Here is a 184,359-nt window from a genome sequence, read left to right on the forward strand (position 1 = left end):
CGCCGCCTCGTTCGTCGCCGTGTTCGCCGCCTGGGTGATCTGGGCCGGCCTCGACAGCGGCCGCGACGGCGTCGATGTGCAGGACACGGCCCACTCCGTCGTCGACGACCGCACCGTCACGGTGTCCTTCGACCTGACCGCGCCCACCGGCACCGCGGTGGCCTGCGCCGTCCAGGCGCTCAACGAGCAGTCGGCCGTCGTCGGCTGGCTCGTGGTCGAGTACCCCGCATCGACCGAGCGGTTCCGCTCGTTCACCGAGACGGTGCGGACCACCGAGCTGGCGACGACAGGTTTGATCTCGTCCTGCTGGCTCCCGTAGGGTTGCCGGGTGCCCTGACGGACTCGTCGGGGCCTTGTCTTTTCCACCGCCGCCGGACCTCGGCCGACACGGCCGCCGGGCGCGGATGCGCTCGAACGTCGTCGCCGGCCCTCGCGAACGCGGCCGTCATGTGAGGAGCCCACCGTGGCAGACCAGCCTCAGGTCACCTGGATGACCCAGGAGTCGTACGACCGCCTCCAGGCGGAGCTCGCCGAGCTCTCCACCGCCGGACGCGAGGAGATCGCGAAGCGCATCGAGGTCGCCCGGGAAGAGGGCGATCTGAAGGAGAACGGCGGCTACCACGCCGCGAAGGACGAGCAGGGCAAGATGGAGGCGCGGATCCGCCAGCTCACGGCGCTGATCCGAGACGCCGAGATCGGCACGCCGCCCGAGAGCCACGGAGTCGTGGAGGCGGGCACCATCATCACCGCCGAGATCGCGGGCGACGAGTCGCGCTTCCTGCTCGGCAACCGCGAGATGGCGGGCGAGAGCGACCTCGACGTCTACAGCCCGCAGAGCCCCCTCGGCTCGGCGATCATGGACCTGAAGGTCGGCGACTCCACGAGCTTCACCGCCCCCACGGGGCGCGAGATCACCGTCAAGGTCGTCAACGTCGAGACCTGGAACGGCCACTGATCCCGCTGATCCCGTCCTGCTGATCCGTCCGCGGCGTTGTCGTCGGGCGCGATACCGCCGGTATCGCTTCCTCCTCCGCCTTGCGGACGGACCAGCAGGACGCGATCAGAGCACAAACGAGCAGCCGCGCGGACGGGCGAGCAGGGCGGGATCAGGCCTTCGACAGGCGCGGGTGGTAGCCGGCTTCCGTCAGGACCTGCAGCACGCGGTCGGCGTGCTCGGGGCCGCGGGTCTCGACGCTGATCTCGAGCTCGACCTCGCTGATCTGCAGGCCTCGCCCGTGGCGGGTGTGCAGGACCTCGACGACGTTCGCGTTCGCCTCCGAGATCAGCTCGGCGATGCGCGCGAGCTGGCCGGGGCGGTCGGGCAGGCCGATGCTCATCTTGAGGTAGCGCTCGGAGGCGGCGAGACCCCGGCTGATCACGCGCTCCATCATCAGCGGGTCGATGTTCCCGCCCGAGAGGATCACCGCGGTACGGCCCGCGTTGCGCACCTTGCCGGTGAGGATCGCGGCGATGCCGACCGCCCCGGCCGGCTCGACGACCAGCTTCGCGCGCTCGAGCAGCACGAGCAGCGCGCGGGCGATGTCATCGTCCTCGACCGTCACGACCTCGTCGACGAGCTCGCGGATGATCTCGAAGTTGAGCAGCCCCGGCTTCGCCACGGCGATCCCGTCGGCGATCGTCGGTGTGATGGTGATCGCCGTCGGCTCGCCGCTCGCGAGCGACAGCGGGTACGGCGCGGCGTTGGCGGCCTGGACCCCGATGACGCGGAGGGTGCGCCCCTCCTGAGCGGCCTTCTGCTTGGCGGCCGAGGCGACTCCGGCGATGAGGCCGCCTCCGCCGATGGGGACGATGATCGTCTCGACGCCCTCGGCCTGCTCGAGGATCTCGAGGCCGAGCGTGCCCTGCCCGGTGATCACGTCGGGGTGGTCGTAGGGCGGGACGAAGACCGCTCCGGTGCGCTCGGCGAACTCGGCGGCAGCCGCGAGCGCCTCGTTGAAGATGTGGCCGCTGAGCACCACCTCGGCCCCGTAGTCGCGGGTGGCCGAGAGCTTGGGCAGCGCGACTCCGATCGGCATGAAGATCGTGGCCTTGATGCCCAGCTCGCGTGCGGCGAAGGCGACGCCCTGGGCGTGGTTGCCGGCGGAGGCGGCGACGACTCCGCGGGAGCGCTCCTCCGGAGTCAGCCGCGAGAGGCGGAAGACCGCCCCGCGGATCTTGTAGGACCCCGTGCGCTGCAGGTTCTCGCACTTCAGGAACACCGGCGAGCCGAGGACCTCGGCGAGGAAGTTGCTCGTCTCCATCGGGGTGGAGGCGATCACGGGCGCGATGACGGTTCGGGCCGCCTCGAACTCGTGGAGGGTGGGACCGACGACGCGGCTAGTCTGCATGCTCTGCGGCTGCTCTCTGAAGGGGTTTCGGCGAGAGCCAGGCACCGCTCGCGACGTACTTGACCATGACGTTGAGGGTCGCGACGAAGGGCACCGCGAAGAAGGCCCCCGCGATGCCGGCGACGATCGAGCCGCCCGCGACCGCGAGGACCACGGCGAGCGGATGCACCTTCACCGCCGAGCCCATGATCAGCGGCTGGAGGATGTGCCCCTCGAGCTGCTGCACGCCGAGGACGACGATCAGCAGGATCAGGGCGACGACCGGCCCGTTGTAGACCAGGGCGATGAAGACGGCGAGGGCCCCCGTCACGACGGCGCCGATGACCGGCACGAATGAGCCGAGGAAGACCAGGACGCCGATCGGGATCGCCAGGGGGACGCCCAGGAGGAACGAGCCCAGGCCGATGCCGACGGCGTCGACGAAGGCGACGAGGATCTGCACCTTCACGAAGTTCGTCAGGGTGATCCATCCCGCGCGGCCGGCACCGTCGACCGCGGTGCGAGCGCGGAGGGGGAAGAGCCGGACGACCCAGCTCCAGATGTTGGGGCCGTCGATCAGGATGAAGAGCGTCGAGAAGAGGGTGAGCAGCACGCCCGCGAAGAGGTGGCCGACCGTCGCGCCGACGCTCACGACTCCGCTGACGAGCATCCCCGAGTCCTGCTGCAGGGCGTCGAGGGCCTGCTGCGCGTACTGGTTGATATCGCTCTCGGTGAGATGCAGCGGGCCGTCGAGCAGCCAGGCCTTGAGGTCGTCGTACGACTGCACGGTCTGCCGGCTCAGATCGTCGAACCCCGCGTAGACCTGGGTGACGACGAGGAAGAGCAGGCCGCCGACGACGACGAGCAGCCCGATCTCGGACACCGCGATCGCCGCCCACTTGGGCCAGTGGTGCCGCTGCAGGAACGAGGAGAAGGGGACGAGCAGGGCCGCGATCACCACCGCGAGGAGCAGGGGGATGACGATGATGCGCAGCTCGATCACGAGAAGCGCCAGAACGGCGAGCGCGGCGACGACGACGAGGAGGCGCCAGGCCCACGCGCCGGCGATGCGCATCCCGTCGGTCACGAAGGCGGAATCGGGGACGGGCGCCGGAGCCTCGGAGACGGCCGCACGAGCCTCGACGGCGCGGGAGCCGGAGGTGCGGCGGGACCGGCCGATTCTCATCTGCTCAGACTAATCCCCGGTGCATTCCGCGCGAGGAATCGGCGCCCTCTCACGATGCGGCGCGGACCGCGACGGGCCGCAGCGCCAGGACGAGCCCGACACGCTCCCCCGGCTCGAGGCGCTGGCCGGCCGAGTGCTGTACGACGAGCTCCTCGCCCTGCTCGGTGCGCACCGTCGAGCGGCGGACCGGGCCGAGGAAGCTGGACGAGACGACCACCGCCGCCAGTGCCTCCGGTGCGCCGCCGGCGACGATGTCGATGTCCTCCGGCCGGAGGAACGCCGACACGGCGCCGTCCGCGACGCCCGGGTCGACGAGCGGCAGCCGCGAGCCGAGCACGGTGACCGCTCCCCCGGACACCGTCCCGGCGACCGCGTTCGAGAGCCCGACGAAGTGCGCGACGAACGGCGTCGACGGGCGCGCGTAGAGGTCCTCCGGGGCACCGAGCTGCTCGATGCGGCCCGCGTTCATCACCGCGACGCGATCGGCGACCGCGAGAGCCTCCTCCTGATCGTGGGTGACGAAGAAGGTCGTGATGCCGATCTCGGTCTGGATGCGGCGGATCTCGTCGCGCAGCTGCACGCGCACCTTGGCGTCGAGCGCCGACAGCGGCTCGTCGAGAAGGAGCACTCGGGGCCGCGTCACGAGAGCGCGGGCGAGCGCGACGCGCTGCTGCTGGCCGCCCGAGAGCTGGTGGGCGTAACGGTCGCCGAGCGCGCCGAGGCCGACGAGGTCGAGCGACTCCTGGGCGAGGACCCGCCGCTCACGGGCGGCGACTCCGCGGGTGCGGAGGCCGAACTCGACGTTCTCGCGCGCCCGCAGGTGCGGGAAGAGCGAGTACGACTGGAACACCATCCCCATGTCGCGGCGCGCGACCGGCACGTCGGCGACGTCGTCCTCGTCGACCAGGATGCGGCCGGAGTCGATCCGCTCGAGCCCGCTCAGCGCCCGGAGCGCCGTGGTCTTGCCGCAGCCCGACGGGCCGAGGAGGGCGATGAACTCGCCCGGCGCGACATCGAACGAGACGCCGTCGAGGGCGCGGGCCGTGCCGTAGTGCCGGGCGACGTCGACGAAGCGCACGCGCGCTCCCGGGGCGGAGGTGGTCACGAGGTGCCTTTCGACGGGGCGCGGTCGCCGAGCGGCAGACCGATCCGCGCGAGGCGGCCGATCCCGAGCAGGAGCCCGAACGCGAAGAGGAGGGAGAGCAGCGAGAAGATCACGGCGACGTAGGCGTCGGACTTCGAGACCTGCACGAGCCCGGTCTGCAGGGTCGTGCGGCTGAGGAGAGAGGCGATCGTGTACTCGCCGAGCACCACCGCGACGGTGATGAGCGCGGCGGCGACGAGCCCCCTGCGCAGGTTCGGGAGCAGCACCCGGGTCAGCACGCCGAACCAGCCGGCGCCGAGCGAGCGTGCGGCCTCCGAGAGCGTGATCGCGTCGAGGCCGGCGAGATTCGCCGCGACGGCGCGGTACGCGTACGGGAGCACCAGCACTCCGTAGGCGAGGGCGAGAGTCCACGGGGCCGAGCCGACGAGCCGCGTGACCACCGAGTACACGGGAGCGAGCCCGACGACGAGCACGATGGCGGGGACCGTGAGCGGCAGCAGGCACACCAGCTCGAGCGCCCGGCGCAGGCGCGGCAGACGGATCTCGACCAGGAGCATCGTCGGCACCAGCAGGACGAGCACGATCAGCGCGGTGACGACCGCGAGGATCAGCGAATTGCCGATGCCCTGGAACAGCGAGCGGTAGCCGCGCTCGTTCTCGGGGTCGAGGATCGCCGTCCAGTGCGAGAGATCATAGCCGCCGGCACCGCGGAGGGTGAACTCGGCCATCGCGATCAGGGGCACCGCGAAGACGATCCCCGTGACGACGAGGACCGCGCCGGACAGGAGTCGCCGGTTCACCGCTGCCACCGCCGGGCGCGGCGCTGGAGCAGCGAGTAGCCGGACATCAGCACGATCATCACGGCGAGCATCCCGAGGGCGAGGGCGCCGGCGAGGTTCTCGCGGCCGAGGACCGTCTCGCTGACGAGCGCGGCGCGGATCTGCAGCGGCACGATCTGCGCGCCCTGGCTGATCAGCGCGGCAGCCGTCGCGAACGACGAGAACGCGTTCGCGAACAGCAGCAGCACGGAGCCGAGGAAGGACGGGGCGAGGACGGGGACCGCGACGCGCCACCAGTAGCTCAGCGAGCCTCCGCCGAGCACTGCGTTCGCCTCGGCCCACTCGGGCCGCAGGCCCTCGAGCGCGGGCAGGAAGGTGAGGACCATCAGCGGCACCTGGAAGTAGAGGTAGGGCAGAACGAGCCCGGGCATCTGGTAGAGCCAGACGCCGTCGGCGTAGAGGTCGACGCCGGCCCCCGCGAGGAGGGTCGTGACGAGACCCTGCACGCCGATCGTCGCGATGAACGCGAAAGCGAGCATGACGCCTCCGAACTGCGCGAGGACACTGGCCGCCGCGTCGACGACCGTGCGGAGCGGGCCCCGCGGGTCGGCGCCGAGGAGAGCGAGGCAGACGATCGCGCCGAGGACCGCGCCGACGACCGCCGTGAGCGCGGAGAGCCCGAGGGAGGCTCCGAACGCCGGCAGCACCACGGGGTCGCCGAGGGCCACGACGTTCTCGAGGGTGGGCCGGCCGTCGCCGTCCACGAAGCCGGTGCCCACCGCGAGGACCGTGGGGACGGCGAGGAAGAGCAGGACGTAGACCGCGAACGGCGCGACTCCGAGAGTCTCGGGGAGGCCGCGCCGCCTCCGGGCCACGGGGGCACCGGAGGCGACGCGGACGGAGGCGGACGTCACTGGATCGCCGCGGCCCACTTCTCGGCCAGCAGAGCCGAGGCGGCCTCGGTCTGCTCGGACGTGAACTGGACGAGGTCCTCCGGAGCCGCGCCGACGGCGTCGAGCGCGTCCTCGTCGACCGTGCCGGCGTCGACCATCGCCGCCAGGCGCACCGGGTAGGCACCGGCCGCGAGGTAGAGGTTCTGCGCGGCGTCGGAGTAGAGGTACTCCTGCCAGAGGCGCGCGGCGGCCGGGTGCGGCGCGTCGGCGTTGATCGCCTGGTTGTAGTAGCTGCCGACGGCAGTGCCGGGGAGGACCGTGGTGGTCCACTCGCGGGTGCCCTCGTTCGCCTTCGCGGCGGCGAGGTTGTTGTAGCTCCAGTCGAAGACGACCGGGGTCTCACCGGAGGCGATGGTCGCGTCGGTCGGGTCCAGCGGCAGGAAGTTGCCGGCGTCGTTGAGCTTCTCGAAGAAGTCGATGCCCGGCTGGATGTCGTCGGCCGAGCCGCCCGCCTGGACGGCGGCGAGCTGCACCGCGGCGGCCGCGGCTCCCGCCTGCGTCGGGTCTCCGTTGATGGCGACGGAGCCGCGGTAGTCGGCGCCGAGCAGGTCGTCGAGCGAGGCGGGAGCGGGGACGGCCTCGGAGTCGTAGCCGATCGACATCAGACCCGTGTAGTCGTTCACCCAGAGGCCGGTCTCCTCCTTGTTGTCGGCCGGGATGTCGTCCCAGGTCTCGACCTGGTACGGCGCGAAGAGGTCGGTGTTGGCGAGCGCGACGGCGGCACCGAGGTCGAAGACGTCGGGCGCGGTGTCCTGGCCGGCGAGGTTCTTCGCCGTGCTGATCTCCTCGGCCGAGGAGACATCGGGGTCGGCCGAGTTCACGGTGATGCCGTACTCGTCCTCGAACCCCGCGATGAGCTCGCCGTAGTTGGCCCAGTTGTCGGGCAGCGCGATGACGTTCAGCTGACCCTCGGCCTTCGCGGCCTCGACGAGGGCGTCGAGACCACCGAGGTCGGCGGCCGAGGTCGCGGTCGACGCGTCGACGGACGAGCCGTCGGAGGAGGTGCCGGCGCCGGCGTCGCCGGAGCAGGCGGTCAGGGTGAGAGCGAGGGCGGCGGTCGCGGCGGCGAGCGCGCCTGCGCGCGGGAAGCGCTGGATCTTCAAGAGTCCTCCAGAGTCGGGTGGGCGGACCCGGCGGGTCGCCTCCGGAAACGTAGGGGCGACCGCCGACGCGGCGGGGCCGCGGAGGTGAACCGGATGGGAACACCGGGCGGCGCGCAGGCGGCGGCGATGTCGGGGGCGTTCGCTAGCGTGGAGCGCACCATGACCGAGCAGCTCTCCCCCGCCCTCGCGCGCCGCATCGCCCTGGCCGCCCAGGGCTTCGGCGCAGCACGCCCTCCTCGCGTCGGCACACGGCAGATCCTCGGGGTGATCGACCGCATCCGCCCGCTGCAACTCGACTCGGTCAACGTCTTCGAGCGGAGCCACTACCTCCCCCTTCTCGCCCGTCTCGGCCCCTACGATCGCGGACTGCTCGACGCCGTCGCGTTCTCGCCGAAGGGCCACTACCTCGAGTACTGGGCGCACGAGGCGGCGCTGATCCGCCGGGCGGATGTGCCGCTCTACCGATGGCGGATGGAGCAGTACCGCCGGGTCCGCCTCCCCGAGCACGAGGGCTGGGCGTTCGAGAACCGCTCGACGCTCGACTGGCTGCGGGCGGCTCTCGCCGACGGTCCGCTGCGCGCCTCCGAGATCGAGCACGAGGCCAACACCCGCACCGGCCCGTGGTGGGGCTGGTCCGACATCAAGCGCGGGCTCGAGGTGCTGTTCCGCTGGGGCGAGGTGGTGACCGCCGGCCGCACGCGCTTCGAGCGGTCGTACGCGCTCGCCGAGCAGATGCTGCCGCGCGAGGTGCTCGAGGCCGAGCTGTCCACCGAGGATGCGATCCGCGAGCTGGTGCGCCGCTCGGCCCTCGCGCACGGCATCGGCACCCTCGGTGATCTCGCCGACTACCACCGGCTGCTGCAGGCGCCGACCCTCGCGGCGGTGCGCGACCTCGTCGACGCGGGCGAGCTGGCGCCGGTCGAGGTCCGCGGCTGGGAGCGCTCCGGCCGGCCGGTCCCGCTCTGGCTGCACACCGGGGCGCGGCGTCCGCGCGCGCTCCGCGCCGACGCCCTCCTCTCCCCCTTCGACCCCGTGGTCTGGCACCGTCCGCGCGCCGAGCTGTTCTTCGACTTCCACTACCGGATCGAGATCTACACGCCGGCACCGCAGCGGGTGCACGGCTACTACGTGCTGCCGGTGCTGCTCGACGACGTCATCGCGGCGCGGGTGGACCTCAAGAGCGACCGTCAGAACGGGGTCCTCCGAGTGCAGGCGGCCTGGCTCGAGCCGGGCGCCCCCGCCGATTCCGCCGAGCGGCTCGCCGTTCTGCTGGTCGAGGCCGCCCGCTGGCAGGGCCTCGCGGCGGTCGAGGTCGTCGGGCGCGGCACCCTCGCTCCGGCCCTCCTCGCAGCGCTGTCTCTCCACCACGCCGAGGTCGTCGCATGAGCGCGGTCACTCCGCAGCGTCAGGGGACGATCGCTCTGGCGCTCTCCGAGAAGTGCGTGGCCCTCCTCCTCGAGCGTGGAACGGTGAAGGGCGTCAGCTCGATCGATCTCGCGCACGCCGCCGGGATCTCGCTGCGCACCTTCCACCGCTATCTCGGCGGCAAGGAGGACTGCGTGCGTCCCGTCCTCTACGCGGCGATCGCGGCGATGGGGCGCGCGCTCACGGCCCGCCCGGCCTCCGAGTCCCTCAACACAGCGCTGGGTGCCGCCTTCGCTGCCGCGGCCTCGGGCCCCCAGCTCGAGCGCACGCTCAAGCTGATCCCGCTTCTCACCGAGACGCCCGCCATGCGAGCGGTCTGGGCGCAGTCGCTGCACGACGGCGAGGCCGCCCTCACTCCGAGCATCGCCGAGCGGATGGGCCTCGCCCCTGCCGCGTATCCGCGCGCCGCCGTGCTCGCCACCGTCGTGCTCGCGCTGGTGCGCCGCGCCCTCGTCGACGCCGTCGCGACGGGGAGCGACCCCGCACCCGTCTTCGAGGAGTATCTGACCACGCTCGACGGCGGGCCGCTCGCAGCGACGCCTCCGATCCCGGCACCGGTCGAGGAGTACGACATCTAGCGAGAGCTCGAGGACGGCGGCTCAGAAACGGAGGCTCAGAAGCGCGAGCCCATCTCGCTGAGCCGCGCGACGCGGTCGGCGATGGGCGGATGCGTGGCGAAGAGACGTGAGATCGCGCTCGGCTTCGCCGGGTCCGCGATCCACAGGTGCGCCATCGCGCTGTTCTGCTTGCGCATCGGGCGCCCGGCCGACTCGAGCTTGAGCAGGGCGCTGGCCAGCGCATCCGGATGCCGGGTGGTCAGGGCACTCGTCGCATCGGCGAGGTACTCGCGCTGGCGCGAGATCGAGAGCTGCACGACGGTGGCCACGATCGGGGCGAGCACCATCGAGACCAGGCCGACGACGAGCAGGATCGGATTGCCGCCGCCGTTGTTGCGGTTGCCGCCGAAGAACGCGAAACGGAGGAAGACGTCCGAGAGGAAGCCGACCGCGACGACGAGGCCGAAGACGATCATCGAGACGCGGATGTCGTAGTTGCGGACGTGCCCGAGCTCGTGCGCCATGACGCCCTCGAGCTCGGCGTCGTCCATGATCGCCAGGAGTCCAGTGGTCGCCGCGACGACCGCGTGCTCGGGATCGCGGCCGGTCGCGAAGGCGTTGGGCGCCGGATCGTCGATCAGGTACACCTTCGGCATCGGAGTGCCGGTCGTGATCGACAGGTTCTCGACGATGCGGTACAGCCGCGGCTCGTCCGACCTCTCGATCGGCACGCCCCCGCTGAGGGTGACGGCCTGGCCCGCCGCGAAGAAGTACTGGAACACGGCGTACGCCGCCGCCACGATCAGCACCACGACGACGATCGTCGTGCTGCGGTAGATCGCGGAGGCGAGCGCGCCGAGACCGCCGATGATCACCAGGAAGAGGACGAGGATCAGAACGGTGTTGCGCTTGTTCTTCGCGATCGCGCTGTACACCGGAGGCCTCTAGAACTGGACGCGCGGGGGCTCCGAGATCGCGGCGAGATCGCCGACCTCGAAGAACTCGCGCTCCGAGAAGCCGAGCCGGCGCGAGAAGAGCGTGTTGGGGAACACCTTCACCTTTGTGTTCATCTCGCGCACGCCTCCGTTGTAGAAGCGGCGCGCGGCCTGGACCTTGTCCTCCGTGTCGACCAGCTCGCCCTGCAGCTGCAGGAAGTTCTGGCTGGCCTGGAGCTGCGGGTAGGCCTCGGCGACGGCGAAGATCGAGCGGAGGGCCTTCTGCATGTGGTCCTCCGCGGCGGAGGCCTCCGCCGGCCCCTCGGCCGAGAGCGTCTCGGCGCGAGCCCGCGTCACCGACTCGAAGACCTGCCGCTCGTGGGCGGCGTAGCCCTTCACCGAGTCGATCACGTTCGGGATCAGATCGGCCCGCCTCTTGAGCTGGACGGTGATGTCGCTCCAGGCCTCGTCGACGCGGACATTGAGAGTCACGAGCGAGTTGTACGTCGCCCACAGGTACACCCCGAGGACGACGACGAGGGCCACGACGATGATGAGCGGGACGAGCCATTCCATGCCGACAAGTGTAGGAGTGAGGGCTCGCCCCGCCCTGCCGGTTCGGCGCATTCGCAGTGTCGCTGCGGTTGCGTGCCCGGCGTCGAGCCGGGCTACTTGAGGGTCTTCTGCATCAGGACGGTGCTGAGCCAGCGCTCGAACTTGAAGCCGACGCGACCCATGCGGCCGACCTCGACGAAGCCGTACTGCGCGTGCATGCCGAGCGACGCCTCCGCGCCCTTGTCGGCGATGACGGCCATGATCTGACGGATGCCGACGGCCTTCGAGCGCTCGAGCAGCTCGGACATCAGCGCCTTGCCGAGGCCCTTGCCCGTCGAGGCCGCGCGCAGGTAGATCGAGTTCTCGACAGTGAAGCGGTAGGCGCGCTTCGAGGACCACGGTGACACCATCGCGTAGCCGAGGATCTGACCCGAGGGCGAGACGGCGACGATGAACGGGAGTCCCAGCTTCTGGTTCCGGGTGTACTTCGTGCGCCACTCCTTGAGCGTCGAGTCGTCCTCGTCGAAGGTGACGACCGTGTTGCGCACGTAGTGGTTGTAGATCTCGCGGATGTCGGGGAGGTCTTCTTCGCGCACCTCGCGGATCTCGAACGAGAAGTCGGGCTCGGGCGCCGGCGCCTTCCGCAGGTGCGGCGGCAGGACTCGACGTCGCTCGTACTCTTCCTCGAGCATCTTCTGCTCTCCTTCCGACGATCCGGGTCAGGCGATCCGAGTCAGCGTAGCGGCGAGCGGTCTCCGCGCGCCGACACCGCGATCACGGCGCGATGCTCCAGTCGACCGGCTCCGCGCCGCGCTCGACGAGCAGGTCGTTCGCCCGGCTGAACGGCCGGGAGCCGAAGAAGCCGCGCGACGCCGACAGCGGGCTCGGGTGGGCGCTCTCGACGATGCCCGCATCGCCGAGCAGCGGCCGGAGGTTCGCGGCGTCGCGGCCCCAGAGGATCGCGACGAGCGGCTGGTCGCGGGCCGCGAGCGTCCTGATGGCGTGCTCGGTGACCGCCTCCCAGCCCTTGCCCCGGTGCGACGCCGGTGCGCCCGGTGCGACGGTGAGCACGCGGTTGAGCAGCATCACGCCGTTCCGGGTCCAGTCGCCGAGGTCCCCGTGCGCGGGCGTCGCGACGCCGAGGTCGTCGTGCAGCTCGCGGTAGATGTTCGCCAGGCTCCGAGGAACGGGGCGGACGTGCCGCTCGACCGCGAAGGACAGTCCGATCGGGTGCCCGGGCGTCGGATAGGGATCCTGCCCGACGACCAGGACGCGGACGCCGGCGAGCGGGGCCGCGAAGGCGCGGAGCACGTCCTTGCCCGCGGGGAGGTAGGACCGGCCGGCCGCCACCTCCGCGCGGAGGAAGTCGCCCATCCGCGCGATGTCCGGGCCGACAGGCGCGAGCGCCTCGGCCCAGCCGCGGTCGATCAGGCCGGCCTCGGCCAGCTCCTGCAGCTCCACGCTGTCAGCTCGCGAGTGTCGCGACGACGACGCCCGACGAGCCTCCGCTGACGCGCCAGACGGAGCCGGCGCCGCGCACCTGCAGCGCTCCCGTGCCGACGGTCAGCACGGTCGACTCGTCGATCGCGACGCCTCCGTCGACCAGCCCCGCCTCGACGGCCGCCACGAGGCGCCCGAGGGTGCCCCACTGCGCAGCGTGCACATCGATCGAGACGTCGACCAGGCCGATCCCCTCGAGGACCGTCACCTCGTCGAGCTCCTCGGACGCCTGCTCCGGAGCGACGACGACCCCGCCGACGCGGAACCCGCCGACGATCGCCCGATCGGCCGCGACGGCGGCGCCCGCCGAGAAGCCGGCGTAGGGCACTCCGGAGGAGACCAGGTCGCGCAGCGTCGCGAAGGACGGCTCGAGCGCGTCGCGGAAGGCGGGCGTGAGGCCGCCTCCGACGAAGATCCCGTCGACGCCGTCGAAGACCGCGGGGTCGATGCGACCGCCCTCCGGCTTCAGCACGGCGACCGGCTCGAGCGGGCCGACCGAAGCGAGGAGGGTGGAGTAGTGGGCGTAGGCCTCGGACCCGAGTCCGTCGTGCACGACGACGATCGCGATGCGCGGCCCCTCGATGCGACCGGCGTCGACGGCGCGGGTCCGGGCCTCGGCGAGGAACGCGGAGTAGAGCTGCGCGTCGTGCTCCGCGCCCCCGCCGCCGCCGATCAGGTGGACGCTCACTCGTCGTCCTCGGCGAGGGCGCCCGCGACCGGGGGCAGCGCCGACCACGGGAAGACGATCCAGCGCGGGGTGCGGCGCCAGAAGAAGTCGGGCTCGAGCACCGTGCGCGGCTTCGTGTAGAGCGTGACGGTCTGCACCTCGGCACCCATCGCGCGGATGAGCGTCACCGAGAGCGCGAGGGTGTGGCCGGAGTCGGACACGTCGTCGACGAGGAGGATCCGCTTGCCGCGGACCGAGGCCTCGTCGAGCAGCGGCGGCAGAACCACGGGCTCGGCCAACCGGGCCTCGACGCCGGTGTAGAACTCGACGTTCAGCGCCCCGCAGCTCTTGATCCCGAGGGCGTAGGCGACGGCTCCGGCGAGCAGGAGCCCGCCGCGGGCGATGGCGACCACGAGCTCGGGTCGGTAGCCGGAGGCGACCACGTCGTCGGCGAGATGGCGAGCGGCGTCACCGAACTCGAGCCAGCCGAGGACCTCCTTCTCGGTGGCGGCGAGGTGGTCGGCTGAGTCGTCGGCGTCGGAAACCATGAGGGACAGGCTAGGGCGTCGCGAGCCTCCGCGTCACATCGCGGCGCTCGCCGACGCACCCCCCGTCAGACCTTCAGCGCGAGCGGTCCCTTCACGACCTTGTGCGGCGCGGCCTGCGCAACGGGCTTGATGGTCACGAGGTCGAGATTGACGTGCGCGGGCAGCTCGACGGAGGAGACGATCGCCGCCGCGACGTCCTCGGCGACCAGCGGAGCGGGCACCTCGGCGTAGACGGCGTCGGCCCTCGCCCGGTCGCCGCCGAAGCGCACGAGCGAGAACTCGTCGGTGTGCACCATGCCCGGCGCGATCTCGATGACGCGGATCGGCTCTCCTGCGAGCTCGAGGCGCAGCACGGCCACGAGCGCGTGCGCCGCGAACTTCGCGGCGTTGTAGCCGCCTCCGCCCTCGTAGGCGACGTGGCCGGCGATCGAGGTGACGGTGACGATGTCGGCCGAGCCCGCGGAGCCGGAGTCGGCGATGCCCGCGCGCAGCAGCGGCAGCAGAGCGCTCGTGACGAGCTTCACCGAGAGCACGTTGATCTCGAACATGCGGGTCCAGTCGGCGGGGTCGGACGCCTCGACCGAGTCGAGTCCGAGGGCTCCGCCTGCGTTGTTCACGAGCGCGTGCACGGGCCCGGTCGTGGCCAGGTGGTCGCGGAGCGCGTCCACCTGAGCGGCGTCGGTGAGGTCGGCGACGAAGAACCCGGCTCCGGTCTCCACGGCGAGCGCCTCGAGCCGGTCACGGCGCCGCGCGACCGCGACGACCTCCCAGCCGTGGTCGCGGAACAGGCGGACCGTCGCCGCACCGATCCCTGAACTCGCTCCTGTCACGACGACGCGTCGAACCACGATCGTCCCCTTCCGTCAAGCCTCGGACACCACCGACTCCGTCGTCGCGCCCAACGCTAGTCTGACCGCGTGCAGCCCGCCGACCCGGCTCCCGCCACGGGCGGGGTCGCCGCTCCCCCCAAGCGACGCGTTCCCCTCTGGGACAACGCGCGTTTCGTCTGCGTGACCCTCGTGGTCATCGGGCACGGGATCCAGCGGCTCACCGCCAACTCCGACACCTCGCTGATCGTGTACCTGACGATCTACGCGTTCCACATGCCGGCGTTCGCGATCATCTCGGGCTACTTCTCGAAGGGCGGCCCGCCGAACACGCGGGCGATGCGCCGCGTGATGACCGACATCCTGCTGCCCTACCTGATCATGGAGACGGTCTGGACGCTGGTGCAGTTCGCCGTCGAGGGCAAGCAGGAGTTCAACCCGACCAAGCCCAGCTGGACCCTCTGGTTCCTGCTCGCGCTCGGCATCTTCCGTCTGGTCCTCCCCTACCTGGCGCTGCTGCGCTGGCCGCTGCTGATCAGCGTCGTGCTGGCCGTGGGCGTCAGCTACTACGACAACATCGATTCGACGTTCTCCCTCGCTCGCGCCATCGGGATCCTGCCCTTCTTCGTGTTCGGCTGGCGCCTGCGCACCTGGAAGCTCGGCTCCACGACGCTCATCGACCGCTGGCTCGACCTGAAGCCGGCTCAGCTGCTGGTCTGGCGTGTCGCTGCGGCGGCGCTCTTCGTCGTCACCGCGATCGTGATGACCGTCAACATCGAGGCCTTCCGGGCCGCGGATCTGCGCTACTGGTTCTTCTACGACCGCCCGTACGACGCGCTCGGCGAGGCGGAGTGGTGGGCGGGCCTCGTGCGCCTGGGCCTGATGCTGGTCGCGGTCGTGCTCTCGCTCGCGTTCTTCAGCCTGGTGCCGCGCTCGCGCAGCGCCCTCACGACGTGGGGGCAGTCGACCATGTACGTCTACCTCCTGCACTCGTTCGTCCTCTACCCGCTGCGGGAGTCGGGGATCCTCTCGGAGGCGGACAGCACCGTCGCGCTGGTCGCGGTGATCGTGTTCTGCGTACTCGTCTCGGTGGTGCTCTCCCTCAGCTGGCCGCGCACCCTGTTCCACAAGCTCGTCGAGCCGCGCGCCGCGTGGCTGTTCGTCCCGGTGGTCGACGAGCGTCCGGAGCGACCCCGTCGCGCCGACCCCACGGGCTCCAAGAGGGACGCGCCCGCTGCGCGGGAGCCCGGCCCCCGCTGAGCGGATTACCGCGTGTGTCGGGCGCCCTCGACCCCCTGAGTGCCCGCACCTAGGCTCGACGCGGCGGAGAACGGCCTCCGCTCGACGCGACGAACCGATTGGACGCACCATGACCGACCCCACCCAGTGGCAGTTCGAGACCAAGCAGATCCACTCGGGAGCCGCCCCGGATCCGGTCACCAAGGCCCGCGCGACACCGATCTACCAGACCACCTCGTACGTCTTCGACAACGCCGAGCACGCGAAGAACCTGTTCGCGCTCGCGGAGTTCGGCAACATCTACACCCGCATCCAGAACCCGACCCAGGCGGTCGTCGAGGAGCGCCTGACCGCGCTCGAGGGTGGATCGGGAGCACTGCTGCTCGCCTCCGGCCAGGCTGCCGAGACCGCGGCGGTCCTGAACATCGCGCAGGCGGGCGACCACCTCGTCTCGTCGTCGTCGATCTACGGCGGCACCTACAACCTCTTCAAGTACACGCTCGCCAAGCTCGGCATCGAGACGACCTTCGTCGAGAACCAGGACGACCCGGAGGAGTGGCGCCGCGCCGTCCGCCCGAACACCAAGCTCTTCTTCGCCGAGACCATCGGCAACCCGAAGATCAACATCCTCGACATCCGCTCGGTCGCCGACGTGGCGCACGCGGCAGGCGTGCCGCTGATCGTCGACAACACGATCGCGACGCCGTACCTCATCCGCCCCTTCGAGCACGGCGCCGACATCATCGTGCACTCGGCGACCAAGTTCCTCGGCGGGCACGGAACCGTCATCGGCGGCGCGATCGTCGACGGCGGCACCTTCTCGTGGACCGCGAACGCCGACCGCTTCCCCGGCCTGACCACGCCCGACGAGTCTTACCACGGCGCCGTGTACACCGCGGCGGTCGGCGACTCCCTCGCCTACATCATCAAGGCGCGCGTGCAGCTGCTGCGCGATCTGGGTGCCTCGATCGCGCCGGCGAGCGCCTGGCAGCTGATCCAGGGCATCGAGACGCTGTCGCTGCGCATCGAGCGCCACGTGCAGAACGCGCAGGAGATCGCGGAGTACCTCGAGAACCACTCCGACATCGCGACCGTCAACTACTCGGGTCTGCCCACCTCGCCCTGGTACGCGGCGGCGAACCACTACGCGCCCAAGGGCGTCGGCGCCGTGCTCTCGTTCGAGCTCAAGGGCGGAGTGGACGCGGGACGCGCCTTCGTCGACTCCCTCACGCTGTTCTCGCACCTCGCGAACATCGGCGACGTGCGCTCGCTGGTGATCCATCCCGCCTCGACCACGCACTCGCAGCTCAGCCCGGAGCAGCAGCTCACCGCCGGCGTCACGCCGGGCCTGGTGCGCCTCTCGGTCGGGCTCGAGAGCATCGACGACCTGCGCGCCGATCTCGCGCAGGCGCTGCAGGCGGCCCGCGCCGTCGTGGAGGCGTCGCGCGCCAACGCCTGAGCCGCTGCGCTCCGACGGGCGGAGTCCCGCGCCGCGGCGCCGGACTCCGCCCGTTCCCGTTGCGGGCTCGATCCACGCGAGGGCGGACGTAACAATGGGGCGGCTCGTCGACAGGCCGTGACACGATGGACCCCGCTATGGACTGGCAGCAGACACTCGAGGACACCGTCCCTTCGGCGTTCATCACCGAGCGCCAGCTCCGCTCGGTGATCGGAAAACCGCCCGCCACCGGCGCGTGGCGGGACGGCGACCACCCCGGCGATCGCAGGTTCCTCGACGCCGGTCCGTTCGAGTTCGAGGCCGGTGGCCGCCTTCCGCATCTGCGCCTCGCGTACGAGACCTGGGGTGAGCTCTCGCCCGCGAAGGACAACGCGGTGCTCGTGCTGCACGCGCTGACCGGCGACTCGCACCTGATCGGTCGTGGCGACCCCGGACACGCCACCGACGGCTGGTGGTCGGGACTCGTCGGACCGGGCAAGGTCATCGACACGGACCGCTTCCACGTCGTGGCGCCCAACATGCTCGGCGGCTGCCAGGGCACGACCGGCCCCGCCTCCCTGGCGCCCGACGGGCACGAGTGGGGCGCGCGCTTCCCGTACACGAGCATCCGCGACCAGGTCCGTGCGCAGGTGCTCTTCGCCGATCTCCTCGGCATCGACCGCTGGCACACCGTGATCGGCGGGTCGATGGGCGGGATGCAGGCCCTCGAGTGGGGCATCGACCATCCGGAGCGCGTGACCCGCCTCGCCGTCCTCGCCGCTCCGCCGCGCGCGACGGCCGACCAGATCGCGCTGAACTTCGTGCAGCTCGAGGCGATCCGCAACGACGCCGGCTTCGCGGGCGGCTCCTACTACGACGCCGGCGACGGCCAGGGCCCGTACCACGGCCTCGCCCTCGCCCGGCGGATGGCGCTGCTGAACTACCGCAGCCCCTCGGAGCTCAACGACCGCTTCGAGCGCAGCTGGCAGTCGGGGCTGGACCCCCTCGGCGGCGGCGGCCGCTTCGCGGTCGAGTCGTACCTCGACTTCCACGGCAACAAGTTCACCCGCCGCTTCGACGCGAACAGCTACATCACGCTCGTCGAGGCGATGAACTCGCACGACGTCGGGCGGGGCCGGGGCGGCGAGGCCGAGGCGCTCTCGCGGATCACGAGCCCGACCCTCGTGCTCGGCATCGACAGCGACCGGCTCTTCCCCGTCGACGGGCAGCGGATCATCGCGACCCACGCCCCGGGCAACATCGACGGGGACGACGTGGCGGTGATCGCCTCGACGTTCGGCCACGACGGCTTCCTGATCGAGGACGAGGCGGTCGGCGGGCACCTCGACCGCCTCCTGCGCCGGTAGCCGGACCCGTCGCGCGGATCCGCGGCTATCGTGAGTGCGGGGTCCGCCCCGCGACCGCATCAGGAGGAGCGCGACCGTGCCGATGATCCGCAGCGCTCGCGAGCGCGACCGGCTGCTGCGCCAGTCCGCCTGCGGGATCGGCCTGCTCACCGACGCCGCCGCCCTCTCGATGGTGCTCGTGCCCGGCACCCTGCACGAGCACGCCGTGCCCTACGCCGTCGCTCTGCTGATCGGCCTCGCCGTCGCGCACATCGGTCTCGGCCGCACAGGCGGCCGGTTCTGGGTGATCGCCGTGGGATTCGGCGGACTCCTCCTGAGCGCAGGGCTCGCGATCGACCTCACGCCGAGCAGCGACTTCGCGGGCTTCGTGCTGGTCAGCACCGCCAATGCGATCACCTCGAGCATCGCGGTCGCGGTCACCACGTCCCTCCGGCGCGTCCCGCTCCTGCTGCCGGTGATGCTCCCGAGCATCGTGTTCTCGGTCCTGGTCGGCGGCGACGCGATGATGGCCAACGTGATCATCCAGAGTCTGCTGCCCTGGGGCGTCCTCAGCGGCTTCGCCCTCTGGATCAGCACCGCGGTTCCCCGGGTGGTGCGGCGCATCGACAGCATCGGCAACGCCCACCGGGTCGAGCGGCAGGCCAGCGAGACGGAGGCGCAGCGCCGGCAGAGTGCCCGGCTGCTGCACGACACGGTGCTCGCCACGCTCACCCTGCTCGCCCACTCCGGACGCGGCGTCTCGGTCGACGCCCTGCGTCAGCAGGCCACCGAGGACGCCCAGCTCCTGCGACAGCTGCGCCTCGGCGGGACTCCGACGCCGAGCTCCTCGGGGTCGTACCAGCTCACCAGCGTCACCAGCGCCCCGGCGGCGAACGCCCTCGAGACCGTCAAGAGCCGCTTCGGCCGCATGGGTCTCGACGTCAACTGGCACGGCTCGGGCCAGGTCGTGCTGACCGGCGCCGCGCTCGACTCGTTCGTCCTCGCCCTGTCGGAGTGCCTCGAGAACGTGCGGCGGCACTCCGGAGTGAACTGCGCCGACGTGACCATCACGGAGGATCAGCAGACCGTCCGCGCGATGGTCACCGACGCGGGGATCGGCTTCGACATCGCGACGGTGCCGTCGACGAAGCTGGGCTTCAAGGAGTCGGTCGTGGCGCGGCTCGCCGACGTCGGCGGCAGCACGCGCCTGTTCAGCTCGCCCGGGTCGGGTACGACGGTCGTCCTCGAGGTGCCGCGATGAGGGACGACGGGGACGACGCGGATCAGGTCGCGCCGCTCCTGCGCGGAGCAGGGCCCTGGGGCGGGAGGCCCTCGCGGGCCGCCCGGTCGGCGAAGGGCCAGCAGGAGGGCCTCGGCACGAGCTATCTCGGCAGCGGACTGAACGGGATCGCCGCGGCCCTGATGGCGTACGAGTTCCTCGTCTTCTTCGCCTCGATGGGGTCCTACGCCCGCCCGGGCCTGGTCCTCGCCGCCTGGCTCCTGCTCGCGGCGACCTTCGCGGCCGTGGTCATCACCATCCACGCCTCGGGCGATCACCTTCCCACGGTCGCGTACGCCGCCTTCCTCCTCGGCATCACCGGCACGGTCGTCCTCGACCTGATCGCCGTGGTCGAGCCGGGCAGCTCCGCCGTCGCGCCGACCGCCGCCGTCGCCGCCGCGGTATCGCATGCCGCGATGATCGTGCACCGCCGGAGCATCGAGATCCTCGCGGTCGCCCTCGTGGTCGCGGTCGCGGAGCTGGTGACCTTCGGAGCGATGGCGGCCGGTGACCCGACCTCGTTCTCGGTCCGCGTCAGCGCGCTCGTCGTGACCGTCGCCCCGGCCGTCGTGGTCGTCGTGATGATGCGCGGATTCCGCCGGATGGTGCAGCTCGAGATCGACCGCGCGCTGGTGCAGAGCACCACGCTCGGACCGCGCTACGCGGTCGGGATGCTCGCCTCCGAGGAGCTCGCACGCCTCGACCTCGCCGCCGAGCGCCTCCTCACCGAGGTCGGCGACGGCAGCACCCCCCTGCCCCTCGACGCCCACCGCGCCGCGCTCGCCGCCTCCCTAGCCACCCAGCTGCGCCTGCACCTCATCGAGGGGAGGCGGGAGACCTGGCTGCACCACGCGATCCTCGAATCGGAGCTGCTCGCACCCCTCGTCGAGCTCCACGACCCCGACGGAGTGGCCGGGCTCCTCGGTCACGAGCAGCGCGACGGGCTGCTGTCGGCCATGTGGCTGATCCTCGACGGCTCCGCGGTGCCCTCCGCCGTCCTGCACGTCGAAGCCGGATCGCCGCGCGATCCCGGAGCCGACGCTCCACCGCGGACGCTGCTCGTCCCGCTCGTTCTCCGCTGGGAGGGCGTGCCACTGCGCGGAGTCGACCCTGCGACATGGGAAGCTATCGCACAGGTCGGCACCTTCCGCGAGCGCTCCCGCGACGGGGAGCTCGTGATCGAGATCGACTGTCTGGTCGAGAACCCCGCCGATCGATGAGCAGCATCCGCGATACCGCCCGCAGAGCCGAAGGACCCCGATGACCAACACCGCCGACCCGAAGATCACCCTCGCGGTGGTCGACGATCACAAGATGCTCCTCGGCGCCCTCACCGAGTGGATCCGCGGCGCCGCCTCCGACATCCAGCTCGTCGCCGCCGTCGCCTCCTGGCCCGAACTGCTCACCCACCCCGAGTTCCCCGTCGACGTGGTCCTGCTCGACCTCGACCTCAAGGACAACATCCCGATCTCGGTGAAGCTGTCGACGCTGAAGACGACGGGCGTGAAGACCGTGCTGATGAGCACCTACTCCGAACCCGCCGTGGTGCGCGAGGCCCTCGCCTCCGGAGCACTCGGCTACCTCGTCAAGACCGAGGACGCCGACATGATCGTCGAGGCGATCCGCGCGGCCAAGGACGGCCACTCCTACATCTCGCACGAGCTCGACATGGCCCTCTCGACCGGCGACTCCGACGGCGCCCCCAAGCTGAGCGCGCAGGAGCGCCGGGTGATGGCTCTGTACGGAGGCGGCGAACCGGTCAAGTCGGTGGCGTTCGAGCTCGGCATCTCGGAGGAGACGGCGAAGTCGTATCTCAAGCGGATCCGTGAGAAGTACCGAGTTGTCGGCATCGACGTCGGCACCAAGGTGGCGCTGCGCAAGCGCGCCATCCACGACGGGATCCTGATCGAGACGGACTGAATCCATTCGCACGGCGGTCCCCGCCCGCCGTGCCGCGGTCGGCTCATTGAGGTGGTTGCGATTCGCAGAGCGTCCTGCGACGCCTGCGGAAATCCGCTGACACGCGGATTTCCGAACGGCTCCACCGGAGTTGTTGTGCACGGCGGTCCCCGCCCGCCGTGCCGCAGTCGGCTTCACCAGTTGGTCGCGAATCGCAGAGCGTCTCGCGACGCCTGCGGAAATCCGCTGACACGCGGATCTCCGAACGGCTCCACCGGAGTTGTTGTGCACGGCGGTCCCCGCCCGCCGTGCCGCAGTCGGCTTCACCAGGTGGTCGCGAATCGCAGAGCGTCTCGCGACGCCTGCGGAAATCCGCTGACACGCGGATCTCCGAACGGCTCGATTCTGGAGCGTGCCGAGACTCCAGGAGTTGTCGCAGTCGGTGGGCGAGTACGACAACTGCTGGAGTCTCGATCGGGCGGGAGTGCGATCTGCAGGTGAGTGCTCGCCGGAGGGCTCACGACCCGCAGTTCCGGTGACGTGAGGGCTCCTTCTCCTGCAGTTCGCACATCGGCGCACGGCGGGGGCACGCAGCGGGTCGACAAGCCGGAAGTTGTCGCGCTCGACGGCGAACGCGACAACTCTCGGACAGTCGGGCGGTCAGAGGGCGTTGATCGGGATGCCGTTCGTGCCGGGGGCGGAGGGCTCGCGCTGAGCGGGGTAGACGGTGCCGCGGGCGCGGTCGACGGCGAGGCTCGCGAAGGCGAGGAGGATGCCGGCGGCGGTGAGGACGACTCCGACCCAGATCGGTGAGACGTAGCCGAGTCCGGCGGCGATGGTGACGCCTCCGAGGGCCGCGCCGACCGAGTTGCCGATGTTGAGCGCGGAGTGGTTCAGGGCCGCCGCGATCGTCTGGCTGTCGCGCGCGACATCCATCAACCGGGTCTGGATCGCCGGCGAGGCCCCCGCGGAGAAGCCGGCGGCGAGGAAGGCGAAGACCAGCAGACCCGCGGGAGTGGTGGCGGTCAGCGCGAGGCCGACCAGCGACACTCCGACTCCCGCGAACAGCACGACCAGAGCGCGCGTGACGTTCTTGTCGGCCGCCCAACCGCCCACGAGGTTGCCCACCGTCATGCCCAGGCCGATCACGACCAGCACCCACGGTACGACGCCGAGCGGCAGCCCGGTCACCTCGGTCGACAGCGGAGTGATGTAGCTGTACATCGCGAACAGGCCGCCGAAGCCGATCGCCCCGATCGCCAGGGTCATCCAGACCTGCAGTCGGCCGAACGCCTTCAGCTCGTTGCGCATCGTCGCGGCCGGGTCGCCGGGCTGGAACGGGACGAGGAGCCACACGGCGACGACGGTCGCGGCGAAGATCGCGGCCACGACGAGGTAGGCGCTGCGCCAGCCCGCGTTCTGGCCCACCCAGGTGATCGCGGGGACACCGACGACGTTGGCGATCGTCAGGCCCGAGAGCACGAAGGCGACACCCTTGCCTCGCTTGCCCGGGCCCATCAGATCCGCTGCGACCAGCGAGGCGATGCCGAAGTACGCGCCGTGCGGCAGTGCCGCGACGAAGCGGGCCGCCAGCACGAGCGGGAACGTCGGCAGCAGGGCCGACGCGATCGTGCCGAGGGTGAAGGCGATCAGCAGGCTCAGGAGGAGGCGCTTGCGCGGCCACCTCGCCGCGGCGGCGGCGATCGTCGGCGCCCCCACGACGACGCCGAGCGCGTAGGCCGAGATCAGGAGTCCGGCCTGCGAGTTGGCCTGCTCGGAGCTCACGGCGTAGACACCGGGCAGCAGATCGGCGGCGAGCTGCGGGAGGAGCCCCATCGCGACGAACTCGGTCGAGCCGATCCCGAAGCCTCCCATCGCGAGAGCGAGCAGGGCGAGGCGGGTGCGGGCCGGCGAGAGTGTCGTCACCGGTCGAGGATACCGGGACTGCGGCCTTAATCGAAACGATTCGAGCCCGTGGCGCCCGCGCCAGGGGTCACTCGTCGAGCGCGTGACCGAGCCGCTCGATCTTGGCATCGATCTCGCCCGAGTACCCGGGCCGGATATCGGCCTTGAGCACCAACGAGACCCGCGTCCCGTAGGCCCCCACCGCCTCCGTCGCGCGCTTGATCACGTCGAAGACCTCGTCCCACTCCCCCTCGATCTCGGTGAACATCGAGGTCGTGCGATTCGGGAGCCCTGAGTGGCGGACGATGCGGACAGCGGCGGCGACCGCGTCGTGCACGGAGGCGTCGGGGCCCTCCCCGCCGGACGGTGCGACCGAGAATGCGACGAGCATGAAGGACTCCCTGCCGCGGCCGCGTCTCGACCGCTCCGAGGAGCCTACGAGGCGCTCACCTGCGACGCGCCGCCCAGGGCCTTCGACGAGAGGTCCGCGCGCTCGATCGGCGCGCGCCCGGCCCGCCACAGCTCGCGCACCAGCCACCCGAGCAGCACGACGAGCACGACGTTGCGGGCGGTGAGCACGAGCACCATCCACCAGTGCTCCCAGAGGAGGAAGAGGTAGAGGTAGGGATAGACGATCTGCGTCAGCGCGCCGATCACCAGAGTCAGCTTCGCGGGAGTCGCGAACCATCCGTCGCGGCTCACCACGAGAGCAGCGATGACGGGCGGCGCCAGCCACGCGATGTACTGCGGCGAGAGCACCTTGTTGGTGTCGATGAAGACGACGACGAAGGTCAGGGCGAGCAGAGGGAACAGGCGGGTCGGCGCAGCTCCGGCGCGGAGGGCGCGGAGGCCGAGGAGCGCGACTCCGATCATGGTGAGGGCGAGCAGCGGAGTCATCACCGTCGCGGCGATCTCGGTGCCGGGCCCGTGCATCTCGAACGTGTTGATGTCGGCGGCGTACCAGACGTAGCTGCTGCCGCCGGCGGCGCCGAGCGAGGCGGCCCACATCCACGGTGTGCTCACCACGGCCTCGATCTGGAGGCCCCGCGTCGTCTGGTCGCCGACGAAGCTGAAGACCTGGTCGCCTCCGCCGATGAGGACGACGGCGAGCACGATCACGGCCGACGTCACGACAGGCACCAGCACCGTCTTCACCCGCCCGCGCAGCACGAGCACGGAGGCCGCGAGGATCGCCGCCGGCCAGACCTTGATCCAGGTGGCGATCGTGAGCAGCAGAGCGGAGGCCGCCGGGCGCGTCCCCGCCCAGAGCATGCCGGCGATCGCGGGCGGGACGGTGAACGCGTCGATCCGGCCGACCGCGATCGGCCCGAGCAGGACGAGGAAGAGCAGCCACCAGCGGGCCGCCGCGAGCCGGACGGGAACCGCACCGCGCACGAGGAGAGCGAATGCGGCGGCGTCGACCGCGGCGACGAGCAGCAGCCACATCAGGTCGTAGCCGGCGGCACCGAGGAGCCAGGAGGCGGCGATGGGCACCCAGGCGAGGATCGGGTAGACCCAGCCGGTGTCGATGCCGGCGACGGCGCCTCCGTCGACCGCGGTCTGCATCCACTGCTTGTAGACGATGCTGACATCGCCCATCGGCAGGCCCGGCGCGAAGAGGGCGAGCAGCGAGAGCAGCACGTGCACGAGGGCGAAGCCGCCCCAGAGCACTCGAGCGGAGTCGCGGTTCTCGCGCAGCCACGCGACGGGGCGGCGGGGCGTGCTTGTTGCTGGGGTCGACACGGCGACAGTGTAGAGGGGCCGGGCGGAGCGGCCCTGGCAGGAGCCGCCCCTCCTGAGAGCGGAGGGCGTGTCGAACACGATCAGGCCGTGCTCGCAACGGCGGTCTCGTGTCCGACACGCCCTCAGTAGCCCGCGAAGGCGTCGGTGCGGATGTTCTTCGCCCCCGCGCTGCGGAGTGCGCCGCGCACGGAGTCGACGAAGGACGGCGATCCGGAGACGAGGCCGGTGCGGCGGGGAGCGTCGGGGACGGCATCCGCCAGCGTCTCGGCGCTCAGCCGGCCGGCCACGTGCGTCCAGTGCTCGGGCAGCGTCGCCGGCGTCTCGCGCGAGACGAGGACGACACGGGCGCCCGACTCCCGGAGGAGCTCGCGGTAGGCCACGTCCTCGATCCGCGAGGCGGCGTAGACGACGACCACGTCGCGCGCCGGACCGCCGTTGATCGCCCGCAGCTGGCTGGCGAAGGGCGTGATGCCGATGCCTCCGGCCACGAGGAGCAGCGGAGTCGCAGGGTCGGACGGGAGCACGAAGTCGCCGCCGACGCTGGTCGCCCCGACGCGAGCGCCGGGCTCGAGGGCGGCGAGGGCGCGCTTGAAGCTGCTCGGCTTCTCGGGGCTCCGGGTCGCGATCGCGATCTCTCCGTCGGCGGGAGCCGAGGCGATCGAGAACGTGCGCCGGCTGCCACGCCCGTCGGCACGGTGCGGCAGATCGAGCTCGAGCCACTGGCCGGCCTCGAAGCGCACGGGGACCCGGGGGCGGAACCGGTACTCCGTGATGCCGGGCGCGATCACGCTCGACGAGCGCAGCTCGAGCGAGAGCCGTCTGCGCTGCCCGAAGGCGAACGCGATCGCGTTGCCGACGACCAGACCCAGCTCGGGGCTGGCGTAGAGAGGGCCCAGCTCGAACGGCACGCTCGCGAGCAGAGCCGCCACCACGGCGACCACGAGCTGCTGCGACCGGCGCGGCGCGAGGGTCAGCGGCTCGGTGAGCATGAAGGCGCCGGCGAACACGAACGGGTACGCGGTGACGACCAGTGCGATCGCGGCGCCCAGCTCCTGGCCGTTCTGCACCGACTGCCAGACGGACACGGCACCCGCCACGGCGACGAAGACGAGGAACACCGCCCAGCGGCGCACGCGGGCGACGACGAGCAGCGAGCCGAGCACCACCCACGGCCAGAGGGCACCGGAGGCGATCCACCAGACGCCGGCGTTCAGCCCGGTGAACGCGATGATCAGCACAGCGACCGCGGCGGGATTGAAGAGGTGACGACCGCGCCAGACTAGGAGGAACTTGGACGCGGCGGCGATCGCTCCGACCAGCGCGATGACGGCGAGGCCGCGCGGATCGGCGGTCGGGAAGAGCAGGCAGGCGATGAGCAGGCCCGTCACGAGGGACGACTCGAGGTGGGCCCTCGTGCGGAAGAGCCGCGCCAGGACCGCGCTGACGAGCGCCGTGGAGAGCACCGCCACGAGCGTGCTCGCCACGAGCTCGAGCGGCGTCGAGAAGATCAGCCCGGCGGCGGAGTAGCCGAGGGCGAGCAGGAGGAGCGCGGCGAGCGTCATCCAGACCAGGCGGTACATGGTGACGCGGCCGAGGGCGCGATCGAGGGTGCCGATCATCGGAAGACCTCTCCGGGGAAGTGGGGCGAGTAGTGGAGGGTGCCGTCGCTCAGGACGCGGACGAACTCGAAGTCGAAGCGATCGGCGAGCGTCTCGGGCGCGCAGACGAAGAGCGCGGTGGCGAGGCCGTCGGCTGTCAGGGCGGAGTCGGCGACGACCCACGTCGCGACGACGGTGTCGACCGGGCGACCCGTGCGGCCGTCGAGCACGTGGTGCAGGCCCTCGCCCCAGACGCGGCGGTTGCTCGCGGAGCCGCAGAGCGCGCGGTCGGCGGGCTCGGCGACTCCGATCGCGCGGGCCGGGTCGTACGGGTGCTCGAGGCCGACGCGCAGTGAGCCGGCGCCGCGCGCCCGGAGGTCGCCGCTCGCGTCGACGACGGCCCGGTCGACTCCCGCCGACTCGAGCTCGGCGAGCACGAGGTCGACGAGCTGGCCCTTGCCCGCCGCGCCCACGTCGAGCACGACGCCGACCTCGGTGCGGAGGCTCCTGCCGCCGCCTGCACGGGCACCGCTCCAGGAGGGGGCCGGCTCGGCCGGGCCGCGCGGGGCCAGCGAGTAGACCGCATCGTAGCCGAGCTGCTCGAGGGCGTCACCGACGAACGGGGTGACCGCTCCCTCGCTCAGCGCGAAGAGCTCGTCGTAGAGGCCGAAGAGGGCCTCGGCCTCCGGCGGGAACCGGTGCTCCCCCGGCTGCGTGCGCAGGGCGGAGGCCGCGGAGTCGTCGCGGAAGCGCGACCAGGTGCGGTCGTAGGCGTCGATGCGCGCGGCGACCTGCGCGCGGATGCGCTCGTCGAGCGGCGCGGCGGTGTCGATCTGCCAGGCGGTGCCGATCGCGTCGAAGCGCCACTCGTGATCGAGTGCGTCAGGCCGCGGCATCGGCCTTGATCGTCTCGACGGCCTCGTTGAAGCCGCCGGAGGTGAGGGAGGAGCCCGACACCTTCGTCACGTCGAGCTCGTCGAGCGACTTGCCGACGACCTCGCCCGAGATGCCGCTCGCGAAGCGCGACTGGTACTGCTTGCCGGTCGCGTTCTCGGATTCGGGCGTGACCGTCACCGCCGTGACGACGCCGCCCTCGAGGGTGATCGAGACGCCGACCGACTCGTTGCCGCCGGGCGAGGTGTAGGTGCCCTCGGCGTCGTAGGTGCCGTCGGCGTAGGCGCTGTCGGTGGTCGCAGCGGCGGCGGAGTCGTCGGTCGCGGCCGCGGTCGACTCGGAGGTCGCAGCGGGGCTGCTGGTCTCCTCCGCCGTCTCGGTGCCGGCGGTCGCGGTGCTCGAGCAGGCGGCGAGCGCGGCGAGGGTGCCGGCGCCGGCCAGGAGGGTGAGGGCGTAGCGGACGGGGGTCGTGGTCTTCGCGGTCATGTCTGTTCTCCTGGGACGAGGGGGCGGACGCGGCTGTCGATGGTGACGCTACGGAGGGGGGCTTGGAGCTTTCGATGAGGCAGCAGTGCGGTTCCGATGAGCGGAGCCGCTGGAGGTGCCGCCTCTCTCCCTCTGACAACGGAGGCGTCTCGGGAACGGTTCAGCGCCTGTCCGCGTTCTCAGCTCATCCGAGGGCGACGCTCGTCCGCGGACCGCGTTCGTCCACGGACGGAGCGCGCCGAGGCCGATCGTCAGCGCAGGAGGCCGGCGACGACGCCCGGGAGGTGCTCGGCGATGTCGAGTGCGGCGATCGGGCCGCCGCGGGAGGCCGAGGCGCCCGCCTCTGCGTGCAGCACGGCCGCGCCGGCGGAGACCGCGGCGAGGTCCTCGTCGGTCAGCGCGCGCCCGTCGCGCTCGGCGTCGGCCGCGCGGCCCGCGAGGAGGGCGCCGAGAACTCCCCCGAGCACGTCGCCGCTGCCCGCAGTGGCGAGCCACGGAGTGGACCCGCTCACCGCGTGCGCGACGGCACCGGCGACCACGTGGGTCGTCGACCCCTTGAGCAGCACGCACACACCGAACCGCTCGGCCGCTCGTCGCGCCCAGCCGCCCGCGTCGGCGGCGATCGCTCGACGGTCGACCTCCACCCCGGCGCGCGCGAGCATCCCGCTGAGCTCTCCAGCGTGCGGAGTCACGATGGCGGGGCCCTCCGCCTCGCCGAGGAGGTCGAGCGCACCGGCGTCGAGCACGACCGGCACTCCCGAGTGCAGCCGCTCGAGGATCGCGGCGCACTCGGCGTCGGAGCGGTCCGCCGCGTCGGTGCCGGAGCCGATCAGCCATGCCTGCACCCGTCCGCTCGACGTCACCACCTCGGGTCGACGCGCGAGCACGAGCGTCGACGGCCTCTCGTCGCCGAGGTACCGGACCATCCCGAGCCCGGTGCGGACGGCGGCCTCCACCCCGAGGACAGCCGCCCCCGGATACCGGTCGGAGCCGGTCACGACACCGAGCACCCCCCGGCTGTACTTGTCGTCGTCGGACCGGGGGCGGCGCAGCACCCCTGCGGCCTCGTCGGGCCCGAATCGCTGGAAGTCGCTCACCCGCCCCAGCCTAGGTCGGCCCCGAGGCGCGGGCGGGGGAGGTGGTAGTCGCAAGGCGGAGGAGGAAGCGATACCGGCGGTATCGCGCCCGACGACAACGCCGCGAATGCCGCCTCCAGGCCGAGAGCGCGGCGCGGTGGGGTCGGCTGCAAGGCGGAGGAGGAAGCGATACCGGCGGTATCGCGCCCGACGACAACGCCGCAGACGGCCCCGCCGCGTCGCGCTCTCAGCGGCGGGTGGCGTCGTCGACTTCGCCGACCAGCTCCTCGATGATGTCCTCGAGGAACAGCACTCCTGTGGCCTGGCCCTTCTCGTCGAAGGCGCGCGCGAGGTGGGCGCCGGTGCGGCGCATGATCGCGAGGGCGTCCTCGAGGTCGGTCGCCTCGAAGATCGACGCGAGCTGGCGGATCCGCTTGGTCGGGATGGGGAGGCGGAACTTCGGCCCCTCCGTGTCGCCGTCGAGGTCGAGGACGTCCTTCAGGTGGATGTACCCCTCGGGCTGACCGTCGTCGCCGAGGACCACGTAGCGCGAGAAGCCGTGCTTGGCGACGGCGCGCTCGACGTCTGCCGGGCTCGCTCCGGCCGGGAGGCTGACGATCCCGTCGAGCGGCAGGGCCACATCGTGCACCTTCTTCTCGGTGAACTCGAACGCGGCGAGGAGCGTGCCGGTCGAGTCGCGCAGCGTTCCCTCGCGGGTCGACTGGTCGACGATGGTCTGCACCTCCTCGAGGGTGAAGGTGCTGTTCGCCTCGTCCTTCGGCTCGACGCGGAAGAGCCTCAGCACGCCGTTCGAGATCGCGTTGAGCGCGACGATGATCGGCCGGAGGACGCGGGCGATCGCGACGAGCGGGGGCGCGAGCAGCAGGACGGCCTTGTCGGGCATCGAGAACGAGATGTTCTTGGGCACCATCTCGCCGAGTACGACGTGCAGGAACGACACGATCAGCAGCGTGATGACGAACGCCGCGGTCCCCGAGAACTCGTCGGGGATGCCGACCGCGTGCAGCGGCACCTCGAGCAGATGGTGGATCGCGGGCTCGCTGACGTTCAGGATCAGCAGCGAGCAGACCGTGATCCCCAGCTGGGTCGTCGCCAGCATCAGGGTGGCGTGCTCCATCGCGGCGAGCGCGGTGATCGCACTCCGGCGTCCGCTCTCGGCGAGAGGCTCGATCTGCGAGCGGCGCGCCGAGATGACGGCGAACTCCGCTCCGACGAAGAAGGCGTTCGCGGCGAGCAGCACCACGAGCCAGGCGATTCCTGCCCAGTCACTCATGGTCGACCTCCTTGCGTGCTCGGGTGCCGGCGGCCAGGGGGTCCGGGATCTCGTCCGGCCCTGCCTCGGGGTCGGGGGTGAAGCGGATGCGGTCGATCCGGCGGCCGTCGAGGCGCTCGACGCGGAGGGATCCGCCGTCGACCTCGACCGCGTCGCCCACTGCGGGCAGGCGGCCGAGCTCGCTCATCACGAAGCCGGCGACCGTCTCGTAGGGCCCCTCCTCCGGGATGTGCACGCCGGCGCGGTCGCGGACCTCGTCGGGCCGGAGCATGCCGGGGAAGGTGGTCGAGCCGGGGAGCTTGACCACGTCGGCGCGCGAGCGGTCGTGCTCGTCCGCGACCTCGCCCACGAGCTCCTCGACGAGGTCCTCGAGGGTGGCGACACCGGCGGTCCCGCCGTACTCGTCGACCACGACGGCGAGCTGGAAGCCGCGGCCGCGGAGCTCGGTGAGCAGCACGTCGAGCTTCATCGTCTCGGGCACGCGGAGCGGCTCGGAGCGCAGCGCGGTCACCGGCACCTCCGAGCGCTTCCCGCGCGGCACGGCGACGGCCTGCTTGACGTGGACGACCCCGACGATGTCGTCGATGTCGTCGTCGGTGATCGGGAACCGCGAGAGCCCCGTCGTCCGGGCGAGATCGAGGACGTCCTGCGCGGTGCTCGCGCGCTCGACGGTCGAGAGCCGCAGGCGCGGGGTCATCACGTCGCCGGCGGTGAGGGCCGAGAAGCGGAGGGTGCGCCCGAGCAGGTCGGCCGTGTCCTCCTCGAGGAGCCCCGCGCTCGCCGAGTGGCGGACGAGGCTCGAGAGCTCCTCCGCACTGCGGGCGCCCGAGAGCTCCTCCTTCGGCTCGATGCCGACGAGGCGGAGCAGCGCGTTGGCGCTGCCGTTGAGCAGTGCGACCGCGGGGCGGAACACCGTGGTGAACGCGGTCTGCAGCGGCACGACGAGCTTGGCCGTCGCGCGCGGCAGCGCGAGCGCGAAGTTCTTGGGGACGAGCTCGCCGAGGATCATCGACAGCAGCGTCGCGATGACGATCGCCACGACGGTCATGATCGGCGTGAGCACGTCGTCGGGGATGCCGAGTCCGCTGAACGGCTCGCGGAGGATCGTCGAGAGCGCCGGCTCCATCGTGTAGCCGGTGAGCAGGGTCGTCAGCGTGATGCCGAGCTGCGCGCTCGAGAGGTGCGTCGACGTCACCCGCAGCGCGGCGATCGTCATGCCGAGGCGGGTCTCACCGCGGTCGCGGCGGGCCTCGAGGTCGGCCCGATCGAGGTTGACGAGCGCGAACTCGCTCGCGACGAACACGCCGGTGCCGAGCGTCAGGAGGAGGCCGACGCCGAGCAGGAGCCACTCAGTGCCCACGGGGGTCACCCCCGCTCACCGGCAGGGAGGTCGAGGTGTGCCGGACGAGCCGGTCCGAGGGCGGATGGGCAGAAGGGGGGTCGTCCATTGTGGCGTCGAGTCTACCGGGCCGCCGCCCGCTGTTCCGGGCGGGATCAGAGCCATTTCTTGCGCTTGAACACCGCGTAGAGCACGAATCCGAACACGAGCATCAAGCCGATGGCCCAGGGGTAGCCGAGCTGCCAGTGCAGCTCGGGCATCACGTCGAAGTTCATCCCGTAGATCCCCGCGACCAGGGTCGGCGCGAAGAGGATCGCCGCCCAGGACGAGATCTTGCGCACCACGTCGTTCTGGGCGAGGCCGGTCTCGGTCTGCCGGCGCGAGACGAGGGTCGAGTGCACGGTGAGCGCCTTGTCGAGGATCGCTCGGAGGGCGTCGACCGCCTCCGTCACCCTGATCGTGTGGTCGAGCACGTCGCGGAGCGACCGGTGCAGCTCGACGTGCTCCGGGGTGGTCGCCGAGGTGGAGTCGTCGGCCAGCAGATGCAGCAGCGCCGTCAGCGGCTGGACCGAGCGCTGGAAGTGGATGACCTCGCGCGAGAGCCGGTAGATGCGCTCGGACAGCCCGTCGTCCGACTCGACTCCGAAGAGCTGGTCCTCGATCTCGTCGACATCGCCCTGCACGCCGAGCACCACCGGCGCGTACTCGTCGACGACCTGGTCGAGGATCGCGTAGAGCACCGCCTCCGGACCCCGGGCGAGCAGCGCGGGATCCTCCTCGAGGCGCCGGCGCACCTTCGCGAGATCGGGCGAGTCGGCGTGGCGGATCGTCACCACGAAGTCGGGTCCGACGAACACGTGCAGCTCGCCGAACACCACCGTCTCGGCCGAGTCGACGTACCGGGCGGGGCGCAGCACGACGAACAGCCCGTCGTCGTAGCGCTCGAGCTTCGCGCGCTGGTGGCCGCTCAGCGCGTCCTCGACGGCCAGCGGATGCAGCCCGAACTCCTCGGCGACCGCCTCGACCTCCTCGCGGCTCGGGCGGTAGAGCCCGATCCACGCCATCCCGTGCTCCTCGCGCATCAGCTCGAAGGTGTCCTCGAGTGAATCCGGGTTGCGGATGCGGTGTCCGCCGACGTACACGGCGTTGTCGACGATGGTCATGCGCTCGGTTCTAGCAGACCGGCGCCGGTCACCAGCTGACCGGCAGCGCCTTGCCCTCCTCGTAGCCTGCGGCCGACTGCAGGCCGACGAGCGCGCGCTCGTGGAAGTCGGAGACGCTGCGCGCCCCCGCGTAGGTGAAGGAGGAGCGGACGCCCGAAGTGATCATGTCGAGCAGGTCCTCGAGCGAGGGCCGCAGCGGGTCGAGGTAGATGGTCGACGACGAGATGCCCTCGGCGAAGAGCCGCTTGCGGGCGAGCTCGTAGGCGTCGAGCCGGTCGAAGCGCTCCTGCACGGCCTTCGCGGAGGCCATGCCCCAGCTCTCCTTGTAGACCCGGCCGGCCGCGTCGCTCCGCAGATCCCCCGGCGCCTCGATCGTGCCGGCGAACCAGGAGCCGATCATGACGGACGAGGCGCCGGCGGCCAGCGCGAGCGCCACGTCGCGCGGGTAGCGCACCCCGCCGTCGGCCCAGACGTGAGCACCGAGCTCGCGGGCGCGCTCGGCCGTCTCGAGCACCGCCGAGAACTGGGGGCGCCCGACGGCCGTCATCATGCGGGTCGTGCACATCGCACCCGGTCCCACTCCGACCTTGAGGATGTCGGCGCCCGCGTCGACGAGGTCGTGCACCGCCTCGGCCGTCACGACGTTGCCGGCGGCGATCGGCACGCCGAGCCCCAGCGCAGAGACCGTCCGCAGCGCGCGGAGCATCCCCTCCTGGTGGCCGTGCGCGGTGTCGAGGACGAGCACGTCGACTCCGGCCTCCACGAGTGCCCTGGCCTTCGCCCCGACGTCGCCGTTGATGCCGACGGCGGCGGCGACCCGGAGGCGGCCGTGCGCGTCGAGCGCCGGGTCGTAGAGGGTGGAGCGGAGGGCGCCCGTGCGTGAGAGCGTGCCGACGAGCACGCCGTGGTGCAGCACCGGGGCGAAGTCGAGATCGGCTGCGGTCATCAGGTCGAAGGCGGCGCGGCCGGTCGGCACGTCGTCGGCGTCGATCGCCGGGGCAGCGCCGTGCACGAGATCGCCGAGCACCGCGTCGGGAAGCGCGGTGGCGAGGCGCGCAGCCGGGACGCAGCCGAGGATCGTGCCGTCCGCCTGCTGGACGACGAAGCCGTGCCCGGCCACGGCGGGCAGGATCGCGAGCGCCTGCTCGACCGTCGTCTCCGGAGTCGCGGTGAGGGCGCCGGAGAAGGCGACCGGCTGCTCCTTCACCCAGCGGATCGCGGCGTCGAGGGCCTGCAGCGGCATGTCCTGCGGCAGCACGCCGAGGCCGCCGCGGCGGGCCAGTGCGGCGGCGAGCCGCGGCCCCGTGACCGAGTTCATGTTCGACGAGACGATCGGGATCGTCGCGCCGGTGCCGTCCCCGGGGGCCAGCGACACATCGAGCCTGCTGGTGACCGAGGACCGGCCGGGGACGAGGAAGACATCGGAGTAGGTGAGGTCGCCCGAGGGCGTCCCGCCGTAGAAGCGCATGCCTGAGACGGTACTCCGACCCGCGCGCGGGGGCCGTCGCGGCCGGGATCCGGGCTAGGCTTGACGACCGGGACGGGACCAGGCGACGGCGCCGATCCAGGCGGACGAGGACGACCTCCTCTCCGCGGGGAATCCGGCGCCGAGGGATGCGGCGGGCCCGTCCGGATGACCGGGATCGCGGCAGTGCGGATCGACGCACTGCGCGAACGAATCAACGCAGAGAGTGGGCGATCGGCTGTGTCGAGCCAATTGACCGGTACGGGAACGGACCAGGGCGCGGAGGACTTCGGAGCCAACGAGTGGCTCGTGGAGGAGCTGTACGAGCAGTACAGCGCCGACAAGGCCTCCGTGGACGAGTCCTGGTGGCCGATCCTGGAGCGCTACGGTCAGCAGCTCGCGGGCAAGGCTGCTCCGACTCCCCCGGCGGCCGAGCAGCCGGCACCGGCGGAGAAGCCCGCCGAGCGGGTCTCGTCGAGTGCGGGTGCCGCGGTGACCCATCCTGCCTCCACCCCCGCGTCGCGGACCACGTCGAAGCAGCCCAAGGCGGCGCCCATCCCGGCGGACGCCCCCGTGAGCAAGCCCGCCGAGGCCGACACGACCCCCGTCGAGGAGGACGTCGTGTCGCCGCTGCGCGGCATGGCCAAGAGCCTCGCCACCAACATGGACGCGAGCCTGAGCGTCCCGACGGCCACCAGCGTCCGCACGATCCCGGCGAAGCTGATGATCGACAACCGCATCGTGATCAACAACCACCTGCGCCGCACCCGCGGCGGCAAGGTGTCGTTCACGCACCTGATCGGCTGGGCGCTGATCCGCGCGCTCAAGGACTTCCCGAGCCAGAACGTCTACTACGACGAGCCCGGCGGAAAGCCCTCGGTCGTCGCGCCCGCGCACGTCGGCCTCGGCATCGCCATCGACATGCCCAAGCCCGACGGCACGCGATCCCTGCTCGTCCCGAGCATCAAGCGCGCCGACACGCTGAGCTTCACCGCCTACCTCGCGGCCTACGAGGACCTCGTCAAGCGCGCCCGCGGCAACAAGCTCGTCGCCGGCGACTTCGCGGGCACCACGCTGTCGCTGACGAACCCCGGGGGCATCGGCACGGTCCACTCCGTGCCCCGCCTGATGAAGGGCCAGGGCTGCATCATCGGCGCCGGCGCTCTCGAGTACCCGGCCGAGTTCCAGGGCGCGTCCGAGAAGACCCTCGTCGAGCTCGGCATCGGCAAGACCATCACGCTCACTTCGACCTACGACCACCGGGTCATCCAGGGTGCGGGCTCGGGCGAGTTCCTCAAGATCGTGCACGAGCTGCTGATCGGCCAGCGCGGCTTCTACGAGGACATCTTCTCGGCGCTGCGCATCCCCTACGACCCGATCCACTGGTCGACCGACATCGCGGTCGACCTCGCCGAGCGCGTGTCGAAGACCTCCCGCGTGCAGGAGCTCATCAACTCCTTCCGCGTGCGCGGCCACCTGATGGCCGACGTCGACCCGCTCGAGTACGTGCAGCGCTCGCACCCCGACCTCGCGATCGAGAACCACGGGCTCACCTTCTGGGACCTCGACCGCGAGTTCGTCACCGACGGCTTCGGCGGCGCCCGCCAGCTCAAGCTGCGCGACATCCTCGGCATCCTCCGCGACTCCTACTGCCGCACCGTCGGTGTCGAGTACATGCACATCCAGGACCCTGAGCAGCGGGCCTGGATGCAGCAGAAGCTCGAGCGCGGCTACGAGAAGCCCGGCCACGACGAGCAGCTGCGCATCCTCGGCCGGCTCAACGAGGCGGAGGCGTTCGAGACGTTCCTGCAGACCAAGTACGTCGGCCAGAAGCGCTTCTCGCTCGAGGGCGGCGAGTCGCTGATCGCGCTCCTGGACGCCGTCCTGCAGGGCGCGGCCGACGACGGACTCGACGAGGTCGCGATCGGCATGGCCCACCGCGGCCGCCTCAACGTGCTCACCAACATCGCCGGCAAGACCTACGGTCAGATCTTCCGCGAGTTCGAGGGCACCCAGGACCCCAAGACGGTCCAGGGCTCCGGAGACGTGAAGTACCACCTCGGGACCGAGGGCACCTTCCGCGGCGCCGGCGGCGAGGAGATCCCGGTCTACCTCGCGGCGAACCCGTCGCACCTCGAGGCCGTCAACGGCGTGCTCGAGGGCATCGTCCGGGCCAAGCAGGACCGCAAGCCCATCGGCACCTTCACCACCCTGCCGATCCTCGTCCACGGCGACGCGGCGATGGCGGGCCAGGGCGTGGTCGTCGAGGGGCTGCAGATGTCGCAGCTGCGCGCGTACCGCACCGGCGGCACGATCCACATCAACATCAACAACCAGGTCGGATTCACGACCCCGCCGCACGAGGCGCGCACCTCGATCTACTCGACCGACATGGCGAAGACGATCCAGGCGCCGATCTTCCACGTGAACGGCGACGACCCCGAAGCCGTCGTGCACGTCGGCCAGCTCGCGTTCGAGTACCGCCAGCGGTTCAACCGCGACGTGGTCATCGACCTGATCTGCTACCGCCGGCGCGGGCACAACGAGGGCGACGACCCCTCGATGACCCAGCCGCTGATGTACAGCCTGATCGAGGCCAAGAGGTCGGTGCGCAAGCTCTACACCGAGGCGCTCGTCGGTCGCGGCGACATCAGCCAGGAGGAGTACGACCGGTCGCACCAGGACTTCCAGGACCGCCTGGAGCGGGCCTTCGCCGAGACCCACGCGGCGCAGACCGGCGCCATCCCCGTGATCAGCGCCGACGGCGACTCCGTGGCCGATCTCGAGCTGCCCGATGCCCAGCAGGGTGAGGACTACCCGGGCGAGCCCGAGACGACAGGTGTGAAGAACGAGGTGGTGACCCGCATCGGCGATGCGTTCAACTCGCCGCCCGAGGGCTTCACGGTGCACCCCAAGCTCCAGCAGCTGCTGACCAAGCGCCAGGAGATGAGCCGCTCCGGCTCGATCGACTGGGCGTTCGGCGAGCTGCTCGCGCTCGGATCGCTCCTGCTCGAGAACACTCCTGTGCGCCTCGTCGGCCAGGACACCCGCCGCGGCACCTTCGTGCAGCGCCACGCGGTGCTGCACGACCGCGACAACGGCCAGGAGTGGCTGCCCCTGATGAACCTGTCGGACCAGCAGGCCCGGCTCTGGATCTACGACTCGCTGCTCTCGGAGTACGCCGCGATGGCGTTCGAGTACGGCTACTCGGTCGAGCGTCCCGACTCCCTCGTGCTGTGGGAGGCGCAGTTCGGCGACTTCGCGAACGGCGCGCAGATCGTCATCGACGAGTTCATCTCGTCGGCCGAGCAGAAGTGGGGCCAGCGCTCGTCGCTCGTGCTGCTGCTCCCGCACGGCTACGAGGGACAGGGCCCCGACCACTCGTCCGCCCGCATCGAGCGCTACCTGCAGATGTGCGCCGAGCGCAACATGACGGTCGCGCGTCCCTCGACGCCGGCGTCGTACTTCCACCTGCTGCGCCGCCAGGCGTACTCGCGGCCGCGTCGCCCGCTGATCGTCTTCACCCCGAAGGCGATGCTGCGGCTGCGCGGAGCGTCGAGTCCGGTCGAGGACTTCACCTCGGGTCGCTTCGAGCCCGTGATCGACGACGCGCGCATCCAGAATGCGTCGGCTGTCAAGCGCGTGCTGCTGCACGCCGGCAAGGTGCACTACGACCTCAAGGCCGAGCTCGAGAAGAAGCCCGACGACGGCATCGCCCTGGTGCGCGTCGAGCAGTACTACCCGGCGCCGATCGAGGAGCTGCGCGGCATCGCCGAGCGCTACCCCGATGCCGAGTTCGTCTGGGTGCAGGACGAGCCCGAGAACCAGGGCGCGTGGCCGTTCATCGCGCTCGAGGTCGCGCCGCAGCTCGGGCGTGCGATCCGCGTGGTCTCGCGTCCCGCCGCGGCCTCGCCTGCGGCGGGATCGGCAAAGCGCCACGCCTCCGAGCAGGCCGACCTGCTGTCGCGAGCGCTCACCCGCTGACCACCGGCTCGTGAGACGCCGTTCGGCTCGTCAGGACCTGGAGTTCTGACGAGCCGAACGTGTTTCTGCGAGCCGGAGTGTCGAGCTCCGGAGACGAGGGAACCCCGACCCGTCGAGGGCGCCCGCTGCTGCAGACGGTCTCGACGGGCCGGGGCTCCCTCGGCGCGGTGGTGGCGGCTAGACGCGCGCCTGCACCGCGGTGTGGGTCGCCTGTGCGTCGCGGAGCATGCCGAGCACCTGGGCTCGCAGATCCTCCGGCGCGGTCTCCTTGCAGGCACGCTGGACGGCGACGGTCAGCACGACGCCGACCTTCGCCTCACCGGAGCAGTCGGGGCAGTTCGCCATGTGCTCGCGGATGTCGGCGGCGTCCTCCTTGCCGAGTTCGTCGTGGAGGTACTCCTCGAGCTCGGCCTTCGCCTTGGTGCAGCCGCAGTCGGTCATTTCGTGCTCCCGGTGGTGAAAGCGGCGCGGATCCCGCGCTCGCGTGCGTAGTCGGTGAGTCGTTCGCGCAGCATGCGGCGGCCGCGGTGCAGCCGGCTCATGACGGTCCCGACGGGTGTCTTCATGATGTCCGCGATCTCCTGGTACGAGAATCCCTCGACGTCCGCGAAGTAGACGGCGAGCCGGAAGTCCTCGGGGATGGCCTGCAGGGCCTCCTTGACGGCGGTGTCGGGGAGGTGGTCGATCGCCTCGGCCTCGGCCGAGCGGCTCGACGTCGCCGTGGTCGACTCGGCCCCGCCCAGCTGCCAGTCCTCGAGCTCGTCGATCGCGCTCTGGTAGGGCTCGCGCTGTTTCTTGCGGTACGAATTGATGAACGTGTTGGTGAGGATGCGGTAGAGCCACGCCTTGAGGTTCGTGCCCTGCTCGAACTGCCTGAACGCGCCGAACGCCTTGGCGAACGTCTCCTGGACGAGGTCCTGGGCATCGGAGGGGTTCTTCGTCATCCGCAGACCCGCCGCGTAGAGCTGGTCGATGAACGGCAGCGCCTGCTCCTCGAACAGCGTCCGGACGTCGACCGGCGCCTCGGGGGCGACGTCGCCGAGGGCCTCCTCGACGGTCGCCTCGATCGTCTGCTCGGCCACGGCCGACTGATCGGCGGGGGCCTCTGCGGGCGCCTCGTCGGCGGTGAGGGGGCGGGGGGAGTCGTCGCGTGTCATCACGAGCGATTCTAGGCCGCGGGCGTCCTGGCAGCCCGGGGTTGCCCTCCCGCGCCTGCGCACGGGGCGCTCGGGGATGCGCACGGCCGTCTGGATCGTCACCGTGGGCCCCTCTCCTTCATCGCCCGCTGACCTCGTGCCCGCCGACTACTCTGATAACCGATGGTCTTCTCGCGTTATTCCGCCCCCGAATTCGATCTGTACGGCGATGCCCGAGCGCTCCCCGGCGATCAGGACTGGCCCGCGCCCACGGCCCCCGGCGCCCTGGACGCGGTGATCGAGCTGCCCGGGTCCAAGTCCCTGACGAATCGCGAGCTGATCCTGTCGGCCCTCGCGACCGGCCCCTCGACCCTGCGGGCTCCCCTGCACTCCCGCGACAGCGCCCTGATGATCGAGGCGCTGCGCTCGCTCGGCACCACGATCCGCGAGTCGGGAGCCACCGGGGCGTTCGGCTCCGACCTCGTGGTCGAGCCCGCCGACGAGCTGCTCGGCTCCACGACGATCGACTGCGGTCTCGCCGGCACCGTCATGCGCTTCGTGCCTCCCCTCGCCGGTCTCGCCCTCGGCCCGACGACCTTCGACGGCGACGCGTACTCGTACAAGCGCCCGATGGGCGCGACGATCGCGTCGCTCCGCTCGCTCGGTGTCGATGTGGCCGACGACGGCCGCGGCTCGCTCCCTTTCACCGTGCACGGCTCCGGATCCGTCCGCGGCGGCGAGGTGGTCATCGACGCCTCGCGCTCGAGCCAGTTCGTCTCGGCCCTGCTGCTCGCGGGTGCGCGCTTCGACGAGGGCCTCCGCCTCCGCCACGAGGGCGAGCACCTGCCCAGCCAGCCGCACATCGAGATGACCATCGCCGCGCTCGCCGCCCGCGGAGTCGAGGTCGGGACCCCCTCGCCGGGCGAGTGGGTCATCGAGCCGCAGCCGATCGCCGGCGCCGACACCGTGATCGAACCCGACCTCTCGAACGCCGCGCCGTTCCTCGCAGCGGCCCTCGCGACCGGCGGCCGGGTGCGCCTTCGCCACTGGCCCGCCGAGACCACGCAGGTGGGCGCCCACCTCGAGCGGATCCTGCCGCTCTTCGGAGCGACAGTCGAGCACGACGGCGGCGATCTCGTCGTCACCGGCGGCGACGAGATCCTCGGTGTCGACCTCGACCTCTCGGAGGGCGGCGAGCTCGCGCCCGCCCTGGCGGCGCTGGCGGCCCTCGCCTCGGGACCCAGCACGCTCACAGGCATCGGCCACATCCGCCACCACGAGACCGACCGGCTCGCCGCGCTCGCCGCCGAGATCAACGGCCTCGGAGGCGCTGTCACCGAGCTCGAGGACGGCCTGCGCATCGAGCCGGCAGCCCTGCACGGCGGCCGCTGGAAGACGTACTCCGACCACCGCATGGCTCACGCCGGCGCGCTGCTCGGGCTGGTGGTGCCGGGCGTCTCGATCGAGGACATCGCGACGACGTCGAAGACGCTCCCCCAGTTCCCGCAGCTGTGGTCGACCCTCGCGGCATCTGCGCCGGACGGATCGGCCTGACATGTCGTGGTGGACGGACAGCGGCCTCGACGCCGACGGAGTGCTGGACGACTTCGACGGTTACGACGAGTCGGACGCGAAGGTGCGGCCGAACCCCAAGGGCACCAAGCCCCGCACGAAGCAGCGACCCGCCTACGAGGACGCCGAGATCGCGATGGTGCTCGGCGTCGACCGCGGCCGCTACACGGTCATGATCGGCGACGGCACCCCGGAGGAGCACGAGTTCACCGCCGCGCGCGCTCGTGAGCTGCGTCGCCAGGCGATCGTGGCCGGCGACCGCGTCGACGTGGTCGGCGACTCCACCGGCGACGAGGGCACCCTCGCCCGCATCGTGCGGATCCGGGAGCGGTCGACCCTGCTCCGCCGCAGCGCCGACGACACCGACGCGATCGAGCGCGTCATCGTCGCCAACGCCGACCAGATGGTCTGCGTGGTCGCCGCCGCCGACCCCGAGCCGCGCACCCGGCTCGTCGACCGCTATCTCGTGGCCGCCTTCGACGCCGGCATCACCCCGATGCTCTGCATCACCAAGACCGACCTCGCCGACCCCGGGCCCTTCCTCCGCAACTTCGAGGGTCTCGACCTGCGCGTCTTCCTCTCGAGCCAGGACGAGCCGCCCGTCGACGAGATCGCCGAGGCGCTCCTCGGCCACGAGACGGTCGTGGTCGGCCACTCGGGAGTGGGCAAGTCGACGCTCGTGAACAAGCTCGTCCCCGATGCGCACCGGGCGATCGGCCGCGTCAACACGGTGACCGGCCGCGGGCGCCACACCTCCTCCTCGACGGTCTCACTGAGGGTCGAGCGCGGCGACCGGCACGGCTGGGTCATCGACACCCCGGGCGTGCGCTCCTTCGGGCTCGGGCACGTGAACGTCGACAACATCCTCGGTGCCTTCACCGCCCTGGCCGAGCTCGCCGAGGACTGCCCGCGCGGCTGCACCCACCTCCCCGACTCCCCCGACTGCGCGATCATCGAGGCCGTCGAGGAGGGACGGCTCGGGCCGACCGGACCGGAGCGCCTCGACTCGCTCCAGCGCCTCCTGACCACCTTCGCGCCCTCCGACGGAAGCAGACGATGACGAGCACCGCCCTCCCCCCGATCCCCGCCGATCAGCGCCTCGCCGCAGGGCAGGCGGCACCCGGCTTCACGCTGCCCGACCAGGACGGCCGCCCGGTCGCGCTCGCCGACTACCGCGGCCGCCGCGTCATCCTCTTCTTCTACCCCGAGGCCGCCACACCGGGGTGCACCACGGAGGCCTGCGACTTCCGCGACAACGCGTCGTCGCTCCGCGGTTCCGGTTACGAGGTCCTCGGCGTCTCGCGCGATACTCCCGAGAAGCTGCGCCGGTGGGCCGACGAGCAGTCGATCGGCTACCCCCTGCTCAGCGACCCCGACATGACCGTGCACCGGGCCTACGGCGTATGGGGCGAGAAGAACAACTACGGCAAGACCGTCGTCGGCGTCCTCCGCTCGACGTTCGTCGTCGGCGCCGAGGGCGTCCTCGAGTTCGCGCAGTACGGCGTGCGCGCGACCGGCCATGTGCAGGCGCTGCGCAAGAAGCTCAAGCTGGTCTGACCCCGCTTCGCCGAGGGAGCCCGCTGCCGCCGGGGCAGCCCTTCTCAGCGGGGCGCCTCGACGAGAACGGGCTCTCCGGCGTCAGAATCCCTCGTTGAAGCGCGGCGCGTAGTCGGAACCGAGCGCCGCCAGCTCGTCGGCGGTCAGCTCGACGTCGACCGATGCCGCGGCGTCCTCGAGGTGCTGCATCTTCGTCGCTCCGACGATCGGCGCGGTCACCACCGGCTGCTGGCGCACCCAGGCGAGCGCGACCTGCGCACGCGGGACACCGCGCTCCTGGGCGATGCGGGCGACCGTGGCGGCCGTCCGGCGGTCGCCCTCCTCCTGCTGGTGGTACAGGGTCTTGCCGTAGAGGTCGCTCTCGGTGCGCGAGGTCGTCTCGTCCCAGTCGCGGGTGAGGCGGCCGCGGGCGAGCGGCGACCACGGGATCACTCCGACGCCCTGGTCGAGGCAGAACGGGTGCAGCTCGCGCTCGTCCTCGCGCTGGATGAGGTTGTACTGGTCCTGCATCGAGACGAAGCGCGTCCAGCCGCCGAGGTCGGCCGTGTACTGCGCCTTCGCGAACTGCCACGCCCACATGCTCGAGGCGCCGATGTAGCGCGCCTTGCCCGAGCGGACGATGTCGTGGAGCGTCTCCATCGTCTCCTCGATCGGCGTCTCGGGGTCCCAGCGGTGGATCTGGTAGAGGTCGACGTAGTCGGTGCCCAGGCGCCGCAGGCTGTCGTCGATCGCGCTCAGGATGTGCCGGCGCGAGAGTCCGCCGCCGTTCGGGCCCTTGCGCATCGTGCCGTGCACCTTGGTCGCGATCACGACCTCCTCTCGCACGGCGAAGTCGGCGAGCGCGCGACCGACGAACTCCTCGCTCGTGCCGTCGGAGTAGACGTCGGCGGTGTCGAAGGTCGTGATGCCGAGCTCGAGCGCCCGGCGGAGGAACGGCCGTGACGCCTCCTCGTCCATGCTCCACGCGTGGGCGCCGCGCTCGGAGGCGCCGAAGCTCATGCAGCCGAGGATGATCGAGGAGACCTGCAGGCCGCTGGAGCCGAGTCGGGTGTAGTCCATGGAGAGGCGTCGCTTTCGCATCGGGGAAGGGGCCCCTCAGCCTCGCACCGGCTCGGGGCTCGCGCTACCCGGCGGAGGGATCGCGGCGGGTCGCGGCGACGACGCTCGGGAGGAAGATCGTCACGACGGCGACCAGCGCAGGACCCAGCAGCGCCCATCCCACGTCGGGGACGGAGTACTGACCCTGGAACGCGCCGAGCGCGACGGCCATCTGCACGAGCTGCATCGTCAGGGCGGAGCCGCGCATCCAGCTGCGCCGCCGGATCGCTCCCAGGGTCGTCGCAGCGGCCCAGCAGAGGGCGATGAGCGCGAGGACGACGATGGCGACGCCTCCGCCGACAGTGTCGGCCCGCGTGGTCGCGAGCTCGACCAGCAGCCACGCCGCTACGGCTCCGACGCCCACCGTCTCGAGTGCCAGCACGGCGATCAGCACGAGCAGCCCGGGTGGCCGCGAGGCACTGTTCGGGCCGGTCGGAAGCCGGTTCTCCTCAGGCGTCACAGCCACATCCCATCCTTGACTCTTGATTCGGGCGTACCACCGTGAGAGGCTACTTGAGTTCGTTTCACCGCTCACAGGGTCGTGGGTTTCCGCCGATGTGAACAACCCGATCCGTTCGAGCCGTGAGGTTCGTGTGTCGTGCCGCAGGGTGCGACACGGAGCCGGGTGAGCTCGTCCGGAAGAACCGAGCCGCCCCCGTCCACCCTCTCGAATCGCCTTGCGCAGCTGCGCGGGGCTTCGTGGCGTGCTCAGGAGGGTGCGCTGGGACTTCCCGTCGAGTTCGATCGTCGGCGTGATCCGATCATCCCATTCGAACACTGCGTGGTTCCTCCACGCACGCCTGCACACAAGGAGCACCTGCATGGACTGGCGCGACAAGGCCGCTTGCCTCACCGCTGACCCCGAGCTTTTCTTCCCGGTCGGCAACACCGGACCCGCCGTCGACCAGATCGAGAAGGCCAAGACCGTCTGCGGACGTTGCACGGTCACCGAGGTCTGCCTCCAGTACGCCCTCGAGACCGGCCAGGACTCAGGCGTGTGGGGCGGCCTCAGCGAGGACGAGCGCCGCGCTCTCAAGCGCCGCGCCGCTCGCGCCCGCCGCGCCTCGTAGCGCCCCGCTCAGCGACTCCCCGACCCCCGTTGCCTCACGGCAGCGGGGGTCTCGTCGTCTCGGGGCGCTCAGGCCTTCGGGCGTGCCAACCAGCGCAGCGGCATCTCGATGGTGACCTCGGTACCGCGCCCGACCAGGGTGTGCCAGTCGATCGTCCCGCCGAGCTCGCCCTGGATCAGGGTGCGCACGATCTGCGTGCCGAGGCCCGAGCCGACCTTGCCCTCGGGCAGCCCCACTCCGGTGTCGCGCACCTTGACCGTCAGCACGTCCTCGGTGCGCGTGGCGACGATCTCGACGTCGCCCTCGCGGCCGGCGAGACCGTGCTCGACGGCGTTGGTGACGAGCTCGGTCAGCGCCAGGGCGAGCGGAGTCGCGTACTCGCTCGGCAGGTTGCCGAAGCTCCCGCTGAGCTTGGGGTGCACCGTCGTGTTGTGGGTCGAGGCGACCTCGGCGATCAGCAGCAGCACGCGGTCGAACACCGCGTCGAAGTCGACGTTCTGGTTGAGCCCCTCCGAGAGCGTGTCGTGCACGACCGCGATCGCCGCCACCCGGCGCATGGCCTGGGTGAGCGCCTCGCGGGCGAGGTCGGAATGGGTGCGCCGGGCCTGGATGCGCAGGAGCGAGGCGACGGTCTGCAGGTTGTTCTTCACGCGGTGGTGGATCTCGCGGATGGTCGCGTCCTTGGTGATGAGCTCGCGCTCCTGGTGGCGCAGCTCGGTCACGTCGCGGCAGAGTACGACCGCGCCGACCCGCTCGCCCCGGTCGCGGATCGGGATCGCGCGGAGCGACACCGTGACTCCGCGTGCCTCGATGTCGGTGCGCCACGGGGCGCGCCCGGTCACCACGAGAGGCAGCGACTCGTCGATGACGAGCTTGCCGGTGAGCAGCTTCGTCGTGACCTCGGCGAGCGACTCCCCCTCGAGCTCGTCGGCGAAGCCGATGCGGTTGAACGCCGAGAGCGCGTTGGGGCTCGCGAAGGTGGTGATGCCGTCGACGTCGAGGCGGATCAGGCCGTCGGAGGCGCGCGGGGCGCCGCGCCGGGGCCCCGTGGGTGCCCCCAGATCGGGGAAGTCGCCCGAGGCGATCATCGAGAAGAGGTCGTTGGCGCAGTCGTTGAACGTCAGCTCCTGACGGCTCGGCGTCCGCGTCTCGCTCAGGTTGGTGTGGCGGGTCACGACCGCGATCGGGCGGTCGGTCGTCGCCTTCTCGGAGGCGTTCAGCCGACGGATGACGGGGACGGCGCGGACGCGGGTGGGTGTCTCCTCGAACCAGTCGGGCGCCGACGTGTCGACGATGCGCGCCGTCTCGAACGCCTCGACGACCTGGGCACGCCACTCCGATTTGATGCGCTGCCCCACGAAGTCGCGGTAGAAGAGGGTCGCCGCACTGGAGGGACGTGCGTGCGCGACGGCCACGAAGCTGTCGTCGGCGGTCGGCACCCAGAGCACGATGTCGGCGAAGGCCAGATCGGCCAGGAGCTGGGCGTCGCCGACGAGCAGGTGGAGCCACTCGACGTCGGCGTCGGTGGAGCGGCCGTGGGCGAGGACGAGGTCACTGAGGGTCGACACCCGTCAAGCCTAGGCGCTCGGTCCCCCCCTTCCGCGAGGCACCGCCGCCGTGCCCGCGGAGCGACCCGAGCCCTTTCGCCGCATCGCACGAGGCGGATCGGCGAGGTCGGTGAGACGGCGATCGAGCACCGCACCCGGGTCGTCCGGCGCCGTGTTATCCACAGTGTCGCGTCGCTGCACATGTGAGCATCCCTCACCTGCTTCGATGAGCAGGTCCCAGCGCCCCACCCTGAGCGCACCACGCACCCGCCCGAGCCGAAAGGTGACCCGACCCATGAGTCGCTCGTCATGCCACTGGAGCATCCTGCATGAGCCGCCCTTCGAACGCCTTCGACTACCGCACGCTGCCCCTGGAGGCGGGGCCCGTCGCCGCGATCGCACCGTCGGTCGGATTCTTCGCGGCTCAGCCGACGACCCGGGCGGAGCTGCCCGACCCCGAGCCGATTCTCGAGCGCCTGACGCTGCTCGTCATCGAGATCCTGGAGGGCTCGCGCGAGATCGACCAGATCGCGCGCTGGCTGACCGACGACGTCTACCGGCACCTTCAGAAGCGGGTGATCCTGGCGGCACGCTCACGAGCCCAGCAGGGGCGTTCTGGGCGGCGCACACCGTTCACCGTCGGTCGAGTCGTGGTCACGGAGCCGCGGGACGGCGTCGTCGAGGCGGTCGTCCTGGTGCACAACCGCGTGCGCACTCGGGCTGTCGCCATCCGGCTCGAGGGCATGGACGCCCGCTGGCGGGCGACCGCGATCAACGTGCTCTGAGGCGTGCTCGATCCGGAGGAGTCGCCTGCTGCACGGCTCCCTCCTCGCTGATCGAGTAGCCCGCGCAGCGGGCGGATCGAGTCACCGGCATCGGAAGGTCGGACGTTCGATCCTCGAGAGCCGGCGGGTCTCGAGGCGTTCCCGCGGGGCTGCGGGCTCGACCGGCAGGCGACTCCCTTCCGCGACCAGCAGATGCCGGGCGGCTTCACCGCTCTCCCCTGCTGCGTCGACGAGAACGGCCCCGCTCCCCCTCAGCGGGGGCGCGGGGCCGGACTCGGCGATGAGGATCAGCGGCGCTTCTGCTGCGCGCGGCGCTCCTGGCGGTTGTTCGGGACCTCGTCCTCGGCGGCGGGCGACTTCTGCCCGAACGCTCCGGTGGTCGCGGCCTCGTCCTGGGGACGCGCCTCTCGGGCCGCCGCGGCGCTCGCCTTGGCGGTGGCAGCCTGCTGCACCTGGCCGCGCTGGTTGCGCACCTCGACTCCGCCCGAGTCGCTCGGGGCCGAGTAGCTCAGCTTCTCGACCGGGGCGACCGGCTCGGCGAGGCCCTTGGCGGCGACTCCGGCGACCTCGCCCTGCTTCTGCGTCACCTCGACCTCGAGGTTGAAGAGGAAGCCCACGGTCTCTTCGCGGATCTGCCCCATCATCTGCTGGAACAGGGCGAAGCCCTCGCGCTGGTACTCGACCAGCGGGTCGCGCTGAGCCATCGCGCGCAGGCCGATGCCGTCCTTGAGGTAGTCCATCTCGTAGAGGTGGTCGCGCCAGCGGCGGTCGATCACCGAGAGCACCACGCGACGCTCCAGCTCGCGCATCGCGGGCGAGCCGAGCTGCTCCTCGCGGCGCTCGTAGGCGATCTTCGCGTCCGAGAGGATCTCGCGGCGCATGAACTCCTTGTTGATGCGACCGCGGCTGCCCGCCTCCTGCACGACCTCGTCGATCGTGAGGCTGATCGGGTAGAGCGTCTTCAGCTCGGTCCACAGGGCGTCGAAGTCCCAGTCGTCTCCGTTGCCGCTGCCGGTGTGCACCTCGAGGATCTCGTCGATGACCTCGACGAGGAACTTCTGGGTGCGCTCGTGCAGGTCGTCGCCCTCGAGGATGTGGCGGCGGTCGGAGTAGATGGCCTCACGCTGGCGGTTGAGGACATCGTCGTACTTGAGGACGTTCTTGCGGATCTCGGCGTTGCGCGCCTCGACCTGCGACTGCGCGCTGCGGATCGCCCGCGAGACGACCTTCGACTCGATGGCGATGTCGTCGGGGACGTTGCCGCGCCCCATCAGGGCCTCGGCCGCTCCGGAGTTGAACAGGCGCATCAGGTCGTCGGTGAGCGAGAGGTAGAAGCGGCTCTCGCCCGGGTCGCCCTGACGCCCGGAGCGTCCACGGAGCTGGTTGTCGATGCGGCGCGACTCGTGGCGCTCGGTGCCGAGCACGTAGAGACCGCCGGCGGCCTGCACCTTCTCGGCCTCCTCGCCCACCTTCGCCTTGACGCCGGCGAACACGTCGTCCCAGGCGGACTCGTACTCCTCCGGGGTCTCGGACGGGCTGAGCCCCTTGCCGGCCATCTCGGTGACCGCGAGGAACTCGGCGTTGCCGCCGAGCATGATGTCGGTGCCGCGGCCGGCCATGTTGGTGGCGACGGTGACGGCGCCGAGGCGACCCGCCTGTGCGACGATCGCCGCCTCCCGAGCGTGGTTCTTGGCGTTCAGCACCTCGTGCCGCACGCCCTTCTTGGCGAGCAGGCGCGAGAGGTACTCGCTCTTCTCGACGCTGGTCGTGCCGACCAGAACGGGCTGACCCGCGGCGTGGCGCTCGACGATGTCCTCGACGACCTGCTCGAACTTGACCTGCTCGTTCTTGTAGACGAGGTCGGGGTTGTCGAGCCGCTGCATCTTGCGGTTGGTCGGGATCGAGACGACGCCCAGCTTGTAGGTGGCCATGAACTCGGCGGCCTCGGTCTCGGCCGTTCCCGTCATACCGGAGAGCTTGGAGTAGAGGCGGAAGTAGTTCTGCAGCGTGACGGTCGCGAGGGTCTGGTTCTCGGCCTTGACCTGCACACCCTCCTTCGCCTCGATCGCCTGGTGGATGCCCTCGTTGTAGCGGCGACCGGCGAGGATGCGGCCGGTGTGCTCGTCGACGATGAGGACCTCGCCGTTCAGCACGACGTAGTCCTTGTCCTTCTTGAACAGCGCACGGGCCTTGATCGCGTTGTTGAGGAACGAGATCAGCGGAGTGTTCGCCGACTCGTAGAGGTTCTCGATGCCGAGGTAGTCCTCGACCTTCTCGATGCCGGGCTCGAGCACGCCGATGGTGCGCTTCTTCTCGTCGACCTCGAAGTCCTCGCCCTCGACGAGGCGCTTGGAGAGGTTGGCGAACTCCGAGAACCAGCGGTTCGCCTCACCCGAGGCGGGACCCGAGATGATCAGCGGCGTGCGCGCCTCGTCGATCAGGATCGAGTCGACCTCGTCGACGACGGCGTAGAAGTGGCCGCGCTGGACCATGTCCTGCGCCTGCCACGCCATGTTGTCGCGGAGGTAGTCGAAGCCGAACTCGTTGTTCGTGCCGTACGTGATGTCGGCCGCGTACTGCTCGCGGCGCTCCACGGGGGTCTGGCCCGAGAGGATCACGCCCGTCGTCATGCCGAGGGCGCGGAAGACGCGGCCCATCAGCTCGGACTGGTACGACGCGAGGAAGTCGTTCACCGTGACGATGTGCACGCCGCGGCTGGCGATCGCGTTGAGGTAGGCGGGGAGGGTCGCGACGAGCGTCTTGCCCTCACCGGTCTTCATCTCGGCGATGTTGCCCAGGTGCAGGGCCGCGCCGCCCATCAGCTGCACGTCGAAGTGACGGAGGCCGAGGGTCCGCCTGGACGCCTCGCGCACGGCGGCGAACGCCTCCGGCAGCAGGTCGTCGAGCGACTCGCCGTTCGAGTAGCGCTCGCGCAGCTCGACGGTCTCGTTCTTCAGCTCCTCGTCGCTGAGGTGCGTGAAGTCCTCTTCGAGGGCGTTGACGGCTTTCGCGTAGTTCTCGAGGCGACGGATGACCCGACCCTCCCCGACGCGAAGGACCTTTTCGAGAACTGAGGCCACGGGGTACTCCAAAACGTAGAAGACAGGGGTTCCGCACCGGAGCACGGACCGCGACCAGCCTAGCCGGGCAGCGCTGTGCGCGGTCCGAGGTGCTGTCCGCCGTCGGCGGACGCGGAGAGGCCCCGGAGCGCGCGGCGCCCGGGGCCTCCCTCAGAGGGTGTCGATCAGCTCGCGGCCTGCTCCGCGAGCTCGTCGGCCTCGTCGCCGAGGCCGATCACGCCGTAGTCCCAGCCCTTGCGGCGGTAGACGACGCTCGGGCGCCCGGTGTCGGCGTCGATGAACAGGTAGAAGTCGTGACCGACGAGCTCCATGTAGTCGACGGCGTCGTCGACGGACATCGAGACGGAGGCGAAGACCTTCTTGCGGATGACGACCGGGCAGTAGGGCTCCTCCTCGGCCTCGTCCTCGGTGGTCGCCGTCTCGGCCTGCACCGGGATGATGCCCGTGCTCACCTGCTCGAGGATCGCGGCGTCGGCCGGCTGGATCGCGACGACGCTGAAGTCGTCGGCCGCCGCGTCGCGGAGCGAGGTCGGCCGATGCTGGCCACGATGCACCTTCTTGCGATCCTTGGCGCGTCTCACCCGTTCGAGGAGGCGCCCGAGGGCGACATCGAAGGCCGCGTACTTGTCCGCACCGCTCGCCTCGGCCCGGACCACGGGCCCCTTGCCGATCAGGGTGAGCTCGACCCGGTCTCCTCCGGGGGCGCCCTTGCCCTCGCTGTGGCGACTCGCCTTGATCTCGAGCGCGAGGGCTCGATCGGCGAGGTGCCCCACCTTCTCCGCCTTCTCCGTCGCGTACGCGCGGAAGCGATCGGTGATGCCCAAGTTGCGTCCTGTGATGTCGATGTCCATGACAACCTCCCAGTCGAGTACGGCGTGCCGCCTTTCTCTGGGGCGGACCGTTCACGCCGTGCCACCGAGCGTAGACCCCGGCCACCTGAGTGTCACCGAGCGTTCATCCCGAGGACCATCGGTGCCGCCGGTGAGACTCCCGGCAATCCCGTCTCCGCACGCAGGGGCGTCCCCGCGACGGCGACCGCTCCGCGTACCCTCCCGCCCGCCGCCTCCAGGGCGCGCCGCATCTCGAGCAGAGTGGCACCCGAGGTCACGACGTCGTCGACGAGCAGGATCGACGGCGATCCCTCGAGCGGCCGGCGCGCCCGGAAGGCTCCGTCGAGGTTGCCGCGGCGCTCCACCCGGCCGAGTCCGACCTGATCGCGTGAGTGGCGGGCCCGTCGGAGAGTGTGCGCCGGTCGTGCGCCTGCGGCCCTCAGGATCAGCGCGACCGGGTCGTAGCCGCGGCGGAGTCGGCGTCCGTAGGAACCCGGTGGGCCGACCAGCACGGCCGGCTCCCCGCCCAGTGCGAGCCGCAGCGCCGGCCGGAGGAGGACGGCGAGGGGTGCCGCTGCTCCGACCCGCCCCTCGTCCTTGAGCGCCAGCACGAGGCGCCGCACGACTCCGGCGTAGGCCGCACCGGTGACGACGTCGAGCGGGTGGTCCTCGGGGCCGAGCAGGCGCCTCCCGGGCAGCGCCGCCTCCGCCGCATCGACGCGGCACCCGTCGCACGGGCCCGCGCGGGCGGGGCTCCCGCAGGCGGGGCAGTCGGCGGGGAGGAGGACGGCGAGGGCGTCGAGGAGGGAGTCGCGGATCATGCGCAGAGCCTGCTTCGGACCGACGGCACGTGGCGCGCCAGTAGGCCGACTCCGTCGCGCGGCGTCCTGTGGAGGACCACCAGCAGCTCCAGCGCGGCACCTCCGGCTCGTCGAATCCGCTTCGGCTCGCAGGAATCGCCGATTCCCACGAGCCGAACGCGATCCTGCGAGCCGGAGGTCGGGTCGCCCGCCTGTCAGGACCCCATGCCGGTCTGCACCGCCAGCACCCGCACATCGGTGGCGATCGTCTGCCACGCCGATCCGCGCTGCTGGCGCAGCTCGCCGCCCTCGGCGAGGATGCGGATCTGCGTGGAGGCGTTGCCCGCCGCGATCTGCCGGGTGCCGGTGGTCGTGCCGAGCGAGGTGGCGCCGCCTCCGATCTGGTTCATCGTCACGCTGTCCTCCCCGGTCGAGGCGCGGACGACCGAGACGACGTCGAGCTCGTCGGTCCAGCTCGCCGCGATCGCCGTGCCGAGCGTCGAGCGGAGGACGACGGGCTCGCCGACGGCGAGGGGCTCCCCGCTCGCCGAGCGGGTGATGCCCGCCATCAGCACCGTCGCCTGCTGCCCGTCCTGCGCGAACGCGAGCATCCGGGTGCCGTCCCGCGAGACGGCGAAGGAGGCGATCGAGTCGATCTCGGACCAGGCCGTCGCCACCTGGTACGAGGTCGCGCCGTCGGGCGAGTAGGCGACGAGCTGGCCGGGCGAGGCGGTCGGCACCGACCAGACGAAGCCGAGAGGGTCGATGCTCGGGGCGGCGAGGCCCGAGCGGGCGTCGAGCAGCACATCGCTGCGTCCCGGGGTGACGAGGGTCACTCCTGCCTCCGTCAGGACGGCTGCGGCCGCATCGGAGTCGGCTCCCCGCTGCTCCCCCAGCACCACCGCGGTCGGGGACAGGGCGCGCACCTCGTCGGAGACGGCCGTCTCGGTGAGGCCCGAGGAGCCGAGGAAGCCGAAGGCGTCGTCGGTCAGCACGAGCGGCCTGGTGTCGACCCGCGGTGAGGTGGGGAGCCCGTTCGTCTCGCTGGTGACCTCGATCGGGTTCTGCTCGACCGAGAGCGTGACTCCGGTGACGTTCGAGACGTTGCCGAGACTCCGGCTCAGCTGCAGCGACATCAGCCGCCACTGCCGCTCGTCGGCCTCGAGCGCTGCCGAGTTCAGGTCGACCACGGCGCGCTGCGACTCCACCGGGACCGTCTCGGCGGCGAGCGCCGTCCCGGTCGGGAACGCCGAGACGGCCGCTCCGGAGTCGCTCAGCCAGGCGGTGGGCCCGCGCAGCAGCTCGGTGACGATCGTCGTGCTCGTCGAGCTGTCGGCCCGGGAGGCGAACCAGCGCAGATCCGGCACGAGGTAGCTGTAGCTCGGGTCGTAGAAGTAGAGCGCGTGCGTCGAGAAGACCTGCTCGAAGGTGGTCCTGTCGATCACGACTCCGCTGGGCGGGGCGCTGATCCGCCACTCGCCGTCCTCCTGGACGAAGCCGTAGTCGAGGTTGAGGGCGGCGGCCGTCGGCACCTCGGTGTAGACGCCGCTGCCGTCGACCTCGGCGACCGGCGTGATCGTGAGAGTCAGGGTCGAGGTCGTCGGCTGCACCTGCGAGCGCTGGCCCTCGTCGACCGTCACGTGCTCGCTCGGGGTCCAGTCTGCTCCGGTGGAGAGGAACTCGCGGGCGATCTTGTAATTGCCCTGAGGGCTGGAGGCCGCGTCGATGAAGCCGTTCAGGATGTCGCGCTGCGAGGCGCCGGCGGCTGGACCGGAGGGCAGGAAGTCGTACTCGAGGTCCTGGGGCGCCGAATCCGGCCGGCCGACGCCGACGTCACCGCTGCGGGGGATGCCCGCGCAGCCCGCCAGCGCGAGCACGAGGAGCAGGAGGGAGGCGAGAGTGCGGAATCGTGTCATGAGAGCGCTCCGTCGGGGGTCGGCAGCGGCGGCATCACGATCGGTCCGGTGAACGCCTGCTCGCCCGCGTCGATCGGCGGGAGGGGGATGGGCGACGAGTCGATCCGCTCGCCGCGCCGCCGCGGGATCGTCAGGCGGAAGCAGGCTCCGCGGTCGGGCATCGACCAGACCTGCAGCCAGCCGTCGTGCAGCGCCGTGTCCTCCTGCGCGATGGAGAGTCCGAGACCGGTGCCGCCCAGGGTCCGCCGCCGGGAGGGATCGGCCCGCCAGAACCGGTCGAAGACCCGGACGACCTCCTCCGAGCTCATGCCGTGGCCGTAGTCGCGCACTGCGAGGGCGACCGCGGTCGCGTTGCTGTCGACGGTGACCACGATCTCGCGACCGTCCCCGTGCTCGATGGCGTTGCCGAGGAGGTTGCGGACGATGCGGCGGATCCGCCGGGCGTCGAGGTCGGCGTCGAAGTAGCCGCCGGGCGCCGAGAGGGTGAGGGCGGAGCCGTTCGCGGCGGCGATCCCGCTCATGTCCGCGATCTCCTCGCTCGCGAGCCGCACCAGGTTCACGGGCTCGATCTCGAGCTCGGCCGATCCGGCGTCGTGGCGCGAGATCTCGAGGAGATCGGCGAGGAGGCTCTCGAAGCGGCCGATCTGGCCGTGCAGCAGCTCGACGGTGCGCTCGGCGACGGGGGGGAACGCCTCCCGCTGGTCGAAGAGGACGTCGCCTGCGAGCTTCATCGTGGTCAGCGGGGTGCGCAGCTCGTGCGAGACGTCCGACACGAAGCGCTGCTGCACCCGGCTGAGGGTCGCGAGCTCGCTGATCTGATCCTGGAGGCTGTCGGCCATGCCGTTGAAGGACCGGGCGAGAGTGGCGATGACGTCCTGCCCCTTCTCGGGGATGCGGACGTCGAAGTCGCCCGCCGCGAGCCGCTGACTGGTCTGGGCGGCGACCCGCACCGGCGCGACGACGAGGCGCACGACGACCCAGCTGACGGCTCCGATCAGCAGGACGAGCAGGATGCCGGCGATGTTGAGCACCTGCTGGACGAACTGGAGCGTCCGCTCGGCGTCGGCGAGCGAGTAGCCGATGTACAGCTCGTAGCGCCCGGCCGAGCTCGGCAGCTCGAGGGTCGACCCGACCAGGATGCCGGGCTGCTGCTCACCCGCCGCGTCGAGCGTGACCGACTGCCAGTACTGCCCGTCGACGCCGTCCTGCACCCTCTGGCGCAGGTCGTCGCTGATCACGCCGTTCTGCAGCTCCCGGTTGTAGATGTCCTGCGGAGCGAGGGAGGACGCCTCCTGATCGGGCGAGCGGACGATGGCGATCAGGGCCGATGACGAGGCGTCGCGGACCGCGGTGCGCACCGAGCTCATCACCTCCTCCATGTCCTGGCGGGTGGAGACGGTGGCGGCGTCGAGGTAGCCCTGCGCGGCACGGGTGGCGCGGGACGTGTCTCCGGTCACCTGGCTGAGCCGCGATTGGAACAGGTTGTCGCTGATGCTGTACGAGAGGTAGGCGCCCGTCGATCCGATGGCGATCCCGCTCAGCAGGACGGTGATCGCGACCGCGCGGAACTGCAGCGAGCTCCGCCAGGCACCGAGGATCCTGCGTGGCCAGCGGCGGATCGCCGGGATCCGGAACCGACGGGCGGGGGTCACGGTCAGGCCGGGAGCACCGCGCCGGCGCGGTAGCCGACGCCGCGGACGGTCATCACGATCCGCGGGTCGTCCGGGTCCTTCTCGACCTTGGCGCGGAGGCGCTGCACGTGCACGTTCACCAGTCGCGTGTCCGCCTTGTAGTGGTAGCCCCAGACCTGCTCGAGCAGCATCTCCCGGGTGAACACCTGCTGGGGCTTCGACGCGAGCGCGAGGAGGAGGTCGAACTCGAGCGGCGTCAGCCCGATGCGGGCCTCGCCACGGCGGACCTCGTGCCCCGCGACGTCGAGGCTCAGGTCGCCGACCTGCAGCACCGCGTTGGCGGCGACCTGGGCGGGCCGGAGCCGCGTCTTGATGCGCGCGACGAGCTCCTTGGGGTCGAACGGCTTGACCATGTAGTCGTCGGCACCCGATTCGAGCCCCTGCACGACGTCGGAGGTGTCGGACTTCGCGGTGAGCATGATGATCGGCACGCCCGACTCGGCGCGCACGTCTCGGCACACCTCGATGCCGTCCTTGCCCGGGAGCATCAGGTCGAGCAGGACCAGATCGGGCCGGGAGCGGCGGAACGCGTCGAGGGCACCGGAGCCGTCGGCGCAGAAGAAGACGTCGTACTCCTCTGCCCGCAGCACGATGCCGATCATCTCGGCGAGGGCCGCGTCGTCGTCGACCACCAGAATGCGCGCGCTCATGAGCCTGTTCTTCCTCGTCTCGGGCCGCGCTCACCCCCCTGGGCGTCCGCGGTTACCGGCTCAGGCTAACCGACGGGGCCGAGAGGGCGCCGGGCGCGCGGCGGCAGGGTTGCGCGGGCCTGTGACAGCATGGGAACGATGACCGATGCAGCTCAGTGGCCGCCGCCCTCCGGGCCCTTCGACGCCCCTGACCGCGACGTCGCCGCGCCCGCGCCGCCGGCTCCGCCCGTCGCCTGGTCGCCGGTCGCTCCGGGGCAGCAGTGGGCTCCCGGGTCCGGCCCGGCGCCCGGGTGGACTCCGCCGCCCAAGCCCGGCCTCGTCCCGCTCCGCCCCCTCGGCTTCGGCACCCTCCTCGGGGCGCCGTTCCAGGTGCTGCGGCGGAGCCCCCGCACCACCCTCGGCGTCGCCCTGCTCGTTCAGGGTGTCGGCTCGGTCCTCGCGCTCGCCCTCTACGGCGTCGTGGCCGTGCTCGCCGTCGGGCGCGTGGAGCAGGCGGACGCGGCCGATCAGGACGCGGTCGGAGCGGGCGCCCTCGCCATCGTGATCCTCGCCGCGCTGATCCCGCTCGCCGTCGCGCTCGCCACCGGCGCCCTCGTCCAGGGTGTCGTCGTGCTGGAGGTGTCGCGCGGAGTCCTCGGGGAGCGGCCGACCCTCCGCCAGCTGCTCGGGCGCCTCCGCGGAAGGTTCTGGGCGCTGATCGTCTGGACCGTGCTGCAGGGCGTCGGCACCGCGCTCCTGGTCCTGGCCGCGCTCGCCCTCGCCGTTCCTCTCTTCCTGCTCGGCGCCCAGAACGGCGGCGCCGGCACGATCGTCGGAGGCGTCCTCGTCCTGGTCTTCGCGGGCCTCGCCGCGGCGGCGCTCGGCGTGTGGATCGGGACGAAGCTCGCGCTGGTGCCGAGCATCCTGGTGGTCGAGCGCCTGTCGATCCGGCGCTCGATCGCCCGCTCGTGGAGTCTCGTCGTCGGCGGCTTCTGGCGGACCTTCGGCGCTCTGGCCCTCATGCTCGTGATCGTCCAGCTCGCCAGCCAGGTGATCGCCACTCCGTTCAGCCTGCTCGTGCCGATCGGCGGCGCACTGATCGCCCCCACCGACCCGAACGCGCAGATCGTCTCGTCCCTGATCGTCGCCGTGCTCTCGGTCGCCCTCGGTCTCGTCATCGGTGCCGTCGGAACGGTGCTGCAGTCGGCCGTGACAGGCCTCGTCTACCTCGACCGGCGGATGCGGCGCGAGGGGTTCGACCTCGTGCTCCTGCGTCATGTCGAGGACCGGGCCGCGGGCCGGTCGACCGTCGATCCGTTCCCGGCCCCGGAGCGGGCGCCCCGGTGATCCTCGCGGCCGCACCACTCGATCCCGACGCCCAGGAGGCTCGACGCCTCCTCCTCGAGGAGCTCGCCGACCCGCGCTACCGGGCGGCGGAGCCCACCTGGTTCGACCGCACGGTGCAGGCGATCCGCGACTGGTTCGCCTCCCTCTCGGTGCCGACGGACGGGGCCGGCGTGCCGATCGCGGCGGTCATCGGAGTCGCGGTGCTGCTCGCCCTGGTCGTCGCCGCTCTGCTCATCGCGGGGGCGCCGAAGCGCCGCCGCCGGAGTGCCGTGACCGGCGCGGTGCTCGCCGACGACGACGGCCGCTCGGCCGACAGCATCCGCGCCCTCGCCGAGGCTGCCGCAGCGCGGGGCGACTTCGACGAGGCCCTGGTCGAGCGCTTCCGCGCGCTGGTCCGCGCCCTCGACGAGCGGACGCTGGTCAGCCACTCGCCCGGCACCACCGCCCACGGATTCGCCCGCCGCGCCTCGGCTGCCTTCCCCCGATCCGCCGACGCGCTCCGACGCAGCGCGGACGACTTCGACAGCGTCCGCTACCTGGGCCGGCACTGCGGGGCGGCCGAGTACGACCGCCTCCGCGACCTCGATCGCGCTCTCGCGGCCGCGACTCCGGATCTCGGCCCCGCCCTCGACCCGCTCGCGTCGCTCGGCTCGCGGCGATGACGTCGACCGCCTCCGTCACGAGCCCGACCCTCGGCGCGCTGCTGCGACGCGGGCGCGTCTGGGCGCTGCTGCTCGCCCTCGTGGCCGTGGGCACGCTGCTGCTCACCGTCGCGACCGGCGCACCGACCCCCGCTCCCGATCTCGACCTCGACAGCGCCGCTCCCGATGGTGCGCGCGCCGTCGCGCAGGTGCTGCGCGAGCAGGGCGTCGAGGTCGTGCGCGCCGACGATCTCGACACCGCGCTCGACGCGGTCGGCGAGGACACGACACTGCTGATCGACGACCCGAGCTCGGTCCTCGACGAGTCGCAGTACGCGGGGCTCGGCGGCGCGGCCGGCGCCCTCGTGCTCGTGCAGCCGACCGGAGCCGCGCTCGATGCGCTCCTGCCGCAGGCGGCGTTCGCCGGCGCACCGCTGGAGGACGGCAGCCTCGCCGCACGCTGCTCACTGCCCGCCGCCGAGCGAGCCGAGAGCATCCCGTCGGGAGAGGGCACGACCTACCGCATCCTCGACGGCGATGCGGTCGGCTGCTTCCCGACGGGCGACGACGCGTACGCGCTCGTCACGGGCGCGGGCCCCGGAGGCGAGCCGGTCACGGCGATCGGCGACGCCGACCTCCTCCGCAACGGCACGATCGATGAAGAAGGGCGCGCCGCACTGGCCCTCGGGCTGCTCGGCGGCGAGGACCGCCTGGTCTGGTATCGAGCCGGGCTCGAGGACCTGGCCGGCTCGAGCGCCGTCGACCCGGCCGACCTCGCGCCGGGCTGGGTGACTCCGGCCCTCGTCCTGCTGGTGTGCGTCTTCGTCGCCTCGGCCGTCTGGCGTGGGCGCCGATTCGGCCCGCTGGCCGTCGAGCCGCTGCCCGTCGTGGTCCACGCGAGCGAGACGGCCCGCGGCCGCGCCCGTCTCTACGCGCGCGGCGACACCCGTCTCCGGGCGCTCGATGCTCTGCGCATCGGGACTCTGCAGCGCGCGGGCGCCTCCCTCGGGCTCTCGCCGTCGGCCGGCGTCGACGAGATCGTGTCGGTCGCCTCCGAGCTGCTCGGCCGCGATCAGGCAGCGCTGCGCCGCCTGCTCGTCGACGACCTGCCCGGCGACGACGCGTCGCTCGTCGCGGCGTCCGACGAGCTCCTCCGCTTCGAGAGCGCTGTGCGCACCGCCCTCGTCCCCTCGACCACGCACCCCGACCGACGACCGGAAGGCCCCCACCGATGAGCGACACCTCCCTCCCGCCGATCGGCGACGACGATCTGCGCCGCGAGCTCGACCGTGTGCGCACCGAGGTCGGTCGCGCCGTCGTCGGGCAGGACGGCGCGGTCTCGGGCCTGCTGATCGCGCTGCTCGCCGGTGGCCACGTGCTGCTCGAGGGCGTTCCCGGAGTCGCGAAGACGCTGCTCGTGCGCGCGCTGTCGGTCTCGCTCGGGCTCGACACCCGCCGCGTGCAGTTCACCCCGGACCTGATGCCCGGCGACATCACGGGCTCGCTGGTCTACGACGCCTCGACCTCTGGCTTCGCGTTCCGCGAGGGCCCGGTCTTCACGAACCTGCTCCTCGCCGACGAGATCAACCGCACGCCCCCGAAGACCCAGGCGGCGCTGCTCGAGGCGATGGAGGAGCGCCAGGTGAGCGTCGACGGGCGGACGCTCCCCCTGCCGGACCCGTTCCTGGTCGCGGCGACCCAGAACCCCGTCGAGTACGAGGGCACGTACTCGCTGCCCGAGGCGCAGCTCGACCGCTTCCTGCTCAAGCTGGTGCTGGAGGTGCCGCCGCGCGACGTCGAGGTCGAGGTGCTGGCACGCCACGCCGCGGGCTTCGATCCGCGCGACCTCGCGGCCGCGGGCGTGCACCCCGTGCTCGACGCCTCCCGGCTGCGCGCAGCTCAGGACGCGGTGCGCCGGGTCGGGGCGGGCCCCGACGTGCTCGGCTACATCGTCGACGTCGCCCGGGCGACGCGGCAGAGCCCGAGCGTCAAGCTCGGCGCGAGCCCCCGCGGGTCGACCGCGCTGCTCGCCGCCTCGCGCGCGTGGGCCTGGCTCAACGGCTACAGCTCGATCACCCCCGATCACGTGCAGGCGATGGTGCTCCCCGTCCTGCGGCACCGCATCCAGCTCCAGCCGGAGGCCGAGCTCGAGGGCGTGCGCACGGAGGCGGTCCTCGGCGGCATCCTCCAGCAGGTCCGCGTCCCGGTCTGAGCCGTGCATCTCACCGGGCGCTCCGTCCTCGTCCTCCTCGTCGGCCTCGTGCCGGTCGTCCTCCTCGGAGGACGCGCCGAGACCGCGTTCGGTGTGCTCGGGCTCTGGCTGCTGCTCTGGCTCGTGCTCGTCGGGGTGGACCTGGTGGTCGCGGGATCGCCCCGCGCCGTCGTCGTCGAGCGCCGGGTCCCCGACCGCGTGCGTCTCGGCGAGCAGACGGAGGCGGTGCTGCTGATCACGAACACGGGGCGGAGGCGGATCCGCGGTGCCGTGCGCGACGCCTGGGAGCCGTCGGCGGGCGCCGCAGCGACCCGCTCGGCGCTGCGCCTCCCACCCGGTGAGAGGCGCGCCGTCACGACGGTGCTCGTCCCCCGGCGTCGCGGCGAGCGGCGGGCCCTGCACGTCACCGTACGGTCGGACGGGCCGCTCGGCCTGGCCGGCCGCCAGGCGACCCGGGAGGCTCCCGCCGCGATCCGCGTCCTCCCCCCGTTCCGCTCGAGGCGGCATCTGCCGTCCCGGCTGGCGCGCCTGCGCGAGCTCGAGGGCCGCACGAGCGTGATGATCCGCGGCCAGGGAACCGAGTTCGACAGTCTCCGCGAGTACGTCCGCGGTGACGACGTCCGCTCGCTCGACTGGCGGGCGACCGCGCGGCGCCGCGAGCCCGTGGTGCGCACCTGGCGGCCCGAGCGCGATCGCAGGGTGATCCTCGTCCTGGACACCGGCCGCACCAGCGCCGCGCGGATCGACGACGAGCCCCGGCTCGACACCGCGATCGAGGCGTCCCTCCTGCTCGCCGCTCTGGCCGCCTCGGCCGGCGACCGCGTCGATGTGCTCGCGTTCGACCGGACGCGGCGTGCCCGCGTGCACGGGGCGACCGGCACGGAGGTGCTCGGCCGCGTCGTCGACGCCCTCGCCCCCGTCCAGCCGCAGCTGCTCGAGACCGACTGGTCGGCCGTGCCCGCCCAGGTGCGCGCGCTCGCCGCGCAGCGCTCGCTCGTCGTGCTGCTGACGGCCCTCGACTCCGTCGGCTCGGCCGAGGGCATGCTCGGCGTGCTCCCCCAGCTCACCCGCCAGCACACCGTCGTCGTCGCCTGCGCGCTCGACCCCGAGCTGGCCGAGATGGCCGCCGACCGGAGCGATCGGAGCGCCGTGTACACGGCCGCCGCGGCGCAGCGCTCGCTCAGCGACTCCGACCGCCTCGCCGCGGCCGTGCGCCGGCTCGGCGGTGACGTCGTCCTCGGGTCTCCCGAGCGGCTCCCGCCCCTCCTCGCCGACCGCTACATCGCGCTGAAGGCGGCCGGGAGGCTCTGAGGCGTCGCTCAGGTCGACTCGCCTCGACCCCGCCCCGATCAGCTCTCGGCGATGCTCCGCGAGCCCGCGCCGAAGCGGTCGAGGTCGCCCGTCTCGCCCGCGCGCACCGCCCTGCCGCCGACGACGATCATGTAGAAGAGGAACGCCCCGAGCGCCAGCGCGCCGATGCCGATCTTGAGCCACCAGGGCCACGGCGCCGGAGTCACGAAGCCCTCGATCACTCCCGACACCAGCAGTACGAAGACCAGGCCGATCGCGACGGTGAAGAGGCTGCGGGCGTCCTCCGCGAGAGCCTGACCGCGCGTGCGAGGACCGGGCGCGATCCACGCCCAGAAGATGCGCAGCCCCGCCGCCGCCGCGACGAAGACGGCCGTCAGCTCGAGCTGGCCGTGCGGGGCGATGTAGAGGAAGAACGTGTCGCCCTCGCCCACGTGGAACATCACCGCGATCGACGTGCCGAGGTTCTGCGCGTTCTGCAGCAGGATGTACGGCACGTACACGCCGACGATGCCGAATGCGACGCACTGGGCCGCGATCCACGCGTTGTTCGTCCAGACCTGGCCCGCGAACGAGGCGGCAGGATTCTCGGAGTAGTAGTCGATGAAGTCGTTCTGAGCGAAACGGCGCAGCTCCGCGTCGTCGCCGAGGGAGGCGAGCAGGCGGGCGTCGCCGAGGATCCAGACCGCGTAGAGCGTGGCGACCAGGGCCGTCGCCAGGGCGACCGCGAGGGTCAGCCAGCGGAGGCGGTGCAGCGCCGCCGGCAGCGACAGCACGACGAAGCGCGAGACCGCCGCGAGGGGCTCGTCCCCGGTGCCGGTGAGCCGCCCGCGCGCCCGTGACAGCGAGACGGCGAGACGGGTTCCGATCGCGGTGGAGCCGGCGGTCGACGTGATCGCGGCGAGGTCGGCGGAGGCGGACTGGTACCGCTCGACGAGTTCGTCCGCCTCGCCGCCGCTCAGCCGGCGCTTGCGCGAGAGCTCGTCCAGGCGCGTCCACTGCGCGCTGCGCGCGGCCGAGAGAGCATCGATGTCCATCTGTTGAGATGATAGCCGCGACTGTTCCGCGGCAGCGGGTCGATCGGAGGTGTGCGATGGACGACGGGTTCGACGATCCCGGACTGATCACGGGCGAGGCGATCGCCCTCGACGTCCCGGTCACCTCGTTCGTGCTCCGAGCCTCCGGAGCGATCATCGACCTGATCGCCGAGCTGGTGCTGGCCTTCGGACTCTTCTACCTGGTCGCCTCGCTCGCCGGCGAGGGCGGCCTCGACGACGCGGCGCTCGCGGCCGTCGGGATCGCGGCGCTCGTCGTCTCGGTGGTGGTGGTCCCGGTGGTCGTCGAGACGGCCACCCGCGGACGCTCGCTCGGCAAGCTCGCCGTCGGGGCGAGGATCGTCCGCGACGACGGCGGCGCGATCGGCTTCCGGCACGCGCTCGTGCGCGGTCTGACCGCCGTGCTCGAGATCCTGATGACGGCCGGCGGTCTCGCCGCTGTCGTCGGGTTGCTCTCGCGGCAGTCGCGGCGGCTGGGCGACATCCTCGCCGGAACCCGCAGTCAGCTCGAGCGCGTCCCCCGGGTCGAGCCGCTCGAGGTCCAGGTCCCCGCCCCGCTGCTGGGCTGGGCTGCGACCGCCGACGTGGCGCGCCTCCCCGACGCTCTGGCACGTCGCCTCGCTCAGTACCTGCGCCAGCGCGGGCGGATGACGGAGCCGTCGCGGTCGCAGCTCGCCGCGTCGCTCGCCCAGGAGGCGTCGGCGTTCGTCTCCCCGCTGCCGAGCGCCCCCGCCGAGGACTTCCTGCTGTCGGTGGCCGCTCTGCGCAGGGCGCGCGAAGGGCGGGCGCTCGGCCTGGCCGATCAGCGCCTCCGTCGGCTCGCACCGGTACTCGCGGAGGCGCCGCGCGGCTTCCCCGAGCGCGAACCCGTGCGGCTCCGGGATCAGCCCGCGGTCGGAGGCGACGGCTCGCTGTAGCGGATCGTCTCCCAGCCCCTCGGCACGAGCAGCCGCCGGTCGTGCTCGGAGCAGAGGTCGTAGCCGTGCGGATCGGGAACCGGGCTGAGAGGACCCACCGCCACGAGCGAGTCGCGGTAGTCGTAGGTGATCGTCACGACCGCCGGACCGCTGCAGCCGATCCGCGAGCACACCCGCTCGTGGATCTCATCCTGCCCGGTCATCGCGCTCAGAGTAGCAAGCGCCGCAGAGGCGCCGGCGCCCGGGCGCATAGGCTTGGCGCATGCCCCGCGCTCGTCGTTCCACCGCTCGTCAGGCGACCACCGTCCGCAGCGGATCCCGGGACAGGCACGGGCGGGGCATCCGCGGGCCGGTCACCGGGCCGCACCTGCCGCCGCTGCAGACGCGCTCCGACTTCTTCGAGATGACGATCGGCTCGTCCATCGACTATCTCCGGGGACTCTGGCCGGAGGAGCTCGCCGGCCTCCACGTCGACATCGCCACGACGCCCGACGTCGATCCGGCGCGACTGCACGGCACGGGGATCGCCCGCTGGCGCGTCGACCACGCCGCCCGGCGCATCACGCTCTACCGCGTCCCCATCGAGCGTCTCGCCAAGCTGCACCACCGCGACGACTGGCACCAGCGGATGCTCATCGAGAGCTACGTCTTCCGCGCCGTCGCCGAACTGCTCGGCCGCGACCCGTGGGACATCTCCCCGGACCGCTTCCGCCACCACTGACGCAGGCGGTCCGACCTCTTCCGGATCGCGAGAACGCATCCGGCTCGCAGGAATCAGTGATCCCGTCGAGTGCGAGCGGATCTCGGATCCGAGGGACTCGATCGAGACGAACAGCCCGTCAGTGCGAGTACACCGTCACCGGTGACGAGAGCGGCCCCGGAGGCACGACCGGGTACGACGCGATGCGGCCGTCGGAGGCGATCGACACCGAGGCCTGCACCGGCTGGTCGCTCGAGACCACGGCCGAGTCGGTGCCCAGCTCGGTCGACGCCGCGGAGTAGGGGCCGATCTCGAGCGTGCGCGATCCCGCCGGCGAGTCGATGACGACCGAGGCCGAGGAGTCGCTCGCGTTCGCGAGGTGCAGTCGCGCGCCGGCCTCGCCGGTGCTGGCGACGCCGAAGGGCGTCGACGTCGCGGTCCCGGAGGCGAACCAGGCGAAATCGGTGCCGGCAGGGCCCGTCGACGTGGTGCGTCCGGCGGCCACGATCGGCTGGTCGGAGCTGAGGGTCACCCGGTACGAGCCGTCGGCGAGCCCCGTGAGGGGCACCTCGCCGACACGACCGGCCGCCACGACGACCTGCGTCGAGGCGCCGAGTCCGCTCGGGTCCTCGTTGGCGACCTCGACCGACACTGTGCTGTCGGCGTCACCGGGAGCGAGGATGCGCAGGACCGGGACGCCCTCTCCCCCGCTGCCGTCGTCGCTCGCCGTCTCGGCGGGCGCGGAGGCGACGGTGAAGCCGGCGATGACCGCGACGGTCGCGGGGCTCGCGGAGGGTGCGGAGATCTCGACCCCCTCGGGCGTCAGGCCCGAGATCGCGCTGCTCTGGAGGCTCGCCGCGACTTCGCCACCACGGGCCGTCACATGGACGACCGGCTGGACCACGTCCGGCGCGAGGCCGGCGAGGGGAAGCGCGCGAACGGATCCGGCGGGTACGACGATTCCGGTCGCTCCCGTGGCGGAGACCGGCCCCTGCTCGCCGTAGAGAGCGAGGTCGACGGTCGCGGCGACCTCGCTGGCGTTCGCGAGCACGAGGACGGAGGTGCGCCCGACATCGGTCGACCCGGCGACGAGCCAGCTGTCGGCCGTCGGCTCGGCGCAGCCGTGTGCCGAGAGGCCGGAGACGGACTCGTTCGCGATCGACTGAGTGGTGACTCCGCCCGGGGTGGGGTCGGAGTCGGCGGGCACGCTGAGGCCGTCGATGCCGGAGCCGGGGGCGGCGACGTCCGCCTCCGTCAGCGCTCGCGAGTCGGACACGGAGTCGGCCGGCCAGACAGCGGTCGCCGAACCCGCGAAGGCGAGGAGCTCCTCCGGCTCACCGGCGTCGATGAGATCGCCTCCGCAGACGAGGGCGCCGTCGGCGGCCACGGGGCTGACCACGACGCCCTCGGCGGCGCGGCTCACCTCGGGCAGGGGGAGGACCTGGGGCAGGACGACGGCGGCCGCCGCCATCGCGAGACCCGCGACTCCGGCTGCGGCCCGCAGGGCGGACCTGCGGCGGCGGGCCGCCGAGGGCGCCCTGCGCGCCGGGGTCGTCGTCGTGGCGGCCCGCCTGCGGCGCTCGGCTCGCTCGGGGCGCGCCGGGGCCGCGGTCTTCGCCGGCGTCTCCTGGTCGGTCGGATCAGACATCGTCGTTCCCGTCGTCGAACTGGCCGGTCGCCTCGCCCGGCTCGTCGTCGATCCCCGCCACCGCGCCGCCCGAGCGCGCGCGCTCGAGGGAGAGGCCCGTGGGCACCGCGAGCAGGAAGGCGACGAGGAAGACGAGCAGCACGGCGATCGTGTAGGCGATGCCGAACGGACCGACCACTCCGCTCGGAGCGGCATCGGCCCGGACGCCGTCGTCGTCGACCGCGCTCCACAGGAGACCGTAGCGGGTGTCGCCGACGGCCGAGAACGCGGCGTTGCCGTCGAGCGAGACGGCGGCGCGCGAGCGCACAGCGGTGGCCTCCGCGCCGGCCTGGGACTCGCTCGGCACCGTCAGCACCACGAAGCGCACGCCGAGCTCGTCGAGAGCGGAGGCGACGTCGAAGCCGGTGCGCGAGACGAGGTTTCCGGCGAGCTCGTCGATCGCGTCCGTGCTCTCGGCACCCGTCGCCGCGAGGGTCGACTGCTGGTCGAGTGTCGCGCCGGCACCGCGCTCGAGGCGTGCCAGGACTCCGCCGTCGGCCTGCGGGACGAGCACGATCGTGCCGACGCGGGGGTCGTTCTGCGCCTCCGCCGCGACGTAGGCCGGCAGCGAACGGTCCGAGGTGGTCGAGATCGAGCTGTGGCCGGTGGGGAATGCGACCGCGAGCGGTGCGACGGCGACGATCGTGGCGGCCGTGACGACGAGAGCGGGCACGAGCCGGAACGACGGCAGCGCCGCGACCGAGAGCGAGAAGCCGATGACCAGGCCGAGCCAGTAGAGGCTGAGGCCGGTGCCGCTCCAGACCGCGACCGTCTCCGATCCGCTGGTCGCGACCTGCAGGCCCTGCGCGAGCGTCGCGGTGACGAGGCCGAGTGCGGCGACACCGACGCCGCCGAGCGCCGAGAGGTTGTTGGGGAGCAGCAGGGAGGCGAGGGCGGCGACGATCAGGGGCAGGATCAGGACCGCGGTCGCGATCGGGGCGGCCGACTCCGAGATGTTCAGGTTCTCGAGGACGTCGAGCCAGCTCTGCGAGAACTGCGAGGGGAAGCCGGCGACGAGTGTGAACAGGTCGACACGCGCCGAGGCGAGCGGGACTCCCGGATCGGCGAGGATCGCGAACCAGTCGCCCCGGCCGCCCTGGGCGACCGCGATCGGGAACAGCAGGGCGAGACTCGGGATCGGCAGCCCGGCGAAGCGGCCGATGCGACGGCCCGCGGTCGCGAGCACGACGATCCACACGGCCAGCAGCGGCAGGGAGAGGACCGGCGCGCAGGCCACGACGACCGCGGCCAGGATCGACGCGGTGGCGGAGGCGCTCCACGAGCGGTAGGCGCCGAAGCCGGCGAAGAAGAGCCACGGCAGCAGCACGTGCACCAGCATCGCGGCGGGGCGGCCGTCGGACTGAGCGGCGAAGAAGGCGGGCGCGAGGATCCAGACCAGCGACCCCGCGGCACGGGCGAGCGGCCTGGGCGTGATCCTCGCGATCATCAGCCAGGCCCCCATGGCGGCGAGCGGGAGAGCCGTGAGATAGAGCAGGACCATCGAGAAGCTCGGGGCCCAGAAGGTCAGAGAGCCGAGGACGGCGAGGACGGCCGCGAACGGATCCGCCGCGCCGATGAAGCCCGAGCCGAGGTCGCGCCACCCGTAGGCGGCGTTCTGCCAGAGCTGCCCGACCGTCGGCGAGAGGGTGAGGAGCCCGCCTCCGCTGATCGCGGACGCGGCGATCAGCGGCGTGTAGAGGATGAGGCCGACCAGGGCGGCGACGAGCACGACCCACACTCCCCCGCTCTGGAAGAACTGGAGCGGGTGGCGCTCGCGGGTGGCCTGCACGCGGACGGCGTCGTGCCTGACCGAGCGGAGCTGGCGGACCACGTCGAGCGGGATCCGGAGCGGAGCGATCGCCTTCCAGCCCACGTTCTTCGAGGAGCGGAGGATGCGGCGCGCGCGGAAGACCTTGGTGGCACCGAACGCGACGACGAAGGCGGCGAGCAGCTCGCCTCCGACGAGACCGGGCTGCTTGCGCAGGAGGCGCACGGCGGCGCGCCCGACGGCGAGTGGCACCAGCGACAGCCAGTGCAGCACGAGCAGCGCGACCGGCGCGTACGCGAGCCGGCGGTGCAGCTGCGCGGCGCGGTGCTGGCGCGCGCGCCGGCGCTCACCGCTGTCGATGCGGCGGCCGTCGGGACGCTGCAGGCCGATGCGGGCCGTCGTCACCCGGGCGTCGGGCACCCGGCTGACGCGGTGACCCGCGAGGCGGGTGCGGATCGAGAAGTCGAGGGCGTCGTCGACCACGGGCAGGCCGGGGTCGAAGCCGCCGAGCTCCTCCCAGAGGGAGTGGCGGACGAGCATGCCGCCCGCTGCGACCGCGAGGACATCCGGGGTGGCGTCGTGCTGTCCCTGGTCGAGCTCGTCCTCGACGAGGTGGACGGTCGTGCCGTAGTTCGTGATCGACTCGCCGTAGCTGCGGATGTAGCCGGAGCGCGTCCAGTCCATGACCTTGGGGCCGGCCACCGCGACCGAGGGCGCGACCTCGACGGCGCCGAGAAGCGCCGCGAGCGCGCCCGGCTCGGGGGCCGAGTCCTGCGCGAGCAGCCACAGCCACTCGTCCTCCCCGGCCGGAGGCTGCATCACCCGCACCGCACGCCCGACGGCCTGGCCGAAGGGCAGGTTCTCGGCGACCTGGACGAGCTGGGTCGGTCCCCAGCCGGAGAGCAGCTCGCCGGTCGTGTCCCTCGAGCCGCCGTCGACGAACACGGTCGCATCGGGCTGGCGGGTCTGCGCCCGCAGCGCCGCGAGGGTTCGTTCGAGGTACGCCGCGCCGTTGCGCGCGACGAGGACGGCGGTGACTCGTGGATACATCGCGGACCACCCTAGGTGATGGCGACCGGGGGGCCGCCTGCGGCTCGCCGCCCTCCCCTCACGCGCTCACGAGCGCAAGAAGGAGCAGGCGAAGCACACGCGATGCCTGGGTATCGCGTGGCCCGCCGGGAGGGCGAAGAGGCAGGGGCGGAGGGGAAGGGCTACGCCCGGCGTCGGAGCTTGCGGCGCTCGCGCTCGGAGAGGCCGCCCCAGATGCCGAAGCGCTCGTCGTTCTCGAGGGCGTACTCCAGGCACTGCGAGCGCACCTCGCAGGAGGTGCAGATCTTCTTGGCGTCGCGGGTCGAGCCGCCCTTCTCGGGGAAGAACGCCTCGGGGTCCGTCTGAGCGCAGAGCGAGTCGACCTGCCACGAGAGGGCCCCTCCGGGGGCCTCGGTCTCGGTGTCGACCCCAGGACGGACGCCGGGGACGCCGAGCCGGACGGGATCGACGAACCAGTCCTCGGGCACTCCCGCACGGCCGGGGACGCCGGTGCGACGGCCCGGGTCGGAGGGCTCGTGTGCCTCGGAGCGACTGTCGGGAAGTGCCATGTCGTCTCCTACCCCGCCTGCGTCCGATGAACGGCGAACCGCTCCTCATCGGAACCATCGCCAGGGGTAATTACACCGGTGTCATTCGCTGAGGTCAAGTCGCGGACCCTAAACCCTCAACCCTCCGTGGAGGGTTCACGACACACCGGCGTGTCGCGACCGTGTCCGATCTCGCGGAGGGCGTCAGGCCGTGGCGCCGCTCCGGGCCTGCCACGCGCTCTCGACCATCTCCGCGAGCGAGTGGCGCATCTCCCAGCCCAGATCGCGCGCCGCGGTCTCGCCCGAGGCGACGATGCGGGGCGGGTCGCCCGGCCGGCGCGGGGCCACCTCCGGAGTGAAGTCGATCCCGGTGCTGTCGGCGATCGCGCGCATGATCTCGCCGACGGAGGCGCCGGTCCCGCTGCCGAGGTTGTAGACCGGATCGATCGGCTCGCCGGCGGAGAGCCGGCGCGCCGCGGCGACGTGCGCCAGGGCGAGGTCGGCCACGTGGATGTAGTCGCGCACGCAGGTGCCGTCGGGAGTGGGGTAGTCGTCGCCGTTGATGCGCGGCGTGCGGCCCGCGAGCAGCGCCTCGAAGACGAGCGGGAACAGGTTGTGCGGGCTCGTGTCGTACACGTCGGGGTAGCCCGATCCGACGACGTTGAAGTAGCGGAGGGACGAGTGGCGCACGCCGTGCGCCCGGCCGGCGTCGGCCAGCAGCCACTCGCCGATCAGCTTCGTCTCGCCGTAGGGCGACTCGGGGCTCTTCGGTGTGCCCTCGGTGACGAGCTCGACGTCGACCGCGCCGTACACGGCCGCGCTCGAGGAGAAGACGATGGAGGAGACTCCGGCGCGCTGCATCGCCGCCAGCACCCGCATGGTCGCGGTCACGTTCTGCTCGTAGGTGTGCAGGGGTCGCTGCACCGAGACTCCGGCGTACTTGAAGCCGGCGACGTGCACGACGCCCTCGATCGAGTGCTCCGCGAAGACCCGGTCGAGCAGCGCCTCGTCGAGGATCGATCCGCGATGGAACGGCACGCCCTCGGGCACGAACGACTCGTGCCCCGACGAGAGGTCGTCGATCACGACGGGGTCGATGCCCTGCTCCGAGAAGGCGCGCACCACGTGCGCTCCGATGTACCCGGCTCCCCCGGTGACCAGCCATGCCATGCGCTTCTCCCTCGCTGTCCGGCGCCCGCGACGCGCGCCGGGTGCCACCCTATCGGCGCGTGGAGAACGCCCCGTTTGGCAGGAAGTCGTCACAGCGGGCTATCCTGCCGCCATGCTCCGGTCCGTCGCCCTCATCGCCCTGCCCGACCTCGCGCCGTTCGAGTTCGGCGTGGTCTGCGAGGTGTTCGGCATCGACCGGAGCGCGAGCGGCGGCCCGTCCTTCGACTTCACGATCGTGACGGCCGACCCCGGCCCCGTGCGCACGAGTCTCGGCTTCGACATGGTGATCTCCGAGGGCCTCGAGGCCGCTGAGCACGCCGACCTCATCGCCGTCCCGGCGCACACGAGGGGCTCGGTCGACGAGCGTGTGCTCGAGCTGCTGCGGCGCGCCCACGCCCGCGGAGCGTGGATCCTCAGCGTCTGCAGCGGTGCCTTCACCCTGGCGCAGGCCGGCCTCCTCGACGGCCGGCGCGCCACGACGCACTGGATGCACGCCGACGAGCTCGCGCGGCGCTTCCCCACGGTCCGGGTCGACCCCGACGTGCTCTTCGTCCAGGAGGGCCGCATCGTCACGAGCGCCGGCACCGCCGCCGGCATCGACGCGTCGCTGCACATCGTCCGCGAGGAGCTCGGCGCTGCGGTGGCCAACGTGGTCGCGCGCCGGATGGTCGTCCCTCCCCAGCGGCACGGCGGCCAGGCGCAGTACATCCGCACGCCGATCGCCGAGGTGCGCGCCGACTCCTTCGCGGGGGTCACCGAGTGGATGCTCGAGAACCTCGACCAGGACCTCACCATCGAGGTCCTCGCCCGCCGCGCTCTGATGTCGCCGCGCACGTTCGCCCGCCGCTTCCGCGCCGACCTCGGCACCACTCCGCTCGCCTGGCTGAACCGGCAGCGCCTGCTGCGCGCCCAGCAGCTGCTGGAGGAGAGCGACCTGCCCCTCGAGACGATCGCGGGGCGCGTCGGCTTCGGCACGGGCGCCGTCATGCGCCACCACTTCGTGCGGGTGCTGCAGACGACCCCCGCGGCCTACCGCCGCACGTTCGCCTGCGCGGAGGCGTCCTGAGCGGGGTCGGGCGCCGGGTCAGACGGTGGCGATGAAGAGAGTGCCGCTGCCGGTGACGGCGAGTGCCCGCTCCGACGGCGTGACGTAGACGCTCTCGCCCCGCTCGACGCGGGCCTCCCCGCCGGACCCGCGCAGCGTGAACCCGCCGGCGGTCGCGATCGCGATGGCCGGGCCGGTCAGCGGGACCTGCACGGCCTCCTCCGACACCGGTTCGACGACCGCGAGCACGAAGTCGGGGACGTCGGGCCGGTAGACGCGCAGACCCTCGACCGGCTCCTCCGGCCGCAGGTACGGCACCGGGAGCGGCGAGAAGTCGAGCACCTCGACCAGCTCGGGCACGTCGATGTGCTTGGGCGTCAGCCCGCCGCGCAGCACGTTGTCGGAGGCGGCCATCAGCTCGACCCCCGTCCCGAGCAGGTAGGCGTGGATGTTGCCGGCCGGCAGGTACAGCACCTCGCCCCGCGCGAGGCGCACGCGGTTCAGGAGGAGCGAGAGCGCGATCCCCGGGTCGCCCGGGTAGCTCTCGGCGAGGTCGCGCACGGTGGCGGTCTCGAGCCGGTCGTCGCCCGCCGAAGCGGCGACCACCGCGGCGACGAGTGCCGCCACCTCTGTCCTGTCGCCGTCCTCGAGCAGCCAGGTGACGGCTCCGCGGAGCGCCTCGCCCGGTTCGCCCTCGAGCGTCGCAGCGAAGGCCGTGATCGCCTCGGCATCGACCCCGGAGGCGCGCCCCGCGAGGTCCGCCAGGAGCGCTCGCGTGCCACCGGGCTCGCGGAAGCCGCAGAGCGCGTCGAAGCTCTCGCTGAGCGCGTAGATGAGCTCGGGCTTGTGGAACGGGTCCTTGTAGTTCCGGTTCGCGGCGTCGCGCGGGATGCCGGCCTCGTCCTCCTCGACGAAGCGGCGTCGCGCCCTCTCGGACGAGGGGTGCGCCTGCAGCGAGAGCGGGCCGCCGGCCGCGAGGATCTTGAGGAGGAACGGCAGACGGGGCGCGCCCGAGACAGGGTCGACCGAGCCCTCCACTCCGGCGAGCGCCTCCTCCGGATCGTGCGCGAGGTACTCCGCGAGGGTCGAGGCGCCGACGGAGGAGGGATCGAGGATGCGCGACGGCGAGCCGGGGTGCGCACCCAGCCACAGCTCCGCCTCGGGCGAGCCGGACGCCGGGGTGCCGAGCGCCTCCGAGATGCCGGTGAGCGAGCCCCAGGCGTAGTCGCGGGGAGTGTTGCCGATCGGGATGAACACGGGGCGGCCGCCTTCCGTCGAGGAGTGGGGTCGGAGCCGCGCGTTCCGGGGCCGCTCCGCCCCGACGGTAGCAGGATCTACAAGGGCGGCAGCCGTTGGCGGCGACCGCCTTGGCGCTCTCCGCCAGCGCGCGCGGCGGGTGCGGTCCGCCTTCGTACGCTGGGCGGAAGCCGCATCGTCGCCGCTCTCGCGGTCCCGGTCGATGCGCCACGAGAGCAACGGAGCGATGGAGCATGGACAGCACGACCTTCGAGATCCTGGCAGCCGACTTCTACGGCTTCGAGGGACGGCTCACGAGCGACGAGAAGCAGCTCCTCGTCGGAGTCCGCGCCTTCCTCGAGGCCGAGGTGCGTCCGATCGCCGACGACTACTGGGAGCGCGCGGAGTTCCCGCGACACCTCATCCCGGGGATCCACTCCTCCGGCGTCATCGGGCTCTCGTGGCCGGAGACCCGGGCGGTCGAGAACTCAGCGGTGTTCCGCGGCTGGGTCGCGCTCGAGCTGGGCCGGGTGGATGCGGGCATCGCGACCTACGTCGGCGTGCAGAACGGACTCGTGATGGGCACCGTCGGTGTCGCCGGCTCCCCGCAGCAGCGCGCAGAGTGGCTCCCGAAGCTCGCCTCCGGCGAGGTGATCGGCGCGTTCGGGCTCACCGAGCCGCAGTCGGGCTCCGACTCGGCTCAGGGCCTGCGCACCACAGCCCGCCGCGAGGGCGACACCTGGATCCTCGACGGCGCCAAGCGCTGGATCGGCAATGCCACCTTCAGCGACGTGACCGTGATCTGGGCGAAGGACGTCGCCGACGGCCAGGTGAAGGGCTTCCTCGTCCCGACCTCGACGCCCGGGTACCGCGCGACCGCGATCCTCCGCAAGCAGAGCCTGCGCACCGTGCAGAACGCCGACATCGTGCTCGAGGGCGTCGCGGTTCCGGAGTCGCTGCGGCTGCAGAACGCGAACTCCTTCCGCGACACCGCGAAGGTGCTGCGGCTGACGCGCGCCGAGGTCGCGTGGCAGGCGATCGGAGTCGCGATCGGCGCCTACGACGCGGCCCTGCGCTATGCACGCGAGCGGGTCCAGTTCGGCAAGCCGCTGGTCGAGCACCAGCTCGTGCAGGATCTGCTGGTGAAGAGCATCGGCAACATCACGGCGAGCATCGCCCTCGCGACGCGCGTCTCCGAGATGCTCGACGACGACGAGCAGCGCGACGAGCACTCCGCCCTCGCCAAGGCGTACACGACCAGCCGGATGCGAGAGACCGTCGCGTGGTGCCGCGAGGTGATGGGCGGCAACGGCATCGTCCTCGACTACGGCGTCGCCCGCTTCTTCGCCGATGCGGAGGCGCTCTACTCGTACGAGGGCACCCGGGAGATGAACACCCTCATCGTCGGTCGCGCCATCACCGGCAGCGCGGCGTTCGTCTGAGCCGGTCCGACCCGCCCGCTCCCTAGACTGATCGCCATGATCCGTCGCGCCGCGCCCGCTGCTCCTCGAGCACTCGCGGTGGCGGTGCTCACCGTCATGATGGGCGGTCAAGCGCTGCGCAACCTGCTCGGCTGGTGGGGGTGGGGGGTCGTCGTCGCGGCGCTGCTCGTCGCCCTGGTGGTGCTGGTCCTCCGCGAGCGCCCGCGCCTGCGCTGGAGCCGCACCCCGAAGTCGCTCGTGGCCTTCCTCGCCCTCGCCGTGCTGTCGCAGCTGTGGTCGGCCTATCCGGGTGCCAGCGCGATCGGCGTCGTCGCGCAGCTCGCGACGACGTTCGGCGGCGTGGTGCTCGCCCTGACCCTCGGCGTCGCCTCCTTCGTCACCGCTCTCGGGCGGGCGCTGCGGATCACCGTCGGCCTCTCCCTCCTGTTCGAGCTGGTGATCGCGGTCGTCGTGCGCCAGCCCGTGCTCCCGCTCGTCATCGACCTGCCGAGCGGGCGCATTCCCGACGCGTTCTACTGGTCGCTCGCCGGCCTCTTCACGGGCGAGCCGATCCAGGGCATCGTCGGCAACCGGAACCTGCTGGGGTTCATCGCGCTGCTCGGGCTGGTCGTCGTCGCGATCGAGCTGGCCGCGCGGAGCATCGGCCGGCGCTGGGGCGCGGTCTGGGTCGTGCTCTTCGCCGCGACCCTCCTGCTCACCCGGTCCTCCACCGTTCTCCTGGGCCTCGTCGCGGTCGCGCTGGCGGCGGCCTTCGCCCTCTGGGCCCGGCGCCGAGGCGAGTCGGGGCGGCGTCCGGTCTACGCCACCGCGCTCGGGGTGGTCGTCGTCGCCGTGGTCGGCACGGTCGTCGGCTGGAGCTCACTCCTCGGACTCCTCGGCAAGAGCGACGACGCGACCGGTCGGCTCGACATCTGGCGCTCCGTCTGGGGGCTCGCCTCCGAGCGACCGGTGCTGGGCTGGGGCTGGGTCAGCTACTGGGCTCCGTGGGCCGCTCCGTTCGACACCCTCGCCGAGCGCAAGGGTGTGCTCTACCTCCAGGCCCACGACGCGTGGCTCGACGTCTGGTTCCAGCTCGGGCTCGTCGGCCTCGTCCTCTTCGTCGCACTGGCCGCCTCCGCTCTCTGGCGCTCCTGGTTCCGCGCGGTCGACCGCCCTCGACGCAGCGCCACCACGACCCTCCCCTACTCGGCGACGTCGCTCGCGCCGCTCCTGCTGAGCGTCGCGCTCCTCGCCCAGTCGCTCTTCGAGAGCAGGATCCTGATCGAGGGAGGCTGGCTCCTGCTGGTCGCGATCGCCGTCCTGACCAAGCAGCCCGCCAACGAGTCGGAGGAGGCGCTCACCGCAGAGCCCCTCCCCCTCGTCGCCGACCGCTCAGGTCGATGAGCGATCGGACGCCGTCCGCGCTCCCGGCCTCCCTCGCGGCCGCCCTCGTCTCGCCGCAGTTCGCTGCGGCGCTCGCGCAGACCTCCCTGGTGGTCGTGCTCTGCGCTCCCGCCGTCCGCGGCGTCCTCGGCTGGCCCGGCTACATCGCGGCGATCGCGAGCCTGACGATCCTCGCCGGCGGCATGCTGGTCCTGCGCCGGGGAACGCTCGACTGGGAGGGGCTGCTGCCCACGAGCATCCTGGTGTTCCTCGGCTGGATCGGGCTGAGCGTGCTCTGGAGCGGCTACCAGTGGGCGACGGTCTCGAGCGTGGCGTACCAGTTCGCGCTCGCCTTCCTCGCGATCGCGATCGGCCTCACCCGCGACATCATCCAGATCATCCGCGCGGTCGGCGATGTGATGCGCGTCGTCCTGATCGCCTCGCTCGCCGTCGAAGTGCTGGCGGGGGTGCTGATCGACCGCCCGCTGCGCTTCCTCGGCGTCGAGGGCCTGCTCGCCTCCGGCGGCCCGATCCAGGGCCTGGTCGGGACGCGGAACCAGCTCGGCCTGGTCTGCCTGCTCGCGATCGTCACCTTCTCGATCGAGCTCGTGACCCGCTCGCTGGCGCGCGGCCCGGCGATCGCCTCCATCGTCCTCGCCGCGCTGACGCTCCTGTTCACCCGCTCCGCCGTCAGCGCGGGTGTGCTGGTCGTGGCCGCCGTCGTCGCCCTCGCCCTGCGCTGGGTGCGGCGCGGCGACGGCACCCAGCGGCGCACCCGCCAGTACGTCACGCTGAGCGTCGCGGCCGCCGCTGCGCTGACGGCGTGGATCTTCCGCGCGAGGGTGATCGACCTGCTCAACGCGGGCAGCGAGTTCGAGTTCCGGGTCAGGCTCTGGGAGCAGGTGGGGAGGTTCTTCGACCTCGCCCCGATCATCGGCTGGGGCTGGGTGGGCTACTGGCGCACCGACCTCTACCCGTTCACCGCCATCGACTACCTCTCGGGCCGCCGGCACTCGACGAGCCTGAACGCGGTCTTCGACGTGGCCCTGCAGGTCGGCGTCGTCGGGGTGGTGCTCTTCCTCGTCCTCATCGGGCTCGCGCTGTGGCGCTCGTGGCTGATCGCCTCCGAGCGCAAGGCCGTCGTGCACGTCTGGCCCGTCCTGGTGCTCACGGTGCTCATCGTGACCGGCCTCGCCGAGAGCTCGATCCTCCTCGATGCCGGCTGGCTGCTCGTGGTGGTCTGCGCGATGCGCGCCGCGCAGGGGCTCAGCTGGCGGCGCCTCCTGCATCCGCGCGACTGACGCGCCTCACCTTCGGCCCCGGCGGCGCTCCGCCACGGCGCGGAACACGGCCAGGTGCTCCTCGCGGCAGCGCTCCCAGCTGAAGCTGCGGGCGCGCTCGACCCCGAGCGGGCCGAGCTCGCCGCCGCGGCGGATCGCCTCGAGGATCCCGTCGGCGATCGAGCGCGGGTCCAGCGGGTCGACGTAGACGGCCGCGTCCCCGCAGATCTCCGGCAGCGAGCCGGCGTCGGAGGCGGCGACCGGGCATCCCGAGGCCATCGCCTCGATCGGCGGGAAGCCGAACCCCTCGTACAGGCTCGGGAACGCGAGCACCGCGGCCCGGCGGTAGAGCTCGGCGAGCGCCTCGTCGTCGACGTGCCCGCGCCAGTCGACGAAGTCGGGCAGCGGACCGAGCCGATCCAGATCTCCGCCCGTCAGCACGAGACGCAGGGGATGCCCCTCCGCGCGGAGCAGGCGCATCGCCTCGAACAGCCGCGCGTGGTTCTTGTGCGGCCAGGCGCGCGCCGGGTAGAAGACGAAGGCGTCCCGCTCCCCCAGGTTCGGGCGGAACCGCTCGGTGTCGACGCCGAGGTGCGAGACGTGGACGCGCTCCTCCGGGATCCCGAGGAGGTCGACGATACGGCCCTTCGTGAAGGCGCTGATGGTGATCACGGCATCGGCGCGGCGCGCGGTCGCCTCATAGGCGATCCTCCGGAACACGCGCTCGACGCGCGGGAAGAGCTGCGGCAGATCGCGGTGCTGCAGATCGAAGACCATCTGCACGTGCCCCTGCCTGCGCGAGGGGTAGGGCAGCGGCACCGTGAAGGGGAAGTAGAGCGTTTCGTCGCGACCCAGCAGACGCCGCAGCCGGAGCGTGCGGAGCACCGCCTGCAGCATCCCGATCGCGCGCCGCCGGTGCCCCGCGCCGCTGACCACGCCCTGCGCGACGATCTCGGGGACGCCCTCGCTGAAACCGCGCGCGTTCTCGGGGACGAGCGCGCGCACGCGCAGCCCCTCCTCTCCCTCTCGCGGCACCAGGAGGCGCGTGAGCGCCCGCGCATAGGTCTCGCCGCCGCCCATCCCGCCGGGGTCGACGGTGAGAACGGCGAGGGTGACGGGCAGGTTCTCGGGCATGGCGTCCAATCGCGTCGAGCGTGCGTGGGGCGGCCGGGTCGATCCGGTGTCCCGACCGCTCCCGAGCCGGGTCAGGATACCCGCGCGGTCCCCCGCCGAGCACCCGGCCGAAGCGCCACCGGGCGCCGCCCCGGGCCGGATCCCCGGCCTCCGGGAGGCCGGTGGGTAGTATGTAGCCCGCTTGTCATCGACCCACGACGAAACGGACCACCACGTGCCCCGCGCTTTGATCACCGGAATCACCGGCCAGGACGGCCTGTACCTCGCCGAGCTGCTCGTCTCGAAGGGCTACGAGGTCTTCGGCCTGGTCCGCGGGCAGAACAACCCCAAGTACGAGCTGGTCCGGCGCACCGTCCCCGAGGTCACGCTGCTCACGGGCGACCTGACGGACGTCTCGAGCCTCGTCCGCGTGCTCGCCGTGGCCCAGCCCGACGAGGTCTACAACCTCGGTGCGATCTCGTTCGTCGCGTACTCGTGGGAGAACGCGTCGCTCACCACCGATGTCACCGGCAAGGGCGTCCTCAACATCCTCGAGGCCACCCGCCTCTACGCCGGCTCCGACATGTCGCGCGTGAAGTTCTACCAGGCCTCCTCCTCCGAGATGTTCGGCAAGGTCCAGCAGGTCCCCCAGAGCGAGGAGACCCTCCTCTGGCCGCGCTCGCCCTACGGCGTCGCCAAGGTCTTCGGTCACTACATGACCATCAACTACCGCGAGTCCTACGACATGCACGCCTCCTCGGGCATCCTCTTCAACCACGAGTCGCCCCGACGCGGCCCGGAGTTCGTCACCCGCAAGATCAGCCTCGCCGTCGCCCGCATCAAGCTCGGCCTGCAGGAGACCCTGGAGCTCGGCAACCTCGACGCCAAGCGCGACTGGGGCTTCGCCGGCGACTACGTCGACGCGATGTGGCGCATGCTGCAGCAGCCCGAGGGTGACGACTACGTCGTCGCGACCGGAGAGACGCACGAGATCCGCGAGTACCTCGACATCGCCTTCCAGCACGTCGGCATCGAGGACTGGACCCCCTACGTCACGCAGAACCCCGCGTTCATGCGCCCCGCCGAGGTCGACCTGCTCATCGGCGACCCGGCGAAGGCCCGCGACGTCCTCGGCTGGGAGCCCAAGGTCTCCTTCCCCGAGCTCGTCGCGATGATGGTCGAGAACGACCTCGCCGAGCAGACCCAGCTGAACAGGTAGCCGCCGTGCCGGTCGCCTTCGTCACCGGGGCGAGCGGGCAGGACGGGGGCTACCTCGTCGAGCGCCTGCTCGCCGACGGGTGGGACGTCGCTGCCCTCGTGCGCGGAGGGGACGACTCGTCGCTCCCCTCCGCCGTCCGCCCCTTCGAGGGCGACCTCCGCGACGCGGACGGCCTCGGCCGCGCGGTCGCGGCGTCGGCACCCGACACGGTCTTCCACCTCGCGGGCATCTCCTCCGTGGCGCTGTCGTGGAAGGAGCCGGTGCTGACCGCCGAGGTCACCGGCACCGCGGTCGCAGCGCTCCTCGAGGCCTCGCTCGCGCTCCAGGAGTCGTCGGGGCGCGAGGTCCGCTTCGTGCAGGCCTCCTCCTCCGAGATCTTCGGAGCCGCCACCGAGAACCCGCAGACGGAGTCGACACCGATCCGCCCGGTCTCGCCCTACGGCGCCGCGAAGGCGTTCGCGCACCACCTCGTCGGCGTCTACCGCGGCCGGGGCCTGCACGCCTCCTCGGCGATCCTCTACAACCATGAGTCGCCCCGCCGGCCCGACAGCTTCGTCACCCGCAAGATCACCGCAGGGGTCGCGGCCATCGCCGCCGGCGCGGCCGAGGAGCTCACCCTCGGCAACCTCGACGCCCGACGCGACTGGGGCTGGGCGCCCGATTACGTCGACGCCCTCGTCCGCGCCTCGCGCGCCGAGAAGGCCGATGACTACATCGTCGCCACCGGAGTCGCGCACTCCGTCCGCGAGTTCGTCGGCGCGGCCTTCGCCGCCGCCGGCATCTCCGACTGGGAGCACCGCGTGGTCATCGACCCGCGATTCGCCCGCCCTGTCGACGCCCCCGAGATGCGCGGAGACGCCTCCAAGGCCCGTGCGGCCCTCGGGTGGGCGCCGACCGTCGGCTTCGAGGACATCGTCGCGAGGATGGTCGAGAACGACCTCGAGCTCGCCCGACGCACCGGCTGATGCGGCCACTGCCCCGCCCCGCGCCGCCCCCTCGGCGTTCCGGAGCGGGTACGTACAATGATCTGGCTGCCGCCACGGCAGTGCTATGGCTGGGAGACCGATGAGCACCAGGAATTCGACGATCACGCGCGCGGTCGACCGCGTCGACGCGATCGCTCGCGAGCCCTTCCACCAGAGCGGCACGCAGCCGGGCGTGAAGAGCCGGAGCGGATTCGTCTCGTCCCTCGTCGACATCTTCAAGCACCGCGAGCTCCTGAAGCTCCTCGTGAACCGCGAGCTGAAGCAGCGCTACAAGGACTCGAGCCTCGGCTTCCTCTGGACGCTGATCCGTCCGCTGGTGATGCTCGCCATCTACTACATCGCGATCGGCCAGTTCCTCTCGGCGGCGCGCAACGTGCCCGAGTTCGCGATCTTCGTCTTCTCCGGTCTCACCATCTGGGGCCTCTTCGCCGAGATCGTGAGCAGCGGGACGGTCTCCATCCTGGGCAACGGCGGCCTGATCAAGAAGGTCTACCTCCCCCGCGAGATCTTCCCGATCGCGACGATCGGCTCCGCGCTGTTCAACTTCGCGGTGCAGTTCCTCGTGCTCATCGTCGGCGCCGTCCTGCTCGGCGGCATCGACATCAGCTGGAACCTGCTCTACATCCCGGCCGCGCTGGCCGTGGTCCTGGTCTACGGCCTCGCACTCGCGCTCGCCCTCTCGGCCCTCAACGTCTACCTCCGCGACGTGCAGTTCCTCGTCGAGGTCGGGATCCAGATCTTCTTCTGGCTCTCGCCGATCGTCTACGCCTGGGCCTTCGTGGCGCAGGCCGTCCCCGGATGGGTCGCTCAGCTCTACCTGCTGAACCCGATGACGAACGCCGTCCTCGCCTTCCAGCGCGCGATCTGGTCGGCCGGCTCGCAGGAGAACAACCTCGGCACCGCCGACGCCCCGATCATCGTGCCGCCCCAGCCCTGGCCCGGTCACATGGAGCTCCGCCTGCTCCTGATCTTCCTCGTCGGCGTCGTCCTGGTGTGGGTCGCCCACCGGATCTTCCGCCGCCTCGAGGGCAACTTCGCACAGGAGATCTGAGCCATGACCCTCGACATCCAGGCCCCGACCGAGCCCGACTCGGCGGCGATGCCCACCATCATCCGCGTGCAGAACGCCTCGAAGCGCTTCGTGATCCGCAAGGACAAGAGCATCAAGGAGCGCATCGTCAACTTCGGGCGCGGCAAGCAGCACCGCGACGACTTCTGGGCTCTGCGCGACATCGACCTCGAGATCCCGCTGGGGTCGACGGTCGGCCTGATCGGAGCGAACGGCTCGGGCAAGAGCACCCTGCTGAAGCTCATCGGCGGCATCATCCAGCCGACGACGGGCACGGTCGAGCGCCGCGGGCGCCTGGCGGCCCTGCTCGAGCTCGGCGCGGGCTTCCACCCCGACCTCACCGGCCGCGAGAACGTCTTCCTGAACGGCGCGATCCTCGGTCTCTCGCGCAAGGAGCTCGAGGAGAAGTTCGACTCGATCGTCGACTTCTCCGAGATCGCCGACTTCATCGACACGCAGGTGAAGTTCTACTCCTCGGGCATGTACGTGCGGCTCGCCTTCGCGATCGCCATCCACACCGACCCCGATCTCCTCCTCGTCGACGAGGTCCTCGCCGTCGGCGACGAGCCCTTCCAGCGCAAGTGCATGGACCGCATCCGCGCGTTCCAGCGCGCCGGCAAGACCATCGTCCTCGTGACCCACTCGCTCGAGCAGGTCGGCGAGCTGTGCGATCGCGCCATCGTCCTCGAGCACGGCAACGTCATCTACGACGGCGAGACCGCGCGCGGGCTCGAGGTGCTCCGCAACGGCTTCGAGTCGACCCGCCAGGAGCGCGTCGAGCGCGAGACCGCCGAGGCCATCGTCGAGGCGGAGGAGACCGGCGAAGAGGTCGAGCTGATCCAGCCGGCCGAGATCGTCTCGATCGAGCTCGACGGCGGGACCGTCGAGGAGGGCAACCGGACGCTGCGCCCGGGCGACGACCTCCGGATCTCGGTGACGCTCCGCCCGCTCAGCAGCACGCCGCTGGAGCGCTGGTTCCTGGGCATCGGTGTCGACACTCCGATGGGACAGATCGTCTTCGGCACGAACACCATGCGCCTGGGCTTCGAGCACCCCCCGCTGACCGAGGAGACCACGGTCGTCTTCGATCTCCCCGACATCCGGTTCGGCGGTGGCACCTACGCCGTGCACGCGTCGGCATCGACGCTCGGCAACGGCGAGTTCACCCGTGTGCCGGTCGGCGCGCGGTTCACCGTCGAGCGGAGCGACAAGCGGGTCGGTCTGGTCAGCGTCGCCGCCTCCGCGACCGTGGACGGGGTCACCCGGGCGTGAGCCGGCGCCCGGTCCGCCTCGTCATCGATGCGACCCCCCTCGCCGCCGGCGCCCTCACGGGTGTCGGGCACGTGCTCGTCGAGACCGTGACGGCCCTGATGGCTCCGGAGTTCGCGGACCGCGTCGAGGTCGTGCTGATCATGCCCGCCTCGGAGCGGGCCGCGGTCGCGAGGCACGCTCCCGCCGGAGCGCGCCTGCGCAGCGTTCCCCTCCCCCGGCGGGTCTACGGGTTGCTGACTCGCACCGGACTCCCGATCGACCTGCTCACCGGCAGAGGCGTCTACTTCTTCCCCAACTTCCGGAACTGGCGGACGATCAGCCCCTCGATCACCTTCCTGCACGATGTCTGCTTCGCGGTCGAGCCGGGTCTCGTGCCGGCCGATCGCCGTCGGACGCTGACCGCGAACGTCCCGCGCTGGCTCGCTCGCACGAGTCTCGTCGCGACGGGCACGCCGTCGGCCGCCGCGGAGATCACCACCCACCTCGGCGTCGACGAGTCGAGGATCCGGGTGCTCCCGACGACCGTCGACACCGCCGTGTTCCGCCCGAGGCCCGAGGCGGAGCGCACCGCCGTCGCTGCGCAGCTCGACCTCGATCGCTACGTGCTCTTCGTCGGGTCGATCGAGCCCCGGAAGAACCTGGCGCACCTCGTCCGCTCCTACGCGGCGGCCGAGCGCCCGGCGGGCCACACGCTCCTGCTCGTCGGCGCGAACGCCTGGGAGGACGACGACGTCCGCGAGGAGCTCGAGCGCGCAGTCGACTCCGGTGTCGACGCGAGGATCGCCGCGCAGCCCGTCTCGGACGCGATGATGCCCGCGCTGATGTCGGGCGCAGACGCCGTGGCGCTGGTCTCGCTCCACGAGGGCTTCGGTCTGCCCGCTCTCGAGGCGGTGGCGTCGGGGACCCCCGTCATCGCCTCCGACATCGCCGGGATCCGCGACGCCCTCGCGGGGCACGAGGACGCCGCGACCTTCGTCGACCCGCGATCGCAGCCCGAGCTCGTCGCGGCCCTCGAGGCCGCCGTGCGCGAGCCCCGTCGCGTCGAGCCCGGATCGGTACGACCCTGGTCCGACGCGGCGGCCGCGCTGGTGCAGGCAGCGGAGGAGCTCGCCGGTCTCAGGCCGAGGTCGACCTCGCGCCCGTGACGGCCACCGTGGGCGTCTCACCCGTCATGTAGCTCCAGAGCTCACTCGCGTACTCGGCCCACGACGAGTTGTCCCGTGCCAGGGCCTCCGCGCGCAGCCGTGCGACCAGCTCGTCGTCGACCAGCAGCGAGCGCATGCCCGCGGCGATGGCGTGGTCGTCCCGGGAGTCGACACCGACGGCTCCGCCCTGCGAGGCGATCTCGGCCATGCTGCCGTACGAGGCGGTGAGCACCGGAGTGCCGACCGCGAGGGACTCGGCGACGGGGAGCCCGAAGCCCTCGTTGAGCGAGGGGAACACGGTGAAGCGTGCGAGTCGGTAGGCGCTCCAGAGCAGCTCGTCGGTGATGGCCGAGAACGAGGACACCTCGCGCTCCTCTGCCTGCAACCGGGCGAGCTGCGCGTCGAAGCCCTCGCTGTTCCAGGCGTTGCCGCCGATGAAGACGAGGCTGAACTCGAGGCCCTCCCGCCAGAGCAGCTCCGCCGCGTGCAGCACGGCGAGGTGATTCTTGCGCGGCTCGTGGCTGCCGACGCAGACGACGAGCGGCAGTTCCCGGGTCACGAGCTTCTCCTTCGCCCGTGCGAGCGCCGCGGCATCGACCTCGCCGGCCTCGGAGGGCAGCAGGATCGGCTCGATGTCGGGACCCCTGCGGCCGACTCCCGCCAGCATCTCGCGCCAGCCGCGGTACTCCACTGCGGCCGCCTCCGAGATCGTGGCGATCCGGTCCATGTGGCTCACGGCGACGAGGGTCCGCGAGAAGGCGGCGCTCATGCCGATGTGCGCCGTCTCGGCGGTGGTCAGGGGCACGCAGTCGAAGCCGATGGTCGAGGTCGCGTTCCCGCTGAACTCGGCCATCGCGGCGATCCGCGACGTGCGCTCGTCCTCGGTCGCGAGCTCGGGGAGCACGTAGCGCGAGCGCCAGGGGACGAGGATGTCGCTCGAGGGGTCGGCCTTGGCGTCCGGCACCGTGCCGTAGAGGGCGTTCCTGCGCAGCGGCGGGTCGAGCTCGCGGAGCGTGCGGTCGGCGCTGTCCCAGCCCACGAGCACCATCTGGTGCTGCTTGGTCCACTCGGCGATCGACTTGCGGACGACCCGCTGGATCCCGGTGGCGAGCCCGGTGCGCGCGGTGTGGTGCACATCGACGACCACTGCCGCCGTGACGACGCGGACCCGCGGCATCTGGAGCCGGTTCAGGATGAAGCCGTTCGCGCGCTCCCGCACCAGTGAGCGCAGCAGAGCCGTCGCACCGTCGAGACGGACCAGGCGCACGGCGTCGACGACGTCGTCGCGGAGGGGAAGAGCGCCCGTGAGCACGGAGAGGGTCAGCCAGATCTCGTCCGCGCGCGGGGCGACGAGGACACCGGCGAGCTGGCGTACGAGAGCGTCGACCTCGGCCTCCGGGGCGAGCTCGGGCGCCAGCGCCTCGAGCAGCACGCTCATGCGGTCGATCGCGACTGACTTACGCACGGGGCGCTCCCTCGTTCTCGGTGGCGCCCACCAGGACGCCCCACAGTTCCTCGGCGTAGTCGTCCCACGTCCGCTTCGGACGCGCGAGCGCCTCCTGCCGCAGCCGCTCGATGAGCTCGTCGGACTGGAGCATCTCTTTCATGCCCTCGTAGATCGCCTCGTCGTCGCCGGGGTCCACCGTGACGCAGCCGCCCGCCTCCGCGATCTCGGCGAGCGAGCCGATGCTCGAGGTCAGCGCCGGCACCCCCAGCGCGAGTGCCTCCGCGACCGGGAGACCGTAGCCCTCGTGGGTGGACGGGAAGGCGAGGAACCGCGCGTTCTCGTACGACGCGACGAGCTTCTCGTCGCTCGCGCCGCGCCAGAGCTCGACGGAGCGGCCCGCCTGCTGCGCCTCGCGGATCCGCGCGTCGAAGACGCGCGTCGACCAGTCGTTGCCGTTGCCGATGAAGCGGAGGGTGAAGACGAGCCCCTCCCGCCAGAGCCGCTCGGCGGCGTGCAGGACGGCGAGGTGGTTCTTGCGCGGCTCCGTGCTGCCCACCGACAGGACGAGGGGACCGACGGTGGAGGGTGCGAGGGAGGCGTCGACGAGGTTGGGCCGGTCGACCGGGAGCGCCACGGTGTCCACCTGCGGGCCGGTGAGACCCTGCGCGGGCAGCGCGTCGACGAATCCGCGGAACTCGTCCGAGGCCGATTCGCTGATCCCCGCCACATGGCTCGAGTGCTTGACGATCGAGAGGTAGTTGACGAAGCGCGCCGTCTCGATGCCGGGCACGGTATCGGCGCTCACGACCGGGATGGCGTCGTAGCCGATGAGCCCGACGCGGTTGCCGGAGTAGGCCGCGAGCGACGCGTAGGGCGCGCACAGGTTCAGGCCAGGGACCTCGGGGATGAGGACCGTCGACCGGAACGGCACGACGAAGCGGACCTCCTCCGGGTCTCCGTCGCGCCAGGGCTCCGACCGGATGTTCTCGTAGTCGATCACACGCGAGAGCTCGATGTCACTGAGACGGCGCATGGCCATCGACCCGTTGACCCAGGCGATCGGTGTGACCTCGTGGGTGCCGTGCCAGCGGCGCATCGTGTTGCGGACGACCCGCTGGATCCCGGTCTGGTGCGCATGGCGTGCACAGAAGTCGACGTCGGCGATCACCGAGTCGGTGACGATCTCGAGGCGCGACCCGAGGTCGGCGTAGCCGGTCGAGGCGCGCGCACCGGCGGACAGGAAGACGCGGATCGCCTCGTTCGGCTCGCAGAACTCGAGCGATCGGCGGAACCAGAGGAAGAAGTGCTCGACCGGGAACACCGCGAGGAAGGAGGTGAGGGCGAGCCAGGTCAGGTCGTCGGAGGCTCGCTCCTTCGTGCGGCGCGCGATCGCATCGAGGAGGGGCCCGGGACCTCGACCCGCGAGGGCGTCGATCTCGTCCGGCTCGAGCAGGAAGGGGGCCAGCTGCTCGAGTCGCTGCGTCAGGAGAGCGCGGCGGAGGGGGGCGTCGAGGTCCTCGGCGCTCATCCGCGGCGCCCGAGCCGGCGTGCGGCGTACCGGGCCGTGTGCCCGACCGCACCGCGCACTCCGAGCTGCGCCGCGCGGAGCTGGAAGAGCCGGACGGCGCGCAGGGGCTTGGTCACGCGCCACGAGAGCGTCTGCTCGAACGGGGCCGACGCGACCACTCCGCCGACGTGCATGTGCTTGAGCCACGCGTCGAGAGGATCGTTGAGCAGGGCGTCGCGCTCGGCCCGCAGCTCCTCGATCGTCTCGGCCCGGGGGGTGCGCTCGGCGGCGGTCGTCTCGACGACTCCCGCGGATCCGGCATCTGGCTTCTCGTCGCCCGCTCGAAGGCGCGGGTCTCCGCTCACGTCTGTCACCCGGTCATCCTAATCGGCAGGCGCGATCCGCTCGGGATCGACCACCGCTCGGCGTCAGCTCGGGCGTCGGATCGGAGCCGTGTCGTTGACCGCCGCTTCGTCGTCCTCGAAGAGCGCCGCCGCGGCGACCTCGGCCTCGCGCGAGTCGACGACTCCACCGGAGCGGTGGTGGCCGAAGACCCAGTAGCGGTAGAGCACGAAGCGGAAGCCGGTCGCGAGGGCGAGTCCGATGACGTTGGCCGAGATGTTGTCGGCTACGAGATTGTCGAAGCCGAGCACGTAGTGCGAGACGTAGAGCGGGAGCAGGTTCACGGCCATGCCTGCCACGGCGACGGTGCTGAACTCGGCGAGCTCGCGCACGTAGTTCGCTCGCCGGTGCTCGCGGAAGGTCCAGTAGCGGTTGCCGATCCAGGTCACCACCGTCGCCGCGGCGACGGCCACGACCTTGGCGCCGATCGGACCCGAGAGCAGGTGCTCCCCGCTGAGCCGGAGCAGGTTGAAGACCGTGACGTCCACGACGAGCCCGAGAACGCCCACCACGCCGAACTTGAGCGCGTAGGACAGCAGACCCCGGTAGACCGCGACGAGGCGCGACAGCAGGCCCGGCCGAGCCGCGGCTGGTTCTTCAGCTCTGCTCACCTCAGGACGCGGTGCTCTGCGGAGGACGGGTGCGGGAGCCCTCGCGGACGCGGATCTTCGCGAGGATCCAGAGGGCCTCGAAGCCGTCCTTGACGGTGATCTTCTTGCCCTCCTCACGGGTGCGGGCCTTGTAGCTGATCCCCACCTCGTAGGGGCGGTAGCCGCGGGCGAGGAGTTTCGCCGTGACCTCCGCCTCCATCCCGAAGCCCTTCTCCTTGATCTCCAGCGAGCGGTAGAGGCTCAGCGGCATCAGCTTGAAGCAGGTCTCGACGTCCGAGATGTAGGCGTTGAAGAGGATGTTCGTGACGAGGTTCACGCCCTTGTTGCCGATGACGTACCAGTACGAGAACGAGGTGTGCGAGCCGAAGGTCCGGCTGCCGTAGACGAGCTGCGCGTCGCCGTCGAGGACGGGCTGGAGCAGCGAGGGGATCTCGCTCGGCCGGTACTCCTCATCGGCGTCGCAGATGATGACGTAGTCGCCGGTGGCCTCCTGCACGGCGCGGCTGATCGCGGCGCCCTTGCCCTGGTTGACGCTCTGGTGGAAGACGCGGATGCGGGGGTCCTCTAGCGCGTCGAGGATCTGCTTCGTGCGGTCGCGGCTGCCGTCGTTCACGATGACGAACTCGATCTCGACGCCCTCCTGGAATCGGACCGCGAGCACGCGGTCGACGGCCTTCTGGAGGGTCGCCTGCTCGTTGTAGACGGGCATGAGGATGGACAGCTTCACGGGTCGCGGTTCTCTCTCTACTTCGCGGCGGTGGCGGTGGCGGCGAACCATTCGATGGTCCGGGCCAGGCCGTCCTCGAGGGGCACGGTGGGCTCCCAGCCGAGGATCTCGCGCGCCTTGGTGATGTCGGGCTTGCGCCGCTCCGGGTCGTCGACCGGCCGCGGCTCGTAGCGGATCTCGGAGTCGCTGCCGATGATCGCGACGATCCTGCGCGCGAGGTCCCCCAGCTCGAGCTCGTCGATGCTCCCGAGGTTGATCGGGCCCGCGTCCGCCGAGTCGGCCATTCGGAGGATCCCGTCGACGAGGTCGTCGACGTAGAGGAGCGAGCGGGTCTGCGTGCCGTCCCCGTGCATCGGGATCGGCTCACCGGCGAGAGCCGCCTTGACGAACGCCGGTACGGCCCGGCCGTCGTCGATGTCCATGTTCGGCCCGTAGGTGTTGAAGATCCGGATCACGCCGGTGTCGACTCCGAAGTACCGGCGGTACGCGAAGGTGATCGCCTCGGCGTACCGCTTGGCCTCGTCGTAGACGCTGCGCGGTCCGTTCGGATTGACGTTGCCCCAGTACTCCTCGTGCTGCGGGTGGACGTGGGGATCGCCGTACACCTCCGACGTCGAGGACACGACGAATCGGGCCCCGTCGCGCTTGGCGACCTCGAGCAGCGCCTCCGTCACGGAGGAGCCCGCGTGCAGCGTCTCGATCGGATGCGCCAGGTACCGCGGCGGCGACGCGGGCGACGCGAAGTGCAGCACGACGTCGAACCGGCCGGGGAGTGTCACCGCGTTCACGGCGTCGTCCTCGACGAACGAGAAGGCCGGGTGCTCGAGGAGAGGGGCGATGTTGCGCAGCGAGCCCGTGAGCAGGCTGTCGACCGCTACGACGTCGTGCCCTCGGCGCAGGATCTCGGCACACAGAGTGGATCCGAGGAATCCCGCTCCGCCGGCGACGAGGAAGCGCCGATGCTGTTCCACCACTGCCGGCTCCGTCATCTCTCAGCGTCCAGGCCGCGGGCTCGGAGGACAGCGAGTGAGATTATCACCTCCGCTCCGCTCGAGGAGGCCGCGCACCACCGACTGCAGCCGTCCTGGGCTATCGTCGAGCGGGCGTCCGGCCGACGCTGCGCCTGTGACGGAGGACTGTGAACGCTCGCTCACCCGACGGATCCGCCCCCGGACGACGGCGACCCTCGGTCGACGGCATCGTCTTCTGGTCTCTCGCCGCCGCCGGGCTCGTTCTCAGAATCCTCTTCATCCTCAGCCCCGGGCACGTGTTCGACACCGATCACGCCGTCGTCTTCCTCATGTCCAAGCACGTCGCCGAGGGCGAGCTGCCGGCGTTCTTCTGGGGCCAGTCCTACGGCGGCACCCTGCTGCCCATCACTGCGGGGATCGTGATGACGGTGCTCGGTGCGCATGTCGAAGTGCTCGCGGTGGTCTCCGTGCTGTGGTTCCTCGGCGCCGCGGTCCTGCTGCGCACCATCGTGGCGCGAGCAGCAGGCCGCACGGCCGGCACCACGGCGGGGCTGCTCTTCTGGTTCCCCGGACTGGTCATCCTGATGATCAGCACCAGGGATCCCGGCTTCTACGGGCCGAGCCTCGTGCTCGGCCTCGGCGTCATCGCCGTCGCGACGGCTCCGCTCACGAGGCCCTACCTGATGTGGATCGGAGCGGGCCTTCTCGGAGGGCTGGCACTGTGGACCTCGCCGATGAGCCTCGCGGTCGCCGCACCGGCCGCCGTCTGGCTGGCCCTCCGGGACATCCGCCGACCTCTCCACCTGCTCGTCGGGGTCGTCGCGGCGCTCGCGGCCGCGAGCCCGTGGATCATCGAGGCCCTGCACTCCGAGGGCGCCACCGAGTCCCTCGGTGGCGGGACGTGGTCGCCGACGGCCCAGAGCTTCGTCTCGCTCTTCGACTCGATGCTCCCCGCCGCCTTCGGGGACGCGACCGACCGCACGTTCGCAGCGGTTGTCGGAGGGACGGCGGCGATCCTGATCGTCGTGCTCCTGATCGTCGGTCTCGCGGTCCGCCGGGCCGGACTCGTCCTCCTCGCCGTCGGGGCGGTCCTCGTGGTGGTCGTGCTCGTCTACGGTGCGGGCCTGGACCTCGCCCCGGACTCCGTCCGCTACTCCGCGTTCCTCGCTCCGGCCCTCGCGGCGTCCCTCGCCTGGCTGGTCTCCCGATGGCGTCCCCTCGCCGTCGCGGCAGTGATCGGCGCTGTGGCCGTGACCTCGTGGGCGGTAGGGGACAAGTCCGCCCACTTCACCGTCGACACGTCAGCGCGCTTCGATCCGGCGTTCGCCCCCGTGGTCTCGCTGCTGGAGGCTCGGGGAGACGAGCACGTGTACGGCAACTACTGGCTGAGCGCGACGCTGACCGCCTCCACCGATGAGGACATCACCGTCGCCGCCCTGACGATCAGGCGCTACCCGCCGTACGAGGAGCTGGCGGCCTCCGACGGCCCCCCGGTCCTCGTGGTCGACACCGGCGCGTTCAACGACGTCGAGCTGCAGACCTCGACCGCCCTCCCTCCGCGGGAGCGGGTCGAGCTGGGGCGGTACACCGTCTACTTCTTCACGACCGGGTTCGACGTCTATGCGGAGCCGTGGGGCCTGTACTGATCAGCCCGGCCCGCCTCGTCACTCCATCCCGTGCAGGGCGAGCTTCTCCTCCGCGCTGCGGTCGACGGCGTCCGTGAGGATCTGCTCGCCGGGAGTCCCCTCGTAGTCGTAGATGTCGAAGTCGCCGCAGGCGGTCACCGACGCCGGCGTGCCCAGGACCTCGACCGACTTCTCCGTCACCAGGCCCCAGGGGTCGACGACGACGTACGAGTAGTCCTTGTCGAGGTAGGTCGAGAGGTTGATCATCCAGTCCATGACGGTGAGGTCGCCCTCGACCTGCAGGACATCGCCGCGCTCGTCCGCGTAGAGCTCCCACTGCCGGGTGATCCAGAAGGATCCGACGCCGGAGTCCTCCCTGTCGCCGATCGCGGATTCGAAGCAGTCCGCGCCCGAGTAGTCGGCTCCGGTCGCCATCCGCACGACGGGCGGGGTTGACACGGCACCGGCCGCGACGATGAGGACGGCGACGGCCGAGGACGCGCCGATCATGAACCGCGCGAGGCTGCGCCGGTACTCGGCGTAGGGCACGACGAGCATCGAGAGCCTGAGGACGTGGATCACCACGGGGATCATCGCGAGCAGCGGGAACACGAAGATCGGCAGCAGGTAGCGGGTCGTCTGCGAGCCCGTCACGAAGAAGCCGAGCACCATCGTGAGGAACGACAGCGTCGAGAAGCCCGTCAGGAACAGCTCCCCTCCGGAGACGGTCCGGCGCAGCGCCGGCCTGGTCTGCGCGAACAGCGCGTAGAGGAAGAAGCCGGTCGTCACCACGACCGCCCCGCCCCAGAGGAGGAGCTTGAACATGCCGACCGAGGTCGACGAGAGCTCCGTGAGCGTGGTCCCGAGGAGCGTGATGCTCGAGGGGATCTTCTCGATGTCCATGTACTTGTCGAGCGCGATGGCGAGGTGCTGCTCGACGAACCTCCGGCCCCAGAGGCCGACGAGCGCCGAGACGACGTTGACCGCGAGGAGCAGCGCGACCCCCCGTGTCGTCAGGTGGCGGGCGAACCACATGACGATCAGGGTGAGGGCGAGGGGGGCCGTGACCTGGAGCAGGTACAGAGGATCGCAGAGCGTGACGGCCGCCGTCACGGCCGCGGTCACGACCGCGTAGACGATCGTCCGGACGCTCCCCCAGCGGGCTCGGCGGAAGGCCCGCGTCAGCCACAGCGTGAGGGCGAGGACGGCGAGTCCGATGATGACGACGCCCTGGTAGTAGGTGTTGAAGAGGTAGAGCGAGGCGACGGACGAGCCGTTGATGTTGGGCTGCGGCTCGAGGAGGCAGATCACGACGAACAGGACGATCGCTCCGAGCGAGACCGAGATCTCGATGAACCGGTGCCGGGTGCGCTGCAGGGCGACGCGCGCGATGACGCGGGCGAACGCGTAGAAGAGCAGGAGGTTCACGACGGCGTTCACGAGGATCACGGCCCGCGGGTCGCTGATGAACAGCGCGATCGCCGAGTAGATCACGAGCTCGGGGAAGAAGAAGAGCTGCGACGAGAAGACCCAGTCGAACGGCTCGCCCGCGACGAGGGACTCGTGCAGCAGCGGCAGGACCAGCGAGTCGCCGCTGTAGAGCAGGATCGCACTCCACTCGGACTGCGCCATCCGGGCCAGCACGACGAGCGCCAGGGCGGAGACGACGAGCAGCGGGGCGAGCTCGAGCAGGAGGCGCTGCCAGAACGGCGCACGAAGCGCCGTGAAGGGCGCGCCGGGTGCAGTGAGCGGCGCACGGGGCGTAGGTCGGGTCATCGGAGGCAATCGTGGCACACTGTGCGGACGGTTCCGCTCTCTCCGGCGTCGTGAGTCGCACGCTGAACGGCGCGTCTCCGCCCGGGTGTCCGGTCCGTCCGTGTTCGCGATCCACCGCGACGGGCCGCCCGCGATCCGAGGGGATCGACGAGGCCGCCGACCGCACCCACACCGAGAGACCTACGACGCGTGACGAAGCTCTTCGAGAAGCAGCAGGTGAGATTCCTCGTCGCAGGATCGCTCAACACGGCGATCGACTTCGTGCTCCTCAACATCATGACGCTCGCCCTCGGCGCCCCGGTGCTGCTCGCCAACTCGGTCTCCGTGGTCTTCGGCATCTGCCTGTCGTACGTCCTCAACCACTTCTTCGTGTTCCGCTACCCCGACCGCGTGACCGTGAAGAGGTTCCTCGAGTTCTTCGCCATCACGGGCTTCTCGTCGCTCGTCATCCAGAACGTCATCATCTGGCTCTTCGAGATGCTGTTCGGCACGAGCTTCGGCCGGTCGCTGCTGTTCCTCGGATCCGACGCCGACAACAACATCCTGGCGATCAACTTCGCGAAGGCGGTCGCCGTGCTGGTGGGCCTCGTGTGGAACTTCGCCTTCTACCGCCTCGTCGTCTTCAGCTCCCGGCGCGCCGCTCCCTCGAAGGAGGCCGAGGCCGACGGCCGCTCCGGAGCCGAGGGCAGCCGCCTCGGCGGTGGGCGTGCACCCTCCGAGGGCTCGGCGGACGGCGGAGGCGAGACACTAGGCTGATCGCCGCACTGCGGACAGCCCCGCCCGGACGAGAGATCCCATGAGCCAGACCCTCCGACACACGACCACGATCGATGCCCGGCCGGCGGCGAGGACCCCGGCACACCGGCGCCGCGATGCGCTGATCGACCTCGCCTGCGCGGTCGGCGTCGGAGTGATCGCCCTCGTCGCCGCACTGATCGCGCTGAGGCTCTCCCCCGCCGATCTCGGACGCCGCTGGACGTCAGGTGCGACGGGCGACATGGTCGCCCACTACCTCGTGGCCGCCGGCGCCAAGGATTGGACGCTGTTCCTGCCGAACCCCGCGATGGGCTTCCCCGGGACGCAGAACCAGTGGTTCACTCCGATCTTCGACTTCGAGTCGATCGGCGTGCTCTCCGCGCTCTCGCTGGTCCTCCGGGATCCGATCCTCCTCCTGAACGTGTTCCAGCTCTCCGGCTTCGTGCTGGCCGGTATCGCGGGCTACTACCTCTTCCGCGCCCTGCGGGTGCGGCGAACGATCGCGGTGCTCCTCGCCCTCGTCTTCGCGCTGATGCCGTACCACTTCGAGCGGATCGCACTCGGGCACGCCTTCGTCGGGATGTACTGGGGCGTCGCGCTGCTCGGGATCCTCATCCTGACGGTCGCATCGCCGACGCTCGATCCGTTCGCCGAGTGGGTGTCCCGCGCCACCACACCTCGACGACGCGTCGTCCGCCGTGCGCTCCCGTTGCTCGCCCTGACCTTCGGTCTCTCGATCTCGAGCTCGTACTACTTCGTCTTCGGCTGCATCATCCTCGGCGGGATCGTCGCGCTCCGGGCGATCTCAGCGCTGATCCGACGCTCGGGATGGCGTGACCTCGTCTGGCCGGCCCTGACGGTGCTCTTCCTCGTCGCCTTCGTCGGGGCTCAACTCGCGCTGCTCTCGCTGGACTTCGGCGAGCGCTACGCGTCCTACTTCGCCGAGAGGCTGCCGTTCCAGTCCGAGCAGCACAGCGGCAAGATCACGAGTCTGCTCCTCCCCTGGGACGGCTCGGGATTCGGCCCGCTGGCTGAGCTCTCGCGGATGTACCAGCAGACCACGACCGTCTCCCCGACCGCGGAGCCGACCGGCACCCCGCTGATCGCCGCGATCGCGATGATCCTGATCGTGCTCTTCATCCTCGTCAGGCTCCTCGCGCCGCTGCATGCGAGCGGCGCCACGGCCGAGAACGGCGTCGCGCGGTTCCTCGACGACGAGCGCGCCAAGGTCCTGTCCGCCGTGTACCTCTGGGGACTCCTGTTCTTCGTCGTCGGGGGTCTGGGGTACATCTTCGCCGCTGTGGTCACCGGTGAGATCCGAGCGTGGGTCCGCTTGTCGGTCGTGCTCTCCACCGTCGCCCTGATGTTCCTCGCGGTACTGCTCGACACGGTCCTCCGCGCTCGCCTCGCGACGCTCGTCACTCTGATCGTCCTCGCGCTGGTGGCCGGCGTCGATCAGCTCGGCGGAGTCAGCGTCGGAGCAGACCTCGCGCCCAGCGACGACGCGGCGCTGCGAGCGGCCGTGTCCGAGGCGGAGTCGGAGTTCGCCCCCGGCTGCGGGATCGTCCAGCTCCCGCTCCACGGCTTCCCCGAGGCCGGCGCTGTAGGAGGGATGGGCGACTACGACGAGGCTCTGCCCTACCTGTTCAGCTCGGACGACAGCACCCTCCGCTGGTCCTACGGCGCTGTCACCGGCACCCGGTCGGCGGACTACTGGGCGGAGGTCACGACCGCGGAGCAGTTCGGCGAGGCGGTCGACGCGAGCGGCGCCTGCGGCATCCTCGTCGACCAGGCGGCGTTCGGCGCGGACACGGCGACCTGGTCCGCGTACGTCGCAGCCGCCACGAGTGCCACCACCCCGGTGATCCAGTCGGAGGACGACGCCCACCGCTACCTGTTCTTCCGCGTCGGCTGAGGCGCGCGGCCCGGTCACCGACCGGGTCGGTCCACCTCGAAGAGGAGCCATCGCCCCGAGGCGGAGCGGGTGATCGGCTCGAGGCTCCCGGAGACGGCGGTCACCTCGTCGTACCAGGCCCCCTCCTGCTCGGAGTAGGCCGCGGTGTCGACCGAGACCGCGCACGCACCGCTGCGCAGCACGGACGCGGCGAACGCCTCCGGATCGCCGCTGTCGTCGAGGACATCGAAGCCCGGCGTCCCCTCGACGGAGCCGTAGCTCCAGCGCAGGTCCTCTCCCTCTGTGTAGAGGTAGGGCAGCGCAGGGTCGTAATCGCCCATCGCCCCGATCGACCCGCTGTCGGGGAAGCTCTTCAGGGGGAGCTGCACCACGCCGCAGCCGTCCGGGAGCGCGGTATCGGCGTCCTCGACGAACGTCGACATCTCGTCGTCCTGCGCAGGAGACAGGGGCACCGTCGCCCCCACGCCCGCCAGCTGGTCGAGGACGACGACGATGCCGACGAGGGCCAGTGCGCCGGCTCGGAGGCTGCGGCGACCGATCCGTTCGAGCAGGAGTGCGACCGCACCGAGCGCGAGGAGGATCAGCACGATCGAGAGCCGCGACCACGCGCGGACCGTCGTGCCGGCGATGAGGGCGACCGCTATCCCGAATCCCGTGACGACGTAGAACAGAAGGGTCCAGAGCGCCGCCACCGCCAGCACGCGGATCCGGTCGTCCGCGACGAGGCGCCCGAACGCCGTCGCCCGGAGCGCCCGTGCCCCCGCCATCGCGATCAGCGGGAGCGCGACCAGCAGCAGGACCAGACCCACGATGGCGAGCACGGGCATCCCCGGCGGCTCGGTGGTCTTGATGACCGCGGTCGCATTGTTGTAGATGTTCGTCAGGGCACCGAGCTTCGGGATCCTGGTGCCGAGCCACGGCAGGAAGAGCGGGAGGACCTTGCCGGCGAAGTTCTCGGACTCGCCGAGCCCGCGGCTCTCGAAGTACGGAGCGTAACGGCCGCCCCAATCGGCCGAGAGGGCGACCAGCTCGACGGCCACGGCGGCGCAGAGCACCGAGAACGGGGCGGCTCGGCCGAGGACGCTGCGCAGACGCGACCCCGAGGCGAGCGACGCGACGACGCCGCAGAGGAGGACGCCCCCGAGCACGATCACGCTGAAGACGTAGTAGTAGCCTCCGGAGCTCGCGATCAGCAGCGGCAGGACGACGGTCGGCAGCAGTCGGCGCCGGATCCGCGCGGCGCCCGATGCCCGGGAGATCCACCGGTGGAACGGGTCCGTCCGCTCCCCGCCGGCGCAGAGCAGCAGAATGCCGAGGAGCGGGATCGCCCAGTAGTTGGCGAGGAAGGCGTGCCCGGCGCCGATCCGGAGGAAGTGGTAGGGCGCGAGGCTCAGCACGACCGCGACGACGGCGGCGACCCCGGGAGAGGTCCCTAGGCACCGGAAGAAGGCGTAGCCCGCGACGGCGACGGCGACGAAGCCGAGCAGGTAGAAGACGTTGAGCAGCACGAATCCGTCGCGGATCACCAGGCCGAGCAACGCGACGACCACCGCGGAGGCGATGTCGAACTGGGCGGTGAAGAACGCGTTGAGGCCGTCAGGGAAGCCCAGCGCTCCGTTCACCGAGAACGGGAACGCCTGCGTGGCACTGCGGAAGAGCGTGTAGTGCAGGATCTGGTCGTCGCCCCCGGCGCTCCAGCGCCGCCCGAGCACCGCGGGGGTGATGCCGAGCGCGACGACGGCCCCGATGACACTGACGACGCCGGCACCCGCCGCCCACGCCGCTTCCCGCGCCGCGCGACGCAGTGCCGTCCTCCTGCTCCGGGGTGCGTCCACGTCAGTACCCACGGTCGTCACTCGCCTTCTCGATGCTCTCGGACACGATGCGGTCGAGGACGGCCCGACCATCCGTCCCCGCGTAGTCGTAGATGTCGAAGGTCGGGCACGCCGTGACGCTGCCCGGTTCGCCCAGAGTCCCCCGCGCGAGGACCGACCAGTCCGGTTCGTGATCGACGAGGACGTACGAGAAGCTCTTGCCCCGGTAGTCGGCGATGTTGTTCATCCAGAGCTGCGCGCTGAAATCGAAGTTCACCTGCTGCACGTCGGTCGACGCCGCCGCGTAGAGGTCGAGGGGCCGGGTCGTCCAGAACGAGCCGACTCCCGCGAGCGTCCTGCCGCCGAGCCAGTCCTCGAGGCACCGGCTCTCGGGCGTCGAGCCCGCGCGCTCCGAGGCCGCGGCGACGGGAGGCGCTGCGAGCAGCACGGCGACGACAGCGGCCGTGAGCGCGACCGCGAGTGGCGCGCCGGCACCGATCCAGGCGGGCCTCGAGCCTCGGAAGCGGGCACCGAGACCACGGGGAACGAAATCGCCCGCGAGAGGGACGACGAGGAGGACCGGGAACGCGGCGAGCGGGAGCAGGTACCTGCTCACCAGGCTGCCCGTCACCACGACTCCGAGGAGCAGCGACACCGAGGCGACCAGGACGAACAGCGCGACGGCGGTGCCGGCCGTCGAGACGGAGAGCCTCCCCGGCGCTCGGGTCTGCGTCGCGATGGCCACCACCACGGTCGCGGCCGCGCAGACGATCAGGAGGGCGACGACAGCGAGCTCGATCTTGCCGCTGCCCGCGGATCCGACCACCCGCATCTGCAGGATGAATCCGTCGACGGCGGCTCCGGCGCGCTCGAGGTGGAGGTACGTCGAGGCCTCGACGGCGATGAGGCGCTGAGCGGGCAGGCGGGCGATCAGGCCGACCGCCGCGCCGAGGAGGAGGACGCCGGCCAGAGCGCCCGCGGTCCGGGGGCGCACTCGGGCGAGCACCAGCAGCAGCCCGATCGTCACCACAGCCGGAGCGCTGAACTGCAGGGCGAACAGCGGATTGGAGACCGTCGCCGCCGCGCCGACCGCGAGGATCGCGACCAGGCCGACGAGGCGGCGCCGAGTGCCGGGGATCGCCGTCGCGCCGAAGCCTCCCGTGACGTCGCTCATGATCGCGAGGCAGAACACCGCCGCCAGGACGACGCCGGAGTAGTAGGTGGTGAGCAGGATCCCGCTCGCGAAGGCGCCGCTGTTGATCAGACCGCGTCCCTCCGTCGCCGCCAGGAGGAGCAGAGTCGCCGTGGCGGCCACCGGTGCGGCCACGCGCAGCGATCGGGACCGGCCGGCGAGGACCCCGGCGGCCAGCCAGCGCAGGCCCGCGTAGAAGACGACCATGTTGACGACCGCGTTGACGACCAGCGAACCCTGGACCGAACCGCCTGCGAGGCCTGTGCTGATCAGGTAGAGCGGCAGCTCGGGGAACACGAGGAGCTGGCTCGTCATCACCCACTGGAACGGGTCGCCCTGCTGCAGCGACTGGAGGAGGAGGGGCAGGGCGAGCGAGTCTCCGTCGCTGAGCAGGTACTCCCCCCACGGTGCCGCGACCAGGTGACCGAGGACGAGCACGGTCGACGCGATCACTGCGACCAGGCCGGCCGACTCGGTGAGCAGGGCCCTCCCGCGACCCTTCGCGCGGGCCGTCACCGCTTCCCGGTGCGCCCGAACCGGATGCGGAGGACGAGCAGCAGGCTGCGGACCATCGTGTTCCCAGGGATCTTCGAGGTCCCCTCCGTGCGGTCGAGGAAGACGATCGGGATCTCCACCGCCTTCTTCGCGGCGCGGAGGGCGCGGTGCTTCAGCGCGATCTGGAATCCGTAGCCGGTCGCGTCCACCGTCTCGAAGTGGATGCGGCGCAGGAGCTCGGCGCTGAACAGGTTGTAGCCGCCGGTCCAGTCCGTGAGCCCGGAACCGAGGAACAGGCGGGTGTAGATGTTGCCGCCGCGGCTGAGGATCTTGCGGTCCAGCGTCCAGTCGGGCGTCCCGCCCCCCGGGATGTAGCGCGAGGCGACGACGAAATCGGCGCCTCCTCGCACCTCGCGGAGGAAGTCGGAGACGTAGCTCGGGTCGTGCGAGAGATCGGCGTCCATCGAGAGGATGTAGTCCGGGCTGTCCTCCGCCTCCAGGATCCGCGCGAACGACCAGATGTAGGCCGCGCCGAGCCCCTCCTTCACGGTCCTCTCGAGGACCGAGACCGAGAAGGTGGCCGTCGTGAGCGGCTCGCCGACCGCCCGCGCCTTGGCGGCGGTGCCGTCGGGGGACGAGTCGTCCACGATCACCGAGCGGACGCGCACGTCGGGGTTGTCGGCGGCGACGGCCGCGATCCGGCGCAGCAGTTCGCCGATGTTGTCCGCTTCGTTGTAGGTGGGGGTGACGATCGTCAGGGAGAGCATAGAGGGCCAATTCAAAGCTGAGGACGGATCACGCGACGCGCGACGGGCGGTCGCAGAGTATCAGCGCCGACCTGCGATCGAGGTCGACCGCGCGCTGGTTGTCGCGACCGCCTCTCTCAGGTTGGGGACCCGCCACGAGACCTCTCGTTCAGACGGGACCCCTAGCGTCGTCGAGGTCGTGCTCGATCGAGCGGACATCGGCAACAGGAGGATCCGTGGCACGTCGAACTGCATCGGTGCGATGGCTCGAGTCGGAGAAGGCGCGGTTCCTCGTCGCCGGCTCGTTGAACACCGCACTCGACTTCGTCGTCCTGAACGCTCTGTCCCTCCTGGTCGGCCTGCCGACCCTGGTCGCGAACGTCGTCTCGGTGACGATCGGGATCTCGATCTCCTACTTCCTCAACCACCTCTTCGTCTTCCGGCACCCCGAGCGGCCCACCCTGCGGACGTTCGCCCAGTTCTTCCTCGTCACCGGATTCAGCTCGCTGGTGCTGCAGTCACTGATCATCTACGGCTTCGAGATGTTCTTCGACACCCGCTTCGGCACCTCGCTCCTCTTCCTCCCGAGCGCGGGCGAGAACGCGTTCCTGGCGATCAACTCCGCGAAGGCCGTCGCAGTCCTGGTCGGCCTGGTCTGGAACTTCTGCCTCTACCGATTCGTCGTCTTCAAGCGGCCGGTCGCCGTCTCCGCCGAGCGGGACGCCCTCGTCGATCAGGTCGAGCCCGCCTCCCTCTGAGCCGCTGCCACCGCTCGAGACGCCCGCGGAGCTGCGTGCTAGCCTCGACGAGTTCTTCCGACGGCCCCCGCCCGTCGACGCCGCACTCCCGGAGGCTCTCATCGCCCGCTCGACGTTGCCCATCGCGGTCGTCGTCGTCACCCACTTCTCGGGCGAGGTGCTCCGCGCCTGCCTCGAGTCGGTCCCGGAGGCGACCGAGCACGACGTCCGCATCGTGGTCGTCGACAACGCCACCACCGACGACTCGGTGCGAACGGTCGTGGAGCGGCTGCCCCACGTGGTCTTCCACGAGACCGGCGAGAACCTCGGCTACGGCAAGGCCGTCAACTACGCGGTCGACCGGCTCGGACCCGAGTACGAGTGGATCCTGGTGACCAACCCCGACACGGTGTTCCTGCCCGGCTCGATCGATGCCCTGTACCAGGCGGCGACGACCGACGCCGGCATCGGCTCGATCGGTCCGCGGATCCTCGACTCCGACGGCACCATCTACCCGTCGGCGCGGGCCCTGCCCTCGCTCGGGACGGGAATCGGCCACGCGCTCCTCGCGCACGTCTGGCCGGGCAACCCGTGGTCGAGGCGCTACCGGCAGTCGCGGGCCGTCGAGACGCTCGAGCACGGCAGCATGACGGCGGGCTGGCTCTCGGGTGCGTGCGTGATGGTGCGCCGCACCGCGTTCGAGCAGATCGGCGGCTTCGACGAGCGCTACTTCATGTACTTCGAGGACGTCCAGCTCGGCGACTCCCTCGGCCGCCTCGGCTGGACGAACGTCTACCTCGCCGACGCCGTCGTCTCGCACCTCGGCGGCCACTCGACCCGCCTCGCGTCGGCGCGGATGCTGGCGGTCCATCACCGCAGCGCGTACCTCTACCTCGCACAGAAGTACGGGGCCTGGTACCAGGCGCCGGTGCGGGCGGCCGTGCGCGTCGGGCTCGGCGCCCGGGTCGCGCTGATGCGGCTCCGCCCGCACCGCTGAGTGCTCAGCGACCGAGTTCGAGCAGTCGGTTGAGGTAGGCGCCGTAGCCGCTCTTCACGAGCGGTGCGGCGAGGGCGGCGAGCTGGGCGTCGTCGATCCAGTCGTTGCGCCAGGCGATCTCCTCGATGCAGCCGATCTTGAACCCCTGACGCTGCTCGATGACCCGCACGAACTCCGTCGCCTCGATCATCGAGTCGAACGTCCCCGTGTCCAACCACGCCGTGCCCCGATCCAGGACCTGCACGTTCAACGCACCCGCCTCCAGATACCGCTCGTTCACCGTCGAGATCTCCAGCTCGCCCCGCGCCGACGGCTCGATCGTCTTCGCGATCGCCACCACCTCGTTGTCGTAGAAGTACAGCCCCGGCACCGCGTAGTTGCTCTTCGGAGCCGCCGGCTTCTCCTCGATCGACAGCGCATGGAAGTCCCCATCGAACTCCACCACCCCGTACGCCCGCGGATCCGCGACCTGATACGCGAAGATCACCGCCCCCGTGATGTCCGTGTTCGCCGCCAACGCCGTCCCCAACGCCGTCCCGTGGAAGATGTTGTCCCCCAGCACCAACGCCACCGAGTCGTCGCCGATGAACTCCTCACCGATCAGGAACGCCTGCGCCAACCCGTCCGGCGACTCCTGCACCGCATACGAGATCGACATCCCCAACGACGACCCATCACCCAGCAGCGACCGGAANCTCCAGCTCGTCGGGGCCGTACTGCAACACGACATAGGGCAGCTCGACCGCCTCGACCTCGGCGCCGAGCGTCGAGGAGGGCACGGCCTCGGGTGCGAGGGACGCGAGTCGTCGCCGATGAACTCCTCACCGATCAGGAACGCCTGCGCCAACCCGTCCGGCGACTCCTGCACCGCATACGAGATCGACATCCCCAACGACGACCCATCACCCAGCAGCGACCGGAACTGATCGTTGTACTCCGGAGTCGTGATCACCAACACCTCATCGATCCCCGCCATCATCAACGTCGACAACGGGTAGTACACCATCGGCTTGTCGTAGATCGGCATCAACTGCTTCGAGATGCCCTTCGTGATCGGCCACAACCGCGACCCCGAACCACCCGCCAGAATGATCCCCTTCACGANCGGCTTGTCGTAGATCGGCATCAACTGCTTCGAGATGCCCTTCGTGATCGGCCACAACCGCGACCCCGAACCACCCGCCAGAATGATCCCCTTCACGACCGATCCCCGTCCAGCTCGGCGTAGAACGCCCGCGCCTGGTCCCAGGTCGGCAGGATGCCCGCCGCCTCGGCCTCGGCCAGCGTCGGCGCATCCGTGTCCTTCGGCGAGAGCAGCAGCTCGCCCGCCTCCTCCGGGAAGCGCAGGCCGATCTGCTCGTCGAGCGGGTCGATGCCCTTCTCGCGCACCGGATCGAAGGTCGCGTTCACGAGGTAGGAGACGACGGCTCCCTCGGTGAGCGCGACGAAGGCGTGGGCGATGCCCTCGGCGATGTAGACGGAGCGGCGGTCGACGTCGTCGAGCAGGATCGACTCCCACTGACCGAAGGTCGGCGAGCCGACGCGCACATCGATCACGTAGTCGAGCACGGCGCCCGAGAAGCACGACACGTACTTCGCCTGCGACGGCGGGATCTGCGCGAAGTGGATGCCGCGCACGGTGCCGCGCTTGGACACGGAGGTGTTGCCCTGCCGCAGCGACAGCGGGTGGCCGACCTTCTCGGCGAGGTGGTCGAAGCGGTAGAACTCGTAGAACACCCCCCGGTCGTCGGGGAACTGCCGCGGGGTGACCTCGTACACGTCGGGGATACCGAGCTCTCTGATCTGCACGGTCGCCAGTGTAACCAGGGCGTGTTTCGCGCAGTCGCCCGGCGCCCATCATCCGGGCCGGTGCGCCAGCGCCCGCCGTCCGCACGGCTCCGGCATGATGAAGCGGTGACCTTCCTCATCACGGGCGCCTCCGGCATGCTCGGCACCGACCTCCGCACCGTCCTCGGCGACCGCCCTTTCACGGCCCTCGCCCGCCGCGACCTCGACGTCACCGACCTCGACGCGGTGCGCGCGGCCGTCGCGGGTCACGACGCCGTGCTGAACTGCGCCGCCTACACCCGCGTCGACGATGCTGAGAGCGATGAGCAGGAGGCGCGCCGCGTCAACGCGGTGGGTGCCGGCAACCTCGCCCTCGCAGCGGCGGAGGCGGGCGCGGCGATCGTCCAGGTCTCGACCGACTACGTCTTCGACGGCTCCGCCACGAGCCCCTACGCCGAGTCGCACCCGCGCGAGCCGATCTCGGCCTACGGCCGCACCAAGGCCGAGGGCGAGGAGCTCGTCCTCGCGGCGAACCCCGACCGCGGCTACGTCGTCCGTACGGCCTGGCTCTACGGCGCGCACGGCGCCAACTTCGCGAAGACCATGGTGCGCCTCGCCGGCTCGCACGAGACGCTCTCGGTTGTGGACGATCAGCGCGGCCAGCCCACCTGGACCACGGACCTCGCCGCGCGACTGGTCGAGCTCGTCGACTCCGGCGCCCCCGCCGGCGTCTACCACGGCACCAACGCCGGAGAGACGACCTGGCTCGGCTTCGCTCGCGCCGTCTTCGAGAAGGCGGGCCTGGATCCCGAGCGGATCCGCCCGACCGACAGCGGCAGCTTCGTCCGCCCGGCCCCGCGCCCCGCCTACTCGGTGCTCGGGCACGACGCCTGGGCCGCCGCGGGTCTGGCTCCGCTGCGCTCCTGGCAGGATGCCCTCGCCGCGGCCCCGCTCGAGGCGATCACCCCGTGACGACCACGCTCCGGGTCGTCGTCGACCAGATGCTGGCGCGGGTGCCGGGCGGGATCGGCCGGTACACGGAGGAGCTCACGCGCGAGCTCATCCGCACCGCCCCCCGCGACTGCGAGGTCGAGGCCGTCGTCTCGGCCCACCCGCCCGAGAAGGAGGAGGAGCTGCGGCTCCGGCTCCCCGGTCTCGCGAGGATCCACCGCCTGCACCTCGGTCGCCGCGAGCTCTCGCGCACGTGGCAGTACGGCATCGGCATCCCCACCGGCGGCGGGATGATGCACGCGCCGAGCCTGTTCGCGCCGCTGCGCAACCACGAGGGCCGCGAGGGCGAGCAGATCGCCGTCACGATCCACGACACGGTGCCGTGGACGCATCCGGAGACCCTGACCCCGCACGGCGCGAAGTGGCACCGGGCGATGGCCAAGCGGGCCCGCAAGTACGCTGACGCCGTCGTCGTGCCGACCCACGCGGTCGCCCAGCAGCTCTCGCAGGTCCTCGACTTCGGCGACCGGCTGCGCGTCATCGGAGGAGCGGTCGGCTCGTCCCTCGTCCTGCCCGACGACGCCGACGCGCGCGCCGAGGCACTCGCTCTGCCCGCCGAGTACGTGCTGAGCGTCGGCACGCTCGAGCCGCGCAAGGGGCTCGTCTCGCTGATCACCGCGTTCGGCGGAGCGTCGGCCCCCGAGATCCCGCTGCTCATCGTCGGCCCGACCGGATGGGGAGAACTCGACATCGCCTCCGTCGCCGACGAGCAGGGCCTGGACGAGCACCGCGTGCGCGCGCTGGGCGTGCTCAGCGACGCCGATCTCGCGGTCGTGCTCGACCGCGCCACGCTCTTCGTCTACCCGAGCATCGCCGAGGGCTTCGGCCTGCCCGTGCTCGAGGCGATGCACTTCGGCGTGCCGGTCGTCCACTCCGACGACCCGGCGCTGCTCGAGGTCGCCTCCGACGCCGGAGTCGCGGTGGAGCGCGCGGACGCGAAGGACTACCCCGAGCGGCTGGCTCTCGCGATGAGCAGCGTGCTCGGCGACCCCGGCCTCCGCGAGCGACTGGCCGTCGCCGGTCGCGACCGCTCCCGCGCCTTCAGCTGGCGCGACTCGGCCGAGCGCGTCTGGGCGCTGCACGCCGACCTGTAGCACCCGTCGGGGAAGCCGTTCGCCCGACGGCGTCTACTGCGCGGCGGAGTCGGGGAACAGGCCGTCCTGCACCATGGAGTGCACGACGTCGTAGTCGGGGTCCTCGGGATCGACGGCCGGCGGCACCAGCTCGATCGCCTTCACCGGCTGCGACTTCGTCTTGAGACCCAGCTGGACGAAGTATCCGAGCATCCCCTGCGGCACGTCGGTCTTGATGACCTGCGACCCGGCTGCGGCGACGTCCTGGAACTTGGCGAGGACGTTCGCGGGCTCGAACTGGGCGAGCAGCGCCTCCTGCACCTGCCGCTGGCGCGCCATGCGGTCGTAGTCGCTGGTCGTGTACCGCGAGCGCGCGTAGGCGAGGGCCTGCTCGCCGTTGAAGTGGTACTGACCGGGGTCGATCCACTGGTTGACGCCCTGCATCTCACCGGAGGAGTCGGGGAGCCCGCCGAGCGGCAGGGGCTCGGTGCCCTGGTAGTCGATGTCGACGCCGCCGAGCGCATCGATCAGCTGGGCGAAGCCCTCCATGTCGATCAGCGCGTAGTACTGGATCTTCAGACCGAGGATGCCCTCGACCGCGTCCCGCGTCGCCTCGATGCCGGGCTCGCTGCCGGCGGCGACGGCGTCCGGGTAGAGGTCCGAGTCCTTCAGCTCCACCTCGGTGTAGACGGAGTTGAGCTTGCAGACGTCGACGTTGCAGTTGTCGGTGTTGTAACCGTCGGGGTACAGCTCGTGCATCGGGCTGTCCTCGGGGAAGGGGAAGTCGACGAACTCGCGCGAGACCCCGATGATCGAGGCCTCACCGGAGGACGCGTCGATGCTCACGACGGAGATGCTGTCGGGGCGCAGACCGTCGCGGTCCTCCCCCGCGTCTCCGCCGAGCAGCATCACGTTGTAGCGGCCGTCGATCGGAGCCTCGATCGCGCCGCCGCCGAAGATCGACGAGAGCGTGCCGCGGGTGACTCCGACGAGGTAGGTGCCGTAGCCGGCGGTGCCGACCGAGACCGCCATCAGCGCGATCGTGGCGAAGGCGAGCACTCCCCGCATCCGCGGGCGGACCCGGACTACCTTGATCAGCCGGAGCGTGTCGAGCGTGAGGACCAGCCACACCACCGCGTAGATCACGAGCGCCGCCTGCAGCGCGAGCATCGACAGGTCGAAGGTGACCAGCGTGTAGAGGCCGGTCGGGAAGACGAAGTAGAGCAGGACCGCCACCAGCAGCGCGACCCAGAGGCCGAGCGTGAAGCCGAGGCCGAGGCGGCCGAGCCGCCGATTGCCCGCGAGGACCTGGGCGGAGCCCGGGACGAGGAAGTTGCCGAGGAGGAGCCACCACGCCCGGCGCGTCATGAACGAGCGCGAGCGGACATCCGGATGACGCAGCGGCAGGGTCATCGCCGTCACAGGCTCGCCACCAGTGCATCGTTCTTCGCGGCGACCTGGGTCTCGAGGTCGGCCGCGAAGTCGTCGAGCTTCTGTGTGAGCGACGCGTCGGCGGTCGCGAGGATCTTCACCGCGAGCAGGCCCGCGTTGCGCGCGCCGCCGATCGAGACGGTGGCCACGGGCACACCGGCCGGCATCTGCACGATCGAGAGGAGGGAGTCGAGTCCGTCGAGCCGCGCGAGGGGCACCGGCACGCCGACGACCGGCAGGGAGGTGACGGCCGCGAGCATCCCGGGGAGGTGGGCGGCTCCTCCGGCGCCGGCGATGACGACCTTGAGGCCGCGCGCGTGCGCGCCGCGACCGTAGTCGATCATCGCCTGCGGAGTGCGGTGCGCCGAGACCACGCGGACCTCGTGCGCGACCCCGAACTCGGAGAGCGTCGTCGAGGCCGCCTGCATGACCGACCAGTCGGAGTCCGACCCCATCACCAGGCCCACCAGCGGCGTGCCCTCTCCCACGTGCCCGCTCACGCGAGGTCTCCGAGGGCGCGGGCAGGGGAGGTCGTCTGGCTCGTCACGGCCCCCATGCTACGTGTCAGTCCGTGAGAAGGGCCGCCGCGGCACGCGCCTCGTAGACGACGAGGTCGAGCTCGTCGCCCGTCGCGTTGACGTGCCCGACCTTCCGCCCGGGGCGAGGCTCCTTGCCGTAGTTGTGCACCTTCACCGCCGGGTGCTCCGCCAGGACGCGCGGGTAGCGGTCGGTCAACGACTCGCCCACCGGCCCGCCGAGCACGTTCACCATGACGGTCCAGGGGTCGCGGCATCCGGTCGCTCCGAGGGGCAGATCGAGCACGGCGCGCAGGTGCTGCTCGAACTGGGAGGTGGTCGATCCGTCCATCGTCCAGTGCCCGCTGTTGTGCGGTCGCATCGCGAGCTCGTTGACCAGGATGCGGTCGTCGGTCGTCTCGAAGAGCTCGACGGCGAGCACCCCGGTGACGCCCAGCCGCTCGGCGATCGTCTCGGCGATCTCGGCTGCGGTGGCGGCGACGCGACCGGCGGAGGCGGGGGCCGGCGCGAACACCTCGGCGCACACTCCGTCGCGCTGGACCGATTCGACGACGGGCCAGAGGATCGTCTCGCCGGACGGGCGACGGGCGACGAGCTGGGCCAGCTCGCGGCGGAAGTCGACGAGCTCCTCGACGAGCAGGGCGCCGCCCCGACCGTCCTCGGCGAGCGCCTGGAACCAGTCGTCGGCCTCGCGCGGTCCGTGGATGACGCGCACGCCCTTGCCGTCGTAGCCGCCGCGGGCCGTCTTGACGACGGCGCGTCCGCCGTGGTCGTCGAGGAACGCGGCGAGCTCGTCGGCGTTCGCGACCTCGGCCCAGTCGGGCACGGGGATGCCGATGTCGCTGAGGCGACGGCGCATGAGCAGCTTGTCCTGCGCGTAGAGCAGAGCATCGGGGCCGGGGTGCACCTCGACTCCCCGGGCGACGAGCTCGCGCAGGATGGGCTGCGGGACGTGCTCGTGGTCGAACGTCACGACGTCGACCGTCTCGGCGAAGGCGAGCACCGTCGCCTCGTCGCGGTAGTCGCCGACCACGGTCGCGGCGAGCTCCGCGGAGGCGCCCTCGCCCTCGGCCAGGACCGCGATCTCGATGCCGAGCTCGACCGCCGCGGGGATCATCATCCGGGCGAGCTGGCCGCCTCCGATCACGCCGACGCGCATGGCGTTCCTCTCTCTCCGCCCGTCCGCACGGGCGGCTCCATGGTACCGGCGGGCCGGTGCGGCTCACTCGGCCGGAGGCGGCCACTCGGGGGCGGGCGCCGCCGCGATCGCCGCGCGCAGGACGTCGGCGGCCAGCTCCGGATCGGGGAGGTCGCGGAGCACGAACACCTCCGCGCCTCCCTGCTCGATCGTCACGTCGGCGCAGCGCGCGATCCGCTGCGAGAGACTCCGGGTGATGCTCACGGTCATCCGCGGGTCGAAGACCAGCTCGGCCCGACGCACGCGGAGCAGACCGCGGCGGGCGCGCAGCCCGTCGGCGGTGATGCGGTAGCGGATGCCGGCCCAGCGGGCGATCCCGGGCACGCAGAGCAGGGTCACGAGGACGGCGGTGCCCAGCGCGATGATCCAGCGCTGCACGTCGAGCTCGAACTGCGCGGCGAAGTAGAAGCCCGCCCAGGTCAGCAGGAGGAACCCGACGACCGGCGCGAACGCCGTGCGCGCCCGCGGGGTGAGGCGGGCGAGGTCCCGCGCCCTGTCGGTCACCGGTGCACCGTCACTGCCGGAGGTGGGTGACGTCGCCGGAGGAGAAGGAGCGGCGCGCCCCGCCCTGCTCGACCACGAGGCGGCCGTCGCCGTCGATGTCGACGGCGGTCCCCTCCGCGGTGCCGCCGTCGGGGAGCTCGACGCGGACCGGGCGGCCGAGCGTCGCGCACCGCGACCGCACGACCGAGGCCGCTCCGGATGCCTCCGCGTCGCCGAGGGAGAGGATGGGAGCGAGCAGCGCCTGGAACTCGGTGAGGAACGCGGCGAGCACGGCGTCGGCCCCCGTCTCCCGGGATCCGGCGAGCGCGAGCGAGGTCGCGGTCGGCACCGGCAGCTCCTCCTCGCCCAGGATGAGGTTCACCCCGGTCCCGACGACCACGCGGCCGTCGGCGAGGCGCTCGGCGAGGATCCCGGCGACCTTGCGGCCCTCGAGCAGCACGTCGTTGGGCCACTTGACGCTCACGGGAACGTCGACGAGCGGCGCGAGGGCGCCTGCGAGGGCCGCGCCCGCGAGCAGCGGCAGCCAGCCGAGGGCGGCCGAGGGGAGGCCCGACGCATCGACGAGGGTCGACGCCGCGAGGGTCCGGCCGGGAGGGGCCTGCCAGACGCGGCCGAGGCGGCCCCGGCCCGCGCGCTGGTCGTCGGTGGCGACCACCGACAGGTGCGGCCAGGCGGCGGCGCCGGAGGAGGCGCGCTCGCGCAGCTCGTCGTTCGTCGAACCGGCGCTCTCGAGCCAGAGGACCTGCGGAGAGACGGAGCGGGAGAGCGGCAGCTGCATCCGGCCACGGTACCGGGCGTCGTCGAGAGGCCACCGGTGCCGCTCGTGTTGTGCCCATCCTCTCGTTCGTGCCGCCCGTCCCTGTGCGGGTACGACAAGGGGGGTGCCCCCACCCCCGCCGGTAAGGTGAGCGAGTGACCGCGAACATCGAACGTCCCGCGCCCGATCTGTACACGACCGCAGGGAAGATCGCGGATCTCAAGGCCCGCTATCACGAGGCGGTCACCGCCAGCGGCGAGGCCGCGATCGAGAAGCAGCACGCCAAGGGCAAGATGACGGCGCGCGAGCGCATCGACACCCTCCTCGACCCGGGATCGTTCGTCGAGCTCGACGAGTTCGTCCGCCACCGCACCCACGCGTTCGGCATGGAGAAGAAGCGGCCCTACGGCGACGCGGTCGTCACCGGCACCGGCACCATCCACGGCCGTCAGGTCGCCGTGTACTCGCAGGACTTCACGATCTTCGGCGGCTCGCTCGGCGAGGTCGCCGGCGAGAAGATCATCAAGGTCATGGATCTGGCGCTGAAGACCGGCGTGCCGATCATCGGCATCCTCGACTCCGGCGGAGCCCGGATCCAGGAGGGCGTCGTCGCGCTCGGCAAGTACGGCGAGATCTTCCGCCGCAACACCGCGGCGAGCGGCGTCATCCCCCAGATCTCGATCATCTGCGGCCCGGCGGCCGGCGGCGCTGTCTACTCCCCCGCCCTCACCGACTTCGTGATCATGGTCGACAAGACCAGCCAGATGTTCGTCACGGGCCCCGACGTGATCAAGACCGTCACCGGCGAGGACGTCGGCATGGAGGAGCTCGGCGGCGCGCTCACGCACAACAAGATCTCGGGCGTCTCGCACTACCTCGCGAGCGACGAGAACGACGCGCTCGACTACGCGCGGACGCTCCTCTCGTTCCTCCCGGACAACAACCTCTCGCAGGCCCCCGTCTTCGACAGCGAGCAGGTCGACCTCGAGACCACCGACGCCGACCGCTTCCTCGACACGATCATCCCGGACAGCCCGAACCAGCCGTACGACATGCGAGTCGTGATCGAGCACGTCGTCGACGAGGGCGACTTCCTCGAGGTGCAGCCCCTGTTCGCGCCGAACATCGTCATCGGCTTCGGCCGGGTGGAGGGACGCTCCGTCGGCATCATCGCCAACCAGCCCAGCGCGATGGCCGGCACCCTCAACATCGAGGCGGGAGAGAAGGCCTCCCGGTTCGTCCGGTTCTGCGACGCGTTCTCGATCCCGATCCTCACCCTGGTCGACGTCCCCGGCTACCTCCCGGGCACCGATCAGGAGTGGACCGGCGTCATCCGCCGCGGTGCGAAGCTGCTCTACGCCTACGCCGAGGCCACCGTCCCGCTGGTCACCGTCATCCTGCGCAAGGCCTACGGCGGCGCGTACATCGTGATGGGCTCGAAGCAGCTCGGAGCCGACATCAACCTGGCGTGGCCCACCGCCGAGATCGCCGTCATGGGCGGTCAGGGCGCCGTCAACATCCTCTACCGCGGCGAGATCCGCAAGGCCGAGGAGGCGGGCGAGGACGTCGCCGCGGTGCGCACCAGGCTCGCGAACGAGTACACGTACAACGTGGCGAGCCCGTTCCTCGCGGCCGAGCGCGGCGAGCTCGACGGAGTGATCGAGCCGTCGGCCACCCGCGTCTCGGTGATCAAGGCGCTGCGGGCGCTGCGGACCAAGCGGGCGAACCTCCCGGCGAAGAAGCACGGCAACATCCCGCTCTGACCGCGATGCCGTGCCCACCCGGGGCACCGGCGCACTCCCGGAGGGCACCGGCGCGGGGCTGCCGGCGTGAGGCCTCGCTGAGCGCTCGCCGGCGCGGGGAACGGGGGATCGATGCAGATCGACGCCTCGCGCTCCGCACCTCCTCTCTGCCGGCCTTCCCCGTCAGTGGCGTCGCGATCTCGAGGACGGGGACATCGTCCACCCCCGAGACCGTCGTCGCGAGCGATCGGGTGGCCGCGCGCCCCGACGAGATCCAGCTCGATCCCGGCGAGGGGCCCGGTCGGGACGCCGTCCGCAGCCGGCTCCCCGTTCTCGTGGACGACGTGCGCGAAGCGCCATCGCGCCGGCTCTGTCCGCCGAGGAAAGTGCTCGCCGGGCGACGCACTCCTGCTGCTCCGGGCGCTCGGCCGCACCGTCGCCGATCTCGCCGAGGAGATCGCCGATCGCCGCTCGGGATTCCCACCTCCGCCCCTCGAAACCTAGGATCGATATCATGACTGCCCGCGCCCGTGAGCACGATCTCATCGAGACCTTCGTGACGCTCTCCGACACCCTCGTCGACGACTACGACACCGTCGAGCTCGTGCAGACCCTCGTCGACCGGAGCGCCTCGCTGTTCGAGGCCGCCTCGGCGGGCCTCCTCCTGCGCGACGCGCACGGCGTGGCCGAGGTGCTCGCGTCCACCGATGAGGACTCCCGCCTGATCGGGCTCCTGCAGCTGCGCGAGGACGCCGGCCCCTGCATGGAGTGCCTCCACACCGGCGAAGCGGTCGTCGTCGCCGACGTCCGCGAGGCGCCGCCGGAGTGGGCGCGATTCCGCGATCGAGCGCTCGAGCTCGGTCTGCGCTCCGTCCACTGCGTCCCGCTGCGGCTCCGGAGCGAGTGCATCGGCTCGCTCAACCTGTTCGGCTCGACTCCGGGCCTCCTCGCTGCCGAGGACGTCGCCGTCGTGCAGGCGTTCGCCGATGTGGCGACGATCGGGATCCTGCACCAGCGCGCACTGGAGGAGAGCGACCTCGTGCGGAGTCAGCTGCAGCGCGCCCTCGACAGCCGCGTGGTCATCGAGCAGGCGAAGGGCGCCGTCGCGTACTCGCTCGACATCAGTACCGAGGAGGCGTTCGACGTCCTCCGAGGCCACGCACGGTCGACCTCGACGGCTCTCACAGTCGTCGCGGGTCGCGTCCTGCGCGGCGAGCTGCGGCTCTAGGCCGTCTTCGCGGGAGCGGGCGCCGGCTCGTCGGGCCGGGCACCGAGCGCGCGGGCGAAGGCGAGAGCCTCCCGCGCCGACACATCGGGCAGGTAGGCGCGCCCCAGGGCGGCACCGATCCGCGGCAGCTGCAGGGCGTCGGGGTACGCCATCCACAGTCCCGCGTAACGCGGGTGGAACTTCGCCTTGAAGCGGAAGAGCGACGTGAAGCCGTAGGCGGGCTCCAGCGTCCTCGCGAGGAACTCGAGCAGGCGCGAGAGCACGGTCGGCTCCGGCGGCTGCTGCCCCTCCTCGACCGGCGCGACCGCGAGCGGGGCACCGGACAGCGAGAGCATCTCGGCACCCTCCCCTTGGGCGTGCAGGGCTGCCGAGGCGATCAGGAACTCCATGATGCCGGGCATCGCGTCATCGGAGCGGCGCATGAAGTCGAGCGTCCAGCCGACGACCCGGCCGTCGCGGTGGACGGGGAGCCAGCTCGTGACGCCCTGCAGCACCCCATCGGGGCCGACGGCGAGCAGCAGTGCGACATCGGCGTCGCGGATCTCGTCCATCCCGCCGAGCGTGAAGCCCATCTCGGGCAGCGCCTTCTCGGCCACCCAGCGCTCGGACAGGTCGACGATCTGGTTCGCCATGCCGAGCGAGAGCTCGGGCCAGCTCGTCCAGACGGCCTCGATGCCGAGCTTGATCCCGCGGTTGAGCGGGTAGCGCACCTTCTGCCACTGCTTGCCCGTCAGCTCGAAGCCCGCCAGCTCGATGATCGTCTCCTCGCCCACCGAGATCCGCGACCAGCCGAGTGCGTCGAAGACGGGCAGAAGCTCGTCGTGGACGCTGTAGAAGACCGGCGTCCAGCTCCGCTCGTCGCAGAACCGGACGAAGCCGGCGACGACCTCGGCTCGACGCTCGGGCGCGCAGGCGGGGTCCGAGAGCGTGATCGCGACTCCGCCGATCACCCGGTAGGCGACGCCGCCCTCGCCGTCGGCCGCGATCCAGTGCTCGTTGCCCTGCCACGTGCCCTGGTGTCCGAGGCTCCCGGCGCCGTAGCGGGCGAGCAGGGCCCGGTAGCGGGCCTCGTCGCCGCGCACCCGCTGGACGTCGGTCGCCCGGAGGAGCGAGAGGACGGCGATGACGACGAGGAGCCAGAACACGGGCCCGACCCACTCGAAGACCAGGCGGGCGACCGGTTCACGGGGCACCGCCATCAATCCGAACCCGCCGAGGAAGCTCACCGGGACGAAGCGCAGGAGCCCGTCCAGCAACAGCCTGCCGATGCCGATCACCGGCTCGAAGCTGGTGCGGGAGGACGCCGCGAGCGCGAGGTAGCCGCCGAGGGCCACCACGAACGCCGTTCCGATGATCCTCCTCCAGCGCCGGGCCGCACGGAGGGGGGCGCGGAGGGGGAAGTGCCGGCGCCCGATGACGAGCATCGCGACCACGGCGAGCGGGACGAGGACCGTCGTCGCGACCCAGAGCAGGTACTCGGCGTAGTAGGGGAAGTCGGAGTGCCGGGCCGCCCGCTGCAGCGAGAACACCTCGAGGACCGCGATCGCCGCGTTGACGCCGATCGCCAGGACGAGGCCGAGCCGCCGCCCGGAGCGCAGGCCCACCGCTGCGACGAGCAGCAGAAGCAGGGGGACGAAGGTCAGGACGATCGGCCCCGGCGACACGAGGCTGAGCCGCACGTGGTGCGTGCAGTGGCGCACCATCCGGCCGCAGGGATCCTCGAGGTCGCCCGTGCCGGTGAAGGCGCTCTGCAGCAGTCGTCCCAGGAACGAGAAGGGACCGTATCCGGAGTCGGAGAGCACTGCCACCAGCGGGCCGATCGCCGTCACGGCGACGACCGCGGCGATCAGCGCGCGCGACTCACGGTGCGAGCTCCTGGCGGGCCTGCCGGGGCGCAGAGCGCTCGGTCCTCCCGCGAGGACGGCACCGAGAGCGAGACCGGCCACCCCCGCGATCAAGCGGTAGACGTCGGCGGAGTCACCGGCGTAGAGCACGAACATGAGGACGACCGAGAAGGTCGTGACCCGCAGCCGGCGGCGCCACAGCGCGCCCATGAACGCCGTCGAGACGAGGAGTGCTCCGACGGCGCCGATCAGCGGGTCGAACGTCGCGTCGCCGACCGTATCGCTCGCCCACCACTCACCGGCCGCGGCACCGAGCGACTGCAGCAGCGCGCCGAGGCCGGAGCCGAGCGCGCCCGTCACGACGAAGGCCGCGATCGTGCGGAGAGACCCGAGCCGCCGCTCCGCCACGGCGACGAGTGGGAGCACGAGCACCACATCGAGCAGCAGCTGCAGGGGGTCGGAGGAGATCAGGAGCGACGTCACCGCCGTCCACGGACGCCCGTCGAGGGTCGTCCCGGCTCCCGCGGCCCACCAGGCAGAGGTCTCGGCGCTCGCAGGCCCGAAGAGCGTCCCTGCCGCCGCACTCGCGAGCAGCAGGACGAGGGTCGTGGCGACCGCCGCCGGTGACCGGCGGACGAGGAATCGCAGTGATCGGGCCAGTGCGGTGCCGCGCCTCGAGAACCACGACGGCATGGTGAGCGCTCCTGTTCGAACCCGGGAGGGCGCCGCTCCGGCGACGTCCGGCGTCAGCATAACGGCGTCGTGTCGGCACCCGGCCGTGAAGCGCCCGAGGGCCGCGCTCGGACGGCATCACCGCGATGCGGTACCGTCGCGGGATGAGCGCTCAGGACTCCTCCCCCGACGTCGTCATCTCGACCCCGGGTCTCGACGCCCGTCAGATCGCCGCCGTCACGGCCGTCGTGACCGCGCTCGCCGCTCAGGCAAGCGCTCCGCAGGAGCCGTCGGAGGCCGTCTCGGGTGGCTGGAACGCCCGCTCGTCGGCCGTGCGCGCACCGCTCGCTCCGGCTCCGGGTGCCTGGCGCTCGTTCTCCGGCTGACGCTCCGCATCGTCCCTGGGCGTGTGTGATGGTGCGCGTCGGGGCTCTCTTGTACCCCGATGACGTCGGGCGGCGTCCGAACGTGAGATTTGTCCCCCGATTAGTCCCCTAAAGTGACGACTATCTGGATCCTCGCCCGCTGAGGATGATTATGCGTGTTCGGTGCTTCCCCTTCGGAGGAGGCACTGCCAATCACTCGCCGACCAGGGTAAGCGGGCGGGTGTTTTGGGGGCGAGTGAGGGTGATATTCGGGTTATCACCCTCACTCGGGGTTTGACGGCGGGCCGGGCCCCCTCTTCGGAGGAGTGGACGGCCCGCCGCTCTCTTTTAACCGGTCAGTCCGTCTCGGTCGGCCAGTCCGTCTCGGTCGGCCAGTCCGTCTCGGCCGACCAGTCCGTCTCGGCCGACCAGTCCGTCTCGGCCGACCAGTCCGTCTCGGTCGGCCAGTCCGTCTCACCCGCCTCCAAAGAGGCCGAGGCTTGCAGGCTCAGGCGCCGGAGGGCGCGTGCTCGTCGCGTCGGATCTCGACCCAGGCGTCGACCTCGTCCGCCGCGTCGTCCGAGCCCAGTGCACCCGCACTGCCGTCGCCCGCCGTCCGGAGCCCGACGACGGTGACCGCCGACGGGGAGTCGGGCGACGCGGTGCGCACGACGATCCGGTCGACCCCCTCGCGGATACCGCCGAGCGCCCGGGCGAGCTCGCTGAGGACCCGGCCGCTCTCCTGCTCCGAGGTGCGGTCGAGTCCGCCGTCGTCGAGCACCGAGACGGTCACACCGCGCCGCCGGGCGTCGAGCACGAGCCGGCGCACGTCGTCGTCGAGGAGGCGACGGCCACGGATCTCGTCGCGCACCGACGCCTCGAGGAGGCGGCACTCCCGCCTCTCGTCGTCGCTCAGCTCCGAGCCGCTCGTGGCGATCCGCCGCAGCATGCCGGAGGCGATCGCGCGGGTCTGCTCCAACCGCACTTCGCGCTCGCTCAGGTGCGCCTCCTCCGCCGCCCGCCACGACGCCGCGGCGCGCTCGGCCGCCTCGAGCACGCGCGCCTCGGAGCTGGCGCGACCGAGCTCGATGATCAGCAGGTGCGCGATGCCCACCCAGGCGATGTCGCCGACCACGCCGAGCGTCGCCAGCGCCACCGGGCCCGCCCAGACCGCCGTGTGGACGACGAGGAAGGCGACCCCGGCCCATGCGGCGATCGAGCGCCTCCGCGCGCAGACGATGGTCATCAGCGTCCCGACGGCGGCGATGTACCAGGTGGAGTAGCCGTTCGACGCTCCGGGATCCAGCGAGGGAGCGACGAGCAGGGGCAGCGCGACGGCGACGGCGGTCATCGCGAGCGCGACGACCGCGTGCATCCGGATCGCCCCACCCGGCCAGAGGGCGACGACAGTGGCGGTGATGTAGAGGGCGACCGCGAGCAGATCGGCGGGGCTCGGCGGCGCGGTCCGGTACGAGAAGAACGCGAGGACCACGTGGTAGAGCGAGAAGCCCGCGCCGAGAGCGAGGAGGAGGGGGCGGGGGTAGGTGATCACGACGCGCTCCCCCGCTCGGCCGACGGCGGCCACGTGATGACGACCCGGGTGCCCGCGCCGGGCGCCGAGTCGACCCGGGCGTCGCCTCCGGCGTTCTGGACGCGCTCGAGGATCGACAGCCGGATGCCCAGGCGCTCGCGCGGCACTTCCGCGACCTCGAAGCCGCGGCCGTCGTCCTCGACCACCACGCGCACGAGGCCGTCGTCGAGCACGCCGCGGACCGCTCGGCGGACGTCGGCGCTCGGTCCCGCGTGCTGGACGCTGTTGGTGAGCGCCTGCCAGACGGCGCCGAGCACCGCCTCCGCGACGATGCGCGGCACGCTGCTCACCCGCGGATCGGTTCCGCTCGCGATCTCGATCAGGACATCGGCCGCGAAGGTCGAGGCGGCGTGGGTCAGCTGGCGCTCGACGAGCTCGAGGGGAACATCCCCGTCGGACACGTCGGACTCGCGTTCGGGGAGCAGAACGGAGAGGGTACGGCGCGCCATCGACGAGACCAGCGAGCGCTCGGCGGGCGACTCCGCAGTGGCGGCGGCCAGCAGCGTCGCGAGGACGTTGTCGTGCACGAGCGCGTCGACCTCGACCCGCTCGACCTCGCCCGCGTGCTGCCGCATCGCCGCCTCGTACTGCTCCATCGCCGTCGTCTGGGCCCGGTCGACCTCATCGGCCGACTGTCTCAGCACCGTGATCAGGACGAGCATCGCGAAGCCGACGATGCCGACGTAGAACGCATCGAGGATCGCCCGGGTGGGCTCGGCCGCGCCCCCGGAGGGGAGGACGCGGAGCACCCCGAACAGCAGCGGGGTCGTGATCGCGTAGGCGATGGCGACGCGCAGCGGCGCGACGGTCGTGCAGAACGCGGTGCCGATGGTCATCAGATACCAGATCCAGGGCGTGTCCTGCACGACGGCGTCCGGGAGGACCGAGAAGGGCCACGAGACGAGGGCGACGAGCAGACCCGCCGCCACCAGGACGGCGGTCACGCGCATCCCCCGCCGGATGACCGCGGTGACGACCGAGGCGGCGAGCGCCCCGAAGACCAGGGCGAGGACCGGCCACGCCACTGCGGGCTGCAGATCGGAGAGCTGACCGAGGATCGGCGGCACGGTCTGCAGCGCGAAACCGAAGCCGAAGAACGAGACGACGGTGGAGATGATCCGGTCGATGCGCTCCCTGTTCGCCGGGGCGCGGGCGGGCAGGGCGTCAGCGCCCGGCATCGCCGTCGTCCGGATCGATGCCGGGGAGGATGCCGTCCTCGACGGCGCGGCGGAGGAGGTCGACCTTGGTCGGCGCGGGGCGCCCGATCTCGACGTACTTGTCGCGGATGCGGTCGAGGTACTCCTTGGCCGTCGAGACCGAGATCTGCAGGCGCTCGGCGACGAGCTTGAGCGGCAGACCGGAGGCGTAGAGGTGCAGCACATCGCGCTCGCGGCGGCCCAGGACCGCCCGGGCGAAGTCGTCGTCGGCGTCGATGGCCGAGGCCCACTCGAGGTTGTTCAGGACCTCGCCGCGGGCGACCGTGCGGATCGCGGCGATGACGATCGACATCGGAGACGACTTCGGGATGACTCCCGCCGCCCCCGCGGCGAGCGCCTCGCGCACCGCGACGACGCGGTCGGCGATGCTGTGCACCAGGACGGCGGAGCCGCGGACCTGCCCCCACTTGACGTTCGCGGTGATGCTCGACCCGTCGTTGAGTGAGAGGTCGAGCACGAGGACCTCGATCTCAGTGCCGCCCAGGACCACCTCGAGGGCCTCGACGGTCTCGGCGGCGGCGACGACGTGCATCCCCGCGCTCTCGATCGCCGCGGCCACGCCGAGACGCACCGATTCGTGATCGTCGACGATCGCCACTCGGACGCGGGCCTCAGTGCTCATCGTCGACTCCATCGGGATTCATCGTACCGACGCGGCGCTCACGTCCGGCGTCGGGTGAGGCGCGCGACCGCCTCGACGTGAGAGGTGTGCGGGAAGAGATCGAAGCCGTCGAGGCGCTCGAGCTCGTAGCCGCCCGCCGTCAGCGAGCCGACGTCGCGGGCGAGCGCCACGGGGTCGCAGGCCACGTAGAGGAGCTGCGCGGGCGCCAGCTCGATCAGGGCGTCGGTGACGGCGCGGCCCGCTCCGGAGCGCGGAGGATCGAGGACCACGGTGGCCGCACGCCACCGCTCGCGCTCGCGCGCATCGGCCTGAGCGATCGCATCGCGGAGGTAGCGGTCGACACGGGCGGTCACAGCGCGGGCCCCGGGCTGGTCGGCCAGGTTCTCGAGCGCGTGCTCGGTGGCTCGCGTGTCGCTCTCGACGCTCGTGATCCGGACACCGGCGCCGAGACGGTCGGCCAGGGCCGCGGCGAGCAACCCCACACCGCCGTAGAGATCGTGGTTCGCGGAGCGCGGGTCGGTGAGCTCGGCGTCGACACCCGCCTGCACGGCGTCGAAGAGGGTGGTCGCGGCGCCGCGGTGCACCTGCCAGAACCCGGCGCGGTCGACGCGGAAGGTGCGGTCGGCGACGAACTCGGTGACGACCGTGCGATCCCTCCGAGCCCGCTTGTCGGAGGGGTCGTGCACGAGGACGGCGGCCCCCTCCGACCCTGCGGCGTCGACGAGGTCGACGACCGATCCGGGAGCGAGGCGCTGACCGAGGGGCGCGACCGCCGTCGAGGCGGCCGTCGCGAGCGGCAGGGAGTCGACGGTGACGACGTGATGACTGCGCGCGGCGTAGGGACCGACCCGCCCGTCGTCGTCGACGTGCAGCTGGTTCCGTGTGCGCCAGCCGAGGCCGCCGGAGTCGTCGTCGCCGAACACCGGCGAGACCTCGACGCTCACCTCGCGGTGGGCGAAGCGCGAGAAGGAGTCCTCGAGCACGAAGCGCTTCAGCGCCCGCTGATGGGCGAGGGCGATGTGGCCGAACTCGGCTCCCCCGACCCTCTCCTCGGGCCTCCTGTCGAGGCCGGCCTCGGGCCAGATGTGGTCGACACGGTGCGGCGACGCCTCGAGCACTTCGAGCGCCTCGCCCCGCCAGAAGCTGGCGTGCCTCACCTCGCTGACGCGCACGCGCACCCGCTCGCCCGGCAGGACGTCGGGGACGAAGACGACGCGGCCCTCGTGCCGGGCGACGAACACGCCTCCGTGGGCGACGTTGCTAATGTCGACCTCGATCTCGGTTCCGAGTGCTGGGTCGGCCCCCTCGGGGCGGGACGGCGCGCGGGACGGAGTCTGTGCCATCCGTCGAGCATCCCACAGCGTGGGCCCGACCGCAGGGAGCCCGCGTGCGCCTCTACCTCGCCTCCACCTCCCCCGCACGCCTCGCGCTGCTGCGCGCCTCCGGCATCGAGCCCGTCGTCGCGCCGTCGCAGGTCGACGAGCCGGCCGCGGTCGCCCGCGCCGAGGCGGGGGGCGGGGCCGCGCTCGACGCGGACGCGACCGTCGCGCTCCTCGCCCGTGCGAAGGCCACTGCCGTCCTCGGGCCGGAGGTCGACGGGCTCGTCCTCGGCGGCGACTCCGCCTTCGTGCTCGACGGCATCGTGCACGGCAAGCCGCACGAGCCGGAGCGGGCCCGCGAGCGCTGGCACGCTCAGCGCGGCCGCACCGGGCACCTGCACTCCGGGCACTGGCTGATCGACCACCGCGGCGGGCGGCTGAACGCCGAGGCCGGTGCGGTCACCTCGGCCGCCGTCACCTTCGCGGCCGACCTCGACGACTCCGAGATCGACGCCTACATCGCCACCGGCGAGCCCCTCGAGGTCGCCGGCGCCTTCACCATCGACGGGCTCGCCGCCGGCTTCATAACGCGGATCGAGGGCGACCCCTCGACCGTGATCGGGATGTCGGTGCCGACGCTGCGCTCCCTCGTGCGCGGATTCGGGATCGACTGGCCGTCGCTCTGGAACCGCTGACGAGCCTCCGCCGGCTTGTGCGGAACCGACGAAGCACCCCCTCTTCTTTGTGGAGCGCCGCGCCGGGCATCGCCGAGCAGCCCCCTAGTGTTGGGGACCATGTCACGCATTACGAAGGTGCTCATCGCCAACCGAGGCGAGATCGCCGTCCGAGTCATCCGTGCCGCCCGTGACAGCGGGATCGCCTCCGTCGCCGTCTACGCCGACCAGGACCGCGACGCCGTGCACAGCCGCCTCGCCGATGAGGCCTATGCGCTCGGTGGCACGACCAGCGCCGAGACCTACCTCGTCGTCGACAAGATCCTCTCCGTCGCCCGCCGCTCCGGCGCCGACGCCGTCCACCCGGGCTACGGGTTCCTCGCCGAGAACGCCGACTTCGCGCGCGCCGTCATCGACGCCGGCCTCATCTGGATCGGCCCGAGTCCCGAGGCCATCGAGCGCCTCGGCGACAAGGTCTCGGCCCGCCACGTCGCCGAGAAGGTGGGCGCCCCCCTCGCTCCCGGCACGCTGAATCCCGTCTCGGGTGCTGCCGAGGTCCTCGAGTTCGTCGACCAGTACGGCCTGCCCGTCGCGATCAAGGCGGCGTTCGGAGGCGGCGGCCGAGGTCTGAAGGTCGCCCGCGAGCGCGGCGAGATCGAGGAGCTGTTCGCCTCCGCCACCCGCGAGGCCGTCGCCGCCTTCGGGCGCGGCGAGTGCTTCGTCGAGAAGTACCTCGACCAGCCGCGCCACGTCGAGACCCAGTGCCTCGCCGACTCGCACGGCAACGTCGTCGTCGTCTCGACCCGCGACTGCTCGCTGCAGCGCCGGCACCAGAAGCTCGTCGAGGAGGCGCCAGCGCCGTTCCTCACCCAGGCGCAGAACACCGAGCTCTACCGGGCATCGAAGGCGATCCTCCGCGAGGTCGGGTACGTCGGCGCCGGCACCTGCGAGTTCCTGATCGGCAAGGACGGCACCGTGTCGTTCCTCGAGGTCAACACGCGCCTGCAGGTCGAGCACCCCGTGTCGGAGGAGGTCACCGGCATCGACCTCGTCCGCGAGCAGTTCCGACTCGCCGAGGGCGGGACGCTCGACTACGACGACCCGGAGCCGCGCGGGCACTCCTTCGAGTTCCGCATCAACGGCGAGGACGCGGGCCGCGGCTTCCTGCCCGCCCCCGGACCCATCCACGTGTTCAAGGCCCCCGGCGGACCGGGCGTGCGCGTCGACTCCGGCGTCGTCGCCGGCGATGTCATCTCGGGGTCGTTCGACTCCCTGCTCGCGAAGCTCATCGTCACCGGCAGCACCCGCGAGGAGGCGCTCCAGCGTTCCCGCCGCGCCCTCGCCGAGTTCGAGGTCACTGGCCTGCCCACCGTCCTGCCGTTCCACCGGGTGATCGTCGAGGACCCGGCCTTCGCGCCGGAGGGCGACGCCCCCTTCTCGATCTACACGCGCTGGATCGAGACCGAGTTCGAGAACACCATCGAGGCGTGGAGCGGCGAGCCCGGCGCGATCCCCGAGCCGGGCGCCCGCCAGAGCGTCGTCGTCGAGGTCGACGGACGGCGGGTCGACGTGTCGCTGCCCAGCGACCTCATCGGATCGGCTCCCGCCCGCGGCAGCGTCTCCGCGCCTCCCAAGCGCCGCGGTGCCGGATCGGTGAGCACCGTCACCGGCGACTCGGTCACCGCGCCGATGCAGGCGACCATCGTGAAGGTCGCCGTCGCCGAGGGCGACACCGTCGTCGCGGGCGACCTCGTCATCGTGCTCGAGGCCATGAAGATGGAGCAGCCGCTCACCGCTCACAAGGACGGCACCGTCCGCGGCCTCGCCGCCGAGGCCGGCACGACCGTCTCCTCCGGCCACGTGCTGCTGTCGATCGTCTGAGTTGTCTTCCGAGCCGCTCCTCGCGCGGCTCGGCGCAGTCGGCTTGTCGAAGTGGTGCGCTCCGCAGAGCGGGTCGCGTCGCTCCGCGGAACGCACCACGTGACCGAGCCGACCGCGCGGAGCCGCGCAGGGAGCAGCTCCGGAATGAACACCGAGGAGGGCGCGATCGAGAATCGCGTGTCAGCGATTCGAGACAGCCCGACACGACCCGCTCCGCGGAACGCACCACGTGACCGAGCCGACCGCGCGGAGCCGCGCAGGGAGCGGCTCCGAAAAAGGCGCGGCCGTCGGCGCTAGCCGACGATGTGCATCGCGCGCGCCGCGTCCGAGATGGAGCCGGTGAGGCTCGGGTAGACGGTGAAGGCGCGGGCGACCTGGTCGACGGTGAGGCGGTGCTCGACGGCCAGGGCGAGGGGGAAGATCAGCTCGCTCGCCTTCGGGGCGACGATGACGCCTCCGATGACGGTGCCGGAGCCGGTGCGCGCGAAGAGCTTCACGAAGCCGTCGCGGATGCCCATCATCTTCGCGCGCGGGTTCGCGGCGAGCGGCAGCTTGTAGATCTCGCCCTGAGCGATGCCCTCCTCGATCTCGCGCTGGCTCCAGCCGACCGTCGCGATCTCGGGCTGGGTGAAGATGTTCGCGGCGACGTTGCGCACCTCGGTCGGGTTGACCGCGTCGCCCATGGCATGGAACACGCCGGTGCGGCCCTGCATGGCGGCGACGGAGGCGAGCGGCAGGAACGTCGTGCAGTCGCCCGCCGCGTAGATCGAGGGCACGCTCGTGCGTGCGACGCGGTTGACGCGGATGTGGCCCGAGTCGGTGAGCTGCACGCCGGCGTCCTCGAGGCCGATGCCCGACGTGTTCGGCACGGAGCCGACCGCCATCAGGCAGTGCGACCCCTCGACGACCCGTCCGTCGGACAGCACGGCCCGCACGCCCGTCTCGGTGCGCTCCACGCGGTCGGCTCGCGACTTCGAGAGCACGACCATGCCGTTGCGCTTGAAGACGTTCTCGATGACCGCGGCGGCGTCGGCGTCCTCGCCGGGCAGCACCTGGTCTCGGGAGGAGATCAGAGTGACCCTCGCACCCAGGGCACGGTAGGCGGAGGCGAACTCGGCGCCGGTCACGCCGGAGCCGACGACGATGAGGTGCTCGGGCACCGACTTGAGGTTGTAGAGCTGGGTCCAGCTCATGATCCGCTCGCCGTCGGGGGCGGCGGTCGGGAGCACGCGCGGGCTCGCGCCGACCGAGACGACGATCGTGTCGGCCTCGATCCGGTCGAAGTCCATGCCCTCGCCGCCCGCGGCGGTCGACACGATCAGCGCGTTCGAGCCGTCGAGGCGCCCGTCGCCCTGGATGATCTTCACGCCGTGGTGGACGAGATTGGCGCGCATGTCCTCCGACTGCTGCCGCGCGAGCCCCAGGAGGCGCTTGTTGACGGTGGCGAGGTTCACGGCGACCTCGGGGCGGACCGGCTTGTTGGTCTGCTCGGAGCGGGTGAAGAACTGCACGCCCAGGTCGGCCGCCTCACCGATGGCGTTTGTCGCCTCCGCCGTCGCGATGAGCGACTTCGACGGGACGACGTCGGTGATGACGGCCGAGCCGCCGACGCCCACCCGCTCGACCAGGGTGACCTCGGCGCCGAGCTGAGCACCGGCGATGGCGGCTTCGTAGCCTCCGGGTCCTCCTCCGAGTACGGCGATCCTCTGCGTGCGCTCGAACTCGTAAGCCATGCCTCCATCATCCCTTCTCGCTGGGAAACCGCCCAATCGCAGAGCACCGGGCGAGGCGGGCCCTCCCCTGCGCTCCCTGGATAGGGTGGGTGAATGGCCGACCAGACCCCGAATCCGCTCGATTCCCCCGACGCCGATCCCTTCGCGATCGCCGCTGAAGCCGCCTCCCGGATCGCCGAGGCGACCGGAGTCGAGAGGCACGACATCGCTCTCACCCTCGGCAGCGGCTGGGGAAAGGCCGCCGACGCGATCGGCGAGACGACCGCGACGATCGACGCCTCCGACATCCTCGGCTTCTCGAAGCCCGCGGTGCACGGCCACGGCGGATCGCTCCGCTCGGTGCTGCTGCCCACCGGCAAGCGCGCGCTCATCATCGGTGCGCGCACTCACTACTACGAGGGCTACGGAGTGAGACGGGTCGCGCACAGCGTCCGCACCGCCGCGGCGACCGGCGCGTCCGTCATGATCCTGACCAACGGCGCCGGCGGGATCAAGGAGCACTGGACGCCCGGTACCCCCGTGCTGATCAGCGACCACATCAACCTCACCGCCGACTCCCCGCTCGAGGGCGCCACGTTCGTCGATCTCACCGACCTCTACTCCTCGCGCCTGCGCGCGCTCGCGCGCGACACCAGGGCCGACCTCGACGACGGTGTCTACGTGCAGTTCCGCGGACCCCACTACGAGACCCCCGCCGAGGTGCAGATGGCGCGGATCATCGGCGGCCACATCGTCGGCATGTCGACCGCGCTCGAGGCGATCGCCGCACGCGAGGCCGGGATGGAGGTGCTCGGCATGTCGCTGATCACGAACCTCGCCGCGGGCATCCAGAAGACGCCGCTGAGCCACGAGGAGGTCCTCGAGGCGGGCCGGAACGCCGAGGACGACCTCGCGCGCCTGCTCGCGGGGATCACGAGCACGCTGTGAGCGACGTCCGTGCCCTCGCCGAGGCCTGGCTCGCGCAGGACCCCGACGCCGAGACGCGCCAGGAGCTCGTCGATCTGCTTCAGGCGGATTCCGCGGGCGATGCCGCCGCCTCCGCCGAGCTCGACGACCGCTTCCGTGAACGCCTCGCCTTCGGCACCGCGGGACTCCGAGGGGCGATCGCGGCCGGCTCCAACCGGATGAACCGCGTGCTCGTGGCACAGGCGGCCGTCGGCATCGCCGACCACCTGCTCGCGCGCGGAGGACGGCGCCCCGTCGTCGTGATCGGGTACGACGGCCGGAAGAACTCGCGGATCTTCGCCGAGGACTCCGCAGCCCTCATGGCGGGCGCCGGAGTCGACGCGGTCCTGCTGCCGCGCCTGCTTCCCACCCCCGTCCTCGCCTTCGCGGTGCGCCACCTCGACGCCGACGCCGGCGTCATGGTGACGGCGAGTCACAACCCGCCGCAGGACAACGGCTACAAGGTGTATCTCGGTGGCGCCGACGAGGGATCGCAGATCGTGCCGCCGGTGGACTCCGAGATCGCCGAGCGGATCCTCGCCGTCGCCCGCGACCGGCGCGTCCCGGAACTGCCGCGCAGCGAGTACCGCATCGCCGACGAATCGGTGGTGGCCGCCTACATCAGCGCCACCGCGGCCGGCGGGCGCCAGGTCGCTCCCCTCCGGGTCGTGTACACCGCGATGCACGGCGTCGGCTGGGAGACGGCGCACCGGGTCTTCTCGGCCGCTGGCTTCGACGAGCCGGCGGTCGTCGTCGAGCAGATCGAGCCGGATCCGGCGTTCCCGACGGTGTCCTTCCCGAACCCCGAGGAGGACGGCGCGCTCGATCTCGCCTTCGCCACCGCCCGCTCGGGCCGTGCCGACCTGATCATCGCGAACGATCCCGACGCCGACCGCTTCGCCGCGGCGATCCCGGACGCCTCGTCCGACGGCTTCCGACGGCTGACGGGGAACGAGGTGGGAGCGCTGCTCGGCTGGCGAGCGGCCGAGGAGGCGCGTCTCGACGGCCGCTCCGGCGGTGCGCTGGCCTGCTCGATCGTCTCCTCCCCCGCCCTCGGCGCGGTGGCGGCCGACTACGGGCTCGACTTCGTCGAGACGCTCACCGGCTTCAAGTGGATCTCCCGGGTGCCCGATCTCGTCTTCGGCTACGAGGAGGCGCTCGGCTACCTCGTGAATCCGCGGACGGTCCGCGACAAGGACGGGATCTCGGCGGCGCTCGCCTTCCTCTCGCTCGCGAGCTCGCTCGCCGACGACGGGAGGACGATCGCCGATGAGCTCGACGCCTTCGCCGAGCGCTTCGGACTGTTCGGCTCAGCGCAGATCTCGCTGCGCGTCACCGAGCTCTCCGAGATCGCGCGCATCATGGCGCGGCTGCGAGCGGAGCCTCCGACGACGATCGGCGGGCTTTCCGTCGAGCGCTCCGAGGACCTGCTCGCCCCGGGCGGGGCACTTCCGCCGACGGATGCGCTGCGCTTCACTCTCGACGGGGCGCGCCTCATCGCGCGCCCGAGCGGCACCGAGCCCAAGGTGAAGCTCTACCTCGACGCGTGGTCGTCCGCCCCGGACGCCGGAAGCCGCCGCTCCGATGTGCAGCAGCGCATCGTCGCGCTGCGCGAGGGAGCGGCGGCGCTGCTCGCCTGATGATCCGTGGTCGCGACGACGGGCGCCGTCAGCGTGACTCACCCGTTCCGATCCGCTCCCCGCGCTTCCAGAGCCACTCGACCGGGCCGAGCTCGAACCGGCGGAGCCACAGGTGCGCGCTGAGCACGACGATCGACGCGACGAGCACGAAAGCACCGACGGTGACCGGCACCCGCCCTTCCCCCGCAGCCGTCGCGAGGCCGAGGCCCCAGCCGTAGAAGAGGGCGCCGCCCAGCAGATTCTGCAGCACGTAGGCGCTGAGGGCGACGCGACCCACTTCGCGCGCACGTCGGGCGGCCCAACCGTCGCTGCCCCGACGCAGTCCGAGCTCGGCGAGAAGCGCGAGCAGGCCCAGCCCCACGAGCGGAGCGAGGAGGTAGCGCTCGGCCAGCAGCCCGGCCGCGCTCCCCGACAGCCCGAGCGCGAGGTCGACAGGGGCGGCGACGGCGCCGAGGATCATCAGCCGGCGGCGCAGACGGCGCCCCTCCTCGGCGAACAGACCTGCGCGGAGCAGTCGTGCACCGAGGAGGAACATCGCGATGGTCAGGAATCCGATCAGCACGGGCTCCGCGCGGAAGACCCCGACGTTCTGCAGCCGGAAGAGCGCGAGTCCGAGGAAGGACTCGTCCGCGTACGGACTCCGTCCGGCGGGGCCCTGGTCTACCGCCCCGGAGTCCGCCGCGGCGAGTGCCACGAGGGCGGAGATCAGGAGGACGTGCAGCGTCCCGAAGACGATCACCGCTCGATGCTGGGTCCGCGGTCTCGTCAGCAGCAGCCAGGCGACCACAGCGCCGGTCACCGCGTACCCCATCAGCACGTCGAACTCCGCGATCAGCACGTAGTTGACCGCGCCGTCCACCAGGAGCAGCGTCGCACGCCACAGGTAGCGGCCGGGCCAGTGCAGCCCCCGTCGCACGGCGGACGCGTGCTGGATCGCGAGTCCGATTCCGAACGTGAGCGAGAGCAGAGCGAGGAACTTGCCCTGGGCGAGCGCCATGAGCGCGAGCTGGACGGTCTGATCGGCGGAGGACGTCCCGGTGGTCACGGGGGTCGACAGCATCCCGAGCATCCCCCACGGGTGGGAGAACAGCCAGATGTTGGTGCCGAGGGTCCCGATGACAGCGATGCCTCGGATCACGTCGAGCGAGGCGATCCGCGAACTCGAATCGGATGGACGCGGCAATACAACTGTATTGGTCATGCGGGACAGCGTAGCCTGCTGAAGCGATCGGATCGAGGGGAGCACGCATGACGGAGCGGCGCGAGAGCAGGAGCGACATCCTCTCAGCGGTCGTGACAGTGCTCTCGACCCGTGGCGCCGAGCACCTCAGCATCCGCACGGTCGCGGCCGAGGCGGGCGTCTCGGTCGGCGCGGTGCAGCACCACTTCCCCACCAAGCAGGCGCTGCTGACAGGCGCGATGGCGCGCGTGGAAGAGCGGTTCCGCCTCCGGATGCGGGCCCGACTCGAGCACGAGCCGTCGGCAGAGGTGCGGCTCCGTGCGTTCTGCGACGAGATCGCCTGCGTCGCGGACGCCGATCTCGCCGACGCGGTGGTCTGGACCGCGTTCGCCGCACGCGCGGGCACCGATCCCGAGATCCGCGCGATCCACAGTGCCGGGTGGACGCACACGGAGGGGGTCGTCCTCGCGCTGATGCACGCCGCTCACCCGGCCGCGGCGTTCGGCCCCGACGACGCGGCGCTCCTCCTCGCCGTTCTCGACGGCATCGCCGTCGCCCGGGCCGCAGAGGAACCCGCCCGGATGACGTCGGCCCGTGCCCGAGTCCTCATCAGCTCCGCCCTCCAGCTCCTGACGGGCCGCTGACGCCGCCGTCGCGTGGGCGCCGGCAGCGGTTCAGCCCAGCGCCTTCTCGATCTTCGCTGTGATCTCGGTCTGGTCGAGGTAGTTGTCGATGACGACGACCTCGGCGAACGTCTTGCCGATGCGGTCGACGAGCTCGCTCGAGGTCAGGATGACCTGGGCGTCGGCGGCCAGGGCGTCGACGGAGGCGAGGTCGGAGGCGATGACCTCCGCCTCGAGGTCGAGGGCGTCGAGGGCGCGTTCGGCGCCGAGCTTCAGGATGGCCGAGGTGCCGATCCCTGCTCCGCAGAGCGTGACGATCTTCATGAGGTTCCTCCGATGTCCGGGGCGTCGCCCGACAGGACGGCGTTGATGCTGCGGGGTGTCCTGGCCGCGGCCAGGGCGCCGATCGCATCGGGGCGGCTGAGCACGTCCGCGAGCCCCGAGACGAAGCCCACGTGTCCGTGCGCCTGGGTGGCGGCGATGCCGATCACGACCGACACGGGGTCGTTGGTCGTGTGGCCGAAGGCGACCGGCTCGGCGAGCGTCACGACCGAGAGCCCGTCGGCGAGGACGTCGTTGCCCGGTCGGGCGTGCGCGAGGGCGAGACCGGGCGCGATGACGATGTACGGGCCCAGTACGTCGATCTGCTCGACCATCCGGCGGGAGTACGCGGGATCGACGGCTCCGCTGCGCTCGAGGGCGCGCCCCGCCTCGAGCACGGCCTCGCGCCAGCTGGCAGCCGGGTGCCGAAGCGCGATCGCCTCATCGGACAGGGGGTCGAGAGGCATGGTCAGGCCGCCTCGAAGCCGGCGGTGATCGTCTCGACCAGGTCGCGGCGCTCGTCGAGCGGCAGGAAGGCGGCGTGGGCGGCGTTGAGCTGGAAGACCTCGAGGTCGTCGAGGTCGTAGCCGAACGCGTCCGAGAGCAGCGCGAGCTCGCGGCTGAGGCTGGTGCCGCTCATCAGGCGGTTGTCGGTGTTCACCGTCACGCGGAAGCCGAGCTGGTACAGCAGATCGAACGGGTGGTCCTCGAGCTCCGTGCCCCACGCGGCGACCGCTCCGGTCTGCAGGTTCGAGGAGGGGCTCAGCTCGAGCGCGATCTCGCGGTCCTTGACCCACTCGGCGAGCTCGCCGAGGGTGACGTAGCTCGCGTCGTCGTCCTGGCGCTCGATGCGGATGTCCTCCGCGAGGCGCACGCCGTGCCCGAGCCGCAGCGCACGGCCGTCGAGCAGGGCCGAGCGGATGCTGTAGAGACCGTCGGCCTCGCCCGCGTGGACCGTGGCCGGGAAGTGCGCGGCGGCGAGCATCTCGAACGCGGGGCGGTGCAACGAGGCCGGGAAGCCCGCCTCCGCTCCGGCGATGTCGAACCCGACCGCACCGCGCTCGCGGTGGCGCAGCGCCAGCTCCGCGACCTCGAGCGAGCGGTCGGTGTGGCGCATGGCGGTGATCAGCTGGCCGACGCGGAGTCGCGACCCGTGGGCCGCCGCCTCCTGGACGCCCTGCTCGATGCCCTCCTGCACGGCCTCGACGGCCTGGTCGAGCGTGAGGCCCTCGCGCTGATGCTGCTCGGGAGCCCAGCGCACCTCGCCGTGGACGACACCGTCGGCAGCGAGGTCGAGGACGAACTCGCGGGCGACCCGCTCGAGCGATGCGGTCGTCTGCATGACCGAGATGGTGGTCTCGAAGGTCGCCAGGTAATCGGTCAGCGAGCCGGAGTCGGCGGTCGTGGTGAACCAGTCCCGCAGTGCCTCGGGGTCGGGAGCAGGAAGGGGCAGTCCGGCCGAGCCGGCGAGCTCCACGATCGTCTCGGGACGCAGGCCTCCGTCGAGGTGGTCGTGCAGCGAGACCTTCGGCAGGTCGTCGATCAGGATGCCCTCGCCCGGGAGGAGGTACTCCTCGGTGGTGTCGGTCACGGTGCTCCTCAGGGTCGGACGACGGTTCGCGGACCACCCTAGGGCTTCGGCCGTCCGGCCTCACCGGGTGGTCGCGATCGGGGTGATCTCCGGCTCGCGGTACCGGTGCGGCTCGCGTCGACGGATTCCGCGAGCCGACCTCGAGTCGACGAGTGGTGGTGTCGGGTCAGGCGATGCGCTCGGCGACGAGCGGACCGCCGTCGAGAACGGGCTCGCCCTCGTCGCCGATCCGGTAAGCGCCCTCGAGGGCGCCCAGCGCGCGCTCGAAGCGCGCCGGCTCGTCGGCCGACAGCGTGAAGAGCGGGTCGCCCGCTCGCACGCGTTCTCCGGGCTTGATGTGCAGGTCGATGCCCGCAGCGTGCTGCACGGCGTCCTGCTGCCGCGCCCGGCCCGCGCCGAGGCGCCAGGCCGCGATGCCGAAGGGCAGGGCCTTCTGCTCGACGAGGACGCCGTCGCGCTCGGCGACGACCACGTGGGTCTCCCGGGCGACGGGCAGCGCCGCGTCGGGGTCGCCGCCCTGGGCGCGGATCACCGCGCGCCAGGTGTCCATCGCCGCTCCTCCGTCGAGAGCGCCCTCGACGTCGGCGTCGGGCAGTCCGGCGAGGGCCAGCATCTCGCGGGCGAGGGCCAGCGTGAGCTCGCGGATGTCGGCGGGACCGCCGCCCGCGAGCACCTCGACGGACTCGCGCACCTCGTTGGCGTTGCCGATGGCGAGGCCGAGCGGGACGTTCATGTTGGTCAGGAGCGCGGTCGTCCTCACTCCGGCGTCGTTGCCGAGGTCGACCATCGCTCGGGCGAGCTCACGCGAGCGCTCGATGTCGGTCATGAAGGCGCCGGAGCCGAACTTGACGTCGAGGACCAGGGCATCGGTCCCCTCCGCGATCTTCTTCGACATGATCGACGAGGCGATCAGCGGGATCGCCTCGACGGTCCCGGTGATGTCGCGGAGCGCGTAGAGCTTCTTGTCGGCGGGGGCGAGACCGGACCCTGCGGCGCAGATGACGCCTCCGACCGTGCGGAGCTGCTCGAACATCTCGTCGTTGCTCAGCTCCGCGCGCCAGCCCGGGATCGCCTCGAGCTTGTCGAGGGTGCCGCCGGTGTGGCCGAGACCACGGCCCGAGAGCTGCGGGACCGCGACGCCGAAGGAGGCGACGAGCGGCATCAGCGGGAGCGTGATCTTGTCGCCGACCCCGCCCGTGGAGTGCTTGTCGACGGTGCGCTTGCCGAGGCCGTCGAAGTGCATCCGCTCGCCGCTGGCGATCATCGCCAGCGTAAGGTCGCGGATCTCGTCGCGGTCCATGCCGTTCAGCAGCACGGCCATCGCGAAGGCGGCCATCTGCTCGTCGGCGACGTAGCCGCGGGTGTAGGCGTCGATCAGCCAGTCGATCTCGGCGGTCGAGAGGGAGCCGCGGTCGCGCTTGGTGCGGATGATGTCGACGGCGTCGAAGCTCTCGACGGGGGCGGTCGTGCCGGTCATGCGTGTCCTCTGATTCGGGTCGTCGTCGGCGGTGGAGTGGTCACTCCCCCGCGTAGGCCTGCAGGGTGCGCGGACCGAACGCGTCGGGGATGACCTCGTCGATCGTGCGGAGCCCGGAGACGGTCTCGAGCACCATCCCCTCGGCGGAGTGCTCGAACAGGAGCTGCCTGCATCGTCCGCACGGCATCAGCGTGGCGCCGTTGCCGTCGACGCAGGTGAAGGCGACGAGCTTGCCTCCGCCCGTCATGTGGAGGGAGGAGACCAGCGCGCACTCGGCGCAGAGACCGATCCCGTAGGACGCGTTCTCGACGTTGCAGCCCGAGATCACGCGCCCGTCGTCGACGAGCGCTGCGGCGCCCACCGGGAAGTTCGAGTACGGCGCGTAGGCGCGGCCCATGGCCTCGAGGGCCGCGGCACGCAGCGCCTCCCAGTCGATGTCGGTCACGACGACTCCTCTCAGGACTTCAGGTACGGCTTGCCGGCGGCGGCCGGCCCTCTGGACTGCCCGACGAGACCCGCGACCGCGAAGATCGTGACCACGTACGGCAGCATCAGCATGAACTCGCTCGGCACCGGCGATCCGATCACGCCGAGGACGTTCTGCAGGTTCGTCGCGAAGCCGAACAGCAGCGAGGCCAGGGTGGCGCGGATCGGGTCCCAGCGGCCGAAGATCACCGCGGCGAGGGCGATGAAGCCGGCACCGGCCGTCATCTCCTTGCCGAAGGCGCCGACGGCGTCGAGCGTGTAGTAGGCGCCGCCGATACCGGCGATGGCGCCGGCGAGCGAGACGTTCCAGAACCGGGTCCGCGCGACGTCGATGCCGACGGTGTCGGCCGCCTGGGGGTGCTCGCCGACCGCGCGGAGGCGGAGGCCCCACTTGGTCTTGAACAGGCCCCACCACACCGCGAAGATCGCGAAGTACATCAGGTAGACGATGACCGTCTGGTTGAACAGCACCGCGCCGACGATCGGGACCTGGCTCAGCACCGGGATCGGCAGCCGGTCGAACTTGACGGGCGAGTTGAAGGTGGTCGCGTCGGCGGTCAGCACCTGCGAGTAGAGGAAGCTCGTGAGACCCGTGACCAGGACGTTCAGCACGACGCCGACGATGACCTGGTCGACGACGTACTTGATCGCGAACGCCGCCAGGACGAACGAGACCAGCACACTCGCCAGCATCGCGGCGAGGAGCCCCAGGACCGGCTGCCGGGTGAGCGAGCCCACCATCGCCGCGGTGAACGCACCGGCGAGCAGCTGGCCCTCGATCGCGACGTTCACGACACCGACCCGCTCCGAGATCACGCCGCCGAGCGAGCCGAAGATCAGCGGGGTGGCGAGGCCGACGGTTCCGAGCAGGAGGCCGGAGACGGGCAGGGCCGCTCCCGCCGACGCCCAGACGAGGAAGCCGATCAGGAAGACCAGTGCGAAGACGGCCGACAGCCAGAGCGGGATGCGCCGAGAGGCCCTCGTCATCGCGAATGCCAGAGCGGTGAGCGCCACCGTGACGATCGCCACGACGACTCCGGTCGCCCTGGTCGGGAACGGGATGTCGGGGAGAGCGAAGAAGTCGTTGCCAGCGGCGAGCCGGAACGAGCTCGTCCCGTCGCGCCCGAGGAGCACGAAGAGGACGACGGCGAGCAGCGCGAAGACTCCGAACGCGATCGGGGCCTTCCAGCTGCGGATCGCGACGCGGGAGGGCGCGGCGGAGGTGGCGACGGCGGTCATGCGGACACCTCCGAGGTGCGGCGCTTCGGGCGGCGCTTGGGGGCGACCCCGGGCGTCGGGAGGCGGAAGATCGCGCGGACCAGGGGCGGTGCCGCGATGAAGAGGACGATGAGGGACTGCACGACCAGGACGACGTCGATCGGGACGCCCTCGGCGGCCTGCATCGAGTAGCCACCCGCCTTGAAGGCGCCGAAGAGGATGCCCGCGAAGAACACGCCCCAGGGGCGGGACCGGCCGAGGAGCGCGACGGTGATCGCATCGAAGCCGATGCCGGCGTCGATCCCCGAGGTGAAGCCGGTGGTCACGGTGCCCATGACCTGAGCACTGCCGGCCAGGCCGAGGAGACCGCCCGAGAGGAGCATGGCCCAGACGTAGCTGCCCTTGACGTCGATACCGGCGACCCGGGCCGCGTGCGGGTTCTCGCCGACGGCGCGGAACTTGAAGCCGATGCTCGAGCGGGTCAGCAGCCACCAGACGAAGACGGTCGCCAGGACCGAGAACACGAAGCCGAGGGTGAGCGAGTAGCCGGAGCCGAGGAGGTCCGGGAAGACCGCGGTCTCCTTCATGCCCGGCGACTTCGGGTTGTTCGAGCCCGGAGCCTGCAGTGCCCCGGGGGTGCGCAGCAGGTACGACACGAAGTAGAACGCGACGTAGTTGAGCATGATCGTGAGGATCACCTCGTGCGCGCCCGTGCGCGCCTTGAGGAGCCCGACGAGACCGCCCCAGAGCGCCCCGCCGAGGATGCCCGCGGCGAGCGTGATGACGAGGTGGACTCCCCACGGCAGATCGAACGAGAAGCCGACCCACCCGGCGCACGCCGCGGCGATCAGCATCTGACCGCGGCCGCCGATGTTGAACAGTCCGACGCGGAACGCGAGGGCGACGCCGAGGCCGCCCGCGATCAGCGGGGTCGCGAAGGCGAGCGTGTCGGTCAGGGGCTTGATCCCGTTCGCGAAGCCGTCGCGCCGGAAGTTGTAGACCGAGCCCTGGAAGAGCGACGAGTACGCGCCGGCGACGGACTGCCAGATCGCCTGCAGCGTGTCGAGCGGACGGGCGAAGAAGTAGCCGGAGGCGGCCTGCACGTCCTTGTCGGTGGCGGCGATGAGCACGCCGCCCGCGATCAGCGACAGCAGGACCGCGAGCACCGACATCAGCGCGGTACCGGAGAGGATCTCGCGGAGGACGCGCGAGGCGCCGCTCTCGATCGGGCCGGGACGCGCCTCCTGCCCGGGCTTCTGACCCGGCTCGAGACCGGACGCCTTCTCGGACTCGGCGTCGGGATCGACCGACGGCAGTTGCGCGTCGCTCACGCCGCCGCTCCCTTCTCGGCGGGCGACTGCCCGGCCATCATGAGCCCCAGGACTTCGCGGGGCGTGTCGGCGGGGACGATGCCGATGATGCCGCCCTTGTACATGACCGCGATGCGGTCGGCCAGAGCCGCGACCTCGTCGAGCTCGGTCGACACGACGATCACGGGGACGCCGGTGTCGCGGGTCTCGACGATGCGCTTGTGCACGAACTCGATCGAGCCGACGTCGATTCCGCGGGTCGGCTGCGCGGCGATGAACAGCCGGAGCTCCCGGCTCAGCTCGCGAGCGAGCACGACCTTCTGCTGGTTGCCTCCGGAGAGACGGCCCACGTGCGTGCCGATGCCCTGGGCGCGCACGTCGAACTCGCGCACGCGCTCCTCGGCGAAGCGGTCGAGGTCCTTCAGCTGCAGGCTCAGGCCCTTGACGAACGGACCGCCGTCGCTGCGGTCGAGCATCAGGTTCTCGGCGATCGTGAACTCGGCGACGAGGCCGTCCTCGGTGCGGTCCTCGGGCACGAAGCCCACACCGGAGTCGAGCACTCGGCGGACGGTCAGACCGTCGAGCCGCTTGCCGTCGAGGGTCACCGTGCCCTCGACCCGCTCCTGCAATCCCATGATCGCCTCGGCGAGCTCGGTCTGCCCGTTGCCCTGGACTCCGGCGATGGCGAGGATCTCGCCGCGGCGCACCTCGAACGAGACATCGTCGACGACGGCCTGCCCGTTCGCGTCGCGCACCGTGAGGGCGCTGACGACGAGCGCCTCGTCCCCGGCCCGGGCCGGCTCCTTCTGCACGGTCAGCTCGACGGCGCGGCCCACCATCAGCGACGCGAGCTCGGCGTTGCTCGCGGTGGGCGAGGCCTCGCCGACCACCTTGCCGAGACGGATGACCGTGATGCGGTCGCCCACCTCCCGCACCTCGCGCAGCTTGTGGGTGATGAAGACGATCGCCGTTCCGGAGGCGCGCAGCTGCCGCATGATCGCGATCAGCTCGTCGGTCTCCTGCGGGGTCAGCACCGCGGTCGGCTCGTCGAACACGAGGACCCGCGCATCCCGGGAGAGCGCCTTGATGATCTCGACGCGCTGCTGCACGCCGACGGGGAGGTCCTCGACGATCGCGTCGGGATCGACGTCGAAGCCGAAGCGATCGGAGATCTCGCGGACCCGCGCACGTGCGGCGGCGAGGTCGAGGCGGCCGCCCGCCCGCGTCTGCTCGTGGCCGAGCATCACGTTCTCGGCGACCGAGAAGACCGGTACGAGCATGAAGTGCTGGTGGACCATGCCGATGCCCGCCTTCATGGCGTCACCGGGCCCCGAGAAGGTCTGGACCACGTCGTCCAGCAGGATCTCGCCCTCCTCGGCCTGGTACAGGCCGTAGAGCACGTTCATGAGCGTCGACTTGCCCGCGCCGTTCTCGCCGAGGAGGCAGTGGATCTCGCCGGGTTCGACGGTGAGATCGATGTGATCGTTGGCCACGAGAGCACCGAAGCGCTTCGTGATGCCCCGGAGTTCGAGCTTCATGGAACCAATCTAACTTCGGCGCGGGCGGCGCGGCCGCCGAGAGGAGCCCTACGGGGACGGATCGAGGAGAGGGCCCCTGTGGAGGCGTCCGCTGGAACGCCAGAGGCCGGCCGACTCCGAGATGCTCTCGGGCCGACCGGCCTCTGGTGCCGAGCGCTAGGAAGCGGCCGGCGCCGAGGGCGACTCGACGGTGATCGAGCCGTCGATGATGCCCTCCTTGATGCTGTCGAGCTCGCCCTGCAGATCGGCGGAGACCTTCGACTCGAAGTCGTGGAACGGCGCGATGCCGACTCCGTCGTTCTCGAGCGTGCCGACGTACGGGGTCGCGTCGAACGCGTCGGCACCGGCGGTGCTGGTGACGTCGGACGTGCCGGCCTCGATCCCCTTGAGGATGGAGGTCAGGTACAGGTCGGAGCCGTCCGGGTAGGTCTCGTACAGGTCGGCGTCGACACCGACCATCGCGATCTCCTTGCCGGAGTCGCGGATGGCCTCGATGGCCGACTGGAAGATCGGCCCGCCCACGGGGAGGATGACGTCGGCGTTCTGGTCGATCAGCGACTGCGCGGCCGACTTGGCCTCGACACCGGCGGCGAAGCCTCCGGTGAACGAACCGGTCTGCGCGTCGACATCCCAGCCGACGACCTTGATGTCGGCGCTCTTCTGCTCGTTGTAGTACTTCACGCCGTCCGCGAAGCCGTCCATGAAGATGGTGACGGTCGGGTACTGCGCTCCACCGAAGGTGCCGACGACGCCGGTCTTCGAGTAGGAGGCCGCCGCGTAGCCCGCGAGGAACGCGGACTGCGAGGTGTCGAACGTGATCGGCTTGACGTTCGGCAGATCGATCGACGCGTCGTCGATGATGGCGAAGTCGATGTCGGTGTTCTCCTCCGCAGCGGCCGACGTGGCCTCGGCGAGAGCGAAGCCGACGGTGATGATCAGGTTGCAGCCCTGATCGACGAGGCTCGTGATGTTCGGCGCGTAGTCGGTCTCGGACTCCGAGGTGACCGTCTTCGGCGTCACACCGAGCTCCTCGGACGCCTTCGTGAGGCCGTTGAAGCCGAGCTCGTTGAACGACTTGTCGTCGAACCCGCCCGCGTCGGAGACCATGCAGGGCAGGAAGTCGCCACCGGCAGCGGCGCTCGAACCGCTGTCCTCGGGGGCGGAAGCGCAACCGGCGAGAAGCGCGGTGACGCCCAGAGCGGCCAGGCCGCCGAACGCGGCCTTACGCGTGGTGATGGTCAAGATTCGTCCTCCAAGATTCGGCCCGCGCGGCTGGCGCTGCAGGCGTCGATCCCTTCACGTTACCTGCCTGTCGGAATACGCAGTCGTCCCTCAGGCGGAACTCCGGAAGCGTTACACAGTGTTGATCTTGGGGAGGAGGCGCGGGGCGCCTCCTCCCCCGCGGTCGGCTTTTCGAGGGGGTGGGTTCTGCAGAGCGTGTTGCGTCGGGCTGGCGGGAATCGCTGGTACGCGATTCCCGCTCGCGGCCCTTCCCCTTGAGCGCCCCGACCCAGCACGCCGCCCCTTCAGGGCGAGCCGCCTCGGGGTCGCGGGGTGAGCTCCGCGCGCAGCGCGATCGGGAGCTGGACAGGTGCAGGGCTCCGCGCGCAGCGCGATCGGGAGCTGGAGTGGTGCAGGGTTCCGCGCGGAGCGGTGATCCGCAGCGGTGCAAAGGGGGCCGGAACGGCGAAGCGCGGCACCTCCAAGAGGAGGGCCGCGCTTCGCAGGGTGGGCTACAGGACGTCGGTGCGGCCCGAGAGGCGGAGGGCGTCGACGACGCCCTTGACCTTCTGGGCGTTCTCGGTCGTGGTGACGAGGAGGGCGTCGGGGGTGTCGACGACGACGATGTCCTTCACTCCGATGAGCGCGATGAGGCGGTTGCCGCCGCTGACGACGATGCCGGTCGCGGAGTCGGCCAGGACACGGACGTCCTCGCCGAGGATCGCGAGGTCGGAGCGCAGACCGCTCGCGTGCAGCTTCGCGATGGACGCGAAGTCGCCCACGTCGTCCCACGAGAAGTGCCCGGGGATGACGGCGAGCTTGCCGGCCGCGGCCGCCGGCTCGGCGACCGAGTAGTCGATCGCGATCTTCTCGAGCCCCGGCCAGATGCGGTCGACCACCGCGCCGCGCTCGGGGGTGTCCCACGCCTCCGCGAGCTCGAGGAGGCCGGCGAGCAGCTGGGGCTTCGACCGGCCCAGCTCCTCGAGGAGGCGGTCGGCACGGGCGATGAACATGCCGGCGTTCCAGAGGTACTGACCGCTCGCCACGTACTCGCGCGCGGTGTCGGCGTCCGGCTTCTCGACGAAGGAGTCGACCGCGAGGGTGTGCGGGGCGCCCTCGATCCCGAGGTCCTCCCCCGTGCGGATGTAGCCGAACCCGACGGCGGGCTCGGTCGGCGTGATGCCGATGGTCGCGATGTAGCCGGCGTCGGCGGCGACGACCGCCTCCGCGACGGCGTCGTGGAAGAGGGGCTGTCCGCTGATGACGTGGTCGGCGGCGAAGGAGCCGATGATCACTCCCGGCTCGCGGCGCTCGAGGATCGCCGCGGCGAGCCCGATGGCGGCGGAGGAGTCGCGGGGCTCGCTCTCGAGGACGACGTTGAGGTCATCGAGGTGCTCGAGCTGCTCCTCGACGGCTGCGCGGTGCGCCCGGCCCGTGACGACCATGATGCGGTCCGCGCCCGAGATCGGCGCGAGGCGGTCCCAGGTGTCGCGGAGGAGGGTCTGGCCGGAGCCGGTCAGATCGTGCAGGAACTTCGGGGCATCGGCCCGGGAGAGCGGCCACAGCCTCGAGCCGATCCCACCGGCGGGGATCACGCTGTAGAAGCGGTCGAGCGGGGCGCGGCCATCGGTCTCAGGTGGTGTCATGTCCGCAGGATACAAGGGCACCCGACCGCGACCGTCCGTTCACCCGGTCGCGCGCCGTCGTTCACACGCGGTGCGTAGCGTCCGGGGGGTGAGAGTCGCGGTCGTCACCGAGAGCTTCCTTCCGTCGTTGAACGGAGTGACCACGAGCGTCCTGCGGGTGCTCGACGAGTTCGCGGTCCGCGGGATCGAGGCGCTGGTGGTGTGCCCCGCCGCGGGCGCGCCCTCCTCGTACGCGGGTCACCGCGTCGTGGAGCACCCCGCGATCGCCTACCGCGACTTCCCCGTGGGCATCCCGACGCTCGCCCTCACCCGCGAGCTCGCCGACTTCGCACCCGACGTCGTGCACATCGCCTCCCCCTTCTTACTGGGGGCACGCGCGATCGCCTCCGCGGGGCGCCTCGGAGTGCCGAGCGTCGCGATCTACCAGACCGACGTGGCGCGCTTCGCGGCCCGCTACGGCATCCGCGGCGCTCGCGCCCTCGCCTGGAAGGTGATCCGGCAGATCCACGCCGGCGCCGATCTGACGCTCGCCCCCTCGAGCAGCGCTCTCGACGACCTCGCTGCGGCCGGCATCGAGCGCACCGCACTGTGGGGACGCGGGGTGCAGAGCGACCGCTTCCACCCGCGGATGCGTTCCTCTCCTTACGCTCTGGATCTTCGGGCGACTCTCGCCGAGGGCGACGCGCTCGTCGGCTACATCGGGCGGGTCTCGCCCGAGAAGCGGGTCGAGCGCCTCTCCTGCCTGACCTCCCTCCCGGGAGCCGAGATCGTCGTCGGCGGCTACGGCCCCTCCTCCGCCCGGGTCGCCTCGCGTCTCGGGCCGCAGGCGCGGATGCTCGGGCGGCTCGACGGCGAACGACTGCCCGCCACCTTCGCGGCGCTCGACGTCTTCGTGCACACCGGGACGGAGGAGACCTTCGGCCAGACAGTCCAGGAGGCGCAGGCCTCGGGCACGGCCGTCGTCGCCCCGCACGCCGGCGGGCCGACCGACCTCATCGAGCACGGCGTCGACGGGCTGCTCTACGCGCCCGAGAGCGACTCCGATCTGCGGAGGCAGGTGGAGCGGCTGATCCGCGATCCAGGGCTGCGCGCCCGACTCGGCGAGGCCGGCCGACGCCGCGTGCTGCACCGCACCTGGAGCGCGCTGACCGACGAACTGCTGCTGCACTACGAGACCGCCGGCGCCGCCGCCGCGGTGGCACCCCGCAGCTAAGGCTCGCCTAAGCCGCGGATGTCTGTGGCGGCGCTTAGAATTCGATGGCGAGTTTCTCGTCGCTCCCCCGCCCCGCCCGCGCCCACGAGACGCGGATCAGGTCAGGCCGATGGAGTCCACAACCAGGGAGGGTTGTCCGTGTCAGTTCCAGCTGCTCAGACCCTCGCACCTCGGAAGCAGGGGAAGATCCGGCGACCTGCCGGAACCCTCTACCGCGGTCGCGAAGGCATGTGGTCGTGGGTGCTCCACCGCATCACCGGTGTCGCCATCTTCTTCTTCCTCCTCGTGCACGTCCTCGACTCGGCTCTCATCGCCGTGAGCCCCGAGGCGTACAACGCGGTCATCGGCACGTACAAGAACCCGATCATGGGCCTCGGCGAGACGGGTCTGGTCGGAGCGATCGCGTTCCACGCCCTGAACGGCCTGCGGATCATCCTGGTCGACTTCTGGAGCTGGGCGACCCGCAACCAGCGCGTGCTCTTCTGGGTCGTCATCGGCCTGTGGGTCGTGCTCATGCTCGGCTTCGCACCCCGTCACCTGATCAACGTCTTCAGTGAGGGAGGTGCCCATTGAGCACCGTCGCCGCTCCGCGGACTCCGCACACTCCCACCCGCTCCTCCGGGTCCAACTGGGAGAAGTGGGGCTGGATCTACATGCGCGCCTCCGGCGTCGTGCTGATCGTCCTGATCTTCGGGCACCTGATCTTCAACCTGCTCCTCGGCGACGGCATCAAGGCCATCGACTTCGGGTTCGTCGGCGGCAAGCTCGCCAACCCGTTCTGGCAGTGGTGGGACGTCCTCATGCTGTGGCTCGCGCTGATCCACGGCGGCAACGGCATGCGCACGCTGGTCAACGACTACGCGACCTCGCCTCTCCTGGCCCGCGCTTTCAAGGGCGGCATCCTCGTCGCGGTCGTGTCGCTGATCGCCCTGGGCACCTGGGTCGTCTTCGCGTTCGACCCGTGCCCCGCGGGCGCCGATCCGGCACTCCTGGCGTCGTTCTGCTCGGCCTGATCACTCCGAGCACCGCCACTCCCGTCCTCGTCCCTCCCTTCCCGCACATCGGAGCATCTCCCCAGTGAGCACACCAGGCCACACCCACGGCGGTTCAGACCAGAGCGCCTTCACCCAGACCGTCGGACCCGACGGCGTCCATTACCACCAGTTCGACGTGGTGATCGTCGGAGCCGGCGGTGCCGGGATGCGGGCGGCCATCGAGGCCGGTCCGAAGGCGAAGACCGCCGTGATCTCGAAGCTCTACCCGACGCGCTCCCACACGGGAGCGGCGCAGGGCGGCATGGCCGCCGCCCTCGCCAACGTCGAGGAGGACAGCTGGGAGTGGCACACCTTCGACACCGTCAAGGGCGGCGACTACCTCGTCGACCAGGACGCGGCCGAGATCCTCGCGAAGGAGGCCATCGACGCGGTCATCGACCTCGAGAACATGGGCCTGCCCTTCAACCGCACCGAGGACGGCAAGATCGACCAGCGCCGCTTCGGCGGCCACACCCGTGACCACGGCAAGGCGCCGGTCCGCCGTGCCTGCTACGCGGCCGACCGCACGGGCCACATGATCCTGCAGACGCTGTTCCAGAACTGCGTCCGCCTCGGCATCAACTTCTACAACGAGTTCTACGTGCTCGACCTCGTGATGACCGAGGTCGACGGGGTGAAGAAGCCGTCGGGAGTCGTCGCCTACGAGCTCGCGACCGGTGAGCTGCACGTGTTCCAGGCGAAGGCGATCATCTTCGCGACCGGCGGCTTCGGCAAGATCTACAAGACGACGTCGAACGCGCACACCCTCACGGGCGACGGCGTCGGCATCATCTGGCGCAAGGGCCTCCCGCTCGAGGACATGGAGTTCTTCCAGTTCCACCCGACCGGGCTCGCGGGGCTCGGCATCCTCCTCACGGAGGGAGCGCGAGGCGAGGGAGCGATCCTGCGCAACGCCTCCGGTGAGCGCTTCATGGAGCGCTACGCGCCCACCATCAAGGACCTCGCACCGCGCGACATCGTCGCCCGTTGCATGGTGCAGGAGGTGGCGGAGGGGCGCGGCGCAGGGCCGCACAAGGACTACGTGCTGCTCGACTGCACGCACCTCGGCGCCGAAGTGCTCGAGACGAAGCTCCCGGACATCACCGAGTTCGCGCGCACCTACCTCGGGGTCGACCCGGTCGTGGAGCCGGTGCCGGTCATGCCGACCGCGCACTACGCCATGGGCGGCATCCCGACGAACGTGAAGGCCGAGGTCCTCTCGGACAACACGACGGTCGTCCCCGGCCTCTACGCGGCCGGCGAGTGCGCCTGCGTCTCGGTGCACGGCTCGAACCGTCTGGGCACGAACTCGCTCCTCGACATCAACGTCTTCGGGAAGCGCAGCGGCAACAACGCCGCCGACTACTCGCAGACCGTCGACTTCACTCCCCTGCCCGCCGATCCGGCCGGCGCGATCCGCGAGATGCTGACGTCGCTCCGCGCAGCGACCGGCACCGAGCGGATCGCCTCGATCCGCAAGGAGCTGCAGGACGAGATGGACAAGAACGCGCAGGTGTTCCGCACCGACGAGTCGCTGAAGTCGGTCACCGACACGATCCAGCGCCTCCGCGACCGGTTCCGCAACATCTCGGTGCAGGACAAGGGCAAGCGCTTCAACACCGACCTCCTCGAGGCCGTCGAGCTGGGCTTCCTGCTCGATCTCGCCGAGGTCGTCGTCTACTCCGCTCGCAACCGCAAGGAGAGCCGTGGCGGTCACATGCGCGACGACTTCCCCAAGCGCGACGACGAGGGCTACATGCAGCACACGATGGCGTACCTCTCCGGTGACGCCCACTCCTCCGACGCGGGAGACCACATCCGCCTCGACTGGAAGCCCGTCGTGATCACCCGGTACCAGCCGATGGAGAGGAAGTACTAGCCATGTCGACCGCTACCCTCGAGCAGCCCCCCGCAGCCCCCGCGGCACCGGAGGCGTTCACCGTCACGTTCATCATCCGCCGCTTCGACCCCGAGGTCGACGCCGAGCCGCGCTGGCAGGACTTCGACGTCGAGATGTTCTCGACCGATCGCGTCCTCGACGCGCTGCACCGCATCAAGTGGGACCAGGACGGGTCGCTGACCTTCCGCCGCTCGTGCGCGCACGGCATCTGCGGCTCCGACGCGATGCGGATCAACGGCCGCAACCGCCTGGCCTGCAAGACGCTGATCAAGGATCTCGACATCTCACAGCCGATCTACATCGAGGCGATCAAGGGCCTGCCGCTCGAGAAGGACCTCGTCGTCGACATGGAGCCGTTCTTCGCGTCGTTCCGCGAGGTGCAGCCGTTCCTGATCGCCAACACGCCGGCCCCCAAGGGCAAGGAGCGAGTGCAGTCGGTCGCCGACCGCGCCCGCTTCGACGACACCACCAAGTGCATCCTCTGCGCCGCATGCACCTCGTCGTGCCCGGTGTTCTGGACCGACGGGCAGTACTTCGGCCCCGCCGCGATCGTCAATGCGCACCGCTTCATCTTCGACTCGCGCGACGATGCGGGCGGAGCACGCCTCGACATCCTCAACGACAAGGAGGGCGTGTGGCGCTGCCGCACGACCTTCAACTGCACGGAGGCGTGCCCGCGCGGCATCCAGATCACGCAGGCGATCGCCGAGGTGAAGCAGGCCGTCATCCGCGGCCACGCCTGACCCCTCCTGCACGGTGGAAGCCGCCGTGCGCGCTCGATCCCCGGATCCGGCGTGCACGGCGGCTTCCATCGTGCACGCCCTCTCCTCCACAGGTGGTGGTCGGCCTCCGTTGTGCACGGATGCATCCGGTGGCCGTCTGACGAGCACGCGGCCCGCCACACTCGCTGCGTGCTCACCGGAATCCTCCACCTCTCACGACTCCGTGCTCTCGGAGTCGATCACCGTGCTGCCGTAGAGCGCGGCACGCTGACGCGTCTCCGGCCCGGTTGGTTCGCTGCCGCCGATGCGAGCGACGACCAGGTGCAGGCCGTTCTCCAGGCGGGATTCGTCTCCTGCCTCTCGTACTTCGGCACCCGCGGCGCATACCGGTCCGAGGGCCGGCAGCTGCATCTCGGCGTCGCCGGCTCGGACCGAGCGCGCTCTCCGCTACCTGACGTGGTGCTGCACTGGAGCCGTCGAGCGCCGATGTCGAAGGGGCCCGCCGTCGAGGCGTCGGCCGAGCGAGCACTCGAACACCTGCTCCTCTGCCAGCCGCCGGACGAGGCCGTCGCTGTGGTCGACTCCGCTCTGCACCTCGGGATCATCGGTCCCGGGCTGCTCGCCAGTACTCTCGCCCTGCTCCCCGCGCGCCTTCAGCCCTTGCTGCCCGCGTTCGACGTCCGGGCGGAATCCGGTCTCGAATCGCTGACCCGCTTCCGGCTCCTCGCCTGCGGCATCGTCTGCCGACCGCAGGTCGCGATTCCGGGGGTGGGGCGGGTCGACCTGCTGATCGACGAGTGGTTGATCATCGAGCTCGACGGCAGGCAGTGGCATGGGACAGCTGATGCGTTCACGAGCGATCGGCGCCGCGACGCCGCGGCCGTCCTCCGCGGGTACACCGTGCTCCGATTCGGCTACTCGGATGTCGTCCGCGCCTGGAGCCGGACGACATCCACGATCCTGGCGACTCTCGCGCGAGGCCGCACTCGCTGACTCTGCACGCTCGATGTCGTCATGCACGCGCGATCCACCGATCGGGCGTGCACGGAGACGTCGAGCGTGTACCGGCGCCCTACGCTGGACGCATGACGGAGGCGGCGACCGAGACCCCGCGCGGCATCCCGGCGCTGGTCGAGCGGTTCATGCGCACCCGACCGATGCGGGTGTTCCTGCACTACTCCGAGACGGGTGGGCCGCTGTTCGCCTCGGGGCTCGCATTCCAGGCGCTGTTCGCCGTCTTCGCCGCGCTGTTCGTCTTCTTCGCCGTCTTCGGATTCGCTGTGCGCGACAACGCGGTGCTCCGCGACTCCCTTCTCGATCTCGTCACCCGCTCGGTGCCCGGCCTCATCGGCGGGAAGAACGCGCTGGTCTCGATCGACACACTGCTCGACTCGTCGATCCTCGGCTGGACCGGCGTCATCGCCGCCGCCGGTCTGCTCTGGACGGCCCTCAACTTCCTCGGGAGCCTGCGCCAGGCGGTGCGGATCCTGTTCACGCTCCCCGGCCCGACCACCCTCTTCGTACTGCTCAAGCTCAAGGACGCCGGGCTCGCCCTCGTCTTCGGCGCGGTGCTCCTCGTCTCGGCGGCGCTGTCGGTGTTCTCGACGTCCTTCCTCGACGTGGCGTTCGAGTTCCTCGGCATCGGGAGCGACTCGATGCTCGGCAAGGTGGCCGGAACCGCGATCGGCCTCGTGATCATGCTCGCGCTCGACACGGCGACGCTCGCGGGCTCCTTCCGCATCCTCTCGGGGATTCCCATTCCGTGGAAGAACCTCTGGGTCGGCGCGGTGATGGGCGGAGTCGCTCTCGGCGCCCTGAAGGTCCTCGGGACCCAGCTGCTGGGCGGCGCCTCCCGGAACCCGCTACTCGCCTCCTTCGCCGTGCTGATCGGTCTGCTGATCTGGTTCAACCTCGTCTGCCAGGTCGTGCTGATCGCCGCGTCGTGGATCTCGGTGGGCATGAGCGACGCGGGCATCTCGACGCGCAAGCTGACCCCTGAGGAGCGGGAGCGCGAGCAGCAGGAGCAGCTGCGATCGGCCCGCCGCACACTGGCCGAGGCCGAGCGCGAGCGGCTGCGGACGGCGCTGCCGGACGCCTCGCTGCTCAAGCGCCGCCGCCTCGAGCGGCAACTCGCGAAGCTCGAGGAGGAGCTCGACGAGCTCGCCGTGTAGGGCTGCTCACCACGACGTCTGTCGAACATGTCCGTTTCTGTTGACATCCCACATGAACGGGTCTAGAAAGATGTAAACGCAGATTCGAGGTCGGCAACGACACCGCGGGTCGCGAGCATCATCACGGCGAGACGACGGAGTCCACATGTACGCACCGGAGCGGCACCAGGCGATCCTGGACCGTGCCCGCTCGAACGGGCGGGTCGAGGTCCGCGACCTCGCGCAGTCCCTGGCGGTCACACCCGAGACCATCCGCCGCGACCTCACCAGCCTCGAGAAGCGCGGTCTGCTGCGCCGGGCCCACGGAGGCGCGATCCCTGTCGAGCGACTGGGCATCGAGCCCGAGGTGGCCGCCCGCGAGGGCCACCTCGCCGCCGAGAAGGACCGCATCGCGACCGCCGCTCTGGCCGAGGTCCCCGACGGCGGTTCCATCGCCATCGACGCCGGGACCACCACGGTCCGCCTCGCAGAGCTGCTCCCCCTGGACCGCCGGCTGACGGTCGTCACCCACTCCCTCCCCGTCGCGATGGCGCTCGTCGGCCGGCCCAACATCGATCTCCACCTCCTCGGCGGTCACCTGCGCGGAGTCACGCAGGCCGCGGTCGGTCCCTGGGTCACCCAGGCGATCGCCTCCGTCTCGGTGGACGTCGCCTTCATCGGCACCAACGGCATCAGCCGGGAGCGCGGGCTCACCACCCCCGATCTCGACGAGGCCGTCGTCAAGACGGCGATCATCGCCTCCGCGCGCCGGGTCGTCGTCCTCGCCGATCACTCGAAGTTCGGCCGCCAGGACTTCGGGCACGTCGCCCCGCTGTCCGCGGTCGACACCGTCATCACCGACGCCGATGTCGACGACGAGCTCGCCGACGACATCGAGTCGGCCGGCCCGGAGGTCGTCCGCGCATGATCGTCACCGTCACCGCCAACCCCAGCATCGACGTCACCCTGTCGACCAGCGGCTTCACGATCGGCGAGGTCAACCGTGCGCACGACGTGCGCCGCGACCCCGCCGGCAAGGGCGTCAACGTCGCCCGAGCCCTCGCCCGCAACGGCGTGGAGGCGACCGCGATCTACCCTGCCGACACCTCCACCGGCCTCGACCTCTCGACGATGCTCGAGGCGGCGGGAGTCACGTCGGCCAGCACGCCGATCGCGCAGCCCATCCGCACCAACATCACCGTCGTCGACGACCGCACCGGCCGCACGACCAAGATCAACGAGCCCGGCCCCGCAGTGACTCCGGAGGAGGCCAAGGCCTTCTCCCAGCTCATCTGCGACCACGTCGTCACCGCCCCCCGCTGGCTCGTCGCCTGCGGCAGCGTCCCCCCGGGACTGGGCGACGACTTCTATCCGGCCCTCGGCCGGCTCGCCCTGCACTTCGGCGTCCCTCTTGCCGTCGACACCTCGGGGGCACCGCTGACCGCGATCATCGCGGCCGGCACCGCCACCCTGGTGAAGCCCAACCTCGAGGAGCTCGAAGAGCTCCTCGGCCGCTCCCTGCCGACGGTCGGAGACGTCGTCGCGGGAGCCCGTGCCCTCCTGAAGCTGCCGGACGCGCGAGCGCTCGTCAGCCTCGGCGAGCACGGCGCCCTCCTCGTCACGACGCAGTCGTCGTGGTGGGCGGGCGCCCCCGCCGTCGTCCCCCTCTCGACCGTCGGCGCCGGCGACAGCACCCTCGCGGGCTACCTGTCGGCGGCCGACGCCACGGAGGCGGAGCGTCTCGCGACCGCCGTCGCCTGGGGCACCGCCGCCGTCCAGCTCCCGGGCAGCGAAGCCCCGGGACCCGATTCCCTCCGCCTCGGCGACGTCACCGTCGTCGAGAACCCCGATTCCCACCTCCCGATTGGAGAACTGAGCGCATGACTGCTCTCACCGAGGCGTCGACGGTCATCGTCGACCTCACCGCCGCCACGAAGGACGAGGCCACCGCGCAGCTCGCGAAGACGCTCGCGGACGCCGGCCGCGTCACCGACCTCGACGGCTTCCTGGCCGACGTCCGCGACCGCGAGTCGCAGATGGCCACCGGCATGCCCGGCGGCATCGGGATCCCCCACGCCCGCTCGTCGCACGTCGTCGAGCCCAGCGTCGCCGTCGGCATCGCCAAGCAGGGCGTCGACTTCGGCGCCCCGGACGGCCCCGCCGACCTCATCTTCCTGATCGCCGCGCCCGACGGCGCCGACCAGGCCCACCTCAAGATCCTCGCCCAGCTCGCCCGGAAGCTGATCCACGAGTCCTTCACCGGGTCCCTCCGTGCCGCGTCCAGCGGCCAGGAGGTCGCGGACATCATCGCCAGAGAGGTCGTCGTGTCATGAGGATCGTCGCCGTCACCAGCTGCATCGCCGGCATCGCGCACACCTACATGGCGGCCGAGGCTCTCGAGCAGGCCGCCAAGAAGAAGGGCTACGAGATCCAGGTCGAGACCCAGGGCGCAGCCGGCTCCGACCCGATGTCCGACCAGACGATCGCCGACGCCGACGTCGTCATCCTCGCCGCCGACCTCGAGGTCCGCGGCAAGGAGCGCTTCGCGGGGAAGCCGACCCTCGAGGTCGGGACGTCGGAGGCGCTCGCCAAGGCCGCCGAGGTCATCGACCGCGCCGTCGCGACGGTGCAGGACGCGCCTGCCGCGGCCACCGCCTCCGCCGACGCGCCCCGTTTCGTCGCCGTGACCAGCTGCATCGCCGGCATCGCGCACACCTACATGGCGGCGGAGGCGCTCGAGCAGGCCGCGAAGAAGCGCGGCTACCCGATCCACGTCGAGACCCAGGGCGCCGCCGGCTCCGACGAGATGACCTCGGCCGACATCGCCGCGGCCGACGTCGTCATCCTCGCCGCCGACCTCGAGATCCGCGGCAAGGACCGCTTCGCCGGCAAGCCGATCCTCCAGGTCGGCGTCGCCGAGGCGCTCGCGAAGCCCGACGAGGTGCTCGACCGCGCTCTCGCGCTGCGCTCCGCGAAGCCGGCCGGCACCACCCCCACGCGTGCCGCAGCGTCCTCCGCGCCCGCCGCCGCCCCCAAGAAGGTCGGCGTCGGCACGCGCATCCGCCAGAACCTGATGACCGGCGTCTCGTACATGATCCCGTTCGTCGCGGCGGGCGGTCTGCTGATCGCGCTGTCGTTCCTGTTCGGCGGCTACCAGATCGTCAGCTTCACGCCGCAGCAGATCATCGACAACGGCTTCGACGCGTTCAACATCACCGACTGGGCCGGCGTGATGTTCCTGATCGGAGGCGCGACCTTCGCGTTCCTGGTCCCCGTGCTCTCGGGGTTCATCGCCTTCGGGATCGCCGACCGACCCGGTATCGCACCCGGGTTCCTCGGTGGCGCAGTGGCGGTCACCGTCGGCGCCGGCTTCCTCGGCGGCCTCGCCTCCGGCTTCATCGCCGGCTACGCGGCGCTGTACATCTCGCGCATCAAGCTGCCCGCGGCCTTCAAGTCGCTGATGCCCGTCGTGATCATCCCCCTGATCGCGACCTTCATCACCGGCTTCCTGATGTTCGTCGTGCTCGGCGCTCCGCTGCGCGCGCTGAGCGAGGGCCTGTCGGCCTGGCTGTCGGGTCTCACGGGTGGCAACCTCGTGATCCTCGGTCTCATCCTCGGCCTGATGATGGCGTTCGACATGGGTGGTCCGGTCAACAAGGTGGCCTACGCCTTCGCGACCACCGGCCTCGCCTCCGTGCCCGCCGACGGCGACCCCAACTCCGTGCAGTTCAAGGTCATGGCCATCGTGATGGCCGCCGGCATGACGCCTCCGCTGGGCCTCGCCCTGGCCACGACGCTGCGCAAGCGCCTCTTCACCGACGCGGAGCGCCAGAACGGCAAGGCGGCGTACCTGCTCGGCGCGTCCTTCATCTCGGAGGGGGCCATCCCGTTCGCGGCGGTCGACCCGCTGCGCGTGATCCCCTCGGCCATGATCGGCTCGGCCGTCACCGGTGCGCTCGTCGCGCTGTTCGGCTCGACCCTGCGCGCCCCGCACGGCGGCATCTGGGTGACCGGTCTCGTCGGGCAGCCGCTGCTCTACCTGGTCGCGATCCTCGTCGGCATGGTGGTCACCGCGATCTGCGTCATCATCGCGAAGAGCATCAAGCGCGCCCCGGTCGTCGCCGACGTGCCCGAGCCCGCCACGGCGCAGGCCGTCGCCGCCTGACCGGAGCCCCCCGAACGACCGTCCTGAGCGGTCCTGCCGGCGGTCCGCGCCTCCGTCGCCTTCTTCTTCTCCGAGGGAAGGTGGCGGAGGAGCGGGCCGCCGGCTGTGCTGGTTCCCGCGGCGGTCCCCGCCCGCCGCGGCACGGTCGGCTGCGCGACGCGAAGCGTTCCCGAAAGCACGGTGCGAACGGCTACGGGGAATCGCTGGCACGCGATTCCCCGGTTCGCCTCCGCCCTGCTGTGAGGCACGGTGCCGTCTGCAGGAGTGGGTGCGATCTGCAGGAGGTACCCGCCTCCAGCAGCGCGATCACACGGCGACCGGGCCGATTCGCCGATGAGCACCTGCAGACCGCACCAGCACCTGCAGACCGCACCATCACCTGCGGACCGCACAGCGCCTGACGGGAGGCGCATCCCCGCGAGCCGAGGCGAAGCGGGGATTCGTGTTCGAGCCAATCCTCGTAGCCGTTCGCAGCCCGCTCCTTGCAACGCACCACGTCGACGAGCCGACTGCTCCGCGGCGGGCGGGGACCGCCGCGGAGGAGCAGGGCCAGCTGCTCCAAATAGACTGTCGGGGTGACTCGTAAGCCGCTCCGTATCGCCACTGTCAACGTCAACGGCGTCCGCGCCGCCTACCGCAAGGGCATGGGCGACTGGCTCGCTGCACGCGACGTCGACATCCTCGCCCTCCAGGAGGTCCGCGCCTCCACCGACGACCTCACGGGGCTGCTGGGCGACGAGTGGGACGTGCTGCACGACGAGGCCTCGGCGAAGGGCCGAGCCGGAGTCGCGCTCGCCTCGCGCAACCGCGCCGCGATCCACCGCGTGTCGTTCGGCGCCGAGGACTTCGACTCCGCCGGCCGCTGGCTCGAGGCCGACTACGAGGTCGGCGACCGCACGATCACCGTGGTCTCCACCTATGTGCACTCGGGCGAGGTGGACACTCCGAAGCAGATCGAGAAGTACAAGTTCCTCGATGCCATGAAGGAGCGTCTCCCGCAGCTGCAGGAGCACAACGGGCTCGCCGTCGTGATGGGCGACCTGAACGTCGGTCACCGCACGCTCGACATCAAGAACTGGAAGGGGAACGTCAAGAAGGCGGGCTTCCTCCCCCAGGAGCGCGCCTACTTCGACGAGTTCATCGGCGCCGAGGGCGACGACGACTACAACGCCGGCGGAGGCTTCGGCTGGGTCGACCTCGGGCGTCGCTTCGCGGGCGAGGTGCCCGGCCCCTACACCTGGTGGTCGCAGCGCGGCCAGGCGTTCGACACCGACACCGGCTGGCGTCTCGACTACCAGCTCGCCACCCCCGCGCTCGCCGAGCTCGCCCGCTCCTACGAGGTCGACCGGGCCGACGCGTACGACACCCGCTGGTCCGACCACGCTCCCGTGGTCGTCGACTACGCACTCTGATCTCCACTCCCCCGCGGCCCAGCGCCGCGACACCGACCTCGCGAGGCCTTCGATGACCCCCAGCACCCCGGGCACCAAGCCCGTCATCTTCTCCGGTATGCAGCCCTCCTCCGGCTCTCTGCACCTCGGCAACTACATCGGCGCGCTCACGCAGTGGATCGCGATGCAGGAGGCGTTCGACGCGTACTTCTGCGTCGTCGACCTGCACGCCATCACGGTTCCGCAGGAGGCGGAGCAGCTGCGCGAGCGCACGCGCGCCACCGCAGCGCAGTACATCGCGGCCGGGATCGACCCCGAGCGATCGACGCTGTTCATCCAGTCGCACGTGCCCGCGCACGCCGAGCTGGCGTGGGTGCTCAACACCCTCACCGGGTTCGGCGAGGCCAGCCGCATGACGCAGTTCAAGGACAAGTCGGCCAAGCAGGGCGCGGAGGCCGCCTCGGTCGGCCTCTTCACCTACCCCGTCCTGATGGCCGCCGACATCCTGCTGTACCAGACCGACGCGGTCCCGGTCGGCGAGGACCAGCGGCAGCACCTCGAACTGACCCGCGACCTCGCGGCGCGCTTCAACTCGCGGTTCGGTGAGACCTTCACGATCCCGGAGGCGCACATCGCGCGGGAGACGGCGAAAATCTACGACCTGCAGAATCCCGGCGCGAAGATGTCGAAGTCCGCCGAATCGGACGCCGGGCTGCTCAGCGTCCTCGACGAGCCGAAGGTCACCGCGAAGAAGATCATGCGCGCCGTGACCGACGCCGAGTCGGAGGTGCGGTTCGACCGTGCCGAGAAGCCGGGCGTCTCGAACCTGCTCACCATCTACTCCGTTCTCGCCGATCGCACCGTCGAGTCGCTCGAGCAGGAGTACGCCGGCCGCGGCTACGGCGACCTCAAGAAGGGCCTCGTCGAGGTCGTCGCCGCGACCTTCGACCCGATCCGCGCGCGCACGGCCGAGCTGCTCGCCGACCCGGCCGAGTTGGATCGCGTGCTCTCCCGCGCTGCGGACCGCGCCTCCGAGACGGCGGAGCGCACGCTCGCCACGGCCTACGAGCGCGTCGGCTTCCTGCGGCGCACCCGCTGACGTGACGCTCCGACTCGCCCTCTTCGACCTCGACGACACCCTCTTCGCGCACGCCCACGCGGTGCGCGAGGGCATCGTCGACCGGGTGGGCGCGCTCGGCGCGCCCTATACGGCGCTCCCCGACGAGATCCAGCGCCGCTGGTACGACCTGGAGGAGGAGCACTACCACCGCTACCTCGCGGGCGAGCTCGACTACGAGGGTCAGCGCCGGGCCAGAGCGACAGCATTCGCTGCGGAGTCGGGCATCGCCCTCTCTCCCGAGGAGGCGAGTGGCTGGTTCGCCGCCTACCTCGAGCACTACGTCGCGAACTGGACCCTGCACGACGACGCTCTGCCCGCGCTCGACCGGCTCGACGCCTCCGGGATCCGGATCGGGATCATCACCAACGGCGACCTCGCTTTTCAGCGGAACAAGGTGGAGAAGCTCGGTCTGGCGCCGCGGATCGAGCACCTGATCGCCTCGGGCGCCGTCGGAGTCACCAAGCCCGACGCGCACATCTTCGAGGTCGCCTGCGAGCGGTTCGCTGTCGCTCCGGAGGACGCCCTCTACGTCGGCGACCGGCTCACCACCGATGCGATCGGCGCCGCCCGCGCGGGCCTGCGCGGAGTCTGGCTCGACCGCGTCGGCGGCCCCGAGCACGGCAGAGCCCTGCCCGCGGAGGCGGTCGCCCTCGGAGTCCGCCGCATCGGCTCTCTCGACGAGCTCCTCGCCTGATCCGACGGGACGCGCTCCGCTGAGTGTCGCCGATCGATCCCCATGCGAGTCCGGGAAAAAGGAGGTCGGCAAGCCGGACTGCTGACGGTGGGGGGTCTCGATACGCCCCTCCGGGGCTACTCGACCAGCAGGCATCAAGACACACCGGCCTGCTGCGGGGCTACTCGACCCGTCGGCGGAGAGCAGGCGTGCGCTGTCCCACTCCCGAGCCGCGGAACGCCGAAGCGCCCCGGGCCGACCCGAAGGTCGAACCGAGGCGCTTCACCGGCCGAGGACCGGACAGTCACGGAACAAGGCCGAGGCGTACAGGGAAATCGCGTGTGAGCGATTTCCCCTAGCCGGACGCAGGACGCTCTGCGAAACGCAACCGCCTCGCGAAACCGACCGCGCCACGGCGGGCAAGGACCGCCGTGGAAGGCTCACACCACGTCGTCGTCGACCCAGTCGAAGGTCTTCGTGACGGCCTTCTTCCAGAGGCGGTACTGGCGGGCGGCCTCGCCCTGGTCCATCTGCGGGGTCCAGCGCGAATCCTCCTGCCAGTTCTGACGCAGGTCGTCGAGGTTCGCCCAGAAGCCGACCGCGAGGCCCGCGGCGTACGCGGCGCCGAGCGCGGTGGTCTCGGCGACAACCGGGCGGACGACCGGCACACCGAGGATGTCGGCCTGGAACTGCATGAGCAGGTTGTTGGCGATCATGCCGCCGTCGACCTTGAGCTCCTGCAGCGGCACTCCGGAGTCGGCATTGACAGCGTCGAGGACCTCGCGGGTCTGGAACGCGGTCGCCTCGAGCGCGGCGCGGGCGATGTGGCCCTTGTTGACGTAGCGCGTCAGACCGACGAGCGCTCCGCGGGCGTCCGAGCGCCAGTACGGCGCGAAGAGTCCCGAGAACGCGGGGACGAAGTAAGCGCCTCCGTTGTCCTCGACCGTGGCGGCCAGCGCCTCGACCTCGGGGGCCGAGCCGATGAGGCCCAGGTTGTCGCGCAGCCACTGGATCAGCGAGCCGGAGACCGCGATCGAGCCCTCCAATGCGTAGTGCACCTCGCCGTCGCCGAGCTTGTAGCCGATCGTGGTGAGCAGCCCGTTCTTGGAGTGCACGATCTCGGTGCCGGTGTTGAAGATCAGGAAGTTGCCGGTGCCGTAGGTGTTCTTGGCCTCGCCCGGATCGAACGCCGCCTGACCGAAGGTCGCGGCCTGCTGGTCGCCCAGGATGCCGGCGATCGGGACCTCGCGCAGCAGCGAGGACGCCTCGACCTGGCCGTAGACCTCGGACGAGGAGCACACCTCGGGGAGCATCGACTTCGGGACGCCGAAGGCCTCGAGGATGTCGTCGCGCCACTCGAGGGTCTCGAGGTCGAGGAACAGCGTGCGGGAGGCGTTGGTGACGTCGGTCTTGTGGACGCCTCCGTCGGTGCCGCCGGTGAGGTTCCAGAGGACCCAGGTGTCGGTGGTGCCGAAGAGCAGGTCGCCGGCCTCCGCCTTCTCGCGGGCCCCCTCGACGTTCTCGAGGATCCAGACGATCTTGGTGCCCGAGAAGTAGGTCGCCAGCGGGAGGCCGACGACCGACTTGAAGCGGTCGGCTCCGACGTCGCCGGCGAGGCGGTCGACGATCGACTGGGTGCGGGTGTCCTGCCAGACGATCGCGTTGTAGACGGGCTTGCCGGTCGTCTTGTCCCAGACCACCGCGGTCTCGCGCTGATTGGTGATGCCCACGGCAGCGATGTCGTGCCGAGTCAGGTCGGCGCGGGAGAGCGCCTGGCCGATGACCTCTCGGACGTTGTTCCAGATCTCGATCGGGTCGTGCTCGACCCAGCCCGCCCGGGGGAAGATCTGCTCGTGCTCCTTCTGGCCCGTCGAGACGATCGATCCCTTCTTGTCGAAGATGATCGCGCGGGACGACGTGGTCCCCTGGTCGATAGCGATGACGTAGTCAGCCATGTGTGATTACTCCTTCGTAATGGGGTGAAGTGGGAGCGCGGCGGATCAGATGATCGGCAGCAGCACGGTCGACGCGAGACCGGCCAGCACACCACCGACGATCGGTCCGGCGACCGGGACCCATGCGTAGCTCCAGTCGCTGCCGCCCTTGCCCTTGATCGGCAGCAGAGCGTGCGCGATGCGGGGGCCGAGGTCGCGCGCCGGGTTGATCGCGTAGCCGGTCGGTCCACCGAGCGAGGCGCCGATCGCGATCACCAGGATGGCGACGGGCAGTGCGCCGAGCGCCGCGAGCCCGCCGTCGCCCTGGCGTCCGCCGCCGAAGCCGATGACGACGAAGACGAGGACGAAGGTGCCGATGACCTCGGTGAGGAAGTTCCAGCCGTACGAGCGGATCGCGGGGCCGGTCGAGAAGACGCCGAGCTTGTTGGCCGCGTCGGGCTCCTCGTCGAAGTGCTGCTTGTAGGCGAGCCAGCAGAAGACCGCACCGATGATGGCACCGATCATCTGGGCGAGGATGTACACGAGGATCGAGACGATGTTGACGGGGACGCCCGAGCCGAACTCGGTCGCTCCGCTCGCGACCAGACCGAGCGTCACCGCCGGGTTGAGGTGCGCACCGGAGTTGTACGAGACGATCACACCGGCGAAGACAGCGAAGCCCCAGCCGATGTTGACCATCAGGAACCCGCCGTTGAAACCCTTGTTCTTGACGAGCGCGACGTTGGCGACGACGCCGCAGCCGAGGAGGACGAGCATCGCCGTCCCCACGAGCTCAGCCAGGAAGACCACTCCGAGATTGTCCACGTTGACCTTTTCCTCTGATTAGAGCGGACGCACGCGGGCGTCCGCAGCGGGCATCGATGCCCGACGTGTGTGAAGTTATCCGCGCCCCGACCCTCCGACAAGGAACGACGCGTGCACGTTTGTGCGTTGTCACGACGAGAGCCCCGGCTCGAGGTGCTGCCTCGACCGGGGCTCCCGTCGTTGTGCGCCAGTCTCCGCGTCTAGGACGCGGGAACGGCGGTCGGAGCCTGGACGGAGGATCCGCCGACGTCGACTCCGTTGTACTCCTTGAGGTGCGCGATGGTGGCGTCCACCTCGGAGGCGCGCGTCGCCTCGTCCCAGCCCAGGACGGCTCCAGTGTGCTCGGCGAGCTCATCGAGCAGCTCGCGGCTGAGGCCGCCGGTGAAGGCGTGGTTGGTCCGGCGCATGACGAGGTCGATCAGGTGCACGACGCTCTCGCGCTGGGCGAGGTAGCGGATCTCTCCGGTCGTGAAGTCCTTGTCGAAGTCGAGGGCCTCGTCGTGTCCGTCCGCGAGGGCCTCGATGACCTCCTGTGCACGGGTGCCGTAGCGCTCGAGCAGCTGGCCGGTGCGGGCCGAGGAGAGGCCCGAGCGGTGCTGGCTGATCCACTGCGCGCGGGACGCGTCGGTGCGGGGGAAGCCCTTGCCGCCTCCGATGGGCGTCTTCACGGTCGAGACCCGCCGCGTGACGCCGATCCGCTTGAAGACCTCGTTGGAGAGGTGCTCCGAGAGGGCGCGGAAGGTGGTCCACTTGCCGCCGACCAGGCTGAGCACCGTCGCGCCGCCCGCTCCGGGGAGTGTGGAGGGCTCGATGCGGTAGTCGCGGGAGACGAATCCGGGTGCCTCGTCGTCGTGACGGGGCAGGGGGCGGATGCCCGAGAACTTGAAGACGATCTGCGAGCGGTCGACTGGGATCGAGGGGAAGACGTGGTTGACCAGCTCGAAGAAGTAGTCGATCTCCTCCTCGGTGCAGACGGCCGGCTTGGTGGGGTCGGCCTCGATGTCGGTGGTTCCGACCATCACGCGGCCCTTGAGCGGGTAGATCAGGACGATGCGGCCGTCGCTGTGCTCGAAGAACATCTCGCGGCCCTCGCAGGCCTCGACCAGCTCGGGATTGTCGAGCACGACGTGCGAGCCCTTGGTGCCGCCCATGAACGTGGTGGTCGTGCCGAGCGCGGTGTTGGTGAAGTCGGTCCAGGGACCGGAGACGTTCACGACGATGTCGGCCTCGAAGGTGAACTCCTCGCCGCTCTCGCGGTCGCGGAGCACGACGCCCTTCTCGTCGGCACCGACGGCCTCGACGTAGTTGGCCGCGCGGGCCTTCTTGCCGCCGATGAGCGCGTCGTGCAGCACGTCGAGCGCGAGGCGCTCGGGCTCGTGGACGGAGGCGTCGAAGTAGGTCGCCGTGTACTTGATCTTCGGGTCGAGCTGGGGCAGCTCGGCCAGGGAGCGCTTGCGGCCGCGGAACTGGTGGCGCGGGACGACGCCGCCGTCGCGCGAGAAGAAGTCGTACAGGGTGAGGCCGACCTTGATCAGCAGCGCGCCGCGCTCCTGGGGGGCACCCGACTTGTGGGTCAGGAAGCGCAGCGGGGCCGCGAGGATCCCCGAGAAGGTCGAGTAGATCGGGATCGTGGTCTGCAACGGCTTCACATAATGGGGAGCGATCTTGAGCAGACCGTTGCGCTCGTGCACACCCTCGTTGACGAGTCGGAACTCGCCGTTCTCGAGGTAGCGGATGCCGCCGTGGATCATGTGGCTCGAGGCGCTGGAGGCACCCGAGACGTAATCGCCGCGCTCGACGAGGGCGACGTCGACGCCGTTGAGAGCCAGCTCGCGGAAGGTCCCGATGCCGTTGATGCCACCTCCGATCACGAGGACGGTGGCGCGGGGGGTGTCGCGCAGGGCGGAGACGCTCTCGCGGAGAGCGGTGTTTCCGGGAGTTCCGGCAGACTGTGCCACTTCGTACTCGCCTTCGTGTCGTGGGTGCTTCGTCGAGGCCTTCACGGAGTGTCCATCTCTGGGGTGGACGATTGATTTCGCGGAGGAATACGGCCATCCTTGACCCGACAACACATCCGGTCAATACGGGTGGAAATACGTGCAAGGAGCGGCAATGACCCCAGTCCGACCGGTCGTCGAACTCGACGAGACGACGCACGCGACCCACCCGGACAAGACACGGGACGCGCTGCGTGCGGCACAGCTCTACTACATGCAGGACCTGACGATGGACGCCATCGCCCACGAGCTGCACACCTCGCGCTCCTCCGTCTCGCGGCTGCTCTCGCACGCGAGGGCGACCGGACTGGTCGACATCCAGATCCGCTCCCCCCTCGACCGCGCGAGCGCCCTCTCGGCCGAGGTGCGCGCGCACTTCGACATCACGGCGCACATCGTGCCGGTGCCCGATCACACCAGCGAGATCGACCGGCTCGAGCGCGTCGCGCTGTCGGCAGCGCGGATCCTCGGGCAGTTCATCGACTCCAACATGATCGTCGGCATCGCCTGGGGCTCGACGATGAGCGCCATCAGCCGGCATCTGATCGCGAAGGAGACGCACAACACCCAGATCGTGCAGCTGAACGGCGCCGGCAACACCGAGACGACCGGGATCAACTACTCGAGCGAGATCCTCCGGCGCTTCGGCGATGCGTATGCGGCGAAGGTGCAGCAGTTCCCGGTGCAGGCGTTCTTCGACGACCCGCTGACGAAGCAGGCGGTGTGGCGCGAGCGCTCGACGAAGCGGGTGCTCGAGCTGCAGCAGCGGATGGACGTCGCGCTGTTCGGACTCGGCTCGCCCTTCGCAGCGGTGCCGTCGAAGGTGTACATCGGCGGGTATCTCGAGGCGAGCGACTTCACCTCGCTGAGCGCCTCAGGGGTCGTCGGCGACGTGGCGACGGTGTTCTACCGGGCCGACGGGACATGGGACGACATCCCCATGAACGAACGTGCAAGCGGTCCGGACCTCTCGACGGTGCGTCGCGCGGCTCGCCGCATCTGCGTGGTCTCCGGCTCGTCGAAGCTGCCCGGACTGCGCGGAGCGCTGGCGGCCGGGCTGATCACCGACCTCATCCTCGACGAGGGCACGGCGCGCGCGCTGATCTCCTCCTGAGGCTCGTCGAGACACCGTCTCCGCTCGCGAGACACCGGGGCCGGCGCGGCGTCTCGGCGACAGGGCGGCGGCTCGGCGCGGGTCAGGACTCGCGGGCGTGGGCGTCGAGGAATTCGTAGACCTCGGCGTCGTCGATACCGGGGAAGGTTCCGGAGGGCAGCGGGGCCAGCACGTGGGCGTGCAGGCGCGCGCTCGGCCAGGCGTTGCCGTCCCAGCGGGCGGCGAGGTCGGCGGGAGCGCGGCGGCAGCACGACTCGTCGGGGCAGCGTGAGAGCTCGCGGCGGTCGGTGTCGCGGCCGCGGAAGAAGCGGGCCTCGGCGAAGGGGACGCCGACCGTGATCGAGAACTCCTCCGTGGCCGTCGTACCGGTCTGCGACGCCGACCAGAAGGTCCCGGCGGGCGTGTCCACGTACTGGTAGTACTCCGTCGTCCGGTTGGTGCGGGTGAACGCCGACCGGGCCGACCAGTAGCGGCAGACCATCTGGCCCTCGACCGCGCCGGTCACGTCGGTCGGCAGCGGCAGACCGTCATTCTCGTACGCCTTCTGGATCGAGCCGTCGCCGAGGACCCGCAGGAAGTGCATCCGGATGTCGAGATGCGAGGTCAGCAGGTTGGTGAAGCGGAGCGCCGCGGCCTCGTGCGTCACGCCGAAGCCGTCGCGGAAGTCCTCGACCGAGATGTCGCGGTCGCGCTTCGCCTCCTGGAGGAACGCGACGGCGGGCTCGAGCGGCATCAGGCAGGCGGCGGCGAAGTAGTTGATCTCGAGACGCTGGCGGAGGAAGTCGGCGTAGGTCACGGGGCGCTCGTGGCCGAGCAGGCGGTGCGCCATGGCCTGCAGCGCGAGCGCGCGCAGCCCGTGGCCGCCGGGGATCGAGGCGGGCGGGAGGTAGATCCGTCCGTTCGCGAGGTCGATCACCGAGCGCGCCGAGTGCGGGAGGTCGCCGACGTGGATGATCTCGAAGCCGAGGTGCCGCGCCATCTTCGACACGGAGCTGTGGGTGAGTGCACCGCCGCGGTGGCCGACGGTGCGGAGCATCTCGCCCGCGATGGTCTCGATCTCGGGCAGGTGCGCGTTGCGCTCGCGCAGCTGGAGGCGCTGCGCGGTGTTGGCCCGTCGCGCCTCCTCCGGTGTCGCGCTCGCCTCGCTCCTTCGGCGCGCGAGCTCGCGGTACACACCGAGGAACGCCTCGAGGACCGGCGTGGTCAGGGCCTTGTTGACCTTGAACTCCTGCAGCCCGAGCGAACGGTAGAGAGACCCCCTCTGAACCCGCGCGAGCTCGATCTCGAGGGCGGCGCGCTCGCTCGGCGGCTCGTCCGAGAGCAGGGCGGCCAGCTCGACCCCGAGCGCGGAGGCGAGGCCCTGCATGAGCGAGAGACGCGGTTCGCGGCGACCGGTCTCGATCAGGGAGAGCTGGCTCCCCGACACCCCGACCATCTCGGCGAGCCGGCCGAGCGTCAGCCCGCGGCGGGTGCGGAAGTGGCGGATGCGCTGCCCCAGGAGGGCGGCATCGGTGCCGGCGGTGTCGGTCACGGCGAGCTCCAGTGGTCGGTTGTGACAAAAGCGAAAAAACGATGATTCTTGACGGCTTTCGGCCCGGGAATACATCCCGATCCTCCTCCATCCTGGCTTCAGGCGCCACAGGGCCCCTCGACAGCGGCCGGCCGCTCGAGAACGACTCCCCACCCGTCGACGACGACAGACCAGAAAGCGGAGCCACCATGAGCATCTTCACCAACACCCTCCAGCTCGAGCCGGCCACGATGACCGCCCCGACCGCGGTCCCCGCGCCCACCGTCCCCGCCGCTCCCCTGGCGCTGCGCCGCTGGGTCCGCGAGATGGCGGCGATCCTCGAGCCCGACGCGATCGAGTGGAGCGACGGCTCGCCCGCCGAGTGGTACCGCCTCACCGGCCGCATGGTCGAGGAGGGCAAGCTCATCGCCCTGAACCCGGAGTGGCGACCCGGCTCGTTCCTGGCGCGGACCGATCCCGACGACGTCGCCCGCGTCGAGGACCGCACCTTCATCTGCACGACCGACGAGGCGGACGCCGGCCCCACGAACAACTGGCGCGAGGCCTCCTCGATGAAGGACGAGATCGCGCCCTGGTTCGCCGGCGCCATGCGCGGCCGGACGATGTACGTCGTCCCCTTCTCGATGGGCCCCGTCGGCGGACCGCTGTCCCAGCTGGGCGTGCAGCTCACCGACTCCGCCTACGCCGTGCTCAACATGCGGATCATGGCCCGCGTGGGCGCTGCTCCACTCGCCGCGTTCACCGAGGAGACCGCGTTCGTGCGGGGCGTGCACTCGGTGGGCCTCCCCCTCCGCGACGCCGACGGCACGACGCGGGACGACGTCACCTGGCCCTGCAACGAGACGAAGTACATCACCCAGTTCCCCGAGACCCGCGAGATCTGGTCGTTCGGCTCCGGCTACGGCGGCAACGCCCTGCTCGCGAAGAAGTGCTTCGCCCTGCGCATCGCCTCGGCGATGGGTCGGGAGGAGGGCTGGCTCGCCGAGCACATGCTGCTCATCCGCATCGTCTCGCCCGAGGGGCGGCGCTACCACGTGGCTGCGGCGTTCCCGAGCGCGTGCGGCAAGACGAACCTCGCGATGATGCAGCCCGCGATCCCCGGCTGGCGCGTCGAGACCCTGGGGGACGACATCACCTGGATGAAGAAGGGAGCGGACGGACGGCTGTGGGCCATGAACCCCGAGACCGGCTTCTTCGGGGTCGCGCCCGGCACCGGGCGGTCCTCGAACCCGAACGCCGTGCACACGCTCTGGGGCAACACGATCTTCACGAACGTCGCGCTCCGCGAGGACGGCGACGTCTGGTGGGAAGGGCTGACCGACGAGACGCCCGAGCACCTGACCGACTGGCGCGGCGAGCCGTGGACGCCCGCCTCCGGCACCCCCGCCGCCCACCCGAACGCGCGCTTCACGGCGCCCGCCCTGCAGTGCCCCTCGCTGTCGGAGGACTGGGACTCGTTCGAGGGCGTGCCCCTGGACGCGATCGTCTTCGGTGGCCGCCGTGCGAGCAACGTGCCGCTGGTGACCCAGGCCACCTCGTGGCAGCACGGCGTCTTCATGGGCGCGACGATCGCCTCCGAGAAGACGGCGGCGGCCGAGGGCACTGTCGGCGAGCTGCGCCGCGACCCCTTCGCGATGCTGCCCTTCTGCGGGTACAACATGGCCGACTACTTCGCGCACTGGCTGGCCGTCGGCGAGGACCTGGGAGACAGCGCGCCGGCGATCTTCCAGGTCAACTGGTTCCGCAAGGGTGCCGACGGCGCCTTCCTCTGGCCCGGTTTCGGCGAGAACGCCCGCGTCATCCAGTGGCTCATCCGCCGGGTCGAGGGGCTGGCGGAGGCGCGTCCCAGCGCGATCGGCGACCTCCCGATCGCGATCAACAGCCACGGGCTGAATCTGCCGGCCGCGGTGAAGGAGGAGCTCTTCTCGGTGCCGGTCGAGGCCTGGCTCGACGAGTGCGACCTGACCGAGCAGTTCTTCGCGCGGTTCGGCGACCGCCTCCCGAGCGCCCTGAGCGCCGAGCTGACCGCACTGCGCCTCCGTTTGCTGGCCGCCCGGCTGCCAGTCGCTGCGTGACACCCTGAACCTGCCGGCCCAGCGCCGGTGCTCCCTGTGGCCCGCGGAGAGGGACATCCCCTTTCCTCGCAACCTCCTCCGCGGGTCCACTCCCTCTCGATCGATGGACGTCATGGACCGCATCACCCTCCGCTTCCTCGCCGCTCCGCAGGACGCGACCGCCGACGGCAGCAGCGCCCAGGCCGGCCGCGTGCTCGAGTGGATCGACAAGGCCGGCTACGCCTGCGCCGTCGGCTGGAGCGGCGGGTACTGCGTCACCGCGTACGTCGGCAACGTGCACTTCACCAGGCCCATCGCGGTCGGCAACCTCATCGAGGCGAGCGCGCGGGTCATCCACACCGGACGCACCAGCATGCACGTGCTGGTCGAGGTCGCGCAGGCGGATCCGCGGACCGGCCGGTACGAGGCGGCGACGCACTGCCTCCTGATCTTCGTAGCGGTCGACGAGGAGAAGCGGCCCCGTGCGGTGCCGGAGTGGCAGCCGCGCTCGATCGAGGACGCGGCGCTCGCCGAGGGCGCCGCCGCCCGCATCGCCGGCCGCCGCGCGCTGCACGAGGTGATGCGCGAGCAGGAGTACACGGAGGCGGGCACAGGGCCGAAGATCGTCTTCCGCTTCCTGGCCGCGCCCGGCGACGTGAACTGGGGCGGCAACGCGCACGGCGGAATCGTGATGCGCTGGATCGACGAGGCGGCGAACGTCGTCGCAGAGGGCTGGACCGGGCGCGACGCGGTGGCGGTGTACTCAGGCGGCATCCACTTCTACCGGCCGGTGCGCATCGGGCACCTGGTCGAGGTGGAGGCGCGGCTGATCCACACGGGGCCGCGGAGCATGCACCTGGCGATCCACGTCCGCTCCGGCGATCCGCGCACCGGGGTGCTCGAGCTGACGACGCAGTGCATGAGCGTGTTCGTGGTGCGCGGCGCCGACGGATCGGCCGAGACCGTGCCGGCGCTCGTGCTCGAGGCCGACGAGGACCGGCGGCTCGATGTACACGCTCGCGAGCTGATCCGGCTGCGGGCGGAGCTGCCTCCGCTGCCGATCGGCAGTGCGACCGCCTCCGGCCGCTGACGTGCCCGGCGATAGGGTCGAGCCGTGACTCTCCCGCTCCTGGTCGTCAACGGCCCGAACCTGAATCTGCTCGGCACCCGCGAGCCCGCGCTCTACGGCTCCGACACTCTCGCCGATGCGGAGGCGCTCGCCGCCGACCGCGCGCGCGCCCTCGGTCTCGAGGTCGAGGTGTTCCAGAGCAACTCGGAGGGGGCGATCATCGACCGTCTGCACGCGGCACGGGGCACCGCCTCCGGCATCGTGCTGAACGCCGGCGCCTACACCCACACCTCGATCGCGATCCGCGACGCGGTGCTCGCGACGGAGCTGCCGCTGGTCGAGGTGCACATCAGCAACGTGCACCGCCGCGAGGAGTTCCGCCGGCACTCGTACCTGTCGGACATCGCGGTCGCCGTCATCGTCGGCGCGGGGATCGCCGGGTACGGATTCGCGGTCGAGGTGCTCGCCCGCCGCCTGGAGGCGGAGACCCGCCAGGCGTAGCGTCGAGGGCATGACCGACTCCGATCTCTCCCGCTCCTTCGGCAGTGCCGTCGACGCCTACGACCGCGGACGGCCGCGGTATCCGGACGACGCGGTGGACTGGCTGGTCGCGCACGTGCCGTCGCGGGTGGCGGGGGCCTACGTTCCCGAGCGGGCGCGGGAGGCCGGCGCCGACGCCTCCGATCGGCTGCGGGTCGTGGATCTCGGGGCGGGGACGGGGAAGTTCACGGCGTCGCTCGTCGCGCGCGGGCTGGACGTGACGGCGGTCGAACCGGATCGGAAGATGCTCGCGAGGTTGAGTGAGAACCTGCCGACAGTCACGTCGATGGAGGGGACGGCGGAGGCGCTTCCGCTCGCCGACGCCTCCGCCGAGCTGATGACGGCGGCGCAGTCGTGGCACTGGGTCGACGCCGAGCGGGCGAGCGCCGAAGTGGCACGGGTGCTGGTGCCGGAAGGCATGCTCGCGCTGGTCTGGAACATCCGCGACGAGTCGGTGCCGTGGGTGCGCCGGCTCGGCGAGGTCGCCGGATCCTCGACCGCCGAGCGGTTCGAGACGGTGCATCCTCCGCTCGGAGCGGCGCTCGAGCGGGTGGCGTACGCCGAGTTCGACTGGGTGTTCGAGCTCGACCGCGCGGGCGTGCTCGACATGTTCGCGTCACGGAGTTACGTGATCGCGATGCCGGAGGAGGAGCGCGCCGCGACCCTGGCGGCGGTCGAACGGGTCCTCGATGAGGAGTTCGGCGCGGAGGCGCGCGTCGCGATGCCGTACGCGACGCGGGTGACTATCGCGCGGCGTAGGTCGTGAGGGAACCCCGGACCGTCGAGGCCGTCCTGGAGGGCGGGATGCCTCGACGGTCCGGGGTTGCCTCGATGTCGGACGGCGCGGGTCAGACCTCGTTCGGGTCGCCGCCGACGCGGCCGGCGCGCTCGAGGGCGGTGATCGCATCGCGCTCGTCGGAGGTGAGCTCGAAGCCGAAGACGTCGACGTTCTCGGCGATGCGGGCCTTCGTCGACGACTTGGGGAAGACGATGTGGCCGCGGTCGAGGTGCCAGCGGAGGACGACCTGCGCGGGCGTGACTCCGTGGGCCTCGGCGGGGCCGGTGATCACGGGGAGCTCGAGCAGCGGGTACTTGTTCTGACCGAGCGGGCCCCACGCCTCCGTCGCGATGCCGTGCTGGGCGCCGAACGCCGTCACCGTCGGCTGCTGGTGGTAGGGGTGCAGCTCGATCTGGTTGACGGCCGGCACGACGTCGCCGGCCGCGAGGAGGCGCTCGAGGTGCGGGACGAGGAAGTTCGAGACGCCGATCGAGCGGGTGCGGCCCGACTCGCGCAGCTCCTGCATCGCCTCCCAGCTCTCGACGTAGCGGTCCTGCGCGGGCTTGGGCCAGTGGATGAGGTAGAGGTCGACGGAGTCGAGGCCGAGCTTCTCGAGGCTCGCGTCGAGGGCGCCGGGCGGGGTCTCGCGGCCCTGGTCGTCGTTCCACAGCTTGGTCGTCACGTAGAGCTCGTCGCGAGCGAGACCGGAGGCGGCGATCGCGCGGCCGACACCGACCTCGTTGCCGTAGATCGCCGCGGTGTCGATGTGGCGGTAGCCGATCTCGAGAGCCTCGGAGACGATCCGCTCGGTCTCCTCCGGGTCGACCTTGAAGACGCCGAAGCCGAGCTGCGGGATGGTCGTGCCGTCGTTGAGCGTGAGAGTGGGGATGCTGGTCATGCCCCCACCCTGCCGCGAACCGCCGACATCCGACACCGCCTTGCGCCCGACGCGGGGTTGCTGATCGGGGCGACTACCCTCGAAGGGCGCCGAAGCGGGCGCACCGATCACTCGAGGAGCACCACGTGAGCATCATCGCCGCCGCAGACGGCTCGGCACTGGGCAACCCCGGCCCCGCCGGCTGGGCCTGGTACGTCGACGACGACCGCTGGGCCGCGGGCGGCTGGTCGCACGGCACGAACAACATCGGCGAGCTGACCGCGGTGCTCGAGCTGCTGCGCTCCACGGCGGGCGAGACCGAGCCGCTGCACATCCTCTGCGACAGCCAGTACGCCATCAAGGCGTGCACCGAGTGGCTGCCGGGCTGGAAGCGGAAGGGCTGGCGCAAGGCCGACGGCAAGCCGGTGATGAACGTCGAGATCATCAAGGCGCTCGACGAGGCGCTCCAGGGTCGCGCCGTCACCTTCGAGTGGGTGAAGGGGCACGCGAACCACCGGATGAACGAGGCCGCCGACGTCCGCGCCCGCGCCGCGGCGACGGCGTACCAGCGTCGGCAACCGGTGGACGCGGGGCCCGGCTGGCCGACCGCGCCCGCCGCCTCCGCTCCGGCCGTCGACGACGCCCCCGCCACCCTGTTCTAGGAGGATCACGGCAGGTGCAGCACGCCCGTCGCGATCAGCTCGCGCACCGGCGGCAGCACCGACTCGAGCACGTCCGTCTCGTCCACCTGCAGGAGCGACGCCACGGCAGCCGCGATCGCCGCGAGTGACAGCTCGCCGTCGGAGGCGCCGACCACCGCGGCGAGCGCTGTGTCGACGTCCTCCACGCGGGCGAAGCCGCCGCCCTGCCGCAGCCGGAGCACCGTCGGGTCGTCGTTGCCCGGCCAGTAGTGCCGCTCCTCGGTCACATCGCCCGCGACCGTGAGCGCGAGCCCGGCGAGAGCCTCGTCGTCCAGACCGGCGAGCGCCTCCCCCGCGTCGAGGCAGTGCGCGAGGTGCCCGCCGAGGCCCGCGGTGGCGAACGCCGCGTCGATCCGCTCGAAGCGCAGCAGCGGCGGCCGGGGCGCGGCGGGCAGGCGCAGCGTCACGTAGCCGAAGCCGACCCCCGTGACGCCGCGGCGCTCGAAGTCGCCCACCCAGGCGTCCACGAGCTGATCGAACTCCGCGCCGCGGGTCGTGCCTCCGTCGCGGATCCACGTCTCGGCGTAGACCGCCGGATCCTGCCGCTCGCGCTCGACGACCCACACGTCGAGCGGCGACGCGGCGCCCTCGATCCAGGCGTCCAGACCCTCCGGGCCCGGCTCGAGCGCCCGCGCGAGCGGACTGCGGACGTCGTCGAGCCAGCCCCGGACCCGATCGAACGCGTCCGCCGACTCCCGGTACTCCCAGTTGCCGAGCAGCTGCGCGACTCCGCCCGGTACGAGGTGATCGGCCGCGCCGACGATCACGCGGTGCACGATCTCGTCGCCCTCGAGCCCACCGTCGCGGTACTCGTACGAAGGGACCCCGGCCGCGCGCGGAGTGATCACGAACGGCGGGTTGGTGACGATGTGGTCGAACCGCTCGCCGGCGACCGGCTCGTACAGACTCCCGAGCCGGAACTCGATGCTCTCGATCCCGTTCAGCGCGGCGTTGAAGGCGGCGAAGGCGAGCGCCCGCTCCGAGATGTCGGTCGCGACGACCCGCTCGGCGTGACGGGAGGCGTGCAGCGCCTGGATCCCGCAGCCGGTGCCCAGATCGAGCACGCTGCCGACCGGCCGCTGGATCATCAACCCGGTGAGTGTCAGGCTCGCTCCGCCGACGCCCAGCACGTGGTCCTCGGCGAGGGCGCGGCCGAGCGCCAGCTCCCCCAGGTCGGAGGCGATCCACCAGGAGGCGGGACCGCGGAGGTCGACGAGGTCGTACGGCCGCAGATCGATCGTGGCGGTCACGACTGCTCCCGCCTCCGACTGCACGAGGCCCAGGCCGATCGCGCCGTCGAGACCGAGCGACGCGAACGCCGCGGTCGCCGCCTCCGTCGACACCGGGTCGGCGAGCAGGAACAGCCGGGCGAGCGTGGCGAGTGGCCCATCGACGCCGGCGAGGGCCCGTCTGGCCGGGACGCGGTCGCCGCGGTGCAGCGCTTCACCGACAGCCTCCCCCCACAGCTCGCGGACGGCGTCGACGCCGTAGCGGGCGCGGGTGAGGTCGTCACGGAGGAGCGCCAGGAGCGCACGGTCGAGCTGGTCTGCAGGCTGCACCGGACCATCCTCGTGCACGGCCGTTCCACAGGAGGTGCGCCACGAGCACCGCACCGGCTTCCCGCCGATCGTGGCACGGCCTCCGTCGTACGATCGGAGCATGCCCCTCACCGGAGAATACGAACCGAGCACGTCCGCCTGGGCCCGCGAGCAGGCGGAGCTGTACGAAGCCACGAACGGCGCGGAGGGGAACCTCCTCCGCGGCAAGCCGATCATCGTCCTGACCACGGTCGGCGCGAAGAGCGGCAAGCTGCGCAAGACGGCCCTCATGCGCGTCGAGCACGACGGCGAGTACGTCGTCGTCGCGTCGAAGGGCGGAGCACCGGAGCACCCCGTCTGGTACGGCAACATGCTCAAGGAGCCGCACGTCGAGCTGCAGGACGGCGCCGAGAAGAAGGACTACACCGCGAGCGTTCTCGAGGGAGAGCAGCGGGCGATCTGGTGGGAGCGCTCCGTCGCCGCGTGGCCCGACTACGCGACCTACCAGACGAAGACCGAGCGCGAGATCCCGCTCGTGCTGCTCACGCCCTGGTCCTGATCACTCCTCGTCGACGCGCGCGGCGATGAGGTCGAGCACCCGCGGATGCGACAGCAGCGCGAAGTGCCCGACCACCGAGACCGCGATGTTCTCGCGCGCGCCGACGAGTCGGCTCCCGCCCGGGATGTACTGGTCGCGCATCCCGTAGATCGAGGTGATGCGGGAGTCGGCGTCGCGCTCGGCCAGCAACGTGCGGATGACGGGTCGGTGCGGAGCGAACTCCCGGAGCGCCCGCGCCGGGGCGATGCGGGCGAGCGGCGAGCCGTTGAACGGAGTCGAGACCGCGATCATCCGCTCGACCCGCTTCTCGTCGCGGTCGTCGACGACCATCATGTGCTTGCCGATCAGGCCGCCCTTGCTGTGCGCGACGATCACGACTCCGCGGAGGTCGTCCTCGCGCAGATACTGCTGCCCGAGTGCCGCGGAGGCGACGATCGGCCGGGTGTTGTAGCCCAGCGCCGGCAGCACGTGGATCGGGTGGCCCGCCGCGTGCAGACGGTCGGCGACCGGCTGGAGGAACTGCCAGGTCTCGTAGACGCCCGGGATGAGCAGCACCGGGGCCTCGTCTCCGGAGGCGTAGTGCGAGACGTCCCAGCCGTCGCGGAGGTGCGCGAAGCGCGACCCGTACGCGTAGCGGTAGTCGCGGAGATACGCCCGGCGCATCGAGGTCGAACGACGCGGGCGCCCGGACTCACGCGCTGGCATAGGCCTCTTCGAGAGTGCGGATGTCGAGGCGGCCCATCGCCAGCATCGCCTGCGTGGCGCGCGACGCGCCCTCGGGGTCGGGGCCGCCGAGGAGCGAGCCGAGCACGCGCGGCACGATCTGCCACGAGAGCCCCCAGCGGTCCTTGAGCCAGCCGCAGCGGCTCTCCTGCCCACCGTCGGCGACGAGCGCGTCCCACAGCCGGTCGAGCTCTGCCTGGTCGTCGACCGCGATGACGATCGAGATCGCCTCGGTGAACGGGAACCTCGGCCCGGCGTTCATCGCCTGGAAGCTCTGCCCGTCGAGCTCGAAATCCACCGTGAGCACGGTTCCCGACGAGGGCGAGCCCTCGGGCAGCACCTGCCTGTCGAGGATCCGCGAGTTCGGGATCAGGCTCGTGTAGAGGTCGACCGCCTCCCCCGCCCCGTCGTCGAACCAGAGGAACGTGCTGACTGCGCCCATCGGAGTCTCCTTCGTCGTCCCCAGTGTGGCCCCGGTGCCCGCTCGCCGCGAGGGAGAACGACGCTCAGAGCGGAGTGACGCCGAACGCCGCCGCGAGCTTGTCGATCTTCTTCGCCCGACCGAGGCGGGGCAGGTCGCTGCCGTCGCGGATGACGCGTCCGCGCGCCTCGAAGTCGTCGAGGAAGTCGCGCGCCCACGCCACGTCCGACGGGGTGGGGCTGATGACCTCGTTGATGACGGCGAGCTGCTCGGTGTCGAGGCAGAGCTTGCCGGTCAGGCCGAGCGAGACGGTGAGCGCGGACTGCTCGCGGAGCACCGGGTGGCTGTTCGAGACGGTCGGGCCGTCGATCGGGCCGGGCAGGTCGCCGATGCGCGACGCGACGACGAGGCGGGAGCGGGGGTACGCCATCGCCAGATCATCGGCGCTGGTGCCGGTGTCGCGGCGATAGTCGCCGCTCCCGAAGGCGAGGCGGAAGCAGCCGCGCGCCCGGGCGATCGAGACCGCCTCCTCGATGCCGAGCGCCGACTCGACGAGCGCGAGCACAGGGGTGGACCCACCGAGGCGGTCGAAGGTCTCGGTGACGTGCTCCGCCGCCTCCGTCTTGGCGAGCATCACGCCGGCAAGACCCGGGAGGCCCTTCAGCGCGTCGACGTCGTCGGACCAGAACGGGGTGGAGTGATCGTTGATCCGCACCCACGCGCGCTTGTCGCCCTTCAGCCACTCGACGACATCGGCACGGGCATCGGGCTTCGCCTTGGGGTCGACCGCGTCCTCGATGTCGAGCACTATCTGGTCGGCACGCGACGCGTGAGCGGCGTCGAAGGTCTCGGTGCGGGTCGCGTTGACCAGGAGCCACGAGCGGGCGATCTCGGGGGCGACGTCGCGCCCCTTGCGAACCAGGCCGGTGGGAGTGGGGATGGTCGACGTCACGTGCGTGTCCTCTCGGTGGCGCGGTCCTCGCTCCGCGAGCCCCGCCGCCGAGCGACGGTGCCGGGGTCAAGGGTAGCGGGCGCGGAACGCCGACGGATCAGAGGCCCGCGCGCTCGGCGAGGCCCTTCACGAAGGCGGCCTGGCCCGCGTGCTGGATGTCGTCGTCGACGACCGAGACGAGCCGCACGGCGAGGGTCACGGGCGGGTCCCAGCGGGTGTCGACGACGCGCGGCAGGTCCTCGTCGGCGAGCGTGTCGAGGTAGGCGAGCGTCTGCTCGTGCACGGCGTCGGCGTAGGAGGAGAGGAGCTCGGCCGGCAGGGCGGCGAGCGCCGCGACCTCGGACGGCGATTGGCCGTATCCGCTCGCCTCGGGCCCGAACGGCAGGCCGCAGCGCTCGTGGAAGCCGTCGGCGGTCCAGGTCTGCTCGCGCTCGGCGAGCGGCGCGAGGTGGTCGTCCTGCACGCGGGTCAGGTGCCAGATCAGCCAGGCGGCCGAGTTGGCCTGCGGATCGGCGCGGTACGCGAGCTGCTCGGGGGTGGCGTCGTCGAGGACGGCGTGCACGGTCTCGTGCACGCGTCCGAACGCGTCGCGGAGGAGGTCGATGGCTGCACTCATGGCGCCAGTCTGCACCCGGCGTGCTCGGAGGCGGGTGCCGGATACTCGCTCGGGTGACCACCGGAACCCCGAACCTGGCGACGAAGCCGTGGCTGTCCTCCTACGCGGAGGGCGTCCCCACCGAGATCGATCCGCCCACCCAGACGCTCGTCGATCTGCTCGAGGACTCGGTGGCCCGCTACCGGCGCGGCACCGCGCTCGAGTTCTTCGGCGCCGAGACCAGCTACGCCGAGCTCGGCGACAGAGTGGCGCGGGCGGCGGAGGGGCTGCGGCGCCTGGGCGTCAGGCCCGGCGACCGCGTCGCGCTCGTGCTGCCCAACTGCCCGGAGCACGTCATCGCGTTCTACGCGGCGCTGCGGCTCGGCGCGATCGTGGTCGAGCACAACCCGCTCTACACGCCGCGCGAGCTGCGCCGGCAGTTCGAGGACCACGGAGCGCGCTTCGCCGTCGTGTGGGACAAGGTCGCCGACGTCGTCGCGACGATGCCCGCCGACCTCGGCATCGAGCGGGTCGTCTCGGTCGACATGACGGAGTCGTTCCCCCTCGCCAAGCGCCTCGCGCTGCGTCTGCCGCTGCCGAAGGTCAGGGAGACGCGCGCGAAGCTCACCGCGCGGCCCCGCACGAAGACGCTGATCGCGTTCGACCGTCTCCTGAACGGGCGGCGCCTCGCGCGCTCGCACCCTCGCCCCTCGCTCGGCGACACCGCGCTGCTGCAGTACACGAGTGGCACGACGGGCACGCCGAAGGGGGCGATCCTCTCGCACGCCAACCTCCGCGCCAACGCGATGCAGGGGCGCGCGTGGGTGCCGGGCCTGCGAGAGGGCGACGAGACCTTCTACGCGGTGCTGCCGCTCTTCCACGCCTACGGACTGACGCTCTGCCTCACCTTCGCGATCAGCATCGGCGCGAAGGTCGTGCTGTTCCCCACCTTCGACGTCGCGCTGGTGAAGGCGGCCGCGAAGTCGTCGCCGCCCACCTTCCTGCCCGCGGTGCCGCCGGTCTACGAGGCGCTCGCGCGCGCCTCCGAGCGGGGCGAGCTCGATCTGCGCAGCATCCGCTTCGCGATCTCGGGGGCGATGGGCCTTCCCGTCGCCGTCGTCGACCGCTGGGAGCGCGCCAGCCGCGGCCTGCTCGTCGAGGGCTACGGCATGACCGAGTCCTCCCCCGTCGCGCTCGGCAACCCGGTCGGCCCGACCCGTCGCCCCGGCACCGTCGGAGTGCCGTTCCCGAGCACCGAGATCCGCCTGGTCGACCCGGCCGACCCCTCCGTCGATCGCGGGCCCGGCGAATCGGGCGAGCTGCTGCTGCGCGGCCCGCAGGTGTTCCAGGGCTACTGGAAGCGGCCCGACGAGACGTCCGAGACCCTGCTGGCCGGTGGCTGGCTCCGGACCGGCGACATCGCGACGATCTCGGCCGACGGCTTCGTCACGATCGTCGACCGCGCGAAGGAGCTGATCATCACGGGCGGCTTCAACGTTTCGCCGTCCGAGGTGGAGGGCGTGCTCGAATCGCACCCCGACGTGGTGCGCGCTGCCGTCGTCGGACTCCCCCGCGCCGACGGCGGCGAGAGCGTGGCCGCCGCGGTCGTGCTGCGACCCGGAACCGCCGTCGACACCGAGGCGCTGCGCGACTTCTGCCGCGGGCACCTCACCCCCTACAAGGTGCCCAAGCGCGTCGACGTGGTGACCGAGCTGCCGACGTCGCTGATCGGCAAGGTGCTGCGGCGCGAGGTGCGGCAGACGCTGATGGACGCCGGACGCTGACGACGACCGGACGATGACGAACGAGGAGGACCACATGGCGAGGATCGTGCAGTTCCGCGAGATCGGCGGACCCGAGGTGCTCGAGGTGGTCGACGCCCCGGACCCGGAGGCACCATCCGACGGCGTCGTCGTCGCGATCCGCGCAGCCGGCGTGAACCCGATCGAGTGGAAGATCCGCTCGGGGCTCCGCCCGAGTCCGCCGATCACAGCGCCGCGCCGCCTCGGCTCCGACGGGTCGGGCGTCATCACGGCCGTCGGCACGGAGGTCACCGGCTGGAGCGTCGGCGACGAGGTGATCGTGACCGGCGCGACCGGGACGTACGGCACCTCCGTCGTCGGGTCGCCCGACTCACTCGACGCGAAGCCCGCAGGGCTGGGGTTCGAGGAGGCGGCGGCGCTCGGCATCCCGATCAGCACCGCCTACCAGGCCGTGATCTCGCTCGGCGTCGCGGAGGGATCGACCTTCCTCGTGCACGCCGGCGCCGGCGCCGTCGGGCAGGCCGCCATCCAGTTCGCCCGCGAGCGCGGCGCGACGGTGATCGCCACGGCGAGCCCGGCGAACCACGAGCGTCTGCGGGAGCTGGGCGCGGTGCCCGTCGCCTACGGACCGGGGCTCGAGGAGCGACTGCGCGAGGCCGCACCCGGCGGAGTCGACCGCGTGCTCGACGCGGCGGGCACCGACGAGGCGATCGCCGCCTCCCTCGCACTGGTCGAGGACCCGCAGCACGTCGGCACGGTCGTCGTCGGCGGGCGCGCCGCCGAGCTGGGGATCAAGGCCTGGAGCGGCGGGAACCCGGTGCCGCTGACCGACGAGGAGCAGCGCCTGCGTCGCGAGGCGGTGCCGCATGCTGCGCGGCTCGCCGCCGAGGGGCGCTTCTCGGTCGAGATCGGGCCGCGATTCGGGCTCGACGACGTCGCGGAGGCGCATCGCCTCAGCGAGGACGGGCACGTCCGCGGGAAGATCCTCCTGGTGCCCTGAGCACCTCCCCCACAGAGCCTCACTGTCGAGAAGGAGCCCGCCGTGCCGGACGACGCCACCACCCCCGTGATCCTCGGAGGGGCGCGGACCCCGTTCGCCCGCTTCTCGGGGGCCTTCGCCCCGCTGTCGGCGGTCGAGCTCGGCGCCGTCGCCGTCCGGGCGGCTCTCGAGCGGTCGGGCGCCTCGCCGGCCGAGGTCGACGCTGTGATCCTCGGCCAGGTGCTGCAGGCCGGCGCCGGCCAGGGGCCCGCGCGGCAGACCTCGATCCGGGCGGGTCTCGGCTGGGATGTGCCGACCGTCACGATCAACAAGCTCTGCCTCTCGGGCCTCACCGCGGTCATCGACGCGGCGCGCCTCATCCGCACCGGCGAGGCCTCGGTCGTCGTCGCGGGCGGCCAGGAGTCGATGACCGGGGCCCCGCACCTGCTGCTCGGCTCTCGAGCGGGCATCGGAGTCGGTGCCCGCCCGCTCGAGGACGCCCTGCTCCACGACGGGTTGCTCGACCCCTTCGACGACCGGATCATGGGGCGCGTCACCGACGACGGCAACGCCGAGCGGGGCATCCGCCGCGAGCGCCAGGACGCGTACGCCGCGCTCTCCCACCAGCGGGCCGCCGCCGCCCGCGCGTCGGGCGTCCTGGCCGACGAGATCGCTCCCGTCTCCGTCCCGCAGCGGCGGGGCGGCGCCCTCGTGGTCTCCGAGGACGACGGCATCCGGCCCGGAACGACGGTCGAGGTCCTCGCGGGGCTGGCACCCGCTTTCTCGCCGGAGGGGACGATCACCGCCGGCAGCTCGTCACCGCTCAGCGACGGCGCCGCCGCGCTCGTCGTCGTGTCGAAGGGGTGGGCCCTCGAGAAGGGGCTCCCCTGGATCGCCGAGGTCCTCGAGCACGGGCAGGTCGCCGGCCCCGACAACTCGCTGCACTCGCAGCCGTCGGCCGCGATCCTCCGGGCACTGGCGCGCCGCGGGGCCTCGGTCGCCGACCTCGATCTGATCGAGATCAACGAGGCCTTCGCCTCGGTCGTGCTGCAGTCGACCGACGACCTCGGCGTCGCCCCCGAGTCGGTCAACGTCGACGGAGGCGCGATCGCACTCGGCCACCCCGTCGGCGCCTCGGGAGCGCGACTCGCGCTGCACCTCGCGCTCGCCCTCCGACGCCGCGGCGGCGGCCTCGGGGTCGCCGCGCTCTGCGGAGGCGGCGGGCAGGGCGAGGCTCTCCTCCTGCGCGCCTGACCGGCTCCGCGAGATGCCTCTTCGGTACACCCGTGTCGGCGTGTCGCGTACCGAAGTGGCATCTCGCGGAGGGGCTCGGCGCGGATACGCTCGACGAATGAGCATCCTCAGCGCCGACGGCCTCGCCTTCGTGGCCGACCGGCACCTGGCCACCCTGTCGACTCCGTGGCAGCAGGGGCGGCTGCACGTCGTCGCCGTCGGGTTCACCTACGAGGAGGGCGTCGTGCGCGTCATCACCTCGCGCGAGAGCCAGAAGGTGCTGAACGTCCGCCGCGGCGGTACCGCGACCGTCAGCCAGGTCGACGGCATCCGATGGCTGAGCCTCGGTGGGCCGGCGACGATCGAGGAGGAGCCCGAGGCCGTCGCGCACGCGGTCGAGCTCTACTCGGCCCGGTACCGCACGCCGCGCCCCAACCCGCTGCGCGTCGCCATCCGCATCGACGTCGACTTCGCCCTCGCCTCCTCGGGTCTGCGCGCCTGATCGTGACTCGAAGCGATGCGCTCCGAGCAGGGGGCGGCACGTCATCCCTGCGCACCTACCGCTACGTGCGCCTCGCCCTCCTCGCCTCCGTCGTCTTCCTCTCCGTCGCGGTCACGCAGCAGATCGCCGCAGGCGTGCCGTTGCGCTCCATCAGCGCGCTCTACTACACGCCGGGCCGTTCGGTCTTCGTCGGAGCCCTCTTCGCTGTGTCCCTCGCTCTCGTGGTGCTGGCAGGAAGGAGCCGCCGACGGTTCCTGCTGCTGCTCGCCGGGATGACGACGCCGGTCATCGCCCTGGTGCCCCCACCTCTGCCGAGCGGCGAAATGCGCGCCCTCACCGGGTCGGGGTGCCCCTCCGGCTTGGATCGCTGCCCACCGCCCGAGGCGACCGACGCCGCAGCCGTCGGCGTGCTCTCGTATCTGGTGGTCGCCGCGCTGGTGCTGACGGCCTCGATCGTGCTCGCGGCGGCCGCCCGCACGCTGGACCTCGCTCTCGTTGTCCGCACGGTCGTGGCGAGTGCCCTGCTCGTCTCGCTCGGCGCGTGGTCGGCGTACCCCTCGTTCGACTACCTCGGACACTACGCGGCGGCCGCGCTGTTCTTCCTCTTCATCGCCGCAGCGGCCGGTGTGCATTCCGCGGCGCTGCCGGAGGAGGGAACGAGAGGGCCCGGATCGGCTCGCTTCCACTCGATCGTGAACGGCGTCCTGTCGGTGCTGATCTCAGGGGTCGACGTCGCGCTGGTCCTCCTGGTGCTCTCGGGTACCGCGGAACCGGTGCTCGGTCCTCAGTGGCTGCTCATCGGAGAGGCCGTGGGGCTGGGGTTGTTCGCCGCCTTCTGGGTGCTCCAGACGGTCGAGAACTGGAACGAGTCGAACGCAGCGGCACACTGACCGGCTGCGCGACCGAGGAAGCGCCCGACGCGGCTGCCTCGACGCCCACCGGCAGCCCGGGGACCAGCACCGTCACCCCGCCGCTGACCGGAGACATCGGCACAGCCTCCTTCTCGGGCCGCGACGGCACAACGGGCACATTCCGCTTCTCTGCGGGCAGCGGCTTCCTCGGCATCCACTCCGACGATCTGGCCACGCAGACCACCGGCCCCATCTCCGTCGTCGGCGCCCTCGATCCGACGGCCCCCGATACCGAGTGCTACGACACGGGTATCCGCCTCGGCCTCGGTGACATCGCGCCGGGCGTGAACTTCGAGGGTCGGTGGGGCCTCTCGACCTTCGATGACGACCCGACGGCGATCGACCAGCTCGTCCTCACGACGAGCACCTTCGCCGATCCGGACTGCGCCGCCGACGTGCTGGCGATCGCCGACATCGACTGGAGCATCGACCCGCAGCGACCCGACCTGGTCGCCGTCGACTCCGGGCCGCGCGCCGCGGCGCAGGGCGAGGTCTCGATCGCCGACGGGCAGCCGACCGCGTACACGGTCGCTCCGAACGACCTCGTACCCGATGTCGCCGCGCGCCTGGGACTGGATGCCGATGACCTGCTCTACCTCAACCCGCTCCGCGGCCACTCGAACGAGATGCTGATCGTCGGCGAAGAGCTGAACCTCACCCTCGCGGGGCGCTGAGTTCGCTCGCCCACCCGTAGGGGGTGCGACCCGACAAGAGCGCGAGGTACGGTGACCGGACAGGCGCCGCATCGCCACGACATCCGACGTGCAGAAGCGAACGAGAGGCCGACCATGCAGATCGACGACGAGCAGCAGCTGAAGCAGAGACTGGGCATCGACTCGTGGAGGAACGTCTCGCGAGACACGTTCATCGACTTCGCGACGGTGCTGCCGGAGGTCAGCGACGAGCTCGGCCGGCGGATCCTCGCGCAGTTCCCCGACTTCAAGACACTGGTCCTCGATTCCCTCGTCGGCCTCCGCGATCAAGCGGCGGAGGGGACGAAGGCGAACTGGCGGAGCCAGAAGAAGGTCCACAAGGCCTTCGCCGAGTACCGCGAGATGCTCACCCGTGAACTCGATCGCGAGAACCTCAGCTCGGAGGACCGCTTCGCCGTCATGAGGCTCTTCTCGATGGCCGTCAACGACGAGGCGCTGAAGGACTCCGAGCACAAGGAGTTCGTGCTCCGCGCTCTCGGGATGGTGGCCACCGTCGGGATCGTCGCGGTGACGGCGGGAGCCGCTGTGCTCAGCGGCCGCGGCGGGATCGGCGGCCGCCACTGAGCTACCGCGTTCGGGCGTCACGCACGACTCGGACGCGAACGGAGACAGGAACGCAGAAGGCCCGCTCTCTCGAGCGGGCCTTCTGCGTAGTGGTGGATCCGAGGGGATTCGAACCCCTGACCTCTTCATTGCGAACGAAGCGCGCTACCAACTGCGCCACGGACCCGTGCCTTCGGTGCCGTCACCGGCCCGAACAACTCGTCCACACTAGCACGCGGCGAGACGGGCCTCAGACGCGGGTCAGGCCCCGCGGCGGCGCTGCAGCGCCTGGTCGAGATCGATCGCGTCGACGCCCTCGACGACGCCCATCGAGGCGAAGCGCGACGACGGACGCGGCGGAGCCTCGGGGGCCGGTGCGGCGGCACGCGGTGCTCGGATCGGGGCGACCTCGGGGGCCGAGGCGGCGGCGCGCTGGGCGAGCTCCGCCTCCGCTGCTGCCGCGCGCAGACGCTCGACGGCGTCGATGGACGCCATCGCGCTCGCGGCGACCGTGCCGCGTGAGAGGTAGAGGGGCTTCGGCAGCGGCTGCGGCGTCCAGCTGGCCTCCGCGGCGGCGGGCGCCTCCTCCTCGACCTCGGACTCCTCGGCGAGCTCCGCCTCGAACACCTCAGCGCGACGCCGGGCGATCTCACCCGTGTCGGTGACGACCGCGGCGGGCGCGGCCTGGCGGCGTCGACCCGGCGCGAGCAGGAACAGCGTCCCGAGCCCGGCCGCGAGCACGAGCGCCCCGACCAGAGGGACGAACCCGGCGCCTCCGAAGGGAAGCATCACGAGACCCACGAGCGCGGCGACGAAGCCCACGAGCACGGTCAGCGCTGCGCCCTGTCGCCAGCGCAGGGCGCTCGGACCCGTCTGCGTGCTCCGCCTCGTCCTCGCGGCCGCCCGCTGCAGCGCCTCGCGCGCCGCTTTCTCCGCCTGTGCCAGCTCCATCGCCTGTGCCTTCTCTTCGGCTCGTCGTCGTGTCTCGGTCACCCGGAGCCGGCGCTGCTGCAGCGCGACCTCCCGGGCCGTCGCCTCCGCACGCACGTGCTCGGGCACTTCCGCGGTCTCGGCGAGGATGCGCAGGGTCTGCTGCAGCCTCACCGCGTTGCGCTCGGTCGCGTTGTACGACCGGCGGCGCATCCACGTGGGGATCAGATAGGCGACCCACAGAACGGCGGCGAGCGCCCAGACGACGCCCCCACCCAGCCAGTCGCTACTCATGGAGCCAACGCTAGGAGTACGCGGAGCTCCCGTCCGTCATTACGGGTAGGTGTGTCCGTACGGATCGCGGATCAATCGGGATCCCGAGGAGGGGATGCCCGCGCCGTCGGGCGGCCCCGAGAGTCCCGAGCGACGCGATGCGCGCAGGTCGGCGTCGCTCGGCACACCCACTTCGGCCGGCACCTGACCGTCGAGGTAGCGGCGGAGGACACCTCGAGGGACCTCCTCCGCCACGAGAGCGAAGCAGAAGTGGTCGCGCCAATCACCGTTGATGTGGATGAACCGCCGACGCAGACCCTCGTAGCGGAAGCCGAGCTTCTCGACCACGCGCAGGCTCGGCCGGTTCTCGGGGCGGATGCAGATCTCGATGCGGTGCAGGCCGAGGTCGAAGAACGCGTGGTCGGTCGCCAGCGCCACCGCGACCGGGGTGATACCGCGACCGGCGAAGCGCTCGGACACCCAGTAGCCGATCGAGCCGGAGGAGAGGGAGCCGTAGCCGATGTTCGACACGTTGAGCTGACCGGCCAGCTCGCCGTCCCAGTCGATGAGGAAGGGAGCGCCGCCACCCGCCCTGGCGTTCTGCTGCAGAGCCCGGATGCTCGCGCGGACGTCGAAGGCCGCTCCGCCGCGCGGATCGGACGCCTCCCACTGCCGGAGCCACGCACGATTGGCGATCAGCTCGCGCTCGAGGGGGCGGGCATCCCTGACCCTGATGGGGCGGATGGTGACACGACCCTCGGAGAGGGTCGGCATCGGCAGTGGCATGAGCCGACCCTACTGCGCCGTCGCGGCCCGGGAAGGGGCTGGACTCGCGAGCCCGGAGGGGTTGCGCACGACGACGGAACGGCCGGGATCCCGCAGAGCTGCAGAGGATCCCGGCCGTTCGGAGTCGTCGCGACGATCAGAGCGTCTTGGCGAACTCCTTGAGCCACGGCTTGAGGTCGACACCGAGGTCGTCGCGGTCGGAGGCGAGCTGCACGATCGCCTTGATGTAGTCGAGCTTGTCGCCGGTGTCGTAGCGACGACCGCGGAAGACGACGCCGTAGACGCCGCCGAACTCGGCCGGGTCCTGGGCCATGCGCTCGAGCGCGTCGGTCAGCTGGATTTCGCCGCCCTTGCCGGGCGCGGTGTCCTCGAGGACGCCGAAGACGTCGGGCTTGAGGACGTAGCGGCCGATGATCGCGAGATTCGACGGAGCGTCCTCCTTCGACGGCTTCTCGACGAGGCCGGTGATGCGCACCACGTCGTCCTCGTCGGTCGCCTCGACCGCGGCGCAGCCGTAGAGGTGGATCTGGTCGGGGTCGACCTCGAGCAGAGCGACGACCGTCGTGTCGCGCTGCTCGGCGACGTCGATCATGCGGGTGAGGAGAGGATCGCGCGCGTCGATCAGGTCGTCTCCGAGGAGCACGGCGAACGGCTCGTCGCCGACGTGGCGCTGAGCGCGCGAGACGGCGTGGCCGAGACCCTTCGGCTCGCCCTGGCGGACGAAGTGCACGTCGGCGAGGTCGCTCGCGTACTTGACGTGGGCGAGCTTGGCGTCGTCGAGCTTCTTGGCGAGGTTCTGCTCGAGCTCGGGGACGGAGTCGAAGTGGTTCGCCAGCGCGTTCTTGTTGCGGCCGATGATCACGAGGACGTCCTCGAGGCCGGCGTTCGCCGCCTCCTCGACCACGTACTGGATCGCGGGCTTGTCGACGACCGGCAGCATCTCCTTGGGGATGGCCTTGGTCGCCGGCAGGAACCGGGTTCCGAGACCGGCGGCGGGGATGACTGCTTTACGGATTCGAGTGCCCATGGGGCGTCATCGTAGCGGAGGCGGTGGTCCGGGATGTTTCCGCTGTCCGGCGGCGGGTGGGGTGCCGCACACCCCTCTTCCCGGGTCACAGCGCCGCCTGGGCCCGCGTTCCGGGCCGCATCAGGCCCTGTGAGCCCCGATCTAGACTGAGCGCATGCCCGCCGACATCACGCATGAGAAGCGCGCGCTCCGTGCCGAGCTGCGCGAGCGCCGGCGCACGCAGACCGCGACGGCCCGCGAGCACGCCGCCGCCCGCATCACCGAGCACCTGATCGAGCTCGCCACCCGTGCGAACGCGACCTCCCTCGCCTGCTACCTCTCGGCGCCCGACGAGCCGAGCACCAGGCCGTTCCTCGGCTGGGCCGAGGCCCGCGGCATCCGCGTCCTCTTCCCGATCTCCCGGCAGGACGGGCTCCTCGACTGGGCCGTCGGCGACGGTCACACCGAGACCCAGGGCCTGTTCGGCATGCCGGAGCCGGTCGGCAAGCTGCTCGGCCCCATCGCGATCAACGACGTCGACCTCATCATCGTCCCCGCCGCCACGGTCGATCGTCGGGGCATGCGGATGGGCTGGGGTCGCGGCTACTTCGACAAGACCCTCGGCTCGATGGAGAAGTGTCCGCCCGTCTACGCGGTCGTCTTCGACAGCGAGCTCGTCGACCACGTGCCGAGCGAAGTGCACGACCAGGCCGTCGACGGAGTCGTGACCCCCTCCGGCATCGTCGATCTGCGCCACTGATCCCCCTCACTACTCCCCCTGATCCGCCCCCCGAGGAGCCCCCTGTGCCCACCTACTCCTACCGCTGCACGCAGTGCGGCAACGCCTTCGACATCCAGCAGAAGTTCACCGACGACACGCTCACCGAGTGCCCGAGCTGCCAGGGGGCGCTCCGCAAGGTGTTCAGCGCTGTCGGAGTGACCTTCAACGGGTCGGGCTTCTACCGCACCGATTCGCGCTCGTCGGAGTCGAAGTCGAGCGAGAAGTCGTCGGGCGGCGACACGTCGTCGTCGGGCGAGAAGTCCGGAGGCGCTGCTGCACCGGCCTCCACCGCCGCGTCGTCGAGCGGCTCGGGATCGTCCTCGTCCTCTTCTTCCTCCTCTTCTTCCTCCTCTTCTTCCTCCTCCTCCTCGGGATCCTCCAGTTCGGGATCCTCCGGCTCGGGGTCGTCCTCCTCCGGGAGCTGACCCGAGCGCCCCTCCGCCCGCCGGCAGAAACGGACCAGACCATGATCAACGGCTTCAAAGAGTTCATCCTCCGCGGCAATGTCATCGACCTGGCTGTCGCCGTGGTCATCGGCGCCGCGTTCACCACCATCGTCAACGCGATCGTCACGGGGATCTTCAACCCGATCATCGGCGTGCTCTTCGACGCCTCCTCGCTCTCGGCCCTCACCTGGACCATCCGCGAGGGCACAGGTGGTGAGGACCCGACGGTAATCGCCTACGGAGCCGTCATCTCGGCGCTCATTCAGTTCGTGATCGTCGCCTTCGTCCTCTACTTCGCGTTCGTCCTCCCGATCAACCACCTCAAGAACGCGGCCTTCAAGAAGAAGATGGACGACGCCCCCGCCGCCGAGGACAAGGCCCCGACCGAGCTCGAGCTCCTCGCCGACATCCGCGACCTCCTCGCGAACGGCGGCACCGCCACCACCGCCAACTCGGGCAAGCACGTCGACTGAATTGTTCTGTCTTCTTTCGCCGGAGGCGAAAGAAGACCGCGGTCGGCTTCCCGAGGTGGTCGCGATCTGCAGAGCGTTGTGCGAACGGGGCGCCTGAAACGCTGACACGCGTTTCGAACGACTGCGGAGTTGTCTTGTCTTCTTTCGCCGGAAGCGAAAGAAGACCGCGGTCGGCTTCCCGAGGTGGGAGCGTTCCGCAGAGCGCTGTGCGGACGGGGCGCCCGAAACGCTGACACGCGTTTCGAACGACCCCTACTCCCCAGGGGGTGCGGCTTCTGGCCTTCCGCAGGCTCAGCGGTGCGTGTGCGGAGTGTCACTGAGGGAACCCCGGACCGTCGAGGGGGCCAGCTCTTCCGGACGGCTTCGACTGTGATGTCTCAGGACTTCGGTGACGGTTCTGTCTCGGGACTTCGGTGACGGTTTGTGTCTCAGGACTTCGGTGACGGTTCTCGGGTGTTCATGAAGCC

168 protein-coding genes, 1 tRNA gene and 3 pseudogenes (1 of these 172 cut by a window edge) are annotated in these 184,359 nt (G+C 71.2%); 78 read left to right on the forward strand and 94 right to left on the reverse strand.

What is annotated here, in order from left to right:
• Positions 1–319: the 3' portion of a DUF4307 domain-containing protein gene (locus ASG06_RS18485; protein ID WP_056045083.1), read on the forward strand. It extends 146 nt beyond the left edge of the window; 319 of the gene's 465 nt are visible here — the last part of the coding sequence; its start codon lies beyond the left edge, outside the window; its stop codon occupies positions 317–319.
• A 144-nt stretch (positions 320–463) separates the two neighbouring features.
• Complete coding sequence (gene greA / locus ASG06_RS18490; RefSeq protein ID WP_056045085.1) at positions 464–955, forward strand: transcription elongation factor GreA; 492 nt, start codon at positions 464–466, stop codon at positions 953–955.
• 151 nt (positions 956–1,106) lie between these two features.
• Here greA and ilvA read toward each other — a convergent pair whose 3' ends face one another.
• From ilvA to ASG06_RS18520, 6 genes are read right to left on the reverse strand one after another with little or no spacing between them, the layout of a single operon-like run.
• On the reverse strand, positions 1,107–2,348 hold the full coding sequence (gene ilvA, locus ASG06_RS18495) for a threonine ammonia-lyase (RefSeq protein ID WP_056045088.1): 1,242 nt from the start codon (positions 2,346–2,348) through the stop codon (positions 1,107–1,109).
• On the reverse strand, positions 2,338–3,513 hold the full coding sequence (locus tag ASG06_RS18500) for an AI-2E family transporter (protein WP_056045091.1): 1,176 nt from the start codon (positions 3,511–3,513) through the stop codon (positions 2,338–2,340). Before ASG06_RS18500 ends, ilvA begins: the two co-directional genes overlap by 11 nt.
• Before the next feature lie 49 nt (positions 3,514–3,562).
• Entirely contained in the window at positions 3,563–4,618 is a 1,056-nt protein-coding gene (locus ASG06_RS18505; RefSeq protein ID WP_056045094.1) for an ABC transporter ATP-binding protein, read from the reverse strand.
• Entirely contained in the window at positions 4,615–5,418 is an 804-nt protein-coding gene (locus ASG06_RS18510; RefSeq protein ID WP_327205503.1) for an ABC transporter permease, read from the reverse strand. Before ASG06_RS18510 ends, ASG06_RS18505 begins: the two co-directional genes overlap by 4 nt.
• Entirely contained in the window at positions 5,415–6,311 is an 897-nt protein-coding gene (locus tag ASG06_RS20360) for an ABC transporter permease (RefSeq protein WP_197409466.1), read from the reverse strand. Before ASG06_RS20360 ends, ASG06_RS18510 begins: the two co-directional genes overlap by 4 nt.
• A complete protein-coding gene (locus ASG06_RS18520; RefSeq protein ID WP_082499360.1) occupies positions 6,308–7,453 on the reverse strand; it encodes an ABC transporter substrate-binding protein in 1,146 nt (381 codons plus the stop codon). Before ASG06_RS18520 ends, ASG06_RS20360 begins: the two co-directional genes overlap by 4 nt.
• Before the next feature lie 159 nt (positions 7,454–7,612).
• Here ASG06_RS18520 and ASG06_RS18525 point away from each other — a divergent pair, with 159 nt between their 5' ends.
• Together ASG06_RS18525 and ASG06_RS18530 are read left to right on the forward strand one after the other, a co-directional pair.
• Complete coding sequence (locus ASG06_RS18525; protein ID WP_056045104.1) at positions 7,613–8,839, forward strand: winged helix-turn-helix domain-containing protein; 1,227 nt, start codon at positions 7,613–7,615, stop codon at positions 8,837–8,839.
• The gene (locus tag ASG06_RS18530) at positions 8,836–9,456 is read left to right on the forward strand and encodes a TetR/AcrR family transcriptional regulator (protein ID WP_056045107.1); all 621 of its coding nucleotides are present in this window, start codon (positions 8,836–8,838) and stop codon (positions 9,454–9,456) included. The genes ASG06_RS18525 and ASG06_RS18530 overlap by 4 nt, the downstream gene beginning before the upstream one ends.
• A 35-nt stretch (positions 9,457–9,491) precedes the next feature.
• On the opposite strand, the gene ASG06_RS18535 is transcribed toward ASG06_RS18530, so the two are convergent.
• The 7 genes from ASG06_RS18535 to ASG06_RS18565 form a co-directional block, all read right to left on the reverse strand.
• On the reverse strand, positions 9,492–10,370 hold the full coding sequence (locus ASG06_RS18535) for a M48 family metallopeptidase (protein ID WP_056045110.1): 879 nt from the start codon (positions 10,368–10,370) through the stop codon (positions 9,492–9,494).
• A 9-nt stretch (positions 10,371–10,379) separates the two neighbouring features.
• Positions 10,380–10,946, reverse strand: coding sequence for a LemA family protein (locus ASG06_RS18540; protein WP_056045113.1), 567 nt, complete (start codon positions 10,944–10,946; stop codon positions 10,380–10,382).
• Positions 10,947–11,038: 92 nt separating this feature from the next.
• Positions 11,039–11,617, reverse strand: coding sequence for a GNAT family N-acetyltransferase (locus ASG06_RS18545; protein ID WP_056045116.1), 579 nt, complete (start codon positions 11,615–11,617; stop codon positions 11,039–11,041).
• A gap of 82 nt (positions 11,618–11,699) precedes the next feature.
• On the reverse strand, positions 11,700–12,386 hold the full coding sequence (locus tag ASG06_RS18550; protein WP_056045119.1) for a uracil-DNA glycosylase: 687 nt from the start codon (positions 12,384–12,386) through the stop codon (positions 11,700–11,702).
• A 4-nt stretch (positions 12,387–12,390) separates the two neighbouring features.
• Positions 12,391–13,113 carry a Type 1 glutamine amidotransferase-like domain-containing protein gene (locus tag ASG06_RS18555; RefSeq protein ID WP_056045122.1) on the reverse strand — a complete coding sequence of 241 codons (723 nt, stop codon included), beginning with the start codon at positions 13,111–13,113 and terminating at the stop codon, positions 12,391–12,393.
• On the reverse strand, positions 13,110–13,640 hold the full coding sequence (locus tag ASG06_RS18560) for a phosphoribosyltransferase (RefSeq protein ID WP_056045124.1): 531 nt from the start codon (positions 13,638–13,640) through the stop codon (positions 13,110–13,112). Before ASG06_RS18560 ends, ASG06_RS18555 begins: the two co-directional genes overlap by 4 nt.
• 65 nt (positions 13,641–13,705) lie before the next feature.
• On the reverse strand, positions 13,706–14,491 hold the full coding sequence (locus ASG06_RS18565; protein WP_056045127.1) for an SDR family NAD(P)-dependent oxidoreductase: 786 nt from the start codon (positions 14,489–14,491) through the stop codon (positions 13,706–13,708).
• 66 nt (positions 14,492–14,557) lie between these two features.
• Here ASG06_RS18565 and ASG06_RS18570 point away from each other — a divergent pair, with 66 nt between their 5' ends.
• From ASG06_RS18570 to ASG06_RS18595, 6 genes are all read left to right on the forward strand, one after another.
• A complete protein-coding gene (locus ASG06_RS18570) occupies positions 14,558–15,727 on the forward strand; it encodes an acyltransferase family protein (RefSeq protein WP_056045130.1) in 1,170 nt (389 codons plus the stop codon).
• 109 nt (positions 15,728–15,836) lie between these two features.
• Positions 15,837–17,165, forward strand: coding sequence for a bifunctional o-acetylhomoserine/o-acetylserine sulfhydrylase (locus ASG06_RS18575; RefSeq protein ID WP_056045132.1), 1,329 nt, complete (start codon positions 15,837–15,839; stop codon positions 17,163–17,165).
• Positions 17,166–17,302: 137 nt separating this feature from the next.
• Positions 17,303–18,511, forward strand: a complete 1,209-nt coding sequence (gene metX / locus ASG06_RS18580) for a homoserine O-acetyltransferase MetX (protein WP_056045136.1) — start codon at positions 17,303–17,305, stop codon at positions 18,509–18,511.
• Positions 18,512–18,593: 82 nt separating this feature from the next.
• Positions 18,594–19,751, forward strand: coding sequence for a sensor histidine kinase (locus tag ASG06_RS18585; RefSeq protein ID WP_056045140.1), 1,158 nt, complete (start codon positions 18,594–18,596; stop codon positions 19,749–19,751).
• On the forward strand, positions 19,748–20,989 hold the full coding sequence (locus ASG06_RS18590; RefSeq protein WP_056045143.1) for a hypothetical protein: 1,242 nt from the start codon (positions 19,748–19,750) through the stop codon (positions 20,987–20,989). Before ASG06_RS18585 ends, ASG06_RS18590 begins: the two co-directional genes overlap by 4 nt.
• Positions 20,990–21,029: 40 nt before the next feature.
• Entirely contained in the window at positions 21,030–21,689 is a 660-nt protein-coding gene (locus ASG06_RS18595; protein ID WP_056045146.1) for a response regulator, read from the forward strand.
• A gap of 639 nt (positions 21,690–22,328) precedes the next feature.
• Here the strand turns inward: ASG06_RS18595 and ASG06_RS18600 are convergent.
• From ASG06_RS18600 to ASG06_RS18650, 11 genes are all read right to left on the reverse strand, one after another.
• Positions 22,329–23,543: an MFS transporter gene (locus ASG06_RS18600; RefSeq protein WP_056045527.1), complete on the reverse strand. Its 1,215-nt coding sequence runs from the start codon at positions 23,541–23,543 to the stop codon at positions 22,329–22,331.
• A 118-nt stretch (positions 23,544–23,661) separates the two neighbouring features.
• The gene (locus ASG06_RS18605) at positions 23,662–23,964 is read right to left on the reverse strand and encodes a thiamine-binding protein (protein WP_056045148.1); all 303 of its coding nucleotides are present in this window, start codon (positions 23,962–23,964) and stop codon (positions 23,662–23,664) included.
• Positions 23,965–24,008: 44 nt separating this feature from the next.
• Positions 24,009–25,316, reverse strand: a complete 1,308-nt coding sequence (locus tag ASG06_RS18610; RefSeq protein ID WP_156466034.1) for a glycosyltransferase 87 family protein — start codon at positions 25,314–25,316, stop codon at positions 24,009–24,011.
• A gap of 122 nt (positions 25,317–25,438) precedes the next feature.
• Complete coding sequence (locus ASG06_RS18615; RefSeq protein WP_056045154.1) at positions 25,439–26,935, reverse strand: hypothetical protein; 1,497 nt, start codon at positions 26,933–26,935, stop codon at positions 25,439–25,441.
• Positions 26,932–27,810 carry an FAD:protein FMN transferase gene (locus tag ASG06_RS18620; RefSeq protein WP_056045157.1) on the reverse strand — a complete coding sequence of 293 codons (879 nt, stop codon included), beginning with the start codon at positions 27,808–27,810 and terminating at the stop codon, positions 26,932–26,934. The genes ASG06_RS18615 and ASG06_RS18620 overlap by 4 nt, the downstream gene beginning before the upstream one ends.
• A complete protein-coding gene (locus ASG06_RS18625) occupies positions 27,797–28,294 on the reverse strand; it encodes an FMN-binding protein (protein ID WP_056045160.1) in 498 nt (165 codons plus the stop codon). The genes ASG06_RS18620 and ASG06_RS18625 overlap by 14 nt, the downstream gene beginning before the upstream one ends.
• Before the next feature lie 251 nt (positions 28,295–28,545).
• Complete coding sequence (locus tag ASG06_RS18630; protein WP_056045161.1) at positions 28,546–29,391, reverse strand: ADP-dependent NAD(P)H-hydrate dehydratase; 846 nt, start codon at positions 29,389–29,391, stop codon at positions 28,546–28,548.
• Between the two features lie 226 nt (positions 29,392–29,617).
• Positions 29,618–30,664: a hemolysin family protein gene (locus ASG06_RS18635; RefSeq protein ID WP_056045165.1), complete on the reverse strand. Its 1,047-nt coding sequence runs from the start codon at positions 30,662–30,664 to the stop codon at positions 29,618–29,620.
• Positions 30,657–32,033, reverse strand: coding sequence for a hemolysin family protein (locus tag ASG06_RS18640; RefSeq protein ID WP_056045167.1), 1,377 nt, complete (start codon positions 32,031–32,033; stop codon positions 30,657–30,659). The genes ASG06_RS18635 and ASG06_RS18640 overlap by 8 nt, the downstream gene beginning before the upstream one ends.
• A gap of 125 nt (positions 32,034–32,158) precedes the next feature.
• Positions 32,159–33,166, reverse strand: a complete 1,008-nt coding sequence (gene corA, locus ASG06_RS18645) for a magnesium/cobalt transporter CorA (RefSeq protein ID WP_056045173.1) — start codon at positions 33,164–33,166, stop codon at positions 32,159–32,161.
• A 28-nt stretch (positions 33,167–33,194) separates the two neighbouring features.
• Positions 33,195–34,634, reverse strand: coding sequence for a GuaB1 family IMP dehydrogenase-related protein (locus tag ASG06_RS18650; RefSeq protein ID WP_056045175.1), 1,440 nt, complete (start codon positions 34,632–34,634; stop codon positions 33,195–33,197).
• A gap of 237 nt (positions 34,635–34,871) precedes the next feature.
• Between ASG06_RS18650 and ASG06_RS18655 the strand changes: the two genes are divergently transcribed.
• Positions 34,872–38,615: a multifunctional oxoglutarate decarboxylase/oxoglutarate dehydrogenase thiamine pyrophosphate-binding subunit/dihydrolipoyllysine-residue succinyltransferase subunit gene (locus ASG06_RS18655; protein WP_197409467.1), complete on the forward strand. Its 3,744-nt coding sequence runs from the start codon at positions 34,872–34,874 to the stop codon at positions 38,613–38,615.
• A 177-nt stretch (positions 38,616–38,792) separates the two neighbouring features.
• On the opposite strand, the gene ASG06_RS18660 is transcribed toward ASG06_RS18655, so the two are convergent.
• Positions 38,793–39,056, reverse strand: a complete 264-nt coding sequence (locus ASG06_RS18660) for a zf-HC2 domain-containing protein (protein ID WP_056045178.1) — start codon at positions 39,054–39,056, stop codon at positions 38,793–38,795.
• Positions 39,053–39,772: a sigma-70 family RNA polymerase sigma factor gene (locus tag ASG06_RS18665; protein ID WP_082499363.1), complete on the reverse strand. Its 720-nt coding sequence runs from the start codon at positions 39,770–39,772 to the stop codon at positions 39,053–39,055. The genes ASG06_RS18660 and ASG06_RS18665 overlap by 4 nt, the downstream gene beginning before the upstream one ends.
• Before the next feature lie 162 nt (positions 39,773–39,934).
• Between ASG06_RS18665 and aroA the strand changes: the two genes are divergently transcribed.
• Genes aroA through bcp form a run of 3 tightly spaced genes read left to right on the forward strand, consistent with a single transcriptional unit; the run spans position 39,935 to position 42,880 of the window.
• The gene (aroA, locus tag ASG06_RS18670) at positions 39,935–41,305 is read left to right on the forward strand and encodes a 3-phosphoshikimate 1-carboxyvinyltransferase (RefSeq protein ID WP_056045181.1); all 1,371 of its coding nucleotides are present in this window, start codon (positions 39,935–39,937) and stop codon (positions 41,303–41,305) included.
• 1 nt (position 41,306) lies between these two features.
• Positions 41,307–42,383 carry a ribosome small subunit-dependent GTPase A gene (gene rsgA, locus ASG06_RS18675; RefSeq protein ID WP_056045183.1) on the forward strand — a complete coding sequence of 359 codons (1,077 nt, stop codon included), beginning with the start codon at positions 41,307–41,309 and terminating at the stop codon, positions 42,381–42,383.
• Complete coding sequence (gene bcp / locus ASG06_RS18680; protein ID WP_056045186.1) at positions 42,380–42,880, forward strand: thioredoxin-dependent thiol peroxidase; 501 nt, start codon at positions 42,380–42,382, stop codon at positions 42,878–42,880. Before rsgA ends, bcp begins: the two co-directional genes overlap by 4 nt.
• Positions 42,881–42,961: 81 nt before the next feature.
• Here the strand turns inward: bcp and ASG06_RS18685 are convergent, their stop codons facing one another.
• Both ASG06_RS18685 and ASG06_RS18690 read right to left on the reverse strand, forming a co-directional pair.
• A complete protein-coding gene (locus ASG06_RS18685; protein WP_056045189.1) occupies positions 42,962–43,939 on the reverse strand; it encodes an aldo/keto reductase in 978 nt (325 codons plus the stop codon).
• Positions 43,940–44,003: 64 nt separating this feature from the next.
• A complete protein-coding gene (locus ASG06_RS18690; RefSeq protein ID WP_231727838.1) occupies positions 44,004–44,444 on the reverse strand; it encodes a hypothetical protein in 441 nt (146 codons plus the stop codon).
• Between the two features lie 355 nt (positions 44,445–44,799).
• On the opposite strand from ASG06_RS18690, the gene ASG06_RS18695 reads away from it, so the two are divergent.
• Positions 44,800–45,048 carry a WhiB family transcriptional regulator gene (locus ASG06_RS18695; RefSeq protein WP_056045195.1) on the forward strand — a complete coding sequence of 83 codons (249 nt, stop codon included), beginning with the start codon at positions 44,800–44,802 and terminating at the stop codon, positions 45,046–45,048.
• 68 nt (positions 45,049–45,116) lie between these two features.
• Here ASG06_RS18695 and ASG06_RS18700 read toward each other — a convergent pair whose 3' ends face one another.
• Positions 45,117–46,616 carry a sensor histidine kinase gene (locus ASG06_RS18700; protein WP_056045197.1) on the reverse strand — a complete coding sequence of 500 codons (1,500 nt, stop codon included), beginning with the start codon at positions 46,614–46,616 and terminating at the stop codon, positions 45,117–45,119.
• Between the two features lie 308 nt (positions 46,617–46,924).
• Between ASG06_RS18700 and ASG06_RS18705 the strand changes: the two genes are divergently transcribed.
• Positions 46,925–47,380, forward strand: coding sequence for an Rv3235 family protein (locus tag ASG06_RS18705; protein ID WP_231727840.1), 456 nt, complete (start codon positions 46,925–46,927; stop codon positions 47,378–47,380).
• Positions 47,381–47,667: 287 nt separating this feature from the next.
• On the opposite strand, the gene secA is transcribed toward ASG06_RS18705, so the two are convergent.
• The 6 genes from secA to mtrA all read right to left on the reverse strand — a co-directional run bounded on the left by secA (position 47,668) and on the right by mtrA (position 56,347).
• A complete protein-coding gene (secA, locus tag ASG06_RS18710) occupies positions 47,668–50,460 on the reverse strand; it encodes a preprotein translocase subunit SecA (protein ID WP_056045200.1) in 2,793 nt (930 codons plus the stop codon).
• Positions 50,461–50,624: 164 nt separating this feature from the next.
• Positions 50,625–51,311 carry a ribosome hibernation-promoting factor, HPF/YfiA family gene (gene hpf, locus ASG06_RS18715; protein ID WP_056045203.1) on the reverse strand — a complete coding sequence of 229 codons (687 nt, stop codon included), beginning with the start codon at positions 51,309–51,311 and terminating at the stop codon, positions 50,625–50,627.
• Between the two features lie 92 nt (positions 51,312–51,403).
• Positions 51,404–52,111 carry a ComF family protein gene (locus ASG06_RS18720; RefSeq protein ID WP_056045206.1) on the reverse strand — a complete coding sequence of 236 codons (708 nt, stop codon included), beginning with the start codon at positions 52,109–52,111 and terminating at the stop codon, positions 51,404–51,406.
• 194 nt (positions 52,112–52,305) lie between these two features.
• On the reverse strand, positions 52,306–54,006 hold the full coding sequence (locus ASG06_RS18725) for a GerMN domain-containing protein (RefSeq protein WP_056045209.1): 1,701 nt from the start codon (positions 54,004–54,006) through the stop codon (positions 52,306–52,308).
• The gene (mtrB, locus tag ASG06_RS18730) at positions 54,003–55,658 is read right to left on the reverse strand and encodes an MtrAB system histidine kinase MtrB (protein ID WP_231727842.1); all 1,656 of its coding nucleotides are present in this window, start codon (positions 55,656–55,658) and stop codon (positions 54,003–54,005) included. The genes ASG06_RS18725 and mtrB overlap by 4 nt, the downstream gene beginning before the upstream one ends.
• Positions 55,659–55,660: 2 nt before the next feature.
• Complete coding sequence (gene mtrA / locus ASG06_RS18735; protein ID WP_056045213.1) at positions 55,661–56,347, reverse strand: MtrAB system response regulator MtrA; 687 nt, start codon at positions 56,345–56,347, stop codon at positions 55,661–55,663.
• Positions 56,348–56,485: 138 nt separating this feature from the next.
• On the opposite strand from mtrA, the gene ASG06_RS18740 reads away from it, so the two are divergent.
• The 5 genes from ASG06_RS18740 to ASG06_RS18760 are packed head-to-tail and all read left to right on the forward strand — an operon-like array spanning position 56,486 to position 61,837.
• Positions 56,486–57,673, forward strand: a complete 1,188-nt coding sequence (locus ASG06_RS18740) for a hypothetical protein (protein WP_056045216.1) — start codon at positions 56,486–56,488, stop codon at positions 57,671–57,673.
• On the forward strand, positions 57,670–58,335 hold the full coding sequence (locus ASG06_RS20365) for a DUF4129 domain-containing protein (RefSeq protein WP_056045219.1): 666 nt from the start codon (positions 57,670–57,672) through the stop codon (positions 58,333–58,335). The genes ASG06_RS18740 and ASG06_RS20365 overlap by 4 nt, the downstream gene beginning before the upstream one ends.
• A complete protein-coding gene (locus ASG06_RS20370; RefSeq protein ID WP_056045221.1) occupies positions 58,332–59,549 on the forward strand; it encodes a DUF4350 domain-containing protein in 1,218 nt (405 codons plus the stop codon). Before ASG06_RS20365 ends, ASG06_RS20370 begins: the two co-directional genes overlap by 4 nt.
• Positions 59,546–60,526 (forward strand): AAA family ATPase, encoded by a 981-nt coding sequence (locus ASG06_RS18755; RefSeq protein ID WP_082499364.1) that lies wholly within the window; start codon positions 59,546–59,548, stop codon positions 60,524–60,526. The genes ASG06_RS20370 and ASG06_RS18755 overlap by 4 nt, the downstream gene beginning before the upstream one ends.
• Before the next feature lie 3 nt (positions 60,527–60,529).
• On the forward strand, positions 60,530–61,837 hold the full coding sequence (locus tag ASG06_RS18760; RefSeq protein ID WP_056045224.1) for a DUF58 domain-containing protein: 1,308 nt from the start codon (positions 60,530–60,532) through the stop codon (positions 61,835–61,837).
• Positions 61,838–61,875: 38 nt separating this feature from the next.
• Here ASG06_RS18760 and ASG06_RS18765 read toward each other — a convergent pair whose 3' ends face one another.
• Complete coding sequence (locus tag ASG06_RS18765; RefSeq protein WP_056045227.1) at positions 61,876–62,871, reverse strand: stage II sporulation protein M; 996 nt, start codon at positions 62,869–62,871, stop codon at positions 61,876–61,878.
• A gap of 56 nt (positions 62,872–62,927) precedes the next feature.
• On the opposite strand from ASG06_RS18765, the gene ASG06_RS18770 reads away from it, so the two are divergent.
• Entirely contained in the window at positions 62,928–63,806 is an 879-nt protein-coding gene (locus ASG06_RS18770) for an RDD family protein (RefSeq protein WP_056045230.1), read from the forward strand.
• Here ASG06_RS18770 and ASG06_RS18775 read toward each other — a convergent pair.
• Positions 63,773–64,009, reverse strand: a complete 237-nt coding sequence (locus tag ASG06_RS18775; protein ID WP_056045233.1) for a DUF3499 family protein — start codon at positions 64,007–64,009, stop codon at positions 63,773–63,775. The genes ASG06_RS18770 and ASG06_RS18775 overlap by 34 nt on opposite strands.
• Before the next feature lie 59 nt (positions 64,010–64,068).
• Between ASG06_RS18775 and ASG06_RS18780 the strand changes: the two genes are divergently transcribed.
• Positions 64,069–64,527: a metallopeptidase family protein gene (locus ASG06_RS18780; RefSeq protein WP_056045236.1), complete on the forward strand. Its 459-nt coding sequence runs from the start codon at positions 64,069–64,071 to the stop codon at positions 64,525–64,527.
• Positions 64,528–64,645: 118 nt separating this feature from the next.
• Here ASG06_RS18780 and ASG06_RS18785 read toward each other — a convergent pair whose 3' ends face one another.
• From ASG06_RS18785 to galE, 4 genes are all read right to left on the reverse strand, one after another.
• Positions 64,646–66,154: a DUF5719 family protein gene (locus ASG06_RS18785; protein ID WP_056045238.1), complete on the reverse strand. Its 1,509-nt coding sequence runs from the start codon at positions 66,152–66,154 to the stop codon at positions 64,646–64,648.
• On the reverse strand, positions 66,147–69,011 hold the full coding sequence (locus tag ASG06_RS18790) for a glycosyltransferase family 2 protein (RefSeq protein ID WP_056045241.1): 2,865 nt from the start codon (positions 69,009–69,011) through the stop codon (positions 66,147–66,149). The genes ASG06_RS18785 and ASG06_RS18790 overlap by 8 nt, the downstream gene beginning before the upstream one ends.
• Positions 69,012–69,172: 161 nt before the next feature.
• Positions 69,173–69,559: a WhiB family transcriptional regulator gene (locus tag ASG06_RS18795; RefSeq protein ID WP_082499366.1), complete on the reverse strand. Its 387-nt coding sequence runs from the start codon at positions 69,557–69,559 to the stop codon at positions 69,173–69,175.
• A gap of 183 nt (positions 69,560–69,742) precedes the next feature.
• Positions 69,743–70,708 (reverse strand): UDP-glucose 4-epimerase GalE, encoded by a 966-nt coding sequence (gene galE, locus ASG06_RS18800; protein ID WP_056045244.1) that lies wholly within the window; start codon positions 70,706–70,708, stop codon positions 69,743–69,745.
• Positions 70,709–70,820: 112 nt separating this feature from the next.
• On the opposite strand from galE, the gene ASG06_RS18805 reads away from it, so the two are divergent.
• A complete protein-coding gene (locus ASG06_RS18805; RefSeq protein ID WP_056045247.1) occupies positions 70,821–71,774 on the forward strand; it encodes a GlxA family transcriptional regulator in 954 nt (317 codons plus the stop codon).
• Between the two features lie 18 nt (positions 71,775–71,792).
• Here the strand turns inward: ASG06_RS18805 and manA are convergent, their stop codons facing one another.
• Positions 71,793–73,010, reverse strand: a complete 1,218-nt coding sequence (gene manA / locus ASG06_RS18810; protein WP_056045250.1) for a mannose-6-phosphate isomerase, class I — start codon at positions 73,008–73,010, stop codon at positions 71,793–71,795.
• A 233-nt stretch (positions 73,011–73,243) separates the two neighbouring features.
• Between manA and ASG06_RS18815 the strand changes: the two genes are divergently transcribed.
• From ASG06_RS18815 to ASG06_RS18825, 3 genes are read left to right on the forward strand one after another with little or no spacing between them, the layout of a single operon-like run.
• The gene (locus tag ASG06_RS18815; RefSeq protein WP_056045253.1) at positions 73,244–74,431 is read left to right on the forward strand and encodes an acyl-CoA dehydrogenase family protein; all 1,188 of its coding nucleotides are present in this window, start codon (positions 73,244–73,246) and stop codon (positions 74,429–74,431) included.
• Positions 74,432–74,467: 36 nt separating this feature from the next.
• A complete protein-coding gene (locus ASG06_RS18820; RefSeq protein WP_082499367.1) occupies positions 74,468–75,814 on the forward strand; it encodes an O-antigen ligase family protein in 1,347 nt (448 codons plus the stop codon).
• Positions 75,811–77,094: an O-antigen ligase family protein gene (locus tag ASG06_RS18825; protein ID WP_056045256.1), complete on the forward strand. Its 1,284-nt coding sequence runs from the start codon at positions 75,811–75,813 to the stop codon at positions 77,092–77,094. Before ASG06_RS18820 ends, ASG06_RS18825 begins: the two co-directional genes overlap by 4 nt.
• A gap of 6 nt (positions 77,095–77,100) precedes the next feature.
• On the opposite strand, the gene ASG06_RS18830 is transcribed toward ASG06_RS18825, so the two are convergent.
• Entirely contained in the window at positions 77,101–78,207 is a 1,107-nt protein-coding gene (locus ASG06_RS18830) for a glycosyltransferase family 4 protein (protein WP_056045259.1), read from the reverse strand.
• A gap of 214 nt (positions 78,208–78,421) precedes the next feature.
• On the opposite strand from ASG06_RS18830, the gene ASG06_RS18835 reads away from it, so the two are divergent.
• From ASG06_RS18835 to ASG06_RS18855, 5 genes are all read left to right on the forward strand, one after another.
• Positions 78,422–79,405, forward strand: a complete 984-nt coding sequence (locus ASG06_RS18835) for a GDP-mannose 4,6-dehydratase (protein ID WP_056045262.1) — start codon at positions 78,422–78,424, stop codon at positions 79,403–79,405.
• Positions 79,406–79,410: 5 nt separating this feature from the next.
• A complete protein-coding gene (locus tag ASG06_RS18840; protein WP_056045264.1) occupies positions 79,411–80,370 on the forward strand; it encodes a GDP-mannose 4,6-dehydratase in 960 nt (319 codons plus the stop codon).
• A gap of 100 nt (positions 80,371–80,470) precedes the next feature.
• On the forward strand, positions 80,471–81,442 hold the full coding sequence (locus tag ASG06_RS18845; protein WP_056045268.1) for an ABC transporter permease: 972 nt from the start codon (positions 80,471–80,473) through the stop codon (positions 81,440–81,442).
• Positions 81,443–81,445: 3 nt separating this feature from the next.
• Positions 81,446–82,732, forward strand: coding sequence for an ABC transporter ATP-binding protein (locus ASG06_RS18850; protein ID WP_231727844.1), 1,287 nt, complete (start codon positions 81,446–81,448; stop codon positions 82,730–82,732).
• Positions 82,729–83,877: a glycosyltransferase family 4 protein gene (locus ASG06_RS18855; RefSeq protein ID WP_056045270.1), complete on the forward strand. Its 1,149-nt coding sequence runs from the start codon at positions 82,729–82,731 to the stop codon at positions 83,875–83,877. Before ASG06_RS18850 ends, ASG06_RS18855 begins: the two co-directional genes overlap by 4 nt.
• Here the strand turns inward: ASG06_RS18855 and ASG06_RS18860 are convergent.
• From ASG06_RS18860 to ASG06_RS18885, 6 genes are read right to left on the reverse strand one after another with little or no spacing between them, the layout of a single operon-like run.
• Positions 83,849–85,342: a glycosyltransferase gene (locus ASG06_RS18860; protein ID WP_056045272.1), complete on the reverse strand. Its 1,494-nt coding sequence runs from the start codon at positions 85,340–85,342 to the stop codon at positions 83,849–83,851. The two genes, ASG06_RS18855 and ASG06_RS18860, sit on opposite strands and share 29 nt — an antisense overlap.
• Positions 85,335–86,852, reverse strand: a complete 1,518-nt coding sequence (locus tag ASG06_RS18865; protein WP_056045275.1) for a glycosyltransferase family 4 protein — start codon at positions 86,850–86,852, stop codon at positions 85,335–85,337. The genes ASG06_RS18860 and ASG06_RS18865 overlap by 8 nt, the downstream gene beginning before the upstream one ends.
• Complete coding sequence (locus tag ASG06_RS18870) at positions 86,849–87,205, reverse strand: hypothetical protein (RefSeq protein ID WP_056045278.1); 357 nt, start codon at positions 87,203–87,205, stop codon at positions 86,849–86,851. Before ASG06_RS18870 ends, ASG06_RS18865 begins: the two co-directional genes overlap by 4 nt.
• A gap of 54 nt (positions 87,206–87,259) precedes the next feature.
• The gene (locus ASG06_RS18875) at positions 87,260–87,844 is read right to left on the reverse strand and encodes a GtrA family protein (RefSeq protein WP_082499369.1); all 585 of its coding nucleotides are present in this window, start codon (positions 87,842–87,844) and stop codon (positions 87,260–87,262) included.
• A 1-nt stretch (position 87,845) separates the two neighbouring features.
• Entirely contained in the window at positions 87,846–88,571 is a 726-nt protein-coding gene (locus ASG06_RS18880) for a glycosyltransferase family 2 protein (RefSeq protein ID WP_056045281.1), read from the reverse strand.
• 17 nt (positions 88,572–88,588) lie between these two features.
• Positions 88,589–89,545, reverse strand: a complete 957-nt coding sequence (locus ASG06_RS18885; RefSeq protein ID WP_231727846.1) for an NAD-dependent epimerase/dehydratase family protein — start codon at positions 89,543–89,545, stop codon at positions 88,589–88,591.
• A gap of 164 nt (positions 89,546–89,709) precedes the next feature.
• On the opposite strand from ASG06_RS18885, the gene ASG06_RS18890 reads away from it, so the two are divergent.
• Positions 89,710–91,188 carry a hypothetical protein gene (locus ASG06_RS18890; RefSeq protein ID WP_056045296.1) on the forward strand — a complete coding sequence of 493 codons (1,479 nt, stop codon included), beginning with the start codon at positions 89,710–89,712 and terminating at the stop codon, positions 91,186–91,188.
• 18 nt (positions 91,189–91,206) lie between these two features.
• Here ASG06_RS18890 and ASG06_RS18895 read toward each other — a convergent pair whose 3' ends face one another.
• Positions 91,207–92,943: a hypothetical protein gene (locus ASG06_RS18895; protein ID WP_056045297.1), complete on the reverse strand. Its 1,737-nt coding sequence runs from the start codon at positions 92,941–92,943 to the stop codon at positions 91,207–91,209.
• A gap of 189 nt (positions 92,944–93,132) precedes the next feature.
• On the opposite strand from ASG06_RS18895, the gene ASG06_RS18900 reads away from it, so the two are divergent.
• A complete protein-coding gene (locus ASG06_RS18900) occupies positions 93,133–93,699 on the forward strand; it encodes a GtrA family protein (protein ID WP_082499370.1) in 567 nt (188 codons plus the stop codon).
• Positions 93,700–93,739: 40 nt separating this feature from the next.
• Positions 93,740–95,614, forward strand: coding sequence for a hypothetical protein (locus ASG06_RS18905; protein ID WP_056045301.1), 1,875 nt, complete (start codon positions 93,740–93,742; stop codon positions 95,612–95,614).
• 14 nt (positions 95,615–95,628) lie between these two features.
• Here the strand turns inward: ASG06_RS18905 and ASG06_RS18910 are convergent, their stop codons facing one another.
• Genes ASG06_RS18910 through ASG06_RS18920 form a run of 3 tightly spaced genes read right to left on the reverse strand, consistent with a single transcriptional unit; the run spans position 95,629 to position 99,882 of the window.
• On the reverse strand, positions 95,629–97,461 hold the full coding sequence (locus tag ASG06_RS18910; RefSeq protein ID WP_231727848.1) for a hypothetical protein: 1,833 nt from the start codon (positions 97,459–97,461) through the stop codon (positions 95,629–95,631).
• Positions 97,451–99,136, reverse strand: a complete 1,686-nt coding sequence (locus tag ASG06_RS18915) for a hypothetical protein (RefSeq protein ID WP_056045306.1) — start codon at positions 99,134–99,136, stop codon at positions 97,451–97,453. Before ASG06_RS18915 ends, ASG06_RS18910 begins: the two co-directional genes overlap by 11 nt.
• Positions 99,133–99,882: a polyprenol monophosphomannose synthase gene (locus ASG06_RS18920; protein WP_056045309.1), complete on the reverse strand. Its 750-nt coding sequence runs from the start codon at positions 99,880–99,882 to the stop codon at positions 99,133–99,135. Before ASG06_RS18920 ends, ASG06_RS18915 begins: the two co-directional genes overlap by 4 nt.
• A 215-nt stretch (positions 99,883–100,097) precedes the next feature.
• Here ASG06_RS18920 and ASG06_RS18925 point away from each other — a divergent pair, with 215 nt between their 5' ends.
• Positions 100,098–100,619 carry a GtrA family protein gene (locus ASG06_RS18925; RefSeq protein WP_231727850.1) on the forward strand — a complete coding sequence of 174 codons (522 nt, stop codon included), beginning with the start codon at positions 100,098–100,100 and terminating at the stop codon, positions 100,617–100,619.
• Between the two features lie 115 nt (positions 100,620–100,734).
• On the forward strand, positions 100,735–101,595 hold the full coding sequence (locus ASG06_RS18930; RefSeq protein WP_231727851.1) for a glycosyltransferase family 2 protein: 861 nt from the start codon (positions 100,735–100,737) through the stop codon (positions 101,593–101,595).
• Between the two features lie 4 nt (positions 101,596–101,599).
• On the opposite strand, the gene ASG06_RS20540 is transcribed toward ASG06_RS18930, so the two are convergent.
• The 4 genes and pseudogenes from ASG06_RS20540 to ASG06_RS18945 all read right to left on the reverse strand — a co-directional run.
• A partial coding sequence (locus ASG06_RS20540) for a sugar nucleotidyltransferase (RefSeq protein WP_056045549.1) occupies positions 101,600–102,289 on the reverse strand: 690 nt, incomplete at its 5' end.
• A 105-nt stretch (positions 102,290–102,394) separates the two neighbouring features.
• Positions 102,395–102,697: pseudogene (locus tag ASG06_RS20545) on the reverse strand (sugar phosphate nucleotidyltransferase); the annotation flags it as partial.
• 3 nt (positions 102,698–102,700) lie between these two features.
• Positions 102,701–102,796: pseudogene (locus tag ASG06_RS20710) on the reverse strand (sugar phosphate nucleotidyltransferase); the annotation flags it as partial.
• A complete protein-coding gene (locus ASG06_RS18945) occupies positions 102,793–103,404 on the reverse strand; it encodes a dTDP-4-dehydrorhamnose 3,5-epimerase family protein (RefSeq protein ID WP_056045320.1) in 612 nt (203 codons plus the stop codon). The pseudogene ASG06_RS20710 and the gene ASG06_RS18945, both read right to left, overlap by 4 nt.
• Positions 103,405–103,509: 105 nt before the next feature.
• On the opposite strand from ASG06_RS18945, the gene rfbD reads away from it, so the two are divergent.
• Both rfbD and ASG06_RS18955 read left to right on the forward strand, forming a co-directional pair.
• Positions 103,510–104,355, forward strand: coding sequence for a dTDP-4-dehydrorhamnose reductase (gene rfbD, locus ASG06_RS18950; protein WP_156466037.1), 846 nt, complete (start codon positions 103,510–103,512; stop codon positions 104,353–104,355).
• On the forward strand, positions 104,352–105,488 hold the full coding sequence (locus ASG06_RS18955) for a glycosyltransferase family 4 protein (protein WP_231727853.1): 1,137 nt from the start codon (positions 104,352–104,354) through the stop codon (positions 105,486–105,488). Before rfbD ends, ASG06_RS18955 begins: the two co-directional genes overlap by 4 nt.
• Before the next feature lie 33 nt (positions 105,489–105,521).
• Here ASG06_RS18955 and ASG06_RS18960 read toward each other — a convergent pair whose 3' ends face one another.
• From ASG06_RS18960 to ASG06_RS18980, 5 genes and pseudogenes are all read right to left on the reverse strand, one after another.
• Positions 105,522–106,880 (reverse strand): LCP family protein, encoded by a 1,359-nt coding sequence (locus ASG06_RS18960; protein ID WP_056045558.1) that lies wholly within the window; start codon positions 106,878–106,880, stop codon positions 105,522–105,524.
• Positions 106,881–106,885: 5 nt separating this feature from the next.
• Positions 106,886–107,353: a 5-(carboxyamino)imidazole ribonucleotide mutase gene (gene purE, locus ASG06_RS18965; RefSeq protein ID WP_197409475.1), complete on the reverse strand. Its 468-nt coding sequence runs from the start codon at positions 107,351–107,353 to the stop codon at positions 106,886–106,888.
• 109 nt (positions 107,354–107,462) lie between these two features.
• Positions 107,463–108,596 (reverse strand): annotated as a pseudogene (locus ASG06_RS18970) (5-(carboxyamino)imidazole ribonucleotide synthase); the annotation flags it as partial.
• 60 nt (positions 108,597–108,656) lie between these two features.
• Positions 108,657–109,136: a PH domain-containing protein gene (locus ASG06_RS18975; protein WP_056045323.1), complete on the reverse strand. Its 480-nt coding sequence runs from the start codon at positions 109,134–109,136 to the stop codon at positions 108,657–108,659.
• Positions 109,137–109,146: 10 nt separating this feature from the next.
• Positions 109,147–109,914 carry a biotin--[acetyl-CoA-carboxylase] ligase gene (locus ASG06_RS18980; RefSeq protein WP_056045326.1) on the reverse strand — a complete coding sequence of 256 codons (768 nt, stop codon included), beginning with the start codon at positions 109,912–109,914 and terminating at the stop codon, positions 109,147–109,149.
• 134 nt (positions 109,915–110,048) lie between these two features.
• Here ASG06_RS18980 and ASG06_RS18985 point away from each other — a divergent pair, with 134 nt between their 5' ends.
• On the forward strand, positions 110,049–111,656 hold the full coding sequence (locus ASG06_RS18985; RefSeq protein WP_056045329.1) for an acyl-CoA carboxylase subunit beta: 1,608 nt from the start codon (positions 110,049–110,051) through the stop codon (positions 111,654–111,656).
• A gap of 493 nt (positions 111,657–112,149) precedes the next feature.
• Positions 112,150–112,863, forward strand: coding sequence for a GAF and ANTAR domain-containing protein (locus ASG06_RS18990; protein WP_056045332.1), 714 nt, complete (start codon positions 112,150–112,152; stop codon positions 112,861–112,863).
• Here ASG06_RS18990 and ASG06_RS18995 read toward each other — a convergent pair.
• Positions 112,860–115,400, reverse strand: a complete 2,541-nt coding sequence (locus ASG06_RS18995) for a bifunctional lysylphosphatidylglycerol flippase/synthetase MprF (RefSeq protein WP_056045335.1) — start codon at positions 115,398–115,400, stop codon at positions 112,860–112,862. The genes ASG06_RS18990 and ASG06_RS18995 overlap by 4 nt on opposite strands.
• A gap of 143 nt (positions 115,401–115,543) precedes the next feature.
• Between ASG06_RS18995 and ASG06_RS19000 the strand changes: the two genes are divergently transcribed.
• A complete protein-coding gene (locus ASG06_RS19000) occupies positions 115,544–115,765 on the forward strand; it encodes an acyl-CoA carboxylase subunit epsilon (protein WP_056045337.1) in 222 nt (73 codons plus the stop codon).
• A 335-nt stretch (positions 115,766–116,100) separates the two neighbouring features.
• Here the strand turns inward: ASG06_RS19000 and ASG06_RS20620 are convergent, their stop codons facing one another.
• From ASG06_RS20620 to ASG06_RS19020, 5 genes are read right to left on the reverse strand one after another with little or no spacing between them, the layout of a single operon-like run.
• Entirely contained in the window at positions 116,101–116,232 is a 132-nt protein-coding gene (locus ASG06_RS20620) for a hypothetical protein (protein ID WP_268788347.1), read from the reverse strand.
• Between the two features lie 20 nt (positions 116,233–116,252).
• On the reverse strand, positions 116,253–117,296 hold the full coding sequence (locus tag ASG06_RS19005; RefSeq protein WP_056045567.1) for a hypothetical protein: 1,044 nt from the start codon (positions 117,294–117,296) through the stop codon (positions 116,253–116,255).
• Positions 117,293–118,513, reverse strand: coding sequence for an ATP-binding protein (locus ASG06_RS19010; RefSeq protein WP_056045340.1), 1,221 nt, complete (start codon positions 118,511–118,513; stop codon positions 117,293–117,295). The genes ASG06_RS19005 and ASG06_RS19010 overlap by 4 nt, the downstream gene beginning before the upstream one ends.
• The gene (locus ASG06_RS19015) at positions 118,500–119,174 is read right to left on the reverse strand and encodes a response regulator transcription factor (RefSeq protein ID WP_056045570.1); all 675 of its coding nucleotides are present in this window, start codon (positions 119,172–119,174) and stop codon (positions 118,500–118,502) included. Before ASG06_RS19015 ends, ASG06_RS19010 begins: the two co-directional genes overlap by 14 nt.
• 38 nt (positions 119,175–119,212) lie before the next feature.
• Entirely contained in the window at positions 119,213–120,517 is a 1,305-nt protein-coding gene (locus ASG06_RS19020) for a class I SAM-dependent RNA methyltransferase (protein ID WP_082499375.1), read from the reverse strand.
• Between the two features lie 44 nt (positions 120,518–120,561).
• Between ASG06_RS19020 and ASG06_RS19025 the strand changes: the two genes are divergently transcribed.
• On the forward strand, positions 120,562–121,188 hold the full coding sequence (locus tag ASG06_RS19025; protein ID WP_056045342.1) for a Maf family protein: 627 nt from the start codon (positions 120,562–120,564) through the stop codon (positions 121,186–121,188).
• Positions 121,189–121,287: 99 nt separating this feature from the next.
• Complete coding sequence (locus ASG06_RS19030; protein WP_056045345.1) at positions 121,288–123,048, forward strand: ATP-binding protein; 1,761 nt, start codon at positions 121,288–121,290, stop codon at positions 123,046–123,048.
• A gap of 293 nt (positions 123,049–123,341) precedes the next feature.
• Here the strand turns inward: ASG06_RS19030 and ASG06_RS19035 are convergent, their stop codons facing one another.
• Positions 123,342–124,781: an NAD(P)H-quinone dehydrogenase gene (locus ASG06_RS19035; RefSeq protein ID WP_056045349.1), complete on the reverse strand. Its 1,440-nt coding sequence runs from the start codon at positions 124,779–124,781 to the stop codon at positions 123,342–123,344.
• Positions 124,782–124,874: 93 nt separating this feature from the next.
• Here ASG06_RS19035 and ASG06_RS19040 point away from each other — a divergent pair, with 93 nt between their 5' ends.
• The gene (locus ASG06_RS19040) at positions 124,875–125,708 is read left to right on the forward strand and encodes a purine-nucleoside phosphorylase (protein ID WP_056045352.1); all 834 of its coding nucleotides are present in this window, start codon (positions 124,875–124,877) and stop codon (positions 125,706–125,708) included.
• The gene (locus tag ASG06_RS19045) at positions 125,705–127,366 is read left to right on the forward strand and encodes a phospho-sugar mutase (protein ID WP_056045355.1); all 1,662 of its coding nucleotides are present in this window, start codon (positions 125,705–125,707) and stop codon (positions 127,364–127,366) included. The genes ASG06_RS19040 and ASG06_RS19045 overlap by 4 nt, the downstream gene beginning before the upstream one ends.
• Before the next feature lie 28 nt (positions 127,367–127,394).
• Here ASG06_RS19045 and ASG06_RS19050 read toward each other — a convergent pair whose 3' ends face one another.
• Positions 127,395–128,504 (reverse strand): DUF418 domain-containing protein, encoded by a 1,110-nt coding sequence (locus ASG06_RS19050; RefSeq protein ID WP_231727855.1) that lies wholly within the window; start codon positions 128,502–128,504, stop codon positions 127,395–127,397.
• Between the two features lie 110 nt (positions 128,505–128,614).
• Here ASG06_RS19050 and ASG06_RS19055 point away from each other — a divergent pair, with 110 nt between their 5' ends.
• Positions 128,615–129,190: a TetR/AcrR family transcriptional regulator gene (locus tag ASG06_RS19055; protein WP_056045362.1), complete on the forward strand. Its 576-nt coding sequence runs from the start codon at positions 128,615–128,617 to the stop codon at positions 129,188–129,190.
• A 30-nt stretch (positions 129,191–129,220) separates the two neighbouring features.
• Here the strand turns inward: ASG06_RS19055 and ASG06_RS19060 are convergent, their stop codons facing one another.
• The 10 genes from ASG06_RS19060 to ASG06_RS19105 form a co-directional block, all read right to left on the reverse strand.
• Positions 129,221–129,493 (reverse strand): PTS sugar transporter subunit IIB, encoded by a 273-nt coding sequence (locus ASG06_RS19060; protein ID WP_056045364.1) that lies wholly within the window; start codon positions 129,491–129,493, stop codon positions 129,221–129,223.
• Positions 129,490–129,957 (reverse strand): PTS sugar transporter subunit IIA, encoded by a 468-nt coding sequence (locus tag ASG06_RS19065; RefSeq protein WP_056045367.1) that lies wholly within the window; start codon positions 129,955–129,957, stop codon positions 129,490–129,492. The genes ASG06_RS19060 and ASG06_RS19065 overlap by 4 nt, the downstream gene beginning before the upstream one ends.
• 2 nt (positions 129,958–129,959) lie before the next feature.
• Positions 129,960–131,081 (reverse strand): adenosine deaminase, encoded by a 1,122-nt coding sequence (locus ASG06_RS19070; RefSeq protein WP_056045372.1) that lies wholly within the window; start codon positions 131,079–131,081, stop codon positions 129,960–129,962.
• A 166-nt stretch (positions 131,082–131,247) separates the two neighbouring features.
• Positions 131,248–132,558 carry a thymidine phosphorylase gene (locus ASG06_RS19075; protein WP_056045377.1) on the reverse strand — a complete coding sequence of 437 codons (1,311 nt, stop codon included), beginning with the start codon at positions 132,556–132,558 and terminating at the stop codon, positions 131,248–131,250.
• 40 nt (positions 132,559–132,598) lie between these two features.
• On the reverse strand, positions 132,599–133,003 hold the full coding sequence (locus tag ASG06_RS19080) for a cytidine deaminase (protein ID WP_056045380.1): 405 nt from the start codon (positions 133,001–133,003) through the stop codon (positions 132,599–132,601).
• A gap of 11 nt (positions 133,004–133,014) precedes the next feature.
• The gene (locus ASG06_RS19085; RefSeq protein ID WP_056045383.1) at positions 133,015–134,283 is read right to left on the reverse strand and encodes an ABC transporter permease; all 1,269 of its coding nucleotides are present in this window, start codon (positions 134,281–134,283) and stop codon (positions 133,015–133,017) included.
• Positions 134,280–135,593, reverse strand: a complete 1,314-nt coding sequence (locus tag ASG06_RS19090; protein ID WP_231727857.1) for an ABC transporter permease — start codon at positions 135,591–135,593, stop codon at positions 134,280–134,282. Before ASG06_RS19090 ends, ASG06_RS19085 begins: the two co-directional genes overlap by 4 nt.
• Positions 135,590–137,110 (reverse strand): ABC transporter ATP-binding protein, encoded by a 1,521-nt coding sequence (locus ASG06_RS19095; protein WP_056045388.1) that lies wholly within the window; start codon positions 137,108–137,110, stop codon positions 135,590–135,592. The genes ASG06_RS19090 and ASG06_RS19095 overlap by 4 nt, the downstream gene beginning before the upstream one ends.
• A 156-nt stretch (positions 137,111–137,266) precedes the next feature.
• Positions 137,267–138,352: a BMP family lipoprotein gene (locus ASG06_RS19100; RefSeq protein ID WP_056045391.1), complete on the reverse strand. Its 1,086-nt coding sequence runs from the start codon at positions 138,350–138,352 to the stop codon at positions 137,267–137,269.
• 491 nt (positions 138,353–138,843) lie between these two features.
• On the reverse strand, positions 138,844–139,977 hold the full coding sequence (locus ASG06_RS19105) for a mannose-1-phosphate guanylyltransferase (RefSeq protein WP_056045393.1): 1,134 nt from the start codon (positions 139,975–139,977) through the stop codon (positions 138,844–138,846).
• 88 nt (positions 139,978–140,065) lie between these two features.
• Here ASG06_RS19105 and ASG06_RS19110 point away from each other — a divergent pair, with 88 nt between their 5' ends.
• The 14 genes from ASG06_RS19110 (at position 140,066) to ASG06_RS19175 (ending at position 154,366) form a co-directional block, all read left to right on the forward strand.
• On the forward strand, positions 140,066–141,190 hold the full coding sequence (locus ASG06_RS19110; RefSeq protein WP_056045396.1) for a glycosyltransferase family 4 protein: 1,125 nt from the start codon (positions 140,066–140,068) through the stop codon (positions 141,188–141,190).
• A gap of 138 nt (positions 141,191–141,328) precedes the next feature.
• The gene (sdhC, locus tag ASG06_RS20550) at positions 141,329–141,763 is read left to right on the forward strand and encodes a succinate dehydrogenase, cytochrome b556 subunit (protein WP_442965621.1); all 435 of its coding nucleotides are present in this window, start codon (positions 141,329–141,331) and stop codon (positions 141,761–141,763) included.
• On the forward strand, positions 141,760–142,203 hold the full coding sequence (locus tag ASG06_RS19120; RefSeq protein WP_056045400.1) for a succinate dehydrogenase hydrophobic membrane anchor subunit: 444 nt from the start codon (positions 141,760–141,762) through the stop codon (positions 142,201–142,203). The genes sdhC and ASG06_RS19120 overlap by 4 nt, the downstream gene beginning before the upstream one ends.
• A 157-nt stretch (positions 142,204–142,360) precedes the next feature.
• Positions 142,361–144,103 carry a succinate dehydrogenase flavoprotein subunit gene (gene sdhA, locus ASG06_RS19125; RefSeq protein WP_231727868.1) on the forward strand — a complete coding sequence of 581 codons (1,743 nt, stop codon included), beginning with the start codon at positions 142,361–142,363 and terminating at the stop codon, positions 144,101–144,103.
• A gap of 2 nt (positions 144,104–144,105) precedes the next feature.
• Positions 144,106–144,867, forward strand: coding sequence for a succinate dehydrogenase iron-sulfur subunit (locus ASG06_RS19130; protein ID WP_056045406.1), 762 nt, complete (start codon positions 144,106–144,108; stop codon positions 144,865–144,867).
• A 168-nt stretch (positions 144,868–145,035) separates the two neighbouring features.
• Positions 145,036–145,839, forward strand: coding sequence for an endonuclease domain-containing protein (locus ASG06_RS19135; RefSeq protein ID WP_056045409.1), 804 nt, complete (start codon positions 145,036–145,038; stop codon positions 145,837–145,839).
• Positions 145,840–145,931: 92 nt separating this feature from the next.
• Positions 145,932–147,017 (forward strand): YihY/virulence factor BrkB family protein, encoded by a 1,086-nt coding sequence (locus ASG06_RS19140; protein WP_056045412.1) that lies wholly within the window; start codon positions 145,932–145,934, stop codon positions 147,015–147,017.
• Between the two features lie 145 nt (positions 147,018–147,162).
• The gene (locus ASG06_RS19145; protein ID WP_056045414.1) at positions 147,163–147,924 is read left to right on the forward strand and encodes a DeoR/GlpR family DNA-binding transcription regulator; all 762 of its coding nucleotides are present in this window, start codon (positions 147,163–147,165) and stop codon (positions 147,922–147,924) included.
• Entirely contained in the window at positions 147,921–148,880 is a 960-nt protein-coding gene (locus tag ASG06_RS19150; RefSeq protein WP_056045417.1) for a 1-phosphofructokinase family hexose kinase, read from the forward strand. Before ASG06_RS19145 ends, ASG06_RS19150 begins: the two co-directional genes overlap by 4 nt.
• Positions 148,877–149,329, forward strand: coding sequence for a PTS sugar transporter subunit IIA (locus ASG06_RS19155; RefSeq protein ID WP_056045419.1), 453 nt, complete (start codon positions 148,877–148,879; stop codon positions 149,327–149,329). Before ASG06_RS19150 ends, ASG06_RS19155 begins: the two co-directional genes overlap by 4 nt.
• On the forward strand, positions 149,326–151,161 hold the full coding sequence (locus tag ASG06_RS19160) for a PTS fructose-like transporter subunit IIB (protein ID WP_082499377.1): 1,836 nt from the start codon (positions 149,326–149,328) through the stop codon (positions 151,159–151,161). Before ASG06_RS19155 ends, ASG06_RS19160 begins: the two co-directional genes overlap by 4 nt.
• 575 nt (positions 151,162–151,736) lie before the next feature.
• On the forward strand, positions 151,737–152,573 hold the full coding sequence (locus ASG06_RS19165; RefSeq protein ID WP_056045422.1) for an exodeoxyribonuclease III: 837 nt from the start codon (positions 151,737–151,739) through the stop codon (positions 152,571–152,573).
• A 52-nt stretch (positions 152,574–152,625) separates the two neighbouring features.
• On the forward strand, positions 152,626–153,651 hold the full coding sequence (gene trpS, locus ASG06_RS19170) for a tryptophan--tRNA ligase (RefSeq protein WP_056045425.1): 1,026 nt from the start codon (positions 152,626–152,628) through the stop codon (positions 153,649–153,651).
• 1 nt (position 153,652) lies between these two features.
• Positions 153,653–154,366, forward strand: coding sequence for an HAD family hydrolase (locus ASG06_RS19175; protein ID WP_056045428.1), 714 nt, complete (start codon positions 153,653–153,655; stop codon positions 154,364–154,366).
• Positions 154,367–154,785: 419 nt separating this feature from the next.
• Here ASG06_RS19175 and glpK read toward each other — a convergent pair whose 3' ends face one another.
• The 3 genes from glpK to ASG06_RS19190 form a co-directional block, all read right to left on the reverse strand.
• Positions 154,786–156,300 (reverse strand): glycerol kinase GlpK, encoded by a 1,515-nt coding sequence (gene glpK / locus ASG06_RS19180; protein ID WP_056045430.1) that lies wholly within the window; start codon positions 156,298–156,300, stop codon positions 154,786–154,788.
• Positions 156,301–156,345: 45 nt separating this feature from the next.
• A complete protein-coding gene (locus tag ASG06_RS19185) occupies positions 156,346–157,056 on the reverse strand; it encodes an MIP/aquaporin family protein (protein WP_056045579.1) in 711 nt (236 codons plus the stop codon).
• 248 nt (positions 157,057–157,304) lie between these two features.
• Positions 157,305–159,062 (reverse strand): glycerol-3-phosphate dehydrogenase/oxidase, encoded by a 1,758-nt coding sequence (locus tag ASG06_RS19190; protein WP_056045432.1) that lies wholly within the window; start codon positions 159,060–159,062, stop codon positions 157,305–157,307.
• Positions 159,063–159,216: 154 nt separating this feature from the next.
• Between ASG06_RS19190 and ASG06_RS19195 the strand changes: the two genes are divergently transcribed.
• Positions 159,217–160,215, forward strand: a complete 999-nt coding sequence (locus tag ASG06_RS19195) for a sugar-binding transcriptional regulator (RefSeq protein ID WP_056045435.1) — start codon at positions 159,217–159,219, stop codon at positions 160,213–160,215.
• A gap of 82 nt (positions 160,216–160,297) precedes the next feature.
• On the opposite strand, the gene ASG06_RS19200 is transcribed toward ASG06_RS19195, so the two are convergent.
• On the reverse strand, positions 160,298–161,746 hold the full coding sequence (locus tag ASG06_RS19200; protein ID WP_056045439.1) for a helix-turn-helix domain-containing protein: 1,449 nt from the start codon (positions 161,744–161,746) through the stop codon (positions 160,298–160,300).
• A 188-nt stretch (positions 161,747–161,934) separates the two neighbouring features.
• On the opposite strand from ASG06_RS19200, the gene ASG06_RS19205 reads away from it, so the two are divergent.
• From ASG06_RS19205 to ASG06_RS19220, 4 genes are all read left to right on the forward strand, one after another.
• On the forward strand, positions 161,935–163,821 hold the full coding sequence (locus ASG06_RS19205) for a phosphoenolpyruvate carboxykinase (GTP) (RefSeq protein WP_442965622.1): 1,887 nt from the start codon (positions 161,935–161,937) through the stop codon (positions 163,819–163,821).
• A gap of 112 nt (positions 163,822–163,933) precedes the next feature.
• A complete protein-coding gene (locus tag ASG06_RS19210) occupies positions 163,934–164,890 on the forward strand; it encodes an acyl-CoA thioesterase (RefSeq protein WP_231727859.1) in 957 nt (318 codons plus the stop codon).
• A gap of 24 nt (positions 164,891–164,914) precedes the next feature.
• Entirely contained in the window at positions 164,915–165,370 is a 456-nt protein-coding gene (gene aroQ, locus ASG06_RS19215) for a type II 3-dehydroquinate dehydratase (protein ID WP_056045444.1), read from the forward strand.
• A gap of 10 nt (positions 165,371–165,380) precedes the next feature.
• The gene (locus tag ASG06_RS19220; RefSeq protein WP_056045445.1) at positions 165,381–166,175 is read left to right on the forward strand and encodes a class I SAM-dependent methyltransferase; all 795 of its coding nucleotides are present in this window, start codon (positions 165,381–165,383) and stop codon (positions 166,173–166,175) included.
• Positions 166,176–166,257: 82 nt separating this feature from the next.
• Here ASG06_RS19220 and ASG06_RS19225 read toward each other — a convergent pair whose 3' ends face one another.
• Positions 166,258–167,085, reverse strand: a complete 828-nt coding sequence (locus ASG06_RS19225) for an aldo/keto reductase (RefSeq protein WP_056045447.1) — start codon at positions 167,083–167,085, stop codon at positions 166,258–166,260.
• A gap of 125 nt (positions 167,086–167,210) precedes the next feature.
• Here ASG06_RS19225 and ASG06_RS19230 point away from each other — a divergent pair, with 125 nt between their 5' ends.
• Entirely contained in the window at positions 167,211–167,726 is a 516-nt protein-coding gene (locus tag ASG06_RS19230) for a ribonuclease H family protein (protein WP_056045450.1), read from the forward strand.
• Positions 167,727–167,731: 5 nt separating this feature from the next.
• Here the strand turns inward: ASG06_RS19230 and ASG06_RS19235 are convergent, their stop codons facing one another.
• Positions 167,732–169,324, reverse strand: a complete 1,593-nt coding sequence (locus ASG06_RS19235) for a DUF7059 domain-containing protein (RefSeq protein WP_056045586.1) — start codon at positions 169,322–169,324, stop codon at positions 167,732–167,734.
• A 100-nt stretch (positions 169,325–169,424) separates the two neighbouring features.
• Between ASG06_RS19235 and ASG06_RS19240 the strand changes: the two genes are divergently transcribed.
• Positions 169,425–169,862 (forward strand): nitroreductase family deazaflavin-dependent oxidoreductase, encoded by a 438-nt coding sequence (locus ASG06_RS19240; protein ID WP_056045589.1) that lies wholly within the window; start codon positions 169,425–169,427, stop codon positions 169,860–169,862.
• Here ASG06_RS19240 and ASG06_RS19245 read toward each other — a convergent pair whose 3' ends face one another.
• From ASG06_RS19245 to ASG06_RS19260, 4 genes are all read right to left on the reverse strand, one after another.
• The gene (locus tag ASG06_RS19245) at positions 169,863–170,567 is read right to left on the reverse strand and encodes a PGAP1-like alpha/beta domain-containing protein (RefSeq protein WP_156466038.1); all 705 of its coding nucleotides are present in this window, start codon (positions 170,565–170,567) and stop codon (positions 169,863–169,865) included.
• Entirely contained in the window at positions 170,554–171,027 is a 474-nt protein-coding gene (locus ASG06_RS19250) for a VOC family protein (RefSeq protein WP_056045457.1), read from the reverse strand. The genes ASG06_RS19245 and ASG06_RS19250 overlap by 14 nt, the downstream gene beginning before the upstream one ends.
• A 64-nt stretch (positions 171,028–171,091) precedes the next feature.
• On the reverse strand, positions 171,092–171,958 hold the full coding sequence (locus tag ASG06_RS19255; RefSeq protein WP_197409469.1) for an HpcH/HpaI aldolase/citrate lyase family protein: 867 nt from the start codon (positions 171,956–171,958) through the stop codon (positions 171,092–171,094).
• A gap of 97 nt (positions 171,959–172,055) precedes the next feature.
• Positions 172,056–172,574: a mycothiol transferase gene (locus ASG06_RS19260; protein WP_056045459.1), complete on the reverse strand. Its 519-nt coding sequence runs from the start codon at positions 172,572–172,574 to the stop codon at positions 172,056–172,058.
• A 53-nt stretch (positions 172,575–172,627) separates the two neighbouring features.
• Between ASG06_RS19260 and ASG06_RS19265 the strand changes: the two genes are divergently transcribed.
• From ASG06_RS19265 to ASG06_RS19295, 7 genes are all read left to right on the forward strand, one after another.
• Positions 172,628–174,337, forward strand: coding sequence for a long-chain-fatty-acid--CoA ligase (locus ASG06_RS19265; protein WP_056045463.1), 1,710 nt, complete (start codon positions 172,628–172,630; stop codon positions 174,335–174,337).
• Positions 174,338–174,350: 13 nt separating this feature from the next.
• A complete protein-coding gene (locus ASG06_RS19270; protein WP_231727861.1) occupies positions 174,351–175,316 on the forward strand; it encodes an NADP-dependent oxidoreductase in 966 nt (321 codons plus the stop codon).
• A gap of 42 nt (positions 175,317–175,358) precedes the next feature.
• Positions 175,359–176,549, forward strand: a complete 1,191-nt coding sequence (locus tag ASG06_RS19275) for an acetyl-CoA C-acyltransferase (RefSeq protein ID WP_156466039.1) — start codon at positions 175,359–175,361, stop codon at positions 176,547–176,549.
• A gap of 97 nt (positions 176,550–176,646) precedes the next feature.
• Positions 176,647–177,030 (forward strand): pyridoxamine 5'-phosphate oxidase family protein, encoded by a 384-nt coding sequence (locus ASG06_RS19280; RefSeq protein ID WP_056045467.1) that lies wholly within the window; start codon positions 176,647–176,649, stop codon positions 177,028–177,030.
• A gap of 2 nt (positions 177,031–177,032) precedes the next feature.
• Positions 177,033–177,920: a hypothetical protein gene (locus tag ASG06_RS19285; protein ID WP_056045470.1), complete on the forward strand. Its 888-nt coding sequence runs from the start codon at positions 177,033–177,035 to the stop codon at positions 177,918–177,920.
• A gap of 305 nt (positions 177,921–178,225) precedes the next feature.
• Positions 178,226–178,615: a LysM peptidoglycan-binding domain-containing protein gene (locus tag ASG06_RS19290; protein ID WP_056045473.1), complete on the forward strand. Its 390-nt coding sequence runs from the start codon at positions 178,226–178,228 to the stop codon at positions 178,613–178,615.
• A gap of 114 nt (positions 178,616–178,729) precedes the next feature.
• Positions 178,730–179,218, forward strand: a complete 489-nt coding sequence (locus ASG06_RS19295) for a hypothetical protein (protein ID WP_056045477.1) — start codon at positions 178,730–178,732, stop codon at positions 179,216–179,218.
• A 90-nt stretch (positions 179,219–179,308) separates the two neighbouring features.
• Here ASG06_RS19295 and ASG06_RS19300 read toward each other — a convergent pair.
• From ASG06_RS19300 to galU, 4 genes are all read right to left on the reverse strand, one after another.
• A tRNA-Ala gene (locus ASG06_RS19300) sits at positions 179,309–179,384 on the reverse strand.
• Between the two features lie 74 nt (positions 179,385–179,458).
• Positions 179,459–180,421 carry a hypothetical protein gene (locus tag ASG06_RS19305; RefSeq protein ID WP_056045480.1) on the reverse strand — a complete coding sequence of 321 codons (963 nt, stop codon included), beginning with the start codon at positions 180,419–180,421 and terminating at the stop codon, positions 179,459–179,461.
• 39 nt (positions 180,422–180,460) lie between these two features.
• Positions 180,461–181,186 carry a GNAT family N-acetyltransferase gene (locus tag ASG06_RS19310; protein ID WP_082499381.1) on the reverse strand — a complete coding sequence of 242 codons (726 nt, stop codon included), beginning with the start codon at positions 181,184–181,186 and terminating at the stop codon, positions 180,461–180,463.
• Positions 181,187–181,322: 136 nt separating this feature from the next.
• A complete protein-coding gene (galU, locus tag ASG06_RS19315; protein WP_056045483.1) occupies positions 181,323–182,213 on the reverse strand; it encodes a UTP--glucose-1-phosphate uridylyltransferase GalU in 891 nt (296 codons plus the stop codon).
• Positions 182,214–182,367: 154 nt separating this feature from the next.
• Between galU and ASG06_RS19320 the strand changes: the two genes are divergently transcribed.
• The 3 genes from ASG06_RS19320 to mscL are packed head-to-tail and all read left to right on the forward strand — an operon-like array spanning position 182,368 to position 183,892.
• Complete coding sequence (locus tag ASG06_RS19320) at positions 182,368–182,952, forward strand: 5-formyltetrahydrofolate cyclo-ligase (RefSeq protein WP_056045485.1); 585 nt, start codon at positions 182,368–182,370, stop codon at positions 182,950–182,952.
• Between the two features lie 44 nt (positions 182,953–182,996).
• Positions 182,997–183,398, forward strand: a complete 402-nt coding sequence (locus ASG06_RS19755) for an FmdB family zinc ribbon protein (RefSeq protein WP_082499382.1) — start codon at positions 182,997–182,999, stop codon at positions 183,396–183,398.
• A 41-nt stretch (positions 183,399–183,439) separates the two neighbouring features.
• Positions 183,440–183,892, forward strand: coding sequence for a large conductance mechanosensitive channel protein MscL (mscL, locus tag ASG06_RS19325; protein ID WP_197409470.1), 453 nt, complete (start codon positions 183,440–183,442; stop codon positions 183,890–183,892).
• Positions 183,893–184,359 lie beyond the last annotated feature (467 nt).

The organism is Rathayibacter sp. Leaf185 (genome assembly GCF_001423885.1).
Lineage (GTDB): Bacteria > Actinomycetota > Actinomycetes > Actinomycetales > Microbacteriaceae > Rathayibacter.

Bases quoted from the DNA above. Each gene is read 5' to 3' on its own strand.
- ilvA (WP_056045088.1), bottom strand. From the start codon at position 2,348: ATGCAGACTAGCCGCGTCGTCGGTCCCACCCTCCACGAGTTCGAGGCG.
- ASG06_RS18500 (WP_056045091.1), bottom strand. From the start codon at position 3,513: ATGAGAATCGGCCGGTCCCGCCGCACCTCCGGCTCCCGCGCCGTCGAG.
- ASG06_RS18525 (WP_056045104.1), top strand. From the start codon at position 7,613: ATGACCGAGCAGCTCTCCCCCGCCCTCGCGCGCCGCATCGCCCTGGCC.
- ASG06_RS18530 (WP_056045107.1), top strand. From the start codon at position 8,836: ATGAGCGCGGTCACTCCGCAGCGTCAGGGGACGATCGCTCTGGCGCTC.
- ASG06_RS18540 (WP_056045113.1), bottom strand. From the start codon at position 10,946: ATGGAATGGCTCGTCCCGCTCATCATCGTCGTGGCCCTCGTCGTCGTC.
- ASG06_RS18545 (WP_056045116.1), bottom strand. From the start codon at position 11,617: ATGCTCGAGGAAGAGTACGAGCGACGTCGAGTCCTGCCGCCGCACCTG.
- ASG06_RS18560 (WP_056045124.1), bottom strand. From the start codon at position 13,640: ATGGTTTCCGACGCCGACGACTCAGCCGACCACCTCGCCGCCACCGAG.
- ASG06_RS18575 (WP_056045132.1), top strand. From the start codon at position 15,837: ATGACCGACCCCACCCAGTGGCAGTTCGAGACCAAGCAGATCCACTCG.
- metX (WP_056045136.1), top strand. From the start codon at position 17,303: ATGGACTGGCAGCAGACACTCGAGGACACCGTCCCTTCGGCGTTCATC.
- ASG06_RS18585 (WP_056045140.1), top strand. From the start codon at position 18,594: ATGATCCGCAGCGCTCGCGAGCGCGACCGGCTGCTGCGCCAGTCCGCC.
- ASG06_RS18590 (WP_056045143.1), top strand. From the start codon at position 19,748: ATGAGGGACGACGGGGACGACGCGGATCAGGTCGCGCCGCTCCTGCGC.
- ASG06_RS18595 (WP_056045146.1), top strand. From the start codon at position 21,030: ATGACCAACACCGCCGACCCGAAGATCACCCTCGCGGTGGTCGACGAT.
- ASG06_RS18600 (WP_056045527.1), bottom strand. From the start codon at position 23,543: ATGGGAGGCTTCGGGATCGGCTCGACCGAGTTCGTCGCGATGGGGCTC.
- ASG06_RS18605 (WP_056045148.1), bottom strand. From the start codon at position 23,964: ATGCTCGTCGCATTCTCGGTCGCACCGTCCGGCGGGGAGGGCCCCGAC.
- ASG06_RS18615 (WP_056045154.1), bottom strand. From the start codon at position 26,935: ATGATCGGCACCCTCGATCGCGCCCTCGGCCGCGTCACCATGTACCGC.
- ASG06_RS18620 (WP_056045157.1), bottom strand. From the start codon at position 27,810: ATGCCGCGGCCTGACGCACTCGATCACGAGTGGCGCTTCGACGCGATC.
- ASG06_RS18625 (WP_056045160.1), bottom strand. From the start codon at position 28,294: ATGACCGCGAAGACCACGACCCCCGTCCGCTACGCCCTCACCCTCCTG.
- ASG06_RS18635 (WP_056045165.1), bottom strand. From the start codon at position 30,664: ATGAGTGACTGGGCAGGAATCGCCTGGCTCGTGGTGCTGCTCGCCGCG.
- corA (WP_056045173.1), bottom strand. From the start codon at position 33,166: ATGACCATCGTCGACAACGCCGTGTACGTCGGCGGACACCGCATCCGC.
- ASG06_RS18650 (WP_056045175.1), bottom strand. From the start codon at position 34,634: ATGCGCTTCTACGGCGGGACGCCCTCGGGCGACCTCACCTACTCCGAT.
- ASG06_RS18660 (WP_056045178.1), bottom strand. From the start codon at position 39,056: ATGACCGACTGCGGCTGCACCAAGGCGAAGGCCGAGCTCGAGGAGTAC.
- ASG06_RS18665 (WP_082499363.1), bottom strand. From the start codon at position 39,772: ATGACACGCGACGACTCCCCCCGCCCCCTCACCGCCGACGAGGCGCCC.
- aroA (WP_056045181.1), top strand. From the start codon at position 39,935: ATGGTCTTCTCGCGTTATTCCGCCCCCGAATTCGATCTGTACGGCGAT.
- rsgA (WP_056045183.1), top strand. From the start codon at position 41,307: ATGTCGTGGTGGACGGACAGCGGCCTCGACGCCGACGGAGTGCTGGAC.
- bcp (WP_056045186.1), top strand. From the start codon at position 42,380: ATGACGAGCACCGCCCTCCCCCCGATCCCCGCCGATCAGCGCCTCGCC.
- ASG06_RS18685 (WP_056045189.1), bottom strand. From the start codon at position 43,939: ATGGACTACACCCGACTCGGCTCCAGCGGCCTGCAGGTCTCCTCGATC.
- ASG06_RS18695 (WP_056045195.1), top strand. From the start codon at position 44,800: ATGGACTGGCGCGACAAGGCCGCTTGCCTCACCGCTGACCCCGAGCTT.
- ASG06_RS18705 (WP_231727840.1), top strand. From the start codon at position 46,925: ATGAGCCGCCCTTCGAACGCCTTCGACTACCGCACGCTGCCCCTGGAG.
- hpf (WP_056045203.1), bottom strand. From the start codon at position 51,311: ATGGACATCGACATCACAGGACGCAACTTGGGCATCACCGATCGCTTC.
- ASG06_RS18720 (WP_056045206.1), bottom strand. From the start codon at position 52,111: ATGATCCGCGACTCCCTCCTCGACGCCCTCGCCGTCCTCCTCCCCGCC.
- ASG06_RS18725 (WP_056045209.1), bottom strand. From the start codon at position 54,006: ATGACACGATTCCGCACTCTCGCCTCCCTCCTGCTCCTCGTGCTCGCG.
- mtrA (WP_056045213.1), bottom strand. From the start codon at position 56,347: ATGAGCGCGCGCATTCTGGTGGTCGACGACGACGCGGCCCTCGCCGAG.
- ASG06_RS18740 (WP_056045216.1), top strand. From the start codon at position 56,486: ATGACCGATGCAGCTCAGTGGCCGCCGCCCTCCGGGCCCTTCGACGCC.
- ASG06_RS20370 (WP_056045221.1), top strand. From the start codon at position 58,332: ATGACGTCGACCGCCTCCGTCACGAGCCCGACCCTCGGCGCGCTGCTG.
- ASG06_RS18755 (WP_082499364.1), top strand. From the start codon at position 59,546: ATGAGCGACACCTCCCTCCCGCCGATCGGCGACGACGATCTGCGCCGC.
- ASG06_RS18765 (WP_056045227.1), bottom strand. From the start codon at position 62,871: ATGGACATCGATGCTCTCTCGGCCGCGCGCAGCGCGCAGTGGACGCGC.
- ASG06_RS18770 (WP_056045230.1), top strand. From the start codon at position 62,928: ATGGACGACGGGTTCGACGATCCCGGACTGATCACGGGCGAGGCGATC.
- ASG06_RS18775 (WP_056045233.1), bottom strand. From the start codon at position 64,009: ATGACCGGGCAGGATGAGATCCACGAGCGGGTGTGCTCGCGGATCGGC.
- ASG06_RS18780 (WP_056045236.1), top strand. From the start codon at position 64,069: ATGCCCCGCGCTCGTCGTTCCACCGCTCGTCAGGCGACCACCGTCCGC.
- ASG06_RS18785 (WP_056045238.1), bottom strand. From the start codon at position 66,154: ATGTCTGATCCGACCGACCAGGAGACGCCGGCGAAGACCGCGGCCCCG.
- ASG06_RS18790 (WP_056045241.1), bottom strand. From the start codon at position 69,011: ATGTATCCACGAGTCACCGCCGTCCTCGTCGCGCGCAACGGCGCGGCG.
- ASG06_RS18795 (WP_082499366.1), bottom strand. From the start codon at position 69,559: ATGGCACTTCCCGACAGTCGCTCCGAGGCACACGAGCCCTCCGACCCG.
- galE (WP_056045244.1), bottom strand. From the start codon at position 70,708: ATGGCATGGCTGGTCACCGGGGGAGCCGGGTACATCGGAGCGCACGTG.
- ASG06_RS18805 (WP_056045247.1), top strand. From the start codon at position 70,821: ATGCTCCGGTCCGTCGCCCTCATCGCCCTGCCCGACCTCGCGCCGTTC.
- ASG06_RS18815 (WP_056045253.1), top strand. From the start codon at position 73,244: ATGGACAGCACGACCTTCGAGATCCTGGCAGCCGACTTCTACGGCTTC.
- ASG06_RS18820 (WP_082499367.1), top strand. From the start codon at position 74,468: ATGATCCGTCGCGCCGCGCCCGCTGCTCCTCGAGCACTCGCGGTGGCG.
- ASG06_RS18825 (WP_056045256.1), top strand. From the start codon at position 75,811: ATGAGCGATCGGACGCCGTCCGCGCTCCCGGCCTCCCTCGCGGCCGCC.
- ASG06_RS18830 (WP_056045259.1), bottom strand. From the start codon at position 78,207: ATGCCCGAGAACCTGCCCGTCACCCTCGCCGTTCTCACCGTCGACCCC.
- ASG06_RS18845 (WP_056045268.1), top strand. From the start codon at position 80,471: ATGAGCACCAGGAATTCGACGATCACGCGCGCGGTCGACCGCGTCGAC.
- ASG06_RS18850 (WP_231727844.1), top strand. From the start codon at position 81,446: ATGACCCTCGACATCCAGGCCCCGACCGAGCCCGACTCGGCGGCGATG.
- ASG06_RS18865 (WP_056045275.1), bottom strand. From the start codon at position 86,852: ATGAGCGCCGAGGACCTCGACGCCCCCCTCCGCCGCGCTCTCCTGACG.
- ASG06_RS18895 (WP_056045297.1), bottom strand. From the start codon at position 92,943: ATGACCCGACCTACGCCCCGTGCGCCGCTCACTGCACCCGGCGCGCCC.
- ASG06_RS18905 (WP_056045301.1), top strand. From the start codon at position 93,740: ATGAGCCAGACCCTCCGACACACGACCACGATCGATGCCCGGCCGGCG.
- ASG06_RS18920 (WP_056045309.1), bottom strand. From the start codon at position 99,882: ATGCTCTCCCTGACGATCGTCACCCCCACCTACAACGAAGCGGACAAC.
- ASG06_RS18960 (WP_056045558.1), bottom strand. From the start codon at position 106,880: ATGACCCTGCCGCTGCGTCATCCGGATGTCCGCTCGCGCTCGTTCATG.
- purE (WP_197409475.1), bottom strand. From the start codon at position 107,353: ATGGGGTCGGACTCCGACTGGTCGGTCATGCAGGCGGCCTCGACGACG.
- ASG06_RS18980 (WP_056045326.1), bottom strand. From the start codon at position 109,914: ATGCAGCTGCCGCTCTCCCGCTCCGTCTCTCCGCAGGTCCTCTGGCTC.
- ASG06_RS18990 (WP_056045332.1), top strand. From the start codon at position 112,150: ATGACTGCCCGCGCCCGTGAGCACGATCTCATCGAGACCTTCGTGACG.
- ASG06_RS18995 (WP_056045335.1), bottom strand. From the start codon at position 115,400: ATGCCGTCGTGGTTCTCGAGGCGCGGCACCGCACTGGCCCGATCACTG.
- ASG06_RS19000 (WP_056045337.1), top strand. From the start codon at position 115,544: ATGAGCGCTCAGGACTCCTCCCCCGACGTCGTCATCTCGACCCCGGGT.
- ASG06_RS19010 (WP_056045340.1), bottom strand. From the start codon at position 118,513: ATGCCGGGCGCTGACGCCCTGCCCGCCCGCGCCCCGGCGAACAGGGAG.
- ASG06_RS19015 (WP_056045570.1), bottom strand. From the start codon at position 119,174: ATGAGCACTGAGGCCCGCGTCCGAGTGGCGATCGTCGACGATCACGAA.
- ASG06_RS19020 (WP_082499375.1), bottom strand. From the start codon at position 120,517: ATGGCACAGACTCCGTCCCGCGCGCCGTCCCGCCCCGAGGGGGCCGAC.
- ASG06_RS19030 (WP_056045345.1), top strand. From the start codon at position 121,288: ATGTCACGCATTACGAAGGTGCTCATCGCCAACCGAGGCGAGATCGCC.
- ASG06_RS19035 (WP_056045349.1), bottom strand. From the start codon at position 124,781: ATGGCTTACGAGTTCGAGCGCACGCAGAGGATCGCCGTACTCGGAGGA.
- ASG06_RS19040 (WP_056045352.1), top strand. From the start codon at position 124,875: ATGGCCGACCAGACCCCGAATCCGCTCGATTCCCCCGACGCCGATCCC.
- ASG06_RS19055 (WP_056045362.1), top strand. From the start codon at position 128,615: ATGACGGAGCGGCGCGAGAGCAGGAGCGACATCCTCTCAGCGGTCGTG.
- ASG06_RS19060 (WP_056045364.1), bottom strand. From the start codon at position 129,493: ATGAAGATCGTCACGCTCTGCGGAGCAGGGATCGGCACCTCGGCCATC.
- ASG06_RS19065 (WP_056045367.1), bottom strand. From the start codon at position 129,957: ATGCCTCTCGACCCCCTGTCCGATGAGGCGATCGCGCTTCGGCACCCG.
- ASG06_RS19075 (WP_056045377.1), bottom strand. From the start codon at position 132,558: ATGACCGGCACGACCGCCCCCGTCGAGAGCTTCGACGCCGTCGACATC.
- ASG06_RS19085 (WP_056045383.1), bottom strand. From the start codon at position 134,283: ATGACCGCCGTCGCCACCTCCGCCGCGCCCTCCCGCGTCGCGATCCGC.
- ASG06_RS19095 (WP_056045388.1), bottom strand. From the start codon at position 137,110: ATGAAGCTCGAACTCCGGGGCATCACGAAGCGCTTCGGTGCTCTCGTG.
- ASG06_RS19105 (WP_056045393.1), bottom strand. From the start codon at position 139,977: ATGACACCACCTGAGACCGATGGCCGCGCCCCGCTCGACCGCTTCTAC.
- ASG06_RS19130 (WP_056045406.1), top strand. From the start codon at position 144,106: ATGTCGACCGCTACCCTCGAGCAGCCCCCCGCAGCCCCCGCGGCACCG.
- ASG06_RS19140 (WP_056045412.1), top strand. From the start codon at position 145,932: ATGACGGAGGCGGCGACCGAGACCCCGCGCGGCATCCCGGCGCTGGTC.
- ASG06_RS19145 (WP_056045414.1), top strand. From the start codon at position 147,163: ATGTACGCACCGGAGCGGCACCAGGCGATCCTGGACCGTGCCCGCTCG.
- ASG06_RS19150 (WP_056045417.1), top strand. From the start codon at position 147,921: ATGATCGTCACCGTCACCGCCAACCCCAGCATCGACGTCACCCTGTCG.
- ASG06_RS19155 (WP_056045419.1), top strand. From the start codon at position 148,877: ATGACTGCTCTCACCGAGGCGTCGACGGTCATCGTCGACCTCACCGCC.
- ASG06_RS19160 (WP_082499377.1), top strand. From the start codon at position 149,326: ATGAGGATCGTCGCCGTCACCAGCTGCATCGCCGGCATCGCGCACACC.
- trpS (WP_056045425.1), top strand. From the start codon at position 152,626: ATGACCCCCAGCACCCCGGGCACCAAGCCCGTCATCTTCTCCGGTATG.
- glpK (WP_056045430.1), bottom strand. From the start codon at position 156,300: ATGGCTGACTACGTCATCGCTATCGACCAGGGGACCACGTCGTCCCGC.
- ASG06_RS19185 (WP_056045579.1), bottom strand. From the start codon at position 157,056: ATGCTCGTCCTCCTCGGCTGCGGCGTCGTCGCCAACGTCGCGCTCGTC.
- ASG06_RS19195 (WP_056045435.1), top strand. From the start codon at position 159,217: ATGACCCCAGTCCGACCGGTCGTCGAACTCGACGAGACGACGCACGCG.
- ASG06_RS19205 (WP_442965622.1), top strand. From the start codon at position 161,935: ATGAGCATCTTCACCAACACCCTCCAGCTCGAGCCGGCCACGATGACC.
- ASG06_RS19210 (WP_231727859.1), top strand. From the start codon at position 163,934: ATGGACCGCATCACCCTCCGCTTCCTCGCCGCTCCGCAGGACGCGACC.
- ASG06_RS19220 (WP_056045445.1), top strand. From the start codon at position 165,381: ATGACCGACTCCGATCTCTCCCGCTCCTTCGGCAGTGCCGTCGACGCC.
- ASG06_RS19225 (WP_056045447.1), bottom strand. From the start codon at position 167,085: ATGACCAGCATCCCCACTCTCACGCTCAACGACGGCACGACCATCCCG.
- ASG06_RS19240 (WP_056045589.1), top strand. From the start codon at position 169,425: ATGCCCCTCACCGGAGAATACGAACCGAGCACGTCCGCCTGGGCCCGC.
- ASG06_RS19245 (WP_156466038.1), bottom strand. From the start codon at position 170,567: ATGCCAGCGCGTGAGTCCGGGCGCCCGCGTCGTTCGACCTCGATGCGC.
- ASG06_RS19250 (WP_056045457.1), bottom strand. From the start codon at position 171,027: ATGGGCGCAGTCAGCACGTTCCTCTGGTTCGACGACGGGGCGGGGGAG.
- ASG06_RS19260 (WP_056045459.1), bottom strand. From the start codon at position 172,574: ATGAGTGCAGCCATCGACCTCCTCCGCGACGCGTTCGGACGCGTGCAC.
- ASG06_RS19270 (WP_231727861.1), top strand. From the start codon at position 174,351: ATGACGAACGAGGAGGACCACATGGCGAGGATCGTGCAGTTCCGCGAG.
- ASG06_RS19280 (WP_056045467.1), top strand. From the start codon at position 176,647: ATGAGCATCCTCAGCGCCGACGGCCTCGCCTTCGTGGCCGACCGGCAC.
- ASG06_RS19295 (WP_056045477.1), top strand. From the start codon at position 178,730: ATGCAGATCGACGACGAGCAGCAGCTGAAGCAGAGACTGGGCATCGAC.
- ASG06_RS19305 (WP_056045480.1), bottom strand. From the start codon at position 180,421: ATGAGTAGCGACTGGCTGGGTGGGGGCGTCGTCTGGGCGCTCGCCGCC.
- ASG06_RS19310 (WP_082499381.1), bottom strand. From the start codon at position 181,186: ATGCCACTGCCGATGCCGACCCTCTCCGAGGGTCGTGTCACCATCCGC.
- galU (WP_056045483.1), bottom strand. From the start codon at position 182,213: ATGGGCACTCGAATCCGTAAAGCAGTCATCCCCGCCGCCGGTCTCGGA.
- ASG06_RS19320 (WP_056045485.1), top strand. From the start codon at position 182,368: ATGCCCGCCGACATCACGCATGAGAAGCGCGCGCTCCGTGCCGAGCTG.
- mscL (WP_197409470.1), top strand. From the start codon at position 183,440: ATGATCAACGGCTTCAAAGAGTTCATCCTCCGCGGCAATGTCATCGAC.